The sequence below is a fragment of the Burkholderia sp. LS-044 genome (assembly GCF_004803625.1).
Taxonomy (GTDB): Bacteria; Pseudomonadota; Gammaproteobacteria; order Burkholderiales; family Burkholderiaceae; genus Burkholderia; species Burkholderia cepacia.
Map to the genome: position 1 here is coordinate 1 of NZ_SSWO01000003.1, position 226,372 is coordinate 226,372.

Sequence of the window (226,372 nt, forward strand, 5' to 3'; positions counted from 1 at the left end):
TTGCCTGATGACCATAGCGAGTCGGTCCCACCCCTTCCCATCCCGAACAGGACCGTGAAACGACTCTACGCCGATGATAGTGCGGATTCCCGTGTGAAAGTAGGTAATCGTCAGGCTCCCTAAGCCAGAAACCCCCGCCCGAAAGGCGGGGGTTTTTGCATTTCGGCGACGAAAATATATCTGCGTTTGGAGAAAGGGCACGTTATTCATCCCCTCTACCTGGCGCGCCGGCCCGATCACTCAGCTGCAATCCTGCAGTCAAACCCTGCCCCGAAACGAAACCACGCGATTTGATACGATCGAAGCGGCGCCGGCGATTGCACTCGTCGACGTTCATGTTCGAAACCAGGGCTTGATGGAGAGGGCGGGAATGAATATCGGCGACGCGTCGCGCGAATCCGGAGTCAGCGCAAAAATGATCCGGTACTACGAACAGGTTGGCCTGCTTGCGCCGAGCAAACGTACCGACGCCGGCTACCGGATCTACGGCGCGGACGAAATTCATATCCTGCGCTTCATCCGTCAGGCGCGACGCCTAGGCTTTCTCGTCGAGGACATCCGCAAGCTGCTAACGCTCTGGCAAGATCGTTCCCGCGCGAGCTCAGAAGTGAAGTCGATCGCGCTCGAGCACGTGGCCGAACTCGACAAGCGCATCGCGGAACTGAGCGACATGCGCGACACGCTGGCCGATCTTGCTGCGCACTGTCATGGTGATGGGCGTCCAGAATGCCCGATTTTGGCGCGTCTATCCGACCCCGTCAGTGAACCAAATTAGTGCACGTACTCGAGGCTCAAGACGGGCCTCGAATCGATTTCCATAAAAATCAATATGTTACGTGAAATTGACGTTCGGCCATTCCAAATGGGAATGGCTTCCATGCAAGTATTTCACTAGCATCTTGGTGCGGCATCGCTATAATTCGGGATAACCCTATACGGGAAATCCCTGAATCTCGATTCACCAGGGGTCCCCCTTCCTTGGAGAACGTCATGATCGCCTACATCGTTGAAAAGCTGAGCAACTGGTTCGAATCCGCAGAACGTGAACGCCGTGAGGCTTACCTCGCCACGTCGTCGGACATCGTCCAGCTCGAAAGCCGTATCCGCTCGCTCGAAACCAACGGCTACTCGCTGTAATCGGAGTCACCGTCAGGTGCCACGTGGCACCGAACGATAAGCAAGCCCCGTATTGACGGGGCTTTGTTTTTTTGTGCGCCGGATCTGGCGCAATCATCAGTGCAGCGCTATGGTATGGGCCTGCTTTTCATCCCGAAGGACACGATCATGCGTTTGCGTCTCGATGTGCGTCGCAGTACCCGCGCGCGTCTCGTTCTCGGCGCGGTGGCGCTTGTCCATGGACTCGCGGCCGCTGCCGCGACATCGTCCAAACCGCTGATTCTCGATACGCAACGCGGCATCCAGGACGGCAAGGGCGGGTTGGTGCTGCAGACGGCGCCGTTGTCTCCTGAGCCGATCGTCGAGCCGGCAGGCATGCGAGTTCCGGCCGGGCAGGCGCCGAACACGTCGGTTCCGCTGTTCGTCGCGCCGTATATCAATGTACCCGCGTGGGGTGGGCAGCCGGCCAACCAGCCAAGGCTTGCACCCAGACCGCAGCCGTAACGCGCAGTCGCGCGATCAGTTTCCGCGGTGCTCGATCTGGCAGCGGGCGCCGCTATCCTGTCCCAGCATCTCGACCAGATAGGGCAGTGCCTCGTTCATGCTCTGGGCGAGGGTATACGGCGGATTCAGGATGAACATCCCGCTGCCGTAGAGACCGAGCCCGTCAGTGGGCGGATTCGACACCGTCAGTGTCAGGTGCAGCCAGTTGTTCGGTTGCAGGCGCTTCAACTGCTCGGGAAAGCGCTGCGATTCCGTTCGCGTCACCTGCGGGTACCAGACGGCATAGCAGCCCGTCGCGAAACGCTTCAGACACTCCGTCACGCAAGTCACCGTGCGCGCGTAATCCTTCTTGTCCTCGTAGGACGGGTCGATCAGCACGAGAGCGCGTCGCGGCGGCGGCGGCAGCAGCGCCTTGATGCCTTCGAAGCCGTCTCCGGCAAAGATCATCGCGCGTCGCCCCGCATCGCGGAAATTGTGGCGCAGCACGTCGATTTCCGTCGTGTGCATTTCGAACAGCCGCATCCGGTCCTGCTCGCGCATCGATCGCCATGCGATGTACGGGGACCCCGGGTAGAAGCGCAGTTCACCGTCGTCGTTCAGCGCGCGGACTTCATCCACATAGTCGCCCAGCGCTTCCGGCAGGTTCTTTTCGTTCCACAGCCGGCCGATGCCGGTGTCGAATTCCGACGTCTTTGCCGCGTAACCGTCGCGCAGCGAGTACACGCCGGCACCTGCATGTGTGTCGATGTACCAGTACGACTTGTCTTTCTTGTTCAGGTAGCGCAGCAGCTGGACGACGACGGCGTGCTTGAGCACGTCCGCGTGGTTGCCTGCGTGAAAACCGTGACGATAACTGAGCATGGCGGGCTGCCTGAAACGAAAGGTGAATCGATGAAAGCGGTCGATCGTGCGTGGCCGTCAGGCCGGGCGCTGATACGGGCCGCGTATTGTACGCGAGTGGCCGTGCATCGCCTCATTCGTACGCATCGCCGACCACCTCTTCGATGCGTTGTTTCACATCCGGTGTCAGCTTCGAGGCAACGTCGAGCGCGCGCATGTTGTCGCCGATCTGCTCGATCCGCGACGCGCCCGTGATGACCGAGCTCACGTGAGGATTCGCGAGCACCCACGCGATCGCGAGCTGGCCGGTGCTGCAGCCGAGCTCCGTCGCAATTTCGCCGAGCCGTTCGACGATGTCGTTGGCGGCCTGGTCGGTCAGGCGGTCGCGCATCCAGTCGTACCCCTGTAACTGCGCGCGGCTGCCGGGCGGTACGCCGTTACGGTACTTGCCGGTGAGCAGGCCCGATGCCAGCGGGCTCCAGGTCGTGAGGCCGAGACCGTAGTCGTCGTAGAGCCGTGCATATTCCTTTTCGACCCGCGTGCGATGGAACAGGTTGTACTGCGGCTGCTCGACAACCGGCTTGTGCAGGTGGTGCCGTTCGGCGATCTCGCAGGCAGCACGGATCTCGTCGGCGCTCCATTCCGACGTGCCCCAGTACAGCGCCTTGCCGCGCACGATCATGTCGCTCATTGCCCAGACGGTTTCCTCGATCGGCGTGTTCGGATCGGGGCGATGGCAATAGACGAGATCGACGTAGTCGAGCTGAAGCCGGCGCAGTGAGCCGTCGATGGCGTTCAGCAGGTATTTCCGGTTCAGCGTGTGATACTGGTTCGGCGCTTCGGCGAGTCCCCAGAAGAACTTGGTGGACACGATATAGCTGACACGCGGCCAATCGAGGGACTTGAGCGCATGACCCATGATTTCCTCGGATTTGCCGCCGGCGTACACCTCGGCGTTGTCGAAGAAATTGACGCCCGCGTCGCGTGCCGCGGCGAGGCATTCGCGCGCAACTCGCTGGTCGACCTGGTTGCCGTACGTCACCCACGAGCCGAGCGAAAGCTCGCTGATCTGCAGGCCGGAGCGGCCTAGCCGTCGATAGTGCATGCGAATCTCCTGCGTGACAGAACCGACCTTAAGCTTAGACGTTTTGCGCGCGAACGGCGGGGCCGATCGTGCACAATGGCGGCTGGCCCGTCGCGTCGATCATGCGATGAACGCCGAGGTGACGGGCACGTACTTTTTCGATCCGACAACGGGAGGAGACGGACATGGCAGCAGATCTGAATGGCAAGACCGCAGTCGTCACGGGCGCCGCGAGCGGCATCGGCAAGGAAATCGCACTCGAGCTCGCGAAAGCGGGCGCGGCCGTCGCGATCGCCGACCTGAACCAGGACGGCGCGAACGCCGTTGCCGACGAGATCGTCAAGGCGGGCGGCAAGGCGATCGGCGTCGCGATGGACGTGACGAACGAGGAAGCCGTGAACAGCGGTATCGACAAGGTGGCCGAAACGTTCGGCTCGGTCGACATCCTCGTGTCGAACGCGGGCATCCAGATCGTCAACCCGATCGAGAACTACTCGTTCTCCGACTGGAAGAAGATGCAGGCGATCCACGTCGACGGGGCATTCCTGACGACCAAGGCCGCGCTCAAGCACATGTACAAGGACGATCGCGGCGGTGTCGTGATCTACATGGGTTCGGTGCACTCGCACGAAGCGTCGCCGCTGAAGTCGGCGTACGTGACGGCCAAGCACGGTCTGCTCGGCCTGGCCCGCGTGCTGGCGAAGGAAGGCGCGAAGCACAACGTGCGCTCGCACGTCGTGTGTCCGGGCTTCGTGCGCACGCCGCTGGTCGACAAGCAGATTCCGGAGCAGGCGAAGGAGCTCGGGATCAGCGAAGAGGAAGTGGTGAAGAAGGTGATGCTCGGCAATACGGTCGACGGCGTGTTCACGACGGTGCAGGACGTCGCGCAGACGGTGCTGTTCCTGTCGGCGTTCCCGAGCGCCGCGCTCACGGGCCAGTCGGTCGTCGTCAGCCACGGCTGGTTCATGCAGTAAAGGCTTCCGGCACGGGCGGTCGCGACACGTGCTGCCCGGGCGACGATTCCCCGGCAAGTCCGGAGAATCGCACAAAAAAAACGCGCTCCGAGGAGCGCGTTTTTTGTTTCAGCAGGACGGGGCCGGTGATGGCTGCCGTCCGTTGGCGCCGACTTACTTCAGGACAGCTGCAACGGCATTGGCAACCGCGTCGAGGTTGCGCGTGTTCAGCGCGGCGACGCAGATCCGGCCCGTGCCGACCGCGTAGATGCCGAACTCGTCGCGCAGGCGATCGACTTGCGCCGAGGTCAGGCCCGAATACGAGAACATCCCGCGCTGCGCGTTGATGAAGCTGAAGTCGCGATCGACGCCGCTTGCCTTCAGGCGCTCGACGAGACCGTTGCGCATCGCGCGGATGCGGTCGCGCATTTCACCGAGTTCCTGCACCCACGAAGCGTACAGTTCTGGCGATGCGAGCACCGCTGCGACCACGGCGCCGCCATGGGTCGGCGGGTTCGAGTAGTTCGTGCGGATCACGCGCTTCAGTTGCGACAGCACGCGCGTCGCTTCTTCCTTGCTCGACGTGATGATCGACAGGGCGCCGACGCGTTCGCCGTACAGCGAGAACGACTTCGAGAACGACGACGACACGAATGCGTTCAGGTCGGCCGCGGCAAACAGGCGCACGGCGGCAGCGTCGGCCTCGATGTTTTCGCCGAAGCCCTGATAGGCCATGTCGAGGAACGGCACGAGGTTGCGTGCCTTCACGACGTCGACGACCTGTTGCCATTGCGCTTCGGTCAGGTCCACGCCGGTCGGGTTGTGGCAGCACGCGTGCAGCACGACGACCGTGCCGGCTTCGTAGCCGTTCAGCGCCGACAGCATGCCTTCGAAGTTCACGCCGTTGGTGGCCGCGTCGTAATACGGGTACGCAACGACTTCGAAGCCGGCCGCTTCGAACAGCGCGCGGTGGTTTTCCCAGCTCGGATCGCTGATCGCGACCTTCACGTTCGGGTTCACGGTGCGCAGGAAATCGGCGCCGATCTTCAGCGCGCCCGTGCCGCCCAGTGCCTGGGCCGTGACCACGCGGCCCGCTGCGATCAGCGGCGAATCGTTGCCGAGCAGCAGCTTCTGCACGGCCGCATCGTAGGCGGCGATGCCGTCGATCGGCAGGTAGCCGCGCGGCAGGCCCGCTTCAACGCGCACCTTCTCTGCTTCGCGAACCGCGCGCAGCAGCGGGATCTTGCCTTCTTCGTTCGTGTACACACCGACGCCGAGGTTGACCTTGGTCGGACGCGCATCGGCGTTGAAGGCTTCGTTCAGGCCCAGGATCGGGTCGCGGGGAGCAAGCTGGACAGCGGAGAAGAGCGACATGATGATTCGGCAGTAGTGAAAAGAGGGTCAGGCTTTCAACGGGCGGGGCGGGCGCGGGGGACCGCGCGCAGGCAGGCACGACGCCGGAAAGCGCAGCAGCCTGACATTGTAGCGAATTCGCGCTGGCGGGGGCGGCGTTTCGGCGGCGAAATTCGGCCGGGAACCGCGATTTCCGACGGCCGTCGCGCGTCAGGAGCCGACAGCAGTTCGCCCGGCCGCGAAGCGCTAGAATGACTCTTTTGCCCTCGCTCCGGCCGCATTCCATGTCCGAACATCATGCCGAAACCGGCGACGCGCTCGACGAATCGAAATTCGTGACCTTCGAAGGGTCGCCGTTCCAGCTGTACCAACCGTATCCGCCCGCAGGCGACCAGCCGACCGCGATCGACACGCTCGTCGAAGGGGTCGAGGACGGCCTGTCGTTCCAGACGCTGCTCGGCGTGACGGGCTCGGGCAAGACCTTCACGATGGCGAACACGATCGCGCGGCTCGGCCGCCCGGCGATCGTGTTCGCGCCGAACAAGACGCTTGCCGCGCAACTCTACTCGGAATTCCGGGAGTTCTTCCCGCGCAACGCGGTCGAGTATTTCGTCTCTTACTACGACTATTACCAGCCTGAAGCCTACGTGCCGCAGCGCGACCTGTTCATCGAGAAGGACTCGTCGATCAACGAGCACATCGAGCAGATGCGGCTGTCGGCGACGAAGAGCCTGATGGAGCGCCGCGACGTCGTGATCGTCGCGACGGTGTCGGCGATCTACGGTATCGGCAATCCGTCCGAATACCACCAGATGATCCTGACGCTGCGCGCCGGCGACAAGCTCGGCCAGCGCGACGTGATCGCGCGGCTGATCGCGATGCAGTACACGCGCAACGAGCAGGATTTCCAGCGCGGCACGTTCCGCGTGCGCGGCGACACGATCGACATCTTCCCGGCCGAGCACGCCGAGCTGGCCGTGCGCGTCGAGCTGTTCGACGACGAGGTCGAGACGCTGCAGCTGTTCGACCCGCTGACCGGCCGTGTGCGGCAGAAGATTCCGCGCTTCACCGTGTATCCGTCGTCGCACTACGTGACGCCGCGCGATACCGTGATGCGCGCGGTCGAGACGATCAAGGACGAACTGCGCGAGCGGCTCGAGTTCTTTCACAGCGACGGCAAGCTCGTCGAGGCGCAGCGCCTCGAACAGCGCACGCGTTTCGATCTCGAGATGTTGCAGGAGCTCGGCTTCTGCAAGGGCATCGAGAACTACTCGCGGCATTTCTCGGGGGCGGAGCCCGGCGATCCCCCGCCGACGCTCGTCGACTACCTGCCCCCCGACGCGCTGATGCTGCTCGACGAATCGCACGTGCTGATCGGCCAGCTGAACGGCATGTACAACGGCGACCGCGCGCGCAAGGAAAACCTCGTCAACTATGGGTTCCGGCTGCCGTCGGCGCTGGACAACCGGCCGCTCAAGTTCCCCGAGTTCGAGCGCAAGATGCGCCAGGTCGTGTTCGTGTCGGCCACGCCGGCCGACTACGAGAAGCGCGTGACCGGGCAGATCGCCGAACAGGTCGTGCGGCCGACGGGGCTCGTCGATCCGGAAATCGAAGTGCGGCCGGCGAGCTCGCAGGTCGACGACGTGCTCGCCGAGATCAACGCGCGCGTGAAAGCCGAGGAGCGCGTGCTGATCACCGTGCTGACGAAGCGCATGGCCGAACAGCTCACCGAGTTCCTGGCCGACCACGGGGTCAAGGTGCGTTACCTGCACAGCGATATCGACACGGTCGAGCGTGTCGAAATCATCCGTGACCTGCGGCTCGGCACGTTCGACGTGCTGGTCGGGATCAACCTGCTGCGCGAAGGGCTCGACATTCCCGAGGTGTCGCTGGTCGCGATCCTCGACGCGGACAAGGAAGGCTTCCTGCGCGCGGAACGCTCGCTGATCCAGACGATCGGCCGGGCCGCGCGGAACGTGAACGGCAAGGCGATCCTCTACGCGGACAACATGACCGAGTCGATGAAGCGCGCGATCGGCGAGACCGAGCGGCGCCGCGCGAAGCAGATTGCCTACAACGAGCAGATGGGCATCACGCCGCGCGGTGTCGTGAAGCGCATCAAGGACATCATCGACGGCGTCTACAACGCGGACGAGGCACGCGCCGAGCTGAAGGAAGCCCAGCAGCGTGCGAAATTCGAGGACATGTCGGAAAAGCAGCTCGCCAAGGAAATCAAGCGCCTCGAGAAGCAGATGGCCGACTACGCGAAGAACCTCGAGTTCGAGAAGGCTGCCGCGACCCGCGACCAGCTTGCGCTGCTGCGTGAGCGCGTGTTCGGCGCGAACGTCGGCGATCACGTCAACGGCGGCCGGTAAATCTTTCCAAGCGTCACAGAAACCTTGCGGTAACGAGCCTGTAAGCCTTGTCGGATCAGGGGTTTACATGGCTCGTCGTTTGTTCCGGAACAGGTTCGGTGCTAAACTTCGCAATTATTGAGAATTGTTCGCATTAACGTTATTCGTCGCGTTAGTGTTTTCGGCGGGCAGGCCTGACGGTCGGTTCGCATGGTTCCAGATCAAATAACAAGGAGTGTCCATGTTGGGTTCTTCGTTCATCCGCACGACGGTTGCGGTAGCGGCGGCGCTTGCCGCGATGTCGGCCTCGGCTGCCGAATATCCGATCGGCAAGCAGCAGATCCAGGGCGGCATGGAAATCGGCGCGGTGTACCTGCAGCCGATCACGATGGACCCGGAAGGGATGATGCGCAAGGCGTCGGATTCCGACATCCACCTCGAGGCCGACATTCATGCGGTCAAGAACAACCCGACGGGTTTCGCGGAAGGCGACTGGATGCCGTACCTGCAGGTCACGTACAAGCTGACGAAGCAGGGTGACACGAAGTGGAAGGCCGAAGGCGACCTGATGGGCATGGTCGCGAGCGATGGTCCGCACTACGGCGACAACGTGAAGCTGAACGGCCCGGGCAAGTATCACCTGACGATGATCGTCAAGCCGCCGATGCAGACGGGCCACATGGCGTTCGGTCGTCACATCGACAAGGAAACGGGCGTGGGTGCATGGTTCAAGCCCATTACCCTCGAGTACGACTTCCCGTTCGCCGGTATTGGCAAGAAGGGCGGTTACTGATTGGTGGCATCACGGACGGCGCGCTTCGGCGCGCCGTCGGCGTAGAGAACCCAGAATGAAAATTCCCCAGAAAATCGTTGCCGCAGCCGCTGCGTTGTGGCTTGCCGGCGCAGCGTACGCTGCCGACCTGCCGACGTTCAAGCTCGAAATGACGGACGGCAAGCTGAATCCCGCCCGCATCGAAGTGCCGGCCGGCCAGCGTTTCAAGATCGAGATCAAGAACACCGGCAAAGGCGCAGCCGAATTCGAGAGCGTCCAGCTGCGCAAGGAGAAGGTGCTTGCGCCGGGTGCCGATTCGTTCGTGGTCGTCGCGCCGCTGTCGCCGGGCGAATACAAGTTTTTCGACGATTTCCACCAGCAGGCGCAGGGCGTGATCGTCGCGAAGTAACACGTTTTATCTGCGCGCAGGCTCACCAGCCCGGTGTTCTGCGCGTCAGGAGGTATCGATGGGTCAGATCTTGTTCATCGTCTGGCGGGAGAGCGTCGAAGCGCTGCTCGTCGTCGGCATTCTCTATGCATGGCTGAAAAACGGCGACGACGACGCGCGCCGCGGCCTGCCTTTCCTGTGGGCCGGCGTCGGTGTCGGCTTGCTGATGGCCGTGGGCCTCGGCGCCGCGCTGGTCGGTTTCACCGAAGTGCTGTCCGGTGACGCGCAGGACTACTTCCAGACTGCGATGGTGCTGATCGCATGCGTGCTGATCGTGCAGATGGTGCTGTGGATGCGCCGGCACGGCCGCACGCTGAAGCGCGACATGGAGCAATCGCTTCAGCAGAGCACGCGCGATTCGAACTGGTGGGGCGTCGCGGTGCTGGTCGCGCTCGCGATCGCGCGCGAGGGCAGCGAGACGGTGATCTTCCTGTACGGTCTCGGTTTCGGCCAGTCGGGCCACGTCGACGGCAGCCAGATGCTCGCGGTCGTGATCGGCCTCGGCCTTGCGTTCTTCACGTTCTATCTGCTGCAGCTCGGCGGCAAGTACTTCTCGTGGCGGCATTTCTTCCGCGTCACCGAAGTGATGCTGCTGTTCCTCGGCGCAGGCCTGTTCCAGACCGGCGTCGACAAGCTGATCGACAAGGAAATCCTGCCGCTCGGCATTTCGCAGGTGTGGGACACGTCCGCGATCCTCGATGATTCGGGCACGTTCGGCTCGCTCGTCGCGACGCTGACCGGTTATCGCGCGCACCCGGCACTGACCAACCTGGTTGCGTACGCGGTGTACTGGGCGGTGGTCTGGTTGCTGATGAAGCGTGCGAGCCGTCGCCCGGCCGTCGCTGCGGGTCGCGCGGCATGAGCGTTGCCGCCGCAGCCAAGCCGGGCTGGCTCGCGCAGGCGGGCCAGTGGATGCAGCGCCACGGCGCGCTGATCCGCGGCATCCAGTGGGCCGTCGTCGCCATCTATGCGTTCCTGATTATCGTGCCGGCGGTGTTGCCGCTGCCGGACGACTCCGCGCACCTGTGGAGCAACCTCACGCTGATCGCGCAATTCACCTTCTGGGGCATCTGGTGGCCGTTCGTGCTGCTGTCGATGGTGATGCTCGGCCGTGTCTGGTGCGGCGTGCTGTGTCCGGAGGGCGCGCTCACCGAATTCGCGAGCAAGTTCGGCCGGGGCGGCCCGATTCCGCGCTGGATACGGTGGGGTGGCTGGCCGTTCGTCGCGTTCGGACTCACGACAATCTACGGGCAGATGGTGAGCGTGTACCAGTACCCGCTCGCGGTGCTGTTCGTGCTCGGCGGCTCGACCGTCGGCGCGATCGTGATCGGCGTGCTGTACGGCCGCGAGAAGCGCGTGTGGTGCAAGTACCTGTGCCCGGTCAACGGCGTGTTCGGGCTGCTCGCGCGGCTTGCGCCGATGCGCTACAAGGTCGACGAGGAGGCATGGCGTCGTTCGTACAAGAACGGCGAGCATGGCCATCGCGTGATTCCGATCAACTGCGCACCGCTCGTGCCGTTGCGCAACATGCAGGGCGCGGCGGACTGCCATATGTGCGGCCGCTGCAGCGGGCACCGGGATGCAATCTCGTTGTCGTCGCGCTCGCCGTCCGACGAAGTCGTGAACCTCGGCGCGCAAAAGGCGAACCCGTGGGACACCGCGCTGATCCTGTACGGCCTGCTCGGCGTCGCGATCGGTGCGTTCCACTGGACCGTCAGCCCATGGTTCGTGCAGATCAAGCAATGGCTCGCGGGCTGGCTGATCGACCATGACATCACGTGGCCGCTCGAAACCAATGCACCGTGGTTCCTGCTCACGCATTATCCGGATCGCAACGACGTCTTCTCCTGGCTCGACGGCGGGTTGGTCGTCAGCTACATCGTCGGCACGGGGCTCGTGTACGGCACGGCGCTGCTGGTGCTGTTGGCCGGCGCCACGCTGATGCTCGGCCGCTTCGAGCGCGTGCGGCTGCATCATCTCGCGCAGGCTTTGATCCCGATCGCGGGTGCGGGCGTGTTTCTTGGCCTGTCGGCCACGACGCTGTCGCTGCTTCGTGCCGAGCATGTGCCGCTCGGTTGGGCAACCGATGTACGCATCGCGATCCTGGTCGGCGCCAACGCATGGAGTGCGTGGCTCGCGTGGAAAGTGACGGGGCGTTATGCGGCCTTACCGCGCCGGCTTGCGGCCTTCGCGTGGTTTGCTGTCGCGCTTGCCGTCATCGACAGCGCATGGTGGCTGATGTTCTGGGGTTTCTGAAGCGGCTCGCGCGCCGCTTCGGCGGTCATGCACTTACGCGGTAACGAATCTCGGGGACCTGCTTCGCGCATTGGCCGCCCAAATAAAAAAGCGACACGTCGAAGGACGTGTCGCTTTTTTCTTCCTTGTGCGAGAACCAAAAAAGTGGCTTGGCTTGCTGCAACGGCTGCTTGAGTGTGTTTGCACGAAGGGGTCTAGATCTCGCGTGCAAGCCGTTACGCTGGCTAATGCCCAACACCTCTCAGGGAGGTGGTCCCCACAATACTCTGTCGTTACTTCGTCAGGATCAGTTTGCCGAGCCGTGTGGCGCGCAACTGATAGGTCTCTCCGTTATGCGCGATGCTGACGTGGCTTTGGCCTTGCAGCAGCGCATCGCTGCTGACGACCCGCGTGCCTGCATCGCGGTTGCCGGCGGGCTTCGCCGGCGTGGTGACCGCTGCCGTCTTCTGGCGGCTGCTGCCTGCGGTGCCGGTCGGGCGGCGCAAGGTCAGCGTGGTCGGGCGCATGGTGTCGGTCATTCGGTTGATCGGTGACTGTCGATACGATGGAATGAATTCTAAATGATAACTATTCCCATTTACAAAAACTCTTTATCGATCGGAATGGTGAATCTGATAGCTTGAATCAAAGGGGCGGCCCGTAGGCCGCCGCCGGTTTCAGTGCAGCGGATCGGGATCCTTGCGGCCCTGCGCGTACTCGCGGATCAGGCGAACCGTGTCGATATCCGACGTGCGGTACGCCTCCTTGACGATCCCGTGCGTCTGGCGCGCGTCTTCGCTGTCGTCGGTGACGACCAGCGTCGTGCGGTATTCGAAACGCAGGAACAGCTCGTGGTCGTCACGTTCCTCGATCGTCATCGTCAGCGAGCCGCCGATCTCGCCGTCGGCGGCGCGGATGTCGTAGCGGACCTGCTGATTCGGCGTGAACGTGACGTGATCGCGCACGGTCGCGTGACCGTAGTGCAGTTCGCGTTCGAGCGTCGTCTCCGTCCGTTCGTGGACGACGCAGCTGTCGAGACCGAGCACGAACAGTTGCGGCTGTTCGGCGCGCAGCACGAGACCCTCCCAGAGCTGGTCGCGGGTGAGGGTGGGCACGGCCGGATCGTCGGAGTTGATCTGGATCAGATGTTCGAAGTTCAAGGGGACGGGTTCCTTCTGGTGGCGGGCGGCCACATGGCTCAAGAAGTCATTGTGACGCAAAACGGGCGGTTTCGCGGCACCTGCCCGGGCGTCCATGCCTCATGCCTCGATACGGCCCATGCGCCCCGTCTGGTAGTCGACGACCGCCTGCCGGATCTCTTCTTCGGTATTCATCACGAACGGGCCGTAGCGGACGATCGGCTCGTTGAGCGGTACGCCGCCGATCAGCAGCAGGTCGAGCGGCGTGTCGCCGGCAGCGAACGTGACCGTGTCGCCGTCGTCGCCATACACGACCATGTGCCGTGCGTCGACTGTCTGCCTGTCGGGCCCGTAGAGGCCCGTTCCGTCGATCGGATAGGCGAATACACGATAGCCTGCCGGGACGGGCTGCGTGACCGTTGCACCGGGTTGCAGCGTGAAATGCTGGTAGAGGATCGGCGTACGCGTCTCGATCGCCGCCCGGACGCCGAACGCTTCGCCGGCGATGACGCGCACGCGCGCGAGACCGTCCGGCGACGTGGCGCTCGGGATGCGATCGGCCGGGATTTCCTGGTAGCGCGGCGCGATCAGCTTGTCGCGCCGCGGCAGGTTGACCCACAGCTGGAAGCCGTGGGAGCGGCCGCCTGCCCTCGCGAATTCAGGATCCGGCATCTCGCTGTGCACGACCCCGGCGCCCGCCGTCATCCATTGCACGTCGCCCGGGCCGAGCGTGCCGGCATGGCCGGACGAGTCGCGATGACGGAAGCGCCCGTCGAGGGCATAGGTCACGGTCTCGAAGCCGCGATGCGGATGGTCGGGGGCGCCCTTGGCTTCGCCGGGCGCGTAGTCGACGGGGCCCATTTCGTCGAGCAGCAGGAACGGATCGAAATCCATCAGCAGCCGGGTCGGGAACGGGCGGTGAACCACGAAGCCGCCGCCTTCGGTCGTGCGAAGTGCGGGGTACGTGCGGTCAAGCGAGCGAGCGGTCGTCATGCGGATACCCTCGAAATCATTGGAATAGCGTTATTTTTGAAACATAGCGCTATTATATTGGGCGTTTTACCGCGCGATTCGCGACGGTTCGCAATGGATTGTTCTGAAATTGGAACGATGAGATGAATATCGATGCACACAACCTGAACGACCTCATGTACTTTTCGCAGGTCGTCGAACATGGCGGTTTCTCGGCCGCGGAGCGCGTGCTGGGCATCTCGAAATCGCGCCTGTCGCGGCGCCTGACCGAACTCGAGGCGGCGCTCGGCGTGCGCCTGCTGCAGCGCTCCACACGCAAGCTCGCGCTGACCGAGGCGGGGGAGCTGTTCTACCAGCACTGCCAGGCGATGCTGGCCGAAGCGCAGGCTGCAATGAACGCGGTCCAGCAGTTGCGCGCATCGCCGCGCGGCTCGGTGCGTGTCAGTGTGCCCGTGACGCTGTCGCAGACGATGCTGTCGCGCATCCTGCCCGAATTCCTGCGCCGCTATCCCGAGGTGAAGGTGCACGTCCGCGTGACGAATCGCGTGATCGACCTGTTCGAGGATTCGATCGACGTCGCGCTGCGTGTGCGCTCGGAGCCGCCGCAGAACGCGAATATCGTCGTGCGGCCGCTATGGCGCACCGAGCAGATGCTGGTCGGTGCGCCGAGCCTGCTGAGCCAGAATGCGCCGCCGCTGGTACCGGACGACCTGAGCGGATTCGAAACACTCGATACGCCGAGCGTCGACGGGCGGCACGTGTTCAACCTGATCGCGCCGGACGGTACGCGTCACGTGCACGAACACGACCCGCGGCTGGTGACGGCCGACCTGATGACGATTCGCGAAGCCGTGCTCGATGGCCTCGGCATCGCGGCGCTGCCCGAGATGATGTACGGCAACGCGCTGCGCGCGGGGCAACTGTCGCCGGTGATGCCAGGCTGGACGCTGCCCGTGCCGCAGCTGTACGCGGTGTTCGTGTCGCGGCAGGGGATGCCGCCTGCGGTGCGTGCGTTTGTCGACTATCTGGTCGAGAAGCTCGATCACGGCGCCTACAAGGAACCGGGGTGTCCGGAGCGAGCGAAGAAGGAAGCGGCGGCCGATGTTTCGGCGACCTGAACACGACGTGCACGGCGAGGCAAATTTGTTTTGTCATTGAAGCGTCGCCTGCAATCGCAAGTTTCAATCGCCGGAACCTTGAATGCGCGTGCGTGCGAGCCTATATTGAAATCCCATTTCGTGAAGGAAGTTCTGAGCGAAATCAGGTGGCCGCATATATTGTGAGCCAGATAGGGCAGAACGCGCAGTCCGTGCAGACCACGGCAGAGTCGCATTTGCGTTGCTCGAGGCGTAACCGATACCGCCAAAGAGCCCGCCGCCCGAAGGCGCCCGCGTGCGCATGAAAAAAGGCCTTCATCTGGCGATGAAGGCCTTTTACTTTGTGTGCGGCCGGCGAGGTGCGGCCGGCCAGGTGCAGCCGGCGAGCGCCCGATTGCGCGTGCGTTACTTCGCTTTTGCGGTCGGCTCGGTCACGAAGCCGAGCTTCGTCAAACCGCCGGCCTGCGCATCCGACATCACTTCGGCGACGTGTTCGTAGGCAACCTTGCGGTCCGCACGCAGGTGCAACTCCGGCTGAGGCGTGCGTTTTGCCGCTTCTGCGATGCGTTCCTGCAATTGTTCGCGCGTGACCGTATGGTCGTCCCACAGGATCGTGCCGTCGCCCTGGATCGCGACGTCGACCGTCTGCGGTTTCTCGTCGACAGGCTGGCTGCTGGCATGCGGCAGGTCGATCTTCACCGCGTGCTGCATCGCCGGGATCGTCACGAGGAAAATGATCAGGAGTACGAGCATGACGTCGACGAGCGGCGTCATGTTGATCTCGCTCATCACTGCATCGTCGTCATCGTCGCTGAAACCGGTGTTCATTGCCATGGTTCACCCCGTCTCAGCTGGCGCGCGTCGCGAGACGCAGGCCGTCGCGCGTCGACGACGATGCGAGGCTCGCGCCCGTCACGAAATACGCGTGCAGGCCGTGCGCGAAGCGGCGCAGCTTGCTGACGACGCCCTTGTTCGCACGGGTGAGTGCGTTGTAGCCGAGCACGGCCGGGATCGCGACGAACAGGCCGAATGCGGTCATGATCAGCGATTCGCCGACCGGGCCCGCGACCTGGTCGATCGACGTCTGGCCGGACGCGCCGATCGCGAGCAGTGCGTGGTAGATCCCCCAGACCGTACCGAACAGGCCGACGAACGGCGCCGTGCTGCCGACCGACGCGAGGATCGCGAGGCCGCTTTGCATGCGCGAGATGCCTTCGTCCATCGTGTCCTTCAGGCAGCGCGTGACCCAGTCCGACACGTCCATGCGGTCGTGCAGGTGCGGTTGCGTCTGGTGGTGGTGATCGGCGGCTTCCTTGCCCGACAGCGCGAGCGCGAGGAACGGGTTGTCGTTCGGCGTCGAGGCGGCGAGCCCGAGCTTCTTGATGCCGTCGTCGAAGTTGTCCGAATGCCAGAACGCCTGCTCGGCGTTCTTCGTCAGGCGGTTCAGGCGGATCACGTTCCAGCCCTTGATGACGATCACAATCCACGACAGGACCGACATCACGAGCAGCGTGATCGCGATGGCGCGCGTGACGAAATCACCTTGCGCCCAGACGTGCGCGATACCGTAGCTTTGCATTTTCTTGTTTCCTTTGAATCTACCGAATATGACGGGTTAGTCGTCGAGCGTGAAGTTGAAGGGCAGCGTATGGGCGGCGCGGATCGCCTGGCCGTTCTCGATATACGGCGGACAGGTGCTGGCGCGCGTCGCCTCGAGCGCGGCTTCGTCGAGACGCGGGTAGCCGCTGCTCTTCTGCAGCTGGACGCTTTCGATCTTGCCCGTCACGCCGATGATGAAGTGAACATAAGCCGTGCCCGTTTCGCCGCGACGCTTCGACATCGTCGGATAGGCGGGCTTCACGAAATTGCAGCTGAGCGCCGTGACGTTCTTCGGTGCGCTGACCTGCATCGTCTCGCGCGCCGGGCCGGGTGCTGCAGCCGGTGCGGCAGGCGCCGGCGCGGCGGGAGCCGGCGTCGGATCGACCACTGCCGGCGCGGGCGTCGGCGACGGTGCCTGCGCGACCGGCTGAGGCGTCGGGACGGCTTTCTGTACCGGCTTCGGCTCGACCTTCGGCTTCACGCGCGGCGTGGGCTTGGGGGGCGTGGGCTGCTGCGCGGCCGACTGGACCGCGACCGGCTGGGCAGGGGGCGCGGGCGGAATGAGCTGTGCGGTGATCGACTGAACCTCGATCTCCTTCGCCGGCGGCGGCGCGTTGCGATGGAGCCAGGCGGCCGTCAGCATGATCGCATGTGCGGCAAGCACACCGACCGCGGCGACGATCACTCGGGGATTCATACGTGGTGCAGCCGGCAAGATGCTGGCGGGAGTGGAATGCGAAGCCTGCATGTTAGCTTGAAAGAACGATGTCGCACCCGGGGCGCGGCGGGTGAATCGGCATCACTTGCGGAAGATCAGCAGCGAGATGCAAACGGTGGTCACAAATCCGATCAGCAATTCCATGACAGGCTCCTTGGCAGGTAAGCCGCTGGCTCGCGCATACGGTGGCTTGCTGACGGTCAAAACAAAAATGCGGCCTGGGCCGCATGTACACACCCGGCGCCGGTCAGGCAGCCTTGCGTTCGTAGAACGTGACCGGGATCGGATGAGCGTGGTGCTCGACACCGCACTGGCTCGCGCAGACGCCTTGTTCGGCCATGAGGTCGCGTACGGACTCCTCGCACTTGCCGCAGCACGTGGCCACGCCGAGCTCGAACTGGAGTTCATCGAAAGAGTTCACGCCCTCTGCGAGGGACGCGCGAATCTTGCGATCGGAAACAGACTTGCACACGCAGACGATCATGGTGAGTTGCGATAGCTAACGTTAATGCGAATTATTATCATTAATTTTGCGGACGTTGACAAGCGCGGGTCGGGCTTTTTTTAAGGTCATCGGACCCTTGAAACGATGGGGGCGGTGGAGCGGCACGCGGCAGCGGGCGTGCCGGCTCGTGTCAGGCGGTCGCGCAGGCGCGCGCGTTCGGCGAGGAAATGGTGACGGATTCGACCGGTGCGGCGAGGCCGAGCAGTGTCGATGCGAGTACCTGCAACTGGCGGCCGTCGCTGGTCGAGCAGAAGCGGGGCGGCGCCGCGCGCGTGCCGGCCGGCGCACGCAGGCTGCGCTCGTCGAGAATCCGGGCGAGCTGGCGCGCGATTGCGTCGCTCGTGTCGACGATCGTCAGGCGGTCGCCCACAAGGTCACGAATCGTTTCCGTGAAGAACGGGTAATGCGTGCAGCCGAGTACCAGCGTATCGGCACCGTCGTCGAGCATCGGCTGCAGGTAGCTGTCGAGCAACGCGCGCAATGCGGGCGAATTCGTGTCGCCGCGCTCGATGGCCTCGACGAGCCCGTGGCCGGGCTGGCAGATGAAGCGGCGGCCGGCGCCGTAGCGGTCGAGCAGCGCCTGGAAGCGCGGGCTGTTCAGCGTCGACTGCGTGGCGAGGACGCCCGCGACGCCGCTCGCGGACACGGCGGCGGCCGGCTTGATGCCCGGCTCGACGCCGACGAGCGGCATCGGCAGGTGTTCGCGGATCGCGGCGATCGCGCGTGCGGTTGCGGTGTTGCAGGCGATGACGAGCGCCTTCGCCCCTTCGCGGGCCAGCCACTCGCCGATTGCCAGCGTACGTTCCGTAATGAACGCCTCATCGCGCGGACCATAAGGTGCGTGGTGCGAATCGGCGACGTAGATGAACGATTCGTCGGGCAGCTGCGCGCGCGCGGCGCGCAGTACCGACAGGCCACCCAGCCCTGAATCGAAGATGCCGATGGGGGCAGCGGTCGTGGACGTCGCGGCGATAACGGAAGGTGTCGACATGAAAGGACGGGTGGCGATGGCGGGAAGGGCGGAGCGCGCTTACTCCGGCGAACCCATCATCGTTTGCTGGTAGTTCTGCAGGCCGACCTTGCCGATCAGGTCGATCTGCGTTTCCAGCCAGTCGATGTGCTCTTCGGTGTCGTCGAGAATCTTTTCGAAGATCTCGCGCGACACGTAGTCACGAACCGATTCGCAATAGGCGATCGCTTCCTTGCAGGTGGACTGCGAGATCTGCTCGAGCTTCAGGTCGCACTTCAGGATCTCTTCGGTTTCTTCGCCGATGAGCAGCTTGTGCAGATCCTGCAGGTTCGGCAGGCCGTCGAGCATGAAGACGCGCTCGATCAGCCAGTCGGCGTGCTTCATTTCGCCGATCGACTCGTCGTACTCGTGCTTGCCGAGTTTCTCGAGGCCCCAGTGCTTGTACATGCGCGCATGCAGGAAGTACTGGTTGATCGCCGTGAGTTCATTCTTCAACTGGGCGTTCAGATATTCGATGACTTTCTTGTCGCCTTGCATGGCTTGTTCCTTGTTCAGTGGGGCTTCAGAAACCGAAAGATAATCGCTCGTACGAGAAAAGCCAAGCCTCGAAGCCTTGCCGGGCCTGCCTTTTGCATGTAATGAGAATCAGCCTCGAATAATCGGCCGCATGCAGGAATGAGAACGAGAAGCAAAAAGGCCGGACTTGCGTCCGGCCTTGCATTCGATCGCGCTCAAGCGGTTGCGACCGGGATCTTGCCGATCTTCGCCTGCCACTCCTTCGGGCCGGTCTGGTGCACCGACGTGCCCGACGAATCGACGGCGACCGTCACCGGCATGTCCTGCACGTCGAACTCGTAGATCGCTTCCATGCCGAGGTCCTCGAATGCGAGCACCTTCGCGCCGCGGATCGCCTTCGACACGAGGTACGCGGCGCCGCCGACGGCCATCAGGTAGGCCGCCTTGTGCTTCTTGATCGCGTCGATCGCGACCGGGCCGCGCTCGGCCTTGCCGACCATCGAGATCAGGCCGGTCTGCGCGAGCATCGTCTCGGTGAACTTGTCCATGCGCGTGGCCGTCGTCGGGCCTGCCGGGCCGACCACTTCGTCGCGCACCGGATCGACCGGGCCGACGTAGTAGATCACGCGGTTGGTGAAGTCGACCGGCAGCTTCTCGCCCTTCGCGAGCATGTCGGCGATGCGCTTGTGCGCAGCGTCGCGGCCGGTGAGCATCTTGCCCGACAGCAGCAGCGTCTGGCCCGGCGTCCAGCTGGCGACTTCTTCCGGCGTCAGCGTGTTCAGGTCGACGCGCTTGCTGGTTTCCGTGTTGGGTTCCCACTGGACCTTCGGCCATGCGTCGAGCGACGGTGCTTCAAGCTTGGCCGGGCCCGAGCCGTCGAGCACGAAGTGCGCGTGGCGCGTGGCCGCGCAGTTCGGGATCAGCGCGACCGGCTTCGATGCTGCGTGCGTCGGTGCCGCCATGATCTTCACGTCGAGCACCGTTGCGAGGCCGCCGAGGCCCTGGGCGCCGATGCCGAGAGCGTTGACCTTCTCGTGCAGTTCGACACGCAGTTCCTCGACCCAGTCCTTCGGGCCGCGCGCGATGATTTCCTGGATGTCGATCGGCTCCATCAGCGATTCCTTCGCCATCAGCATCGCCTTCTCGGCGGTGCCGCCGATGCCGATCCCGAGCATGCCCGGCGGGCACCAGCCCGCGCCCATCGTCGGGACCGTCTTCAGCACCCAGTCGACGATCGAGTCGGACGGGTTCAGCATCACGAACTTCGACTTGTTCTCCGAGCCGCCGCCCTTCGCCGCGACCTGCACGTCGACCTTGTCGCCCGGCACGATCTCGTAGTGGATCACGGCCGGCGTGTTGTCCTTCGTGTTCTTGCGGGCGCCTTCCGGCGGATTGACGATCGACGCGCGCAGCACGTTGTCCGGGTGCGTGTAACCGCGGCGCACGCCTTCGTTGATCATGTCGGTGAGGCCCATCGTCGCGCCGTCCCAGCGCACGTCCATGCCGACCTTCACGAAGATCGTGACGATGCCGGTGTCCTGGCAGATCGGACGCTTGCCTTCCGCGCACATGCGGCTGTTCGTGAGGATCTGCGCGATCGCATCCTTCGCGGCCGGGCTTTCTTCCAGCTCGTATGCGCGGCCGAGGGCCTGGATGTAGTCGAGCGGGTGGTAGTAGCTGATGTACTGCAGCGAATCCGCGATGCTCTGGATCAGGTCTTCCTGTTTGATGACGGTCATGGCTGAGACTCTGTGGGGACAGTGGGGAATGCGTTTATGCGTTGGCGGCTGTTTCGGCCGGCTTGCGGGACGCGGGCACGGCGCTCGCGTGCGGCGCGTGCGTCTCGTGGAAATGGGCCGGGTGCGTGTGCGTCGTCAGGCGGTCGACCCACGCCATCACGAGCGCCGACACCAGGAACGACACGTGGATGATCACCTGCCACATGATCGCGTGCATCGTGTGCTGGTCGGGGTTGATGAACGTCTTCAGCAGGTGGATCGACGAAATGCTGATCAGCGCCATCGACAGCTTGACCTTCAGCACGCCGGCGTTCACGTGGTCGAGCCATTCGGGCTCGTCGGGGTGGCCCTCGATGCCGAGGCGCGACACGAACGTTTCGTAACCGCCGACGATCACCATGATCAGCAGGTTCGAGATCATCACCACGTCGATCAGGCCGAGCACCGCGAGCATCACGCTGATTTCGTCGAGGCTGGTCGCATGCGACAGCAGGTGCCAGACTTCCTTCAGGAACAGGAACACGTAGACGGCCTGCGCGACGATCAGGCCGAGGTAAAGCGGAACCTGGAGCCAGCGGCTCATGAAAATCAGCGCGGGAAGCGGGCGAAGCGGGCGACGGGCGGGACGGCCGGGCGAATGCGGGGCGGACATGGTGGAGAGTCGGGCGCGGTGCGCAGGTATCGGGGGTAATCTTGAAAAGGCGCGCTATTGTAACGCGTCGGCCGGCGCGACTGCAGTGACGCGCCGGCACAGCCAGGGACGGATCAGGACGCGGCGGCGGGCACGCGTTTCACGCGCAGGCTCGCGAGCACGATGCCGGTGACGACGCACGCGAGCGCAATGCCGTGGGCGAGGGTCGGCCGCTCGCCGAGGAACGCGATGCCATACGCGGCCGCGGCGACCGGCAGCACCGCGCTGAACACGCCGGCAAGGCTGCCCGGCACGTGCCGGATGCCTTTCATCCACAGCCAGAACGAGAAGATGCTGGCCGACAGGCCGTACCAGACGACGAGCGCCCAGGTGCCGGCCGGCACGCTCGCGTAATCGAAATGCCACATGGCCGTCGCGCCGAGCGGCAGCATCAGGCACAGGCCGAACAGGTGCGTGTACGCGCAGATGTCGATCGGCGCGAGCGTCTGCGTGAGGCGGCGCGACAGGATCACGTAGATCGATTCGCAGCACACCGCGCCGAGGATCAGCAGGTTGCCGGTCAGCGACGACGATGCGCCGTGCCCGGCGGCGCTGCCGTTCGCGAGGTTGATCGTCACGACGCCGGCGATCGCGAGCGCGATCGACACGAGCGCACGGCCGTTCGGTTTTTCACGCAGGATCAGCCACGCGAACAGCGCGACGATCGCCGGAATCGTGCTGGTGATCACGCCGGCCGCGACCGCGCTCGTGCGCTGCACGCCGTTCAGCATCAGCAGCGTGAACATGAAGGTGCCGAAGAACGCCTGCAGGAACAGGTTCAGCCATTCGCCGCGCTTGACGGTGCGCATCTTCACCGGGCTGAACAGCGGCCACAGCACGGCGATCGCAATCACGAAGCGCAGCGTGGCGAGGATGGCGACGGGAACGAAGACGACGATCGATTTGCCGATACCGACATTGCTGCCGACGAACAGCATCGACAGAACGAGAAAGAAAGCATAGCGATTCAAGCTGGAATCCGGAAGGCGAGTTCAGTTAGGATTGTAGGGTCGCGCTCGTTACAGCGTAAAGCTGCAAGCGGCGCCGCCCGGCGGGCGAAACGGCCGTGCCGCGTAAGTGACGGGTAAGTTGGAGCGCTTATTGTGGACACTGTCGGGTCGCCCGGTCGCCATCGTGCGACGTGGTGCGGCGCAGCATCGCGCAGCGGCCTTCGGGCCGTGCGCGGATGGTGGGTAGGAGACAGCGGCGCGCATGCGCCGGCCAAGACGCGCGGCGTGCACGATCGCGCCGCCATGCAGAGGATTCATGTTCACCAAGGGGTTGTCGATGTCTGCGATTGAATCGGTTCTTCACGAAACCCGCCAGTTTGCGCCGCCTACGGCGCTCGAGCAGGCGGCGACCATTTCCGGCATGCCGGCCTATCGGGCGCTCGTCGCCGAGGCCGAGCGCGATTACGAAGGCTTCTGGGCGCGCCTCGCGCGCGAGGGCCTCGCGTGGCACAAGCCGTTCACGAAAGTGCTCGACGAGTCCAACGCGCCGTTCTACAAGTGGTTCGACGACGGCGAGCTCAACGCGTCGTACAACTGCCTCGACCGTCACGTCGAAGCCGGCAACGGCGAGCGCGTCGCGGTGATCTTCGAAGCCGACGACGGCACCGTCACGCGCGTCACCTATGCGGATCTCCTCGCGCGCGTGTCGCGTTTCGCGAATGCGCTGAAGAAGCGCGGGATCGGCAAGGGCGACCGCGTCGTCATCTATATCCCGATGTCGATCGAAGGCATCGTCGCGATGCAGGCCTGCGCGCGCATCGGCGCGACGCACTCGGTCGTGTTCGGCGGCTTCTCCGCGAAGTCGCTGAACGAGCGGCTCGTCGACGTCGGCGCGACGGCGCTGATCACGGCCGACGAGCAGGCACGCGGCGGCAAGACGCTGCCGCTCAAGAGCATCGCCGACGAGGCGCTCGCGCTGGGCGGCTGCGAAGCGGTGAAGAGCGTGATCGTCTATCGCCGCACCGGCGGCAAGATCGACTGGCATGCCGGCCGCGACCTGTGGATGCACGAACTGACGGCCGCCGAATCCGACACCTGCGAGCCGGAATGGGTGAGCGCCGAGCATCCGCTGTTCATCCTGTATACGTCGGGCTCGACCGGCAAGCCGAAGGGCGTGCAGCACAGCACCGGCGGCTACCTGCTGTGGGCCGCGCAGACGATGAAGTGGACCTTCGACTGGAAGCCCACCGACGTGTTCTGGTGCACGGCCGACATCGGCTGGGTCACCGGCCACACGTACATCACGTACGGCCCGCTCGCCTGCGGCGGCACGCAGGTCGTGTTCGAGGGCGTGCCGACCTACCCGGACGCCGGCCGCTTCTGGAAGATGATCGGCGACCACAAGGTCAGCGTGTTCTACACCGCGCCGACCGCGATCCGTTCGCTGATCAAGGCCGCCGAGGCCGACGACAAGGTGCATCCGAAGAGCTACGACCTGTCGAGCCTGCGCATCATCGGCACGGTCGGCGAGCCGATCAATCCGGAAGCGTGGATGTGGTATCACAAGCACGTCGGCCAGGAGCGCTGCCCGATCGTCGATACGTGGTGGCAGACCGAGACGGGCGGCCACATGATCACGCCGCTGCCGGGCGCGACGCCGACCGTGCCCGGTTCGTGCACGCTGCCGCTGCCGGGCATCATGGCCGCGGTAGTCGACGAAACCGGCCAGGACGTGCCGAACGGGCAAGGCGGCATTCTCGTCGTCAAGCGCCCGTGGCCCGCGATGATCCGCACGATCTGGGGCGACCCGGAGCGCTTCAAGAAGAGCTATTACCCCGAGGAACTCGGCGGCACGCTCTATCTCGCCGGCGACGGCACCGTGCGCGACAAGGACACCGGTTACTTCACGATCATGGGCCGGATCGACGACGTGCTGAACGTGTCGGGCCACCGGCTCGGCACGATGGAGATCGAATCGGCGCTGGTCTCGCACGAGCTGGTGGCCGAGGCGGCCGTGGTCGGCCGTCCTGACGACACGACGGGCGAGGCGGTGGTCGCGTTCGTGGTGCTCAAGCGTGCGCGTCCGGAAGGCGAGGAGGCCGTGGCGCTCGCGAAGACGCTGCGTGACTGGGTCGGCAAGCAGATCGGGCCGATCGCGAAGCCGAAGGACATCCGCTTCGGCGACAACCTGCCGAAGACGCGCTCGGGCAAGATCATGCGGCGCCTGCTGCGCTCGCTCGCCAAGGGCGAAGCGATCACGCAGGACACGTCCACGCTCGAGAACCCGGCCATCCTCGAGCAGCTCGCCGAAGTGCGCTGACCGTACCGGTTGCGCATCACGCGCACGAGCCCCTGCGCGGCAATCCCGATTGCCCGCGCAGGGGCTTTTTGTTACATAACGGCATGACCGTTCCGACCCGATCCGCGCCCGCCGCGCCACCGCCCGTTCCCGAGCCGCTCGCGCGTGCCCACGCACGCTACTGGCGCTTCAATGTCGCGCTGATCGCGGTGCTGATGGCGATCGGTTTCGCCGTGTCGTTCATCGTGCCGTTCTTCGGGCCCGCGCTCGCGAGCGTGCGCTTCGCCGGGTTCAGCCTGCCGTTCTACGTCGGTGCGCAGGGCGCGATTCTCGTGTATCTCGTGCTGATCGTCGCGTATATCGGGCTGATGCAGCGCGCCGACCGCACGCTGCGCCGCGCGTACGACGATCATGCGGCGCGTACCGGCCATCCGAACGGCGGGCGCTGATTCATGCTGACGCATCGACTGATCCGCGCGTATGCGCTCTACACGCTGGGGTTTCTCGGATTCGTGCTGCTGATGTGGCGGATCGAGCGCGCCACCGGCTCCGGCGTCTGGATCGGCTACGTGTTCCTGTTCGTGCCGATCGCGGTGTACGCGGTGATCGGGTTGCTGTCGCGCACGTCCGATCTCGTCGAATACTACGTGGCCGGGCGGCGCGTGCCGTCCGCGTTCAACGGGATGGCGACGGCGGCCGACTGGCTGTCGGCCGCGTCGTTCATCGGCCTGGCCGGCTCGCTCTATACGACCGGCTACGATGCGCTCGCGTACGTGATGGGCTGGACGGGCGGGTTCTGCCTCGTCGCGTTCCTGCTTGCGCCGTATGTGCGCAAGCTCGCGCGCTACACGATTCCCGATTTTCTCGGTACGCGCTTTTCGAGCACGGCCGTGCGTGCGCTCGCGGCCGGCGCGGCGATCCTGTGTTCGTTCGTGTACCTGGTCGCGCAGATCCAGGGGATCGGCCTGATCGCGACGCGCTTCATCGGCGTCGATTTCGCGATCGGGATCTTCTGCGGGCTCGCGGGCATTCTCGTGTGCTCGTTTCTCGGCGGGATGCGCGCGGTCACCTGGACGCAGGTCGCGCAGTACATCATCCTGATCAGCGCAATCCTGATTCCGGTGTCGCTGATCGCGATGAAGAACGGACTCGGCCCGGTGCCGCAGTTCAGCTACGGCAAGCTGATGGAGCGCGTCGCGGCGCGCGAGGCGCAGGTGCGCGATGCGTCCGACGAACAGCAGGTGCGCGACGCGTATCGACGACAAGCCGCGGACATCCAGGCGCGGCTCGACCGGCTGCCTTCGTCGTATGCGGATGCACGCCGGCATCTCGCCGACCAGCTGGCCGACCTGCGGCGCCACAACGGACCGCTGCGCGAGATCAGCCAGCGCGAGCGCGAGCTGGCGGACTTTCCGCGCGATCCGGCGGCGGCGCGGGTCGCGTGGACGCAGGCGCGTGACGACCTGCTGGCCCGTGCCGAGCCGCCCGTGCCGATGCACGAACCGTTTCCCGCCGCGAGCGATGACGAGCGCAAGCCGCGCGAGCGGAATTTCCTCGCGCTGCTGCTGTGCCTGTCGCTCGGCACCGCGAGCCTGCCGCACATCCTGACGCGTTACAACACGACCACGTCGGTCGCGTCGGCGCGGCGCTCGGTCGGGTGGACCCTGTTCTTCATCGCGCTGTTCTACCTCAGCGTGCCGGTGCTCGCGGTGCTGATCAAGTACGAGATCCTCGCGAACCTCGTCGGGCGGCCGTTCGCCGAATTGCCGGCGTGGGTCACGCAATGGCATCACTTCGAGCCCGACCTGATCAGCGTCGTCGAGGTGATTCGCGATGGCATCGTGCACTGGTCGGAAATCCAGATGCAGCCGGACATGGTCGTACTGGCCGCGCCGGAGATTGCCGGGCTGCCGTACGTCGTGTCGGGACTGATCGCGGCCGGTGCGCTTGCCGCAGCGCTGTCGACCGCGGACGGGCTGCTGCTGACGATCGCGAACGCGCTGTCGCACGACGTCTACTACTGCATGGTCGCGCCCGATGCATCGAGCCAGCGGCGCGTGACGATCTCGAAGGTGCTGCTGCTCGGCGTCGCCCTGTTCGCGTCGTATGTCGCGTCGCTCAATACGGGGAAGATCCTGTTTCTCGTCGGCGCCGCGTTCTCGCTGGCGGCCTCGAGCTTCTTTCCGGTGCTGGTGCTCGGCGTGTTCTGGAAGCGCACGACGACGCGCGGTGCGATCGCCGGGATGGTGACCGGGCTCGCGGTGTGCGTGTACTACATCGTGTCGACTTATCCGTACTTCACGCAGCTGACGGGATTCGCGGGGCGCACGTGGTTCGGGATCGAGCCGATCAGTTCGGGCGTGTTCGGGGTGCCGGCGGGGTTCGCGGTGGCGATCGTCGTGAGTCTGTTCGATCGAAAGCCGGATGACTATACGCGGGCGCTGGTGGATTACATCCGGCATCCGTGACGCGGGTGTCGTTCGGCATGCTCGCGTGCCTGGGCAGCCAGTGCCGGCGCCGTGACGGGCGGGTCAGAGCGCGGAAATGCCGAGCTCGGCGCCCTTGGTCGTCTGTACCCGGCTGAAGTCGCAGCTTCCGTCCGTCATGCCCTTGGCGTTCGGTATTGCGACGCACACATACGCACGGATGCCATGCGGCAGCGCGACGTGGCGAAACTCGCCGACCTTGATCGTCGCGACCCGGTCAACGGCAAAGCGATCGTTGATCGGTGTCGCGCTCGACGGGATCGACATCGTCACTTCCGACGCGGCGTTTCCGGTTTGCGATTTCAGCGTCTGGCTGCTGCCGATCTCTCCGCTGACCGAGAAGCGTATCTCCGCCTGTCCTTCGGACACGCGTTGAACCGTGACCGCGAGCGTTGGCATGGCGATTCCCGCCGCGCATTTGCCGGCAGCGCACTCGCGAACGGAAAGCAGCGTGCGAAACGGGGATGCAGGCTGACCGATGACCGACAGGTCGGTAGACGATCCGCCGTCGCGCAGCGCCTTGTCGACCGGCGGGGGAGAGGTCACCGCGACGGTGGTGGTGATCGACGGCGGCGAAAATGCCGTTGCGCAAGCTGACAGCATCGTCGAAGCGACAATCGTCATGGCGAACCCTGGACTGAATCGCATGGATCTGACTCGCGGAGCTGAAACCTCGGATATCGTCAGAAGAATACACATCTTTAGCGAGCGGGGTTCGGGGTTCGATGTGCGGTGGGTGCCGGCGAAACCGCCGTGTCGATGACCTGATTCGCAAAGCCCATGGCCATCATCATTCCCGGGCCGGCGAATGCATTTCCGTTCATGGCGGGCGAATGCGCCATGTTCGCTTGCATCATGGTCATGAACTGCGCACGCAGGTTTTCGCGCAGTGTCAGACAGTCGACATGGGATGAAAAACGAGTCGGCATCCTTGTCGGCGATGCCGAAACGCGATCGTTATCGAGTTCGGAACGATGGATTGAATGGCGCTGTCGTCGCGTCGAGAAAAACGATGAAGCGATGAGTCGCAGTATTGAACTGCATGGCTGACCCGCTTGCCCGATGCCTGAAGGCGGAAGTCGATGCGAAGTGCATGATGGCGGGCATCTCAGCGCAGCGACGATTGTCGGGCGCTTGGGCGTGCAGAAACGAAAAACGGGCCGAGCGGCCCGTTTTTGCTGACATCCTGGCGGAGAGAGGGGGACAGACTTTCCGCCCCAAACTTTCCTATAAAAATCAAGTGCTTAGTAGTATTTTTAGGGTGGTTTTTGCTACCAATCTCGTTACCAATGGCACTGATTAAGTGTCTCACATCGGGACCACGCTTGAAATCACGCGTTTCGCCCCTACGTTGTGACCGCGACGGGACGGGCTCGTTGCATAGACCAAAGGGGGTTAATATGGCGAAGTACTGCATCACGGGAGCCAATCATAATGGTGCCGAAGATCATCGGGCGTCAGAATTTAATGTTTGGGAGCGAAAATTAAACAATGATAAAACGAAATGGGTGTGGGGTCATGTCGGGAAGAAGTCACTCGATTATGTAGCGAGCCTGCTGGCGAAAGGGCATGAGGTCGTTTCAGGTGAGGAGGGTAAGGATACGATTACGCCTGGCGCTCCAATTGAGATCGTGCTCCGCATTGCAAAGAATGATGAAAATTTCAAGATAACCGATTTGCCAGAATTTTAATGAATGCAATTAATAAAAAAGCACCCAACTGGGTGCTTTTTGTTATTTGTAATATCAATAAGTATGTTTGGCTTTAATTTGATGGACCTTGATGATGTAGTTGAGAGATGGCAGGCTACCCAGCAAGAAAATAAATCCAAAAAAGAGCATTTCCTTGGCATTGAAAGGTGCAAACATCCACATGACAATAAAGAAACCCCACAAGCACAAAAGCTGACCGTAGATTTTGTTCAAATTTTGACGGAATGTCTGCCCGTTAGCCTGAGTGATTCCAACAATGATATTGCGAAACATATAGCGTACCACCCAGAGTTTTACGCTACCTTTGTCAATTTGTGATTGCAACACACTATCGAGACTCAGGCTGACGCGAATATTGTTCAGTTGTTCAGTCCCAATCTTCAGGTAGCTGTACCGCTTCCACATAGCGTCAGGACTACCAACGCCACCCTCAATCAACTCACCTTCGTAGACCTTCATTCATGACCTCTCATAGGATGAAAAATAGTCTAGAATCGACTATTCTGAACCGGACTATAGCATCGTTCGATGATCTATGGTCAACGGTACGAGGCTGTCCGCAGAGCGTTGAAGCAGGTGCGCAAAGAGGCTGGTCTCACACAGGTAGAGCTTGCTGAGCGGCTCGGCAGGGGGCAGAGCTACGTCTCCAAGATGGAGCGTGGTGAGCAGTACGTAGACGTGCTGGAGTTCGTGGAGTGGTGCGAGGCATGTGGGATACCACCATCCAGGGCCATCAATAAAATTTAAAAATCGGGGAAGAATATGTCCAGAAGGAAGAAGCTAAAAATTAACGGGAGCAAGATAGTCGATTTTGATGTTTCGATTAAATCTGAAAAAAGTGACTCCGATAATTCCCTTGTTGATTTTGTTTTCCTTAGGGTGGAAACGGATGATGATATTTTTAAATATCAAATAGGACGTGATGCCACGAATCCAGATTTGAATTTTACTAAAAATCACATCGAGACTTCGTTGGCGGCAGCAAGAAATGAGTATTCGAATGTGGAAATCACTGAAGATTCGGAGAGGAATCGTCTGTTCTATGAAGTTCAAGGTCTCCGTATAAATACTTATCCCGGGCGCAGACTTTGAATAAAGGTAGTAAAAAACCACCTCAAGCGGTGGTTTTTATTTGCCTCTTGACAACCGGTTAAATTATCTTAAGGTATTGGAGCTTACTTCTCACGGTTAGCAATTTAAATGTAATGAGATTTAGAATAAAGTCAAGACCAAATTTAAATTGCCCAGCAAAGTAAGCAGGGCAATTTTTTATGCGTCGGTTAATTCTCGCGGTTCGAAAATTGCTAACACTCGATATATAGCGCAGGTAAAAATAGTCAGTGGGTGACTGAAAAGACTGAATAGCCCCTGATAACTGGAAAAGGCGAAAGAGCAACACCATATCATTATGGTGACAGTGGCTAGAATGGGAATTTGAGCAAAGCCACACAGAGAGGCGTAATTGCGGAACCTGGCTCAAAGGTGTGTTAAGACGCCGAATCCGTAAAACAGGAATACTTAACTAATTCCGTCCGGTTGTGTAGTCACTACTAATATCGGTAATGCCGTCGTTACTTGCTTTCAGCGGGTAGGGATAGGCTTTGCCGATATTAGTAGTACCGTAGGAACTACTACATGAGGCAAAGCTAGAAGTACAAGTCTAGTACAGAGGGTGTACTAGAGATCTAGCGAAGCATATTAACCCGCAGGGTTAAGAATTCACGGTAGTGAATTAAAAATGGACGGCGGCGGTTAAATCGCATTTTTAGAGGTTTTTTTGGTGTTTTGGCTGCTTGGGGTAGGCTTTGGGGTTACCAAAGCCTGCAGGGCATCATTTTGAGCCTTTAAATGCTCATTTTCATCCAGAAGGTCAGATACCTTCTTATCGTAGGCTTGGATCAGGTTCAAATCCACCCCTTTTGAATTGATTGCTTCGGCGTAGGCTTCACGACGAGCATTCAATTCTTTTTCCTGCCTCTCAAGGTCAAGTTGTTTTTCTTCTTGTGCCTTCTTTTGCTTATACAACCTTTTACCCAGAAGCTTGAGATCATGCGAGAACATTTTTTTAAGTGCCTCGTTCGATTTAAGCAATGTGTTCATCATCGGTTTAAATTTTTTCCTGATCTCACTGAAAGGCACTTTTCCAGAAAACCAACCAGATTCCAGATCATTGATGATTCTTTCAATGGTCTGCTCATAGTTCGTGTTCATGGCTTTATCGACCATATTGTAGAATTCTTTAAGTTCGCTGTGCGCTTTCTGCGAACCACGAACGCCACGCACCAATCCAAATTTTTTGTTCCAAATCGCATGACGGTCATGCAAGGCCTTGAGAAATTCTCTATCGTAACGCTTGGCGTTCAATGACCATGTTTCTTTATGAAAATCGCCTTTCTGGTTTCTGTATTTTTTGACCGACTTTATTTCAGTGCTAATCATGAAATGAAAATGCGGGGTCTTTTCATCTAAATGTAAAATGGCGAACTTGACTTGATCGCCAAATTCGTGTTTCATGAATTCGACCTGCTGGTTAGCCCACTCATCGATCTGTTTTTTTGATTTTCCTTCGAAGAAGGCAGGCGAAGCCGAGATGACAAATTCCATCATGGGGACGTTGTTGACTTTTTCCTTCACGCCCAAATTTTTATAGTAGTCAGTTAACTGCTCTTGAAGTGAACTTGCGTTTTTGATATCCACATCTAACGCGTTGACATATACGCGGTTTAGATGTGATCTGTTTGTGTCTATGTTTTTCTGCCAACGCAAGCGTAAATTGTGCCTAGCGGCTTGCGTTATATTTGATCGGGATTTTATCCTCTTGGTTCTTAAAATGTTGTAGGTTGCCATGCGCTGTTTTTGTAATTTTCGCGATCTCCTACTAATTAGCGTAGCGGTATATTGACGGAAGTCAATGCAACTTGTTTTCAACAAGTTTCACTCACTAAACCAACCCACTTCGGGGTTGGTGTTCGCAAGGGAGTATCCCTTGACCCTAACAGCAAAATCAAATTCAAAAACAAAACATGGGGCCGGCCCCTTTCCCCCTTCCGAATGCCCAAAAAAATCCTGCCCGTTGGCAGGATTAATTTTGACACTCGGCGCTTATTTTTATGTGCTATTAGGCAAGTGTATTTTTTATTTTGTTTGATTTTGATTGATTGATTTTCTCGTCTATCCCATCAATGATGTGGCCGTACTCGCTGATAAGTCTTGCCCAGTCTTCAATCAATATTTCTGAATAGCATTCCTCAAGCGCTGCGGAAAGTTCGCTATCTAATGCGGCATCATAGGCAATTGAATACCATTTCCCATCAATTTTTAGAGCAATTGCCACCTTTGTTCCGTCGGATGCTTTTATTACATAGGCTTGAGTTAGCCTTCTCGTGTCAATGGCTTTGGTTTCCTCGTCTCGAGGGATGAATCCAGAATCAGACATTCCGAAAATCCTTTTAAAAATTGATATTACCCATTTCATACCTATCTCCTTTTTATTTCAAGGTATGAAATTCAGATGACATGTCAAGCTTTCAGTGTCTCTTACCCTAAGGGCGCGCACGTGTACGCGTACACGTGCGCGCCCTTAGGGTAAACGAATTTTTGTCCTTGGTGCCTGTAAAAATTTACAGGTATCTTAAAACTTGTTTCGATAGACGCCAGTCAAGACCATCAACTTTTGAACCGCAGGCTCGATAATTTTTGCGATTTTCTCAATCGAAAATTTATTGGAGTAGGTTGCAACATTCACATTTTCAATCTCATGTCCAAAGAATTGGCATCGAGGTTCGAACGGTACACCTTCTTTCATAAACAAATCATTTGAGAATTTCCGAAGAGAATGAAAGACCAATTTCGGGCGTGTAATCTTTAGTTCATCAAGCAAGCGTTTAAATTTTTTACCAACAGCGTTGCCTGATCCCTTGCCAAGACGTGTTTGATATTTAAAAATCTGGTCTTTATTTTTAATGAAATCTGCAAGCCCAAGGTCCAACAATTTCTTGCTAATTGGAATATCTCGAACGCCTGCTAGAGTTTTGGATTCTCGAATTCGGATAAAATTAATTCCCTCTTCGCTCGCGTAAAACTGATCGCTTTTTAATGATGTGATTTCGCCAATTCGGCATCCTGTGAAGAGCCCAAGCATGAGGGTCCAGTAAAAATCTGGGTCATCCAATTTCTCTTTTTGGAAAATTCCAGATTGGAATATTGCTGAAATTTCCTTGTTCTCAAAAATTGAGTACCCAGATTTTGCCTTATCTGTTTTACTCAAAATCATGCGGCCAACGGCAGGATTGTCGCCAAAGTAATATCCCTGCTTGATGGCGAAATAAAACAAAGTGCGCAAGGTGGCAATCTTATTATCAATGGTCCTTGGGCTGTTTGTTTTTGCGATGTGCTCTTGATAGCGGGTGATGTCTGAAATTCCGATTTTTGAAATAACAGGATTTCGCAAAAATGTTGCTGCCTCACTGGCAACGTTTTTATACGCAAGTACGGTTGAGGGTTTGAGTTGTTTCTTCAGTTGGAAGAATTTATCAGCAATATCCCCGAGCTTCAAACCCTTATCCGCATTGGGTTGCGTAGCAGAGGCCGTAGGCACACTTTCCAAGGAAGCCCCCAAGCTTGGGGGTTTGGGGGATGATTGAAGTATTTTTAATGCTTCAAGCATGCGTTGATGGTCCTCAGCACCATCAGCTTTCAAAATACCTTTCTCAAGGTCAATTTCGTATTTTCGTACTTTTGACAGATCGATCGCCATAGCGATACCTTCGAGCAACTTGGATGCTCGAATGATAGCTGTACGTTCGTCTTTAGTGAAAAGGGAGCGTTTGAACTGCTTCCCATGTACGCGGGTATGAAGATAGTACGAAGAACCGCGTAGGTAGATGGGCAAAGTCAGCATACTTTGTTACCAAAGTTGCTACCAAGCCTTGATGCCAGAAGTTGATTTTCCTTATAAAAATCAACAGCTTATGGATTCTGGCGGAGAGAGGGGGATTCGAACCCCCGATAGGCGATTAACCTATACACGCTTTCCAGGCGTGCGACTTAAACCACTCATCCATCTCTCCGGAAGACCGAGAGTATAGCAAACTCTGGCGGCAGCCCGCCACTCCCTTCGGCAATCGTCAGAAATCCGTCGTCATCGACAGCCATACCGACCGCGGCTCGCCTTGTGTCAGGTACCCGCCGGTCGTCGACGACCAGTACGACTTGTTCGTGACGTTGCGCACGGCCGCTCGGAACGTCGTCTTCCTGCCGAACAGCGCCGTCGCATAACACGCACCGAGATCGTAGCGGTCCCCCGCCGGGATCGACGCCACGCAACCGCCGAGCGGATCCCGGGGCGAACATGCGATCATCGGTCGTTCGAATGCGTCGTCATGATTCGCGCGCGCCGGCAGCGGCCCGCGCGGCCGAAGACGGCGACGCCATCCCGTTCGCAAGCTCCCTTCAGAAGGAACGCCACGCCATGTCGCTGTCCGCCTTGCTCGCTTTTGCCCTGATCCTCTCCGTCGGCGTCGCGACGCCCGGCCCGACGGTGTTGCTCGCGATGAGCAACGGCTCACGGTCCGGTTTGCGTCACGCACTGGTCGGCATGCTCGGCGCCGTCACCGCCGATGTCGTGCTGGTCGCGCTGGTCGGGTTCGGTCTCGGGATGCTGCTCGAAGCATCAGAAACGGCGTTCGTCACGCTGAAGCTGGCCGGTGCCGCGTGGCTTGCCTATATCGGTGTGCGGATGCTGCTCTCGTCCGGCGGTCGTGCTGCCGCGCGGGCAGTCGATCAGGCGATGCCCGATCGCCGGACCGCGTTCCTGAAGAGCTTTTTCGTCGCAATGAGCAACCCGAAGTATTACCTGTTCATGTCCGCGCTGCTGCCGCAGTTCGTCGACCGGTCGCACGCGATCGCGCCGCAGTACGTGATCCTCGCGGCGACGATCGTCGCGATCGACGTCGTCGGGATGACCGGCTACGCGCTGCTCGGCGTGCACTCGGTGCGCGTGTGGAAAGCGGCCGGCGAGAAGTGGCTGAACCGCGTCAGCGGGTCGCTGCTGCTGATTCTCGCGGGATATGTCGCGTTGTACCGCAAGGCCGCGAACTGACGCGCCGATGCTTCCGGCACACGATCTCGGCCAACCGGCCCGGCGATGAAGCCGATCGAGCGTTTCGCGCTCGAAACGCACGACGGTCCGTACGAAACGTGGCCGTCGCGTACCGCCGTGCTCGTGAACGGCGAGCGCTCCGGCCTCACGGTTTCCGGTTACGTACTGCTTCGCCAGTTCGAGACGCCGGCCGCTTATCTGCTCGTCACCGACTACGACTGCCTGTTCGAGGAGGCCGTCACGTTCACGCTCGTGTCGAAGGATCCATTGAAGGAAATCGCGCGGCGCACGGTCGGCGCGATGTATGCGTCGTGCCATCTGGACGACCTCGCGTGGGCCGACGACCGGCATTTCAGCGCGACGTTCGTGGACATCGACGGACGATGGGATTTTACGATTCGTGACCGATCGGTGCCGTTCATCCTGCCCAGGCTCGGGATGAATCGCGTGCGGGATCGGTAATGCGCGATCGGTGCCCAAGAGGGGTTTGGCCGCGTGTGTGCGCCGTTTGAAACCCGCTCAAACAGGCGGTTTCATTTCTCTTTCGCATTGATCCGACATGTAAGTTTCGGCGCGTCCGAATCTCGCGTGGCCAGCCCGCATCGCGGCAGGAGTGGCGGCGCTCCTGCATGACGTCCGTCCGCCACCTTACAAAATGAATGGAAATTGAAAGAATTCCTTCCCTTGACGCAAGGCGCTCGGGCCATTTATTGTCCGTCTGCCGCCCGTGAGAGAGCACGGCGGCAATCGCGGATGCGCGCCACGCGCGCACGACAACACGCAGCAGAAAGCAGAAAAGGAAACGTGGTAGCCACATGAAGCCGCTATTCGATGACAAGAACTCCGATGCGGTCAGCGATCGTCCTTCCACCCCGTCTTCGTCACCCGTCGCCGTGCCTGCCGCCGCCGTCACCGTGCCGGCCGCGCGCCCGGCGGAGAATGTCCGCCTGATCACCGTCGACGAGATCGACCAGCTCGGCGCGACGCAGGGCACGCGGATCGCCGCTTTTTCCCAGCAGATTCTCGCGAGCGTCCGTGCGTCGGATGCCGACCAGTTCGGTGACAAGCTCAACGAACTGATCGCGACCGCGAAGGGGCTCGATCCGCGCGGCGCCGACAAGGGCGGGCTGCTCACGCAGGTCACGCGGCTGTTTCGCTCGACCAAGGAGAAGCTGCTGTCGCAATACGAATCGGTGAGCAAGCGGATGGACACGCTCGTCGTCGAGCTCGAGAGCCATGCGCGGCGCCAGAAGGCCGGCATCGACGAGCTCGAGCGGATGTACAACGACAACTACGCGCTGCACCAGGAGCTCGCGCAGTCGAAGGCGCACGGCGAAACGGCGCTCGCGACGCTGCGTGCGCATCTCGCGGCCGGCCAGCAGCCGGCGGACGACGCGTTCGCCGCACAGCGCCTGCTCGACGTGAAGCGCAAGGTCGACGCGCTCGAAAGCAAGCTCGACGACCTCGACCGCGCGATGCTGATGTCGAAGCAGCTCGCGCCGCAGATCCGCATGGAGCAGGACCAGAAACGCACGCTGACGTCGAAGTTCATGACGATCAAGACCGTGCTGATCCCCGCGTGGACCAATGCGTTCGCGCTCTACCTCGAGCAGCTCAGCACGAAGCGCGCGGCGGCACTCGCGAACGCGACGTACGACGCGGCCGACGAGGCGATCCGCGCGCAGGCCGACCTGAACCGCCAGAACGCACAGGAAGTCGCGAAGCTCGGCCAGCGCCCGGTGATCTCGACCGACACGTTCGAATACGCGCAGCAGCAGCTGTTCGGCGCATTCGACGACATCACGCAGATCATCGCCGACGGCAAGCGCCAGCGCGAGCAGGACGCGCCGCGCCTGCGCCAGCTCGAACAGGACCTGATCACCCGATTCGCTCCGAAGCACAACTGAGAGAACTGAGAGAACACCGCATGATTACGCTTGAGAAACGCGCGGCGAAGGTCGCGATCGTCCTCGAAAAACGCCAGATCCTGAAGCCGCCCGTCGTGCGCGTCGGCGCGGCGCTCGACATCTCCGGCTCCGCGAAGCCGCTCTACCAGTCGGGCGTGATCCAGGAGACGCACGACCGGATCCTCGGCATCGCACTGAAGTTCGACGACAACGGCGAAGTCGACACGTGGACCTTCACCGAAGGCTACAACCGGCTGCCGACCGCGACGCCGGACAACTACGGCTCGTACATTTCCGACCACGTGCTCGAAGCGCGGATCGACAAATGGGGCGGCACGCAGTACGCGCCGGTGATGAACGACATCGTCGACTTCTTCTTCCGCGCGCCGCAGCCGTCGCCGCAACGCGAAGAGAAGCGCGGCTTCCTGAGCCGGCTGTTCGGCGGCGCGGGCGAGACGCCGGCACCGGCGGCTTCCGCGCCGGTGAACGGCCATCTGCCCGCATGGGTGCTGTTCGTCACCGACGGGCAGAACCCGAAGAACGATCGCAAGCGCGTGCGCCAGCTGCTGGCCGAGTCGCAGCACTACCCGCTGTACTGGTCGCTCGTCGGCGTCGGCGACCCGAGCGAATTCGGCTTCCTCGCGGAAATCGCGGAAGAGATGCCGAACGTCGGCTTCCTGCATCTCGAATCGCTCGACATCAGCGACGAACAGATCTACGAACAGTTGATCACGCAGGAATTCTGCGACTGGGTGCGCGCGAAGTAAGCGCGGCCCGCACGTCATTTTTCACGAAACTCGAAACTCCACATCATGTTGAAAGACTTCAAGATCCCGCTGTCGCTCACGGCGCTCGCACTGGTCGCCGCGTATTTCCTCGGCGGCGTGAAAGACATGCTGATCGTCGCGGTCCTGTGCGTGCTCGAAATCTCGTTGTCGCTCGACAACGCGGTCGTCAACGCCTCCGTGCTCAAGAACTGGTCGGAGAAGTGGCGCAACCGCTTCATGGTGTTCGGCCTGCCGGTCGCCGTGTTCGGCATGCGGCTCGTGTTCCCGCTGCTGATCGTCGCGGTGATCGGCCACATCGGCATGTGGGATGCGCTGACGCTCGCGATCGAATCGCCGGAGAAGTACGCGGCGATCCTGACTTCCGCGCATCACCAGGTGTCGGCGTTCGGCGGCGCGTTCCTGCTGATGGTGTTCTTCAAGTTCATGCTCGACACCGAGAAGGACGAGCACTGGATCGGCTTCCTCGAAGGCCCGATGCGCCATCTCGGCCGCATCACCGCGCTGGAAGTGGCGCTGACGCTCGCGATCGTGATCGTCGCGTCGTTCTACGTGCCGTCGGCGGAACAGGTCGCCTTCCTGCTGGCGGGCGCGTTCGGCGTGATCAGCTTCGTGATCGCGCACGGCATCGGCGACCTGATCGGCGGCGAGGAAACGGGCACGCGCGTGGTGCGCGAAGGCGTCGCGGGTTTCATGTATCTCGAGGTGCTCGATTCGTCGTTCAGCTTCGACGGCGTGATCGGCGCATTCGCGCTGTCGAACAACATCTTCCTGATCGCGCTCGGCCTCGGCGTCGGCGCGGCCTATATCCGGGAGATGACGCTCGTGCTGCTGAAGAAGGGCACGCTCGCGCAGTACCGCTATCTCGAGCACGGCGCGTTCTGGGCGATCGGTGCGCTCGCAACGATCATGTTCCTCGGCGTGAAGTTCGAGGTGCCGGAGGTCATCACGGGCCTGGTCGGCGCGGCGATGATCGCCGCGGCCGTGTGGTCGTCGATCGTCGTGCAGCGCAAGGAAGACCGCACCGCGGTGGCCGGCGAATAAGCACGCGCCGCGCGCGGCACGCAAACCATCAACGAGGGGGCCGCGCAGGGCGGCCCGGCATTGCCGCCGGCGCAACGGCGGTTCCAGCAGAAGAGGTTCAGATGATCAATTTGTCGAAAGGCGGTCGCGTCAACCTGTCGAAGGAAGCGCCCGGCACGCAGAAGTTCCGCATCGGTCTCGGTTGGGACGCGAACGCGACGGACACGGGCACGGATTTCGATCTCGACGTGTCGGTGTTCCTGTGCAAGTACGACGCGCAGAGCAATCCGAAGCTGATCTCGGATCAGCATTTCGTGTTCTACAACAGCGAAGTGCGCACGATGGAGCGCAAGGAAACCTTCATCCAGCCGGGCGACGATTTCCCGAAGCGCGGGATGCCCGCGTCGAAGTGCCTGGGTGTCGTGCACAGCGGCGACAACCGCACGGGCAGCGGCGGCGGCGACGACGAGGTGATCTTCATCGACGTGACGAAGCTCGCCGCGGACATCGAGGAAATCTCGGTGGTCGTGACGATCGACCAGGCCGAAGCGCGTCGCCAGAATTTCGGCCAGGTGCGCAACAGCTACATCCAGATCGCCGACGAGGTGTCGGGCGCGGTGATCGCGAAGTACGCACTCGAGGAAGACTTCTCGATGGAGACGTCGGTGCAGGTGGGCAGCTTCTATCGCCGCGACGGCCACTTCATGTTCAAGGCGGTCGGCGCCGGCTACAACCGCGGCCTGGGCGACTTCGTGCGCGCGTACGGCGGCGCGGTCTGACTGGCGGCAGTCCGGCCGGCGGGACACCGCCGCGCCGGGCAGGAAGCAGCGATGACGAATCCGTCCGACGAGCCGAAGCGGCTCGAGTTCGATACGACGCCCGAGCGCACGCCCGGGCGTCTTGCGTTCGACGCGCCGCCCGCGGCCGCGACGACGCCGGGCGCGCGCGCGTCCGAGCGGCCGGCACCGCAGGCGCTCGACTTCGGGCCGGCGCCCGACAGGCCCGTGCGCACCGCGCCGGCCGAGGCGGTCGGCCGCGCGGTGTTCGCCGAATCGAACCATCCGCAGCTCGAAGCATGCTTCCGCGCCGCGCAGGCCAGCTTCCCGAATCTCTATCCCGACTACGCGCCGCGCATCGAGCGGCACATCCGGCAACTGGTGCCGCTGAAGCTCACGACGGTCGCGACGATCGGCGACGGCGCGCTGGAGACGGCGGGCAACCTCGTCGAAGCCGTCGCGGCCACCACGCGCGAATTCAACGAACTCGGCGCGGCCGACATGATGGCCGGCATGCTCGCGCAGGCGACGCGCAAGGCCGGCATGTTCGAACGCTGGTTCGGCGGGGTGGCGGGCCATGTCGACTACCGGGCGGCGCTCGGTGCGCTCAAGCAGTCGCTCGGCTTCTTTCCGCGCCGCACCGAGGAACTCGCCGCGAAGATTCGCCATGCGGAAGAAAATCTCGTCGTCGTGCTCGCGGCGCTGAGCGCGGTGTCGGACGTCGTGCGCGCACCGGACGATGCGGGCATCGAGCGCACGCTGTTCGACCGCCGCAACATCGTCGGGCAGGCGGTGCAGCAGATCCGCATGCAACCCGCGCAATTGCGCGGGCTCGACGAGCGCGTGACCGATCTGCTGTCGCGCGCCGATCACCTGATGAACGTCGTGCTGCCGGCGGCGCTGGCGGCGCGGCCGCAGCGCTGAGCGAACGGCGCATAGGGCACGAAGCGCACGGATGCGCGCGCCGCGGCGCGCGCGTTCGCTGCGCGGGCCACGCCGCGTCACGCCATTTCACGTGCACCGGCGCGAGTCTGCTATCTTCCCGGGCATCTCATTGCTTTCCCGCCGATTCTCCATGACCGACCGCATCGTTGCCGCATTCGATTTCGACGGCACCATCACGACGACCGACAGCTTTCGCCATTTCGTCCGCTATGCGGTCGGCACGCCGCGCTTCGCATGGGCCGGGCTCCGTGCGCTGCCGTGGATCGTCGCGATGAAGGCCGGGCTGCTGTCGCGTGGCGATGCGAAAGCGAAGTTCGCGTCGTTCGCGTTCGGGCCCGTGCGCGAGGACGCGCTCGATGCGCAGGCGCGTACGTTCGTCGACACCTACCTGCCGGGCCTCGTGCGTCCGGAAATGCTCGAACGCATTCGCGAGCACCGGGCACGCGGGCACGAAGTCGTGCTGGTGAGCGCGTCGCCGTCGCTGTACCTGGAGAAGTGGGCGAAGACGGCCGGCTTCGATGCGGTGCTCGCGACGCGGCTCGCGTTCGAGCGCGGCACGTTTGCCGGCCGGCTCGACGGCGAAAACTGCTGGGGGCCGCAGAAGGTCGTGCGGCTGCGCGGGTGGTGGGGCAGCCGGCCGCCGAAACAGCTGTTCGCGTACGGCGACAGCCGCGGCGACAAGGAAATGGCCGAGCTCGCGAACTGGTCGTGGATCCGCGGGCAGGGGCCGATGCCGCCGATCGGCGGCTGAGCCGGCGCGGCGCCGGTTTTACATCACGCGTCGGCTTGCGCGTGGCGAGCGCGGCGCGACGGTCGATACGGGCCCCAGCGATTCGCACGCGCGAAGGTGCCGACGTCGTTGAAGCGCACGCCGACTTCACGCAGCGCCGCATGCGCGGTGCGCGCGGTCAGCTGGCGAATGTAGAACGGGTCGCGCACCACGAAGTGATGGATCGCATGCGTGCTGCCGAAGTTGAAGCAGAACAGCTGGAACGGCAGCATCCACCACGGGTTGAGCACCTGCGTCTGCTGGATCACGTTGCGTGAATCGATATCGCCGAAGTAATGCATGTTCGAGCTGACGAAGTTGATGCAGAAGCTGCGCACGAAGTTCGGCCCGAGCCACACCACGGCCAGGAAATCGACGACGCTCATCGCGCGCGCGACGATGGCCGGCACCGTCACCGCGTAGCCGAACGCATGCAGCGCGAACAGGCCGGCGTGATAGACGATGAACGCATGCCACAGCACGTAATACACGTGACCGACCGGCATGTACGACGACACCTGCTCGACGCGCAACTGCATGCGTTCGGACGGGTCCTGCACCGGCTGCGCGGCCACGTACTGCTTCACCTTGCGGCGCATCGCGGCCGGCCGCAGCACGACGGCGAGCATGCCGTCGGCGATCATCAGCAGGCGCTTCACGCCCCAGCGCTCGCCGTTGGTGATGCCGAATTCCTCGAGATCCGATTCGCCGCCCGACACCTTGTGGTGATGCAGGTGCATGCGCCGCCGCGTCCACGGGTTGATCGTGCCGGGCCGCGTGAGCCAGCACAGCGCCATCATCAGGTGATAGGCCCACGGCGTCTTCTTGAAGTACATCAGGTGGATCAGGTCGTGCTCGAGCTCGTGGATCAGCGACGTGACGAACGCGGCGAGCGGCAGCGCGACGTACCACGCGATCGCCCCGCGCGCATACAGCCAGGCGATCGCGAGCATCGCGCTCACCGACACGGCCATCACGGTCGCGCCGACGAGGTTCTGGTTGTCGAGCAGCGGAAAGCGCGCGCGGATCGCGTCGCTCGCGGCGTTGACCTCGCGGCGGACGTACGCGACCTTGTCCGCGTCGTGGCGAAAGGCGGTTCGTGCGGGTTGGCTCATCGACCGGATTCCTGCGGAAAGAGTGGGGCGTTATGCCGATGTGACAAGCATAGGCGCGCACCGGGCCGCCCGCGAGGGCCGCGGGTGCCAATGGCGGTGTCATTTCGGGCCACGTTGGCCGGCCGGCGCGGCTAGAGTCTCGCCCCGGTGTCATTGCGGGCCAGCGGCGCTACAATCCGCCGAAACCGCTCCGGAGTCCTCCGCATGGCCCTGTCCGTCCCGGATGCCGCGCGCCAGTTGAACAAGGCGACGGTGTCGTCCGCGTATGCGCTGTTCATGCTGATGCTGGCCGAGGAGCGCGGTATCGACGGCGGCCGCATTCTCGCGGGCTCGGGTGTCGAGCGCGACCGGCTCGCGCAGCCCGATGCGCGCATCACGCCGCTGCAACAGGCGGCGATCGTGTTCAACCTGCTCGACGCGACGGACGATCCGTCGATCGCGATCGAGATCGGCCTGCGCAGCAGCCTGACGAAAGCGGGACTGATCGGCTTCGGGCTGATGAGCTGCGCGACGCTCGGCGAGGCGATCTCGCTCGGCATTCGCTACCTGCCGACGCGCGTGCCGTTCTTCTCGGTGCGGCTCGCGCGGCTCGACGGGACCGTCGACATCGACGTGCTCGAAGCGTTTCCGCTCGGCCGGCTGCGGCAGTTCGCGGTCGAGAACTTCCTGGTCGAGACGGCGATCCTGTTCAATTCGCTGCTGTATCCGGTGCCGGGACGCACGCTGCAGTCGCGCGCCGAACTCCATTTCGAATGGCCCGAGCCGCCGTGGTTCGAGCGTTATCGCGCGCGGCTGCCGCGCTGCCATTTCGACGCGAGCGCGAATCGCATCCGTTGCGATGCCGCGCTGCTCGACGAACCGATCGGCACCGCGAACGCGCACACCGCGCAGATGATCGTGCAGCAGTGCGAGGCCGAACTCGCGCGGCTCGGTTATGCGGAAAGCATCGTCGAGCGCGTGCGCAACCTGCTGATCTGCGGCGAGGGCGGCTATCCGGCGGTCGACGACGTCGCGCGCGAGCTGCATGTATCGGCGCGTACGCTCAAGCGCAAGCTCGCCGAATACGGTGCGACCTATTCGGCGCTGCTCGACGAGATCCGGTTGCGCGACGCGCTGCGGCTGCTCGAGGGGACGCGGCTGCCGGTGGACGAGATCGCCGCGCGCGTCGGTTATACGGATCGCGCGAACTTCACGCGTGCGTTCAAGCGCTGGACGGGTGTTGCGCCGAGCGAGCGGCGCTGAACGCGGGCATGCGCCGGCCCGCGTGGCGGGCCTGCCGGTTCATGCTCCACGTATCCCTTCTTCAGACGATCTCGACCCAGTTCGCGCCGCGCCCGCCCGGCACGCGTGCGTGCGGCGACAGCGCGCCATCGTCCTGCGAGATCGCATACACCGACACGTATTCCGACTGTTCGCCGCACGCGACGAGCCAGCGCCCCGACGGGTCGATCGCGAACCCGCGCGGTTGCGTCTCGGTGGCTGTTGCGTGCGCGGGTTCGAACGTGCCGTCTGCGGTGCGGCGATAGCAGAGCAGGCGGCTCGACGTGCGTTCGCTGACGTAGGCGAAACGCTCGTCGGGGCTCAGGTGCAGGTCGGCGGCCCAGACGGAGGGCTCGGTGGGCGCGGGCGGCCGCGCATGGCCCGGCGCGAGTTCGGCGACGGCCGGATGGCGCGTACTCACGTGCGCATCGCCGAGCCGGCCGGTATCGGGGTCGCGCGCGAACGTGGCGAGCGTGGCCTGGAATTCGCTGACGACGACGAGCGCTCGGCCGTCGCGCGCGAACTGCAGGTGGCGCGGGCCGAACCCGGCCGGCACGCGCGTTTCGCCGTGTTCGAGCGCGCGCAGGCCGGCCGCGTCCTCGACCAGCGCGAAGCTGAACACGCGATCCGAGCCGAGCGAGCTGACATAGGCGAAACGGTTGTCCGGCGACACGATCACCGAGTGCGCGTTCGCGATGCCGCCCACGACCTGCAGCGGCGTGCCGTCGCCGTCGCGCACGCGCGCGGCGTCGTAGAGGCTCAGCGAATTTCCGCCGTACGACGCGCCGAGCAGCCAGCGGCCGCCGCGGTCGAGCGACAGGTACGCATGGCTCGCGTCGATCGCGGTCGCGCCGATGCGCACGAGCGCGCCGGTGGCCGGCACGACGCGGAACGCGACGATCGTCGGCTGTTCGCCGCGCGTCGCGACGTAGAGCCGCGCGCGGTCGGCCTGAACGGCGATCGGCATCGCGACGTCGGCTGCGGGATAGCGGGCGAGCGGCGCGAGCGTGCCGTCGGCCGCGAGGGAAAACGTTGCGAGGTCGGCGTCGGCGGCGTTCGAGACGACGACGGTCAGGCGGTCAGTGTTCGGCATGGCGGAGCATCGATGCGTTCGTCAGGGCGGTGTCGGCCGGCAGGCCGCGCGGCGGATCGCTGCGCCGGTGCGTGCGCGCGAACAGCGCGGCCACGGCGGCGACGAGCGAAGCGATCGCGAGCGCATACAGCCCGCCCGTGATCGAACCCGTATGTTGCTTCAGATAGCCGAAGGCCGTCGGCGCGACGAAGCCGACGAGGTTGCCGACCGAGTTGATCAGCGCGATCACGGCCGCGGCCACCCGCGTGTCGAGATAGCCCTGCGGGATCGGCCAGAACAGCGACGCCGCGGCCTTGAAGCCGAGCGCGGCGAAGCAGATCGACGCGAACGACCAGGCCGGATCGCGCGACGTCGACGCGAACAGCCCGCACGCGGCGAGCACGAGCGCGAACGCGAGCCAGCGCTGCGGATGCTTCCATTTCGACGACAGCACCGCGAAGCCGTACATCGCGCCGATCGCGATCATCCACGGAATCGTGTTGTACAGGCCGACCTGGAAATCGGTGAGGCCGCCCATCTTGCGGATGATCGTCGGCAGCCAGAACGTGGCCGCGTAGATCGTCAGCTGGATCGAGAAATACAGGAAGCAGAACAGCATGATCTGCGGATCGCGCAGCAGCGCGGTGGCGCGCACCGGCACGTTCGAGCGGACGTCGCGCGCCGCGCGTTCCTCGTCGAGCGCGTTCTGCAGTGCCGTGCGTTCCTCGGCGGTGAGCCACGTCGCGTCGCGGATGTGCGATTTCAGCAGCAGCCAGCTCGCGCCGCACAGCGCGACGGAGAACAGCCCTTCGATCAGGAACATCCACTGCCAGCCTTCGAGGCCGAAGCCGCGGATCGACAGCAGCGCACCGGTGACGGGCCCGGACAGCACCGACGCGAACGCGGAGCCGCCGAGGAAGATCGCCATCGCCTTGCCGCGCTCCTGCGGCGGCAGCCATTGCGACAGGTACAGCACGACGCCGGGGAAGAAACCGGCCTCGGCCGCGCCGAGCAGGAAGCGCAGGGCATAGAACGACGTGTCGTTCCACACGAACGCCATCGCGGCCGCGACGATGCCCCACGTCGCCATGATCCGCGCGAGCCACACGCGGGCGCCGTAGTGTTGCATCAGCAGGTTCGACGGCACCTCGAACAGCGCGTAGCCGACGAAGAACAACCCGGCACCGAGGCCGTACGCGGCCGCGCCGATGCCGATCGACGCTTCGAGGTGGCGATCGACGAAGCCGACGTTCACGCGGTCGATGTAGTTCGCGATGAACATGATCAGCACGAGCGGCAGCACATGCCACTTCACTTTCGAGACGGCGGACGCGAGCGGGTCGCGTCCGGGCAGGGCGGGCGAGGGCGGGTTCAAGCGTGTCTCCGGTCGGGTGGGGCTATGTAGTATGTCGTCATATGACATGGTACGCCTGAGTGCCGATGGAGACGTCGCGGGTTTACCCGGGAATTACCCGGATATTGAGGAATTTCATGAGATTCTTCGGGCGGCCGTCAACGTCTGATGACATATGACATGAAACGAGTGTGTACCAATCGCCGGGATACCCGGTGGCGATCCGCGCGCGTGGTGCATCCCCCGGCAACCCGTCCGGCGGCTGCCCTCGCGGCGGCTACGCCATCGACACGACGCTGTTGAGCAGCGTCTTCACGAGCACGGCCTGCCGCGTCGCGCCCGTTTTCGCGAAGATGCCGCGCAGGTGCGCACGCGCGGTGTTCTTCGTGATGCCGGTCGCGGCGGCGGCCTCGTCGAGCGTCAGCCCGTCGACGAGCAGCAGTGCGATTTCGGTTTCCATCGGCGTGAGCCGGAACAGCCGGTGCAGCATGTCGCGCGACGTCTGCGGCGACGACACGGGATCGCGCACGAACACCGCGACGGCCGGCCGGTGCCGGCGGTCCTCGGCGCCGCGGTAGGGGGCGAGCGGGCGCAGCAGCACGCTCAACGGCATCGCGCCGCCGGGGCGCGACAGCGTGGTGGCTTCGATGCGGGCGAGCGCGCCCGCGCGGAAATGCTCGAGCGCGGCCTGCAATGCCTTCTGCAGCCGGCGCTCGTCGAGCGGGCACGAGGCGTGGAGCCGCTCGTGGCGCACGCACAGCCCGTCCTGCTGCTCGATCAGCCGCTCGGCGATGCGGTTGCGCTTGATCACGCGGCCGTCCTCGTCGACGATCGCGGTGCCGACATCGAGCCGGTCGACGGTGCCCGCGTACAGCGCGCGTTCGGCGTCGAGCACGTCGAACGCCGCGTGCAGTTCGACTGCCCGCTGCAGGTGCGGCAGCAGCGTCGCGACCTGCGCGCGTTCGGCCGCGTCGAAGTCCCGCCCGCCGTGCGCGCGGCTCACGAAGAACGCGCATTCGACGCCGCGTTCGCCGCGCAGGTTCGCGCCGAGGATGTAGCGCAGGTCGAGCGGCTGCAGGTACTGCCGGTAGAAATCGTGCGCGCGCCACGCGGTTTCGCCGAACAGCCGGTCGGCCGTGAAGACCTGGCCGGGCGGCTGATCGAGAAACGGGCACAGCGCATAGAACTGCTCGCTGTACGACGGCTCGCCGGGCAGCAACGGGCCGTGCGCCGACGCGTTGATGATGAGCCCGTGCCGTGTGCCGCCCGGGTTGCGCAGCACCAGTGTCGTGAAGCGCGCGTCGAGCCGCACGCGGACCGCTTCGAGGAAGCCTGCCCACGGGGGCGCTTCCGACGGGCCCTGATAGACGAGCCCGAGCCACGCGCTGAGTTCGCGCGCCGTCCACGCCGCGTCGTCGAAGCCGTCGTGCGCGGCCGGATCGCCGGGTGCCAGCGCGATGGGCATGCTCGTGTTCTCCTGGATCGGGGTGAAGGGTTCCCGAGCCAGCATACCGGCCGCCCGGCGGCCCGCGTCATCCGAACGGAGGAGGCGGCGCGCCCGGGCTGCCCGCCTGCGGCGCCTACGCCGAGCGCTCGCGCAGCAGGTAAGCGACGATGCGCCCGGCCGCTTCGTCGGGGGACTCGGCGACCGTATCGACGCGCAGTTCGGGCCGCGCGGGCGGCTCGTACGGCGAATCGATGCCCGTGAAATGCTTCAGCTCGCCGCGCCGCGCCTTCTTGTACAGGCCCTTCGGGTCGCGCTCCTCGGCGACCGCGAGCGGCGTGTCGACGAACACCTCGACGAACTCGTCGGGGCCCGCGAGCGCACGCGCCATCTCGCGTTCCGAGCGGAACGGCGAGATGAACGACACGAGCGTGATGAGCCCCGCGTCGAGCATCAGCCGCGCGACTTCGGCGACGCGCCGGATGTTCTCCACGCGATCGGCCTCGGTGAAGCCGAGATCGCGATTGAGCCCGTGCCGCACGTTGTCGCCGTCGAGCAGGTACGTGTGCTTGCCGAGCGCGTGCAGCCGCTTCTCGACGAGGTTCGCGATCGTCGACTTGCCGGCGCCCGACAGCCCCGTCAGCCACACGATGCGCGGCGTCTGCGCCTTCTGCGCGGCACGCGCGGCGCGGTCGACGTCGACGGCCTGCCAGTGCACGTTGTGCGCGCGGCGCAGCGCGAAGTGCAGCATCCCGGCACCGACCGTGTCGTTGGTGAAGCGGTCGATCACGATGAAGCCGCCCGTGTGGCGGTTGCGGTCGTACGGATCGAACGCCACGGGCCGGTCGAAGCTCAGGTTGCACACGCCGATTTCGTTGAGCGCGAGCGTGCGCGCCGCGAGATGCTCGCGCGTGTTCACGTCGACCTTGTACTTCGGCGTCGCGCAGGTCGCACCGACTGTCTGCGTGCCGAGTTTCACGAGATACGGGCGGCCGGGCAGCAGCGGCGCGTCGTGCATCCACACGAGCGTCGCCTCGAACTGGTCGGCCACCTCGGGCGGCGCATCCGCGCGCGCGATCATGTCGCCGCGGCTGATGTCGATCTCGTCGGCGAGCGTGAGCGTCACCGCGTCGCCGGCGCGCGCGATGTCGCTTTCGCCGCGTTGCGTGATCACCGACGCGACGCGGCTCTCCTTGCCGGACGGCAGCACGCGCACGCGCTCGCCGACGCGGATCTCGCCCGATGCGATGCTGCCCGCGTAGCCGCGGAAATTCAGGTGCGGGCGGTTGACCCACTGCACCGGCAGCCGGAACGGCTCGTCGCGTGTCACGCGCGCGGCAAGCGGCAGCGTGTCGAGATGCTGCATCAGCGTCGGGCCCGCGTACCACGGCATCCGCGTGCCCGGCGCGATCACGTTGTCGCCGCGCAGCGCCGACATCGGGATGCTGACGATCTCCGCCAGCCCGAGCTCGGCCGCGAACGCGCGATAGTCGGCGTCGATGCGCTCGAACACGGCCCGGTCGTAGTCGACCAGGTCCATCTTGTTGATCGCGAGCACCACGCGCCTGATGCCGATCAGCGCGACGAGATGGCTATGACGGCGCGTCTGCGTGAGCACGCCCTTGCGCGCGTCGATCAGGATCACGGCGAGATCGGCGGTCGACGCGCCGGTGATCATGTTGCGCGTGTACTGCTCGTGGCCGGGCGTGTCGGCGACGATGAACTTGCGGCGCGCGGTCGCGAAGAAGCGGTACGCGACGTCGATCGTGATCCCTTGCTCGCGCTCGGCCGACAGGCCGTCGACGAGCAGCGCGAAATCGAGCTCGCCGCCCTGCGTGCCGACTTTCTTCGAATCGGCTTCGAGCTGCGTGAGCTGGTCGTCGAACAGCATGTTCGATTCGTAGAGCAGGCGGCCGATCAGCGTGCTCTTGCCGTCGTCGACGCTGCCGCACGTGATGAAGCGCAGCAGGTCCTTCGTCTGCGCATCGTCGGCGTGCATGTTGGGCGTCGCGTGTGCAGGCGCCTCGGGCGCGGTGAGAACGTGTGCCATCAGAAATATCCCTCCTGTTTCTTCTTTTCCATCGAGCCGGCCGAATCGCTGTCGATCAGGCGTCCCTGTCGTTCCGACGTGCGCGTCTCGCGCATTTCCCGAAGGATGTCGTCGAGCGAGCTCGCATCGCTGTCGATCGCGCCCGTCAGCGGGTAGCAGCCGAGCGTGCGAAAGCGCACCTTGCGCATCTGCGGCACTTCGCCGTGGCGCAGCGGCAGGCGTTCGTCGTCGACCATGATCAGCGCGCCGTCGCGTTCGACGACGGGCCGTTCCTTCGCGAAGTAGAGCGGCACGATCGGGATGTCGTGAAGCTGGATGTACTGCCAGATGTCGAGCTCGGTCCAGTTCGAGATCGGGAACACGCGCAGGCTTTCGCCCTTGCGCTTGCGCGCGTTGTACAGCGACCAGAGTTCGGGACGCTGGCGCTTCGGGTCCCAGCGGTGCTGCTCGGAGCGCAGCGACACGATGCGTTCCTTCGCGCGCGATTTCTCCTCGTCGCGGCGCGCGCCGCCGAACGCGGCATCGAAGCCGTAATGATCGAGCGCCTGCTTGAGCCCCTGCGTCTTCCACACGTCGGTGTGCATGGCCGAGCCGTGCGTGAACGGATTGATGTCGTTCGCGACGCCGTCGGGGTTCACGTGCACGCGCAGGTCGAGGCCGAGGCGCGCGGCCATCTCGTCGCGAAACGCGATCATCTCGCGGAATTTCCACGTCGTATCGACGTGCAGCAGCGGAAAGGGCGGCTTCGCCGGGTAGAACGCCTTCATCGCGAGATGCAGCATGACCGAGCTGTCCTTGCCGATCGAATACAGCATCACCGGGTTCTCGCTCTCGGCCACCACCTCGCGCATGATGTGGATGCTTTCGGCCTCCAGTCGCTCCAAGTGGGTCAACATCGTTCGTCTCCTTGTTTCATGCCGGCGCCGCGCGACATGTGCGGCGTTTCGTGCATGACGCCAACGGTATCGAGCGAGCGGCATGCCGCTCTTCGTCCGGGTGGACTAAACCGCGGCGCGGCGGTGGAGCGGATCTTTCCTTAGTCCACCCGGACGAAGAGGTGCGCGACGGCGGCGCTTAAGGTGAGCGCTCGACCATCGGCGGAGACGACACATGACGGACGACACACGTGCCACGCAATTGCTTTCGGGCCAGACCTGGGCCGATTTCTGCGACACCCTGAAACGCAGCGGCGAACAGATCCTGCGCGCCGAGGCGCCGGACGATCCGCTGACACGCGCGGAAGGCTTTCGTTACCTGAGCCGGCTGATGCGCATCGCGCTCGAAATGCACGTCGAATTCGCGGACGGCGCGTGGCCCGGCTTTTTCTCGCCGTCGCACGAGACCGCGAAGATCGGCGCCGACAATCCCGACAACCTGTACCAGTACGCGCGGCTCGACGGCCGTTGCGAATACCGCGTGACGGGGCGGCGCGGCACGGTGGCCTACCTGAGCTTCGGCACGCAGAAGGGCGGCTACGAGACCGACGGCAAGATGCTGCAGACGGGCTTTCTCGATGCGAAGCAGCTCGAGATCGCACCGGACGGCAGCTTCGAGATCGTGCTGGGCGAGACACCGCGCGCGGGCAACTGGGTACGCATGGAGCCCGGCACCAACGCGTTGCTGGTGCGCCAGACCTTCCTCGACCGGCGCGCGGAGACGCCCGCGCAACTGAAGATCGAACGCATCGGCGCGCACGACCGCCCGGCGCCGCTCGATCCGCTCGCGTTGCAGGGCGGCCTCACGCGCGCCGCGCAGTTCGTCGAGCAGACGGCGAAGCTGTTCGCCGACTGGGCCGCGAGCTACCGGTCGCACGTGAACGCGCTGCCGCCCGCCGACCAGGCGCTGTGCCAGTCGGTCGGCGGCGACCCGAACATCTACTACTACCACTCGTGCTGGGAACTGGCCGACGACGAGGCGCTCGTGATCGACGTCGACACGGTGCCCGACTGCGATTTCTGGAACGTGCAGCTCAACAACTACTGGATGGAGTCGCTCGACTACCGGCACTTCGATATCTGCGTGAACAAGCACGGCGCGCGACGGAATGCGGACGGCGGCGTGACGGTGGTCGTCGCGGCCGCGCGGCCGGGCGACGCGAACTGGCTCGATACGGCCGGGCATCGCACCGGCACGATCTGCTGGCGCTGGGTCGGCGCCGCGCAGCCGGTGCATCCGCGCACGCGGGTCGTGAAGCTCGCCGCGCTGAAGGAGGCCGCATGAACGCGCCGATCGACCTGATCCGCACGCGGCTCGACGCCGACGGACTGATCGCCGAGGCCGTGTCGCGCACGGGCGGGCTCACCGCGTTCGGCGACGGACCGTATCGCGACGCGCTCGACGTGATGTGCGCGTCGCTGATCGACGAAGCGAAGCTGTCCGAACGCGGCGCGACGATGATGCGCGAGAAGCTCGTCGGGCAACTCGTGAACCGGCTCGTCGTCGAGGATTACTTCCGGCGCCATCCGGAAATCGCGGACATCGCGATCGACGATCCGCTCGTGATCGTCGGCCTGCCGCGCACGGGCACGACGCTGTTGCAGCGGCTGCTGGCCGTCGATCCGCGCTTCCATACTGCCGCGTGGTGGGAAACCCGCTACCCGGCGCCGCTCGCGGGCGAGACGCTGGCCGAGCCGGCGGTGCGCATTGCCCGCGCGCAGGCCGAAGTCGCGACGATGATCGACTGCATTCCGCAGATCCTGACGATTCATCCGCTCGATGCGATGCTCGCCGACGAGGAGTTCATGCTGATGGAGCACTCGTTCGTCTGCGCGATGGATTCGTACGCGAACGTGCCGCGTTATACGGCGTGGCTCGCACGGCAGGATCTCACGCCGGTCTATACGTACCTGAAGCGGATGCTGCAGTTCCTGCAATGGCAGAAGGCGCAGCGCGGGGTCGCGCCGGCCGCGCGCTGGCTGCTGAAGACGCCGCAGCACCTGCATGCGCTCGACGTGCTGTGCCGCGTGTTCCCGCGCGCGCAGGTCGTGCTCACGCATCGCGACCCGGCGCAGACGATTCCGTCGATGGCCAGCATGGCGCACACGCTGTGGCAGATGTATGCGGACGATCCCGATCCGCTTGCGGTCGGCGCGCAGTGGAACGCGGGGATGGCACGCGCGATCGGCGCCGCGATGGCCGCGCGCGATGCGCTGCCGGCCGGCCGCTTCCTCGACGTGCGTTTCGAGGACACGGTGTCGAATCCGCTCGGCGTGGCCGAGGCCGTGTACGCGTTTGCCGGCCTGCCGCTCGATGCGCGGCGGCGCGCGGCGATGACCGACTGGATGGCGCGCAACGGCCGCGACAAGCGTGCCGCGCACGACTATTCGATCGCGCGCTTCGGCTTCACCGATGCGCAGCTCGCGCGCGACTTCGCCGCGTATCGCGCGCGGCACCTGCGGGCGGCCGGCTGACGGCCGGGCTCGCGAAACCAACGACAACCAGGAGACAAGCCATGTTGCTGAAGGACAAGATCGTCGTGATTTCCGGGATCGGGCCGGGGCTCGGCGTGAAGCTCGCCGTCGAGGCCGCGCGCGAGGGCGCGCGCGGCGTGGTCGTCGCGGCGCGCACGACGGAAAAGCTCGACGACGCCGAAACGCGGATCCGCGCACTCGGCGCCGATTGTGACGTGCTGAAGGTCAAGACCGACATCACCGATCGCGCACAATGCCGGCAGCTCGCGACGCAGGCCGTCGAGCGCTTCGGCCGGATCGATGCGCTCGTGAACAGCGCATTCGTGCACGGCAGGTTTCCCGAACCGGTGGAGGAGGCCGACCTCGACGGCTGGCGCGCGGTGTTCGACACCAACGTGTTCGGCACGATGGCGCTTACGCAGGAAGTCGTGCCGCACATGAAGCGGCACAAGCGCGGCGCGATCGTGATGATCAACACGCAGGCGACCCGCAAGCCGTTTGCAGGGGAAGGCGGCTACGCTGTATCGAAGGGGGCGCTCGCCGTTGCGGCAAAATACCTGGCGCGCGAACTCGGCGTGCACGGCATTCGCGCGAACAGCATTCACATGGGGTGGATGTGGGGCGTGCCGACCCGGACGTATTTCCGGCAGGCGGCGGCCGAATACGGGATGACGGAAGAGCAGGTGATCGCGCCGGTGGCGTCGAACATCGCGCTCGCGAAGCTGCCGACCGACGACGATTGCGCGCGCGCGGCGCTGTTCCTCGCGTCGGATTACGCGAACGCGGTGACGGGCGCGACGCTCGACGCAAATGGCGGCGATTTCATGCCCTGACGACGGAGCAAAGGATCATGCAGGACAACCACGACGAACGACACTTCCTTGCGTTCAACGGCGACGCGGACGGCCTGTGCGCGCTTCAGCAACTGCGGCTCGCGGAGGGCGTGCGCGGCACGCTCGTGACCGGCGTGAAGCGCGACATCAGGCTGCTCGAGCGGATCGACGCGCGCGCGGGCGACATCGTCACCGTGCTCGACGTGTCGCACGACCAGAATCGCGATGCCTGCGCGCGGCTGCTGCGCGACGGCGCGACGGTCCGCTATTTCGACCATCACTTCGCGGGCGAGCTGCCCGACGATCCGCGCTTCGACGCGCATATCGACACGGCGGCCGACGTCTGCACGAGCGCGATCGTGAACCGTTATCTCGGCGGCCGGCACGTGCGCTGGGCGATCGTCGCGGCATTCGGCGACGAGCTGCCGGCGCTCGGCGGCGCGCTCGCGCGCGAGCACGGGATCGACGACGCGGCGCGCGACACGCTCGCCGAACTGGGCCTCTACCTGAACTACAACGCGTACGGCGAGTGTGTCGGCGATCTGCATTTCGACCCGGCGGCACTCGCCGATGCGATGCTGCCGTGCGTCGACCCGCTCGAGTTCGTGCGCGAGACCGCCGTGTTCGCCGCGCTGCGCGACGGCTACCGCGACGACATGGCACGGGCGTGCGCACTCGCGCCGCTGCGCGAGGTGCCCGGCGCGACGCTGGTCCGGATGCCCGATCATCCATGGGCGCGGCGCGCGACGGGCATGCTCGCGAACGAGCGGATGCGCAACGCGCCGCATGCGGCGCTCGCGGTGCTGTCGCCGCGCGCGGACGGCGGGCTCGTCGTCAGCGTGCGCGTGCCCGACGGCCGGCCGCTCGGCGCCGACGAGTTCTGTCGCGGCTTTCCGACCGGCGGCGGGCGCAAGCGCGCGGGCGGCATCAATCACCTGCCGGAAACCGAGTTCGACGCGTTCGCCGAGCGGTTCGAGGCGGCGTTCCGGCTCGATTGATGCGACGGCCCGCGAGGCGCACGCCGTGCATCCAGCGCACGGCGTGCGCCTCGCGGGCGGCGGAGTGTGGCCGCCGGGTTGCGGCGCGATCAACCGGTCGCGCCCGCGAGCACGGCCGGCACGTTGTGACCGTAGCAGCGCTCCTCGACACGCTCGGCGATGCGCCAGCCGAGCGCGGTACGCGCGAACCGGTCGACGTACCACAGCCCGAGAAACATCACCTGCGTGCCGCCGTCCGGCAGCGCGACTTCCATCGGATTGAAGCAGATCGTGCGGCCGCGCGCGGTGTCGCCGTCGAGCCGGATCGACAGGTTGCCGACCAGGTGCTGGTACTGCGGAAACCGCGGCAGCACGGTGCGCAGCCACGCCTTCACGTCCGGATAACGGCCCGCGATACCGCCCATCGCGCGATAGTCGATCGCCGCGTCGGGCGTGAACACCGCGTCGAGCGCGTCGAAGTCGCGCGTGTCGATCGCGGTCGAATACGCGACGATCAGTTCGCGGATGTCGTGATGGTCGGACAGCGTTTGCAGATCGGGCATCGGCGGCTCCCGGTCAGGCGCCGTTGCGCCGGCGTGCCGCATGGAGCGCTTCGGCGCGCCGCTTCACGTCGCGCGCGCACTGGTCGAAACCCTGTTTCACCCACGCACCGTGGTTCTGCATGATCGTGTCCGCGTTGATGCCGAGGAACTGGTCGGTCGTGAAATAACGGCAGCGTTCCGCGCCGATCGCGTCGATGTACTGGTCGCGGCGCGCGGCGTCCTTGTTGTCGTCGGTCGGGCGCTGCTCCCACGACAGCAGGCGTTCCGGTTCGCACGCGACGAGGATCTCGTCGACGGGAATCACGGTTTCCGTGCCGGGAATGCGCACCTGCATGTGCACGAAATCGCCGAGCCTGCCGGTCGTTTCGAAGCCGACGCAAAACGTGTTCCATTCGCCGTAGCGCGGGAAGTCGGTCAGCACTTCCCAGACGACGGAGGCCGGTGCGTCGATGTCGACGGTGATCGAGGTGACGAGATTCGAGGGTTTGGTCATGGCGGCGTATCGGGTGAGTATCAGGTGAGTAGCGGGTGAGGCCGCGCGCCCGGCCGGCCGGGCGCCGCAGCAGTCGGAAAGGTCCGCGCCGGCGTCGGCCGGCGCGCATGGCAGGGGCGGGACGCGCGGTGCCGGTAGCGGCCGGCACGTGCCGCGCGGCGTACCCGACATCGAGCGTAGGCCGGCGCATGCGGCGAAGAATCGTCGGAATGGACTAAGGCGTTTCACCGGGGGCGGCAGGGGGGCGGGACGGCCGTGACCGTCGTCGATCCGCCGGCGTGCCGAACGTCGACACCGCGCGGCGCAGCCGCGACAATACGCGTCTCTTCCTGCTTTCGTCATCGAGGTGCCCGTGCCCGCCAAGTCGTCCGTTGCTCCCGCGATCGTCTGGTTCCGCGACGATCTGCGCGTGACCGACCAACCCGCGCTGACGCGCGCGGTGGCGTCGGGCCGGCCGCTCGTATGCGTATTCGTCGACGATACGGGCGCCGGCGCCGGGCGCGCGCCCGGCGGCGCGGCGCGCTGGTGGCTGCACGGGTCGCTGGCCGGCCTCGACGCGGCGCTTGCGCGTCATGGCGGACGCCTGCTGCTGTTGCGCGGCGACGCGCCGCGCGAGATCGAACGCGTCGTGCACGACACGGGTGCGCAAGCGGTGTACTGGAACCGTCGTTATGCGCAACCGCAGCGCGACGCCGACGCGGCGCTGAAGGCGTCGCTCAAGGCGCGCGGCGTCACGGTCGAGAGCAGCAACGGCAGCCTGTTGAACGAGCCGTGGGAGGTGCTGACGGGCAGCGGCGGGCCGTACCAGGTGTTCACCGCGTACTGGCGCGCGGCGCGCCGCGATCGCGCGGTGGCCGCGCCGCTGCCCGAGCCCGAACGGATCGGGTTTCATCGCTGGCCGAAGGCCGTGAGCGACCGCGCGCTGGCGCTCGATGCGCTGGCGTTGCGTCCGCCGGCGCCGGATTGGGCCGGCGGCCTGCGCGACGCGTGGCCCGCGCCCGACGAAGGCGGCGCGCACGCGCAGCTCGACGCGTTTCTGACGACCTCGCTCGCCGATTACGCGGATGCGCGCGACCGTCCCGACCGCCCCGCGACGAGCCGGCTGTCACCGTTCCTGCGCTTCGGCAACGTGTCGCCGCGACAGGTGTGGCACGCGGTGCAGGGCGCCGCGCAGGCCGGCGGCGCGGCATGCGCGGCGGGCGCCGACAAGTTCCTGAGCGAACTCGGCTGGCGCGAATTCAGCTACACGCTGCTGTACCACTTTCCGGCACTCGCGACCGACAACTTCCGCGCGCAGTTCGATGCGATGCCGTGGCGCGACGATCCCGCCGCGCTGCGCGCGTGGCAGCGCGGGCTGACCGGCTATCCGCTCGTCGATGCGGGCCTGCGCGAACTGTGGACGACCGGCTGGATGCACAACCGCGTGCGGATGGTCGTCGCGTCGTTCCTGATCAAGCATCTGCTGATCGACTGGCGCGCGGGCGAAACGTGGTTCTGGGACACGCTGGTCGACGCCGATCCCGCGAACAACGCGGCGAGCTGGCAGTGGGTCGCCGGCTGCGGTGCCGACGCCGCGCCGTATTTCCGCATCTTCAATCCGGTCGCGCAGGGGCGGAAGTTCGACCCGGACGGTGCGTACGTGCGGCGCTGGGTGCCCGAGCTGACCGGCCTCGACGCCGTATCGATCCACGCGCCGTGGGAGGCCTCGCCGCTGGAGCTCGAAGCGGCAGGCGTGCGGCTCGGCGTCGACTATCCGGAGCCGCTCGTCGAGCATGCGGCCGCGCGTGCCCGCGCGCTCGATGCGCTGGCCGCATTGCCGAAGCGCCGCTGACCGCCCGCTCCGGGTTGCCGCTTCAATTGCAGAACGCGGCGTGTTCGAGCAGCGCGTACGCGACGCCCGAATCGAAGTAGGCCGCGCCGCACCACGCGACGAACGCGAGCGTGCCGGCGGCCAGTGCCGCGCGGATCATGCCCACGCCGCGTTGCCCGCTGCCGGACGCGCGACGCGCGCGTCGTTGATCGGCAGGTGCAGCAGCGCCGCGAGTACGCCGAGCGCGATCGAGCCGATCCACAGCGGCATGTACGAATGCGTCGCGTCGTACACGAGCGCACCGAGCCAGACACCGAAGAAGCTGCCGAGCTGGTGCCCGAAGAACACGAAGCCGAACAGCGTCGCGATGTAGCGCACGCCGAACACCTGCGAGATCACGCCGTTCGTCAGCGGCACGGTGCCGAGCCACGTGAACCCCATGACGGCCGCGAACACGTAGACGCTCGCGGGCGACAGCGGCGCGGCGACGAATACGGCCATCGTGAGCGCACGCACGAGGTACAGCACCGACAGCACGTACTTGCGCCGCAGCAGCCCGCCGAGATGGCCGCACGCATAGGTGCCGGCCACGTTGGTCAGCGCGATCAGCGCGAGCGCGACGCTCGCGTGGCGTGCCGGCAGCCCGTGATCCAGCAGGTACGCGGGAAGGTGCGTCGCGATGAAGGCGAGCTGGAAGCCGCACGCGAAGAAGCCCGCGTTCAGCAGCCAGAAGCCGCGATGCGCGAACGCCTCGCGCACGGCTTCGCCGATCGACTGGTCGGGGCCGGCGGCGGCGCCGGCAACCTGCGCGGGCCGGTCGCGCAGCAGCACGGCGAGCGGCGCGAGCACCACTGCGACGAGCGCCAGTGCGATGAACGCATGCCGCCAGCCGATGCCGCCGATCAGCTCCTGCGCGACGGGCACCATGCAGAACTGGCCGAGCCCGCCGATCGCGCCTGCGACGCCGAGCGCCCAGCCGCGCCGGTCGGGCGGAAACAGGCGGCTCAGCGCGCCGTAGATCGATGCGAACGCCGAGCCCGACAACGCGATGCCAATCACGAGCCCGGCACCGACCGTGAACATGCCGGTCGTCGCCGCATGCGCCATCGTGACGAGCCCGGCCGCATAGAGCAGCATCCCGGCGACGATCACGCGCAGCGACCCGAAACGATCGGCGATCATGCCCGTGAACGGCTGTGCGACGCCCCAGATCAGGTTCTGCAGCGCCAGCGCGAGCCCGAACGCTTCGCGCGACCAGCCGTGATCGAGCGACACCGGCGCGAGGAACAGGCCCTGCACGTGGCGGATGCCGAGCGCGGCGCCCATGATCAGGCCGCCGGCCAGTACGGGCAGCCAGCGGCGGCGGACTTCCTGCTCGATCGGGGTCATGCGTGTCTCCGGAAGGGGGCGCGGCAAAACGGCCGCACTCGATCCGATTAGACGATCGGCCCCGTCGACGCTCAAGCGATCATTCGGTCAGGTTGGCATGCGTGCGGGGAATGCGACGAAGGGCGCGCGGGATCCGGCGGGCGTGCCCGGCCGCGGCCGGCGGCATTCGCCGAACCAGCTTCGGCTCCGGCCTATGCCGACGCCGTATCGTGCGCACGCATCGCGGTATCGCATTCGGCTGCTTCGGCGAGCATCCAGTCGCGGACTTCGGCGACTTCGCGGCGCGGTGCCGGATCGTGCTGGAACAGCCAGTAGCCGTACGCCTCCGACAGCGCCTGCGTGTGCGGCCCGAGCACCGCGAGCCGCCCGTCCGCGAGCATCGGCGCGACGAGCGCGAGCCGCCCGAGCGCGACGCCCTGGCCCGCGATCGCGGCCTGGATCACCTGGTCGTACTGGTTGAAGCGCAGCACGCCTTTCGGGCGCGCGTCGCCGAGCCCGGCCGCGAGCAGGTGCGTGCGCCATTGCAGTTGCGGCTGCGGCGGCCCGTCGAATTCGAGCAGGACGTGCTCGGCGATCGCGGCCGCGTTCGTGACGGGCCGCGCGGCGAGCGCGGGATGGGCGACCGGCACGACGATCTCGTCGAACAGGTGCAGCGCGCCGGCCGGCGCGCGCTCGCGCGGGCAATAGCGGACGCCGAGGTCGATGCCTTCGGCGCGCAAATCGAGTACCTTGTCGTTCGCGGCGACGCGCAGGTCGATCTCCGGCAGGCGCGCCTGCAGCCGCCCGAGCCGCGGCAGCAACCACAGCGCGGTGACGCCGATGCTCGCGGTGATCGTGACGGGCTGGCGCTCGCGTGCGGCGGCGAGCGACGCGACGGTGTCCTGCAGGCCGTGCAGGGCCGCATCGGCGACGCGAAACAGCCGCTCGCCTTCCGGCGTGAACGCGATCTTCCGGTAGCCGCGCTGCAGCAGCGCGACGCCGAGATGCGCTTCGAGCGCGTGCACCTGGCGGCTGACCGCCGATTGCGTGACGCACAGATCCTGTGCGGCGAGCGTGATGCTCATGCGGCGGCCGACGGCGACGAAACCGCGGACGAGGTCGAGCGACGGGAGACGGACGAGTGGCGTTGACATGCGCGTGACTCATGCGAACGGAGCAGCAAGATTGGTTGAGAACGCGGGGCGCGTCAAGTTCAATGGAGGCTGGCGCGGGGAGTGCGGGGCTGACCGCGAAGCATGGGGTCCGAGTAAGCGCTGAAGCCCTAACTCGGACCGACAGGAGACTCGATGACGATTTCGAACGAAAGCAGCGGGACGACGCAGGGCAGCCGTGCGGCAGGCGCATTGCCGCCCGAGCCCGTGACGCTGCGCGCGGCCGACGGCTACGAATTGCGCGGCCATGTATGGCGCCATCGCGGCGGCAGCGCCGCGCGGCCCGTGACGGTCGTCAATTGCGCGACATCGGTGCGTTGCGACTACTACTTTCGTTTCGCGGCCTGGTTGTTCTCACAGGGGCGCGACGTACTCGTCTACGACTATCGCGGCATCGGCGGGTCGCGCCCGGCGCAGCTCGCGAAGCTGCGCGCGAACTGGCTCGACTGGGGGCGGCTCGATTGCGACGCCGCGCTGCGGTACGCGCGCGACGCGTTTCCGGGCCAGCCGATCGACGTGGTCGCGCACAGCATCGGCGGGTTCGCGCTCGGGCTCGCGGCATCGAACGCACACGTGCGGCACGCGGTGACGGTCGGCGCGCAGTACGCGTACTGGCGCGATTACCTGCCGGCCGAACGGCGGCGCATGTGGTGGAAGTGGCATGTTGCGATGCCGCTGCTCGCGGCCATGTTCGGCTACGTGCCCGCGAAGCGGCTCGGCTGGATGGAGGACACGCCGCGCGGCGTCGCGTTGTCGTGGGTGCGCTCGCAGGCGCGCTTCGAGGATGGTTATACGCGCGGCCTGCTCGCCGAACCCGCCGCAAGCCGCGCCGCGTTGCCCATCCGCTTCGCGGGACTGTCGGCGCCGATGCTCGCGATCGGCCTCGACGACGACGGGTTCGGCACGGTCGAGGCGATCGAGCGGCTGGTCGGCTACTACACGGGCAGCGACGTCACGCATCTGCGGATCGCGCCGGCCGATATCGGCGTCGAGGCGATCGGCCATTTCGCGTTTTTCCACAGCCGCTTCACCGACACGCTGTGGCCGCTCGCGTTGTACTGGCTGCAGCACGGCGTGCTGCCGACCGATGCGCCGGGCCGCGTGCATGCGCTTCACCCAGCGTCGCGCGGGCGAGGGGCGGGCAGCGGCGTGCCGGGCGTCGCCGCGAACGGGTGAGGCGCGGCGGCTGCCCGGTGCGTCGCGGGCATGGCGTGCTGCCGTGCGCGGCCTTCGCATGCGGCACATGAAGCCGCCCCGATTCGATGCGGCTGCGGCGAGTCGCACACAAGCCGGTTCGTGCGCCGGCGCGATCGATTAACATCGGGCGTTTCCTTCCACGGCACAGGCTGCTGCGCACCGATGTCCATTCCGTCCGATTCTGCTTCTCCGGCCGATACCGCTCGCGCATGGCGCGTGCACGCGCTCGATGTGCCGCCCGCCGCGGCACGCGCGGGTGTGCGGGCCGTGCGTATCGATTTCGACTGGAGCGTGCCGCTCGCGTCGCCGGCCTATGCGGCGCTGAGCGATGACGAGCGCGCGCGCGCCGCGCGCTTCATGCGTCACGAGGATGCGGTACGCAGCGCCGCGACGCGTGCCGCGCTGCGCGACGTGCTCGGCGCGGCCCTCGGTGTCGCGCCGCATGCGGTCGCGATCGTCGTCGACGCATCGGGGCGGCCGTCGCCGGCCCCCGCGCATCGGACGTCACTCGATTTCAACGTGTCGCATGCGGGCGATCATGCATTGCTCGCGTGGGCGCCCGCGGGCCGCGTCGGTGTCGATATCGAGTGCTGCGACCGCGCGGCCGACTGGCGTGCGCTCACACGCGAAGTCTGCGCGCCCGCCGAGGCTGCGTGGCTCGACAGCGTGCCGCCCGCCGCGCGCGCGGCGGCGTTCATGCGCGTGTGGGCGGCGAAGGAGGCGCTGCTCAAGGCGCTCGGCACCGGCATCGTCGGCGGGTTGCGAGCGTTCGCGGTCGTGCCGCCGCGCGATGTCGCGACCCCTGCGACGACGATCGTCGAGCCGGCCGCGCCCGCCGCCGGCGTCGCGGCGTTCGACGCGGCGTGGCTCGACGCGGCGCCCGGCTACGCGGCGTGCATCGCGTGGACGCGTGCGTGAGCCGGCGTCAGCGCGCGGCGCTCATTCGAGCGGCGCGTCGTTCGGTGCCGCGTAGCGCGCCTTGATCACGTCGCTCATCGGGAAGTCGAACGCGAGCCCCTTCGGCGGCACCGGCTTCATGAACCACCTGTCGTACAGCGCATCGATCTCGCCGCGCTTCATCGACTGCACGAGCACGCCGTCGACGAGCGCCTTGAACTGCGGATCGTCCTTGCGCAGCATGAACCCGTAGGCCTCCGACGACTGCGGCGTGCCGACGATCTGCCAGTCGGCCGGCTTCGCGGCGAGCTGGCGCACGCCCGCGAGCAGCACGTCGTCCATCATGTACGCGGCCGCGCGGCCCGATTCGAGCGTGAGGCGTCCTTCGCCGTAGTCCTTCGCGCTGATGATCTGCATGTTCATCTTCCTTTCCTCGTTCATCCTGCGCAGCAGGCGCTCGGACGTCGTGCCCTGGTTCGTCACGACCGTCTTGCCGGCGAGATCGGGGAAGTCGCGGATGCCCGAGCTCGTGCGCGTGAGCAGGCGCGTCGTCGCGACGAAGAAGGTGGTCGAGAACGCGACCTGCGCGTGACGCGCGGCGAGGTTCGTGGTGACGCCGCATTCGAGATCGACGGTGCCGTTCTGCACGAGCGGGATGCGGTTCTGCGACGTGACGGGGATGAAGCGCACCTGCAGGTCGGGCTTGCCGATGCGCGCCTTCACGGCGGCGATCACGCGGTCGCACAGGTCCTGCGAGAAGCCGATGACCTTGCCGTTCGCGTCGACGTAGGAGAACGGCACCGACGTTTCGCGGTGGCCGATCGAGATCAGGTTGCTTTGCCGGATCTTCTCGAGCGTGCCGGAGAGCGGCTCCGCGGCGAACGAGGCGCCGCATGCGAGTGCGCACGCGGCGAAGAGCAGGGGGCGGCCGAAGCGGGCGATGAACCGGGCGATGAAACGGGGCGGGATGGGCATGACGGGCTCCGTGGCGAGTGGTGATTCGTATGTTGCCAAAAACAAAATAATTGCAACATATGTTAAGAACCGGATCCCGCTGACCGGTCCGGCGGGCCACACCGGGCATCAGGGAAACTCCCGAGTCGAAATCGGTGAAAAACGGGTTGTCTAGACAAGTTCAGGTGGCTACACTTCAAACCACTCCGAACTTGTCTAGACAGGATTGCTCACATGATTACGTTGACCCCCGGCCACCTGACCCTCCCGCAACTGCGCCAGATCGCACGCGAATCCGTTCAGCTGGCGCTCGATCCGGCCAGCTTCGCGAAGATCGACGCCGGCGCGAAGGCCGTCGCCGACATCGCCGCGAAGGGCGAGCCGGCCTACGGCATCAACACGGGCTTCGGCCGCCTGGCGAGCACGCACATCCCGCACGACCAGCTCGAACTGCTGCAGAAGAACCTCGTGCTGTCGCACGCGGTCGGCGTCGGCGAGCCGATGGCACGTTCGTCGGTGCGCCTGCTGATGGCGCTGAAGCTGTCGAGCCTCGGCCGCGGCCACTCGGGCATCCGCCGCGAAGTGATGGATGCGCTGATCAAGCTGTTCAACGCGGACGTGCTGCCGCTGATCCCGGTGAAGGGCTCGGTCGGCGCATCGGGCGACCTCGCGCCGCTCGCGCACATGTCGGCCGTGCTGCTGGGCGTCGGCGAAGTGTTCATCCGCGGCGAGCGGGCGAGCGCGCTCGACGGCCTGCGCGTCGCGGGCCTCGCGCCGCTGACGCTGCAGGCGAAGGAAGGCCTCGCGCTGCTGAACGGCACGCAGGCATCCACCGCGCTCGCGCTCGACAACATGTTCGCGATCGAAGACCTGTACCGCACCGCGCTCGTCGCGGGCGCGCTGTCGGTCGACGCGGCCGCCGGCTCGGTGAAGCCGTTCGACGCACGCATTCATGAACTGCGCGGCCATCAAGGCCAGATCGACGCGGCAGCGTCGTATCGCGAGCTGCTCGAAGGCTCGCCGATCAACCAGTCGCACCGCGATTGCGACAAGGTGCAGGACCCGTACAGCCTGCGCTGCCAGCCGCAGGTGATGGGCGCGTGCCTGGACCAGATGCGTCACGCGGCCGACGTGCTGCTGATCGAAGCGAACGCCGTGTCGGACAACCCGCTGATCTTCCCGGATACCGGCGAAGTGCTGTCGGGCGGCAACTTCCACGCCGAGCCCGTCGCGTTCGCGGCCGACAACCTCGCACTGGCCGCATCGGAAATCGGCGCACTGGCCGAACGCCGCATCGCGCTGCTGATCGACGCGACGCTGTCGGGTCTGCCCCCGTTCCTCGTGCGGGACGGCGGCGTGAACTCGGGCTTCATGATCGCCCACGTGACGGCCGCCGCACTCGCATCGGAAAACAAGACGCTCGCGCACCCGGCGTCGGTCGACTCACTGCCGACCTCGGCGAACCAGGAAGACCACGTGTCGATGGCGACGTTCGCCGCACGCAAGCTCGCCGACATCGCGGACAACACGAAGCACATCCTCGCGATCGAGCTGCTGGCGGCCGCCCAGGGCGTCGACCTGCGCGCGCCGCACCACACGAGCCCGAAGCTCGCGCCGGTGATGGAAACGATCCGCGGCAAGGTCGCGCACTACGAGCTCGACCACTACTTCGCACCGGACATCGCGGTGATCGCGAAGCTGGTCGGCGAGCGTGCGTTCGCGAAGGTCGCGCCGTTCTCGTTCGCGTCGGAACAGTAAGCCCATGAGCGCGCCGGTCTACCAGGAGATCAAGGATTTCATCCTGGCCCGCATCCACGCAGGCGAGTGGGAGGAGGGCGACCAGGTGCCGTCCGAGAACGAGCTGGCGCGCGAGTTCAAGGTGGCGCGCATGACCGTCAACCGCGCGCTGCGCGAGTTGACGGCCGAGCAGGTGCTCACACGCATGAAGGGCGCGGGCACCTACGTCGCGCGGCCGAAGTACGAGTCGACGCTGGTGGCGATCCGCAGCATCTCGGAGGAGGTCGGCGCGCGCGGGCATGCGTATCGCGCGAGCGTGCTCGGCCTCGACACGATCCGCGCCGACGAGGTGCTCGCCGACGAGATGCAGGTGGCCGTGCGCACGAAGCTGTTTCATTCGCAGGTGCTGCATTTCGAGAACGACGAGCCGGTGCAGCTCGAAGAGCGGTGGGTGAATCCGGCGGTCGCGCCGGATTACGCCGAGCAGGATTTCACGAACACGACGCCGAACCTGTACCTGATGCGCGCGGCTCCGCTGCAGCGCGTCGAGTACCGGATCGAAGCGGCGGCCCCGGCGCCGGAGCGGCGCGAGCAGCTGCGGATGGACGACGTCGAGCCGTGTCTGGTTTTACATCGGCGCACCTGGTCGCAGGGCGTCGTCGCCTCGGTGGCGAATCTGTGGCATCCCGGCAGCCGTTATCGCTTCACCGGGCATTTCTGATTCCTATTTGATATTCATTTCCCTCGGGAGCAGTCGTCATGAACCATCCGAAACACATCGATCCCCGTCTCGATCCGACGCGCACGATCCGCGCGCCGCGCGGCAGCGAGAAAGTCTGCAAGACCTGGCTGGCCGAAGCGGCCTACCGGATGATCCAGAACAACCTCGACCCGGAAGTCGCCGAGCATCCGCATGCGCTTGTCGTGTACGGCGGCATCGGCCGCGCGGCGCGCAACTGGGAGTGCTACGACCAGATCCTCGCGTCGCTGAAGGATCTCGAGGAAAACGAGACGCTGCTGATCCAGTCGGGCAAGCCGGTCGGTGTGTTCCGCACGCACAAGGATGCACCGCGCGTGCTGCTGGCCAACTCGAACCTCGTGCCGCACTGGGCGAACTGGGATCACTTCCACGAGCTCGACCGCAAGGGCCTGATGATGTACGGCCAGATGACGGCCGGCAGCTGGATCTACATCGGCAGCCAGGGCATCGTTCAGGGCACCTATGAAACGTTCTTCTCGGTCGCGAACCAGCACTTCAACGGCGATCCGTCGGGCCGCTGGATCCTGACGGGCGGCCTCGGCGGCATGGGCGGCGCGCAGCCGCTGGCCGCGACGATGGCCGGCTTCTCGATGATCGCGGTCGAATGCGACGAGACGCGCATCGACTTCCGCCTGAAGACGCGCTACGTCGACAAGAAGGCGACGACGCTCGACGAGGCGCTCGGCATGATCGAGGAAGCGAAGCGCACCGGCAAACCGGTGTCGGTCGGCCTGCTCGGCAACGCGGCCGACGTGTTCGCGGAACTCGTCACGCGCGGCATCACGCCGGATTGCGTGACCGACCAGACGAGCGCGCACGACCCGATCAACGGCTACCTGCCGCAAGGCTGGACCGTCGCGCAATGGCGCGAAGCGCAGAAGGTCGATCCGCAGAGCATCGTGAAGGTCGCGAAGCAGTCGATGGCCGTCCAGGTGCGCGCGATGCTGGCGCTGCAGGAGCGCGGCGCGGCGACGCTCGACTACGGCAACAACATCCGCCAGATGGCGCTGGAAATGGGTGTCGAGAACGCGTTCGACTTCCCGGGTTTCGTGCCGGCCTATATCCGCCCGCTGTTCTGCGAAGGCAAGGGCCCGTTCCGCTGGGTCGCGCTGTCGGGCGATCCGGAAGACATCTACAAGACCGACCAGAAGGTGAAGGAGCTGATCCCCGACGATCCGCACCTGCACAACTGGCTCGACATGGCACGTGAGCGCATCGCGTTCCAGGGCCTGCCGGCGCGGATCTGCTGGGTCGGCGTGAAGGATCGCTATCGCCTCGGCCAGGCGTTCAACGAGATGGTCAAGAACGGCGAACTGAAGGCCCCGATCGTGATCGGCCGCGACCACCTCGACACCGGTTCGGTCGCGAGCCCGAACCGCGAGACGGAATCGATGAAGGACGGTTCGGACGCCGTGAGCGACTGGCCGCTGCTGAACGCGCTGCTGAACACCGCAGGCGGCGCATCGTGGGTGTCGTTGCACCATGGCGGCGGTGTCGGCATGGGCTTCTCGCAGCACTCGGGCGTCGTGATCGTCGCCGACGGTACCGCCGAAGCGCACGAGCGTCTCGGCCGCGTGCTGCTGAACGACCCGGCGACGGGCGTGATGCGCCATGCGGATGCCGGCTACGAACTCGCGCAGCAGACGGCCCGCGAAGCCGGCCTGAAGCTGCCGATGCTCGGCCGCTGAGCATGACGGCGCTCCACCAGGCGCCGGCGAACGCGACGCTGGCCGCCGCGGTGATCCGCGCAGCGGATCTCGTCGCGTCGCCATGGAAGAACGGCGGCGGCGTGACGCGCGAAATCGCGGCGTTTTCCCCCACGGGGACTTCCTTCGGGGCGCCGCCGGGCGCCGCGCTCGACGCGTTCGCGTGGCGCGTGAGCGTCGCGGACGTCGGCACGGACGGCCCGTTCTCGCGTTTCGACGGCGTCGACCGCACGCTCGTGCTGCTGTCCGGCGCGGGCATGACGCTCGCCGAGGAAGGCGGCGCACGCCACGTGCTCGACGCACCGCTGGCCCGCGCGGATTTCGCGGGCGAGGCGGCGATCGACGCGACGCTGCACGACGGCGCGACGCGCGACTTCAACCTGATGACGCGCCGTTCGGCCGCGCGCGGCACGCTCGACGTGTGGCGCGCAGGCGCGCACCGCATCGGGCACGCCGATACCGTGCTGTTGTTTTGCGCGGCCGGCGAGGTCGCCGTTGAAATCGACGGCACGCGCTACACACTGGAAGAAATGGACACGTTGCGGCTCGACGGGCCGCGGCGTGCGTTTGACGTCGTCGTGAGCGGTAGCGGCGCGTTGCTCGCCGTGTCGCTCGCCATCGGCGAACGAGACTGAACGCATGAAACCGACTGTCTGGCATCACCTGAGGCTGTGTCCGCACGGCCATCCTGACGAGACGATCGACGACGCGGCGATCGCCGTCGACGAAACCGGCACGATCGCCTGGCTTGGCACGATGTCCGCGCTGCCGCACGGTTATGCCCACTGGCGGCGCGAGGATCTGCACGGCGCGTGGGTGACGCCCGGCCTCGTCGACTGCCATACGCACCTCGTGTACGGCGGCACGCGTGCCGACGAATTCGCGCAGCGCCTCGCGGGCGTCAGCTACGAGGAGATCGCGCGGCAGGGCGGCGGGATCGTGTCGACGGTGCGCGCGACGCGCGCGGCCGACGAGACGACGCTGTTCGTGCAGGCCGCCGCGCGGCTGCAGCCGCTGCTGGCCGAAGGCGTGACCGCGATCGAGATCAAGTCGGGCTACGGGCTCGACCTCGCGAGCGAACGCAAGATGCTGCGTGTCGCGCGCCAGCTCGGCGAGCGCTTCCCGGTCACGGTCTACACGACGTTCCTCGGCGCGCATGCGCTGCCGCCGGAATATGCGGGCCGCGCGGACGAATACATCGACGAAGTGTGCGACCGGATGCTGCCGGCGCTGGCCGATGAAGGCCTCGTCGACGCGGTCGACGTGTTCTGCGAACGCATCGGCTTTTCGCTCGCCCAGACCGAGCGCGTGTTCGAAGCCGCGACGCGGCGCGGGCTGCCCGTGAAGCTGCATGCGGAGCAACTGTCGAACGCGGGCGGCACGGCGCTTGCCGCCCGCTATCGGGCACTGTCCGCCGACCACCTCGAATTCCTCGACGAAGCCGGCATCGAGGCGATGAAGGCGGCCGGCACGGTCGCCGTGCTGCTGCCCGGTGCGTACTACTTCATCCGCGAGACGCAACTGCCGCCGATCGAGCTGCTGCGCAAGCACGGCGTGCCGATCGCGCTCGCGACCGATCACAACCCCGGCACGTCGCCGCTCGAATCGCTGCTGCTGACGCTGAACATGGGCTGCACGCTGTTCCGCATGACGGTGCCCGAAGTGCTGCAGGGCGTGACGCGCCACGCGGCCGCGGCACTCGGCCGCGCGGATCGCCACGGCGCGCTCGAGGTCGGTCGCCAGGCCGACTTCGCCGCGTGGTCGGTCGGCTCGCTGGCGGAGCTCGCCTACTGGATCGGCCGGCCGCTGTGCGAGCAGGTCGTACGCGGCGGCACGACCGTGTTTCGCCGGATGAATGGATAGATAGCCTTATGACCGACACCCTGTTGTTCGCAGACCATGCGTACCTGCCCGACGGCTGGCGCCGTAACGTGCTGCTGCGCTGGGACGCGGCCGGCACGCTGACCGGCGTGACGCCCGACACCGACGCCCCGGCAGGCGTCGCGCGTGCGGCCGGGCCGGTGCTGCCCGGCATGCCGAACCTGCATTCGCACGCGTTCCAGCGCGCGATGGCGGGGCTCACCGAATACCGCGCGAATCCGGCCGACAGCTTCTGGAGCTGGCGCGACCTGATGTACCGCTTCGCGCTGAAGATCACGCCCGACGCGCTCGCCGCGATCGCACGCTGGCTGTACGTCGAGATGCTCAAGTGCGGCTATACGTCGGTGTGCGAATTCCACTACGTGCATCACGCGCAGGACGGCTCGCGTTATCCGCAGATCGCGGAACTCGGCACGCGCGTGGTCGACGCCGCGCGCTCGGCCGGCATCGGCATCACGATGCTGCCCGTGTCGTACCAGTTCGCCGGCTTCGGCAACAAGCCGCCGCGCGACGACCAGCGCCGCTTCATCAATACGCCCGACGGCCTGCTCGAGCTGCTCGACGCGATGCGTCGCGCGGCGCCGGAGCACGGCGGGCTGCGCTACGGCGTCGCGCCGCACTCGCTGCGCGCGGTGTCCGAGAACGGGTTGCGCGTGCTGCTCGACGGGCTGCCCGACGACGCGCCCGTGCATATCCATATCGCCGAGCAGACGGCCGAAGTCGACGACTGCGTGCGTGCCTACGGCGCGCGCCCCGTGCAATGGCTGCTCGATCGCTTCGATGTCGACGCGCGCTGGTGTCTCGTGCACGCGACGCACGTCGACGCGGCCGAAACGTCCGCGCTCGCGCAGCGTCGCGCGGTCGCCGGCCTGTGCCTGACGACCGAGGCGAACCTCGGCGACGGCGTGTTCCCGGCCGTCGACTATCTCGCGCAAGGCGGCGTGATCGGCGTCGGCTCGGACAGCCACGCGTCGGTCGACTGGCGTGCCGAGCTGCGCCTGCTCGAATACGGGCAACGGCTCGTGCACCGCGCGCGCAACGTGCTGGCGAGCGACACGCAGGCGCATGTCGCCGATCGCCTGTTCGACGCGTCGCTCGCGGGCGGCGCGCAGGCCAGCGGGCGGCGCGTCGGTGCGCTGCGCGAAGGGTGCCGCGCCGACTGGCTCGTGCTCGATCCCGATCATCCGGCGATCGCCGAACACGACAGCACGTCGTGGTTGTCGGGTATCGTGTTCGCGGAGCACGGCGAGACGCCGGTGCTCGACGTCTACACGGGCGGCGAGCGCGTCGTGAGCGGCCGCCGCCATCGCGACGAAGCCGTCGCGTATGCCGACTACCGCGCCGCGCTGGCGCAACTGCTGCGCTGACGCGCGGCAACCGGCGCACGCCGCCTGCGTGCGCCGGCAGACTTTCAACGGTGATGCGACATGACTGAACAACCGGCTGTATTCACGCTGAAGCAGGGCACGCTGCCGCTGCTGATCTCGATTCCGCACGCAGGCACGCACATCCCCGACGACATCGCCGCGACGATGACGGCCGACGCGCGTTTCGTCGACGATTGCGACTGGCATCTCGAACGGCTGTACGGCTTCGCGGCCGGCCTCGGCGCATCGATCCTCGTGCCGTCGCATGCGCGCTACGTCGTCGACCTGAACCGTCCGCCCGACAACGAGAACCTGTACCCGGGGCAGGACACGACGGGGCTCGTGCCGGTCGATACGTTCGACAAGGCGCCGCTGTATCCGGCGAACGCGCTGCCCGGCAACGACGAGATCATGCGTCGCCGCGACCGCTACTGGCTGCCGTATCACGACGCGCTGCAAGGCGAGGTCGCACGCCTGAAGCGCGAGCACGGCCGCGTGCTCGTGTGGGAAGCGCATTCGATCCGCTCGCACGTGCCGCGCTTCTTCGACGGCCGCCTGCCGGACTTCAACTTCGGCACGTCGAGCGGTGCAAGTGCCGCGCCGGGCCTGGCGGAAGCGCTCGCCGCGCGCGTGCTCGAACATGGCGGCTATACGGCCGTCGCGAACGGGCGCTTCAAGGGCGGCTACATCACGCGCCACTACGGCGTGCCCGAAACGGGCGTCGAGGCCGTGCAGCTCGAGCTCTCGCAGATCACCTACATGGAAGAGACGCGCCCCTACGCGTACGACGAAACGCGTGCGGCGCGGATTGTGCCGCTATTGCAGACGCTCGTCGAAACCGCGCTCGCGCATCGCTGAACCCGGGCCGCGCGGATGCGGCAGCGTGCCGCACCGATGCAATGCACAACACGGCATCGATCCACGAGATCGGTGCCGTTTTTTTTCGTCCGGGTTTCGTCTGATCGATGTCGTCATCCGCACCTGAAAATTTGACGCAATTTTTGGGTGATATAAGCTGAATGTCAGGAAGTCGTCACGCGCGCACCGGCGGCGGGCCATCGATCGTGGCCGCACCGCACCGGAATGCGCGGCGAGACACCTTGCCGACGTGTCGCCGCGCGGCATTGCCGCATGCGCTTCATCGCGACACGTGTCCTGCATTCATCCGTCAGTCGAGTACGATCGTGAAAGCCGCCAGCCCTTCGATACGCCGGACGCGAAGTCCGTCGGCGGGCGCGCCGCCTCAGGCCGGGCCGATCCGGCATGCTGATCGCGGCACGCGTGCCGCCTCTTTGCGCGAACCTCGTTTCTTCGCCATTTCCCGTCGCGGCCTGCGCCGCTTCAACCTCGTGGCTGCCCGCGTGTTCAGCGCGGTGCAGTGCGACGGCAGCGCATCGTTGTTGCCCTAGCGTCCCTTTCCACGTCCGTTCCGGGCCGCACCGCCTGTTGCCGCATCGTCCGCGCGGCAGGATCGCGTTTGGGCATGCGGCGCATCGTGGTGCGCGCGGGCGGTGCCGGCGCGAACCTTCATCGTCCCGCGTGCGAACGTGTCGCGCGCGATTGCCGGAGAGACACCCATGCGTGCGCGACCGATCGTAGCCGTGACCGCCGACCGCATCCTGCGCGGTGCGCATCCGAACCACACGGCGGGGGAGAAGTACCTGGCCGCGCTCGTCGACGGCGCGGGCGTGCTTGCCTTCGTGCTGCCCGCGCTCGGCGCGCGCCAGCCGGCCGATGCGATCGTCGCGGCGGTCGACGGGTTGCTGTTGACCGGCAGTTACTCGAACGTCGAGCCGCATCATTACGGCGGTGCCGCGAGCGCGCCCGACACGCTGCACGATCCCGCGCGCGATGCGACCGCGCTGCCGCTGATCCGCGCGGCGATCGACGCGGGCGTGCCCGTACTCGCGATCTGTCGCGGCATGCAGGAGCTGAACGTTGCCTACGGCGGCACGCTGCATCAGCGGCTGCACGCGACGACCGGCTTCGACGATCACCGCGAGCGGCCGGCCGATCCGCTCGAACGGCAGTACGGCCCCGCGCACGTCGTGCAGTTCGCGCCGGGCGGCCTGCTGCAGCGGATCGCGCACGGCGCACCCGAAGCGACGGTCAATTCGCTGCACGACCAGGGCATCGCGCAGCTCGGCGCGGGGCTCGTCGTCGAAGCCAGCGCGCCCGACGGGCTGGTCGAGGCCGTCAGCGTGCGCGGCGCGCGTGCGTTCGCGCTCGGCGTGCAGTGGCATCCCGAATGGCGCTACGCGGAACAGCCGCTGTCGCGCGACATCTTCGCGGCATTCGGCGCGGCGTGCCGCGCGCGCATGACCCATCGCATTCATGCGGCCGGCGGCGCGATGCCGTCGCCGGCCGCATCCGACGTCGACTGACAGAGGCCGATCATGCAACCCGAACTGAGCGAATTCCTGCGACAGCACCGCATCACCGAGGTCGAGGCGATCATTCCCGACATGGCCGGCATCGCGCGCGGCAAGATCATTCCGCGCAACAAGTTCGAATCCGGCGAATCGATGCGCTTGCCGCAGGCCGTGATGGTGCAGACCGTCACCGGCGACTATCCGGAGGACGGCACGCTGACCGGCGTGACCGATCCCGACATGGTGTGCGTGCCCGATCCGTCGACGATCTGCCTGATTCCGTGGGCCGTCGATCCGACCGCGCAGGTAATTCACGATTGCGTGCACTTCGACGGCTCGCCGGTCGAGATCTCGCCGCGCTACGTGCTGCGCCGTGTGCTCGACCTGTACAAGGCGAAAGGCTGGCAGCCGGTCGTTGCGCCCGAGCTCGAGTTCTATCTGGTCGACATGAACGCCGATCCGGACCTGCCGCTGCGTCCGCCGGTCGGCCGCACCGGGCGCGCGGAAACCGGCCGGCAGTCGTATTCGATCGAGGCCGTCAACGAGTTCGATTCACTGTTCGAGGACATCTACGAATACTGCGAGATGCAGGGGCTCGATATCGAGACGCTGATCCATGAAGTCGGCGCCGCGCAGATGGAGATCAACTTCGTGCACGGCGATGCGCTGTCGCTGGCCGACCAGGTGTTCCTGTTCAAGCGCACGGTGCGCGAGGCCGCGCTGCGTCACAACATGTACGCGACCTTCATGGCGAAGCCGATGCAGGACGAACCCGGCTCGGCGATGCACATCCACCAGAGCCTGGCCGACGCGCGCACGGGGCGCAACCTGTTCTCGGGCGAAGACGGCGCCGTGTCGCCGATGTTCCACAGCTATCTCGCGGGGCTGCAGAAGTACACGCCGGCGCTGATGCCGATCTTCGCGCCGTACATCAACTCGTATCGCCGCCTGTCGCGCTTCATGGCCGCGCCGATCAACGTGCAGTGGGGCTACGACAACCGCACGGTCGGCTTCCGCATCCCGCAGTCGGGCGCATCGGCGCGGCGCATCGAGAACCGGATCCCGGGCGTCGACTGCAACCCGTACCTCGCGTTCGCGGCGACGCTCGCCGCCGGCTATCTTGGCTTGTCGCAGCAGCTCGCGCCGACCGAGCCGATCGCGTCGGACGGCTACAACCTGCCGTACCAGCTGCCGCGCAATCTCGAGGAGGGGATCTCGCTGATGGCGGCGTGCACGCCGCTCGCCGGCATTCTCGGCGACAAGTTCGTGAAGGCCTACCTGGCGCTGAAGGACACCGAATACGAAGCGTTTTTCCGCGTGATCAGCTCGTGGGAGCGCAGGCATCTGCTGCTGCACGTCTGAGCGTGCGGCAGCGTTATCCGGAGGAAACATGACCGATCGAAACGAAGCCTTCTCACCGCATTCGACCGCCGAATACCGCGCGCTCGACGCCGCGCACCACATCCACCCGTTCTCGGACATGGGCGCGCTGAACCGCTCGGGCAGCCGCGTGATCGTGAAGGCCGACGGCGTCTACCTGTGGGACTCGGACGGCAACAAGGTCATCGACGGGATGGCCGGCCTCTGGTGCGTGAACGTCGGCTACGGCCGCAAGGAACTCGCCGACGCCGCGTATCGCCAGATCCAGGAACTGCCGTTCTACAACACCTTCTTCAAGACCACGCACCCGCCGGTGATCGAACTCTCCGCGATGCTCGCGGAAGTCACGCCGAACGGCTTCAACCACTTCTTCTATTGCAACAGCGGCTCGGAAGGCAACGACACCGTGCTGCGCCTCGTGCACCAGTACTGGCGCGTGCAGGGCCAGCCGCAGAAGAAGTTCGTGATCTCGCGCAAGAACGGTTACCACGGCTCGACGATCGCCGGCGGCACGCTCGGCGGGATGGGCTACATGCACGAGCAGATGCCGTCGAAGGTCGAGCACATCGTGCACATCGACCAGCCGTATTTCTTCGGCGAGGCGGCGGCCGGCGAAACGCCGGAAGCATTCGGCCTGGCCCGCGCGCAGCAGCTCGAGGCGAAGATCCTCGAACTCGGCGCGGAAAACGTCGCGGCGTTCATCGGCGAGCCGTTCCAGGGCGCGGGCGGCGTGATCTTCCCGCCGTCGACGTACTGGCCGGAAATCCAGCGGATCTGCCGCAAGTACGACATCCTGCTGGTGGCCGACGAAGTGATCGGCGGGTTCGGGCGTACCGGCGAATGGTTCGCGCACCAGCACTTCGGCTTCGAGCCGGACCTGATCACGATGGCGAAGGGCCTCACGTCGGGCTACGTGCCGATGGGGGCTGTCGGCATTCACGAGCGCGTGGCGCGGCCGATCATCGACAACGGCGAATTCAATCACGGCCTCACGTACTCGGGCCACCCGGTGGCGGCAGCCGTCGCGGTCGCGAACCTGAAGCTGCTGCGCGACGAAGGGATCGTCGAGCGCGTGAAGAACGACATCGGGCCGTACTTCCAGCGCCGGCTGCGCGATGCGCTGGGCGACCATCCGATCGTCGGGGAGATTTCGGGAGCGGGGCTCGTGGCAGGCGTGCAGCTTGCGCGCGACCGGAACCGGCGCGAGCGGTTCGGTGCGAACGTCGATATCGGGACGATCTGCCGCGACTTCTGCTTCAACGGCAACCTGATCATGCGCGCGACCGGCGACCGGATGCTGCTGTCGCCGCCGCTCGTGATTCGCGAGGCGGAGGTCGACGAGATCGTCGACAAGGCGAAACGGGCGTTCGATGCGACGGCGCAGCGGGTGGGGCACGCACGGTAAGCCGGTATCTGGGTAGCTGCGTGTGGACGCGGGCGTCGTCGAATGACATGGCGCCCGCGTCGCTCGGAGCACGCGCGACGCCAAAACGAAAAGGGCCTGCGTCGTGAGACGCAGGCCCTTGAATTCTTTGGTGGGCGGTACTGGGATCGAACCAGTGACCCCTGCCGTGTGAAGGCAGTGCTCTACCGCTGAGCTAACCGCCCAAAGAAGAATCAAATTATGTCAGAGCTTTTGGGGTTCGTAAAGCCCTTTCTGCAATTTTTTTCAAATAGCCGCAAGCACCGGTTCGCGAGCCGTGCACTCAGCCCGCGAGCGCGGGCAGTGCGTCGATCGACGCGCGCACGTAGTCGGCGAAGCGCAGCGCAACCGGCTCGGCGGTGCCGCTGCGCTTCAGCGCGAGCGTGCGCGATTCGAGCGACGCATCCTTCAGCGGCCGGAACGCGAGCCGGTCGCTCTTCGCCTGCTGCAGCACGCGCGGCACCAGCGCGACGCCCATCCCGAACTCGATCATCGACAGGATCGTCTGCCACAGCCGCGCTTCGTGGCGGATCAGCGGGCTGAAGCCGGCGTTCACGCATTGCGCGATGATCAGGTCGTGATAGTGCGGCGCCGCTTCGCGCGGGAACAGGATGAACGGTTCCGCGGCCAGTGCGGCAAGCGCGACCTGCCTGCGCCGCGCGAGCGGATGTGCGGCCGGCAGGCAGCACACGAACGGTTCCGCATAGACAGGTACCGATTCGACCTCGGGCGGGAAGTGGCCCCAGTGCGCGTAGCCGAGATCGATCTGGCCGCGCTGGATCGCCTGCACCTGCGCCTGCGTGTTCATCTCGCTCAGCACGACCTCGACGCCCGGGTAGTCGGCCTCGAAACGCCGCACCGCATCGGGCAGCCCGCGATACAGCATCGAATGAACGAAGCCGATCCGCAGCCGGCCCGCGAGGCCCGACGCGGAGCGCACCGTCAGGCGTTCGGCCTCGGCCGCCTGCAGCAGCAGCCGGCGCGCTTCGCCGAGCAGCACCTCGCCCGCGTTGGTCAGCGCGACGGTCTTGTTGGTGCGCGAGAACAGCTGGACGCCGAGCGCGTCCTCGAACTTGCGGATATCGAAACTCAGCGCCGGCTGCGAGATGAACAGGCGCTTTGCCGCGCGCCCGAAATGCAGTTCCTCGGCGACCGCCACGAAGTAGCGCAACTGCCTCAGTTCCATGGTGTCTCCTCGCGGCGTCGGCATCGATAAGCGATATCTATCGTACCGGATAAATCCTGTATTGGACGCTTATCGATCGCGCGCCTACGCTCTGCGGAAAGCTTTGCACGGGACGGGCCGGGCGCCGCGGCGCCCCCCGCCGGCCGATGTGCAGGCAACCCAGGAGACGCACGCATGAACGACACCGCTCGCACGCCGGACGCCGGCGCATCCAACATCCCCGACAGCCGGGGCCTCGATTTCTTCACGGCCGATCCCGATCTCGGCGCGTTGCTGAAGCTGCATCTCGGCGACGCGCACTATGCCGAACTGGAGCCTCGGCTGCGCGCGCTCGGCGCACGCGTGTCGGGCGAACTCGACGAATGGGCGGCGCGCGCGGACAAGCATCCGCCCGTGCTCGAACACCGCAACCGGCGCGGCGAGGCCGTGCAGCGGATCGACAAGGATCCCGCGTATGTCGCGCTCGAACGTGTCGCGTATGCCGAGCTCGGGCTCGCGTCGTTGAGCCACGGGGCGGAATCCGTTGCGCCGCTCGTCAAGTACGCGCTGACGTTCCTGTTCGTGCAGGCGGAATTCGGGCTGTGCTGCCCGGTCAGCATGACCGATTCGCTGACGCGTACGCTGCGCCGCTTCGGCGATCCGGCGCTCGTCGCGCGCTACCTGCCGAGGCTCGCGTCGCGCGACTTCGACACGCTGTACCAGGGCGCGATGTTCATGACCGAGCAGGCGGCGGGTTCCGACGTCGGCCGGATCGCCACGCGGGCGACGCGCGAGACGGACGCGCATGGCGAGACCGTCTGGCGCCTGACCGGCGACAAGTGGTTCTGCTCGAACGCGGATGCCGATCTCGCGATGGTGCTCGCGCGGCCCGACGGCGCGCCGGACGGCATCAAGGGCCTCGCGCTGTTCCTGCTGCCGAAGACGCTGCCGGACGGCACGCGCAACCGCTACCGGATCGTGCGCCTGAAGGACAAGCTCGGCAGCCGGTCGATGGCGAGCGGCGAGATCGCGCTCGAAGGCGCGCAGGCGTTTCTGATCGGCGAGATCGGCCGCGGTTTCCACCAGATGGCCGACATGATCAACATGTCGCGGCTGTCGAACGGCGTGCGCGCGGCGGGGCTGATGCGGCGCGCGCTGAACGAGGCGCTGCACGTCGCCGCGCACCGCGAGGCGTTCGGCCGCAAGCTGATCGAGATGCCGCTGATGCAGCGCCAGTTGCTGAAGATGCTGCTGCCGGCCGAGGCCGCGCGCGCGATGTTCATGCAGATCGCGCTGCTGCTGCCGCAGGCCGATGCCGGCGACGAGCAGGCCGCGCGCTGCGTGCGGATCCTGACGCCGCTGATCAAGTTCCGCGCGTGCCGCGATGCGCGGCGCGTGACGGGCGATGCGATGGAAGTGCGCGGCGGCACCGGCTACATCGAGGAATGGAGCGATGCGCGCCTCGTGCGCGATGCGCATCTCGGCTCGATCTGGGAAGGCACGAGCAACATCGTCGCGCTCGACGTCGCGCGGGCCGCGCAGCGCGAGCAGGCGCTCGACGCGCTGCGTACCTTTCTCGGCGACCGCCTCGGCGCGGCGCCGCTGCCCGACGCGAGCCGCGCGGCGCTGCGGCGCATCCTCGCGCGCGCCTGCGACGCGCTTGCGCGGGTCGCGGCGGAAGGCGACGACGCACGCGTGCGGCAGGCCGCGTCCGCGCTGTACTACGCAAGCGCGGCCGTGCTGATGGCGTGCGAGGGCGCGCGGCTCGCGCCGGATTTCCGGCGTCTCGCGCTCGCGCACCTGGTCGTGCGCCACAAGCTGCTGCCGGTCGACCCGCTTGCGCCGGCATCGCGCGACGACGAATCCGCCGCCTGCGCTGCGCTGCTGCGCGGCACGCCCATCGCGCTCGATACCGCGCTCGACCTGCTGCCGGAGGTCGAACGATGACCGCTTCGCGTGGCGCACTGGACGGCCTGAAGGTCGTCGACCTGAGCCGCGTGCTCGGCGGCCCGTACTGCACGCAGGCACTCGCCGATCACGGCGCGACGGTGATCAAGATCGAGCCGCCGGACGGCGACGAGACGCGCGGCTGGGGGCCGCCGTTCCTCGGCGATACCGCTTGGTACTTCGCGGGCGTCAACCGCAACAAGGAAGGGCTCGCGCTCGACCTGTCGCGCGACGAAGGGCGCGCGATCCTGTGGCACCTGCTCGACGAGGCGGACGTGCTCGTCGAGAACTTCAAGCCGGGCACGCTCGCGCGCTGGGGGATGGACTATGCACGCGACTTGCAGCCGCGCTTCCCGTGGCTGATCCACTGCGCGGTGACGGGCTTCGGCGCGGACGGTCCGCTCGGCGGGTTGCCTGGCTACGACGCGGTGATCCAGGCGATGGCGGGGCTGATGAGCGTCAACGGCGAGCGCGACGGCGACGCGACGCGCATCGGTCTGCCGATCGTCGACATGGTCACGGGCCTCAATGCGCTCGCGGGCATCCTGCTGGCGCTCGCGGAGCGCGAGAAGAGCGGGCTCGGGCAATCGATCGACATCGCGCTGTACGACTGCGGCGTGTCGCTGCTGCATCCGCACCTGCCGAACTTCTTCGGTTCGGGGCGCGTGCCGGCGCGCAGCGGCAACGCGCATCCGAACATCGCGCCATACGACAGCTACCGCACGGCGACCGTGCCGATCTTCCTCGCGATCGGCAACGACCGGCAGTTCGCGCGGCTCGTCGCGCATCTCGGTGCGCCGGCGCTCGCGGGCGATCCGCGTTTCGTCGACAACCGCAACCGCTGCGCGCACCGTCCCGAGCTGAAGGCCGAACTGGAAGCGCGGCTCGCCGCGCACGCTTGCGAGCCGCTCGCGCGCGACCTGATGGCGGCCGGCGTGCCGTGCGGGCCGGTGCGAACGGTGGCCGACGTCGCGCACGATCCGCATGCGCTGCACCGGAACCTGTTTGTCGAGATCGGCGCGTATCGCGGCACCGCGTCGCCGGTGAAGCTGTCGCGCACGCCGGCTACCTATCGTTCGCCGCCGCCCGCGCTGGGCGGCGACACGCGCGCGGTGCTCGATCGCCTCGGCGTCGATCCCGCGCTCCAGCAGCAATTGCTCGACGCCGGCGTGCTGAGGGAAGCCCCCGGCTGACACGACGCCGCCGGCCGGCGGCGCCATGCCGGCCACCCGGGAAAGGCGCGCGGCAGTCGCGCCCCGGAAACACAAACATGGAGACATCGATGAGCCGTCAGCCATCCCCGTCCGCCGCGCAGCAGCCGCGGCCCGGCCGCGCCGCCTTCGCGGCGTTCGTCGGCACCACGATCGAGTGGTACGACTTCTACATTTACGGCACCGCCGCGGCGCTCGTGTTCGGCAAGGTGTTCTTTTCGAGCAGGATGGATCCCGGCGTCGCGACGCTGCTTGCGTTCGTCACGTTCTGGGCCGGCTTCGCCGCGCGGCCGCTCGGCGGCATCGTGTTCGGGCATCTCGGCGATCGTGTCGGCCGCAAGACCGCGCTCGTGATCACGCTGGTGATGATGGGGCTCGCGACGACCGGCATCGGCCTGCTGCCCGGTTATGCGCAGATCGGTGTATGGGCGCCGGCCGGCCTCGTCGCGCTGCGCGTGCTGCAGGGCATCGCGGTCGGCGGCGAGTGGGGCGGCGCGGTGCTGATCGCGAGCGAGAACGCGCCGAAGCATCGCAGCATCCTGTACGCGGCGTTCGCGCAGCAGGGTTCGCCCACCGGCAACCTGCTCGCCACCGCGGCCTTCTTCGCGCTGAGCGCGCTGCCGACACCGTCGTTCCTGATGTGGGGCTGGCGCATTCCGTTCCTGCTGTCGGCCGTGCTGGTGATCATCGGCATGGTGATCCGGCTGAGGCTCGAGGAGTCGGCCGACATGCGGCGCGTGCTCGCGCGCAAGCGCACCGTGAAGCTGCCGCTGCGCGACGTCGTGCGCGATCACTGGGTCGTCGTGCTGCTCGCGGCCGGCACGCTGCCGGTGATCAACGTCACGTACTTCCGCAGCACGTTCGCGCTGTCGTGGGCGACGAAGGAGCTCGGCTACGCGCAGGGCACGTTTCTCGGCATCCTGTCGATCTCGCTCGTCGTGCAGTTCCTGATGCAGCCGGTCGGCGCGTGGTTCGTGTCGAAGGTCGACATGCGCCGCGCGATGTGCTGGATCCTGATTCCGGAAATCGTGCTGATGCCGGTGATGTTCCATGCGCTCGCGACGCGTTCGTATTGGGTCGCCGTCGCGGGCATGTGCATCTCGACGATTCCGTCGGCGATGTTCTACGGCGCGGTCGGCGGCGTGCTCGCGCGCGTGTTCCCGGCGAACATCCGCTACACGGGCCTGTCGCTCGCGTATCAGCTGAGCGCGCTCGTCGTCGGCGGCGGCACGCCCGTGCTCGCGCAGGCGATCCTCAACACGACCGGCAGCATCGTCGGCGTCGCGGTCGCGTCGGGGCTTTACGCGCTCGTGTCGCTCGTCTGCATGCTCGCGCTGCTGAATCGCACCGGGTATCGCGCGGACGAACTGTCGACGGCCGAGCGCAGCGATGCGGCCGAATGGGGCACCGAAGGCGGCAGCACGGCACCCGCGGCCGACGGGAGCGCGCAGCCGGGCGACGGCGGTGCGCTGAAGCCGGCCGGCTGAGCGGCACGCCATGCCGCCGCGCGGGAGGCGGGAACGCCCCGAGCGCATGTCGCCAAAAGAAAACGGCACCGTGCGAAACACGGTGCCGTCTTTCCCGGAGCGCGCGGCCGGCAGGCTGCCGGCCGCGCGCATCGCATCATCAGCCTTCCGTCGGCGGCACGTAGCCGGACGCCTGGTCCGCGCCGTCGCCGAAGAAGTACTTCTCGGTCTGCTTCATCAGGTACTGGCGCGCGCGCGGGTCGGCCATGTTCAGGCGGTTCTCGTTGATCAGCATCGTCTGCTGCTTGAGCCAGCCCTGCCACGCTTCCTTCGAGACGCTCTCGTAAATGCGCTTGCCGAGTTCGCCCGGCAGCGGCGGGAAATCGAGGCCTTCGGCTTCCTTGCCGAGCTTCGCGCATTGAATCATTCGAGCCATCGTGTACTTCTCCTGTAATCGAACTGGGGGGAGGGCAGTCGTGCCTGCGCTCAGAGCTGCTTCATCAGCACGAGCGACTTGCGCTGCCAGTTATAGAGTTTGCGGCGGTCTTCGGGGAGGTCGTCGACGCTGACCTTGACGAAGCCGCGCTTGAGGAACCAGTGCTCGGTGCGCGTCGTGAGCACGAAGATGTGCGTGAGGCCGCGCGCACGGGCACGCTGCTCGATGCGCTTGAGCAGGCGTTCGCCGTCGCCCGAGCCCTGCGCTTCCGGCGCGACCGTCAGGCACGCCATCTCGCCGATCTTCTCCTGCTGGTACGGATACAGCGCCGCGCAGCCGAACAGCACGCCATCGTGCTCGATCACCGAGAAGTGGTCGATGTCGCGTTCGATCTGGTGGCGGCCGCGGCGCACCAGCGTGCCGTCCGACTCGAGCGGCTCGATCAGCGACAGGATGCCGCCGACGTCGTCCGGCGTCGCTTCGCGCAGGCTCTCGAGGTTCTCGTACGAGATCATCGTGCCGACGCCGTCGTGCAGGAACAGTTCGAGCAGCATGCTGCCGTCGAGCGACTGCGGGATCAGGTGGGCCCGGGTCACGCCGCCGCGGCATGCGCGGATCGAGTGCTTCAGGAAGAACGCGTCGTCGCCCTGGACGTTGCCGGAATCGAGCAGCTCGGCGGCCGCGTCGAGCGACATTTCGCGCACCAGCCCGCCTTCGTCGTCGACGATGCCGGGCGCTTCGGTCAGGAAGATGATCTTGTCGGCGCGCAGTGCGATCGCGGCGGCCGACGCGACGTCTTCCATCGACAGGTTGAACGCTTCGCCGGTCGGCGAGAAGCCGAGCGGCGACAGCAGCACGAGCTTGCGGCTCGCGAGAGAGTGACGGATCGACTCGGCGTCGATCTTGCGCACGATGCCTGTATGCGCGAAATCGACCCCGTCGAGAATCCCCACCGGCCGCGCGGTCACGAAGTTGCCCGACACGACGCTGATGTGCGCGTGCGCCATCGGCGAGTTCGGCAGACCCTGGCTGATCGCGGCCTCGATGTCGAGACGCACTTCGCCGGCCGCTTCCTTCGCGGATTCGAGCGCGCGCGCATCGGTGATGCGCAGGCCGTGCGAAAACTCGGATTCGACACCGTGCAGGCTCAGCTGCTCCTCGACCTGCGGGCGCGAACCGTGCACCAGCACGATCTGGATACCCATCGCCTGCAGCAGCGCGATGTCGGACACGAGCGCGTTCAGGAGCCCCTGCTGCACCACCTCGCCGCCAAACCCCACGACGAACGTGCTGTTGCGGAACTTGTGGATATAGGGCGCGACGGAGCGCATCCAGTCGACGAACTGCGCGTGACTGGCGGCCGAATCGTCGGCGGCCGGCGGCGTCGCGGCGCCGGTCTGGGCGGGGGGGAGGTCGGTTTGGGAATTCATGGGCGGGATTATAATGCGCCCCCATGTCGAATGTTTCTAAAAGTCCCGCGCCGACGCGGGCCAATACGCCGTCGGCCCGGCACCCGGATGGTGCGGCCGACGCACGCGAGCAGCAGGGCCAGCCAGCGCGCCAGCAGCAGGAAAAGCCGGCGGGCAAACCGGCAGACGCGCCGCGCGGGCCGCGCGGTGACGAACGGCGCGGCGATGCGCGCCAGTCCGCCGCGAAGGGCGCACCCCAGGCAACGGGCGAGCGTTCCCCGCGCCGCGAGCGGCCGCCGCGCGCCGTCGTCGCGCCGAACCCCGTCCCGCCGATCACGTACCCCGAAAGCCTGCCCGTGTCGGGCAAGCGCGACGAAATCGCACGCGCGATCGCCGGTCATCAGGTTGTCATCGTCTGCGGCGAAACCGGCTCGGGCAAGACCACGCAGCTGCCGAAGATCTGTCTCGATCTCGGCCGCGGCCTCGGCGCCGGCGGCACGGGCCTGATCGGCCATACGCAGCCGCGGCGGCTCGCCGCGTCGTCGACCGGCCGGCGGATCGCCGAGGAACTCGGCACGCCGTTCGGCGAGGTGGTCGGCTACAAGGTGCGCTTCACCGACAATCTCGCGCCGGGCGCGTCCGTCAAGCTGATGACGGACGGGATCCTGCTCGCCGAGACGCAGACCGATCCGCTGCTGAAGGCGTACGACACGCTGATCATCGACGAGGCGCACGAGCGCAGCCTGAACATCGACTTCCTGCTCGGCTACCTGAAGGAAATCCTGCCGAGGCGGCCGGACCTGAAGCTGATCGTCACGTCCGCGACGATCGACGCCGACCGCTTCGCGCGCCATTTCGGCACCGACGAGCGTCCCGCGCCCGTGATCGAGGTGAGCGGGCGGCTGTATCCGGTCGAGATGCGCTACCGGCCGGTGGCCGAGGATCGCCCGGCCGTGAAAAATGCCGAAGGCACGGGCGGCCGCGATCGCGTGAAGACCGCGCGCGAAGCCGAGCGCGACCTGATGGATGCGATCGTCGACGCGGTCGACGAACTGTGCCGCGAAGGCCCCGGCGACGTGCTGGTGTTCCTGCCCGGCGAGCGCGAGATCCGCGAGGCGGCCGAGGCGCTGCGCAAGCATCATCCGCCGCACACCGAGATCCTGCCGCTGTTCGCGCGGCTCTCGGCAGCGGACCAGGACAAGGTGTTCAAGGCATCGAACGCGCGCCGCATCGTGCTCGCGACCAACGTGGCCGAAACCTCGCTGACGGTGCCGGGCATCCGCTACGTCGTCGATACCGGCCTCGCGCGCGTGAAGCGCTATTCGTACCGGAACAAGGTCGAGCAGCTGCAGGTCGAGTCGATCTCGCAGGCCGCCGCGAACCAGCGCGCGGGCCGCTGCGGCCGCGTGGCCGACGGCGTCTGCATCCGCTTGTACGAGGAAAGCGACTACCAGGCGCGGGCGCGCTTCACCGATCCGGAAATCCTGCGCTCGTCGCTCGCGTCGGTGATCCTGCGGATGAAGTCGCTGCACCTGACGGCGATCGAATCGTTCCCGTTCCTCGAGCCGCCGCCCGGCCGCGCGATCGCGGACGGCTACCAGCTGCTCAACGAGCTCGGCGCGGTCGACGACGACAACGCGCTGACGCCGCTCGGCCGCGAACTCGCGCGGCTGCCGCTCGACCCGCGCGTCGGCCGGATGATTCTCGCCGCGCGCGACCAGCAGTCGCTGCGCGAGGTGCTGATCATCGCGAGCGCGCTGTCCGTGCAGGACCCGCGCGACCGCCCGATCGAAGCGCAGGAGCAGGCCGACCAGGCGCACCGCCGGTTCGCCGACGAGCGTTCCGAGTTCCTGCAGTGGCTGAAGATCTGGGCGTGGTTCGAAGAGGCGGTCGCGCACAAGAAGTCGAACCGCCAGCTCGTCGACGCATGCCGGCAGAACTTCCTGTCGCACCTGCGGCTGCGCGAGTGGCGCGACGTCCATTCGCAGCTGCTGACCGTCGTGCGCGAGCACGGCTGGCGGCTCAACGAAGCCGAGGCGACGTACGAACAGGTCCATCTGGCCCTGCTGACGGGCCTGCTCGGCAACCTCGGCCTGAAGGCCGATGACGATCCGCACTATCTCGGCGCGCGCGGGATCAAGTTCTACCTGTGGCCGGGCTCCGTGCTCGCGAAGAAGGCCGGCCGCTGGGTGATGGCGGCCGAGCTCGTCGAGACGAGCCGGCTGTATGCGCGCTGCCTCGCGAAGATCGAGCCGGAGTGGGTCGAGAAGATCGGCGCGCACCTGCTGAAGAAATCGCTGTCGGAGCCGCACTGGGAGAAGCGCCCGGCGCAGGTCAGCGCGTTCGAGCGCGCGACGCTGTACGGGCTGCCGATCTACCACCGCCGGCGCGTCGCGTTCGGCAAGCAGGATCCGGCGCGGGCGCGCGAGCTGTTCATCCGCGGCGCGCTGGTCGAAGGCGAATTCGACACGAAGCTGCTGTTCTTCGCGCACAACCGCAAGCTGCTCGCCGACATCGAGCAGCTCGAGCACAAGTCGCGCCGGCAGGACGTGCTGGTCGACGACGAGCTGATCTACGCGTACTACGACCAGGCGATTCCGGCGGGCATCCACACGGGCGCCGCATTCGAGCGCTGGTATCGCGACGAGGTGAAGAAGGGCGGCCAGCCCGAGGACAAGCAGCGGCTGCTGTACCTGTCGCGCGACGACCTGATGCGCCACGAGGCGGCCGGCGTGACGACCGAGCTGTTCCCGAAGCGGGCGACGATGGCCGGCGTCGAGATGGCGCTCACGTATCACTTCGAGCCGGGCACGCCGCGCGACGGCGTGACGCTCGCGGTGCCGCTGTATGCGCTGAACCAGGTCGACGCGCGCCGCTGCGAGTGGCTCGTGCCGGGGATGCTGAAGGAAAAGGTGCAGTTGCTGCTGAAGTCGCTGCCGCAGAAGCTGCGCCGGCACTGCGTGCCGCTGCCCGAATACGCGGCCGGCTTCGTCGAGCGGATGGGCCGCGAGCGCTTCGGCGCGGGCGGCCTCGTCGAGGCGCTGATCGCCGACGTGCGCGGCGAGACGCAGGTCGCGATGAAAACGGCCGATTTCAAGCTCGAGACGCTGCCCGCGCACCTGTTCATGAACTTCAAGGTGATCGACGAGCACGGCCGCCAGCTCGCGATGGGGCGCAATCTCGCGCAGCTTCGCCAGGAGCTGGGCGCGCAGGCGCAGCAGCAGTTCCAGAAGATCGCGGCGGCGTCGACGATCGCGGCTGGCGGGGAGGGCGATGCGGGTCAGCCGGTCGGCCAGGTGCCGGCGGCGGCTGGTCCGGCCGGCGCACCCGGCCGCGGCCCGAAGCCCGCGAAGGGCGCGGCGCCGCAGACGTCCGCTCCGGCGGAAGCCGGCGCGACGGCGCTGTACGAGAACCTGACGACGTGGAATTTCGGCAAGCTCCCCGAGCTGCTGGAAATCCGCCGGCGCGGCCAGACGCTGTACGGCTACCCGGCGCTCGTCGATCGCGGCACGCATTGCGACGTCGAGGTGTTCGATTCGCCGGAGGAGGCCGCGCGCATCCACCGGGCCGGCCTGCGGCGGCTGTTCGCGCTGCAGCTGAAGGAGCCGATCAAGTTCCTCGAGAAGAACCTGCCGGGCCTGCGCGAGATGGCGATGCAGTACATGTCGCTCGGCACGCAGGACGAATTGCGCGACCAGCTGATCGACACGGCGCTCGACCGCGCGTGCCTGCAGGACCCGCTGCCCGACGACGACGCGAGCTTCCACGCGCGCCGTGACGAGGGCCGAAGCCGCCTGAACCTGCTCGCGCAGGAAATCGCGCGGCTGGTCGGGCAGGTCCTGGCCGAATACGCGGGGCTCGTGAAGAAGCTCGCGCAGGCGAAGCCGTTCGCGCAGGCGCATGCGGACCTGCAGCAGCAGCTCGCCGCGCTGGTCGGCAAGCGCTTCGTGATCGATACGCCCTACGCGCAACTCGCGCACTTCCCGCGCTACCTGAAGGGCATCGCGCTGCGGATCGACAAGCTGAAGGCCGATCCGGCGCGCGACGCGAAGCAGTCGGCCGACCTGCTGCCGCTCGCCCAGCAGTACCAGCGCGCGGTGTCGCAGCGCGGCGGCGTCGCCGATCCGCGGCTCGCGGAATTCCGCTGGCTGCTCGAGGAATTGCGGATTTCGCTGTTCGCGCAGGAACTGCGCACGCCGATGCCTGTCTCTGTCAAGCGTCTGCACAAGGTCTGGGAGTCGATGCAGCGCTAGCGCAACATCGGCTTCCCGGGCTCCGCGGCGGCGGCGGGCCCCGGCCGGCCGCGCGGCGCTTGCCGGGCCGCCCGGCCGGGCCGCCGCCGCGTGCGTCGAAGTGGCGCAATGCCGGCCCAGGTCAACCGGCCGGGCCGGTTGAACGTTTTACAATGACGGTTGTTCCACGACGTGAGTCTTCATGCGCACTTTCCTTTCCCTCGGCCGCACGCTCGCGCTGGCCGCCGCCGTGCTGGCGCCCGCCGCCCACGCGAATAACGTGATCATCCTCAATTCGGCCGAAGCGACGCTTTCCCTGATCGACCAGCAGACCCGTCAGGTCGTCGGCACGATGCCGACCGGCAAGGAACCGCACCATCTGATGGCAACGCCCGACAATTCGTCGCTGATCGTTGCAAATTCGGTCTCGAACAGCCTGATGTTCCTCGATCCGAAGACGGGCAAGCTGCAGCGCACCGTCGAAGGGATCGACGATCCTTACCAGCTCGGTTTCTCGCCCGACCGCAAGTGGTTCGCGGCCGCCGGCCTGCGCCTCGACCGCGTCGACATCTACGGCTACGACGGCCGCGACCTGAAGCTCGTGAAGCGCGTGCCGCTCGAAGTCATGCCGAGCCACCTCGCGTTCACGAAGGACAGCAAGACGCTGCTCGTGTCGCTGCAGGTGTCCGGCGAGATCGCGGCGATCGACCTGCCGACGCAGACGGTCAAGTGGAAGATGAAGGTCGGCAAGGTGCCGGCCGGCCTGTGGCTCACGCCGGACGACAAGTACCTGCTCGTCGGGATGACGGGCGCGGATTACGTCGCGGTGGTCGACTGGCGCAACCAGAAGGTCGTCAAGCAGATCTATACCGGCAAGGGCGCGCACAACTTCCGTTCGCTCGCCGACGGCACGCACGTCGCCGTGACGAACCGGGTCGCGAACACGATCAGCATCATCGACGAGAACACGCTCACCAACGTCGGTGACATCACCGGCCTGCTGCCGGGCCCGGACGACATGGAGCTGTCCGCCGACAAGAAGACGCTGTGGGTGACGTTCCGCTTCGCGAAGAAGGTCGGGATCATCGACCTGGCGTCGCGCAAGCTGGTGCAGACGATCGCCGTCGGCCGTTCGCCGCACGGGATCTACTTCTACGACCGCGCGCCGTGGCGCGCCGCGAACGGCGCGTGACGGGCGGGGGAGAACGATGCTGCACCTGATCGATGCGTTCGTATCGGACATCCAGACCTGGCTGTACGTCGACGTCGTGCAGCCGCTCCTCTTCAAGTTCAACCTGATGGACTACGACGAGGACACCTACGACGCGCTGTACTGGGTGATCGTCGGCGCGCTGCAGATGGTGCTGATGTTCGTGCTGCTGCGCCCGCTCGAGGCGCTGCGGCCCGTCGAGCGCTGGACGAACCGCCGTGCCGTGCGGGTCGACGTGATCTACACCGCGATCGCGAAGCTCGGCATCTATTCGCTGTTCTTCTTCTTCGCGCTGCAGCCGCTGTTCGACAACTTCCAGGCGTGGCTGCGCCTGCACGGGGTCGCGAACGTCAACCTCGACTACCTGTGGCCGGGCGTGACCTCGAAGCCGATCGTCGCGTTCGCGATCTATCTCGTCGTGCTCGATTTCGCCGGCTACTGGTATCACCGCTGGCAGCACAAGTTCGGCGTCTGGTGGGAGCTGCACGCCGTGCATCACAGCCAGCGCCAGATGTCGCTGTGGTGCGACGACCGCAACCACGTGCTCGACGACGTGATCCAGTCGTGCTTCTTCGCGGCGATCGCGCTCGTGATCGGCGTGACGCCGTCGCAGTTCGTCGTGCTGACCGCGTTCACCAACTTCATGCAGAGCATTCAGCACACGAATGCGCGCCTGTCGTTCGGCTGGCTCGGCGAGCGCCTGTTCGTGAGCCCGATCTTCCACCGGCGCCACCACGCGGTCGGCTACGGCCACGAAGGCACGAAGTACGGCTGCAACTTCGGCGTGCTGTTCCCGTGGTGGGACATGATGTTCGGCACCGCGTCGTGGAACCGCACGGTCGAGCCGACCGGCATCCGCGACCAGGTCGAGGGCGTGTCCTATGGCGAAGGCTTCTGGGCGCAGCACGGCCTCGCGTTCGTGCGGATCTTCCGGCGCCTGTTCCCCGCCAAGCGCGGCGCGGCGTCGGCCTGATCCGGCCATTCCCACGTTGAGCGGCTCTCCCACGCGGCCCGCATGTGCTTTGGCGCATGCGGGCCGCGTGGTTTATCCTTTCCCCGTTTTTCTCCGTCGATACAGGCTCGCATGAACGACTTGCTGCGTTCCTTCGTCCGGGCATTGGCGAGCGCACTGCATCCGCGCATGCTCTGGCTCACCCTGATGCCGTTTCTCGTCTCGGCCGTCCTGTGGGGCGTCGTGCTGTGGTTTTCGTGGCAGACGCTGCTGGACCTCGCACGCGGCGCGCTCGACGGCTTCGTGCTGACGGCCCTGCTGTACCGCGCGTTCGACGCGATCGGCATGTCGCAGCTGCATGCGGTCGTCGCGCCGTTCGTGGTCGTGTCGCTCGCGATTCCGCTGATCGTGCTGACCGTGCTGCTGCTGATCGCGACGATTTCGATGCCGGTCGTGATCAAGCACCTGTCGAACCGGCAGTTCGCGGCGCTCGAGCCGAAGCGGGGCGGCACCTTCTTCGGCAGCGTGTTCAATTCGCTGTGGGCGGCGCTGGCCGGCGTCGTCGTGCTGGTCGTCACGATCCCGCTGTGGCTGATTCCACCGTTTTTCGCGCTGCTGCCGCCCGTGATCTGGGGCTGGCTCACGTACCGCGTGATGACCTACGACGCGCTCGCGCTGCACGCGAGCCGCGACGAGCGCCGGGCGCTCGTGCGCCGGCACCGCTGGCCGCTGATCGGCATCGGCGTCGCGACCGGGCTGCTCGGCACCGTGCCGACCTTCGTGTGGGTATCGTCGGTCTGGATGATGGTGCTGTTCCCGTTCGTCGCGGCGGCCATGATCTGGGTTTACGCTTTCATCCTCGTCTTCTCGGCGCTGTGGTTCGGGCATTATTGCCTGCGTGCGCTGGAGGACCTGCGTGCGAGTTCGCGCGCCACCGCAATCGACATGGGGCAGGCATGAGCATCGGCATCATCATCATCGGCGACGAAATCCTTTCGGGCCGCCGGCAGGACAAGCATCTGGCGAAGGTCATCGAGCTGCTCGGCGCACGCGGCCTCGCGCTCGACTGGGCCGAATACGTCGGCGACGATCCGGCGCGCATCACGGCGACGCTCGCACGCGCGATCGCGTCGGGCGACATCGTGTTCTCGACGGGCGGGATCGGCGCGACGCCGGACGACCACACGCGCCAGTGCGCGGCCGCCGCGCTCGGCGTGACGCTCGAGCTGCACCCGGAAGCGAAGGTGCTGATTTCGGAGCGGATCCGCGAAACCCACACCGACCCGGCCACGCCGGTCGATTTCGATTCTCCGGAGAACCAGCACCGCTTCAACATGGGCGTGTTTCCGGTGGGCGCGACGATCATCCCGAACGGCTACAACCGGATTCCCGGTTTCTCGATCGGCGACCTGCACTTCGTGCCGGGTTTCCCGGTGATGGCGTGGCCGATGATCGAATGGGTGCTCGATACGAAGTACGCGCACCTGCATCACGCGACGCCACACGCGGAGCGTTCGCTGTACGTGTTCGAGCTGCCGGAATCGACGCTCACGCCGTTGATGGAGCGCATCGAGCGCGATTTCCCGGGCGTGCGCGTGTTCAGTCTGCCGAGCGTGGGCGATGCGGAGCGTGGCGGGATCTTCGCGCGCCGTCACATCGACCTCGGCGTGAAGGGCGAGCCGGAAGCGGTCGCGGCCGCGTACGTGAAGCTGCGCGAGGGCGTGCACCTGCTCGGCGGCGACGTCGTCGAAGCCGAGACGTCGCGCGCCTGAGCGGCGCGCCAGCCGGCCGCACAAAAACCACGGGCCGCGCAACGCGGCCCGTCATCGGCATGTCATCGCCCGGCTCGACGATGAGGCTGTCGTCACCGGCGGGCGCAGCGCGCCGTCAGGCGCCGATCCACGGCAGTTTCCGGAAGCACCAGCCGTCGACCGTCTTGCGGTGGCCTTCGGCGTCCTTCGCGCCCTCGAAGCCTTCGAGCAGGTCGAACGCCTTCGTGAAGCCGGCCTGCGTGGAGGCGACCGCGGCGAGCTTCGAGCGCGCGGCGCTGCGGCACAGGAACAGGATGGGGGTATCGGCCGGGAGGGCCGCCTTCAGTTCGTTGACGAATTCGGCGTTCGGCACGCCGCCCGGGTAGCGCGTCCATTCGAGGTGCAGGTACTGGCCGTCGCCGACGAGCGGGCGGCCGATCCAGTCGAGTTCGGCGCGAGTGCGCACGTCGACGAGGCGCGCCGACGGATCGAGCTGCAGCAGTTCGAAGGCTTCGGCCGGCAGCAGCGCCCCGGCGTAGTTGAGCGCGCCTTGGGCGCGGCGTTCGTCGGCCTTCGCGTAAAGCTGGTCGAGCGTACTCATGGCAGGGAGTCTCCGTATCGGTCAAACGAGCATTCTAGCGCGGCGTCGCGGCACGGATGGCCGCGTGCGGTGCGGTGCACGCGTGGCCCACGTGTTCACCAAAAAAGTGCAGAATGGCGCGCATGCACCAGAATGATTCCTTGGTTGCGGCGGGCTGCCGGAATTGCACCATTGCGGTGCTTTCGGCGAGCGACCGGTGCGGCGCAAGGCCCCGGAATCGCGCAGCCCGGCCCTGTCGTGGCGAGCCCCGGCGCGATTTGCGCCCGTCGTTCGCAAAGGTGGCACGGAAGCTGCTATATAGAATTCGGTCGAATCGGGGCGCGCTGCGCCAAAGCAAGACCCCGGTCAGCTCGATAAACGAGGCGGTTCCCAGTCCGCCGGAATTGTTCTAATCAGGAGAAGAGGTTATGAGTAAAACCGTCGCCGACGTCATGCAGCTCGTGAAGGACGAGGACGTCAAGTTTGTCGATTTCCGCTTCACGGATACGCGCGGCAAGGAGCAGCACGTGTCGGTGCCGGTTTCGGCGTTTGACGAAGACAAGTTCGAAAGCGGCCATGCATTCGACGGCTCGTCGATCGCCGGCTGGAAGGGCATCGAGGCGTCGGACATGCTGCTCATGCCGGACCCGAGCGCCGCTTTCGTCGACCCGTTCTATGAAGAGTCGACCCTCGTGCTGACCTGCGACGTGGTCGAGCCGGCCGACGGCAAGGGCTACGAGCGCGATCCGCGTTCGCTCGCGAAGCGCGGCGAAGCGTATCTGAAGAGCACGGGCATCGGCGACACGGCCTACTTCGGTCCGGAACCGGAATTCTTCATTTTCGACTCGGTCCAGTGGAACACGGACATGTCGGGCTGCTTCGTGAAGATCAACTCGGAAGAAGCGCCGTGGTCGGCAGGCAAGGAATTCGAAGGCGGCAACACGGGCCACCGTCCGGGCACGAAGGGCGGCTACTTCCCGGTCGCACCGGTCGACACGTTCCAGGACATGCGTTCGGAAATGTGCCTGCTGCTCGAACAGCTCGGCATTCCGGTCGAAGTGCACCACCACGAAGTGGCGGGCCAGGGCCAGAACGAAATCGGCACGAAGTTCTCGACGCTGGTTCAGCGCGCCGACTGGACGCAATGGTCGAAGTACATCATCCACAACGTCGCGCACTCGTACGGCAAGACGGCGACGTTCATGCCGAAGCCGGTCGTCGGCGACAACGGTTCGGGCATGCACGTTCACCAGTCGATCTGGAAGGACGGCCAGAACCTGTTCGCGGGCAACGGCTACGCCGGCCTGTCGGAACTGGCGCTGTTCTACATCGGCGGCATCATCAAGCACGCCCGTGCACTGAACGCGATCACGAACCCGACGACGAACTCGTACAAGCGTCTGGTCCCGCACTTCGAAGCACCGGTCAAGCTCGCGTACTCCGCACGCAACCGTTCGGCATCGATCCGCATTCCGCACGTGTCGAACCCGAAGGGCCGCCGTATCGAAACGCGCTTCCCGGATCCGATGGCGAACCCGTACCTGTGCTTCACGGCGCTGATGATGGCCGGCCTCGACGGGATCCAGAACAAGATCCATCCGGGCGAAGCAGCGGACAAGAACCTGTACGACCTGCCGCCGGAAGAGGATGCAAAGATCCCGACCGTCTGCGCGGGCCTCGACCAGGCACTCGAAGCGCTCGACAAGGATCGCGAGTTCCTGACGCGCGGCGGCGTGTTCACGGACGGCATGATCGACGCGTACCTCGCGCTGAAGGAGCAGGAGCTGGCGAAGTTCCGCATGACGACGCACCCGATCGAGTTCGAGATGTACTACTCGCTGTAATCGGCGATGGCGCTTCGATTCAGCGCCGTTTTGCCGGTTCGTTCCCGCCGCGCGGTTGGCGGCGGGGGCGGCGGAGTCTGAAAGGGGCGGCGTTCAGCCGTCCCTTTTTTGTTCCGGTGATTTTCCTTTTCTGGCCCGTTGAGGCGCGACAAGCACGCAGATGGTTCTGAAGAATCTGATCAAGGCGAAAACGGGGCAGCCCGAGCGACTGACGGACGACGAGCGGCTCGCACGCTCGGGCCTGCTGGCAGGGCTGGAAGCGCTGCCGACGGTTGTGCTCGTGCTCGACCGCAAGACGCTGCGGATCGCGTTCGCGAACCCCTCCGCGGAGGCGATGCTCGACATCTCGCGCCGGCAGCTCGCGCAGCGGCCGTGGGGCGAGATCTTTCCGAACGCGAACGAACTGGCGTCGACGATCACCGCGATCGGCGAGGAGCGCTTTCACGCGACGCACCTCGATACCGTGCTCGACCGGCCCGGCCGCGAACCGCTGCACGTGCATGCGATCGTCGGCTTCCTCGAGACCGCGCCCGATTTCGTGCTCGTCGAGCTGTTCGAGAACGAACGGCAGTCGCGCACCGATCGCGAGGAGCGCATCCACGACCTGACCGCGGTCAACAAGCAGCTGATCCGCAACCTCGCGCACGAGATCAAGAATCCGCTCGGCGGCATTCGCGGCGCAGCCCAGCTGCTCGAATTCGAACTCGGCGAGCGCGAGCGCGGCGAGTTGCGCGAATACACGCAGGTGATCATCAAGGAGTCCGACCGCCTGCAGACGCTCGTCGACCGGTTGCTGGAGCCGCACCGGCATCCGCACATCGTCGGCGACGTGAACATTCATGAAGTATGCGAACGCGTGCGCGCGGTGATGCTCGCGGAATTCCCGCGCGGGCTCACGATCGAGCGCGACTACGACGTGAGCGTGCCGGACCTGCGCGGCGACAAGGAGCAACTGATCCAGGCGCTGCTCAACATCGTGCGCAACGCGGCGCAGGCGCTGCGCGAACGGATCGCGCAGGGCGACGCGAAGATCGAGTTGCGCACGCGCATCGCGCGCAAGGTGACGATCGCGAAGCGCCTGTACCGGCTGGCACTGGACTTGCACGTGATCGACAACGGACCCGGCATCCCGGAAGACATCCGCGACCGGATCTTCTACCCGCTCGTGTCCGGGCGCGACGACGGCAGCGGCCTCGGCCTGACGCTCGCGCAGACGTTCGTGCAGCAGCACGACGGGACGATCGAGGTCGAAAGCCGGCCCGGACGTACCGAATTTCAGATCCTGCTGCCGCTCGATCATTGAGCGGCGGCATGGCGATTCACCGGATTCACCAATATCTGACCGACCTATGAAGCCGATCTGGATAGTAGACGACGACCAATCGATCCGCTGGGTGCTTGAAAAGGCGCTCGCCCGGGACAGCTTCGCGACGAAGAGCTTCGCGAACGTGCGCGACGCGCTGGCCGCGCTCGACCACGAGACGCCGCAGGTGCTCGTATCCGACATCCGGATGCCGGGCGGCTCGGGCCTCGAGTTGCTGCAGGCGATGCACGAGCGCCTGCCGGGCCTGCCCGTCATCATCATGACGGCGTTCTCCGATCTCGACAGTGCCGTCGCGGCGTTCCAGGGCGGCGCGTTCGAATATCTCGCGAAGCCGTTCGACGTCGACAAGGCGGTCGAGCTGATCCGCCGCGCCGTCGAGGAAAGCCTGCGCGGCGGCGTGCCGCAGGACGAGCGCGTGGCCGAGGCGCCCGAGATGCTCGGCCAGGCGCCCGCGATGCAGGACATGTTCCGCGCGATCGGCCGCCTGTCGCACTCGGCCGCGACCGTGCTGATCACCGGCGAATCGGGCACCGGCAAGGAGCTCGTCGCGCGTGCGCTGCACCGTCACAGCCCGCGCGCGAACGGGCCGTTCATCGCGCTGAACACCGCGGCGATCCCGAAGGACCTGCTCGAATCCGAGCTGTTCGGCCATGAGCGCGGCGCGTTCACCGGCGCGCAGTCGACTCGGCAGGGCCGCTTCGAGCAGGCCGAGAACGGCACGCTGTTCCTCGACGAAATCGGCGACATGCCGTTCGACCTGCAGACGCGCCTGTTGCGCGTGCTGTCGGACGGACAGTTCTATCGGGTCGGCGGGCACAACCCGCTGCGCGCGAACGTGCGCGTGATCGCCGCGACGCACCAGAATCTCGAATCGCGCGTGAGGCAGGGCCTGTTCCGTGAAGACCTTTACCACCGGCTCAACGTGATCCGGTTGCGGCTGCCGCCGCTGCGCGAGCGCAGCGAGGACATCGCGCTGCTCACGCGCCACTTCCTGCAGAAGAGCGCGCGCGATCTCGGCGTCGAGCCGAAACGCGTGTCCGACGAGGCGCTGGCCTACCTGACGTCGCTCGCGTTTCCCGGCAACGTGCGCCAGCTCGAGAACCTCGCGAACTGGCTGACCGTGATGGCGCCCGCGCAAACGGTCGAGATCAAGGACCTGCCGCCCGACCTCGTGCCGGCCGGCGCGCCGGTCGTCGCTGCGGGCGAAGGTGCGGGCACGCACGTCGGTGGTGGCGATACGGCACTCTCGGCACCGGTGACGGGCGCGGCGCCGGTGGCGTCCGCGCCAGTCGCGGCCGCGCCGAACGGCAGCGCGCCGGCCGGCTATCCGGTGTGGGAGCATGGTTTGCGCACCGAGGTTGCACGGCTGTTGCGCGAGAATTCGGCCGACGTGATGGACGAACTCGCACGCCGCTTCGAGGCGGCCGTGATCCGCGAGGCGCTCGACTTCACGCGCGGTCGCAAGGTCGAGGCCGCGGAGCGCCTCGGCATCGGCCGCAACACGATCACGCGCAAGATCCAGGAACTCCATCTGGAGCCCTGAGCACGATTTGCGGCATGCGCGGGCATCGCGCATGCCGCGATCGGACATAATCGCGGTTTGCACGCCGTTTGCCATTCCGCCCATCCGCAATGTCCGATTCCTTCCGCTGGCCCGCCGGGGCCGACCCGTTCCGTTTCCTCGAAGCGCTCGACAGCAAGCGCGCCCGCACGTGGGTCGACGAGCAGAATGCGCGCACGCGCGCCGCGCTGCGTGACGACGACGCCTATCGCGCGCTCACGGCGCGCCTCGCGAAAGCGTACCTGCCGCGCGAACGCCCGGTGATTCCAACCCGCTGGCGCGACTGGGCCTACGACCTGTGGCAGGACGATCTCCATCCGAAGGGGCTGTGGCGCCGCACGCGCTGGGACGACTGGCGTGCAGGCCGGCCGGCGTGGGAAACGCTGCTCGACGTCGATGCGCTCGGCGCGGAGGAGGGCGAATCGTGGGTGTTCGAGCAGGATGCGATCCTGTACCCGGACGGCGATCGCGCGCTGCTGTCGCTGTCGCCGGGCGGTGCCGACGCGGTCGTCGTGCGCGAATTCGATCTCGTCGAACGTCGTTTCGTCGACGGCGGCTTCACGATCGACGAGCCGGGGCATCACACGGTCGGCTGGATCGATCGCGATACCGTCTACGTGAGCTGGGATCGCGGCGACGCGCATGCCACCGCGGCCGGCTATCCGTATGAAGCGCGGCGCTGGGTGCGCGGCACCGCGCTTGCCGATGCGCCGGTCGTCTTCAGCGGCGAACCCGACGACATCAGCGCGGGCGCGGGGTTCGATCCGATCGACAACCGCCACGTCGCGTGGCGCAGCGTCGACTTCTTCGACGCGCATGCGTACCGGCTGACCGATGCGGGCGAGTGGGCGCGCTACGACGTGCCGCCCCATGTCGAGGTCGGGTTCTGGGAAGGCTGGCTCATGCTGGAGCCGCGCCTCGACTGGGATTGCGGCGGCGTGCGCCATGCGGGCGGCTCGCTGCTGGCTATCCGCGAACAGGCGTTCCTGGCCGGGGCGCGCGAACTCACGACGTTGTTCGCGCCGCAGCCGACGACGTCCGCGTGCACGTGGACGCACACGCGCACGACGCTGATCGCGAGCTGGCTCGACGACGTGCACAACCGCACGATGCTGTGGCAACCGCGACAGGTCGACGACGGTACGTGGACATGGGATGCGCGGCCGTTCGAGTGGGCGGGCGACGCGCAGATCGATGTCGAGCCCGTCGAGGCGACGCTGAACGACGAGGTGTACGTCGACGTCGACACCTATCTCGATCCGCCCGAATGCTGGCTGGCGGATCTGGCCGACCGCGCGGACGATGCGTCGTCGCGCCGCGTGCTGCTCGACCGGCCGCCGGTGCAGTTCGACGCGACGGGGCTCGTCGTGCGCCGCGCGAGCGCGCGCTCGCAAGACGGCACGATGGTGCCGTACACGCTGATCGGGCCGCGCGATGCACTCGATCCGGCCGAAGGCGCCACGCGCGTCGCGCGGCCGTGTTTGTTGTCGGGCTACGGCGGTTTTGCGATCCCGAACCTGCCGGGCTACAGCGACGCGTTCGGCATCGGGTGGCTCGAGCGCGGCGGCGTGATGGCGTTCGCGCACATCCGCGGCGGTGGCGAGTTCGGGCCGCGCTGGCACGTCGACGCGCAGCGCGAACACCGCCAGCGCTCGTTCGACGATTTCATCGCGGTGGCCGAGGACCTGGCCGCGACCGGCGTGACGAGCGCCGCGCAGCTCGGCATCGAGGGCGGCAGCAACGGCGGGCTGCTGGTTGCCGCGTGCATGGTGCAGCGGCCGGAGCTGTTCGGCGCGGTGCTCTGCCGCGTGCCGCTGCTCGACATGCGGCGCTATCCGAAGCTGCACGCGGGCGCCGCGTGGCTCGACGAATACGGCGACCCGGACGATCCGCACGAAGGTGCGGCGCTGGCTGCGTATTCGCCGTATCACCGCGTGCGTGAAGGCGTCGCGTATCCGCCGTTACTGCTGACAACGTCGACGCGCGACGACCGCGTGCATCCCGCGCATGCGCGCAAGATGGCCGCGCGCATGCGTGCGCTCGGTCATGAACGGGTGTGGTATTGGGAGAACACCGACGGCGGCCACGGCAGTGCCGACGATCTGGAACGCGCGGAAGCCGACGCGGCGGAATTCGGGTTCCTGTGGGCCCATCTCGGGCCGGCGCCCGCGCGGCGCTGAACGCGCGCTGGCTGCCCGGTCAGCCGACGACCGCGACCACGGGCGTGTGGTCGGACGGCTGTTCCCACGTGCGCGGCGTGCGATCGACCTCGCACGACGTGCAGGTTTGCGCGAGCGCCGGCGACAGCAGCACGTGGTCGATGCGCAGCCCCGCGTTGCGGCGGAACGCCATCATCCGGTAGTCCCACCACGTGAAGGTCTTCTCCGGCTGTTCGAAGCGGCGGAACGCATCGACGAAGCCGAGTTCGATCAGTTGCGCGAAGTGGGCGCGCTCCTGCGGCGACACGAGGTTCTGGCCTTCCCATTTCGCGGGGTCGTGCACGTCGCGGTCTTCCGGCGCGATGTTGTAGTCGCCGAGCAGCGCGAGCTTCGGGTAGCGCTGCAGCTCGGTGCGCAGCCACGCCTGCAGCGCGTCGAGCCATTGCATCTTGTAGACGAACTTGTCCGAGTCGGGCGCCTGGCCGTTCGGGAAATACGCGGACACGATGCGCACGCCGTCGACCGTCGCGGCGATCACGCGCTGCTGGGGATCGTCGAAGCCCGGAATGTTGCGCACGACGTCCGATTCGTCGACGGACAGCGTGTCGCGCGCGAGGATCGCGACGCCGTTGTAGGTCTTCTGGCCCGTGAACCAGCTGCGGTAGCCGGCGGCTTCAAGATCGGCGCGCGGGAATTTCTCGTCCGGCAGCTTCAGTTCCTGCAGGCACAGCACGTCGGTGCCGCTTTGCGCGAGCCAGTCGAGTACGTGCTGCTTGCGGACGTTGAGCGAGTTGACGTTCCAGGTGGCGATTTTCATGAACGGGAGTGTGCGTGCGGGGTAAATGCGAAGGCCGCCATCTTACCGCGAGCACGCGGTGCGAACGCGCCCGTCGTGCGGGGCGGGGGCGGTGCCTCGCACCGCCGTCTCGGGGAATCGGGAAGAAATTGTGACAAAAGTATTGACGTGAGTACTTCCTCACCCTATAATTTATTTCTCTGACGCGGGGTGGAGCAGTCTGGCAGCTCGTCGGGCTCATAACCCGAAGGTCGTAGGTTCAAATCCTACCCCCGCAACCAAGCACACCAGACGATGTGCAGCGCATATGACCGATGCGCGCTTCGTCGACAAGAACCCGGCTCCGTGCCGGGTTTTTTGTTTTCTGCGCGCGGCGCCGCTATTGCGCCGCCCACTCGACCGCCGCCTTCGCATGCAGCGCGGTCGTATCGAACACCGGCAGCGGCGAGTCGTCCGCGCCGATCAGCAGCGTGATTTCCGTGCAGCCGAGGATCACCGCCTGGGCGCCGCGCGTCGCCAGTTCCTCGATGATCGTCACGTACGTCGCGCGCGATTCCGGCGCGATGACGCCGTGGCACAGCTCGTCGTAGATGATCCGGTGCACGTCGTCGCGCCCGCGTTCGTCCGGCACGAGTACCTCCATGCCGAACCTGTCGCGCAACCGCTCCGCGTAGAACGGCAACTCCATCGTGTAGCGCGTGCCCAGCAGCGCGACGCGCTCGACGCCCGCATCGCGCAGCGCGGCGCCGGTCGGATCGGCGATGTGCAGGAACGGCAGCGTCACCGCGGCTTCGATCGCGGCGTGGACGCGATGCATCGTATTGGTCGTCAGCACGACAAGATCGGCGCCGGCCGCTTCGAGCTGCCGCGCGGCGCTCGCCATCCGCTCGCCGAGCGCGGCCCAGTCGTGCGTGCGCTGCAGTGCTTCGATCTCCGCGAAATCGACCGTGACCAGCACGCTTTTCGCGTTGTGATGCCCGCCGTGCAGCGCCTTCGAATGGCGATTGATCATCCGGTAGTACTCGGCCGACGATTCCCAGCTCATCCCGCCGATCAGTCCGATCGTCTTCATCCGTCACCTTTGCGTTTCATGTATTGCGGCAGACGAGTATAGGCGCCGCTGCCCGCGCCGGCCGGTACGATCCGTGCAAAGCGGGCCGGTACGGCACAGCCGGGCGCGACCGCACGCGACAGTTGAAACCGGCACTGTGTTTTTGTACAGTATCGGCACCGTGAACCCGACCATCATTCCGCCTGCCGATCCGCACGCGCCGCCGCCGGGCGACGTGCTGCCGCGCATGCGCAAGATCATTCATTGCGATTGCGACTGCTTCTACGCGTCGGTCGAGATGCGCGACGACCCGTCGCTGCGCAACCGGCCGCTCGCGGTCGGCGGCCGGCCCGACCAGCGCGGCGTGATCGCGACCTGCAACTACGAGGCGCGGCGCTACGGCGTGCATTCGGCGATGTCGTCGGCGCTGGCGATGCGCAAGTGTCCGGACCTGCTGATCCTGCCGTCAGCGATGGACAAGTACCGCGCGGCATCGCGGCAGATCATGGCGATCTATCGCGACTACACGCCCGACGTCGAGCCGCTGTCGCTCGACGAGGCGTACCTCGACGTCAGCGGGTCGGAGCAGTGCCAGGGCAGTGCGACGCTGATTGCGCGGGAGATCCGTCAGCGCGTGCACGATACGGTCGGCGTGACCGTGTCGGCCGGCGTCGCGCCGAACAAGTTCATCGCGAAGATCGCGTCCGACTGGAACAAGCCCGACGGGCTGTTCGTCGTGCGGCCGCACGAGATCGACGCGTTCGTCGCGGCGCTGCCGGTGCGCAAGCTGCACGGCGTCGGCAAGGTGACGGCCTCGCGGCTCGACCGGCTCGGCATCCAGACCTGCGCGCAATTGCGCGACTGGCCGCTGATCGACCTGCACCGCGAATTCGGCGCGTTCGGGCGGCGGCTGTACGAATTGTCGCGCGGGATCGACGAGCGGCCGGTGCAGGCCGACCAGGAGCGCAAGTCGGTCAGCGTCGAGACGACCTACGTCACCGATCTGACGACGCTCGAGCAGTGCGCGGCAGAAATCCGCCGCCTCGTCGTGCAGCTCGATGCGCGTATCGCGCGGGCGGGCGCCGCGCGGTCGATCCGCAAGATGTACGTGAAGATCCGCTTCGCCGATTTCCAGCGGACGACGGTCGAGTGCGTGGCCGACGCGACGCATGCGGATACGGCCGTCACGCTGCTCGCGAAGGGGCTGCAACGGCGTGCGCAGGCGGTACGGCTGCTCGGCGTCGGCGTGCGCATCGACGAGGATACCGCCGAGCGCCACGGGCAGTTCTCGCTGTTCGACGACGACGCCGGTAACGCCGACGACGCAGCCGGCGAACCCCCGGCGCCATGAAAAAAGGCACCGCCGCGGCGGTGCCTTTCGATGCAGCCGGACGAGCCGGACAGCGGGCGCTCAGTGCGCGGGTGCGGCCATCCCGTTGTGGCGCAGCAGCGCATCGATTTGCGGTTCGCGGCCGCGGAACGCCTTGAACGAATCCATCGCCGGGCGGCTGCCGCCGACCTCGAGGATTTCGCGGCGATAGCGCGTGCCGGTCGCCGCGTCGAGCACGCTGCCGCTCGCGGCGGCCGCTTCCTCGAACGCCGCGTACGCATCGGCCGACAGCACCTCGGCCCACTTGTAGCTGTAGTAGCCGGCCGCGTAGCCGCCCGCGAAGATGTGGCTGAACGTGTTCGGCCAGCGCGAGAACGCGGCTTGCGGGATCACGTGATAGCGTTCGTTGATCTCGCGCGCGAATGCGGTCACGCCGGTGGCGCCGGCCGGGTCGAAGTCGACGTGCAGCAGCATGTCGAACATCGAGAACACGATCTGGCGCAGCGTGCCGAGCCCGCTCTGGAAGTTCTTCGCGGCGATCATCTTGTCGAACAGCTCGCGCGGCAGCGCGGCGCCCGTATCGACGTGCGACGACATCGACGACAGCACGTCCCATTCCCAGCAGAAGTTTTCCATGAACTGCGACGGCAGTTCGACGGCATCCCATTCGACGCCGTTGATGCCCGACACGCCGAGCTCGTCGACGCGCGTGAGCATGTGGTGCAGCCCGTGGCCGAATTCATGGAACAGCGTGATGACTTCGTCGTGCGTGAAGCATGCGGGCTTGCCGCCGACCGGTGCCGAGAAGTTGCAGGTCAGGTACGCGACCGGCGTCTGCACGGTGCTGCCGCGCTTCGCGCGCGAACGCGCGTCGTCCATCCACGCGCCGCCGCGCTTGCCTTCGCGCGCGTACAGGTCGAGATAGAACTGCGCGACGAGCGAGCCGTCGCGGTTTTCGACGCGGAAGAAGCGCACGTCCTTGTGCCACACCGGCGCATCGTCCGGCTTGATCTGGACGCCGAACAGCGTCTCGGTGACGGTGAACAGGCCCTTCAGCGCGGCCGGCTCCGGGAAGTACTGCTTGACCTCGTTTTCCGAGAACGCGTAGCGCTGCTGGCGCAGCTTCTCGGCCGCGTATGCGACGTCCCACGGCGCGAGTTCGGCGAGGCCGAGTTCCTTCGCGGCGAACGCGCGCAGCTCGTCCCAGTCCTTGTCCGCGTGCGGGCGTGCGCGCGTTGCGAGATCCTCGAGGAACGCGATCACCTGCTGCGGCGATTCGGCCATCTTCGGCGCGAGCGACACTTCGGCGAAGTTGCGGTAGCCGAGCATCTGCGCCTCTTCGCGGCGCAGCTTCAGCGCATCGGCGACGATCGCCGTGTTGTCCCATTCGGCCTTGCCGTCGCCGTACTGCGGCCCGAGTTCCGACGCGCGCGTCGCATAGGCGCGGTAGAGCGTCTCGCGCAGTGCGCGGTTGTCGGCGTATTGCAGCACCGGGAAGTACGACGGGAAGTGCAGCGTGAATTTCCAGCCTTCCTTGCCGTCCTTCTGCGCGGCTTCGCGGGCGGCCTCGATCGCGTCGCCGGGCAGGCCGGCCAGTTCGGCGTCGTCCTGCACGATGTACGCGTACGCGTTGGTCGCGTCGAGCACGTGATCGGAGAAGGCCTTCGACAGCGCGGCCTGCTGTTCCTGAAGTTCCGCGAAGCGCGGCTTCTGGTCCTCGGGCAGCTCGGCGCCCGACAGGCGGAAATCGCGCAGCGCGTTGTCGAGGATCTTTTTGCGTTCGGTGGACAGCGTTGCGTATTCGGCACTCGCGGCGATCGCCTTGTACTTCTCGTACAGCGCGAGGTTCTGGCCGACGCTCGACCAGAATTCGGTCACGCGCGGCAGGTTTTCGCCGTAGGCGGCTCGCAGTTCGGGCGTATCGGCGACCGCGTTCAGGTGGCCGACGATGCCCCACGCGCGACCGAGCGGCTCCGTCGCGTGCTCGACCGTCTCGACGACATCCGCCCAGGTTGCCGGCGTCGCGGCGGCGCTTGCCGTCTCGACCGCGCGGTTGGCGGCATCGAGCAGCGTGTCGAGCGCGGGCGTCACGTGTTCCGGGCGGATCTCGCCGAAGCGGGGCAGGCCCGAGAAGTCGAGAAGCGGGTTGGTGTTGGCGCTGGCGGACATAAGACTCCCTGTCTGTTGCCGGATGAACCGGAGTGAAAAGGGTAAGGCGCGCACGGCAGCGCGGCGCCCGATATCGACATTATTGGGGCGCATCGCGCGCTTTCCAATCGTTAGTTTCTAACGACGCGATTGGCGCGGGGTCGAATGCGGGACGGGGCGGCCGGCAAGGTGCGGCCGGCGAGGCGCCGGCGCGCGGAACCGCACGCCGGCTGAACGGGCAGGGTCAGGCGGCTGCGTCGGCCGCGCGCTCGGCGGCTTCGATCGTGTTGATCAGCAGCATCGTGATGGTCATCGGGCCGACGCCGCCCGGCACCGGCGTGATGTGGCCGGCCACTTCCTTCACGCCCGCGAAGTCGACGTCGCCGCACAGCTTGCCCGCATCGTCGCGGTTCATGCCGACGTCGATCACCGTCGCGCCGGGCTTCACCATGTCGGCGGTCAGGATGTTGCGCTTGCCGACCGCGGCGACCACGACATCCGCCTGCCGCGTATGCGCGGCGAGGTCACGCGTCTTGCTGTGGCAGATCGTCACGGTCGCGCCGGCGTCGAGCAGCATCATCGCCATCGGCTTGCCGACGATGTTCGAGCGGCCGATCACGACCGCGTTCGCACCCTGCAGCGGGATGTCGTGCGCCTCGAACATCTTCACCACGCCGTACGGCGTGCACGGCCGGAACAGCGGCTTGCCGGTCATCAGCGCGCCGGCGTTCGCGATGTGGAAGCCGTCGACGTCCTTCTCCGGCGCGATCGCCTCGATCACCTTGTGGCTGTCGATGTGCGCGGGCAGCGGCAGCTGGACGAGGATGCCGTGGATCTTCGGGTCGCGGTTCAGCTCGTCGATGCGCGCGAGCAGGTCGGCTTCCGACAGCGTGGCCGGGTACGCATCCTTCAGCGAGAAGAAGCCGTTGTCCTCGCATGCCTTGATCTTGTTGCGCACGTAGACTTCGCTCGCCGGATTGGCGCCGACGAGGATCACCGCGAGACCGGGCTGGTGGCCGCGTGCGGTCAGGGCGGCGGCGCGTTCGGCGGCCTGCGCGCGCAAGGTCTTCGAGAGGGCGTTGCCGTCGATGAGGAGGGCTGTCATGGTGGTGGTCCTGCCGGGAAGTTGGAATGCGGGCGTGCGGCACGCGAAGCGCCGCAGCAAAGCACGCAATTATACCGGTCGCCTGCCGTCGTCCGACAGTGAATACAAGGAAAGCGTCATGGCGCCGGTGCCGGCGCTCCGGGAGGAAGCGCCGGGATGCCGCGCGAGTGGGCCGCATCGCGCGGCGCGGTAGTGTCCGATGGTGCGGCCGGCCGGGCAGGGCTGCCCGGAGCCGCGTGCGACGCTCAGGCCTGCTTCTTCGACAGCGCGAGGCGCAGCAGGTCGGCCACCGTATTGACGTTGAGCTTTTCCATGATGTTCGCGCGGTGCGCTTCGACCGTCTTGATGCTGATGCCGAGATCGTCGGCGATCTGCTTGTTCAGGCGGCCCGCGATGATCCGTTCGAGCACCTGCTGCTCACGCGCGGTCAGCTTCGACAGGCGTTCGCTCGCGGCACGCTGCTCCTGGACGCTCTTGCTTTCGCTTCGGGCCTTGTCGAGCATCCGCTCGACGAGCTTGCGCAGCTCGGCTTCGTCGAACGGTTTCTCGATAAAGTCCATCGCACCCTTTTTCATCGTCGACACGGCCATCGGCACGTCGCCGTGACCCGTGACGAAGATGATCGGCAGCGCGGCATTGTCGGCGATCAGGCGCTCCTGCAGCTCGAGACCGCTCATGCCCGACATCCGCACGTCGAGGATCAGGCACGCGATCTGGCCGGCCTGCTGCGCCGGCTGGTACGCATCGAGGAACTGCTCGGCGCTCGAGAAGCATTGCACGCGATAGCCGTTCGCCTCCAGCAGCCAGCGCAGCGAGTCCCGTACGGCCTCGTCGTCGTCGACGACGAAGACGGTTTCCTGAGTGGTGGTGACAGGGCTATTCATAGTTCTCCCGTAACGGTATGTGATGCCGATGCCTCGCGCCCCCCTTGGCCGAGATCAGCGGGTTCCCCAATGGGCAGGCTGCAGTGGAACGTCGCGCCGGAAATGCGGCCATCCGGCTCGACGTTGTTGACCACCCACAGACGCCCCCGATGCGATTCGATGATCGAACGGCAGATGTTCAGCCCCATGCCCATGCCATCGGACTTGGTGCTGTAAAACGGTTCGAACAGGCGCTCGGCGGTCGCTTCGTCGACGCCCGGGCCCTGGTCGATCACGCGGATGTCGACGAATCCCGCCTCGATGTCGGCGATGACGCGGATCACGCCGTCCGCCGACGCCGGCTTCACGTCGGCCATCGCCTCGGCCGCGTTCTTCATCAGGTTCACGAGCACCTGCTCGATCAGCACGGGGTCGACATAAATAATAGGCATTCTTGCGAGGATTTCCGTGACGATCCGGATCCTGCGCTTCCTGGCCTCGATTTCAGCGAGCCCGACCGCGTCGGCGACGATGTCCGCGACCCGGGCCGGCTGGCGCTTCGGTTCGCTGCGCTTCACGAATTCGCGGATCCGCTTGACGATCATCCCGGCGCGCAGCGCCTGCTGCGCGGTCTTTTCCAGTGCGGGCTGCAGCGTCTCGGGCGTGCCGCGGCCGCTCTTGACGAGCGCGAGCGTGCCCGAGCAGTAGTTGTTGATCGCGGCGAGCGGCTGGTTCAATTCGTGAGCAATCGACGACGCCATTTCACCCATCGTCATCAATCGGCTCGTGAACTGCAGCTTCTCTTCCTGCTGGTGCGCGAGCTCCTGCGCCTTCTTGCGGGTCGTGATGTCGGTCGCGATCTGCATCTGCGCGAGGTGGCCGTCCACCCACTGGATGTACTGGCGGCGCACCTCGAACCACTTCTGGATGCTCTCGACGTACACCTCCTGCGCATCGGCGGTGCTGCTCGTCAGCGCGGCGGCCGGCAGGCCCGCGAACGCGTCGACCATGTCGATCGAGTCGGACGATGCCTGCGCGCGGTCGAAGCCGCCGCCCGACAGCTCGAGATGGCCGTCCGGGCGAATGCCGAACAGGTGGCGGTAGTAGCGGTTCGCGAACAGCAGCTCGGCTTCGTCGGCGGCCAGCACCGACACCGCGGCGTCGAGGCTTTCGAGCACCGTCGTGAAGCGCTCGTGCGCGGCCGCGAGTTCCTCGCGCGCGCGCTTCGGCTCGGTGATGTCGGTCATCGACGACATCCAGCCGGTCTGGCGGCCCGAACTGTCGATCAGCGGCGACACGTACAGGCGCGCATGGAACAGCGTGCCGTTCTTGCGCCGCACGCGTAGCTCGAAGCCCGAGCTCGGCGCCTTGCCGCGCAGCGTCATGTCGAGCTGGCGCTGCATTTCCGGGTAAGCGTCGCGCGGCCAGTACGGGAACGGCGCGACCTTGCCGACGAGGTCGGTTTCGTCCCAGCCCGTCATCCGGCAGAACGCGGGGTTCACGTGCGTGATGCGGCCGTGCATGTCGAGCACGCGCATGCCGATCAGCACCGAATTCTCCATCGCGCGGCGGAAGAACGCTTCCGCGTACAGCGCCTGCTGCGCCTCGAAGCGCTGGCGCGTGTGCTTCCACAGGCTCCAGAGGCTCCACAGCACGAAGCACGACAGGCCCGCCACGAGCCACACGAGCGTGTTGTTGGTGAGGTTCGTGAGCTGCGGGAATGCGTACACGCGCACGGTCAGCCCCTGGCCGGGCGGATCGAGCGGCAGGTCGTAGTGCGAGTCGCGCGGCAGGCGCGGGCGCGTCGACGTGGACGACAGCTCGCGGTTGTTCGCGTCGGTGATCGAGATCTTGTACTTCGACGACAGTTCCTGCGGGATGTCGTGCTTCAGGATGCCTTCGACCGAGAACACCGCGGCGATCGAGCCGAGGTACTCGCGGTCGCCGCGCATGACGGGCGTCTGCAGCGTGATGAAGCCGTTGCCGAAGTCGTCGTAGATCAGCGGCGAATAGGCCTGGCGGCGCGTGCTGCGCGCCTCGTCGTATGCGCCGCGCACGGCGTCCTGCATCTGCGCTTCGCCGGGCTTCGCGAGCCGCTGGCCGAGCAGCGGCGGATGCACGGTCGGCCAGCGCTGTACGCCGGGCGATGTGTACCAGTTCAGGTAGAGGATTTCCGGGTGCGTCTGCATCACGTCCGCGACGGCCATCTGGAACGCGTTCTGGTCGAGGCGGCCGGATGCGAGGTCGCGCGACAGTGCCTGGAGCTGTTCCTGCGCGCCCGTCATCGACAGGCGGATCTGCTGCTGCGCCCACGCGACGTTCCGGAAGAGGGTGTCTTCCTGCTGCTGCTGTTCGCGGCGGTTGAGGCTCCACAGGATGAGGCTCATCACCACCAGGAACACGAGGATCGACAGCAGTGGCGTCAGCAAATAGGAATTGGACCACCACGGTCCGTGGTGCCAACGGGACGGCTGCGACTCCGCCGGCGGGCCCGACGGTCGCGCCGAGCGTGCGAAAAGCCGATCGGTCAACATGGCAGGATTGTAGCGCAGCGCAATACATGGAAAACCTATACCGGATATGTTGAACGGAAACGGATTTGTTTCGCCGGGACGCGCCGGAGAGCCCCGAAATATGGGTGCAGCGCAGCAATATTCCGCATTGCGAGAAAAGATCTCACTATTCGAAAATTTTGTTGCGCAGGCCCGCGCACGCTCATTACAATCCGCTGGAGCTTGCCCGCAGCCGGTCGCGTCGCGTCGTCTGCACGAGAGCGATCCTCACATTCCAGGACCCAGGAGACGAGAATGTCCGCTGTACCGAACGAAGTGATGAAATATGTCGCCGCCGAACGTGACGACGACCCGCAAGAAACCGTCGAGTGGCTGGAGTCGCTCGATGGCGTGATCTCCTCCGTGGGCACCGGCCGCGCGCATTACCTGATCGAAAAGCAGATCGAGTTCGCCCGCATGCACGGCGAACACCTGCCGTTCTCCGCCAATACCCCGTACATCAACACGATCCCGGTCGAAGCCCAGGCGAAGATCCCTGGCGACCAGGACATCGAGCACCGCATCCGTTCGTACACGCGCTGGAACGCGCTGGCGATGGTGCTGCGTGCAGGCAAGGACACGAACGTCGGCGGCCACATCGCGTCGTTCGCGTCGGCCGCGACGCTCTATGACGTCGGCTACAACCATTTCTGGCACGCAGCGTCCGAGCAGCACGGCGGCGATCTCGTGTTCGTGCAGGGCCACTCGTCGCCGGGCGTGTACTCGCGCGCATTCCTGCTCGGCCGCCTGAAGGAAGAGCAGCTCGACAACTTCCGCCAGGAAGTCGACGGCAACGGCATTTCGTCGTACCCGCACCCGTGGCTGATGCCGGACTTCTGGCAGTTCCCGACCGTGTCGATGGGCCTCGGCCCGATCATGGCGATCTACCAGGCACGTTTCATGAAGTACCTGGAAGCGCGCGGCATCGCGAAGACGGAAGGCCGCAAGGTGTGGGCATTCCTCGGCGACGGCGAGACGGACGAGCCGGAATCGCTCGGCGCGATCGGGATGGCGAGCCGCGAAAAGCTCGACAACCTCGTGTTCGTGATCAACTGCAACCTGCAGCGTCTCGACGGCCCGGTGCGCGGCAACGGCAAGATCATCCAGGAACTGGAATCGGAATTCCGCGGTGCCGGCTGGAACGTGATCAAGGTCATCTGGGGCAGCCGCTGGGATGCGCTGTTCGCACGCGACAAGACGGGCGCGCTGATGCGCCGCATGATGGAAGTCGTCGACGGCGAGTACCAGACGTACAAGTCGGAGTCGGGCGCGTTCGTGCGCGAGCACTTCTTCAACACGCCTGAACTGAAGGCGCTCGTCGCCGACTGGTCCGACGACGACATCTGGGCGCTGAACCGCGGCGGCCACGATCCGCACAAGATCTACGCGGCTTTCCACGAAGCCACGAACACGAAGGGTGCGCCGACCGTCATTCTCGCGAAGACCATCAAGGGCTACGGGATGGGCGAATCGGGCCAGGCGATGAACATCACGCACCAGCAGAAGAAGCTGCCGGTCGAGCAACTGAAGAAGTTCCGTGACCAGTTCCGCCTGCCGATCACCGACGAGCAGATCGCCGACGTGCCGTACCTGAAGTTCGAGGAAGGCTCGAAGGAACTCGAATACATGCGCAAGCAGCGCATGGATCTCGGCGGCTACCTGCCGCATCGCCGCGAGAAGGCGACGTCGCTGCCGGTGCCGGCGCTCGACGCGTTCGAACCGCTGCTGAAGGGCACGGGCGAGGGCCGCGAGATCTCGACGACGATGGCGTTCGTGCGGATCCTGAACATCCTGCTGAAGGACAAGGCGCTCGGCAAGCGCGTCGTGCCGATCGTCCCGGACGAATCGCGTACGTTCGGCATGGAAGGCCTGTTCCGCCAGATCGGTATCTGGAACCAGCAGGGCCAGAAGTACGTGCCGGAAGATTCCGACCAGCTGATGTTCTACAAGGAATCGGAGACCGGCCAGATCCTGCAGGAAGGTATCAACGAAGCGGGCGGCATGTGCGACTGGATCGCGGCGGCGACGTCGTATTCGACGCACGGCGAGATCATGGTGCCGTTCTACATCTTCTACTCGATGTTCGGCTTCCAGCGGATCGGCGACCTGGCATGGGCCGCGGGCGACATGCGTTCGCGCGGCTTCCTGCTCGGCGGTACCGCGGGCCGCACGACGCTGAACGGCGAAGGCCTGCAGCACGAAGACGGCCACTCGCTGCTGTGGGCGGCATCGGTGCCGAACTGCGTGAGCTACGACCCGACCTTCGGCTACGAACTCGCGGTGATCGTCCAGGACGGCCTGCGCCGCATGGTGCAGGACCAGGAGGACGTGTACTACTACATCACGGTGATGAACGAGAACTACGAGCACCCGGCGATTCCGCAGGGCGAGCACGTGGCGGCCGACATCATCAAGGGCATGTACTCGTTCAAGAAGGCCGACGCCGACAAGAAGGCGCCGCGCGTTCAACTGCTCGGCGCGGGCACGATCTTCAACGAAGTGATCGCTGCCGCCGACCTGCTGAAGAACGACTGGGGCGTCGCCGCCGACCTGTGGAGCGTGCCGAGCTTCACCGAGCTGGCGCGTGAAGGCCACCAGGTCGAGCGCTGGAACCTGCTCCATCCGACCGAGGAGCGTCGCCTGTCGCACGTGCAGAAGTGCCTGAAGGACACGCAGGGCCCGGTCATCGCGTCGACCGACTACGTCCGCGCGCTGGTCGACCAGATCCGCGGCCAGATCGATCGCCGCTTCGTCGTGCTGGGCACCGACGGTTTCGGCCGCTCGGATACCCGCGAGAAGCTGCGTCACTTCTTCGAAGTCGACCGTCACTGGGTCACCGTCGCCGCGCTCAACGCGCTGGCCGACGAGGGCACGATCGAGCGCAAGGTGGTCGCGGACGCGATCGCCAAGTACAACCTCGATCCGTCGAAGCCCAACCCGATGACCGTTTAACGCACACGCCGTGTGATGCCGCGCGCCGCTTCCGCGAGAAGCGCGCGCGGCCATGGAGACAGAAACAGATGAGTCAAGCGATCGAAGTGAAGGTGCCGGATATCGGCGATTACAAGGACGTGCCGGTGATCGAGATCGGCGTGAAGGTCGGCGACACGGTCGAGCCGGAGCAGTCGCTCGTCACGCTCGAGTCGGACAAGGCGACGATGGACGTGCCGAGCCCGGTAGGCGGCGTCGTGAAGGAAATCAAGGTCAAGGTGGGCGATTCCGTGTCGGAAGGCTCGCTGATCATCCTGCTCGAAGGCGGCGCCGCGGCGCAGGCCAACGGCGCGGCTGCGCCGGCCGCAGCACCGGCTCCGGCGGCAGCGCCTGCGCCGGCCGCAGCGGCACCGGCTGCCGCACCGGCAGCCGCCGGCGGCACGCTCGAAGTGAAGGTACCGGACATCGGCGACTACAAGGACGTGCCGGTGATCGAGATCGGCGTGAAGGTCGGCGACACGGTCGAGAAGGAACAGTCGCTCGTCACGCTCGAGTCGGACAAGGCGACGATGGACGTGCCGAGCCCGGCAGCGGGCGTCGTGAAGGAAATCAAGGTCAAGGTGGGCGATTCGGTGTCGGAAGGCACGCTGATCGTGCTGCTCGAAGCCGCAGGTGCAGCGGCTGCCGCACCGCAGGCGAGCGCACCGGCGCCCGCCGCAGCAGCGCCGGCGCCGGCACCCGCCGCCGCACCCGCGAAGGCCGCACCGGCCGCTGCCGCACCGGCTCCGGCCGCGGCACCGTCGGGCGAATACCGCGCCAGCCACGCATCGCCGTCGGTACGCAAGTTCGCACGCGAACTCGGCGTCGAAGTCGCGCGCGTGCAGGGCTCGGGTCCGAAGGGCCGCATCACGAAGGAAGACGTCACGGGCTTCGTGAAGGGCGTGATGACCGGCCAGCGCGCGGCACCGGGCGCGGCGGCCGCGCCGGCAGGCGGCGGCGAGCTGAACCTGCTGCCGTGGCCGAAGGTCGACTTCTCGAAGTTCGGCCCGTTCGAGGCGAAGCCGCTGTCGCGCATCAAGAAGATCTCGGGCGCGAACCTGCATCGCAACTGGGTGATGATCCCGCACGTCACGAACAACGACGAAGCGGACATCACCGAGCTCGAAGCGCTGCGCGTGCAGCTGAACAAGGAGCACGAAAAGGCGGGCGTGAAGTTCACGATGCTCGCGTTCGTGATCAAGGCGGTCGTCGCCGCGCTGAAGAAATTCCCGACCTTCAACGCGAGCCTCGACGGCGACAACCTGGTGTTCAAGCAGTACTACCACATCGGTTTTGCCGCGGACACGCCGAACGGCCTCGTCGTGCCGGTGATCCGCGATGCGGACAAGAAGGGGCTCGTCGATATCGCGAAGGAAATGGCCGAGCTGTCGAAGGCCGCACGCGACGGCAAGCTGAAGCCGGACCAGATGCAGGGCGGGTGCTTCTCGATCTCGTCGCTCGGCGGGATCGGCGGCACCAACTTCACGCCGATCATCAATGCGCCGGAAGTCGCGATCCTCGGGTTGTCGCGCGGCCAGATGAAGCCGGTGTGGGACGGCAAGCAGTTCGTGCCGCGTCTGACGCTGCCGCTGTCGCTGTCGTATGACCATCGCGTGATCGATGGCGCGGAAGCTGCGCGGTTCAATGCGTATCTCGGCGCGTTGCTCGCGGATTTCCGTCGCATCATTCTTTGATGAGCGGGGAGTGTGCTCGCGGGGTGCGTGGGTTTATGTCGGTTATCCACGTTTCGTCGTTGAACCTGTCTTGCTAACGGTCTGCTAGCGTCGCCCCTGCGCGGGGCGGCGGTCACTTTTCTTTGTCTTCCAAAGAAAAGTAACCAAAAGAAAGGCGCGTCCTTGGGCGGACGGCAAAGGTGGTCCTGCCCAACGTCGCGTTCTCTTGTCAGGCCGTAGTCGCAGTAGTGGGTTCTTCCGCGGGTTTCTCCCTCTCTGTCTGCAGCTAATCAAGAAGGGGACAGTAATGAGTCTCATCGAAGTCAAGGTTCCGGATATCGGCGATTTCAGCGGCGTCGATGTCATCGAAGTCAACGTGAAGCCGGGCGACGTGATCGAAAAAGAGCAAACGCTCATCACGCTCGAATCGGACAAAGCCTCCATGGAAGTGCCCAGCGACGTCGCCGGCACCGTCAAGGAAGTCAAGGTCAAGGCCGGCGAGAAAGTCTCGCAAGGCACCGTCATCGCCATCGTCGAAGCAGCGGCAGGCGCCGCCGCGCCCGCGAAAGCACCCGAAGCAGCAAAGCCCGCGGCAGCTGCGCCGGCACCGGCCGCAGCCGCCCCGGCACCCGCGCCGCAAGCCGGCAGCTACGCAGGCGCCGTCGACATCGAGTGCGACATGCTCGTGCTCGGCGCCGGCCCCGGCGGCTACTCGGCCGCGTTCCGCGCAGCCGACCTCGGCATGAAGACCGTGCTCGTCGAACGCTACTCGACGCTCGGCGGCGTGTGCCTGAACGTCGGCTGCATCCCGTCGAAGGCGCTGCTGCATACGTCGCTCGTCGTCGAGGAAGCCGCGGCGCTCGCGTCGCACGGCATCACGTTCGGCAAGCCGGAAGTCGATCTCGACAAGCTGCGCGACTTCAAGGGCGGCGTCGTCAAGAAACTGACGACGGGCCTCGCCGGCATGGCCAAGGCGCGCAAGGTTGAAGTGGTCACGGGCGTCGGCGCATTCGTCGATCCGTTCCACATGGAAGTGCAGGGCGAAAACGGCAAGAAGGTCGTCAGGTTCAAGCAGGCGATCATCGCCGCCGGCTCGCAAGCCGTGAAGCTGCCGTTCATGCCGGAAGACCCGCGCGTCGTCGATTCGACCGGCGCGCTCGAGCTGCGCCAGCTGCCGAAGCGCATGCTCGTGATCGGCGGCGGCATCATCGGCCTCGAAATGGCGACGGTGTACTCGACGCTCGGCGCCGAGATCGACGTCGTCGAAATGATGGACGGCCTGATGATGGGCGCGGACCGCGATCTCGTGAAGGTCTGGGAAAAGTACAACGCGAAGCGCTTCGGCAACGTGATGCTGAAGACCAAGACGGTCGGCGCGGAAGCGAAGGAAGACGGCATCTACGTGAAGTTCGAGGGCGAGAAGGCGCCGGCGGAAGCGCAGCGCTACGACCTCGTGCTCGTCGCGGTGGGCCGCAGCCCGAACGGCAAGAAGATCGGCGCCGACAAGGCAGGCGTCGCCGTCACGGATCGCGGCTTCATCGACGTCGACAAGCAGATGCGCACGAACGTCCCGCACATCTTCGCGATCGGCGACATCGTCGGCCAGCCGATGCTCGCGCACAAGGCCGTGCACGAAGGCCACGTCGCAGCGGAAGCCGCGCACGGCGAGAAGGCGTACTTCGACGCGCTGCAGATCCCGTCGGTGGCTTACACCGACCCGGAAGTGGCGTGGGCCGGCAAGACGGAAGACCAGTGCAAGGCCGAAGGCATCAAGTACGGCAAGGCCGTGTTCCCGTGGGCCGCATCGGGCCGCGCGATCGCGAACGGCCGTGACGAAGGCTTCACGAAACTGATCTTCGACGAGGAAACCCACCGGGTGATCGGCGGCGCGATCGTCGGCCTGAACGCGGGTGACCTGATCAGCGAAGTGTGCCTCGCCGTCGAGATGGGCGCGGACGCGGAAGACATCGGCAAGACGATCCATCCGCACCCGACGCTCGGCGAATCGGTCGGCATGGCCGCCGAACTGTACGAAGGCGTCTGTACGGACCTGCCGCCGCAGCGCAAGAAGTAACGCGACCGGGGCCGGCATGTTGCCGGCCACAAAAAAACGCCGCCTCCCGGGCGATCCGGGCGGCGGCGTTTTCTTTTGCGGGCGGCCGATGCTCAAACGACCGTTCGAGCACGGCCGGCGGCTTGGCGATTCCGGCGTGGTGCGGCGCCAGAAACGAAAAAGCCGCGCTGTGCGCGGCTCTTTCAGGAGCAGGGGACGCTTACGCGGCCGGCTTGCTCGAACGACGTGCGGCAGCGGCGGTAGCAGCCTTCGTTGCGACGGCAGCAGCAGCGTTGAAGTTCGTTTCAGCGATTTCGACGGCTTGCTTCGTGGCCTTCTGAACCGTTTCGTACGTGGTGTTCGCAGCGTTCAGTGCCGACTTCAGTGCGGCGACAGCCGTTTCCGAACCGGCCGGGGCGTTCTTCGCGACGTTGTCGACGAGTGCCTGGACCTTCTTGTTCTGCTCTTCGAATTGCGCTTCTGCAACCTTCGCGAACTCGGCTTGCGTCGACGATGCGATTTCGTACAGGTGACGACCGTACGACAGCACCTTTTCCGCGACCGGCTGCGACAGGCTGGCTTGCAGGGCGATCAGTTCCTGTGCGTCCTTCACCGACAGCAGGCGCTGTGCGTTTTCCTGGCCTTCGGCCAGCGTCGACTTCACGACCTGCAGGTTGAGTTCGATCAGCTTCTCGACGCCTTCGAACGCCTTGGTCGTCAGACCGAACAGGCTTTCGAGGTTGGCTTTCTGTGCAGCGGCGATTTGCTCGGGGGTCAGCAAGGACATGTCCAGCTCCTGAAAAGCGATCGCGTCGATCGCAGGGTAAAGGGCACTACGACGGGGAACCTCGGATGCGCGTGCTTTGTGCAACGCAGCAATGAGGCCTATTTTAGGGCAGAGAAAACGGATGTCAAGTGTTTTTTGTGCGTTGCACAATCGCGACAAATTATCGATAAAACAATAAGTTATCGTGCCCGTTCGGAATCGGTTTCACGCGCGTCTCCCAGATGGTGCGCACGGACGCGGGGCGCACGCGGCGCACCATGATCATGCACAGGTAAACCTGACAGGGTCATGGAACGTTATCCTTCTGTTCCTGTCGAAAACGCGCCGTTTCGATGCGCGTACCGTGGCGACGTGCCGCCGCCACGGCCGAGACCGGCTCCCAGGCACCCCGAGCGCCGGATACGTAGTTTCCCCGCTTTAAATCGCCTCCGAAGTGACGTTATCTCAATTAACCGTGTGTAATCGGGAGACGGGTACTGTCGGGCAGCGCATCCCATGAATTTTTTCGATGGGAGCGGGAGGGTTCATTGGTCAGAGGTTGGCCAACCCTTACATTCCGGTTTAACGACGATCGGTAAGTGCCTAATATTGCTCTTTTTTTCAGCTTTAACTACACTTGCGGAAACCTCCCGCCCGCTTTGTCCAGACCCCAATGAAAGCCGAATCGTTTTCACCGCGCAGATTGTTGCAGAGCATGACGCTCGGCACGGCTGTGTCGGTCGCTGTCGCCTTGCTGGCGACCACCGCGTCCGTCACGCCCGCTGACGCCTTTGCCGCCACTGCGAAGACCCAACAAGCCGCCAAGAAAAAGGCTGTCGCTCCTGCTTCGTCCGCGAAGAAGAAGTCGGCCAGGGCTACCTCCGACAAATCCGCCAAGGTCGCCGCGGCCGATGCGCCGCGCGCAAAGGCGTCGCGCAAGCGCGTGACGCTCGCGGCGAACAGCGTGCGTGCCGGCCATCACGGCGCGGTTCGCAAGGTCGCGTTCCAGCCGCGTCGGCAGAGCGTCGGCCAGGCGTTCGGCCTGCACGACACGCCGGACGCGCTCGCGCTGCGTTCGAGCGTCGCGTACGTCGTCGACCAGAATTCCGGCGAGCCGCTGTTCGACAAGAATTCGCACGCCGTCGTGCCGATCGCGTCGATCTCGAAGCTGATGACGGCGATGGTCGTGCTCGACTCGAAGGCGCCGATGGCCGACCAGATCGAAGTCACCGACGAAGACCGCGACTACGAGAAGGGCACGGGCTCGCGCCTGTCGGTCGGCTCGGTGCTGTCGCGTGAAGACATGCTGCACATCGCGCTGATGGCGTCGGAAAACCGCGCGGCCGCCGCGCTGTCGCGTTATTACCCGGGCGGTCGTCCGGCGTTCATCGCCGCGATGAACGCGAAGGCGAAGTCGCTCGGCATGGCCGATACCCATTTCGAGAATTCGACCGGTCTGTCGAGCTCGAACGTGTCGAGCGCGCGCGATCTGGTGAAGATGGTCAATGCGGCGTACCAGTACCCGATGATCCGTCAGTTCTCGACCGATCGCAGCTACGAGGTGTACACGGGCAAGCGCAATCTCGCCTACAACAGCACGAACGCGCTGATCCGCGGCAACGGCTCGTGGGACATCGGTCTGCAGAAGACGGGCTTCATCAACGAAGCGGGCGAATGTCTCGTGATGCAGGCGACGATCCACGGCCGGCCGATGGTGATGGTGCTGCTCGATTCGTTCGGCAAGTATTCGCGCTTCGCCGACGCGGCGCGCCTGCGCAACTGGCTCGACGCCGGCGGCGGCGAGCGCCTGACGGCGGCCAACACGCCGAACGGTGGGACCTGATCGCACGGCGGCGTGGCGGTTCGCCGCCGCGTCGATGGTCGAAAAAAAAGCCCCGCAATCGCGGGGCTTTTTTACTGCGGGCGCGCGGGAGCGGCTTACGCCTGCCGCTGCAGCCCGTCCGCATCCTTCGTGGGCGCCGGCCGGTAGCCGAGCGATTCCGAAATGGTGAGGGCAGTACGGCTCAACTGGCCGAGCCAGGCATCCTGGAGACGATCGGCCGGCGCCGACAGCGACAGGCCCGCGACGAGCTTGCCCGAATCGTCGTAGATGCCGGCCGCGATACAGCGCACGCCGAGCTCCAGTTCCTCGTTGTCGCGTGCGCACGATTGCTGGCGGACGATCGTCAGCTCGCGCTCGAGCTTCGCGATGTCGGTGATGCTGTTCTGCGTATGGCCGGACAGCCCCGTGCGCGTTGCATAGGCACGCACGCGCGACGTTTCGTCGGCTGCAAGGAACAGCTTGCCGACCGATGTGAGGTGCAGCGGCGCGCGGCCGCCGATCGCACGGACGACCTGCATCCCCGAGCGCTCCGAATACGCGCGCTCGATGTAGACGATCTCGTCGCCCTGGCGCACCGACAGGTTCACGGTCTGCCCGGTGAGACGGTGCAGCTCGCGCATCGGCATCAGCGCCGCGTCGCGTACCGACAGGCGTGCCTTCACGAGGTTGCCGAGCTCCAGCAGCCGCATGCCGAGGCGATACGTGCCGGGATCGGAGCGGTCGACGAGGCGGCAGGTCACCATGTCGTTGAGGATGCGGTGCGCCGTAGACGGGTGCAGCTCCGTGCGCTGCGCAAGTTCCTTCAGGCTCACGGGGTCACTGTGCGCGGCGAGCGCGTCCAGCAACCGCATCATGCGTTCGATCACCTGGATCGACGTTTTGGAATCCGGGGTGGGTTGGCTCATGTCGGGGGAGAAATCGGTTGACGCGGCAAGCGGTGTTCCAACGATTGTATCTCGTATCGTGAAAAAAGCGAACGCCGTTCGAGGAAGTCCTCGTTTCGCGCAGTGCGGGCTTGCGCGCGAGCCGGCGTTGGTCTCGCCGGCCAAACGGCGGATAATGAGAGCCGTTTTCTCGAAGGAGCGCGTATGCGAGTCGGTTTGTTCGTGACCTGCCTGGTCGATCTGATGCGTCCGGAAATCGGTTTTTCGGCGCTCAAGCTGATTCGCGACGCCGGCTACGAGGTGATCGTGCCGCCCGCGCAGACTTGCTGCGGCCAGCCGGCCTACAACTCGGGCGACCGCGCGCTCGCCCGCGATCTCGCGGAAAAGACGCTGCGCGAGTTCGAGCAGTTCGATTACGTCGTCGCGCCGTCGGGTTCATGCGGCGGGATGATCCGCGCGCACTACGGCGACCTGTTCCGCGACGACCCCGAGCTGATGGGGCGCTACACGCGGTTCCAGCAGAAGGTCTACGAACTGACCGATTTCCTGGCGAATGTCGCGAAGGTCTCGCTCGCGCCGGGTGAATTCACGGGGCCCGTCACCTATCACGATTCGTGCTCGGGCCTGCGCGAGCTCGGCGTGAAGGCACAGCCGCGCGCGCTGCTCGCGCAGCGCGGCATTGCGGTCACCGAGATGAAGGACTGCGAGCACTGCTGCGGCTTCGGCGGCACGTTTGCGGTGAAGTACGGCGACATCTCGGCGGCCATCGCGGACGAGAAGTGCGCGAACGTGCGCGCGTCGGGCGCGGGCGCCGTCGTGCTCGGCGATCTCGGCTGCATGCTGAACATCGAAGGGCGGTTGCGCCGCACCGGCGACCGCGACACGCGCGTGCTGCACGTCGCGCAGGTGCTGGCGGGCGACGTCTGACGCCCGGTTCCGCTCACTTTTCCCCGATACCGCGATGCAAGTCCAATCGATGCATTTCAAGGCGCGCGCCGGCCAGAAGCTGGCCGACCAGCGCCTGCAGCAGAACCTGAAGAAGCTGTCGACGAAGTTCGTGTCCGCGCGTGCCGACGCGATGACCGCGATCGACTTCCCGGCCACGCGGGCGGCGCTGAAGGCGCGCCGCAACCGCGCGCTGGAGAACCTCGACGTGTGGCTCGAGGCCTTCGAGCAGGAGGCGACGCGACGCGGCACGACCGTGCTGTTCGCCGAGACGACGGCGGACGCCGCGCGGCTCGTGGCCGACATTGCGCGCCGTCACGACGTGAAGAAGGTCATCAAGACCAAGTCGATGGTGTCGGAGGAAATGCGCCTGAACGCGGTGCTCGCGGAAATGGGCGTGCAATCGATCGAGACGGACCTCGGCGAATACATCCTGCAGATCAACGACAACGAGCCGCCGAGCCACATCATCGCGCCCGTCGTCCACAAGGACAAGGACGAGATCGCCGACCTGTTCGCGCGCACGCACCACCGCGAGCGGCTCACCGAGATTCCGGACATGACGCGCGAGGCGCGCGAGGTGCTGCGCCCGCATTTCATGTCGGCCGACATGGGCGTGACCGGCGGCAACTTCGTGATCGCCGAGACCGGTTCGGTCGCGATCGTGACGAACGAAGGGAACGAGGGGATGTGCACGGTGATGCCGCGCGTGCATGTGGCCGTGACGGGCATCGAGAAGGTGCTGCCGACCCTCGAGGATCTCGCGACCGCGATGCGCCTGCTGCCGCGTTCCGCGACGGGGCAGAAGACGTCGAACTATTTCTCGCTGCTGACCGGGCCGCGCGGGCCGGACGATGAGGACGGCCCCGAGCACAACTACGTGGTGCTCGTCGACGGTGGCCGCACGGGGCTGATCGGCGGCGCGTTCCAGGAGATGCTGCGTTGCATCCGCTGCGGCGCATGCATGAACCATTGCCCGGTTTACCAGAAGGTCGGCGGCCATGCGTACGGCTGGGTCTACCCGGGGCCGATGGGTTCCGTGCTGACGCCGAGTTACGTCGGGCTCGATCGCGCGCTGGATCTGCCGCAGGCCGCGACGCTTTGCGGAGAATGCGACAGCGTCTGCCCGGCCGGGATTCCGCTGTCGCACCTGTTGCGCACGCTGCGCGAAAAGCAGGTCGAGCGGCACCTGCGGCCGTGGCGCGAGCGGGCGGCGCTCACCGCATGGGGTTTCGTCGCGCGGCGGCCGATGCTGTACGCGCTGACGACGAAGCTCGCGGTGCGCATCCTTGAGCGGCTGGGCGCCGGCGGCACGCTGCGGCGCCTGCCGATGATGGGCGGCTGGATGGACACGCGCGACATGCCGACCCCGACCGGGCGCACGTTCCGCGAACTGTACGCGGCGTCGCAAAGCCACCTCGGCTGACGACTGTTCATCCGGTGACAACAGAGCGTTCGCTATTTGGATATTTATCTCGATAGATGCGGTCTATAGAATCTCGTCTGTAGTCCCCGGAATCGGGTTTCGGGGTACGAGGTCAAGGAGGTCCGCATCATGAAAAAGACAATATCGATGTACTGGCCGCTGGCAATCGTCGTTCCGCTGGCCGCGGCTGCCTATCTGCATGCGATGGCCGATGCGCCGTCGCGTGGCCCGCTCGCAGTTCACCAGGCATCCGCTGAATTGGCGCGTGCGGTGTCGTTCGGGCTGGTCGACGACGCGGCGAAGCCGTTGCCGGTGGCATCCGGCGACGTCGCACTCGTCGTGCCGAAGGCGCTGTAATGCACGGCGCCGTCGCTTTGCCCGGCGGCGCGATTCCGGTCGCCTTTGTATAATGGCGTGTTCTTCTCCCGCGCGGTTCGCCGCGGCTTTCCGATAGTGCGATGACCCGCGTTTCGATCTGTTTCGTCTGTCTCGGCAACATCTGCCGTTCGCCCACCGCGGAAGGCGTGATGCGTCACCAGGTCGATGCGGCCGCGCTGGCGGACCGGATCGCGATCGATTCGGCCGGCACCGGCGACTGGCATGTCGGCGAGCCGCCCGATACGCGTGCGCAGGCGGCCGCTCGCGGCCGCGGCTACGACCTGTCGGCGCTGCGCGCACGACAGGTGAGCGCGGCGGATTTCGAGCGCTTCGACCTGCTGCTCGCGATGGACGAGGCGAATCTCGCGGAGCTGCGCCGCCGCTGTCCGCCGCAGCATGTCGACAAGGTGCGCCTGCTGATGGAATTCGCGCCGGATTCGACTGAAACCGAAGTGGCCGATCCGTATTTCGGCGGCGCGCAGGGTTTCGAGCAGGTGCTCGATCAGGTCGAGCGCGCGTGCGCGGGCCTGCTCGAGACGCTCCGGGCCCGCACGGAGCGCTGATCGCGCGGTATTCAGCGGTCTACGAATACCCTTTCAAAGACATGGATACTTGACTAAAAACGTCAAATATTTATACTTGACCAAAATCGTCAAGATTGCAGTCCCCTAGACACCATGAGACTCACCACCAAAGGCCGTTTCGCCGTCACGGCGATGATTGACTTGGCACTGCGCCAGGAGCAGGGCCCGGTGACGCTTGCAGGCATCAGCCAGCGCCAGCGGATTTCGCTCTCGTATCTCGAACAGCTGTTCGGGAAGCTGCGCAGGCATGAAATCGTCGAATCCGTGCGCGGCCCGGGCGGCGGCTACAACCTCGCGCGTCGCGCGCAGGACGTCACCGTTGCCGACATCATCATCGCGGTCGATGAACCGCTCGACGCCACGCAGTGCGGCGGCAAAGGCACGTGCGACGGCTCGAAGCAGCCCGACGGCCATTGCATGACGCACGAGCTGTGGTCGACGCTGAACCAGAAGATGGTCGAATACCTCGACTCCGTGTCGCTGCAGGATCTCGTCGATCAGCAGCGCGCACGCGAGGGCGCCCCTGCGGTGTTGCGCGATCGCCGCACGCCGGAGCCCGTCGCCGCACCGGCAGAGCCGGTGCGCACGATGCCGCTCGGTCCCAATTCGGTGTTCAACATCGCGAGTTCGTGAGCGCGAAGGCGCCCGCCATACCCCATAACGCACATAGTCCCTGCACAGAATTCCCGGAGCGACAGATGACCCAAGAGACTCTCCACCTGCCCATCTACATGGATTACAGCGCGACGACACCGGTCGACCCGCGTGTGGTCGACAAGATGGTGCCGTACCTGCGCGAGCAGTTCGGCAACCCGGCATCGCGCAGCCACGCGTACGGCTGGGATGCCGAGCGTGCGGTCGAGGAAGCGCGCGAACAGGTGGCCGCGCTCGTGAACGCGGATCCGCGCGAGATCATCTGGACGTCCGGCGCAACGGAGTCGGACAACCTCGCGATCAAGGGTGCCGCGAACTTCTACAAGGGCAAGGGCAAGCACATCGTCACGGTGAAGACCGAGCACAAGGCCGTGCTCGACACGTGCCGCGAGCTCGAGCGCGACGGCTTCGAAGTCACCTACCTCGACGTCAAGGATGACGGCCTGATCGACCTCGACGTGTTCAAGGCCGCGCTGCGTCCGGACACGATCCTCGTGTCGGTGATGCACGTGAACAACGAGATCGGCGTAATCCAGGACATCGAGACGATCGGTGAAATCTGCCGCGAGAAGGGCATCGTGTTCCACGTCGACGCCGCACAGTCGACCGGCAAGGTCGGGATCGATCTCGCGAAGCTGAAGGTCGACCTGATGTCGTTCTCGGCACACAAGACGTACGGCCCGAAGGGCATCGGCGCGCTGTACGTGCGCCGCAAGCCGCGTGTGCGCATCGAAGCGCAGATGCACGGCGGCGGCCACGAGCGCGGGATGCGTTCGGGCACGCTGCCGACGCACCAGATCGTCGGCATGGGTGAAGCGTTCCGCATCGCACGTGAAGAAATGGCGACGGAAAACGAGCGCGTCCGCATGCTGCGGGACAAGCTGCTGCGCGGCCTGTCGCAGATCGAGGAAACGTACGTGAACGGCGACATGGAACGCCGTGTCCCGCACAACCTCAACATCAGTTTCAACTTCGTCGAAGGCGAGTCGCTGATCATGGCGATCAAGGACGTCGCGGTGTCGTCGGGCTCCGCGTGCACGTCGGCGTCGCTGGAGCCGTCGTACGTGCTGCGTGCGCTCGGCCGCAACGACGAGCTGGCGCACAGCTCGATCCGCTTCACGGTCGGCCGCTTCACGACGGAGCAGGAAGTCGACTTCGTGATCAACCTGCTGAACAGCAAGATCGCGAAGCTGCGCGAACTGTCGCCGCTCTGGGAAATGCACCAGGAAGGCATCGATCTGTCGACGATCGAATGGGCCGCACACTGAGCGCCGGATTGAACATACCCGCGGGCGGATTCGCGCACGCAGACGTAACGAGTCAAGGAGTCTGAGTCATGTCTTACAGCAACAAGGTTCTGGATCACTACGAAAACCCGCGCAACGTCGGTTCGTTCGCGAAGGACGACGACACGGTCGGCACGGGCATGGTCGGCGCGCCGGCCTGCGGCGACGTGATGAAGCTGCAGATCCGCGTCGGCGCGGACGGCGTGATCGAAGACGCGAAGTTCAAGACGTACGGTTGCGGTTCGGCGATCGCGTCGAGCTCGCTCGTCACCGAGTGGGTGAAGGGCAAGACGCTCGACGAAGCACTGTCGATCAAGAACACGCAGATCGCCGAAGAACTCGCGCTGCCGCCGGTGAAGATTCACTGCTCGATCCTCGCGGAAGACGCGATCAAGGCAGCCGTGGCCGACTACAAGAAGCGCCACGACACCAAGGAAGGCGATCAGGCAGCAGCCTGAGCGGCATCGAGCGGCTAGAGAAGGAAACGCGGCAGGCCCCGGTGGCGTGCCGCGGCAAGGACATCATGGCAATTACACTGACCGAAAAAGCAGCACAGCACGTCCAGAAATACCTCGTCCGTCGCGGCAAGGGTATGGGCCTGCGGCTTGGCGTTCGCACGACCGGGTGCTCGGGGCTCGCGTACAAGCTCGAGTATGTCGACGAGCTGGCTCCCGAGGATCAGGTGTTCGAGAGCCATGGCGTGAAGGTGATCGTCGATCCGAAGAGTCTTGCGTACATCGACGGCACCGAGCTCGACTTCGCCCGCGAAGGCCTGAACGAAGGGTTCAAGTTCAACAACCCGAACGTGAAGGACGAGTGCGGTTGCGGTGAATCGTTCCGCGTGTGACGCGGGTCTCCGCGCGATGCGGGCAAGAGGCGGCACGGGCCGCCTTTTTAATGTGCGGCGTTTGCCGTGCGACGAACCGGAATTGAACGCGACGATGGTCTCGCTGAAAGACAGCCACTTCGACCTGTTTCACCTGCCGGCGCAATTCGCGCTCGATGAGGCGGCGCTCGACGCCGCCTATCGGACGGTGCAGACGCAGGTGCATCCGGACCGCTTCGCGGCGGCCGGCGATGCGCAGAAACGCATCGCGATGCAATGGGCAACCCGTGCGAACGAGGCGTACCGCACGCTGCGCGATCCGCTGAAGCGCGCGTCGTATCTGCTGTCCTTGCGTGGTGTCGATATCGGTGCGGAAAACAACACCGCGATGGAGCCCGCGTTCCTGATGCAGCAGATGGAGTGGCGCGAGGGCATCGAGGATGCCGCGGCCGCCCGCAATGTCGACGCGCTCGACGCGTTGCTCGCCGAGTTGCGCGAAGAGCGGCGCATTCGTGTGGAGCGCCTCGGCACGCTGCTCGACAGCGGCGCCGATCAGGCGGCCGCCGAGGCCGTGCGCCAGCTGATGTTCATCGAACGGGTCGCGTCGGAAGTGGGCGCGCAGATCGAGCGCCTCGAAACTTAACCGCGTGCCTCGCGGCACGCGCAGCAAACGGGCCGAGCGCCCGAACGAACCAAGATGGCTTTACTGCAAATTTCCGAACCGGGCATGGCGCCGGCGCCGCATCAGCGGCGACTCGCCGTCGGGATCGATCTCGGCACGACGAACTCGCTCGTCGCGGCTGTGCGTAACAGCGTACCGGAGGTGCTGCCGGACGAGGCGGGCCGTGTGCTGCTGCCGTCGGTGGTCCGCTACCTCGAAAAGGGCGGCCGGCGTATCGGCCACGAGGCGAAAGAGCAGGCCGCGACCGATCCGCGCAACACGATCGTGTCGGTCAAGCGCTTCATGGGCCGCGGCAAGGCCGAGGTCGAAGGTGCAGCGAACGCGCCGTACGAATTCGTCGATGCGCCGGGCATGGTGCAGATCCGCACCGTCGACGGCGTGAAGAGCCCCGTCGAAGTGTCGGCCGAGATTCTCGCGACGCTGCGCTATCGCGCGGAAGATTCGCTTGGCGACGACCTCGTCGGCGCGGTGATCACGGTGCCCGCGTATTTCGACGAAGCGCAACGTCAGGCGACCAAGGACGCCGCGCGCCTCGCGGGCCTCAACGTGCTGCGCCTGCTGAACGAACCGACCGCCGCGGCGATTGCCTATGGCCTCGACAACGGGGCCGAAGGCCTCTACGCGGTGTACGACCTCGGTGGCGGCACGTTCGACCTGTCGATCCTGAAGCTGACGAAAGGCGTGTTCGAAGTGCTGGCCGCGGGCGGCGATTCCGCGCTCGGCGGAGACGATTTCGACCATGCGCTGTTCGGTCACGTGCTCGCGCAGGCCGGCATCGATGCGAAGACGCTCGCGCCCGAGGACGTGCGCCTGCTGCTCGACCGCGTGCGCGTGCTGAAGGAAGCGCTGTCGTCCGCGCCGCAGGCGTCGCTCGACGTCACGCTGTCGGGCGGTGCGCATCTCGTGCAGACGATCTCGCACGACACGTTCGCGTCGCTCGTCGAGCCGCTCGTGCAGCGTACGCTCACGCCGACCCGCAAGGCGCTGCGCGACGCGCAGGTTACGCCGGCCGACATCAAGGGCGTCGTGCTCGTCGGCGGCGCGACGCGCATGCCGGTGATTCGCGACGCGGTCGCGAAGTATTTCGGCCAGCCGCCGCTCGTGAACCTCGATCCGGACCAGGTCGTCGCGCTCGGCGCGGCGATCCAGGCCGACCTGCTCGCAGGCAATCGCGGCACCGGTGACGACTGGCTGCTGCTCGACGTGATTCCGCTGTCGCTCGGTGTCGAGACGATGGGCGGCCTCGTCGAGAAGATCATCCCACGCAACTCGACGATTCCGATCGCGCGCGCGCAGGAATTCACGACCTTCAAGGACGGCCAGACCGCGATGGCGATCCACGTCGTGCAGGGCGAGCGCGAGCTCGTCGCCGACTGCCGCTCGCTCGCGCGCTTCGAGCTGCGCGGCATCCCGCCGATGACGGCCGGTGCGGCGCGCATTCGCGTGACCTACCAGGTCGATGCGGACGGGCTGCTGTCGGTGTTCGCGCGTGAGCAGCATTCGGGCGTCGAGGCGTCGGTCGTCGTGAAGCCGTCGTACGGTCTCGCCGACGACGACATCGCGAAGATGCTCGAGGACAGTTTCAAGACTGCCGAAATCGACATGCGCGCCCGCGCGCTGCGCGAAGCGCAGGTCGAGGCCGAGCGGATGCTCGAGGCGACGCAGGCCGCGCTGGCGGCCGACGGCGAGCTGCTCGACACGGACGAGCGCGCGCAGGTCGATGCGTTGGCCGCGGCGCTGCGCACGATCGCGCAGGGCGACGACACGGACGCGATCGAAACCGCGACCAAGGCGCTGGCCGACGGCACCGACGAATTCGCGGCGCGCCGGATGGACAAGAGCATCAAGCGCGCGTTGTCGGGCCGCCGGCTCGACGAGATCTGAACTCACGAACTGCGCATCGGCCGGTAACGGCCCGCGCGATATTGAACCGTGCGGTGCCTGGCGCCGCACCCTGACTGACGGAACGGACATGCCTCAACTGGTGGTGCTGCCTCACGTCGAACTGTGCCCGGACGGCGCGGTGATCGACGCGACGCCCGGCAAGAGTATCTGCGACAACCTGCTCGAACACGGGATCGAGATCGAGCATGCATGCGAGAAGTCGTGCGCGTGCACGACGTGCCACGTGGTGATCCGCGAAGGCTTCAACGATCTGACACCGTCCGAGGAGGACGAGGACGATCTGCTGGACAAGGCGTGGGGCCTCGAGCCGACGTCGCGCCTGTCGTGCCAGGCGATCGTGAAGGAAGATTCGGACCTGGTGGTCGAGATTCCGAAGTACTCGATCAACCACGCGAAGGAAAATCACTGACAGAAACCGGAGGCAGGCGATGAAATGGACCGATTCGCGTGAAATAGCCATTGCGCTGGCGGACAAGCACCCCGACATCGACCCGCAGCGGATCAACTTCGTCGACCTGCGTCAGTGGGTGCTCGAACTCGACGGTTTCGACGACGATCCCAAGCACTCGGGCGAGAAGATCCTCGAAGCGATCCAGGCCCACTGGATCGACGAATCGGACTTCGACGATGAAGACTGAACACCGCGTGCGCCGTAACGGCGCAGACGGCCGGTCATGAAAAAACGGCTCGTGAGCAATCGCTCACGAGCCGTTTTCGTTTTCAGGCCGCTTGCCCACACACGACACGCGGGCAGGGGGACACCGATGCGATCAGGCGATTACGCGCCGACCAGCGTGCCGTTCTCGATCCGCACGCGCTGGCCCTGGCCGAAAGGCGGCGGGTTGTGGTACGTGAACGTGCGCGTCGCGCCGCTCTCCATCTGCACTTGCACCTGATAGTCGGTTTCCGCACGCACCTGCTTTTCAACCTGGTTGCCGGCGAGACCACCGCCCAGCGCGCCGATGATCGTCATCGCGGTGCGGCCGTTACCGTGGCCGAACTGGTTGCCGAGCAGGCCGCCGGCTGCAGCGCCGCCCACGGCGCCGATCCCCGAGCTCTGGCCCGGCGTGCGCGTCTGCGTGATCGCGACGACCGTGCCGCAACTCTGGCAGTAGGTCTGGGCCGGCGCCGACGGCTGCTGCGCGTATTGCGGCGGCTGCGGTGCCGTCGTATGGCGGCGGTGCGGTGCAGCCGGGCGCGGCGCGGGCTTCGGCTCGGCCTGCGCGATGGCAGCCTTCTGTTCGGCCGCCTTCTGCTGCGCGGCGGCTTGTTCCGCCGCCTGCTGCTGGGCTTGCGCGGCCAGCGCGGCGCTGGCCGCCGCGGCCGTATCGACGGCCGGCTGCGATGCGATCAGCGCGGCCTGGGTCTGGCCGTTCTGTGCGTTGCTGCTGCTGGCCTTCGGGAAGATGCCCGTGATCGCAGCCGTCGCCGCGAGGCTGGCGACGATGACGGCGCCGGCGGCGGTGGCGATAAGCGGGTGGAGGCGTTGCTTTTGCGGCGTGGTCTGATTCTGGTTGTCCATTTTTTTCTCCGATGTCGATCCGGATCGGCACTGCGGCGTCGGGCCGGATCCCACGCTTCGGGCTCGAGCAGACTTGGCGTTCCTGCGCCTCGTTCTGGTCCCGTGTCATGCGTGGTGACGCAAAAGGAGTGTCGTCCACCGGCAAGTGGCGCGCCGTATCAAGGTGTAACGAATTGCAGCGGGGCGCTGGCGACTATGACAGGGAAAACCCGGAGAAGGCCGTCGCGACGGGGGAGTAAAACGGGGGAGGATCGAGAGCCGGCGGACGCCGGCCGAAGGGATTTACGCGTCGTTACAAAGCTGACGCGTGCGCGCCGCGGGGCGCGGCGCACACGCGGGCGCGGCGATCAGTCTTCGCGGCGCAGATGCGGGAACAGCAGCACGTCGCGGATCGTCGGGCTGTCGGTCAGCAGCATCACGAGACGGTCGATGCCGATCCCGCAGCCGCCGGTCGGAGGCATCCCGTATTCGAGCGCACGGATGTAGTCGGCGTCGAAGAACATCGCTTCCTCGTCGCCCGCATCCTTCTGCTCGACCTGCTTCTTGAAGCGTGCGGCCTGGTCTTCCGGATCGTTCAGCTCCGAGAAGCCGTTCGCGATTTCGCGGCCGGTCATGAACAGCTCGAAACGCTCGGTGATGCCCGGCACCGTATCCGATGCGCGTGCGAGCGGCGACACTTCGACCGGGTAATCGATGATGAAGGTCGGCTCCCACAGCTGTGCTTCGGCCGTTTCCTCGAACAGTGCGAGCTGCAGTGCGCCGGTACCCGCGTTCAGGAACGCCGGCTGCGACACGTCGACGCCGAAGCGCTTCAGTTCGGTGCGCAGGAACGCGTCGTCCGACAGCTGGCCGTCGGTGTAGTCCGGTGCGTACTTCTGGATCGCCTGCGTGATCGTCAGGCGATGGAACGGCTTCGCGAGGTCGAGTTCGCGGCCCTGGTACTGGATCGTCGCGGTGCCGAGCGCATCGATCGCCGCCTGGCGGATCAGTTGCTCGGTGAAGTCCATCAGCCAGCGGTAGTCGGTGTACGCGGCGTAGAACTCCATCATCGTGAATTCCGGGTTGTGACGCGGCGACACGCCTTCGTTCCGGAAGTTACGGTTGATCTCGAACACGCGCTCGAAGCCGCCGACGATCAGGCGCTTCAGGTACAGCTCCGGCGCAATGCGCAGGAACATCTGCATGTCGAGCGCATTGTGATGCGTGACGAACGGCTTCGCCGCTGCGCCGCCCGGGATCGGGTGCAGCATCGGCGTTTCGACTTCCATGAACTCGGCGTTGTCCATGAACTTGCGGATCGATGCGATCGTCTTCGTGCGGGCGCGGAACGTGTCGCGCGTTTCCGGCGTGACGATCAGGTCGACGTAGCGCTGGCGGTAGCGCATTTCCTGGTCGGACAGGCCGTGGAACTTGTCCGGCAGCGGGCGCAGTGCCTTCGACAGCAGGCGCAGTTCCTTGCACTGGACCGACAGTTCGCCCTTGTTGGTGCGGAACAGCACGCCACGCGCGGCGACGATGTCGCCCAGGTCCCACTTCTTGAATGCGTCGTAGGTTTCCGCGCCGACGTCGTTCGGCGTCACGAAGAACTGGATCTGGCCCGACCCGTCCTGCACCGTCGCGAAGCTCGCCTTGCCCATCACGCGCTTGAGCATCATGCGGCCGGCCACCGACACCTCGACCGGGTTCGCTTCGAGCGCGGCCTTGTCCGAGTCGGCGAATTTCGCCTGCAGGTCGGCAGCGTGGTGCTCGGGCCGGAAATCGTTCGGGTAGGCGACGCCTTGCTCGCGCAGGGCGCGCAGCTTCTCGCGGCGCTCCGCGATGATCTGGTTTTCGTCCGCGGTGACGGCGGGCTGCGTTTGGGTCGGTTCGGTCATGATGGTCGGAATTCGGAGTGGGTGCGGCAACGCAAACGGGAAGGGCAAGGGGGCGCGGCCTGGCCAGGCCGCGCCGCGGCGCTTACACGCCCTGTTTGAGGCTCGCGCTGATGAAGTCGTCGAGGTCGCCGTCGAGGACGGCTCTCGTGTTGCTCATTTCGACGTTCGTGCGCAGGTCCTTCACGCGGCTCTGGTCGAGCACGTACGAGCGGATCTGATGGCCCCAGCCCACATCGGTCTTGCTCGATTCGAGCTTGTCCTGTTCGGCCTGGCGCTTGCGCATCTCGACTTCGTACAGGCGCGACTTCAGCATTGCCATCGCTTCGGCGCGGTTGCGGTGCTGCGAGCGGTCGTTCTGGCACTGCACGACGATACCGGTCGGCATGTGCGTGATCCGCACCGCGGAGTCGGTCTTGTTGATGTGCTGGCCGCCCGCGCCCGATGCGCGGTACGTGTCGATGCGCAGGTCGGCCGGGTTGATCTCGACTTCGATCGAGTCGTCGATTTCCGGATAGACGAACACCGACGAGAACGACGTGTGGCGGCCGCCCGACGAGTCGAACGGCGACTTGCGCACGAGGCGGTGGATGCCCGTTTCGGTGCGCAGGAAACCGTATGCGTATTCGCCCGAGACCTTGACCGTCGCGTTCTTGATGCCGGCGACGTCGCCGTCGGACTCTTCGAGCACTTCGGCCTTGAAGCCCTTGCGTTCGCAGTAGCGCAGGTACTGGCGCAGCAGCATCGATGCCCAGTCGCACGCCTCGGTGCCGCCGGCGCCGGCCTGGATGTCGATGAAGCAGTTGTTCGGGTCGGCCGGGTTCGAGAACATCCGGCGGAACTCGATGTCACCGACGCGCGCCTCGAGTTTCGCGGCGTCTTCTTCCGACGCGATGAGGGTGTCTTCGTCGCCTTCCTCGCGGGCCAGCTCGAACAGGTCGAGCGCGTCGCGCAGGTCGCCGTCAAGCGCGGTGAGCGTCGTGACGACGCCCTCGAGCAGCTTCTTCTCGCGACCGAGCGCCTGGGCGTTCTTCGAATCGTTCCAGACGTTCGGGTCTTCGAGTTCCTTGTTGACTTCGGTCAGACGCGCAGCTTTTGCGTCGTAGTCAAAGATACCCCCGGAGCTCGCCCGCGCGATTGCGCAGGTCGAGCAGGGAGCTTTCGATCGCGTTGAGACGTTCCGCTTCCATGATCGCTCGCTATTCTTGCTTCGTAAAAAAGCGGAATTATAGCCGATCGGCAGGGTTGCCCGGTGACGCAAACGGTGCTCGCGCGTGCACCGCGGCCCCGTCCGGCGCGGCGCGCATGCATCGGCGGGCGCTCAGCCGGCCGCGTGTTCGACGATCAGCTGGACGCGCGTGACGCCGTTCCACGTGTCGGCGACGAGCCGGTACGCGACCAGCGCGCTTTCCGGCAGGGGCTCCGTGTGGTTGAACCAGATCGCGTTGAAGCGCTGGCGGCCGCGTGCAAGCTGCAGTTTCAGGTGCTTTTCCTTCACGAGCGACTGGGACACGACGTCGAATTCGCCCGAGAAAAGCGGGGCCGGAAAACCTTGCCCCCAGACGGCCTCGTCGAGCAGCCCGACGAACTGCGGCGTGAAGTAGGCGTCCTCGAGTTCGCCGTCGGTCTCGATCACGCGGGCGAGCGCGTCGTCGGACAGCCATTCGCGCGCGACCGCCTCGAACGCGGCGGCGAAGCGCGGCACGTTCTCGGTGTCGAGCGTGAGGCCGGCCGCCATCGCGTGGCCGCCGAACGCGACGATCAGGTCCGGTTCGCGTTTCGACACGAGGTCGAGAGCGTCGCGCAGGTGGAAGCCGGCGATCGACCGGCCCGAGCCCTTGACCCGCTTGCCTTCGTCGTCCGCGTGCGCAAACGTGAACGACGGGCGGTGGAATTTTTCCTTGAGCCGCCCGGCGACGATGCCGATCACGCCCTGGTGCCACTCGGGGTTGAAGAGGGTGATCGTGCACGCGTCGGCCGGGTCGACGTCGGCGAGATCGGCGAGCGCCTGCTGCTGCATGCCGGCCTCGATCTCGCGGCGCTCGCGGTTCATCACGTCGAGCTGCTGCGCCAGATCCCATGCGCGGCCGATGTCGTCGGTGATCAGGCACTCGATGCCGAGCGACATGTCGGAAAGCCGACCGGCGGCGTTCAGGCGCGGGCCGAGGCCGAAACCGAGGTCGAAGCCCGATGCCGTGCGCGCTTCGCGCGCGGCGGCGCGGAACAGCGCGGCGACGCCCGGTTGCATGCGGCCGTTGCGAATGCGCTGCAGCCCCTGCGCGACGAGCACGCGGTTGTTGCCGTCGAGCCGCACGACGTCGGCGACGGTGCCGAGCGCGACGAGGTCGAGCAGGCCGTCGAGGCGCGGCTCGGCTTCCTTGCTCGCAAAGGCGCCGCGGCGGCGCAGCTCGGCGCGCAGCGCGAGCAGCACGTAGAACATCACGCCGACGCCGGCGAGGTGCTTGCTCGGGAACGCGCAGCCCGGCTGGTTCGGGTTGACGATCGCGCGTGCGGCGGGCAGTGCGTCGCCGGGCAGGTGGTGATCGGTCACGAGCACGTCGATGCCGCGCGCGTTCGCGGCTTCGACGCCCGCGACGCTCGCGATCCCGTTGTCGACGGTGATCAGCAGGTCGGGCTTGCGCGCGGCGGCGAGTTCGACGATCTCGGGCGTGAGGCCGTAGCCGTATTCGAAGCGGTTCGGCACCAGGTAGTCGATCTGCGCGCCGAACATGCGCAGGCCGCGCACCGCGACCGCGCAAGCGGTCGCGCCGTCGCAGTCGTAGTCGGCGACGACGAGCAGGCGCCGCTTGTCGGCGATCGCATCGGCGAGCAGCGACGCCGCATCGGCGCAGCCTTTCAGCTCGGTGGGCGGGACGAGCCGCGCAAGCGCGGTCTCGATGTCGGCGAGGGACTGCACGCCGCGCGACGCGTACAGGCGCGCGAGCACGGGATGCAGGCCGTGGCGCGCGAGCGCTTCGGCGTCGGCGGGCGCGACGGGGCGGGTAACGATCCGGGTCATACGGGGTGTGCTTGTTATTCGAACAGGGAGGCCAGCGCGCGGCGGCGCCAGAACTTGCGCAGGTCTGAGCGCGTCGCACGCAGCGTCACGGAACTCGTGTCGCCGCACAGCGTGAAATCGACGCCCGCCAGCTCGCCGTTCCGCAGCGCGGCGAGGGCCGGCGCGAACCAGTCGCGCTCGAGCGTGGCGAGTTCGTCGTGCCAGCGCGCCCAGTCCTGCTCGATGAACGGGGTGGTCAGCGCCGGCAGGTCGACGAGCGTCGCGCCGTCGGCAGCGGGCAGTGCGCCGAATGCGGCGGGCACGCCCGAGGCGTCGATCCGCGCGGCGCGCGCAAGGCCGAGCGCCGCGGGCGATGCGGACAGCACGCGCGCGAACGGCTGGCCGACCGGTTTCAGCGTGCCCTGCGCATGGAACCAGATCGAGTTGACGGCCGGCAGCCCGCGCGCTTCGCGCGCTTCGTTGACCGGGTGCTGGAACCAGGCCATCTGCACTTCGTTCTGCAGCTTCATCCACATCCGCGAGCGTTCGCCCGTATGCGCCTCGTGCGGCAGCCAGATTTCGATGTTGCGGCCGCTCGCGCGCAGCGGCGCGGCGCCGGCGAGCCGGGCGAGCTGCTCGCTCGACAGGTACCAGCGTGACGGGTTCGGCGCTTCGAGCCGTACGCCGAGCTCCTCGATCAGCGGCCGGGCGACCGCGAGCAGCGCGGCCGCGTCGCCGTCGTCGAGCGCAAGGGCCGCCGGATCGACGAGCACCAGGTGATCGTGCGCGATTTCGACGTGGACGGGCTCGACGCAGGCCCAGGCACGGGCGCCCGGATCGCCGCCGTCCGCCAGCAGCATGTAGGGCGCGAGCGGCGCCTCGTCGGCGGCGTTGCCCTGGGTCGCGCCGAACTGGCGGGCCAGCCAGCGCTCGTGCGGCAGCGTGCGCTGGAAGTCCTCGCCGGCCACGCGCTCGACGAGGCTCGCGCGGGCGAGCAACTTTTCGAGCGCGGGGCTGTCCAGCGTGTGCAGGGACGAGGCCGCATCGGCTGCCGACGGCAGCGCGAACGGAACGAGAAAATGGAGGCGTCGGTCGTGCATGATGGTGCGCATTGTATGGCAAACTGCGCGCGTGATCGGGCCGGCTGACGGCCCGTTCGCGTCCGGCGGCCGTTTTTCGACCGTGCCCGGGCCGGTGGCCGCCACCGGGCGGCGGTCCGGCCGCGGGGCGCCTCCCCGCCGTAACCAGCAGAAAGGATTCGCTTGAAACTTCCGTACGAATGGCAGATCGGCTGGCGCTACACGCGCGCCGGCAAACGCACGACCGGTAACGGCTTCATTTCCTTCATCGCGCTCGTGTCGATGCTCGGGATCGCGCTCGGTGTCGCGGCGCTGATCGTCGTGCTGTCGGTGATGAACGGCTTCCAGAAGGAAGTGCGCGACCGCATGCTGTCGGTGCTCGCGCACGTCGAGGTGTTCTCGCCGACGGGCTCGATGCCCGACTGGCAGCTGACCGCGCAGGAAGCGCGCCGCAATCCGTCGGTGATCGGCGCGGCGCCGTACGTCGACGCGCAGGCGCTGCTCACTCGCCAGGACGCGGTGAGCGGCGTGATGCTGCGCGGTGTCGAGCCGACGCTCGAGCCGCAGGTGTCGGACATCGGCAAGGACATGAAGGCCGGCCAGCTCGCCGCGCTCGTGCCGGGCCAGTTCGGCATCGTGCTCGGCGACGCGCTTGCCGGCAACCTCGGCGTGACGGTCGGCGACAAGGTCACGCTTGTCGCGCCGGAGGGTTCGATCACGCCGGCCGGCATGATGCCGCGGCTGAAGCAGTTCACGGTCGTCGGCGTGTTCGAGTCCGGGCACTACGAATACGACAGCACGCTCGCGATGATCAACATCCGCGATGCCGAGGCGCTGTTCCGGATGGCCGCGCCGACCGGTGTGCGGCTGCGGCTGAAGGACATGCAGAAGGCGCCGGACGTGGCGGTCGAGCTGTCGCACACGCTGTCGGGCAGCCTGTACATCCGCGACTGGACCCAGCAGAACAAGACGTGGTTCTCGGCCGTGCAGATCGAGAAGCGGATGATGTTCATCATCCTCACGCTGATCATCGCGGTGGCCGCGTTCAACCTCGTGTCGTCGCTCGTGATGACGGTGACCAACAAGCAGGCAGACATCGCGATCCTGCGCACGCTCGGCGCGCAGCCGGGGTCGATCATGAAGATCTTCGTCGTGCAGGGCGTGACGATCGGCTTCGTCGGCACGGCGTCGGGCGTCGCGCTCGGCTGCCTGATCGCATGGAGCATCCCGTGGCTGATCCCGATGATCGAGCACCTGTTCGGCGTGCAGTTCCTGCCGCCGTCGGTGTATTTCATCAGCGAGCTGCCGTCGGAACTCGTCGCGAGCGACGTGATCCGGATCGGGCTGATCGCGTTCGCGCTGTCGGCTGTCGCGACGCTCTATCCGAGCTGGCGCGGGGCGAAGGTGAAGCCGGCGGAGGCCCTTCGCTATGAATGATCGCGCGACCGCATTCGCGGATTCACGACAACACAACAGACAGGATTCGGCAGGTATGCAGGAATACGTGCTTCAGGCGCGCGGGATCACGAAGGCGTTCGTACAGGGCGGCTTCAACGTGCAGGTGCTCGACAATACCGAGCTGACGGTGCGGCGCGGCGAGAAGCTTGCGGTCGTCGGCGCGTCGGGCTCCGGCAAGAGCACGCTGCTGCACGTGCTGGGCGGGCTCGACGAGCCGAGCGCGGGCGAGGTGTCGCTGCTCGGCAAGCCGTTTACGCAACTCGCCGAGCGCGAGCGCAACGAATTGCGCAACCGTGCGCTCGGTTTCGTCTACCAGTTCCATCACCTGCTGCCCGAGTTCACGGCGCTCGACAACGTCGCGATGCCGCTGCGCATCCGCCGCATGACGACCGAGGCCGCGCGTGCCGAGGCCCAGGCGATGCTCGAACGCGTCGGTCTCGGGCCGCGGGCGAAGCATCGGCCGGGCGAGCTGTCGGGTGGCGAGCGGCAGCGCGTCGCGATCGCGCGCGCGCTGGTCACGAAGCCCGCGTGCGTGCTTGCCGACGAGCCGACCGGCAACCTCGACGGCACGACGGCAGATACGGTGTTCAACCTGATGCTCGAATTGTCAGAAACGCTCGAAACGAGCTTCGTGATCGTCACGCACGATCCCGATCTCGCCGCGCGCTGCGACCGCATCATGCGGCTGCGCGACGGCGTGCTGCACGAGGAGCCGGCGTTGCCGGTGTAAGTGAACGCCGCTGGCCGGCTGCCGGGTTCGTCCCGGCGCGGCGCCAGCGTGCTGGAACATCGCCATGTGGATCGATACGCACTGCCATCTCGATGCCGCCGAGTTCGACGCCGACCGCGACGCGGTCGTACAGGCGGCGCACGCGGCCGGCGTGTCGCGCATCGTGATCCCGAGCGTCGGGCGCGACAACTTCACGACGGTGCGCGAGCTTGCGCACCGCACGCCGGGCGCGGTCTATGCGCTCGGCATCCATCCGATGTACACGCCGCGCGCACGCGACGAGGATCTCGACCTGTTGCGCATGGAAATCGAGGCGAGCCTCGACGATCCGCGCTTCGTCGCGATTGGCGAGATCGGACTCGACTATTTCGTGCCGGGGCTCGACGACGCGCGGCAGCAGTTCTTCTACCAGGGGCAGCTGAAGCTTGCGCGCGAATTCGACCTGCCCGTGCTGTGCCACGTGCGCAAGTCGCAGGACCGCGTACTGGCCGGGCTGCGTCGCTTCGGCGTGCGGCGCGGCATCGCGCATGCGTTCAACGGCAGTTTTCAACAGGCCGAAGCGTATCTCGCGCACGGGCTGCATCTCGGCTTCGGCGGCAACGTGACGTTCACGCGGGCGCTGCAGATCCGCCGGCTCGCGACGCAGTTGCCGCTCGAGGCAATCGTCGTCGAGACGGACGCGCCCGACATCGCGCCCGAATGGGCATACAAATCCCGCAACACGCCCGACCAGGTGCCGCGCATCGGCGACGTGCTCGCCGAACTGCGCGGGATCGACACCGGCGCGCTCTCCCTATGCACTTCGGCTAACGCGCTCGCCGCGCTGCCGCGACTCGCCCTTTCGTCCGCATAATCGTTGCCGGAAGGCGCCGCATTCGCAATGGCGGCGCCGGATCGACGAGGAGGTGCGATGCGCGTGTGGTGGATCGCGTTCGCGCTCGGCGTGGTCGTACTGCAGCGGCAGGCGACGCTGCCGGGCGCGTTCGCATGGACGATCGGTGCGACCGTGCTCGCGGGCTGCGTGGTCCTGGGCGCGTGGTGCATGCGCCGCCGGCGTATGCGCATGACCGTCGCGTTCGGATGGATGCTTTGTGCGCTCGCGGCCAGCGTCGCCGGATTCGGCTACGCGGCCGCGCGGGCCGAATGGCGGCTGGGCGACAGCCTTCCCGTCGAGTGGGAAGGGCGCGACATCGTCGTCACCGGGGTGATCCGGGGGCTGCCCGTGGTCGACGACACAGGTGCGCGGCTGCTGTTCGCGGTCGAGTCGAACGATGCGGGGCTAGCCCGTTTCCCGCCGTTGATCCGTCTGTCGTGGCGCGCGTATGACGCGGCCGCGACGCGCGACGCGCTGCCCGATCTGCGCGCCGCGCAGCGCTGGCGTTTCGTCGTGCGCCTGAAGCGCCCGCATGCGGAGGCCAATCCCGGCGTGCGCGACAGCGAGGCGGCCTGGCTTGCCGCGGGCATTCGCGCCGTCGGTTATGTCAGCGCGCCCCGGCGGGCGGTATTGCTCGATGCGCGCGCGTCGGGATGGCGTGCATCGATCGATCGGCTGCGCGACGTGCTGCGCTTGCGCATCGGCGAGACGCTTGGCGGCGACGCCGGCCATCGCGGCATCGTCGCCGCGCTCGCGATCGGCGACCAGTCGGGCATCGGCGACGACGACTGGCGCGTGCTGCGCAACACGGGCACGAGCCACCTCGTCGCGATCTCCGGCCTGCATGTCGGGCTCGTCGGCGCGATCGCGGGCGGGCTGGTGTCGATGGTCTGGCGTCGCCTGCGCTGGCGCGCCCGGGCCGCGACGCTCGTATTGCCGGCGCCGTACGCGGCCGCGCTCGCCGCGCTGACGGCCGCGGCCGGTTATGCGGCGCTCGCCGGCTTCAACGTGCCGGCGCAGCGCGCATGGTGGATGATCGCGGCCGGCGGCATTGCGTATCTGGCCGGGCGCAGCGTGCCGGCTTCCGCGGTGCTGTGCGCGTCGCTCGGCGGCGTACTGCTTGCCGATCCGTGGGCCGTGCTGTCGGCCGGGTTCTGGCTGTCGTTCGGGGCGGTCGCCGTGATCCTGCTGGCGGTTTCCGGCTGGCGCGCCGTGCGCGAGGCCGATGCGCAAGGCGATGGGGGTGAGGAGGGTGGCGGCACCGCTGGCTTGTCGAACCGGGCGCGCGCGTGGGGTGCACGCGCCGGGCGCCGCATCGCCGAGGCCACGCGCGTGCAGTACGCGGTGACGATCGGCCTCGCGCCGCTGACGGCCGCCTGGTTTGCGCAGATATCGCTGTCGGGCCCGTTCGGCAACGCGTTCGCGATTCCCTGGGTCAGCTCGGTCGTGACGCCGGTCGTGCTGGCCGGCATCGCGCTGCCGGCGCCGTTCGACGCCTATGCGTTCCGGCTTGCGCACGCGGCGCTCGAACCGATGATGACGTTGCTGGGATACCTCGCCGACTGGCCGGCCGGCGTGTTCTGGTTGCGCATGCCCGACTGGCCGGTGCTGGCGCTGGCCTGCGCGGGCGTCGCATGGGCGTTGATGCCGCGCGGCTGGCCGCTGCGCTGGGCTGCGCCGCTCACATGGCTGCCGCTCGTCGCGCCGGCAGCCGATGCGCCGCCGCCGGGCGGTTTCCGGCTGACCGTGCTCGACGTCGGGCAGGGTGCGTCGGTGCTGGTGGAGACCGCCCGACGGACCTTGCTGTTCGACGCGGGACCGGGCGCGGAGTCGACGCATGCCGGTGCGCGGATCGTCGCGCCGGCATTGCGCTCGCGAGGCATCGCGGTGGTCGATTCGCTCGTGCTCAGTCACGCGCACGCCGATCACGCGGGCGGTGCACCGGCCGTCTATGCGGCTGCCGACGTGCGCCAGCTGCTGGCGGGCATTCCGCCGACGAGCGGGCTGTGGCGCGATGCGATGGCCGCCGGCGTTGCCGACCGGCTGCCGTGCGCGGCCGGGCAGCGCTGGACCTGGGACGGCGTGGTGTTCACGATGCTCTGGCCATCGGGCGGTCCGGGCGCGGGTTCGTCGAACGGGCAGTCGTGCGTGCTGCGCATCGATGCGGGCGGGACGTCCGCGCTGCTGACGGGCGACATCGAAGCGCCCGTCGAACGCCAGCTCGTGGGCACGGCGCGCGACACGCTGGCCGCGCAGATCCTGGTCGTTCCGCACCACGGCAGCCGCACGTCGTCGGTCGAGCCTTTCCTCGATTCGGTCGGGCCGCGCGTCGCGGTATTTCCTGTAGGCTATCGCAATCGTTTCGGACATCCGCACCGGGCGGTTCTCGCACGTTACGAGGGGCGCGGGATTCCGCTGCCGCGCACCGATCGCGACGGCGCCGTGCGGTTCGACGTCGCGCCGGCCGACGGCGGGTTTGCCTTCGAGCTTCATCGCGACGTTCGGCGGCGATACTGGATGGATCGGTGAGCGCGGCAAGGGCCGCGTCAATTCCGGTCGACAAGGGAGACATCGGCGTTTGAAGGACATCCTCCATTTCTCGCATGCGAACGGCTTTCCGGCGTCGACGTACCGCACGATCTTCGCCGAACTGGCCGACGACTACGAGCTGCGCTACATCGAACGGATCGGCCACGACCGCCGCTATCCGGTGACGCGCGACTGGCCGCATCTCGTCGAGCAACTGCTTGACGACATCGGCAGCCGCTACGAGCGTCCCGTCTGGCTCGTCGGCCATTCGCTCGGCGGCTACCTGTCGCTGATGGCTGCGCTGAAGAAGCCTCAATGGGTGCGCGGCGTCGTGATGATCGATTCGCCGATCATCGCGGGCTGGCGCGCCGGCGCATTGCGTGCGAGCCAGTGGGCGGGGCTCGACGAGCGGCTGTCGCCGGCGGCCGCGACGCGTAACCGGCGCACGCGCTGGGTGAGCCGTGACGAAGTCTGGCGGCACTTTCGTGAGAAACCGGCGTTCGCCCGCTGGGACGAACGGATGCTGGCCGACTACATCGACTACGGGATTCCGCAGGCCGGGGCCGACGGCGAGCGGGCGCTCGCGTTCGACCGGCAGGTCGAATACCTGATCTACCGGACGCTGCCGCACACGCTCGGCCCGAGGCTCGCGCACGGCGCGCCGGTGCCGCTCGGTTTTCTCGCCGGCACGCGTTCGCGCGAGGTGCGCCAGGTCGGGCTCGATGCGACGCGCCGCGCGGCGCGCGGCCGCGTCGAATGGCTGGAAGGCAGCCACCTGTTCCCGATGGAGCGGCCGCTCGAGACCGCCCGCGCATTGCAGCGGATGCTGAATTCGCTGAAGGCGGCCGAGGGCGACGTGTCGCAGGGCGGCGCCCCGCTCGCGAAGCGCGCCTGACGCCGGGCCGGGTGACCGGGCCGCGCCGCCTGTGCGTGCGGCTGCGCCGGCCGGCGGGGGGGCTTCGCCCCGGCGCCCACGGCTGGTGCGGGGCGGCGCGAAAGGGCGCGATCATCGAGTCAATTGCTGAGAGAAGGGCGGGCTTTACGGTATAATCCGTTTTTCCCGCGAGCATTCAGCGATGACCAAATATGTTTTCGTCACCGGCGGCGTAGTTTCTTCCCTCGGCAAGGGTATTGCCGCCGCCTCCCTCGCCGCGATCCTCGAATCGCGCGGTCTGAAAGTCACCCTCCTCAAACTCGATCCCTACATCAACGTCGACCCCGGCACGATGAGCCCGTTCCAGCACGGCGAAGTGTTCGTGACGGAAGACGGAGCGGAGACCGACCTCGACCTCGGCCACTATGAGCGCTTCATCAGCACGAAGATGCGCAAGGCCAACAACTTCACGACCGGCCAGATCTACGAATCGGTGATCCGCAAGGAGCGCCGCGGCGACTATCTTGGCAAGACCGTGCAGGTGATTCCGCACATCACGAACGAAATCCAGGCGTTCATCGAGCGCGGGGCGGCATCGGCCACCTGCGGCGAGCCGGATGTCGCGATCGTCGAGATCGGCGGCACGGTCGGCGACATCGAATCGCTGCCGTTCCTTGAAGCCGCGCGCCAGATGAGCCTGCGCCTCGGCCGCAACAGCGCGTGCTTCGTGCACCTGACGCTGGTGCCGTACGTCGCGACGGCCGGCGAGCTGAAGACGAAGCCGACCCAGCACAGCGTGCAGAAGCTGCGCGAGATCGGCATCCTGCCGCACGTGCTGCTGTGCCGTGCGGACCGCCGCATTCCGGACGACGAATCGAAGAAGATCTCGATGTTCTCGAACGTGCCGGAAGACGCCGTGATCTCGGTGTGGGACGCCGACAGCATCTACAAGATTCCGCAGATGCTGCACGACCAGGGCCTCGACCGGATCATCTGCGAGGAACTGAAGCTGTCGCCGAAGGACGCCGACCTGAGCATGTGGTCGGAGCTCGTCGAGAAGCTCGAGAACCCGAAGCACGAAGTGACGATCGGCATGGTCGGCAAGTACGTCGACCTGACCGAGTCGTACAAGTCGCTGATCGAGGCGCTGCGCCACGCATCGCTGCACACGTCGACCAAGGTCAACATCGAATACATCGACTCGGAAGAGATCGAGTCGAACGGTGTCGACAGCCTGAAGCACCTCGACGCCGTGCTGGTGCCGGGCGGTTTCGGCCGTCGCGGCACGGAAGGCAAGATCGCGGCGATCCGCTATGCGCGTGAAGCCAAGGTGCCGTATCTCGGCATCTGCCTCGGCATGCAGCTCGCGGTGATCGAATTCGCACGCGACGTCGTCGGCCTGAAGCAGGCAAACAGCACGGAATTCGAGCCGGACACGCCGGAACGCGTGGTCGCGCTGATCACCGAGTGGTATGACCGCGACGGCAAGGTCGAGACGCGCACCGAGGAATCCGACCTCGGCGGCACGATGCGCCTCGGTTCGCAGCGCTGCCCGATCAAGCCCGGCACGATGGCCGAAGAAATCTATGGCAAGGACGTGAACGAACGCCATCGCCACCGTTATGAAGTCAATAACCGCTTCGTGCCCCAGCTCGAAGCCGGCGGCCTTATCATCAGCGCCCGTACCCCGAGCGAGGATCTGCCGGAAATGATGGAGCTGCCGCGTTCGATGCACCCGTGGTTCGTCGGCGTCCAGTTCCACCCGGAATTCACGTCCACGCCGCGTGACGGTCATCCCCTCTTCAAGTCGTTCGTCGAAGCCGCGCTCGCCAACAAGCAAGCGCGCGGAGTGCAAGCATGAAGCTGTGCGATTTCGAGGTCGGCCTCGACAAACCTTTCTTCCTGATCGCGGGTACCTGCGTCGTCGAGTCGGAGCAAATGACGATCGACACGGCAGGCCGCCTGAAGGAAATCTGCGCGAAGCTGAACGTTCCGTTCATCTACAAGTCGTCCTACGACAAGGCGAACCGCAGCTCGGGCAAGTCGTTTCGTGGCCTCGGAATGGACGAGGGCCTGCGGATCCTGTCCGAGGTGAAGCGCCAGCTCGGCCTGCCGGTGCTGACCGACGTGCATTCGATCGACGAGATCGAGCAGGTCGCGTCGGTCGTCGACGTGCTGCAGACGCCCGCGTTCCTGTGCCGCCAGACCGATTTCATCCAGGCGTGCGCGCGCTCGGGCAAGCCCGTCAACATCAAGAAGGGCCAGTTCCTCGCGCCGCACGACATGAAGAACGTGATCGACAAGGCGCGCGACGCCGCACGTGAAGCGGGGCTGTCGGAAGACCGCTTCATGGCGTGCGAGCGCGGTGTCTCGTTCGGCTACAACAATCTCGTGTCGGACATGCGTTCGCTCGCGATCATGCGCGAGACGAGCGCCCCGGTCGTGTTCGACGCGACCCACTCGGTGCAGTTGCCGGGCGGGCAGGGCACGAGCTCGGGCGGCCAGCGCGAATTCGTGCCGGTGCTTGCCCGTGCGGCGGTCGCGACGGGCGTCGCGGGCCTCTTCATGGAAACGCACCCGAATCCGGCCGAGGCAAAATCGGACGGCCCGAACGCGGTGCCGCTGAACCGGATGGGCGCGCTGCTGGAGACCCTCGTCACGCTCGACCAGGCGGTGAAGCGCCACCCGTTCCTGGAAAACGATTTCAATTAAAGATCGAATGAACCTTGCGACGGTTTCGCGCGTCAGTAGCGAAAGCGGTTCGGGCGCGCGCGCCGTCGCAGTTTGAAGAATCCATCGTCATTCTCAGAGGAAACCCATGAGTGCAATCGTAGATATCATCGGCCGCGAGATTCTGGATTCGCGCGGCAACCCCACCGTCGAATGCGACGTGCTGCTCGAATCGGGCACGATGGGCCGCGCGGCCGTGCCGTCGGGCGCGTCCACCGGCTCGCGTGAAGCGATCGAACTGCGCGACGGCGAAGCCGGCCGCTACAACGGCAAGGGCGTGCTGAAGGCGGTCGAGCACATCAACACCGAAATCTCCGAAGCCATCATGGGCCTCGACGCGTCGGAACAGGCGTTCCTCGACAAGACGCTGCTCGAGCTGGACGGCACCGACAACAAGTCGCGCCTCGGCGCGAACGCGATGCTGGCCGTGTCGATGGCCGTCGCGAAGGCAGCGGCCGAAGAGGCCGGCCTGCCGCTGTACCGCTACTTCGGCGGTTCGGGCGCGATGCAACTGCCGGTGCCGATGATGAACATCGTCAACGGCGGCGCGCATGCGAACAACAGCCTCGACATCCAGGAATTCATGATCGTCCCGGTGAGCCAGCCGACGTTCCGTGAAGCCCTGCGTTGCGGCGCGGAAGTGTTCCACGCACTGAAGAAAATCTTGAGCGACCGCGGCATGAGCACGGCAGTCGGCGACGAAGGCGGCTTCGCGCCGAACTTCGGCAGCAACGACGAGTGCCTGTCGACGATCCTGCAGGCGATCGAGAAGGCCGGCTACCGTGCGGGCGAAGACGTGCTGCTCGCGCTCGACTGCGCGGCATCCGAGTTCTATCACGACGGCAAGTACCAGCTCGCGGGCGAAGGCCTGCAACTGTCGTCGGCCGAATTCACCGACTACCTCGCGACGCTCGCCGACAAGTTCCCGATCGTGTCGATCGAGGACGGCATGCACGAAAGCGACTGGGAAGGCTGGAAGCTGCTGACCGACCGCCTCGGCAAGAAGGTGCAGCTGGTCGGCGACGACCTGTTCGTCACGAACACGCGCATCCTGAAGGAAGGCATCGAGAAGGGCATCGCGAACTCGATCCTCATCAAGATCAACCAGATCGGTACGCTGACCGAAACGTTCGCAGCCATCGAAATGGCGAAGCGCGCAGGCTACACGGCCGTGATCTCGCACCGCTCGGGCGAAACGGAAGATTCGACGATCGCGGATATCGCGGTCGGCCTGAACGCCGGTCAGATCAAGACGGGTTCGCTGTCGCGCAGCGACCGTATCTCGAAGTACAACCAGCTGCTGCGCATCGAGGAAGATCTCGGCGACATCGCGAGCTACCCGGGTAAATCGGCTTTCTATAACCTGCGCTAACGCGCTACTATCGGGTTCGTCATATCGACGCCGCTCTGTGCATGTGCGCGGAGCGGCGCTTCTTATATCTGCGTTTCTTACATGCGGCTTGTCACTGTCGTCCTGATTGCCTTGCTGGCGCTCATTCAGTACCCCCTATGGTGGGGACACGGCGGCTGGCTGCGGGTGCATGAATTGCGTCAGCAGCTCGACGACCAGCTCCAGAAGAATGCGGACGAGAAGCTGCGCAACGAGCGCACTGCCGGCGAAGTGCAGGATCTGCAGAGCGGCACCGCGGCCATCGAGGAGCGCGCGCGCTACGAGATGGGCATGGTGAAGGACGGCGAGGTATTCGTGCAGTTCGTGTCGCCGAATGCGCCGGCCGCGCCGCTGAACAACATGCCGTCGAATACGTCGACGCGCGGCGCCGTGTCCGCGGCGCCGGTGCGCGTCGTGCCGAATCCGCAGTCGATCGCGAAGCCGTCGCGGCATCATGGCGGCGACAAGGGCAAGGCCGCGCATCACTGACACGATCGTTCGAACCCATTGAAAAAGCGCGGGAAATGCCGCGCTTTTTTATTTCCTGCCGGTAGTCAATCGGCTAAGCAATGGATGCTCACCACCACCATCCCGGGTAGCCGTAGCTGATACCCGTGCCCCAGCGATTGCCCCATCCGCCGTAATACCCGCCGTAGACGGTCACGGGCGGCGGCGAGTAATAAGCCCACGCGCGCGCGGCTGCCTCGGCTGCCATCGCGCTGTTCTGTTCGCGCAGCACCTGCTGGTCGATCTCGTCATAGCGCTTGCGTTCGGCGCTCGACAGCGCGGGCGGCTGGCCGCCCGATGCGCCGGGTTCGGGCAGGCGGCTCAGGATCGTGGAAGTCGGCGGCGGCATCGCACAGCCGGCAAGCGCGAGCGTGCAGGCGGCAACGCTCGTCAGGACGACGGTTCGAAACGGGAGACGAAGCGGGCGATTCATGTGTTTCTCCTGCAGCGCGCCGACGACGGGAAGCGGCTTGCGCCGAAGTGCGGGACTTCGGCGCGCGAGCCTTGCGTGCGACGCTCGTGCGTCATTATGCGCCCGTGCCCGGACGGCGGGCATCGGGTCGCCGCTCAGTGACGCTGTTCGGTCGCGGGCGCGATGCCCGTCTCGACGCCGGGTGCCGCGAACAGCTGCGCGACGTCGACCGGATCGAATTCATAGCGCTGATTGCAGAACTCGCAATGGATCTCGACGTGGCCACGCTCGACGATCACGCTGTCGACTTCTTCGCGGCCGAGCATGCGCAGCATCGCACCGACCTTCTCGCGCGAGCACGAGCACTGGAAGCGCGTGCCGGCCGGCTCGAAGTGCTGCACGTTTTCCTGCCAGAACAGCCGGCGGAACACGACTTCCGGCTCGACCTCGAGCAGTTCCTTGGCGGACAGCGTGCCGCCGAGCGTGCAGACGCGTTCCCACGTATCGGTATCGGTTTCGGCGTTGCGCGGCACGATGCCGCCGTCGCCCGGCAGCTTCTGCAGCAGCATGCCGACTGCGCGGTCGCGATCGGCCGCGAGCCACATCCGCGTGTCGAGCTGCTCCGAGTGATGCATGTAATGCTCGAGCACCTGCGAGACGGATTCGAGCGGGCCGTCGACGCCGTTCAGCGGCACGATGCCCTGGTACGGCTGCTGGCCCGGCAGCTTGTCGGCCGGATCGAGCGTGATCACGCATCGGCCGTGACCGCTCGCATTGACGAGCGATGCGAAGCTGGTGTCGTCGCCGATCGTCTGGGCGGCGTCGCCGGCGAACTTCGCGGTGGCCCGCATCGACAGATCCGAGCCGCACTGGACGACCAGCATCTGGACCGGCCCGTCGCCGAAGATCTGCATGATCAGGGTGCCGTTGAATTTCAGGTTCGCGGACAGCAGCGCGCATGCGGCCATCATCTCGCCGAGCACCGTGCGCACGGGGGCCGGGTAGTCGCGGCGGGAGAGCACTTCCTGCCACGTATTGCGCAGCGAAACGATCTCGCCGCGCACGGGCGCCGCATTGAACATGAATTTCTGTAACTGGTCGCTCACTCTTCTTCCTTGAAATCCGTGCGAATCATCCGATTCGCACGAGTTGCTCCTTGAAATGCGCACGCCGCTCGACGTACGTCTTCGCGTTCGTGCGCAGCCGCGCGATGTCTTCCGCCGTCAGCTCGCGCACGACTTTCGCCGGTGCGCCGAGAATCAGCGAATTGTCCGGGAACGTCTTGCCTTCCGTCACGACCGCGCCGGCACCAACCAGACAGTTGCGGCCGATCACCGCTCCATTCAAGACCACCGCCTGAATCCCGACCAGCGACCCTTCGCCGATTGTGCAGCCGTGCAGCATGGCCTGGTGCCCGATCGTCACGTTTTCGGCAATCGTCAGCGGAAAGCCCGGGTCCGTATGCAGTACCGCGCCTTCCTGGACGTTGCTGCCCGCGCCGACGGTAATCGTCTCGTTGTCGCCGCGAATCGTCGCACCGAACCAGACGCTCGCGTTCTCCTCGAGCACGACCTTGCCGATGATGGCCGCCGTGTCGGCGACGAATACGCTTTCGTGGATCGTCGGGGCCGTATCGCCCAGCTTGTAGATCGTCACGGAGTCTCCTTGTCTCTTCGATGATGGGCGCCGGTAGAATGGCGCGTCCGGTTTGCCCGGCGCGTTCGCATTGCGCCGCGGAACAATCGCCTATTGTAAACCGTCGCGTGCGTGCGCTCCCGCGATGCGCGCGCAGGGTGTCCCCGTTTATGAGCATGGAGTCTTCTTCTTTCGGCGATGCGCGTGCCTGCGTACGCCGCGCCGCGCTTGTCGCACTGCGTGACGCAGAACCCGCGGCCAAGGCCGCACAGGTGCGCTCGCTCCACGATGCGCTGCTGGCCGGGCGGGCGACGATCGCCCCATCGCTCGAATTGCCCGAGCCGGCCGACCTGCCCGGGCGCCCGGCGCGCCCGTCGCTCGTCGAGCCGCGTCAGCTCGAGCGACGCAGCATGCGTTCGCCCGAAGGGCGCGCCGTGCTGCTGCACGCGCTTGCCCATATCGAGTTCAATGCGATCAACCTCGCGCTCGACGCCGTCTGGCGCTTCGCGGGCCTGCCGAACGCGTTCTACTCGGACTGGCTGAAGGTGGCGGCCGAGGAGGCGTACCACTTCACGCTGCTGTCCGACCGCCTGGCGGCATTCGGGCATGCGTACGGCGATTTTCCCGCGCACAACGGCCTGTGGGAGATGTGCGAGCGAACCAAGGGCGACGTGCTTGCGCGCATGGCGCTCGTGCCGCGTACGCTCGAGGCCCGTGGGCTCGACGCATCGCCGCCGATTCGCACGCGGCTCGTACAGGCGGGCGACGAGGCGTCGGCCGCGATCCTCGACGTGATCCTGCGCGACGAAATCGGTCATGTCGCGATCGGCAACCGCTGGTTCCGGCATCTGTGCGACGAAGCCGGCCGCGATCCCGTGCCGACCTACCGGCAGCTCGCCGAGCAATACCATGCCCCGCGGCTGCGCGGCCCGTTCAATTTCGACGCACGCCGCGATGCCGGATTCGAGCAGGCTGAACTCGACGAACTGGCCGCGCAGGACGGGGCGGACGGAAGCGCGCCGCGCTGACCCGCTCGGGTTCGGCTGCGTTTCGACCGCCGCCGGCTGTCCAGGGCACCCGGCAGATGGTGCGTCCCGGCGGCCCGTGCGCGCCGGCGCCGCTAGAGCGGCGCCTCGACTGCCGGCCGCCGGAAAGAAAGCGCCACCGCTATAATCGAACGACCATTCTTTTTTTGAGCGGCTGCGATGAGTGCCTCGAGTTCTGTTTCCGATTTCGTCATGGTGCGCGGCGTCCAGCTGCATGTCCGGCGCTGGGGCCGGCCCGATGCGCCGACGCTGTTCATGCTGCATGGCTGGATGGACGTCGCGGCGTCGTTCCAGTTCGTCGTCGATGCGCTCGCGGGCGACTGGCAGGTGATCGCGCCCGATGCGCGCGGCTTCGGGCTGTCCGACTGGCCGGTCGCGCGGCAGGGTGGCGGCCACTACTGGTTCCATGAATACCTGGGCGATCTCGATGCGCTCGTCGACCACTATGCGCCGACCGGCGAAGTCAATCTGGTCGGGCACAGCATGGGCGCAAACGTCGTGTGCCTGTATGCCGGCGCACGGCCGGGGCGCGTGCGGCGCGTGGTCGATCTCGAGGGTTTCGGGCTTGTGCCCGCGCGGGCCGAGCAGGCGCCGCGCCGGCTGCGCGGCTGGCTCGACGAGTTGCGCGAACCGCCCGCGCTGCGCCCTTATGCGTCACTCGACGACGTGGCGGCGCGCCTGACCAGGACCAATCCCCGGCTGGACCCGCGTCGCGCCGCGTTCCTCGCCGCGCACTGGTCGAAGCGCGGCGACGACGGCCTCTACCACCTGCTGGCCGACCCCGCTCACAAGATGCCGGGCCCGCTGCTGTACCGGCTCGACGAAGTGATGGCTACCTGGGCGCAGGTGCGTGCGAAGGTGCTGCACGTCGAGGCCGTCAACTCGCCGACGCTCGCACACATCGCCGGCGATATCCCGCTGCCGGAATTCAAGGCGCGTTTCAACGCGTTTCCCGACTGGCGCGAGAAGCTCGTCGAGGATGCCGGCCACATGGTGCATCACGACCAGCCCGAGCAGATCGCGGCGCTGATCGAGGCGTTCTGCGCGTAAGCCGCGCGGCGTCAGCGGCGGGGCAGGCGGGCGGCGCATTGCCGCGTTGCAGTAGAATGAAGCCTTACCTGCCATGCCGACAATGAACGCCGATCTCCACTGCCATTCGAATGTTTCCGACGGGTTGCTGTCGCCTGCCGACGTCGCGCGCCGCGCCCATGCCGGCGGCGTGACCCTGTGGGCGTTGACCGACCACGACGAAATCGGCGGTCAGGCGGCGGCGCGCAGCGAGGCGGAAGCGCTCGGCATGCGCTACCTGAGCGGCGTCGAGATTTCGGTCACGTGGGCGTCGCGCACCGTGCACATCGTCGGCCTGAACGTCGATCCCGCGAATCCGGTGCTCGTCGACGGCCTGTATCGCACGCGCCACGGCCGCGCGGCGCGCGCGCTGGCGATCGGCGAGCAGCTCGCCACGCTCGGCATTCCCGGCGCGTACGAAGGCGCGCTGAAGTACGTATCGAATCCCGACCTGATCTCCCGCACGCATTTCGCGCGGTTTCTCGTCGAGAACGGCCATGCCGAATCGACGTCCGACGTGTTCGATCGCCTGCTCGGCGACGGCAAGCCCGGGTTCGTCCCGCACCGTTGGGCGACGCTGCCCGACGCGGTCGCCTGGATTCGGGCGGCCAGCGGTGAAGCCGTGGTCGCGCATCCGGGCCGTTATCGCTATACGCCCGTCGAATTCGACGCGTTTTTCGGCGAGTTCATCGATCTGGGCGGCCGCGCGATCGAGGTCGTGACGGGCAGCCACACGCCCGACCAGTACCGCGAATACGCGGACGTCGCACGCCGCTTCGGCTTCGAGGTATCGCGCGGCTCGGATTTCCATGCGCCAGGCGAGGGCCGTGTCGAGCTCGGCGGCCTGCCGCCGCTGCCGCCCGACCTGACACCGGTCTGGGAGCGCTGGCTCTGACACCGGGCGGCGGCCTGCCGCCCGCGTTGCCGCCGGCGCGCGCATCCGACTTCTCTTCCTTTACGTACCCCCACGTACCCCCATGTCCCAGTTCTTCAGGATTCATCCGGATAATCCGCAACCGCGCCTGATCAAGCAGGCCGTGGAGATCGTCAGCAAGGGCGGCGTGATCGCGATGCCGACCGATTCGAGCTATGCGCTCGCGTGCCATCTCGACGACAAGGACGCGGTCGAGCGGGTGCGCCGGATTCGCGGCCTCGACGAGAAGCAGCACCTGTCGCTGCTCGTGCGCGACCTGTCGGAGCTCGCCAACTTCGCGATGGTCGACAATCGCCAGTACCGCCAGATCAAGTCGGTGACGCCCGGCCCGTACGTGTTCATCCTGCAGGCGACCAAGGAAGTGCCGCGCCGGCTGTCGCATCCGTCGCGCAAGACGATCGGGTTGCGCGTGCCCGATCACGCGATCACGCTCGCGTTGCTGGAGTCGCTCGGCCAGCCGCTGCTCGGCACGACGCTGATCCTGCCGCCGGACGACGAGCCGCTCAACGATCCCGAAGACATTCGCGCGCGGCTCGAGAAACAGGTCGATCTCGTGATCGACGGCGGCGCGTGCCCGCGCGAGCCGTCGACGGTGATCGACCTCACCGGCGACGAGCCCGAGCTCGTGCGCGCGGGGCGCGGCGCGCTCGAGCCGTTCGGCCTCTCGGCGCCGTAAGCGCGCCGTTCCATTTTTTGCGCGAGTGCGCTTGTTACAATAACGCGATATGGATGCTTCCCTGATACAGACCATCGCCGTCTACGCGCTGCCCGTGATCTTCGCGATCACGCTGCACGAGGCCGCGCACGGCTACGCCGCCCGCCTGCTCGGCGACAACACCGCCTACATGATGGGACGCGTGTCGTTCAACCCGATGCGCCACATCGATCCGCTCGGCACGATCGCGATTCCGCTCGCGATGTATTTCCTGACGGGCGGCGCGTTTCTGTTCGGCTATGCGAAGCCGGTGCCGGTGTCGTTCGGCAACCTGCGCGATCCGCGCTGGGGCAGCCTGTGGGTATCGCTCGCGGGGCCGGCGTGCAACTTCGTGCAGGCGCTGATCTGGGGCGTGCTGACGCTCGTGCTGCCCGCCGTCGGTATCGACGAGCCGTTCTTCACGCGGATGGCGTTTGCCGGCGTCAGCGCGAACCTCGTGCTGGGCGTGCTGAACCTGTTTCCGCTGCCGCCGCTCGACGGCGGCCGCATCCTGGCGGCGCTGCTGCCGACGAAGCAATCGATCGCGCTGTCGCGCATCGAGCCGTACGGTTTCATCATCGTCCTCGCGCTGGTCGCGACGGGCGTGTTGACGAATTTCTGGCTGCGCCCGCTCGTCAACGTCGGCTACGCCGTCCTGAGCGCCATCCTGTCCCCATTCGCCTCGCTTTTCTAACGACAATCATGTTCCCTGAACGTATTTTCTCCGGCATGCGACCCACCGGGTCGCTGCACCTCGGTCATTACCACGGCGTGCTGAAAAACTGGGTGAAGCTGCAGTCCGAGTACCCGTGCTTCTTCTGCGTCGTCGACTGGCATGCGCTGACGACGCACTACGAGACTCCCGAGGTCATCGAGAAGAACGTGTGGGACGTGCTGATCGACTGGCTTGCGTCCGGCATCGATCCGGCCCAGGCGACGCTGTTCATCCAGAGCAAGGTGCCCGAACATGCCGAACTCGCGCTGCTGCTCGGCATGAGCACGCCGCTCGGCTGGCTCGAACGCGTGCCGACCTACAAGGAGCAGATGGAGAAGCTGAAGGACAAGGATCTGTCGACCTACGGCTTCCTCGGCTACCCGGTGCTGATGGCGGCCGACATCCTGCTGTATCGCGGCTCGCTCGTGCCGGTCGGTGAAGACCAGGTGCCGCACGTCGAGATGACGCGCGAGATCGCACGCCGCTTCAACTACCTGTACGGCCGCGAGCCGGGCTTCGAGGAGAAGGCGCTCGATGCCGCGAAGAAACTCGGCGGCAAGCGCGCGAAGCTCTATCACGAGCTGCGCAATGCATACCAGCAGGAGGGCGACGACGAGGCGCTCGAACAGGCGCGCGCGATGCTGCAGGAATCGCAGAGTCTGTCGATGAGCGACCGCGAGCGCCTGTTCGGCTATCTCGAAGGCGCGCGCAAGATCATCCTCGTCGAGCCGCAGGCGCTCCTCACCGAAGCATCGCGGATGCCGGGTCTCGACGGGCAGAAGATGTCCAAGTCGTACGGCAACACGATCGGCCTGCGTGAAGACGCCGAGACGATCACGAAGAAGGTCCGCACGATGCCGACTGATCCCGCGCGCGTGCGCCGCACCGATCCGGGCGATCCCGACAAGTGCCCGGTGTGGCAGCTGCACCAGGTCTATACGGACGAAGCAACGCATGACTGGGTGCAGAAGGGTTGTCGTTCGGCGGGCATCGGCTGCCTCGATTGCAAGCAGCCGGTCGTCGAAGGCATCCTGCGCGAGCAGCAGCCGATGCTCGAGCGTGCGCAGAAGTACATGGACGATCCGTCGCTGCTGCGCGCGATCGTCGCGGACGGTTGCGACAAGGCGCGCAAGTACGCGACGGAAACGATGCGCGACGTGCGCGACGCGATGGGCCTGTCGTACAACTGATCGACCGCATGAGCGCATCCGTCATCGCCGCCGCGGGCGGCCACGTCGCCCAGGCCGAGCCGTCGCGCTGGGTCGCGCAATGGTCGCGGCTCGTGCCGGCAGGCGGCGCGGTGCTGGATGTTGCCGCGGGCGGCGGGCGCCATGCGCGCTGGTTCGCGTCGCACGGGCATCGGGTCGTCGCACTCGACCGCGACCCGGTCGCGCTGGCCGCGTTGCGTGCGATTCCGGGCGTCGACGCCCGTGACGCCGATCTCGAAGGCGCGCCGTGGCCATTGCCGGCCGGCGAGCAGTTTTCGGCGGTGATCGTCACCCATTATCTGCATCGTCCGCTCTGGCCCCATCTGCTCGATGCGGTGGCGCCGGGCGGCGTGCTCATCTACGAAACCTTCGCGCAAGGAAACGAATCGGTCGGTAAACCGTCCAACCCCGCGTTCCTGCTCGCCCCGGGCGAGCTGCTGGATGCCGTGCACGGCCGCCTGCGGGTGGTGGCGTACGAGGACGGGTTCGTTGCCGCGCCGCGCGAGGCGTTCGTCCAGCGTCTCTGCGCAGTGCGCGAGGGCGCGACCCCGAAGGCGGGGGCGGGAATTCCACGTTACGAACTGCCCGGCTAATCCGCTACAATCTCAACGTTTACCGGTACATAACCTCAATCGCGTTTCATGGCTAACGGCACCCAAGACGGCATTCAAATCCGCGGCAGCATCCCCGCGATCGTCACCCCGATGCTCGAAGACGGCAGTCTCGACCTGCCGGCGTTTCGCAAACTGATCGACTGGCATATCGCGGAAGGCACCGATGCGCTCGTCGTGGTCGGTACGAGCGGCGAGTCGGCAACGCTCAACGTCGAAGAGCACATCCTGATGATCCGCACGGCGGTCGAGCATGCGGCGAAACGCATCCCGATCATCGCGGGCGCGGGCGGCAACTCGACCGCCGAGGCGATCGAGCTGACGAAACACGCGAAAGCCGTCGGCGCGGACGCGACGCTGCAGGTCGTGCCGTACTACAACAAGCCGACGCAGGAAGGCATGTACCGTCACTTCAAGACGATCGCCGAAGCGGTCGACCTGCCGGTGATCCTGTACAACGTGCCGGGCCGCACGGTCGCGGACATGGCGAACGAGACGATGCTGCGCCTCGCGGAAGTCCCGGGCATCATCGGCGTGAAGGAAGCGACCGGCAACATCGATCGCGCCGCGCACCTGATCAAGGCTGCACCGAAGCATTTCGCGATCTATAGCGGCGACGATCCGACGGCAATCGCGCTGATGCTGCTCGGCGGCCACGGCAACATCTCGGTCACGGCGAACGTCGCACCGCGTGCGATGAGCGAGCTGTGCCGCGCGGCGCTGGCCGGTGACGTCCAGACGGCCCGCGAACTGCACATGAAGCTGCTGTCGCTGCACAAGAACCTGTTCATCGAGGCGAACCCGATTCCGGTGAAGTGGGCGCTGCAGGCGATGGGCAAGATGCAGGGCGGCATCCGGCTGCCGCTCACGGCGCTCGACGAGCGCTGCCACGATGCCGTGCGTTCGGCCCTCGTCGAGGCCGGCGTCCTCGCCTGATGCCGAGGCGGCCGCGTCCTGCGGCCGCCGGCTCGTACCCTGATCAACCCGCACCGGCCGGCTCCGTCCGGCGCCGCTCCTGACGAGCGTTCTAGCAAGACGAAGGATTTCATGAAACGTTTCGCCTTTTCCTCTCGCGCCATCCAGATGTCCGTGGTGGCGCTGGCGCTGGGCGCGCTCGCCGGCTGCGATACGCTGAACGACTATCTGGCCCCCGACCGGGTCAACTACAAGAACACCGGTTCGGCGCCGCCGCTCGCGGTGCCGAGCGACCTGAAGCCGGTGCCGACGACGCAGCAGTTCGTCGCGCCGCCGAGCAACGCCGGCCTCGGCACGCTGCCGCCGCGGGCCACGACCCAGGCCGGCAACGCGACCGACGGCATTCCGAGCGCGCAGGATCCGTTCGGCATGCACATCGAGCGCGACGGCGACCGCCGCTGGCTCGTCGTCGATGGCCGGACGCCCGAGCAGCTGTGGCCGATTCTGAAGGAGTTCTGGCAGGAGAACGGTTTCTCGCTGAAGACCGACGCGCCGTCGACGGGCATCATGGCCACCGACTGGGCCGAAAACCGCGCGAACATTCCCGACGACTGGTTCCGTCGCACGATCGGCAAGGTCATCGATTTCGCATACTCGTCCGGTACGCGCGACCGCTTCCGTACGCTCGTGAACCGCACGTCGGACGGCAACACCGACATCTCGATCACGCACAGCGCGATGGAAGAAATGATGGTCGGCCCGCAGGGCGGCACGTCGTCGCGCTGGGAGGAGCGTCCGCGCAACCCGGTGCTGGAAGCCGTGTTCCTGTCGAAGTTGATGCAGAAGTTCGGGCTGACCGATGCGCAGGCGAAGCAGCTGTTGACCGATGCTCGCCCCGAGACGGCGCCGGCGCAGGTCAGCGACGCGAGCAACGGCGCGGCAACGCTGCAGCTGGCCGAGTCGTTCGACCGTGCGTGGCTGCGAGTGGGCCTGGCGCTCGACCGGACCAACTTCACGGTCGACAATCGCGACCGCGAGAAGGGCGTGTACACCGTGCGCTATGCGAATTCGATGGAAGAGCTGAAGCGTGACGGCCTGTTCGGCAAGCTGTTCTACGGCGGCCCGGCGGCCGCGAAGCCGGGCAAGGAATTCCTGGTCAACGTGCGTGCGCAAGGCAACGGCGGCACGCAGGTCGCGGTGATCGGCGCAAACGGCCAGGTCGACAACTCGTCGGACGCGCAGCGGATCATTTCGCTGCTCCACGCGCAGCTGAACTGAGCGCGTGCGATTCGCCAGCCTCGGAAGCGGCAGCGAAGGCAACGCGCTGGTCGTCGAGGCCTCGAGCGGCACGACGACCACCCGCGTGCTGCTCGACTGCGGCTTTTCCGCCAAGGAGGTCGAGCGTCGGCTCGGCCGTCTGAATCTCTGCATCGGCGATCTCGATGCGATCCTGATTACTCACGAACACAGCGACCACGTCGGCAGTGCGCTGACGCTCGCCCGCCGGGCGTCGCTGCCGCTCTACATGAGCTGGGGCACCGCGCGCGCGGTCGGCGCGGACGAGGCCGATGTCGACCTCCACGTGCTGTGGGGCGACGAGACGGCCGCGATTCGCGATCTGGCCGTGATGCCCTATACGGTCCCTCACGACGCGCGCGAGCCGCTCCAGTTCGTCTTTATGGACGGCTGCAGCCGGCTCGGCGTGCTGACGGACGTCGGCATGGCCACGCCGCACATCACGACGGTACTGAGCGGTTGTGACGCGCTGGTGCTCGAATCCAACCACGACACCGCAATGCTGGCCGCGAGCCGCTATCCGCAGTCGCTGAAGGCGCGCATCGGCGGCAACCACGGCCACCTGAGCAACGACGCGGCGGCGGCCATCCTCGCATCGCTTGAGCGCAGCCGTCTCCGGCACCTGGTCGGGGCGCACCTGAGCCAGCAGAACAACCTGCCGGAACTGGTCCGCCAGGCGTTTGGCGGCGTACTGGGGACGAACGGGGAGGACGTGATCGTAGCCACGCAGGACGCAGGCTTCGACTGGCTGGCGCTCGAATGAGCGGGGCAGGGCCGCTGCGGCGGCCCGGTACGACTGCCGGGCGACAGACGCGAAAACGGCAGACGTAAAAAAAAACCGGCCCTCGGGCCGGTTTTTTTTCAGCTGACGCTGAGGCTTACTGGCTTGCGCCCGAAGCCGGAGCAGCCGTCGCTGCCGAAGCAGCCGACGCCACTGCAGCAGCAGCGTCGCTCGCAGCAGCCGTTGCCGACGAAGCAGCGGCAGCAGCGTCGCTCGCTGCACCAGCAACTGCCGAAGCAGCCGTCGAAGCAGCAGCAGCCGCGTCGCTTGCAGCCGACGAAGCAGCTTGATCAGCGCTCTTGTTGCAAGCAGCCAGTGCAACAGCAGCCAACAGGGAAGCTACGAGGAGGGATTTCTTCATGATCACGTCCTTTTATGGTTAAAGGTAAGCAACAGCGCGAAACAATACCGGTAATGTGCTCCAACACCGACCTGGGCCGCTGGTGGAGATGCACTTCTAGAGCGTGAATCTTCCCTACGGCTTGGGCGGAAATTATATGCACTTTCCTATCGACCGTCGACAAATGCGGGGTCAATACGTTGTCTTTCCCATACAGAATTTGATCTGTACGGGCATACGGGGCGACTCACACTAATTCCGGTTTCCGACCCGTATCCAGCCCGCACGATACCACTCGTGCAATAAAGCTGTCATTGAGGGAGCCCGGGATAGTGTTACAAACCGTTTCGCCTCCATCTGGCGTTGATTGGCCAGTTCGGGCAGCCATTCGCTGGCTTGCTCGAGCGATCCTTCCTCGCCATTAATGAAGTACGAGCGCGCGTTATACATCAATGCGGCCCTTCTGTCGAGACACACGCCACGACGTGACGCTTGCGTGACGAACGCGGCTTCGGACAGCGGACGCGCGGGCGGGTCGAAAACGACGTTCGGTTTGGGCTCGCTCAGGTAGCAGCCGAGAAACTCTGCGACGTCGCGCTTGCGCCAGCGAATCGCGTCGACGATCTCGGCAACGCGCTCGACCATAGCCGGAGGCAGTTGCGCGGGCGTGTCGACGGCCGGCTGCTTCGGGTCGCGGTAGAGGTCGTCGCCGCACCCGTCCCGCAGGCCGCCACGCTCCGCGAGATAGTACAGGAACTGGGCGCCCAGTTCGCCTGCGGACGGCGCCCGGAAGCCGATCGAACAGGTCATGCATTCGCCTTCGGCCACGCCGTCGTGCGCGATGTGCGGCGGCAGGTACAGCATGTCGCCGGGTTCCAGCACCCATTCGTCGCTCGGTTCGAAGTTTTCGAGGATCTTCAGCGGCACGTCCGGCTGCAGCGACAGGTCCTTCTGCGCGCCGACGCGCCAGCGGCGCCGGCCCTCGACCTGCAGCAGGAAGACGTCGTATGAATCGAAATGCGGGCCGACGCCGCCGCCGTCCGTCGCGTACGAGATCATCAGGTCGTCCAGCCGCGCGTCGGGGATGAAGCGGAAGCGGTCGAGCAGCGCGCGCGCCGCGTCGACGTGCAGGTCGAGCCCTTGTACGAGCAGGGTCCAGGCCTTGCGCGTGACGGCCGGCAGCGAGCCCGGTTCGAACGGGCCGTGAGCCAGTTGCCACTTGTTACGAAAATGGGTGATCAGTCGCGATTCCGCGTCATAGTCCGTGGCGAGCTCGAACAGCGCGTCGCGCGAGACCGGCGACGCGACGCCGGGGATCGCCTGGCGGATCAGGAGCGGCTTCTTCTGCCAGTAGCCGCGCATGAATTGCGTCGGCGTAAGACCGCCGAGCAGCGGTGTGGGAAGATCGGAGGGCGGCGCGCCGAGCGGGGCGGCAGCGGCATCCCGCGGTTCGGCTTGAGACCGGTTGCGCATCGTATAATGAGACTTGTATTTGGGAGAATTGGATGAAAATCGCAAAAAACACCGTCGTGTCGGTCACTTACAAGCTGTCGGATGCACAGGGCAATCTGATCGAGGAAAGCGACGAGCCGATGGTTTATCTGCACGGCGGCTATGATGGCACGTTCCCCAAGATCGAGGAACAGCTCGACGGCCACGAGCCGGGCTACGAGGCACAGGTCCAGCTCGAGCCGCAGGACGCGTTCGGCGACTACGATCCCGAACTCGTGAAGATCGAGCCGCGCGATCGTTTTCCCGAGCCGCTCGAAGTGGGCATGCAGTTCGAAGGCACGCCGGAAGACGGCGACGAGGAAGTCGATTCGCTGATCTATACGGTCACCGACATCGCCGAAGACAAGGTCGTGCTCGACGGCAACCACCCGCTTGCAGGCATGGCACTGCGTTTCGCGCTGACCGTGAAGGACGTTCGCGAAGCCACCGAAGACGAAATCGAGCATGAGCACGCACATGGCGCGGAAGGGCTCGAGATCGTCGACGAGGACGAAGACGAAGACGGCGAAGCGCCGTCAGGGCGCACCCTGCACTGAGCTTGCAGGCAGGCCGGGCGCCGGCCCCGACGCTGGGGTTGGCACGGGCCACGACGCGCCGCCCGGAGCGGTGCCGTCGCCCTGCAGCGGCGGCGCGACTGACGACGAGTCAGGTAGCGCCGGCAATGCAGGGATTTCCGGCATCTGCGGCAGCGGGACGTCGTCACGGGGCACGAGCGGCAGCGCGGGCGGCACCGGCAGGTTCTTCGGTACTTCCTGCAGGCTCACGTTGAAGATCGTCTGCCGTGCCGGCGACACGCTCACCTTGACCCACTGATTCAGCGGATGGCGCGGTCCGATCGCGACGCGCGTCACGTTACCGACCAGTTCACCGTCGTCCGCACGCAGCGGGCGGTCGATCAGAAAGCCGTTCGCCAGCGCTTCGCTGCTCGCGTGCATCACGAGTATCGGGCCGCGGAACGTCGCCGCCGCCTTCACCAGTGTTCGTTTCAACTCGCGGAAGCCGTCGCGCACGCGCGGCCGGTTGAAGCGCAGCCATGCGAAGCGTTCCGCGCGTTCATAGCGCTCGAACTGCGGATCGCCTTCGAATATCACCACCATCGCACGCGCCTCGCGCCGCTTCGCGTATTCGGCCGCGTGGTCGATCCAGAAACCGTTCGCGATGATGCGGTCCTCGAATTCGCCGTTGCGGCCGCCGGCCGTCAGGTAATGGTTGTTCGGCGCCGGCGCGTTGAGTGCGACGTAGACGATGTCGTCGCGCATCCAGCGTGCATTCTCCCGATACGGCCGGAACCGTGCGACTTCGCTTTCCCGCGTGATCGGCAGCGCGCCGGGGTCGGGCAGTGCCGAATCGGCGAGCAGCGTCTGCCGCAGGAAGTCGAGCCGCTCGACCGGATCGTAGCTACCTCCGGCCACGGTGTTGCACGTTGCCCAGTCGTCGTGACCGGGAATGAATACGAGCGGCACGCGTGCCGCATCCAGGATCGCGCCGCGCTGCGAATACAGTGCATCGCGGCACGCTTCCTTCGAACCCTTCAGATCGCCCGCATAGACCACGAACGCGAGATTGCGCTCGCGCGCGATCGCATCGAGCAACCGCTGGGCGGCCGGTTCGTCCGCAGGGGTGTTGATCACGCCCGATACGACCGCGAACGAGTAGGGCGTGGTGCTGCGCTTCGGCGGCGCAGCCAGCGCGGCGGCCTGCGCGAGCGTGAGCACCGCCGCGACGAGCGTGGCGGCGGCGCGGGCCGGCAGGCCGCGCGGAATGCGCTTACGCGTGCCCGTCGGCATCGTGCGACCGGACCAGCGTGCGCAGTTCGTACAGCAGGTCGAGCGCCTCGCGCGGCTTGAGATCGTCGGGATCGATGTCGCGCAGTTTTTCGAGCGCCGGATGCGGTGTGTCGGGCAGCGCCGGTGCGTCCGCGCATTCGAGATCGTCGGCGGCCACCGGCGGCGCGCTGAACAGATCGAGCTGCGGCGTGTGCTGCGACGCCGACTGCTGTTCGAGGTACGCGAGGTGCTTGCGCGCGGCACGGATCACGGGCGCCGGAACGCCTGCGAGCTGTGCGACCTGCAGGCCGTAGCTCTGGTTGGCCGGGCCTTCGTTGACCGCGTGCAGGAACACGATGCCGTGGCCGTGCTCGACGGCCGACAGGTGGACGTTGGCCGCTTGCGGAAATTCCGCCGGCAGTTGCGTCAGCTCGAAGTAGTGCGTCGCGAACAGCGTGTAGCACGCGTTGTGTGCCAGCAGGTGGCGCGCGATGGCCCACGCGAGCGCGAGGCCGTCGAACGTCGACGTGCCGCGGCCGATCTCGTCCATCAGCACGAGGCTTTGCGGTGTCGCGTCGTTGAGGATCGCCGCGGCTTCGGTCATCTCGACCATGAACGTCGAGCGGCCGCCCGCGAGATCGTCCGCCGCGCCGATGCGCGTGAAGATCCGGTCGATCGGGCCGAAGCATGCCGACCTGGCCGGCACGTAGCTGCCGACGTAAGCCATCAGTGCGATCAACGCGGTCTGCCGCATGAACGTCGACTTACCGCCCATGTTCGGGCCGGTGATCAGCAGCAGCTTGCGCTCGGTGCCGAACCGGCAGTCGTTCGCGATGAACTGTTCGACCTGCGCCTCGACGACCGGGTGGCGGCCCTGTTCGATTTCAATGCCGATCTCGTCGGTGAAGGTCGGCGCGACCCAGTCGAGCGCGCGGGCGCGTTCCGCGAATGCGGCGAGCAGGTCGAGTTCGGCGAGCGCCGATGCGACGCGCTGACACTCGGGGATGAACGGCAGCAGTGCCTGCAGCACTGCGTCGTACAGCGCGCGTTCGCGCGCCAGGGCGCGTTCCTGCGCGGACAGCGCCTTGTCCTCGAAAGTCTTCAGTTCGGGCGTGATGTAGCGCTCGGCATTCTTCAACGTCTGGCGCCGGCGATAGTCGTCGGGCACCTTGTCGGTCTGGCCGCGCGTGACCTCGATGTAGAAGCCGTGCACCTTGTTGTATTCGACGCGCAGGTTCGCGATGCCGGTGCGCGTGCGCTCGCGCGCTTCGAGATCGATCAGGAACTGTCCGCAGTTTTCCGAGATGTCGCGCAGCTCGTCGAGCTCCGCGTCGTAGCCGCGCGCGATCACGCCGCCGTCTCGCACCATCGCGGCCGGTTCGGGCGCGATCGCGCTCGTCAGCAGGTCGAGGCATTCGGCGGGCGGTGCGAGTGCTGCGTCGACGCGGGTGAGGGCGTCCGCGTTCGGGACGATCGCGCTGATGCGCTCACGCAGCGCCGGGAGGGCGGCGAACGTGTCGCGCAGGCTCGACAAGTCACGCGGGCGCGCGGACAGCAGTGCGAGGCGCCCGGTGATCCGTTCGACGTCCGCGATCTGGCGCAGCGCACTGCGCAGCGCATCGAGGCTTGCGTTTGCCGGTGCATCGAGCAGCGCGCCGATCGCCTGCTGGCGCGATTGCGCGGCGACCGACGCACGCGGCGGGTGATGCAGCCAGTGACGCAGCAGGCGGCTGCCCATCGTCGTGCAGCAGGTGTCGAGCAGCGAATACAGGGTCGGCGACTCGGTGCCGCGCAGCGTCTCGGTCAGTTCGAGGTTGCGGCGCGTGGCCGGATCGAGCCCGATGTACTCGGTTTCGTTTTCGACCTTGAGGCTGCGCACATGCCGCAACTGCTGGCCCTGTGTGGCCGCTGCGTAGAGCAGCAGCGCGCCGGCCGCGCCGCACGCGCTCGTCAGCGAATGTGCGCCGAAGCCGTCGAGGCTCGCGACATCGAGCTGGTCGCACAGGCGCTGCGTGCCCGATGCGATGTCGAAGTGCCACGCCGGCACGCGCTTGCTTGCGCCTGCGCTTGCCGGCACGGCGTCGGTTGCGCCGTCCGGCGTCAGGATCTCGGCCGGCCGGATGCGCTCGAGCGCGGCAGCGAGTTGCTCGGGTTCGATTTCTGCGAGCCGCAGCGCGCCGCTTGCGAGGTTCAGCCACGCGAGGCCGACATTGACCGCGACGCCACGCTTGTTGTGGCCCGTGCACATCGCGAGCAGGTAAACATCGTTCTTGTCGGACAGCAGTGCTGCATCGGTCAGCGTGCCGGGCGTGACGACGCGCACGACCTTGCGCTCGACGGGGCCCTTCGACGTGGCGGGATCGCCGATCTGTTCGCAGATCGCGACCGATTCGCCCATCTTCACGAGCTTGGCGAGATACTGTTCGACCGCGTGGTGCGGTACGCCCGCCATCTTGATCGGCGTGCCGGCGGATGCGCCGCGTTGCGTGAGGGTCAGGTCGAGCAGGCGTGCGGCCTTTTCCGCGTCTTCGAAGAACAGCTCGTAGAAGTCGCCCATCCGGTAGAAGACAAGCGTGTCGGGATGGTCGGCCTTGATGCGCAGGTACTGCTGCATCATTGGAGTATGGCCGGCGAAGGCTTCGGGCGACAGCGTGGTCATAGGTCAGGCATGAAGTTGTTGCTTGGGTTGCCCGAGTTTACCAGTGGCGTCACGTGCGGGCGTGAAGTTCGCCGTTTGGCCAGTTGCGGGTGATGACGAGCAGCGGCTTGTCGGCCAGCGGCGGCGGTTCGATATTGTGGTTTACTTCGTCGAGAATCGAATTGCGTCTCACGTCCTCAAGACGTTGACGGGTACCCCAATGCGAAGCACTGAAATGCCGGCGCCCCACCACGCGGCCATCGTCGTACTCAACGGCCCGAGCAGCGCGGGCAAAAGCACGCTGTCCAGGTATCTGTGCGAAAACCTGGGCGAGCATCATTTGCACGTCGAGCTGGATGTATTTCGAAACATGGAGCCGCCTAACTATTGGGCGGTCGAGAAACCGTTGGCGCAGATTCGTGTGGCCGCTCTGTGTCGAGCGATCAACGCCACCGCGGCGACATTTTCCAGGCATGGCCAGGCGGTGATAGTCGATCATGTCTTGTCGCCGGACGCGTGGCGCTACATGCTTGAAGATCTGGTTGACCTGCCGGTATTTATCGTCGGTGTTTTTTGTTCGCTCGACGTTCTGATCGATCGCGAGCGTATTCGTGGTGACCGCAAGATCGGACTTGCCGGGTCTCAGCACGACAAGATTCACGCCGGCCGCCACTACGATTACGTTGTGGATACGTCGTCGACAAACGAGATCGAGTGCGGTCAGTCCGTTCTGAAATGGCTGCAAAGCGAGCCGGTCCCTGCCGCCTTCTCGAAAATGCGCCGGGAGTTTTTCGGCGACGCGGATGACGCAGGTGTTTGCTGGTAACGGCCGCGCCCAATAGGGCGAGCGGGGGCGCAGGTTTCAGGGCGATACCTTGCCGGGCAAGGTGCCGGTACGGCTGCATCATCCGGCTCCGCCCCGCCGAGGCCGGCCTCACTCGGCGCACGGGCCTTTGCGTGCCGAGTGAGCCAGGGCAGATCAGAACGCGCCAGCCGATGTCAGGCTGAGGGCCACCGCCTGCGCAACTTCGATGCCGTCGATCGCCGCCGAATAAATGCCGCCTGCATACCCGGCGCCTTCGCCGGCCGGATACAGGCCTTCGACGTTCATGCTCTGGTAATCGTCCTTGCGTCGAATCCGGATCGGTGACGACGTGCGCGTCTCCACACCGGTGAGCACTGCATCGTGCATCGCGAAGCCGGCGATCTTCTTGTCGATCTGGGGCAGGGCTTCACGGATCGCCTCGATCACGTAGTCCGGCAGCGCGGTGCTGAGATCGGTCGGGTTCACGCCCGGCTTGTACGACGGCTCCACGGAGCCCAGCGACGTCGACGGTCGGCCTGCGATGAAATCGCCGACCAGTTGACCCGGCGCGCGGTAATCGCCGCCGCCGAGTTCGAACGCGCGCTCTTCCCATTTGCGCTGGAACGCGATGCCCGCCAGCGGGCCGCCGGGATAATCGTCCGGCGTGATGCCGACGACGATACCCGCGTTCGCGTTGCGTTCGGCCCGCGAATACTGGCTCATGCCGTTGGTGACCACGCGGCCCGGCTCGGAGGTCGCCGCGACCACGGTGCCGCCAGGGCACATGCAGAAGCTGTAGACGGCGCGGCCGTTGCTGCAGTGGTGGACCACCTTGTAGTCGGCGGCGCCGAGCTGCTTGTGGCCCGCGAACTTGCCGAAGCGGCTGCGATCGATCAGCCCTTGCGGATGCTCGATGCGAAAACCCAGCGAGAACGGCTTGGCTTCGATATAGACGCCGCGATCGTGCAGCATCTGGAAGGTGTCGCGCGCGCTGTGGCCCACGGCCAGCACCACGTGGTCGCACCGCAGCGTTTCTCCGTTCGAGAGCTTCAGCGAGCGCACCTTGCCCTGATCGATCTCGATGTCGTCGACCCGCGTTTCGAAACGCACTTCACCACCCAGTTCGTGGATGGACGCGCGCATTTTTTCCACCATGCTGACGAGGCGGAACGTGCCGATATGCGGCCGGCTCAGATACAGGATGTCTTCCGGTGCGCCTGCCTTGACGAATTCGTCCAGCACCTTGCGGCCATAGTGGTTGGGATCCTTGATCTGGCTGTACAGCTTGCCGTCGGAAAACGTCCCGGCCCCGCCTTCGCCGAACTGCACGTTGGATTCGGGGTTGAGCACGCTCTTGCGCCACAGGCCGAAGGTGTCCTTGGTGCGCTCGCGCACGGCCTTGCCGCGTTCGAGGATGATGGGACGGAAACCCATCTGCGCGAGGATCAGCCCAGCGAACAGGCCGCACGGCCCCATGCCGATCACGACCGGGCGCAGGAAATTGCCGTGCTCGGGCGCCTTCGTGACGAAGTGGTACGCCATGTCGGGCGTCACGCCGCAATGCGGCTTGCCGGCGAGGCGCTTGATCGCGGCCGCTTCATCCGCGACTTCGACGTCGACGATATACGTGAGCTTGATGTCGGCGCGCTTGCGCGCATCGTGCGCACGACGGAACACGGTGTAACGGAGGAGCTCGTCCGCGGCCACGCCAAGCTCCGCGAGGCGCGCGCGAATCGCGGCCTCGAGCGCGCTTTCGGGGTGGTCGAGGGGGAGTTTAATTTCGCTTAGCCGTAACATGGGGACTCGGATGCGATTGCCACGGCGTCGTGGCGGTGTTGATACGGTCGGGGGCCGGCAGGCCGGCGGGGTTGTCCGCCGCGCGGGCGTGCCGCACGCAAACCATTTATTGTCGTTGCGGGAACGGCGGTGTGGGCGGCAGTACGCTACCGGCCCCGACAAACTCAAGCAACTTCAGGATAGGCGCACGAAGCGACCCTTGTGCGGGAAGATTTTCCCGCCTCCCGGCAACCGGGAGGCGAACGGTGCGCCGTCGTGACGAAGCCCGCGAGCGGTGTGCGCGAAAGCCGCGCCGCGCGGGCGCGGCCGGGGCTTACTCCGCCGCCGGATGCACGTGGGTGTAGCGGTTCAGGATCGGGATCATCTGCGCGTAGATCTTCGGGTTCGCCGCGACAATTTCATGGCGATGCAGGAAATCGGCGTCGCCCGTGTAGTTGCCGACGAGGCCGCCGGCCTCGGTGATCAGCAGGCTGCCCGCTGCCATGTCCCACACGTTGATGCCCTGCTCGAAGAACGCGTCGAGGCGGCCGGCCGCGACGTTCGCGAGATCGAGTGCTGCCGCGCCCGGACGACGCAGGCCGGTGCAGGCTTGCGTCATTTCGGTGAAGAGGCGCGCGTATGCATCGAGGCCGTCCTTTTCGCGGAACGGGAAGCCCGTGCCGACCAGTGCGTCCGACAGGCGGTCGCGGCGGCCGACGCGGATGCGGCGGTCGTTCAGGTACGCACCGCGGCCGCGCGTGGCCGTGAACAGGTCGTTCTTGTTCGGGTCGTAGACGACGGCCTGCGTGACGACGCCCTTGTGCTCGAGCGCAATCGACACGCAGTAGTACGGGAAGCCGTGGATGAAGTTGGTCGTGCCGTCGAGCGGATCGATGATCCACTTGAATTCGGATTCGTTCTCCGATTCGCCCGATTCCTCGGCGAGGATCGCGTGGTCGGGGTAGGCGGTCTTCAGCGTCTCGATGATCGCGTCTTCGGCGGCCTTGTCCACTTCGGTGACGAAGTCGTTCTGCTGCTTCTTGCGGATCTCGATCAGGTCGAGATCGAGGGACGCGCGGTTGATGATCTGTCCGGCGCGGCGCGCAGCCTTGACAGCGATGTTGAGCATGGGATGCATGAGCCTGGATCCTGTAGCCGGCGGCACGGGCCGCCACGAAGTGGAACAACCGCCCGGCACGGCGCAAGCGTGGCAGGCGAGGTGAGACGCGAATTGACAAAGAACGGGGTACGACCCGCGCCGCACGGAGTGCGACGCGTAAAGGCATGATTTTACCCGATTTTTGGCGGTTTCAGGCGACCGGAATACGGGGAAACCCCCACTATCCGTCCGGACGAGTGGGTTTGCCGCGGCGATGGCGATACCATACTGCCATTCTGATGAACCGAGTCGTATCGTAGTGGAAACCCCGCAGATCACCGCCGCGCCGTCCGAGCCGGGCGCGGCCTCGTCCCGGCCGCCGTCCGGCGGCTTCACGTCCACCCGTTTCGTGCTCGTCGAGCCGAGCCATCCCGGCAACGTCGGGGCGGCCGCCCGCGCGCTGAAGACGATGGGTTTCTCGCGTCTGGTGCTGGTCGCGCCGCGTGTGCCGCACGTCCAGAGCGATCCCGAGGCGATCGCGATGGCCAGCGGCGCGGACGACGTCCTCGCCTCCGCGCATGTCGTGCCGACGCTTGGCGACGCGCTGTCCGGCGTGCACTGGTCGATCGCACTGACCGCGCGTACGCGCGAATACGGGCCGCCGCGTCTCGCGCCGCGCGCGGCCGCCACGCAGGCGTGCGCGCAGGTCGGCACGGGCGACATCGCGCTCGTGTTCGGCAACGAGCGCACGGGCCTCGCGAACGAGCACGTCGAGCAGTGCAGCGCGCTCGCGCACATCCCGGCGAACCCGGCCTACAGTTCGCTGAATCTCGCACAGGCCGTGCAGGTGCTCGCGTACGAGCTGCGCGTCGCGTTTCTCGAGCAGGCGAGCGAGCCGTCGGCGCAAGCGCCGGCCGAAGCCGGCACGCTCGCGCAGAGCGACGAGATCGAGCGGATGTACGTGCACCTCGAAAACGCGCTGATCGCCCTCGATTTCCTCGATCCGCGCAACCCGAAGAAGCTGATGCCGCGGCTGCGGCGCCTGTTCGCGCGCACGGGCCTCGAGCGTGAGGAGGTCAATATCCTGCGCGGTATCGCGAAGCACATCCTGCTGAAATCGGGCAAACCGGGCGGCGACGCGTAAGCGGCCGGTGCGCAGTGCACGGGCCGCAGGACGGCTCGGCGCGCGGGGCCGTTTCCCTGTCGGGCAGGTGCTACGTCGGCCGCCGGAAGCGCCGGGCCGAATCGCCCGGCCTGTTCGGCCATCCCGCAAACTCAATGCCAGCAAGCGTTCCGGCCGAATACCCGCGCCGTCGGCGGGGTGAACACGCGGGCTCGTGCGGCCGTGCGCGACTCGCCCTACAATCGCCGAACGTCATAACCAAATTACCCGGCGCGATAACGGCCGGTCATTGCCGGCGATGCGCGTCGGCCTTTTCCCAGACCACATCATGTTCACGAGACTGCGCGAAGACGTTGCAACGATTCGCGAGCGGGATCCCGCCGCTCGCAGTGCATGGGAAGTGCTGACCTGTTATCCGGGGCTGCATGCGCTCGTACTGCATCGTTTCGCGCACGCATGCTGGCGCGCGAAGCGCTACTGGCTCGCGCGTTTCGCGTCACAGGCCGGCCGCTTCCTGACCGGCATTGAAATCCACCCGGGCGCGACGATCGGCCGGCGCGTGTTCATCGATCACGGCATGGGTGTCGTGATCGGCGAGACGGCGATCATCGGCGACGACTGCACGATCTATCAGGGCGTGACGCTGGGCGGCACGTCGCTCACGCGCGGCGCGAAGCGCCACCCGACGCTCGAGGCCGGCGTGATCGTCGGCGCGGGTGCGAAGGTGCTCGGCGGTTTCACGGTCGGTGCGGGCGCGAAGATCGGTTCGAACGCGGTCGTCGTGAAGCCGGTGCCGGCAGGTGGCACGGCGGTCGGCAATCCGGCGCGCATCGTGATGCCGGCGCAGCCGAAGCCGCAGCCCGAACGCGCGGCGTTCTCCGCGTACGGGATCACGCCGAATGCCGACGATCCGATGTCGCTCGCCATTCACGGGCTGATCGATCACGCTGCGAAGGAAAGCCGCCGCGTCGACGAGATCGTCGCGGCGCTCGAGCGGCTCGGCACGCATCTGGAAACGCTGCAGGGCGCCGACGCGGCGCGCCTCGATCTGCGCCGGCTGTCGGCGGTGCTGGAAGGCAAGACGGTCGAGCGCCAGGCGTAATGTGATCGATGCGGGTCGCTGCCGGTCGCGACAGGTCGGTTCGACGGCGGCGGCCGCGTCAGTCGAGCGGCATCGCGTGGATGCCTTCCGCGTCGACACGCAGGTAACCGCCGCGCGGCTTGCCGTGGTCGAGATCCCAGTCGGGCAACACCCAGCGAATGCCGCCGGGCTCGCTGTGGCGCGCGGGGCGGTGCGTGTGGCCGTGAATGATCACGCTCGCGCGGCTTTTCCGGAACAGGGCGGCCACCCCTTCGCGCGTGACATCGTAAATCGCCGAAGCAGGGCGCATCCGGCCCGCTTCGCTGTTCGAGCGCATGCGGTGCGCGAGCGCGCGGCGCCAGCGGAACGGCCATGCGAGAAACAGCCATTGCGCGACGCGGTTGCGTGCGAAGCGGCGGAACAGCTGGTAGCCGCGATCGGCCGTGCATTGCGCGTCGCCGTGCGCGAGTACGATGCGCTGGCCGAACGCCATGATCAGCGACGGGTCGGGCAGCAGCATCGCACCGGCTGCCTTCATGAAGCGCCGGCCGAGCAGGAAATCGCGGTTGCCGTGCATCACGTAGAGCGCAATTCCGCGTTCCGAGAACGTGTGCATCAGCGCGGCCATGCGGGCCGCGAACGGATCGTCGTCGAGGATGTCGTCGCCGATCCAGTATTCGAACAGATCACCGAGGATGAACACCGAGTCGGCGCTGTCGGCGGTGTATTTCACGAAATGCTCGAACGCGGCGACCGTCTTCGGAATCGCTTCGCTCAGGTGCAGATCGGAGAGAAACAGGAACGGGCGTGCGGCTTGCGCGTATTCGCGCTCGCCCGGCACGCCCGCGGAGACGCTTCGCGGCGGACTCTCCTGCAACATCGAAGTGCCTCCGTTACGTGCTGTGCGTCAGACCACGACGGCCTTTTCGATCACGACGTCGTCGGCCGGCACGTCCTGATGGAAACCGGCGTTGCCCGTCTTGACGCCCTTGATCTTGTCGACCACGTCCTGGCCTTCGACAACCTTGCCGAACACGGCGTAGCCCCAGCCTTGCGGCGTCGGCGACGAGTGGTTCAGGAAGTCGTTGTCGTTCACGTTGATGAAGAACTGGGCGGTCGCCGAGTGCGGATCGTTCGTGCGCGCCATCGCGATCGTGTAGTTGTCGTTCTTCAGGCCGTTGTTCGCTTCGTTGTCGATCGGCGCGTCGGTCGGCTTCTGCTTCAGGCCCGGCTCGAAGCCGCCGCCCTGGATCATGAAGCCGTTGATCACGCGATGGAACACGGTGCCGTCGTAGTGGCCCTTCTTCACGTAGTTCAGGAAGTTTTCGACCGTCTTCGGTGCCTTCGCGGCGTCGAGCTCGAGCTTGATCACGCCGTGGTTCGTATGCAGTTCAACCATGATGAATTCCTTCGGTGAGGCGGTTTAAATGGCACGCGGCCGGTCGTGCGACGCGGCCGCGTGAGGCGCCGGACGTGCCGGCAGGTTCTTACTTCGAGACGACGCTCGCCGATTCGATCACGATCGGTTGTGCGGGCACGTCCTGCATCGGGCCGCGCGAGGTCGTCGCGACGCCTTCGATCTTCTTCACGACGTCGAGACCCGACACGACCTTGCCGAACACCGCATAACCGTTGCCGTCCGGGTTCGGGTAGTCGAGGCCGCTGTTGTCGACCGTGTTGATGAAGAACTGCGCGGTGGCCGAGTTCGGATCGCTCGTGCGTGCCATCGCGATCGTGCCCGTCAGGTTCTTCAGACCATTGCGGCTTTCCAGCGGGATCGGCGCGCGGGTCGGCTTCTCCTCGAAGTTGGTCTTGTAGCCGCCGCCCTGGATCATGAAGCCCTTGATCACGCGATGGAAGATCGTGCCGTTGTACTGGCCGGCCTTCACGTAATCGAGGAAGTTGGCGACCGATTTCGGCGCCTTCTCCGGGTAGAGCTCGACGCGGATGTCGCCCTGCGAGGTCTTCAGCTGCACGACGGGGTGCGCGGTAGCCGATTGCGCGAACGCAGGTGCGGTCGCGGTCGCGAGAAGGGCGGCGCCGCCAAGCGCCAGCAACAGACGTTTCATTGCGATCCTCAGGTTGGGAGGGAAAGAAGGCCGCGCCGCTTATTGCGACGGCGCGACGTACGGCGCCGCCAGTGCGCCCGACGGACCGCTGAACTGGAACGTCGGCGACATCGGCAGCGTGGTGGTGCTCACGTTCGCGGCGGCGCGGTCGGAGTAGTCGCGCGTGGCCGGTGAGGCCGCGCGGGCGTTCGGCGCGGTCTTCGGCGGCGACACGATCTTCTGGAGATCGGCGAGGCGCTGCGCGGTCGCGCCGCTCGTGCGGCCGAGCGATTGCGCGCGCTTGTACGACTCGGCCGCGAGGCGCAGGTAAAGATCGCCGAGGTTCTCGTATGCGAGCGAGTAGCTCGGGTTCGCTTGCGTTGCCGTGACGAGCGCGGTGCGCGCTTCGTCGTATCGGCCATGCTTCGCGTAAAGCGCCGCAAGGTTGTTGTACGGCTCGGGCAGTTCGGGGTACGCCTGCGTAATTGCGACGAACTGCTGGATCGCGTCGTCGTCGCGGTTCAGGCGGGCCAGCACGGTGCCGCGCTTGAACTGCGCCTGCAGGTCGTGCGGGTTCGATGCGATGCGCGCGTCGAGCTGCGCGAGCGCCTGCTTCCACTGCTTGCCGGCGATCGACGCGTCGATTTCGGGGGTGCCGTCGGCGGTGGCCGGGGCCTTCTGCGCATGCGCTGCGGGGGCCGCGAACAGCGTCAGCGCGACGCCCATGACGGTGGTCGCAACGAGGGTCGCAGCGCTCGGCGCGCGGCCGCGATGAGGTTTCATAGGCGTAAATCGGAATGTTATACTCCGAGCCATTCTAACAAAACGTCTGCGCGTTCCGGCGAGCCGCAGGCAGTCTTTCTTAGCCTCTCGTGGCCGTCACCGCTGTGCTTGCAGCCTGACCGCCCCATGTGATATCGAGGACGCTCGGCCTGGTGCCGCAGCAGATGGTCCGTCCGTTTCGCATGCTGGGCGAGCTTCGCCAGGGCGGTTTCCTTCGGCTCACGGTTCATCTCTATGGAATCACTGCGCATCTACAACACGCTCGCGCGTGACAAGCAAGTTTTCGTGCCGCGCCAGCCCGGCGAAGTGCGGATGTACGTATGCGGAATCACCGTATACGACTATTGTCACGTGGGCCACGCGCGCATGCTGGTCGTGTTCGACCTCGTCCAGCGCTGGTTGCGTGCGATCGGTTACCGGGTCACGTATGTGCGCAACATCACCGACATCGACGACAAGATCATCCGCCGCGCGGTCGAGAACGGCGAGACGATCAAGTCGCTGACCGACCGGTTCATCGGCGCGATGCACGACGACGAAAGCGCGCTCGGCATCCAGCGGCCCGACATCGAGCCGCGTGCGACGGCGTTCATTCCGCAGATGCTCGGCATGATCGAGACGCTCGAGACGAACGGTTACGCGTATCAGGCGACCGACGGCGACGTCAATTACTCGGTGCGCAAGTTCGCGAACTACGGAAAGCTGTCGGGCAAGTCGCTCGACGATCTCCGCGCGGGCGAGCGCGTCGCCGCGAACGACGCGAAGGAAGATCCGCTCGACTTCGTGCTGTGGAAGCGGGCGAAGCCGGAAGATCCGGAAGGCGCGTCGTGGGCGTCGAAGTACGGGATGGGCCGCCCGGGCTGGCACATCGAGTGCTCGGCGATGGGCTGCACGCTGCTCGGCGAACATTTCGACATCCATGGCGGCGGGCAGGATCTGCAATTCCCGCACCACGAGAACGAGATCGCGCAGAGCGAAGGCGCGACCGGCCAGACGTTCGTCAATTACTGGATGCACAACGGCTTCGTGCAGGTCGACAACGAGAAGATGTCGAAATCGCTCGGCAACTTCTTCACGATCCGCGAAGTGCTCGAGCGCTACGACGCGGAAGTCATGCGTTTCTTCATCGTGCGCACGCACTACCGTTCGCCTCTCAATTACAGCGACGTGCATCTCGACGATGCGCGCGCGTCGCTCACGCGCCTCTACACCGCGCTGAAGGACGTCGACGCCGACACGCTCGCGCTCGACTGGAACGAGCCGCACGCGCAGCGTTTTGCGGCCGCGATGAACGACGACTTCAACACGCCGGTCGCGGTGGCGACGTTGTTCGAGCTGGCGGGCGAGGTGAATCGCACACGCGACGCATCGCTCGCGCGGCAACTGAAACAGCTGGCGGGGCTGCTCGGCCTGCTGGGCCGCGAACCGCGCGCGTTCCTGCAGCAGGCGTCGGGTGCCGCGCAGGCGGGCGGGCTCGCCGCCGACGAGATCGAAGCGAAGATCGCCGCGCGCGTCGCGGCGAAACAAGCGAAGGACTATGCCGAAGCGGACCGGATCCGGGCGGAACTGCTCGAGACCGGTATCGCACTTGAAGACAAACCGGGCGGATCGACCGAATGGCGTCGCGTATGAGCGCGGTGCGTTCCACTGACCGATCCGTCAGGTAGGAGGCAAGATGGCAACGGCCAGAAAAGCGCCGGTCAGGCGCGCGACCCCGGTCGCCGCGCGTCCGGCAGCCAAGCGCGTGCCGCCGGTGAAGACGGACGCAACGCGCGCCGTGCCGAACGGCGCGCTCAACGGTCATGCGCAGCCCGCGGCCGCGCAGCCGGCCGCCGACGCGGCCCGCAAGGCCCGTGCGTCCGAAGCGGACGGCGAGGAGGTCGTCGTGCGTCCTGCATACTGGGACAAGGCATGCGCCGACCTCGTCAAGCGCGACCGGATCCTGAAGAAACTGATTCCGAAGTTCGGTCCCGCGCATCTCGTGAAGCGCGGCGACCCGTTCGTCACGCTTGCGCGCTCGGTCGTCGGCCAGCAGATTTCGGTGCCGTCGGCGCAGTCGCTGTGGGCGCGCATCGGGGATGCCTGTCCGAAACTCGCGCCGCAACCGGTGATCCGGCTCGGCGCGGACAAGCTGATCGCGTGCGGGTTGTCGAAACGCAAGACCGAATACATCCTCGATCTCGCGCAGCATTTCGTGTCGGGCGCGCTGCACGTCGACAAATGGACGTCGATGGACGACGAGGACGTGATCGCGGAACTCACGCAGATCCGCGGCATCAGCCGCTGGACGGCCGAGATGTTCCTGATCTTCAACCTGTCGCGGCCGGACGTTCTGCCGCTCGACGACCCGGGCCTGATCCGCGCGATCAGCGTCAATTACTTCAGCGGGGAACCCGTCACGCGCAGCGAGGCGCGTGAAGTCGCGGCCAACTGGGAACCGTGGCGCACCGTTGCGACCTGGTACATGTGGCGCAGCCTCGATGCGCCCGACGCCGACGCCTGAGCGACGGCTATCGGGTTTTAAACATCAATAGTTGAGAGCCGGTTTTGAGCGTCGCCCGCGCGGGTAGAATACGCGCTGCCGCAAGACCCAAGGATTCGAACACATGAAGACCACGTTTCTGGATTTCGAACAGCCGATCGCCGAACTCGAGGCCAAGATCGAAGAGCTGCGATTCGTGCAGGACGACTCGGCTGTCGACATTTCGGAAGAAATCGAGCGGCTGTCGAAGAAAAGCCAGCAACTGACGAAAGACCTCTACGCGAACCTGTCGCCGTGGCAGGTTTCGCAGATCGCGCGGCATCCGCAGCGCCCGTACACGCTCGATTACGTTGCGGAACTGTTTACCGATTTTCACGAGCTGCACGGCGACCGCGCATTCGCGGACGACCTGTCGATCGTCGGCGGTCTCGCGCGCTTCGGCGGCCATCCGTGCATGGTGATCGGTCACCAGAAGGGCCGTGACACGAAGGAACGCGCCGCGCGCAACTTCGGGATGCCGCGTCCGGAAGGCTATCGCAAGGCCGAGCGCCTGATGCGTCTCGCCGAGAAGTTCGGGCTGCCGATCTTCACGTTCGTCGACACGCCGGGCGCGTACCCGGGCATCGGCGCGGAAGAGCGCGGCCAGTCGGAGGCGATCGGCCGCAACCTGTACGTGATGGCCGAGCTGAAGACGCCGATCATCACGACGGTGATCGGCGAGGGCGGTTCGGGCGGCGCGCTCGCGATCGCGGTGGCCGATACCGTGATGATGCTGCAGTTCTCGACCTACTCGGTGATCTCGCCGGAAGGCTGCGCGTCGATCCTGTGGAAGAGCGCAGCGAAGGCGCCGGAAGCCGCGGAAGCGCTCGGCCTGACCGCGCACCGCCTGAAGGCGCTCGGCCTGATCGACAAGATCATCAACGAGCCGCTCGGCGGCGCGCATCGCGATCCGAAGGGCATGGCTGCGCTGCTGCGCCGCGCGCTCGCCGATTCGCTGCGCCAGTTCCAGGGCATGAGCATCGATGCGCTGCGCGAGCGCCGCTTCGAGCGCCTGATGGCCTACGGCAAGTTCAAGGAAACCACGCCGGGCGCATGACCGGCCGCGTGTTCAATACGCGCGCCGCTGCGCGCGCATTCCTCTCGTGATCCCACCGACCGAATTCTCCGCCGACCGCGTCGTCCTCGACGCGGTCGGCGTTGCGCTTTCCGGCATGCCGCCCGATGCGCGCATCGCGATCGCGTACAGCGGCGGCCTTGACTCGACGGTGTTGCTCGATGCGGCCGTGCGCGTCGCGGGCGCGTCGCGCTGCGTCGCGCTGCACGTGCACCACGGGCTGAGTGCGAACGCCGATGCGTGGGTTGCGCATGCCGAGGCGAGCGCGGCCGGGCTCGGCGTCGCATTCGAATCGATGTGCGTCGACGTCCCGCGCGACAGCGGCCTCGGTGTCGAGGCGACGGCGCGCGAGCGGCGCTATGCGGCGCTCGACGAGATGTGCGAGCGCCATGGCGCGGCCGCACTGTGGCTTGCGCAGCATGCGGACGACCAGGCCGAGACCGTGTTGCTGCAGTTGTTGCGCGGCGCGGGGATCGCGGGGCTTGCCGCGATGGCGCCGCGTTACCGCCCCGACGGCGTGAGCGTCGAGCGCGTGCGCCCGCTGCTGCGACTGCTGCGCGCGCAACTCGAGCGTTATGCGGCGCAGCGCGCGCTCGAATGGATCGACGACGAATCGAACAACGACACGCGTTACGCGCGCAATGCGCTGCGCATCGACGTGCTGCCGGCGCTGGCCGTGCATTTCCCGGGCTTTCGCGACGCGCTGGGCCGCGCGGCCCAGCACGCGGCCGCCGCCCAGCGGCTGCTCGACGATCTGGCTGAACTCGATTTCGCCGTTGCCGCGCGCGATGACGGGCAGGCGCTGTCACGCGATGCACTGGTTGCGTTCGACGATACGCGTGGCGCGAACCTGCTGCGCTTCTGGATGCGCCGGCTCGGTTTGCCGGGCGCGTCGGCCGCCCGGCTCGCCAACATGATGCGGCAGTTGCGTGCCGCACACGATGCCCATGCATTGCGCGTCGATCACGCGGGGCAATGCCTGCGGCTTTATCGCGATGTCGTCTACTGGGAAGCGGGCGACAGCAGCGAGCCGGCCGACGACGGCACCGGCACCCCCCATCCGGACGCGTCGCTCGCGTGGGACGGGCAGGAGGTCTGGCACCTGCCGGGATGGCGCGGCACGTTCGTGTTCGCGCCGGTCGACGCGCCAAGCGCCGATGCGGTGCCGGAGGCGCTGCTGCGCGGCGCGCGGCTCGTGGCGCGCGCCCGCGCGGGCGGCGAGCGGATGCGCACGTCGCCGGGCGGGCCGGGCCGCACGTTGAAGAACCTGTTCCAGGAGCGCGGCGTGCCGGCCTGGCAGCGCGACGTGCCGCTCTTGTTCGCGGGCGAGCGGCTGATCTACGTGCCGCGGCTCGGCATCAATCGCGATGTCGGCGCGTTCGGCAGCGAGGCGGCCGGCGACGGCACCTGGCGCCGGATCGAATGGCGTCCCGACCTTCTGATCGCGTAACGGCGGGCAGGCTTCCGGCGGCGCGATGGCGCGCGCATTTTCACCATTTGGTAAACAGCGCCGGAACGGCTCCGGACGCGGCGAGCGGCTTGTCAAGCGGGCCTCTATCGGGTACGCTCGGTCGTTTGCTCGGCTCGATTTTTGAGCGATTTGTGCAGGTTTTCCGCGTGACGTACCCGGTTTGCGCGGCCTGATCGGCCTTCCGGGCAAAATCCGTCACGCTTGCGTGTTGCGTCCCAGCCGTCCCCCTCGTCGTCCGTCCACAGCCACAAGCCGCGTGACCGAACGGCTACGCGGCCTGCCCAGCGCGCCCGTGCGGTTTCTCCTCCAGTTCAGAACGACAATGGCACTCATCGTACACAAATACGGCGGCACTTCGATGGGCTCGGTCGAGCGCATCAAGAACGTCGCGAAACGCGTCGCAAAATGGCATCAGGCCGGGCACCAGATGGTGGTCGTGCCTTCGGCGATGTCCGGCGAAACCAACCGTCTGCTCGGTCTTGCGAAAGAGATTTCGAGCCAGCCGAGCCCGCGCGAGCTCGACATGATCGCGTCGACCGGCGAGCAGGTCAGCGTCGGCCTGCTGTCGATCGCGCTGCAGGAAATCGGCGTCGAGGCCGTGAGCTACGCGGGCTGGCAAGTGCCGATCAAGACGGACAGCGCGTTCACGAAAGCGCGCATTCACTCGATCGATGACGAGCGCGTGAAGGCCGATCTGAATGCAGGCAAGGTCGTGATCATCACGGGCTTCCAGGGCGTCGATCCGGACGGCCACATCACGACGCTGGGCCGTGGCGGCTCGGATACGTCGGCGGTGGCGGTCGCGGCTGCGCTGGGTGCCGAAGAGTGCCTGATTTACACGGACGTCGACGGCGTCTACACGACCGACCCGCGCGTCGTCGAAGAGGCGCGACGCCTCGATCGCGTGACGTTCGAGGAAATGCTGGAAATGGCCAGCCTCGGCTCGAAGGTCCTGCAGATCCGCTCGGTCGAATTCGCCGGCAAATACCAGGTGAAGACGCGCGTGCTGTCGAGCCTGACCGATCCGCTGATTGCGCTCGACGAAGAAATGCGCTCGGGCACCCTGATTACTTTTGAAGAAGACGAGACCATGGAAAAGGCAGTCATTTCCGGCATCGCGTTCCAGCGCGACGAAGCACGCATTGCTGTGATGGGCGTGCCCGACAAGCCGGGCATCGCGTATCAGATCCTCGGCCCGGTCGCGGATGCGAACGTCGACGTCGACATGATCATTCAGAACCAGAGCGTCCAGGGCAAGACCGACTTTACGTTCACGGTCGGCCGCGGCGACTACCAGAAGGCGATGGACATCCTCACCAACCAGGTGAAGGGCCACGTGAACGCCGAGCAGGTGCAGGGCGATCCGAAGGTGTCGAAGGTGTCGGTGGTCGGTGTCGGCATGCGTTCGCACGTGGGTGTTGCGAGCAAGATGTTCCGCACGCTGTCGGAAGAGGGCATCAACATCCAGATGATCTCGACGTCCGAAATCAAGATTTCGGTGCTGATCGACGAGAAATACATGGAGCTGGCCGTCCGCGCGTTGCACAAGGCATTCGAACTCGACCAGGCATCGTGAATTTTTCGTGATGCATTGAAGAAAATGCATCACGGAAATTGACGTGCGGTTCGAAACCCTATATTATTTCGTTCTCGTCGCACTGCCTCCCTGGTGCGAGCGAAAGTTTGGGAGACGTGGCCGAGAGGTCGAAGGCACTCCCCTGCTAAGGGAGCATCTGGGCCAAAACCTGGATCGAGGGTTCGAATCCCTCCGTCTCCGCCAAAAGCGGTGACAAAGCCCCGCAAGTTCTCGGACTTGCGGGGCTTTTTCTTTTTGACTATCAAGTCAACTCACAAGCTTCCTGTGAGCATGAGCACGACGAACGAGCGGTTCACCGGTCGCAGTCGTTCTGATGCCGAGTGAATATTCGCGCGGTGAAGGGTGATCACTCGTCAAGCGGCGATCCGTGTCCGCGTGCGGCATGCTTGAGCCGGACTCGATGATTTCCTGAACCATCTCAAGTCGACTCGAGAAAGTGAGTTCCTTCGGCTGGGTTCCCGGAAGGTTGGGTGTTTGGCGGCTTCCAGTCTTCCAGACTCAGTCCGGATGAACCATCGATACAACCTATTGACGCTTCGCAGCTAACCCGGCGGTATCGTGCGACTGGCGCGAATACGAGCCGGCCTTGCCATGCAAAAACTCAACTGCGCAGCTGCTCGCCCTTGATAAAGGCAATCAGGGCGCGCAGAGCCTGCGAGACATGACGATGGCCGGGATAGTAAAGGCATAGTCCCGGAAAAGGCGGACACCAGTCGTCAAGAACGCGTTCGAGCCGCCGGTCACGCAAGGCCTCGACGACGAGGTGGTCAGGGACGAAAGCGATGCCTATGCCGTCCATGGCAGCGTCGACCATCAGCGGTTGGTCCGTCAAAGTAAGCGGGCCCGAGACATCGATGGTCTCGCTCACGCCGCGTCGCTCGAATTCCCACTGGTAGATCGCGCCGCTCTCGAAGCGAAAGCGAATACAGTCGTGTCGATAAAGATCGTGCGGCGTAGTGGGGCGCCCATGTGCAGCGAAATACGCGGGCGACGCGACTGCTGCGAAACGAACGTTGCCCATGATCGGAACGGCCACCATGTCCTGCGGCACGGCCTCGGCCAGTCGGATGCCCGCGTCGAATCCCGCTGCAACGATGTCACCGAGGCGGCCGTCGCTCACGATGTCGAGATGCACGTCCGGATACGACTTCAGGAAGCTTGCCAGGATGGGACGCAGGATGAGGCGGATGGCGCCTTCGCTTGCATTGATGCGCACGGTTCCGCTGGGAGCCAGGCGGAGATCGTCGACTTCGCGCATCGCTTCGTCAATGATCGAAACCGCCGGCCGGAGTTTGGCTGCCAGACGCTCGCCGGCCTCGGTGAGCGAGGTGCTGCGAGTCGTTCGATTCAGGAGCCGGACGCCCAGACGCCGCTCGAGCGCTTTTACCGAATGACTGACCGCTGACGGCGTGATCTCGAGTTCGGTCGCTGCTGCGCGAAAGCTTCGTCGTGTTGCAACGGCCAGGAACACGGTGAAAGAGAAAAAATCGAAGCTCCTTGATTGGTGAGTAACTCTCATCGTTTCATCAAGCATTGGTGATCTTGTTTTGATACTAGGGGCTCCCTACACTGGGTGCAACTATTTCAGTCAAGGAGCGCCAGATGTCTCGAAAGATATTGATCACGGGTGCCAGCTCAGGTTTTGGGCGTGGTGCGGCAATTGAACTTGCGCGCCTTGGCCACCACGTCGTGGCGACGGCCGAAACGTGGCCGCAGGTTCGCAGCCTGCGTGCGGACGCAGCCGAGGCCGGTGTGGTGCTCGAGGTGATCAAGCTGAATCTGCTCGACGCGATCGACATCGCTCACGCGGGCTCGTTCGATCCCGATGTCCTGGTGCTGAACGCCGGCGTCATGGAAGGCGGATCGATCGTCGACATCCCGATGCAGCGCGTTCGGGAGTCCTTCGAAATCAACGTCTTCGGCCATCTTCAACTGGTACAGGCGATCGTGCCGAAGATGGTGGCACGCAGGTCCGGAAAAGTCGTATGGACCTCGTCGATGGGGGGCATTCTGGTTGTCCCGTTTGTCGGTGCCTATTGCGCGACCAAGCATGCGATCGAGGCCATCGCCGGGTCGATGAAAGCGGAACTCGAACCCTTTGGCGTCAAAGTCGCGACCGTGAATCCGGGCGTTTTCGGTACCGGATTCAACGACACTGGCGCCGAGAGCTACGTGCAGTGGTACGACGCCGATTCCGCCGTTGTGCCGATGCCGGATTTCGGCGACAGCCTGATGAACCAGGCGGACCCCAAGGAGATGATCGACGCCATGGTCGAGATCATTCCGGCCGATACGCATTTGTATCGAACCATGCGCCCCTTTGCGACGATTGATGCTGCGAAGCAGTGGCAAGAGACGGAGTGGACGCAAAATGCCTGAGCTCACGTTGGAGCGGGCGGATCGGATCGTGGCCCAGGGGCGTGCCGCAGCCCAGGACGCGGGACTCAATGCCGTGTTTGCAATTCTGGATGCGGGTGCGCACCTGGTCACTTTCTCGCGGATGGACGGGGCATGGCTTGCGTCGAATGAACTGTCGATTGCAAAGGCCCGGGCTTCGGTGATGTTCCGGGCGCCGAGCGAAGCGCTCAATGTCCCGTGGCAGGCGGGCCAGCCAGTTCCACACTTCGACCACATCCATGCAGGCGGGCTGTTGCTGATGGGAGGAGGAGTGCCTCTCTTGGATGGCGATGGCCAACTGATCGGCGCCCTCGGCGTGTCCGGCGGTACACCCGAGCAAGATGCGGTACTTGCTCGTGCTGCGATTGCCTGAGCGCTGGAGGTGGTGGGCGAGATTCCGATACCTCGGCTATCGCGTCGATCCGCGGCGACACGTCACGGTTTCGTCGTCGGCATGTTGTGGGCGCTGGCCCGCTTGGCGTGCCAGTCGTCCTGTGTATCGCGCGGTTGTGTACTCGCGCAGGAAGAAATATTCACGGCCCGCGTCAAGAATGTATATCTGCGATGCGTAAGGTGAGGGCGCGACAGCCTGCCGCGATGGTGGATGACCCGCGCGCGTTGGAATATTCACTGCGCGCACCGAAAATACACACGCGCCATGCAGGTAGCGGGTGCGCATCCGCCCGCTGTGGTGGCGGCTGGCGCAAGCGACCCCATATTTACTTCGACAGCACGGATGTTGCGCGACCGGTTGTTCGGCCCGCGCTTCGGATCAACCGTCGATTTCGCTCGAATCGAACGTGATTTGCACATCATGGTCCGCAGGCCGGGCCGGTACGACGCGGCGTAACCACACTGTTTGCCAGCGAAGATGATCGTGCGCTTGCAGACCGGCGAATTGAAGTCCATCGGCGTTTGCTTGATCAGCTTGGTGTCCGGACAGGATGCGGACACGTTCGGCAGCTTCTGTTGCGCGGATTCGCTCGCCTGATTCGCGTCCATCCCACGATCTTTCGCGGTGCGCGCCCGCTGAGCAGCGGTGGATGCGCGACGGTTTGCGATCGTATTTTCACGGGCAGCGTCGCTGTTGGCGTTTCGCCGCTTTCGCTGCGGTTGCAGTTTCTGCGGCGTATTCTGCGCGCTTGGCAACCATCATCACGCCGACCATCGGCGCCTGACAGCGGTTGGCGTCGCAAATTGCTCCGGCTCCTTGCCGAGCGGAAAGGTGACTACGTAAAGCACGTTGATGGGTATCGGCTTGCTGTTCTAGTCCTCCCCCACGGGAGCGTGGAGGGTGGGCGGCGCGGCCATTCACTCGATCCGCGTCGAGCAAGGCGAAATGAAATAAAAATGAAAGTTATCCTGTAAGAAATCAGTGCTGCATTCTCGCCGTCTTGTCTGGTGCCAATCAGCTCGTTCCGACCCTCCGGAATGGCAGGCGGATGTCAAAAATGCGGCGCTGCGTCGATTTTTGCAATCTGTCTGATCGATCAATACAAAAAATTACTCATAAAAATCAGTAAGATAAGGTGGGTTGTGAAAATCGATGCTCTGCTGCGATGCAGAAAATAATCAATCGCCTTATGCTGGTTAACCCGATCGCGTTTGAGCGGCGTCAAGCTTCCCCGTGATGCCGCTTTACATTTTGCCAACATTGGCGATTCACGAAATCTTTCTGTCGATTTGATTTCGTTCCTTTCGTCTCGCCTGTCTCCGATGCAGTGCGCGACTTCATCAAGGCCCTGTTGACATGCATGATTTCCCCTTCCTGAGCCTGGCCATCTGGGCTCCGATCCTGTTCGGCGCGTGCCTGCTGCGCGCCGGTTCCGACCATCATCCACGTCGAACGCGGCTGATCGCGCTCGTCGGCGCGCTGGTGGGGCTTGCGGCCGTCGTTCCGCTGGTCGCCGGTTTCGATGCGCACTCGGCCGCGATGCAGTTCGTCGAGAGCCGCAACTGGCTGGCGGCATTCAATTCCGGATGGCGGGTCGGCATCGACGGCGCGTCGCTGTGGCTCGTCGTGCTGACCGCGTTCACGACGCTCGTGGTGGTCGTGGCGTCGTGGGAGTCGGTCACGGTGCGCGTCGCGCAGTACTACGCGTCGTTCCTGATCCTGTCGGGACTGATGGTCGGCGTGTTCGTCGCACAGGACGGGCTGCTGTTCTTCATCTTCTTCGAGGCGACGCTGATCCCGCTTTACCTGCTGATCGGCACATGGGGACGCGAGCGCCGCGTGTACGCGGCCGTGAAGTTCTTCTTCATCTCGTTCGCCGGCTCGCTGTTGCTGCTGATGGCGATGCTGTACCTGTACGCGCAGTCGCACACGTTCGACATGGCCGTGTGGCGCACGCTGCAGCTCGGCTTCGCGCCGCAGTTGCTGGTATTCCTCGGCTTCTTCGCCGCCTTCGCGGTCAAGGTGCCGATGTGGCCGGTCCACACGTGGCTGAGCGACGTCTATACCGACGGCCCGACGGGCGCGGCGCTGATGCTCGCGATGCTCAAGCTCGGCGGCTACGGGTTCCTGCGCTTCGCGCTGCCGGTGACACCCGACGCGAGCCACTTCTTCGCGCCGGCCGTGATCGCGCTGTCGCTGTTCGCGATCGTCTATGCGAGCCTGATCGCGCTCGCCCAGACCGATCTCGGCAAGCTGCTCGCGTATTCGACGGTCGCGCACATGGGGATCGTCACGCTCGGGCTGTTCCTGTTCAACCGGATCGGCGTCGAAGGCGCGATCGTGCAGCTCGTGTCGTACGGCTTCGTCGCGGGCGCGATGCTCTTGTGCGTGAACGTGCTCGTCGACCGCACGAAGCAGCGCGAGATTGCCTCGTACGGCGGCGTCGCGGGCGTGATGCCGCGTTTCGCGACCTTCACGGTGCTGTTCGCGATGGCCAACGTCGGCCTGCCGGGCACGTCGGGCTTCGTCGGCGAGTTCATGGTCATCATGGGCGCGATCCGCTTCAACTTCTGGATCGGCGCGATCGCGGCACTGACGCTGATCCTCAGCGCGTCGTACACGCTGTGGATGCTCAAGCGCGTCGTGTTCGGCAAGGTCGCGAGCCAGCGGATCGCGAAGCTCGCCGACCTGAACCGTCGCGAGATCGTGATGTTCGCGTCGCTCGCCCTGGTCGTGCTGGCGGTCGGCATCGATCCGAAGCCGTTCACCGACGCGATCGATCCGACCGTCGGAAGGCTGATCGAAGACGCGAGCCATTCGAAGCTGCCGGCCGGGGACGGCCCTGCGCAGCCGCAGCCGTCGTACATGGCATCGACGCACGGCTGATCGCGGCACGTCGCGCGAACGGGGCTCATCGCGCGGCGGTGCGGCCGTTGCGTACACATCGATCGCGGTCCGGCGCAGGTAGCGCGGGGCCCGCTTGCGGCTGCGTGAAATTGCCCCGCGACAATGTGTCTCACAACAGATTCTGCAATGATGATTTTCCGCATTAGCTGGTTCTTCATCGCACTCGCGCGACGTATGATTCGGCCACTTTCGTGGATCGAATGCGCATCGGGCATACGCAAACGGATTCAATGACCCTCGGGCGGTGTGATGAAAAGAAGAGCTTCAAAAGGCGGGGTGGCGCTGATGTCGATCGGCGCGGTCCTGAGCCTGTCAGGCTGTAATTTAGATGTACTAAATCCGAAAGGAAGCGTGGGGGCTGCCGAAAAGGCGCTGATCGCGACGTCCACCTGGGCGATGCTGGTCGTCGTCGTGCCGGTGATCCTGCTCACGCTGTGGTTCGCGTGGCGTTACCGCGCATCGAACCGCAATGCCACCTACGCGCCGAACTGGTCGCACTCGACCGCGATCGAGGTCGTGATCTGGACGGTGCCGACGCTGATCATCCTGTTCCTCGGCGTGCTCACGTGGAAGACCACGCACGAGCTCGACCCGTACAAGCCGCTCGAGTCGTCGGTGAAGCCGATCGACGTCGAGGTCGTCGCGCTCGACTGGAAGTGGCTGTTCATCTATCCGGAACTCGGCATCGCGTCGGTGAACCAGCTCGCGATTCCGGTCGGCACGCCGGTGAACTTCCGCATCACGTCGGATTCGGTGATGAACTCGTTCTTCATCCCGCAGCTCGGCGGCCAGGTCTACGCGATGGCCGGCATGCAGACGCGCCTGCACCTGATCGCAGACGAGCCCGGCAACTACGCGGGCACGTCCGCCAACTTCAGCGGCCGCGGCTTCTCCGACATGAAGTTCCGCACGCTCGCCGAGCCGCGCGAACAGTTCGATGCATGGGTGCAGAAGGTGAAGGCCTCGCCCGACCGTCTCGACGCGACCGTGTACGGTACCGTCGCCCAGCCGAGCGAGAAGGCGCCGGTGCGCTACTTCTCGTCGGTCGATCCGCGGCTCTTCCACAACATCATCGCGAAATACAACGATGGCCACGTCCTCGACCTGAAGGACGCCGCCTGCGGCACGAAGGGGTAACGCATGTTCGGCAAACTCACACTTTCGGCGATCCCGTTCGATCAGCCCATCATCATGGGGGCAGGCGCCTTCATGGGGCTGGTCGTGCTGGGCATTCTCGCCGCGCTGACGATCACCGGCCGGTGGAAATGGCTGTGGACGGAATGGCTGACCACGGTCGACCACAAGAGACTCGGCGTGATGTACATCATCGTCGCGCTGATCATGCTGCTGCGCGGCTTCGCCGACGCGATCATGATGCGCATGCAGCTCGCGCTCTCGTACAACGGGCCCGGCTACCTGCCGCCGCACCACTATGACCAGGTCTTCACGGCACACGGCGTGATCATGATCTTCTTCATGGCGATGGTGTTCATGGTCGGCCTGATGAACCTGGTCGTGCCGCTGCAGATCGGCGCGCGAGACGTCGCATTCCCGTTCATCAACTCGCTCTCCTTCTGGATGACGGCCGTCAGCGCGATCCTGATCAACGTGTCGCTCGTGATCGGCGAATTCGCGCAGACGGGCTGGCTCGCGTATCCGCCGCTGTCGGAGCTGCAGTTCAGTCCGGGGGTAGGGGTCGACTACTACCTGTGGGCGCTGCAGATATCGGGCGTCGGCACGCTGCTGACCGGCGTGAACTTCTTCGTGACGATCATCAAGATGCGCGCGCCGGGCATGACGCTGATGAAGATGCCGGTGTTCACGTGGACCGCGCTCTGCACGAACGTGCTGATCATGGCGTCGTTCCCGATCCTGACCGCGACGCTCGCGCTGCTCGGCCTCGACCGTTACCTCGGCATGCACTTCTTCACGAACGAAGCCGGCGGCAACGCGATGCTGTACCTGAACCTGATCTGGGCGTGGGGCCATCCGGAGGTGTACATCCTGATCCTGCCGGCGTTCGGGATCTTCTCGGAAGTCATCGCGACGTTCGCGAAGAAGCCGCTGTTCGGCTACAAGACGATGGTGTACGCGACCTGCGCGATCATGGTGCTGTCGTTCCTCGTGTGGCTGCACCACTTCTTCACGATGGGCTCGGGTGCGAACGTGAACGCGTTCTTCGGCATCATGACGATGATCATCGCGATTCCGACCGGCGTGAAGGTGTTCAACTGGCTGTTCACGATGTATCGCGGCCGGATCGAATTCACGACGCCCGTGCTGTGGACGATCGGCTTCATGGTCACGTTCACGATCGGCGGCATGACCGGCGTGATGATGGCGATTCCGGGTGCGGACTTCGTGCTGCACAACAGCCTGTTCCTGATCGCGCACTTCCACAACGTGATCATCGGCGGCGTGCTGTTCGGTTATCTCGCGGGCTTCAACTACTGGTTCCCGAAGGCATTCGGCTTCAAGCTGAACGAGAAGCTCGGCAAGGCTGCGTTCTGGTTCTGGCAGGTCGGCTTCTACGTCGCGTTCGTGCCGCTCTACGTGCTCGGCTTCATGGGCATGACGCGCCGGCTCAACCACTACGACAACCCGGCCTGGCATCCGTGGCTGCTGGTCGCCGCATTCGGCGCCGTGCTGATCGCGGTCGGCATTGCGTGCCAGTTGCTGCAACTGGTGGTCAGCATCCGCAACCGCAACCTGCCGGCATACCGTGACACGACGGGCGATCCGTGGGGCGGCCGCACGCTGGAGTGGGCGACCTCGTCGCCGCCGGCCGACTACAACTTCGCGGTGATCCCGCAGGTGCGCACGCTCGACGCGTATGCGGACATGAAGGCACGCGGCGAAGGCCGGCCGAACCCGGCGTCGTTCCGCGACATCCACATGCCGTCGAATACCTGCGCGGGCCTCGTGGTGGCGATCTTCAGCCTGGTGCTCGGCTTCGCGCTGGTGTGGCACATCTGGTGGATGGCGATCGGCGGGCTCGTCGGGATCGTCGCGACGCTCGTGATCTACAGCTCGCGCGATAACGACGGTTATTACATCCCTGCGTCGACGGTGCGCAAGACCGAAGACAAGCAGCCGACGCAGCGCGTGGCCGCGCGCGTCGACGACGTGGAACTGGAGGCCAACTGATGTTGCAGAAAACCTTGAGCGCGACCCTGCTCGAGCACGACGACCATCCGCCGTCGCACTCGGTGTTCGGGTTCTGGCTGTACCTGATGACCGACTGCGTGATCTTTGCCGCGCTGTTCGCGACGTTCGCGGTGCTCGGCCAGCAGTATGCGGGCGGGCCGACCGCGAAAGACCTGTTCGACATTCCGGGCGTCGCGGTGGAAACCGCCGCGCTGCTGCTGTCGAGCATCACGTACGGGTTCGCGATGCTCGCCGCGTACAAGCAGCGGCGTGGCGCGCTGCTCGCATGGCTCGCGGTGACGTTCGTGCTCGGTGCGGCGTTTCTCGTGATGGAACTGCGCGAGTTCTCGCACCTGATCGCGGAAGGCGCGGGCCCGCAGCGCAGCGCATTCCTGTCGGCGTTTTTCACGCTGGTCGGCACGCACGGGCTGCACGTGACGGCCGGGCTGCTGTGGATGATCGTGCTCGCCGGGCAGATCGTGTTTCGCGGCGGCGACCTGACCGATCGCGACCTGCGACGCCTGACGTGCCTGAGCCTCTTCTGGCACTTCCTCGACATCGTGTGGATCTGCGTGTTTTCCTTTGTTTATCTCGCGAGCGTGATCTAAATGGCCCATTCGCATTCGTCTCAACTCGAAGAAGGGCACGGCAGTGTCGGCGGCTATGTCGCCGGCTTCATCCTGTCGGTGCTGCTCACGGCCGCGTCGTTCGGCCTCGTGATGGGCGGCGTGCTGTCGCCGCACGCGTCGCTGATCGCGCTTGCCGTGCTCGCGTTCGTGCAGATCGTCGTGCACCTCGTGTACTTCCTGCACATGAACGGCTCGTCGGGCCAGCGCTGGAACGTGATGGCGTTCAGCTACACGGTGCTGACCGCGGCGATCCTGATCGTCGGCACGCTGTGGGTGATGCACAACGTCAGCATGAACATGATGTCGCGCTGAGCGGCATCGCGGCGCGATGCGTCGACCGGAGAAGCGGCACGAAGGTGCCGCTTTTTTTTTCGTCCGCGAGAAGGGCGCTGCGGCCCGCGAGGGCGGTACCGGGGGGGATCGACTGTATGATTCGGCGCGTCCGCACTGCCGGTGCGAACGCCGATCGGCAAAGGCGGAAGGGAGCCTGGGCGCCTCCGTTGGGCCGTCGATTGTTACAAGACGTTAGCGCAAGCTTGCCCTTGCGATGCCGCGCATCAGTTCTTACAAACTTGAAATATGCGGTGGCAACGCTTGCCGTTATAGTCGAATCACACATCAAACAACCCCCAAAGAGGAATCCATGAAGACCTTGCGTATTGCCTCGCTCTTGACCGGTATGACGGCCTTGCTCGTGTCGGGCGCAGCAATGGCGGGAGTCAATGTCGGGATCAATCTCGGCGTTCCGGCACCGGTCTACGTCGCGCCCGCACCTGTGTATGCGCCGCCGCCTCCGCCGCCGGTCGTCTATCAGCCTGCGCCGGTCTATGCGCCGGCACCCGTCTACGCACCGGCGCCCGCTATCGTGATCGGCTGGCATGGCGACCGCTACTGGGACGGCCGTCGCTACTGGGGGCGCGACGAGTGGTACCACCGTCACGGCGGCCGCCCCGGCTGGGATCGCGGTCACGGCCATTGGGACAACGGTCGCCACAACGGCTGGCGTTGATCGGCAGGGCGCACGCGTGATGTGCGCGCAACGTTCGCTGATGAGGAAACCGCCTGCATGGCGGTTTTCTTTTGGCCCGACGGATTGAATGGGTAGAATCGTCCCTCGTTACTACCCTCATTCGACCGACAGGGCCTCTATGACGAAGGGTTCGCCCCGGGCCGCCGCGCGTGTCCGCCGTGCCGTACGGGTTGCCGGCCGCACGGCCGCGGTGTTCGTGTTGCAGGCGGCGCTGGCCGCGACCGCCGCGCACGCGGCCTACGCCATTGCGCAGTACGGCGAGCCGAAGTATCCGTCGGGCTTCAGGCATTTCGACTACGTCAACCCCGACGCGCCGAAGGGCGGCACGCTCGTGCTCGCGAACCCGAACCGGCTGACCTCGTTCGACAAGTTCAACCCGTTTACGATGCGTGGCAATCCCGCGCCGGGCATCGACATGCTGTTCGAGAGCCTCGCGACCGGCAGCTCGGACGAGCCCGCGTCCGCGTACGGGCTGCTCGCCGACGACATCGACATCGCACCGGATCGCCGTTCGGTCACGTTCCACCTGAATCCGCGCGCGCGCTTTTCCAATGGCGACCCGGTCACGGCCAACGACGTCAAGTTCTCGTTCGACACGCTGAAGAGCAAGCTGGCCGCGCCGCAGTTCGGCGCGTATTTCGCGGAAATCACGAAGGCCGTGGTGGTCGATCCCGCCACCGTGCGTTTCGAGTTCCGCAGCGCGAATCGCGAACTGCCGCTGATCGCCGGCGGCGTGCCGGTGTTTTCGCGCAAGTGGGGATTGCGCGCGGACGGCTCGCGCATCCCGTTCGACCAGCTCGCGTTCGAGCAGCCGATCGGCAGCGGCCCGTACCTGATCGAACGTTACGACAACGGCCGGACGATCACTTACCGGCGCAACCCGGCGTACTGGGGGGCCGACCTGCCGGTGCGGGTGGGCACCAACAACTTCGAACGGATCGTCTACAAGCTGTACGGCGATGGCGTTGCGCGGCTCGAAGCGTTCAAGGCCGGCGAATACGATGTGCTCGTCGAGTACATCGCGCGCAACTGGACGCGCCGCGACGTCGGCAAGCGTTTCGACAGCGGCGAGCTCGTCAAGCGCGAATTCCGCCAGCACAACGGCGCCGGCATGCAGGGCTTCTTCATGAACCTGCGCCGGCCGCTGTTTCGCGACGTGCGCGTGCGCCAGGCGCTCGACCTTGCGTTCGACTTCGAATGGCTGAACCGCCAGCTGTTCTACAGCGCCTACACGCGTCTGGACAGCTACTTCGCCGACACCGACCTGCAGGCGACCGGCACGCCCGGCCCCGGCGAGCTGAAGTTGCTGGAGCCGCTGCGCGCGCAGCTCGATCCGGCCGTGTTCGGGCCGATGGTCACGCAGCCGGACACGAATCCGCCGGGCTCGCTGCGCGCGAACCTGCTGAAGGCGCGCACGCTGCTCGCGCAGGCCGGCTGGACCTATCGCGACGGCGCGCTGCGCAATGCGAAGGGCGAGCCGTTCACGTTCGAGATCCTCGACGATTCGGGTGCCGCGATGGAAGGTGTCGTGACGGCCTATCAGCGCAATCTGGCGAAGCTCGGCATCGATGCACGCTTTCGCACGGCCGATTTCGCGCTGCTGCAAAAGCGCCTCGACGCGTTCGACTACGACATGACGACGATCCGCCTGCCGGGCGTGCAGGTGCCGGGTGCCGAGCAATACTCGCGTTACGCCAGCAAGTTCGCCGACGAGCCGGGCTCCGACAACCTCATCGGGCTGAAGTCGCCGGCCGTCGACACGCTGCTGCACGCGCTCGGCACCGCGCAGTCGCGCGACGAATTGCTCGACGCGACGCACGCGCTCGACCGCGTGCTGATGCATGGCTACTACGCGGTCCCGCAGTGGTACAGCACGACGCACCGGATCGCGTACAAGCGCACGCTTGGCTACCCGCAGACGCTGCCGCTGTACTATTCGGCCGAGGGCTGGGTCGTGTCGACCTGGTGGGCGAAGCCCGATCACTGAGCCACGCCGCCCTACGTCCAACCCCGCCTACCGATCGCGAGTCGACGCCCATGTGGAGCTACATCCTCAAACGCCTGCTGCTGATGATCCCGACGCTCATCGGCGTGCTGACGCTTACGTTCGCGGTGATCCAGTTCGTGCCGGGCGGCCCCGTCGAACAGGCCGTGCAGGAATTGCGCAAGGGCGCGACGGAGCAGGGCGCGGTGCCGTTCGGGATGCGCGCACACACCGGCGTCGACGCACAGCAGCTCGCGCAGCTCAAGGCGCTGTACGGTTTCGACAAACCGCCGCTCGAACGCTACTGGCTGATGCTGAAGCGCTTCGCGCGCTTCGATCTCGGCGACAGCTACTTCCGCCACCAGAGCGTGTGGTCGCTGGTCGTGCAGAAGCTGCCCGTGTCGATCAGCATCGGGCTGTGGACGTTCTTCCTGACGTACCTGATCGCGGTGCCGCTCGGCATCGCGAAGGCCGTGCGCAACGGTTCGCCGTTCGACGTCGCGACGAGCCTCGTCGTGCTCGTCGGTTATGCGATTCCGGGCTTCGTGCTCGGCGTGCTGCTGCTCGTGCTGTTCGGCGGCGGCTCGTTCTGGCAGCTTTTCCCGCTGCGTGGGCTCACGTCGGACAACTTTGCCCAGCTGTCGCTCGTCGGCAAGGTGCTCGACTACCTGTGGCACATCGCGCTGCCGATCACGGCGTCGGTCGTCGGCAGCTTCGCGGTCGTCACGATGCTCACGAAGAATGCGTTTCTCGACCAGATCCGCCGGCAATACGTGCTGACCGCGCGTGCGAAGGGGCTCTCCGAGCGCAGCGTGCTGTGGAAGCACGTGTTCCGTAACGCGATGCTGCCGCTGATCGTCGGTTTCCCGGCCGCGTTCATCGGCGCGTTCTTCACGGGCAGCCTGCTGATCGAGACGCTGTTCTCGCTCGACGGCCTCGGGCTGCTGTCGTACGAATCGGTCGTGCGGCGCGACTATCCGGTCGTGCTCGGCACGCTGTACCTGTTCACGCTGATCGGCCTTGCGACCAAGCTGATCTCCGATCTCTGCTATGTGTGGGTCGATCCGCGCATTCAATTCGACACCCTGGAGCGCTGACATGAAACCGTCCGTCTGCATGCCCGGCGTCACCGGGCGAGGTGCGCGATGAACCGGGCCATCGTGTCGTCCCGCATCGACGCGGCGCGCGCCCGCGTGTCGCCGTCTCCCGCGCGCCGCGTATGGCAGCGCTTCAGGCAGCAGCGCCTCGGCTACTGGAGCTTCGTGATCTTTGTCGTCGCGTTCGCCGCGAGCCTCGCGGCGCCGCTGTGGTCGAACGACAAGCCGCTCGTCGTGCGTTACGACGGCCAGACCTATTTCCCGATGTTCCATGCGTATCCGGAGACGACCTTCGGCGGCGATTTCCCGACGCCGGCCGACTATCTCGATCCGTATGTGCGCAAGCGGCTCGAGGCGCCCGGCAACTTCGTCGTCTACCCGCCGAACCATTACTACTACGACACGCTGAACTACTTCTCGAACGTGCCGAACCCCGCGCCGCCGTCGCGCGCGAACTGGCTCGGTACCGACGCGCAGGGGCGCGACCTGCTCGCCCGGCTCGTGTACGGGTTCCGCGTGTCGGTCGAGTTCGGGCTGATCCTGACCGTGATCGGCACGCTGCTCGGGATCGCCGCGGGCGCCGTGCAGGGCTTCTTCGGCGGGCGCATCGACATCGTCGGGCAGCGCCTGATCGAGATCTGGAGTTCGCTGCCCGAGCTGTACCTGCTGATCATCTTCGCGTCGATCTTCGAGCCGAGTTTCCTGCTGCTGATCGTGCTGCTGTCGCTGTTCGGCTGGATCGGGCTCGCCGACTACGTGCGCGCGGAATTCCTGCGCAACCGCACGCAGGACTACGTGCGCGCGGCGCGCGCGATGGGGCTCACGAACTGGCAGATCATCTGGCGCCATGTGCTGCCGAACAGTCTCACGCCGGTGATCACGTTCCTGCCGTTCCGGATGAGCGGCTCGATCCTCGCGCTCACGAGCCTCGATTTCCTCGGGCTCGGCGTGCCGCCGCCGACTCCGAGCCTCGGCGAACTGCTCGCGCAGGGCAAGGGCAACCTCGACGCATGGTGGATCTCGTTGTCGACCTTCGGCGTGCTGGTCACGACGCTGCTGCTGCTGACCTTCATGGGCGACGCGCTGCGCAACGCGCTCGATACGCGGATCGCCGATTCGGTGCGTGCGGCGGGAGGCCAGCGATGAGCGAACCGGTCGTATCGACGCAGCATGAGCCGCTGCTGGCGCTCGAGCATCTGCATGTGCGCTTCGGCGACACGGTCGCGGTGGACGACGTGACGCTCGAGATCGGTCGCGGCGAGCGCGTCGCGCTGGTCGGCGAATCGGGTTCCGGCAAGAGCGTGACCGCGCTGTCGATCCTGCGGCTGCTGCGCGACGCCGACGTGAGCGGCGCGATCCGCTTCGCGGGGCAGGATCTGGCTGGCAAGAGCGAGCGCGAGATGCGCGGGCTGCGCGGCTCGGATATCGCGATGATCTTCCAGGAACCGATGACGGCGCTCAACCCGCTGTATACGATCGGCGTGCAGATCGGCGAGACGATCGTGCTGCACGACGGCGTATCGGCGGTCGAGGCGCGCAAGCGTGCGATCGCTCTGCTTGCGCGCACGGGCATCGCGGAGCCGGAGAAGCGTGTCGACAGCTATCCGCACCAGTTGTCGGGCGGCCAGCGGCAGCGCGCGATGATCGCGATGGCACTCGCCTGCCGGCCGCGCCTGCTGCTGGCCGACGAGCCGACCACCGCGCTCGACGTGACGATCCGCGCGCAGATCGTCGACCTGCTGCTGGAACTGCAGCGCGAGGAAGCGGAAAAGCGCGGGATGGCGATCCTGCTGATCACGCACGACCTGAATCTCGTGCGGCACTTCGCGGACCGCGTCGCGGTGATGGAGCACGGCCGGCTCGTCGAGAGCGGGCCGGTCGAGCGGATCTTCGCGGAACCCGAGCATCCGTATACGCAGCGGCTGCTGAACAGCCGGCCGCAACGCGCGGTCGCGCCGGTGATGCCGATCGCACCCGTCGTGCTCGACGCCCGCCACGTGAGCGTGCAGTTCGCGCGCAAGCGGCCGGGCATCGCGGGCTGGTTCGGCTCGGTACCCGTGACGGCCGTCGCGGATGTGTCGGTGTCGGTGCGGCAGGGCGAGACGCTCGGCATCGTCGGTGAATCGGGATCCGGGAAGTCGACGCTCGCGATGGCGCTGCTCGGCCTGCAAAAGACGGCCGGCGGCACGATCGAATTCCAGGGGCGCGCGCTGTCGACCTATCGCGGCCGCGAACAGACCGCACTGCGCTCGAACATGCAGGTGGTCTTTCAGGATCCGTTCAGTTCGCTTTCCCCGCGTCACACGATCGAGCGGATCGTCGGCGAGGGGCTCGAACTGCATCGCCCGGACATGACGCCCGATGCGCGTCGCGCGAAGTCGCTCGCGGTACTGCGCGAAGTCGGCCTCGACCGCACGGTGCTGCACCGTTATCCGCACGAATTCTCGGGCGGGCAGCGCCAGCGGATCGCGATCGCGCGCGCGCTGGTGCTGGAACCTCGCATCCTGATTCTCGACGAGCCGACGTCCGCGCTCGACGTGTCGATCCAGCAGCAGGTGCTCAAGCTGCTCGCGAATTTGCAACAGAAATACAACCTCGGCTATGTATTCATCAGCCATGACCTGGAGGTGATCGGGGCGATGGCGCATCGCGTCGCGGTGATGCAGGGCGGGGCCGTCGTCGAGTCGGGAGAGGTGGCCGACATCTTCACCAGGCCGTCACATCCTTACACACAAAAGCTGTTGAAAGCGGTCTGGAAAGCGTGATAGGCCGCCAATGGTCTGATCATCTCGATTGTATTTATTAATTTGTTTTGACAAACGATTACGCGCTGGCTAGTATCGACCGAAATTTTCCGCCAATCAGCTGATTTTTAAGCAAATTCCATCGACCAATGCAGCATCGATCCCTGACCCAGGCATGCGCGCGCACCATCGCCGGGCTATTCATCGGCGCCCTGTTCGCAGCAGCACCCGGCGCGTTCGCCGACGAAGTCAGCAGTTTTAACCAGAATGCCATAAATTCGACGCAGAACGCGTCGAATTCCTCCCTCCAGCAGACCAGCGCGCAGCCGTCGGGCGGCGGCGCGAAGTCGTTCCTCGCCGGCATGGCCGGCAAGGCGGGCGACGTGGTCGTCGGCGCGCTGAACATGATCGGCGTGCGCTATCGCTGGGGCGGCAACTCGCCGGATTCGGGCCTCGACTGCAGCGGCTTCGTGCGCTACGTGTTCCAGGACACCCTCGGCATGTCGCTGCCGCGTCGTGCGGAAGAGATGAGCCGCGTCGGCGAGAAGGTGAGCATGAGCAACCTCAAGCCGGGCGATCTCGTGTTCTTCAACACGATGCGCCGCACGTTCTCGCACGTCGGCATCTACATCGGCGACAACAAGTTCGTGCACTCGCCGTCGACGGGCAGCACCATCCGCGTCGACGATCTCGATAGCGGCTACTGGGAAAAGCGTTTCACCGGCGCGCGCCGGCTTGAGTCGGAGTTCCCGATGAAGCCGGAAGATCTGCGTCAGCGCGTGCGCGCGACGATTGGCGACGATTCGGCGAACGGCAACAACTGACGTTCGACGGCCGGTCCGGCCGGATCGAAAAAACCCTGTCACCGAAAGGCGGCAGGGTTTTTTGTTTTGGGGCGGTGCAAACGCTGAGACGGTCGCGCCGTCGTTTGAGGGCCGGCGGCGCGCGCCGGCCTGCTCATCGCGTGCTTACGCGGCGGCCACGCCGCGCGCTGCCGCGAGCTTGCGCTGCAGTTCCGGCATGATGCGCGCGACGGCTTCCTCGCCTGCAAGAATGGCCGCGTTGCGCTGGTTGAAGTCGCTGCCGCCCATGGCCGCGAGGTTCGGGCGGATCACGACGTCCGCGTACTTGTCGAGCTCGTAGGTCTTGATCGTCTGGCCCATGATCGTGAAGGTCTGCAGCAGCATCTCGATCGGGTTGTTGGTTGCCGCGCCGTCCGGCCGGGCCGAGATGTCGACCGCGATCACGAAGCTCGCGCCCATCTTGCGCGCGTACGACGCCGGCACGGGGCTCACGAGGCCGCCGTCGACATATTCGCGGTTGCCGATCTTCACCGGTTCGAACACCGACGGCACGCTGCACGATGCGCGCACCGCGAGCCCCGTGTTGCCCTGCTGGAACAGGATCGGCTGACCGCTCTGCAGATCGGTCGCGACAATACCGAGCGGCTTCGCCATCTTCTCGATCGGCCGGTTGTTGAGCGTCTTGTTCAGGAAGTTCTGCAGCGCCACGCCTTGCAGCAGCCCGCGCGAACGGAACGGCAGCGCCCAGTCGCTGATCGCCGCCTGATCCATGTCGAGCGCGATCTTGTTGATCTGCAGTGCGCTCATGCCCGACGCATACAGTGCGCCGACCACCGAGCCCGCGCTCGTGCCCGCGACGATTTCGACCGGGATGCCGCGCGCCTCGAGCGCCTTCAGCACGCCGATGTGCGAGAAGCCGCGCGCGGCGCCGCCGCCGAGTGCGATACCGATCTTCACCGGCTTCTCGCGCGGTTGCGTGGCGCCGGAAGTATTGTCCGAACGGGATTTGTCGCCGAACGACGTGCAGGCGGCGAGGCTGGCGGACGCGGCGGCGATCGTGAAGTGGCGGCGCGACAGGCGAGGGGACGACATCGAATGGTTCTCCGGCGGCTTGGCGGCGGGTTACACGGCCCGCGGCGGCGATAGGTTCCGAGCGGCCGCGCGGCAGGTTCCGTGCGGCCGGTGCCGCGCCGGCTGGCGGCCGCGGCGCGCACATCATAAAGCAAGCGGCGCGCTTGGCGCGATGTCCGGCGCGAGTATAATTCCGGCTTCTTTCCCGTTCCGGGCGCGGCCGGCCCCGTTGCTGTCCGGGCTGCCGCCGTCGATCCCGCGTCGAATCATTCATGCGCCCCAGGCGTTCGAGTTACCGTTTATGACCCGTCCTGTCCGTACCCGCTTCGCGCCGAGTCCCACCGGCTTCATCCACCTCGGCAACATTCGCTCCGCGCTCTATCCGTGGGCGTTCGCCCGCAAGATGAAGGGCACGTTCGTGCTGCGCATCGAGGACACCGACGTCGAACGCTCGTCGCAGGAAGCGGTCGACGCGATCCTCGAAGGGATGCAATGGCTCGGCCTGGATTTCGACGAAGGCCCGATCTACCAGATGCAGCGGATGGACCGCTATCGCGAGGTGCTCGCGCAGATGCTGGAGAAGGGGCTTGCATACCCGTGCTACATGTCGGCCGAGGAACTCGACGCGCTGCGCGAACGCCAGCGCGAGGCCGGCCTGAAGCCGCGCTACGACGGCACGTGGCGTCCGGAGCCCGGCAAGGTGCTGCCGGAGCCGCCGGCCGGCGTGAAGCCGGTGCTGCGTTTCCGCAATCCGCTGACGGGCACGGTCGTGTGGGATGACGCGGTGAAGGGGCGCGTCGAGATTTCGAACGAGGAACTCGACGACCTCGTGATCGCGCGTCCGGACGGCACGCCGATCTACAACTTCTGCGTGGTGGTGGACGACATGGACATGGGCATCACGCACGTGATCCGTGGCGACGACCACGTGAACAACACGCCGCGCCAGATCAACATCCTGAATGCGCTCGGCGGCGAGGCGCCGGTCTACGCGCACCTGCCGACCGTGCTGAACGAGCAGGGCGAGAAGATGAGCAAGCGGCATGGCGCGATGAGCGTGATGGCGTATCGCGACGCGGGTTTCCTGCCCGAAGCGGTCGTCAACTATCTCGCGCGCCTCGGCTGGTCGCACGGCGATGCCGAGATCTTCTCGCGCGAGCAGTTCGTCGAATGGTTCGATCTCGAGCATCTCGGCAAGTCGCCCGCGCAGTACGACCACAGCAAGCTGAGCTGGCTGAACGCGCATTACATCAAGGAAGCGGACAACGCGCGCCTCGCCGAGCTGGCCAAACCGTTCCTCGCTGCACTCGGCGTCGACGATGCGGCGATCGCCACGGGCCCGGCGCTCGATGCCGTGGTCGGGCTGATGAAGGATCGCGCGACGACGGTCAAGGAGATCGCGGAAGGCGCAGCGATGTTCTACCGTGTGCCGGCACCGGATGCCGATGCGCTTGCGCAGCACGTGACCGATGCGGTGCGTCCGGCGCTGGCCGATCTCGTCGCTGCGCTGAAGGCGGCCGACTGGACGAAGGAGGCCGTATCCGCCGCGCTGAAGGCGACGCTCGGCGCGCACAAGCTGAAGATGCCGCAACTCGCGATGCCGGTACGCCTGCTGGTGGCGGGGACGACGCATACGCCGTCGATCGACGCGGTGCTCGTCCTGTTCGGTCGCGATGTCGTGGTGTCGCGTATCGAGGCCGCGCTGGCCTGAGATTCGGGAGCGAGCGAAGCTGCCCGTGCGTGACATTGCGGCAGCTTCGCAAAAAATTTCGCTCCAATCGCAAAAAGGGTATTTACAAGTTCAAAGTAGCTCAATATAATCTCATTTCTGTTCTGCAAGGGGGTATAGCTCAGCTGGGAGAGCGCTTGCATGGCATGCAAGAGGTCAGCGGTTCGATCCCGCTTACCTCCACCATCAGAACAAGCTGGATTGATTTGCGAAGCAGCAGTGGTAGTAATAAATGCTTCACAAAATGATTCAAAGCAGTTAGAATTTCGGCCTTCGCTGTTGATTGAAAAGTGAATAGCGAAAGTCAGACAGATCTGAAAAGATTTTGTCCCCTTCGTCTAGAGGCCTAGGACATCACCCTTTCACGGTGAGTACAGGGGTTCGAATCCCCTAGGGGACGCCAGGATTCAGCGGCGTTTCGTAGAAGTGTCGCAAGGCTCGCAGGAACGTAACCGACGTCCCGCGGGTTGGGTAAGAAAGCTGGAGCGGTAGTTCAGTCGGTTAGAATACCGGCCTGTCACGCCGGGGGTCGCGGGTTCGAGTCCCGTCCGCTCCGCCAGAACGAAGCCCGTTCAAGACGTTTTTGAGCGGGCTTTTGTATTAAAGATGTAAGCAGTACGCTGTCCCCTTCGTCTAGAGGCCTAGGACATCACCCTTTCACGGTGAGTACAGGGGTTCGAATCCCCTAGGGGACGCCAGGATTCAGTGGCGTTTCGTAGAAGTGCCGCATCGCTTGCAGGAGCGTGACAAGATCCTGCGGGCGAGGGTAAGGAAAGCTGGAGCGGTAGTTCAGTTGGTTAGAATACCGGCCTGTCACGCCGGGGGTCGCGGGTTCGAGCCCCGTCCGCTCCGCCAGAACGAAGCCCGTTCAAAGAACGTTTTTTGAACGGGCTTTTGCATTAAGGATGTAAGCAGTACGTTGTCCCCTTCGTCTAGAGGCCTAGGACATCACCCTTTCACGGTGAGTACAGGGGTTCGAATCCCCTAGGGGACGCCAGATTTCGGCGTCGTTCGAACAAACGATGCGCCGGCAGGAAGCAACCGACGCCTGCCAGGCAAGCAGCAAGACTGGAGCGGTAGTTCAGTCGGTTAGAATACCGGCCTGTCACGCCGGGGGTCGCGGGTTCGAGTCCCGTCCGCTCCGCCAAAAATGAAGAAGCCCGCCTCGTGCGGGCTTTTTTATTTGCGTTTCCGGTTGTGCCAGCCGGCGGGACGTAACCACCGGTCATCACGCGTCGAGCCGCTACGAGAAATCCGCGATTGCATCCGCACGCGACTGCGCTATCGTGGCGGGATGCGTTCTTGACCCCTGCGCGATGCTCGATCCGACCGACCTGCGACTCCTGTATCAGCTCCGGCCTGCGGAGGCCGGCGATTTTCCGTTTGCCGAAGCGCTGACGCACGGCAACATGGGCGGCTATTACAAGCGCCATGGGCTCGTGTGGCGCAGCGACCTGTTCTACGCGAGCTGGCGCGAATCCGAGAACTTCATCCTCGAGGCCGACGGCGAGCGCATCGGCGTGCTGCGCGTGACCGAGGAGGGCGACTCGCTGCACATCCGCGACGTACAGATCGCGGCCGGTCATCGCGGGCAGGGCGCCGGCACCTACATGCTCGACATGTCGCACCGCTGGGCGCGTGCGCGCGGGCTGCACGAACTTCAATTGCGCGTGTTCGTCGACAATCCTGCCGCGCGTCTTTATTTGCGCATGGGCTATCAGGTTGCCGGGTCGCGGCTCGCGCAACTTGGCTCGATCCGCCACATGGTGCGGCCGGTCTGACGCGCTGACGACTCCGAATGACGCGTTCAGCGGACAGCGCCGATGGCGTCGTCGTCCGGGGTTTCGTCGTCCGCGAGGCTGCCTTCCGGGCCGCGGTGTTCGTAGCCGCGCAGCATGAATGCGCGGGGGCTTTCGCCGAATGCACGCCGGAACATCGCCGAAAAGGCGCTCTGGCTCTGGTAGCCGAGCTCGCGCGCGATATGCGACAGCGGGCGCCCCTGGTTCAGCAGCGGAATGGCCCGTGCCAGCAGTGCCTGCTGACGCCACTGCGAAAAACTCACGCCCAGTTCCTGCTTGAAGAGCCGCGAAATCGTGCGCGTGCTCGCGCCGACCTCGCTTGCCCAGTGCTCGAGCGACTCCGCATGCGCCGGATGCGCGAGTACCGATTCGCACAGCATGCGCAGCCGTTTTTCGTCGGGCATCGGCACCGCGAGCGGCAGCGGTTCGGCGCGACTCAGCTCGTCGAGCACGAGCCCGCACAGCAGGCGCTCGCGCGCGGTGCTCAGGTCGCGCGCGTCGAGCGCGACGATCAGTTCGCGCAGGAGCCCCGTCACTTCGACGACGCGGCACGCGTCAAGCCCTTCCGGCACGATCGACTCATCGATGTACAGCGTGCGCAAGAACGCCTCTTCGACGATCACGACCTCGTGCGTCACGTGCGGCGGTACCCAGATCGCACGGGACGGCGGCACCATCCATGTCGTGCCGGTCGTCGCGACGCGCAGCACGCCGCGCGATGCGTACGCGAGCTGTGCCCATGCATGCGTATGCAGCGGGATGCGGCGCCCGGCGTCGAGCTGCCGGGCGCGCACGCGCATCGGATGGACGGCGGTCGGCGCGAATTCGGGCGGAATGTCGATGACGTACAGGTTCGGTACGTCGGCTTGGGCGGGCGGATTCATGGACGATTCGGGCAACGCTGCGGCGATGCCGTTATTGTAGAAGGCGCCGCGAAAGCGCATGTGACGGTTTGTCGGGCGATCATGCCGCGCTCAAATGAACTTTGTGTGGGAGCAGGCGATTTCAGGGCCGCCCGAAACCAGACGCGCTTGCGGGCCCGAACCATCGGGCCGGTATCGTGGTCTATCGATGCGCGGGGGATTGCGCAAGAATTGCGCACGGATCGCGCATGAATCGCCCGTGAACACGGCAACACACGAATCAAAGAGGAGAACCACGATGCGTTACGTATTCGTCTACGGCACCTTGAGAAACGGGGAGGCCAACGACATCGGCCACGCGGCCGCCAGGCACGGAATTGCCGCGCCGACGCTGCTCGGTGCCGCCGCGCTGCCGGGAGAGCTGTACGATTTCGGCACTTATCCGGGGATGGTTGCCGGATCGGCCGGCAAGTCGCTGGTCTGGGGGGACGTCTACGAAGTCGACGACCGGCTCGTTCCCGTGCTCGACGAGATCGAGCGCGTCTATCCGGGTGTCGACACGCTGTTCAAGCCGGAAGACGTGACCGTCGAACTCGGCGGCCGGCAGTACGCGTGCCTTTACTATCCGGTCGCCGCGCACGCGACCGCCGGGCGTCCGCGCATTGCGTCGGGCGACTGGGTTCAGCACCGGCGCGAGCGGGAAGCCGTCTGACCGGTCGCGCGGCAGCCGCTTCAGCCGCAAAGGAAAAAGCGCCCCGAGGGGCGCTTTCGTTTGTGCCGTCATTCGCGTGCGACCGGCGCCGACGCAGGGGCGGCCCCGATCGGGACGGGCGGCTTCGTCAGATTTCCTCGTACAGCGGCAGCGTCAGGAATTCGGTGAAGCCTTCCGACGTCGACATCTGCTCGAAGATCGCGGCGGCGCGCTCGTACGGCTGCGTGTTGCCGCCGACAGAGCGCTTCACGTTGTCGAGTTCGGCCTTCGAGAATTCCCGCACGAGTTCGGCCGTGACCTTGCGGCCGTCGTCGAGCACGCCCTTCGGCGAGCGGATCCATTGCCACACCTGCGAACGGGAAATCTCGGCCGTGGCCGCATCTTCCATCAGGTTGTGGATCGGTACGCAGCCGTTGCCGTCGAGCCAGGCGCCGAGGTAATGGATGCCGACGTTGATGTTGTTGCGCAGGCCGGCTTCGGTGATCGGCGCTTCGGGCTGGAAGTCGAGCAGGTTCCTGCCTTCGACCTGCACGTCGTCGCGCTGCTTCGCGATCTGGTTCGGCTTGTCGCCGAGCACCTTGACGAACTCTTCCATCGCGATCGGCACGAGGCCCGGGTGCGCGACCCAGCCGCCGTCGTAGCCGTCGGTCGCGTCGCGCTGCTTGTCCGAACGCACGCCGCCCATGGCCTTGTCGTTCGCTTCCGGATCGTTCTTGATCGGGATCAGCGCGCTCATCCCGCCGATCGCCGGCGCGTTGCGCTTGTGACAGGTCTTCAGCAGCAGCAGCGCGTACGCGCGCATGAACGGCACCGTCATCGTGATCTTCGAACGCTCGGCCAGGCAGAAGTCGCGGTCGTTCTTGAATTTCTTGATCGCCGAGAAGATGTAGTCCCAGCGGCCCGCGTTCAGGCCCGAGCTGTGTTCGCGCAGTTCGTACAGGATCTCGTCCATCTCGAACGCGGCGAGGATCGTCTCGATCAGCACGGTCGCGCGGATCGTGCCGCGCGGCACGCCGATGGCTTCCTGCGCCGCGACGAAGATGTCGTTCCACAGCCGTGCCTCGAGATGGCTTTCCATCTTCGGCAGGTAGAAGTACGGGCCCGAGCCACGCGCAAGCAGTTCCTTCGCGTTGTGGAACAGGAACAGCGCGAAATCGAAGATGCCGCCGGACACGCGCTGGCCGTTGACGGTCACGTGCTTCTCGTCGAGGTGCCAGCCGCGCGGACGCACGATCAGCGTCGCGACCTTGTCGTTCAACTGGTAGGACTTGCCGTTCTGCTCGAGCGAGATCGTCCGGCGCACCGCGTCCTTCAGGTTGATCTGGCCGTCGATCTGGTTCGTCCAGCTCGGTGCGTTCGAATCCTCGAAGTCCGTCATGTACGAATCGGCGCCCGAGTTCAGCGCGTTGATGATCATCTTGCGCTCGACGGGGCCCGTGATCTCGACGCGGCGGCATTGCAGGTCGGCCGGCAGCGGCGCGACCTTCCAGTCGCCTTCGCGGATCGCCTTCGTTTCGGCCAGGAAGTCGGGGCGCTCGCCCGCGTCCAGGCGTTTCGTGCGCTCGACGCGCGCCTGCAGCAGCGCCTGGCGGCGCGGTTCGAACGTGCGGTGCAGCGCCGCGACGAGTGCGAGCGCGTCGGGCGTCAGGATTGCTTCGTAACCCGGCTTGATTTCGCCGGTGATCGCCATGCCTTGCGGCAGCGTGATCGGGGTGCTCATGAGTCTCATCTCCTTGGTCGGTCAGTTGCGGTTTCGGTAAAGGGGGAAGGCGGCAGTTGCAAACGTCATGCGCCCGGGCCGGGGCGCGTGCGGTTTGCGGGTCTGCCGGACGGAGCCGGGGTGGCGAGGAATGCGAGCAGGTCGGCCATGCCGGTGCCCGTACCGTCCGGCGGCGCGCCGAGTTCCTCGGCGGGCGCGCCCGTGCGGTTGAGCCAGAACGTGGTGTAGCCGAACCAGACGGCGCCGGCGACGTCCCACGCATTCGACGACACGAACACGATGCCGCGCCGGTTCGGTCCGAACGCGGCGGTGCCGAGCGCGTAGGCCGCCGGACTCGGCTTGTACGCGCGCACGGTATCGGCCGACAGCACGCGATCGAACAGCCCGGACATGCCGGCGCTCTTGATCGCGATGTCGAGCATCTGCGGCGTGCCGTTCGACAGGATCGCGAGCGGCGGGCGCGGGTCGAGCGCGCGCAGCTTGCGCAGCGCGGGCACCGTATCGGGATAGGTGGACAGGCACGCGTATTCGTCCATCAGTCGCTTCTCGGCCGCGCTGTTCAGCGCGAGCCCGAGTCGGCGCGCGGCGAACCGCAGCGCATCGAGCGTGATGTCCCGGAACGGGCGGTAGCGGGCGCCGGCCGGATCCGCGAGCGTGCGCAGCTGCGAGTATTCGATTTGCTTGCGTCGCCACAGCTGCGACAACCGTTCCCCGTGACCCGGAAACATCTGCTCCGCCGCGGCCAGCACCGCACGCACGTCGAACAACGTGCCGAATGCGTCGAAGAGGATTGCGTCGGGAGAGGAGAGTGTCGTTGTGGCCGACATAGCCTTGCGCTCCAGTTTCAGAGGTCGGGTAAATTCTATTCGTGATCGTATGCGCTAAAAAAGACGCTATTCATCACTTGATCTTTTACTTTCATATACCTAATCTTGAGCCGTTTAAGCTATTTGAAGGGCGGCGGCACCGCCCCGGCGAGTCATGGACCGGTTCAAGCAGATCGAAACGTTCGCTGCGGTCGCGGCGAAGGGCAGCCTGTCGGCGGCCGCGCATGCGGAAGGCGTCGCCCCGGCGATCATCGGCCGACGCCTCGACGCGCTCGAGGAGCGGCTCGGCGTCAAGCTGCTGGTGCGCACGACGCGCAAGCTCACGCTGACGTTCGAGGGCTCGGCGTTTCTCGAGGATTGCCAGCGGATCATCAACGACATGCAGAACGCCGAGGCGAGCGTGTCCGCCGGCGGCGTCAAGGCGAGCGGCCACCTGCGTATTTCCGCGCCGGCCGGCTTCGGCCGGCGGCACGTCGCGCCGCTCGTGCCCGAATTCAGCGTCGGGCATCCCGACGTATCCGTCACGCTCGACCTGTCCGACCGCATGGTCGACCTCGTCAACGAGGGGTTCGATTGCGCGGTGCGGCTCGGCGAGCTGCCCGACTCGTCGCTCGTGTCGCTGAAGCTCGGCGAGAACCGCCGCGTGTGCGTCGCGGCTCCCGCGTATCTCGTACGGCGCGGCACGCCCGCGACGCTCGCGGAACTGGCGCGGCACAACTGCCTCGCGCTCGCGGCAAACGCGAACCAGCAGCGCGGCTGGGCGTTCCAGGAGGACGGCAAGGTCGTGTCGATCCGCGTGAACGGCACGATGGAGTGCTCGGACGGCGCGGTGCTGCACGAGTGGTGCCTCGCCGGACATGGACTGGCGTGGCGCTCGTGGTGGGAGGTCGGCGAGGACATCGCGGCCGGCCGGCTCGTCAGCGTGCTCGACGCATTTGCCGCCCCGCCGATCGGCATCCACGCGGTGTTCCCGCAACGCAGGCACCTGCCGCTGCGTGTGCGGCTGTTTCTCGACTACCTGAAGCACACTTACGAGCGGCCCGGATATTGGGGCGAGTAGCAGCGGGAGCCGGTCGCGTTCGCCCGCGTGTTTCCGATATGAGGGCGAACCCGCTGCCGGGGCCGGTTGGGCGGTTTCGCGCACTACACTCGTAGGAGGCATGTCCGACGCGCCACGGCCGCCCCGGATGGGATCGCGGCTTGCGGCGTGTACTTGACGAAGGAGGGCGCGATGTTCCGGCACATCCTCGTTCCAACCGACGGTTCCGAACTGTCGCAGAAGGCGATCGACGGCGCGATCGACCTGGCCCGGGCGGTCGGTGCGCGCGTCACGGCGTACGCGTGCCTGCCGCAGTATCCGTACTCGCCGTTTTCCGAAGTGATCATCGAGCCGCCCGCCGATTTCCGGGCGCGCAGCGAGCGCGAGGCGCGCACGCATCTCGACGAGGTCGAATCGGCCGCGAAGGCGGCCGGCGTCGACTGCGACACCTGGACGAGCGTCCATCCGTCGCCGTATCTCGGCATCATCGAGGCGGCAGAACGCGGCGGTTGCGACGTGATCTTCATGGCGTCCCACGGACGCCGCGGGCTCGGCAGCTTGCTGATCGGCAGCGAGACGCAGCGCGTGCTGACCCATACGAAAATTCCGGTGATCGTCTATCGGTAGGGCGGTGCCCTGGAAAAAGGGCGCGCCGGACGAAGCCGGCGCGCGTCGTTGCTGGCGGCACGCAGGCCGCGCGGCCGGTCGCGCGATCGGTATCGCGCGCCTGCCGTCTCCTCCCTGATTCTTGTTCAGTGGCCGACGCTGCACCGTCGCGAGACGGGGCGGGCATCGGCATGACACGCCTGGCGCGTGTTACGCGACCTTCTTGCCGTCGAAGAACTGCTCGTCCTCGGTCGAGCCGTGCAGTGCGGTCGTCGACGCTTCGCGTTCGACCGTCTGCGTCACGGCGTCGAAGTAGCCGGTGCCGACTTCGCGCTGGTGCTTGACGGCCGTGAAGCCCTTGTCCGCGGCCGCGAACTCGGCCTGCTGCAGTTCGACGAAGGCGCTCATCTGCGTGCGGGCATAGCCGTGCGCGAGGTTGAACATCGAGTAGTTCAGTGCATGGAAGCCGGCCAGCGTGATGAACTGGAACTTGTAGCCCATCGCGCCGAGCTCCTTCTGGAACTTCGCGATCGTCGCGTCGTCGAGGTTCTTCTTCCAGTTGAACGACGGCGAGCAGTTGTACGACAGCAGCTTGCCCGGGAACTGCTTGTGGATCGCTTCCGCGAACTTCTTCGCGTACTCGAGATCCGGCTTGCCGGTTTCGCACCAGACCAGGTCGGCGTACGGCGCATAGGCAAGACCGCGCGAGATCGCCTGCCCGATGCCCGGCTTCGTGCGGAAGAAGCCTTCCACAGTGCGCTCGCCTGTGAGGAACGGCTTGTCGTTGTCGTCGACGTCGGACGTGATCAGGTCGGCGGCTTCCGCGTCGGTGCGGGCGACCAGCACGGTCGGCGTGCCCATCACGTCGGCCGCGAGACGCGCTGCCGACAGCTTCGCGACGGCTTCGCGGGTCGGCACGAGCACCTTGCCGCCCATGTGGCCGCACTTCTTCACCGACGCGAGCTGGTCCTCGAAGTGGACGCCCGATGCGCCGGCTTCGATCATCGCCTTCATCAGCTCGAACGCGTTCAGCACGCCGCCGAAACCGGCTTCCGCGTCGGCGACGATCGGTGCGAAGAAGTCGACATAACCTTCGTCGCCCGGATTCTTGCCCTCCGACCACTGGATCTGGTCGGCGCGCGTCAGCGTGTTGTTGATGCGCTTCACGACGAGCGGCACCGAGTTTGCCGGGTACAGCGACTGGTCCGGGTACATTTCGCCCGCGACGTTCGCGTCGCCGGCCACTTGCCAGCCGGACAGGTAGATGGCCTTCAGGCCGGCCTTCACCTGCTGCATCGCCTGGTTGCCGGTCAGCGCGCCGAGTGCGTTGACGAACGGCTCGTTGTTGACGAGGCTCCACAGCTTTTCCGCGCCGCGCTTGGCGAGCGTGTGCTCGATCGGAACCGAACCGCGCAGGCGGACCACGTCCTCAGCCGAATAGCTGCGCTTGATGCCTTTCCAGCGCGGATCGGTTTCCCATTGCTTTTGCAGTTCCTGTGCCTGTTGCTGACGCGACATGATGAGCTCCTTGATGCGGTGCGATGCCTGATGGGTTGAATCTGACGGTGGTGAGGCTGTTCTCGAAGCCGGGAGCGTTGTGTTCCGGTTCGTGAGGTCTTGTATAAGAGTCTAGGCAAATCGACCGAGGCGGGACAGGGGGCTTTGTGGGGCGGCAGTCAAATTTTTAGTTGTTTTGAATCAGTGGCTTGAAGTTGTAATTTCGAGATAAGAAATGCCTTTTCCCATCCCGCAATCGCCCGGGTTGTGCCACGCAGCATGATTTTTTACGACACAAAAAAATTTTCCGCATCGTGAAATGTGGGGCGGGGCGAAAAAAAACCGGCGCAGATGCGCCGGTTGGCTGAATGGGCAGTGCCATCCGTGGGGCGGCCGGTGGCCGCCCGTGCGTGCTTACGACGCGGAGTTGCTGCGACGCGGGCCGCCGCTGCGTTGACCGTCGCGGCGCGGGCCGCCGTCACGGCTGCCGCCCGGCTTGCCGCTCCAGCCGCCGCCATTGCCGCCGCCGTAGCTGCGGCCGTTGCCGCCATGACCGCCGCCCGGCTTGCCGCCGAAACGTCGACCGCCGCCGTTACCGCCGCCCGGACGGCCGCGGCCGCCGGTGCCGCCGTTGCGCGGGGGTGCCTTGCGCGGCTCGAAACCTTCGATCACGTTGACCGGCAGCGGCGAGCGCACGAAGCGTTCGATGCGCTTGAGCGCGCCCTGTTCGGCGTGGTGCACGAGGCTCACCGCGGTGCCCGAACGGCCCGCACGGCCCGTACGGCCGATACGGTGCACGTAGTCTTCCGCGAACTTCGGCAGGTCGTAGTTGAACACGTGCGTGATGCCCGGGATGTCGATGCCGCGCGCCGCGACGTCGGTCGCGACCAGCACGCGCACACGGCGCTCGCGCAGCGCACGGATCGTGCGGTTACGCGCGCCCTGCGGCAGGTCGCCGTGCAGCGCGGCCGATTCGAAGCCTGCGTCGGCGAGACGGCCGGCGAGCTGGTCGGCATCGATCTTGGTCGCCGTGAAGATGATCGCCTGGTCGAGCGCGTCGTCGCGCAGCAGGTGATCGAGCAGGCGATCCTTGTGGTCGCGGTCGTCCACGTAGTGCACGGTCTGCGCGATGTTCGCGCGCGACTCGAGGCGCTGCTGGATCTCGATACGCTCGGGATCCTTCAGCAGGCGGCTCGTCAGCGAACCGATCTTGCCGTCGAGCGTGGCCGAGAACAGCATCGTCTGGCGCGTCGCGGGCGTCGCGGCGACGATCGTTTCGATGTCGTCGATGAAGCCCATGTCGAGCATGCGGTCGGCTTCGTCGAGCACGAGCATCTTCAGCTCGGACAGGTCGATACGGCCGCGTTCGAGGTGATCGAGCAGACGGCCCGGCGTGGCGACCAGGATTTCGGGATTCTTCGCGAGCAGCATCAGCTGCTGGCCGTAGGCGACGCCGCCGAGGATGCTGACCGTGCGCAGGCGCTTCAGGTGCTTGCCGTAGGTCGACGCGGCGGTGGTGACCTGCATCGCGAGTTCGCGGGTCGGCGTCAGCACGAGCAGGCCCGGGCGCGCGACGGGTTGCGGGCGGCGCGCACGGCGGTCGCCCTGGTTCGGTTCACGCGGCGCGCGCGGTTGCTGCGCCTGTGCCTTCTGGAGCTGCGCGAAACGTTCGATCGCGGGCAGCATGAATGCAGCGGTCTTGCCCGAACCGGTCGGGCTCGAGACCAGCAGGTCACGGCCGGCGATGCCGGCCGGAATCGCGCGCTGCTGGACCGGCGTCGGCTTCACATAGCCGGCGGCCTGCAGCGCGGAGACGATCTCCGGCGACAACCCGAGCGACGCGAAGCTCGGCTCGTCCGACGCCGGTTCGACCGCGGCCGGTGCGGCGGCGTCGTCGAGACCGAGCGCCTGGTCGGCGATCGCGTTGAGCGGGCTGGAGTTGATGCTCGAAGTCATAACAATCCTTGAAACACAGTGGGTGAAACGTCGGCGCCAATCGCGCATACCCAAGTCGTCGGATTCAGCGAGCAAATCGGGAAACGGGTGCAATCCGCCGAACCGTCGGCGGATGAGGCATTAGAAGCTGTTTTGGGTGCGGCGCGCTTCAGGAGCGGGGCCGCCAGCCTGATAAGTGACGACCGCGAAGGTCGAAGCAGGAGGGGACAGGTTCTAAACCGGATTGGAGCTTAACGCTACGAGGCGTCGGGCCGGAACGGCTTGCGAGCCGAGCGCGGAGATGACGCAGCCAGCATTATAAAGAGATTTGCTGCGCTGCGCCACTGATTTGATTGCCTATTGCGACCGGGGGCGGCCGAAGGCTATTCGGTCAGGATGCCGTGCCGTTCTTCAGCGATTCGACGAGTTCGATGTACTGCTGCTTTGCCGCATCCTGCGACGTGCCCTTCAGCGCATCCCATGCGTCGTACTTGTATTTGCCGACGATGTCGGTGAAGCCCGGCTTGTCGCCATGGGCGTCGCCGTCGGTCGCCTGCTTGAAGAGCGCGTACAGGCGCAGCAGGGTCAGGTTGCCCGGCCGTTCCGTCAGCTGCTTGACGTCGATCTGGGCCTGGTCGAATTGGGCGGTGAGTTCGCTCATCGGGCGTCTCCGTAAGGGTTTCAGGTCGGGCGATCTTAACAAGCGGACCGCCGCGCGGGGTCGAGCGATCCTTCCAAACCGCCGCCGGGCGTGCGGGTGCGCACGGATCGGGCCCGATCGCCCGTGGGAGCGGGGTGCCGCATTACAATGTCGCCCATGACGCAAACAGTGCTCCTCGCCATCGATACGTCGACCGAATACTGCTCGGTCGCGCTGCTGCGCTCGGCCCAGGCCGATGACGCCGTTTCCATCCCGCAAACCTGGGTCCGCCACGAGCTGACGGGCGCCGTGTCGAGCACGCGCGTGCTGCCGGCAATCCAGGCGCTCTTCGCCGAATCGGGGCTGACGCTCGCCGATTGCGACGCGATCGCGTTCGGCGCGGGCCCCGGCTCGTTCACGGGCCTGCGCACCGCGACGGGCATCACCCAGGGGCTCGCGTTCGGGCGCGGGCTGCCGGTCGTGCCGATCGGCACGCTGCTCGCGTGCGCCGAGCACGCGCGGCTGCGCGCCCCCGGTACGACCCGCGTCCTCGCCGCGCTGGATGCGCGGATGGACGAAGCCTACTGGGCGGACTTCGCGTGGGACGAAAGCGCCGGCGACTGGCTCACGCTGCATCCGGCTTCGCTCGATGTACCGGGTGCGGTCGGCGTGCCCGATACGCCGTTCACGCTCGCGGGTAACGCGGCCGCCGCGTTCGGCGCGCAGTTGCCGGCCGCGGCGCACGCGGCCGTAATCGACGGCGACGCGATGCCGCACGCGCTGGCGGTCGCCCATGCCGCGCTGCGCGCGTTCCGCGCCGGCCGTACGGTGCCGGCCGACCAGGCCGCACCGGAGTACGTGCGCGACAAGGTGGCACAGACGACCGCCGAGCGCGTCGCGGCACGCGCCGCTCAGGCAGGCGGAGCGAAGGGATGACGGGCGTACTGCTGAGCGACCGCTACCTGGCGCCGATGACGGATGCCGATCTCGACGAGGTCGTCGCGATCGAGCACGTCGCGTACGAGTTCCCGTGGAGCCGCGGCAACTTCGAGGATTCGTTGCGCAACGGCTACCTGGGCGTGTGCCTGCGGCACGTGACGGGTTCGCTCGTCGGCTATTGCGTGCTGATGCCCGTGGTCGACGAGATGCACCTGCTTAATCTGTGCGTCGCGCCGGCCGCGCAGCGCGCGGGTGCGGGCCTTGCGCTGCTGCGCGAGGCCGTGCGCATTTCGCGCGCGGAGCGGCTCGACGGCGTGCTGCTCGAGGTGCGGCCGTCCAATCCGCGCGCGATCCATCTGTACGAGCGCTTCGGCTTCGTGACGATCGGCCGGCGCAAGAATTACTACCCGGCGAAGCACCACAGCCGGGAAGACGCGATCGTGATGCGTCTGACGCTGAACAAGGATGAGGGGGACGCGCATGGCATGGGCTGAAGCGGCGCTCGAGGAAATGGGCCTCGCGCAGATCTGGGTGCGGCGCGGGCAGGGCGCGAATGAAGGCGCGGACGCGGGTGCGGCAGTCGAAGCGCCCGCCGCGGCGCAAACGGGGGCGGAGAACGCCGCACCTGCCGTCGTTGCGACCGAGCGACCTGCGCGCACCGCGCGTACGCCGGCGCAAGACGAGGCGACGCCGGCAGTGGCGCGGAGCGTCGATGTTCCGCCGGTTCGCGAGCCTGCCGCCCCGGCGCACCGCGTCGACGACGGCGATCGCGTGCCCGCGCGCGCCGCGCCGGTCGCATCGACCGACACGATGCCGCCGATGGACGATGCGCCGCCTGCCGGAGCCGACGATTTTGCGTGGTTCGACGCGGCGCCGCCGGGCGATCCCGCGCCGACGGCCCCATTGCGACGCGCCGAAACCCCGGTTGCGACACTCGACTGGGACGCGCTGGCTGCGCGCGTGGCCGACTGCACGCTCTGCCGGCTGTGCGAGAAGCGGACCAACACCGTGTTCGGGGTCGGCGACCGCGAAGCGGACTGGATGCTGATCGGCGAAGCGCCGGGCGAAAACGAGGACAAGCAGGGCGAGCCGTTCGTCGGCCAGGCCGGCAAGCTGCTCGACAACATGCTGCAGTCGCTGTCGCTCCAGCGCGGCGACAACGTGTACATCGCGAACGTGATCAAGTGCCGGCCGCCCGGCAACCGCAACCCGGAGCCGGACGAGGTCGCGCGCTGCGAGCCTTATCTGCAGCGTCAGGTCGCGCTCGTGAAGCCGAAGCTGATCGTCGCGCTCGGCCGTTTCGCCGCGCAGACCTTGCTGAAGACGGATGCGAGCATCGCGTCGCTGCGCGGGCGCGTGCATGCGTACGAGGGCGTGCCGGTGATCGTGACCTACCACCCGGCATACCTGTTGCGCAGCCTGCAGGACAAGTCGAAGGCATGGGCCGACCTGTGCCTCGCACGCGACACGTTCCGGCGCGCGGAAGGCGCCGACGTGAACGGGCCGGCCGGGCAATGACGACGGGCGCGGCGTGCGCATTCGTCGATACGCTGCATGACGCCGCGGTTCGCGATCTGGGCTGGTTGCTTGCCAGCCCGAGCCTCCTCACCGCGGTACCGGGAGCGCCGCTTGCGCGCCCGTGGCCGGATGCGGCCGGGCAGTCGGCCGTCCACGCATGGCTCGCCGCGCTCGATGCGCAGCCCGGGCCGCTGCATCGCGCGCTCGACGGATTCCGGCCCACCCGGCTCGGCCGCTACGCGGAATGCCTGCTCGAGTATTTCCTGACGCACGGCCCGTCGCTGCGGCTCGTCGCGGCCAATCTCCCGCTGCGCAGCAACGGCAAGACGCTCGGCGAAGTCGATTTTCTCGTCGACGCGCCGGGCGGTCAGCGCCTGCATTGGGAGCTCGCGGTGAAGTGCTATTTGTGCGCGCCGGTACGCGACGGTGCATCGCTTGCCGACTTCGTCGGCCCCAATCTCGTCGACCGGTTCGACCGCAAGCGCAGCCGGCTGCTCGATCACCAGTTGCGCCTCGGCGAACACGACGGGTTCGCGCGGCTCGGCTACGGCGCGCCGTCCGACGCGCAGATGTTCATCAAGGGCTGGTTGTTCTATCCGCACGGCGAGCCGTTGCCGCCGGTGTCCGCCGAAATCGCGCCGGATCACCCGCGCGGATTCTGGCTGACGCACGCGCAGTGGCCGGCGTGGGCGGCCGCGCAGCGTGCCGGCGCCGCATGGAGTGTGTTGCCTAGGCTGGCGTGGCTGGCGCCGCGGCGTGCCGCCGCCGATACCGGATTCGAGCCGGAACCGCTGGCGGCCGCTCTGGAACTGCCGCCCGTGTTGACGACGCGCGAGGCTCCCGCGCTGATCGGCATTCATGAAAAGGGCGGTGACGGCACCTGGCGCGAACGGGCGCGCGGGTTCGTCGTGCCGGACGACTGGCCGGTGCGCGCGCAGGCGTTCGCGGCGCAGGATCACTGACGCCGCGTCAGCCGGCGCTTACCACCAGCGATGGAAGTGATGGACGGGGCCGACGCCGTGGCCGACGTCGAGGTGGCCGCTCGCGGCGATCGCGCCGGTCAGGTAGGTCTTGGCTTCGCGCACCGCGCTTTCGAGGTCGGGCTGTTGCGGCAGCAGCGCGGCGATCGCCGACGACAGCGTGCAGCCGGTGCCGTGCGTGTTGCTGACCGGTACGCGTGCACCGTCGAGCCGCACGGTGCGCGCCGCTTCGACGAGCCAGTCGGGGCTCGCGGACGCGTCCGGCAGGTGGCCGCCTTTCATCAGTACGGCACGCGCGCCCGTCTGTAGCAGGGCCCGGCCTTGCCGGACCATGTCGTCTTCCGTGGTGGCGGGCACGTCGTTCAGCAGCGCGGCCGCTTCGGGCAGGTTCGGCGTCACGACCGTCGCGAGCGGCAGCAGCGCATCGCGCAACGCGTCGACGGCATCGGGCGCCAGCAGCGCGTGCGAGCTCTTCGAGATCATCACCGTGTCGAGCACGACGAAGCGTGGCGTATAACGCCGCAGCGCGTCGGCGACCGCGTGCACGATCGCGGCATTCGCGAGCATCCCGATCTTGACCGCATCGATGCGGATGTCGCTGAACACCGCGTCGAGCTGTGCGGCCACGAACGCCGCGTCCGGCGCATGCACGCCCGTTACGCCGCGGGTGTTCTGGGCGGTCAGCGCGGTGATCGCGCTGGCGCCGTAGGCGCCCAGCGCGGAGAACGTCTTCAGGTCGGCCTGGATGCCTGCGCCGCCGCCCGAATCGGAGCCGGCGATCGTCAGGATGTTGGGTATCGGGTGCGTCATCGGGGCAATGCGCCGGTTCGGAGACCGGCGCCGGCGGACGGAAACGGGAAGTGTAGCGTCAGTGCCGCGATTCGCCGATCAGCGCGACCGAGTCGAACTGGCGCTGGTTCGCCTGGTGGCGGCGCATCACGAGCCACATCGTCAGGCAGACGAACGTACCGAACAGGACGATCACGACGCCGACCGGCACGTCGAGCCACACGAGCACTGCATACAGGCACAGCATCACGAGCACCGACAGGTTCTCGTTGAAGTTCTGCACCGCGATCGAGTGGCCGGCCGACAGGAGCACGTGGCCGCGATGCTGCAGCAGCGCGTTCATCGGAACGACGAAGTAACCGGACAGCGCGCCCACGCACATCAGGAAGATGTACGCGATGATCAGGTACACGGGCATGCGCAGGTGGCCGAAATGCACGGCCCAGTGCGACGGGAACAGGTCGCGCGTGTAGAACGCCATCAGCATCACCGCGATGCCCATGACGATGCCGACGGGCAGCACGGTCAGCGACTTCTTCAACGGGATCCGGGCCGCGGCGGCGATTGCGCCGGCCGCGACACCGACCGCGACCACGGCCTGGAGGATCGCGCCTTCCGACAGCGACATGCCGAGCGAGACTTCAGCCCACTTCAGCACGATGAACTGCAGCGTCGCACCTGCCCCCCAGAACAGCGTCGTGACCGCCAGCGAGATCTGGCCGAGCTTGTCGCGCCACAGCACCATGAAGCAGTCGGCGAAATCGGTGAGGAGCTTGACCGGGCCGCGTTCCTGCTTCGGGTAGCGGGCGCCGGTATCGGGAATGCGCAGGTTGAACAGCGCGGCGACCACGTAGATCGCCATGATGATCGCCATCGCCGCTTCGGCGGGCGTGCCGATCCAGGCGGGGGTATGCGCGATCACGTGCGACGCGATGTGCGGGCTGATCAGCGCACCGCCGAGCACGGTGCCGAGGATGATCGAGCTGACGGTCGTGCCTTCGATCCAGCCGTTGGCGGCGACCAGCCGGTCGGCCGGCAGCAGCTCGGTGAGAATGCCGTATTTCGCGGGCGAGTAGGCTGCCGCGCCGAAGCCGACGATCCCGTACGCGATCAGCGGGTGGGCGCCGAACAGCATGATCATGCAGCCGACCACCTTGATCGAGTTGGTGATGAACATCACGCGGCCCTTCGGGCGCGAATCCGCGAACGCACCGACATACGCCGCCAGCACCACGTAGGACAACACGAAGAACAGCTTCAACAGCGGTGTCATCCAGTTGGGGGCGTGAAGGTCTTTCAGCAGGGCGATGGCGGCGATGAGGAGCGCATTGTCGGCCAGCGACGAGAAAAACTGCGCGGCCATGATGGTGTAAAAACCTTTTTTCATCTGATGCGATGCTTTCGTCGCTGCGGCAGGGCCGCGTAGGCCGCCTGGTATGCGATCGGCTTATTCCGTTCGAAATGGGTTGTGCGCACGGCTTTATAACATGAAAATACGCCAGTTCGGACTAGCAAGATTCCCCGATCGTTCCGCAAGTTGTCGGCTTCAGTGCTCAAAAGGCGCGGTAAGCTGATGATTCGCAAGCGTCTTTACGTAAATTTCCCATGCCGCGCCCGATCTCCGCCACCATCCACACCGCCGCTCTCGCGAACAATCTCTCTGTCGTCCGCCGCTTTGCCGGCCCGTCCAAGGTCTGGGCGGTCGTCAAGGCGAACGCGTACGGGCACGGTCTCGCCCGCGCGTTTCCGGGCCTGCGCGGCACCGACGGCTTCGGCCTGCTCGACCTCGACGAGGCAGTCAAGCTGCGCGAGCTCGGCTGGGCCGGCCCGATCCTGCTGCTGGAGGGGTTCTTCCGCTCGACCGACATCGACGTGATCGACCGCTACAGCCTGACGACGACCGTCCACAACGACGAGCAGATGCGGATGCTGGAAACGGCGCGGCTGTCGAAACCCGTCAACGTGCAGCTCAAGATGAACAGCGGGATGAACCGGCTCGGCTACCTGCCGGAGAAATACCGCGCCGCGTGGGAGCGCGCCCGCGCGTGCCCCGGCATCGGCCAGATCACGTTGATGACCCATTTTTCGGATGCGGACAACGAGCGCGGCGTCGCCGAGCAGCTCGCGACGTTCGAGCGCGGCGCGGAAAACATCGCCGGTGCGCGCAGTCTCGCGAACTCGGCCGCCGTGCTGTGGCATCCGGACACGCATTTCGACTGGGTGCGCCCGGGGATCGTGCTGTACGGCGCGTCGCCGTCGGGGCTGTCGTCCGACATCGCCGACACGGGGCTGAAGCCGGCGATGACGCTCGCGTCCGAACTGATCGCGGTGCAGACGATCGCGAAGGGCCAGGCGATCGGCTACGGCTCGACGTTTTCCGCGCAGGCGCCGATGCGGATCGGCGTGGTCGCATGCGGTTATGCGGACGGCTATCCGCGGGTCGCGCCCGAAGGCACGCCCGTGATCGTCGACGGCATCCGCACGCGGATCGTCGGTCGCGTGTCGATGGACATGATTACCGTCGACCTGACCCCGTGCCCGCAAGCCGGCGTCGGCGCGCGGGTCGAGCTGTGGGGCAATGCATTGCCGATCGACGACGTCGCCCGCCATTGCGGCACGATCGGTTACGAGCTGATGTGTGCAGTCGCCGGCCGCGTGCCCGTGCGCGCGGAATAAGGGCGTCGCGCGTGGCCAAACAGAAAACTGTATACGTCTGCAGCGAGTGCGGTGGACAGACCCCGAAGTGGCAAGGGCAATGCCCGTCGTGCCAGGCCTGGAATACGCTCGTCGAATCGGTTCCTGAAACGCCGTCGGCCCATCGTTTCCAGTCGCTCGCGAAGCGTGCGCCCGTGCAGCGTCTCGTCGACATCGAAGCAGCCGACGTGCCGCGCTTCTCCACCGGCATCGGCGAATTCGACCGCGTGCTCGGCGGCGGGCTCGTGCCGGGCGGCGTCGTACTGATCGGCGGCGATCCGGGTATCGGCAAATCGACGCTGCTGCTGCAATCGCTCGCGGACATCGCGAGCGAGCGGCGTGCGCTCTACATCAGCGGCGAGGAATCGGCCGCGCAAATCGCGTTGCGCGCGCAACGGCTTGCGCTGCTCGACGGCGGTGCGCCGGCAGACGAACTGAAGCTGCTAGCCGAGATCCAGCTCGAGAAGATCCAGGCCGCGATCGACACGGAACGGCCGGACGTGGCCGTGATCGACTCGATCCAGACCGTCTACTCGGAAGCGCTCACGTCGGCCCCCGGCTCCGTCGCGCAGGTGCGCGAATGCGCGGCGCAGCTCACGCGCATCGCGAAGCAGTCGGGCACCGCGATCATCATGGTCGGGCACGTGACGAAGGAAGGCAATCTGGCCGGCCCGCGCGTGCTCGAGCACATCGTCGACACGGTCCTGTACTTCGAAGGCGACACGCACTCGTCGTTCCGGCTCGTGCGCGCGTTCAAGAACCGCTTCGGCGCGGTCAACGAACTCGGTGTGTTCGCGATGACGGAGCGCGGGCTGCGCGGCGTCGCGAATCCGTCCGCACTGTTCCTGTCGCAGCACGAGCAGGTCGTGCCCGGCTCGTGCGTGCTCGTTACACAGGAGGGCACGCGCCCGCTGCTCGTCGAAGTCCAGGCGCTCGTCGACACCGCGCACGTGCCGAACCCGCGCCGGCTCGCGGTCGGCCTCGAACAGAACCGGCTCGCGATGCTGCTCGCGGTGCTGCACCGTCATGCGGGCATCGCGTGCTTCGACCAGGACGTGTTCCTCAATGCGGTGGGCGGCGTGAAGATCACCGAGCCGGCCGCCGACCTCGCGGTGCTGCTCGCGATCCATTCGTCGATGCGCAACAAGGCGCTGCCGAAGGGGCTGATCGTGTTCGGCGAAGTCGGGCTGGCGGGCGAGATCCGGCCGTCGCCGCGCGGGCAGGAGCGGCTGCGCGAGGCCGCGAAGCTCGGTTTCACGTCCGCGTTGATCCCGAAGGCGAACGCGCCGAAGCAGCCGATCGAAGGGCTGAACGTGATGGCCGTCGATCGGCTCGAGCAGGCGATCGACCGCGTGCGCGATCTCGAGTGATCGGCTGCACGGGCACGCGGGCCGGGCCTGCCGGCGATCTGGCGCGTAATTCGTTGTAAAGAATATGTAGGCTTCTGTAACCCGCCGGACATCGCTTTTCCCTATCCTTTGCCGGATTGTCGAACCGCGCAATGCGAAGGGAACCTATGTTGAAATCCTATGGGGAAGCGCCGGGCGGACGCCTTTACAACCTGCGCGGCTGCCGCGTGTCGGAGCCGATTCGGCAACCCTGGGGCGGTGGATGCCGGATCGTCGAATGGATCGACGAAGAGGGGCGTCTCGCGCGCAAGGTCGTGTCCGAGGACGTGACGGAAGCGGAAGTCGCTGCCGCGATCCGGCGGCCGACCGAAGGGCGCCGGTACCTGATGGGCGACGACGAGCAGATGCCGCGCGATACGCTGCCGCGCCGTTGAGCCGGCAGCCTGGCGGATGGCCGGCGAACCGGGTGACGACGGTAGTGAATGAACAGGCCGGGACCGTGCGCCCGGCCTTGTCGTATCCGGGCCCGAAGAAGGACGGATAGGCCTGTCGAGGTGTCGCGATATCAAGGTGCTGCGGTGCCGAGGCAGCCGGCACGCCGGGCTGGCGTACCGGCCGGTTGTGCCGCGACAGCGGTCAGCCGATCTGCTCGAGCTCTTCCTGCGCGGCAAGCCAGTCGGCCTCGACCGTCTCGAGACGCGTGTTGACGTCCCCGAGCTTGCGGATCGCATCGGTCAACTCCGTCTTGCGCTCGGCTTCGTAGCTCGCCGGATCGGCGACGAATGCGTCGAGGCGTGCCTTCTCCGCGTGCAGCGTCTCCATTTCCTTTTCGAGCTTCGTGATACGCGTTTGCAGCGGCTTCTTCAGCACCGACAGGCGCTGCCGTTCCTCGGCGGCCTGACGCTTCTGGTCCTTGCGGTTGGCCGCGGCACCCGCGCCCGACGAAGCCGCGCTGTCCGCCTTCGCGGCGGCGCGCTGCTCGGCCGCGTGCTGCAGCAGCCAGTCGCGGTAGTCGTCGAGGTCGCCGTCGAACGGCTGCAGCCGGTGCTTCGCGACCAGCATGAACTGGTCGGTCGTCGCGCGCAGCAGGTGGCGGTCGTGCGAGACGAGGATCAGCGTGCCCTCGAACTGCGCGAGCGCCATCGTCAGCGCATGGCGCGTTTCGAGGTCGAGGTGGTTGGTCGGTTCGTCGAGCAGCAGCAGGTTCGGTTTCTGCCAGATGATCAGCGCGAGCGCGAGGCGTGCCTTTTCGCCGCCCGAAAACGGCCCGACGGGGCTGGTGGCCATGTCGCCCGAGAAGTTGAAGCCGCCGAGGAAGTCGCGCAGTTCCTGCTCGCGCGTGTCGGGCGCGAGCCGCGCCAGATGCGCCAGCGGCGAATCGTCCTCACGCAGCGTTTCGAGCTGGTGCTGCGCGAAGTAGCCGATCGTCAGCCCCTTGCCGTCGCGGACGTGCCCCGACAGCGGCGCCAGCGTGCCGGCCAGCGTCTTGATCAGCGTCGACTTGCCCTGGCCGTTCGCGCCGAGCAGGCCGATGCGCTGGCCGTTCTGGATCGACAGCGCGACGCGCTCGACGATCGGGATCTCCGCTCCGCCGTCGGCGTGGTAGCCGCAGCGGACGTCTTCCATCACCATCATCGGGTTCGGCGCGGCATCGGGCGTGCGGAATTCGAACGTGAACGGCGACGCGATGTGTGCGGGCGCGATCAGCTCCATCTTCTCGAGCGCCTTCATCCGGCTCTGCGCCTGCTTGGCCTTGGTCGCCTTGGCCTTGAAGCGGTCGACGAAGCTCTGCAGGTGCTCGATCGTCTTCTGCTGCTTTTCGTAGGCGCTTTGCTGCAGCGCCAGTTGCTGCGCGCGCAGCACTTCGAACTGCGAGTAGTTGCCGCCGTAGCGCTTCACCTGGCGGTTTTCCAGGTGCAGCGTGACATTGCAGATCGAATCGAGGAATTCGCGGTCGTGCGAGATCACGACGAGCGTGCCGGGGTAGCGGTGCAGCCAGTCTTCGAGCCAGACGATCGCGTCGAGGTCGAGGTGGTTCGTCGGTTCGTCGAGCAGCAGCAGGTCGGAGCGGCACATCAGCGCCTGCGCGAGATTCAGGCGCATGCGCCAGCCGCCGGAGAAGCTGGCGACGGATTCGCGCGTCTGCGCGAGCGTGAAGCCGAGACCGAGCAGCAGCGCCTCGGCACGGGCCGGCGCGGTGTAGCCGTCGGCGTCGGCGAACGCCGCGTGCGCGTCGGCTTCGGCGGCGCCGTCATGCGCGGCGGACGCGGCGGCGATGCGCGCCTCGATCTCGCGCAGCGCGGCGTCGCCGTCGAGCGTGTAGTCGAGCGCCGTGCGGTCGACGGCGGGCGTTTCCTGCGACACGTGGGCGATCCGCCACGACGGCGGCATCGAGAAATCGCCGCCGTCGGAGTGCAGCTCGCCGCGCAGGACCGAGAACAGCGTCGACTTGCCGGCGCCGTTCGCGCCGATCAGGCCGGCTTTCTCGCCGGGATTGAGTACGAAGGAGGTCGACTCGAACAGCGGCTTGGTGCCGCGCGCAAGGCTGAACTGATTGAAACGGATCACGGCGGAAATGACTGGCCAAAACCGCTATTCTAGACTGCGCGCCGCCTGCGCCGGGCATTGGCCGTTCGGCGGATGCCGCAATGGAGCAATTTCGCCTAGACTCCACGTCGATCCGGTTTCGTAAAAGGAGTGCCCGATGTCCACCCTGTATTCGTTCAGCGCAGAGACGCTTGCCGGCGCGCCGGCCTCGCTCGACGCGTATCGCGGCAAGGTGCTGCTGATCGTCAACACCGCGAGCGAGTGTGGTTTCACGCCGCAGTACGCGGGCCTGCAGAAGCTGTACGACCAGTACGCGGCGCGTGGCTTCTATGTGCTCGGCTTTCCGTGCAACCAGTTCGGCAAGCAGGAGCCCGGCGACGCCGCGCAGATCGGCGCGTTCTGCGAGCGCAATTACGGCGTCACGTTCCCGATGTTCGCGAAGATCGACGTGAAGGGCGACCATGCGCATCCGCTGTACCGCTACCTGACCGATGAGGCGCCCGGCATTCTCGGCCTCAAGGCGATCAAGTGGAACTTCACGAAATTCCTGATCGATCGCGAAGGGCGCATCGTCAAGCGCTATGCGCCATCCACCAAGCCGGACGAAATCGCCGCGGATATCGACAAGCTGCTGTGACGGCTGCCGGCGGCGTTCGCGGCGCCGGTGCGGGTCGCCCGCCCGCCGCCGCGGTCCCGGCCGTCAGAGGATCGGTGCGAACAGCCGCGCGACGTGCATCGCGATGCGTCGCCAGGCAGGCGAGCGGCGGTATTCGTTCGCATCGACCTCGTACGCCTGTGCGAAGTCGGCAACGAGCATCGTCTCGACCTCGTCGGCGAATGCGCGGTCGACGGTCAGCACCATGATCTCGAAATTGAGGCGGAACGAGCGGTTGTCGAGATTCGCGCTGCCGATCGCCGCCGCGATGCGGTCGATCAGCACGACCTTCTGGTGCAGGAAGCCGGGCCGGTAGCGGAATACCTTCACGCCTGCATCGATCAGATCGCGCGCGTACAGCTTCGACGCCTCGAATACCACGTAGTGATCGCGCCGGCTCGGAATCAGGATGCGCACGTCGACGCCGCGCATGACGGCGAGCTTCAGCGCGGAGATCACGGCTTCGTCGGGAACGAGGTACGGCGTGGTGATCCAGACCCGTTCGCGCGCGGCGTTGATCGCCTCGACGAAGAACAGCGAGCCCGTCTCCTGCTTGTCGGCCGGCCCCATCGGCACGGCGAGGCAATGCATGTTGTCGCCCGGCTGCGCGGGCGGCGGCATCGCGAGCGGCGGCAGCTTCTGCGTCGCCCAGTGCCAGTCTTCGGCGAACACGTACTGGATGCTCGCGACCACGGGGCCGCGTATCTCGATGTGCGTGTCGCGCCACGGCGACAGGCGCGGCTTCGCCCCGAGATATTCGACGCCGACGTTGTGGCCGCCGACGAACGCGCGATTGCCGTCGACGACGACGATCTTGCGGTGGTTGCGGAAGTTGAGCTGGAAACGGTTGACGAACTTCCGGTTGGTCGCGAACGGATGCACCTCGACGCCGCCCCGGCGCAATGTGTCGACGTAGCTGTGCGGCAAGTCGAAGCTGCCGATGCTGTCGTACAGGAGGCAGCAGCGCACGCCGGCTGCCGCACGCGCGAGCAGCGAGTCGCGCAGCATCCGGCCGAGCGCATCGTCGCGCACGATGAAGAACTGCACCACCACGTAATCGCGCGCGGCGTCGATTGCGGCCAGGATCGCCGAGAACGTCGCATCGCCGTTCACGAGCGTGCGCACCGAATTGCCGCCGAGGAACGGCATGCCGCCGAGCCGCGTGAGCGCGAGCACCGCGGCCTGGCCGATCGCGTCGGCGGCCGGCCCGTCGGTCGCATCGGTGCTGAGCCAGGGCGAGCGGGGTGTGTGCATGCGCAACATTTCCAGCTCGTGGCGCCTGGCGTCGACGTAGCCGGAGAACTTGCTGCGACCGAGGAACAGGTACGGAACGAGCGTCAGGTACGGCATGGCCGCAAGCGAGACGGCCCATGCGATCGCGCCTTGCGACGTGCGCGTGTTCATGATCGCGTGGCACGCCGCGACGATCCCGAGCACATGGATGGTCAGGATCAGGGTGCCGAGATGTAGCCAGTCGAGGGTCATGGGCGCGTGACGGACTCCTGAGGTCGCGCGGCCGGGCGGCCGCCTACGCGCATCTTACCCAACCGTGCGGCGCAATGGTGCGCCGCACGGCGGGCGGGCCGGAAAGGCTCAGGCCTTGCGCGGCAGGTCCGACGCCTGGATCAGGAAGACGGCGTCGTCGCCCGCGCTGGTGGGCAGCCACGTGAGTTCGAGGCCGCCGAACGCGGCTTCGACGTTCTCGCGCTCGTTGCCGATCTCGACGACGAGCACGCCGTCGTCGTGCAGCCAGCGATGGGCTTCGGCGACGATGCGTCGCACGATGTCCATCCCGTCATCGCCGCCCGCGAGCGCCATCTCCGGCTCGTGACGGTACTCGGGCGGCAGTGCGGCCATCGACGAGGCATTCACGTACGGCGGGTTCGTCAGGATCACGTCGTAACGCGTGCCCGGGTCGGTGCGGAACGCGGGCAGCGGTGCGTAGAGGTCGCCGTGGTGCAGTGCGACGCGGTCTTCGAGGCCGTAGTCGCGCACGTTGATCTCGGCGACTTCGAGGGCCTTGTCGGACAGGTCGACCGCGTCGATCTCGGCATTCGGGAACGCGCTCGCCGCGAGGATCGCGAGGCAGCCCGAGCCCGTGCACAGCTCGAGCACGGCGCCGACCTGTTCGGGATCGGCGACGTACGGCTGCAGCCCGTCGTCGAGCAGTTCGCCGATGAACGAGCGCGGCACGATCACACGTTCGTCGACATAGAAGCGATGGCCATGCATCCAGGCTTCATGCGTGAGGTACGCGGCCGGCACACGGTCGGTCGCGCGCCGTTCGATCACGGCGAGCACGGCCGCGATTTCGTCGGGCAGGAGCCGTGCGTCGAGGAACGGCTCGAGCGTGTCGAGCGGCAGTTCGAGCGTGCGCAGCACGAGGTAGGCCGCTTCGTCGTACGCGTTGTCGGAGCCGTGGCCGAACGCGAGCTTCGCCTTCGAGAAGCGCGTGACCGCGTAGCGCAGCAGGTCGCGAACAGTGGCAAAAGGTGTCGTCATGCGAGGCTCCATCAGGCGATCAGTTGTTCGAGCACGCGTCGGTACACGTTCTTCAGCGGATCGATGAAGCGCACTTCGATGTGCTCGTCGATCTTGTGGATGCTGCCGTTCGGCGGGCCGAACTCGATCACCTGCGGGCAGATGCGCGCGATGAAACGGCCGTCCGACGTGCCGCCCGTGGTCGACAGCTCGGTCGTGATGCCGGTCTCGGTGCGGATCGCGTTTTCCAGCGCGCCCGACAGCTCGCCACGCGGCGTGAGGAACGGCAGGCCGCTCACCGACCACTTCAGCGTGTATTCGAGGCCGTGCTTGTCGAGGATCGCGTGCACGCGCGCCTGCAGGCCCTCGACCGTGCTCGCGGTCGAGAAGCGGAAGTTGAACAGCAGGTCGGCGTGGCCGGGGATCACGTTGGTCGCGCCGGTGCCGGCGTGCAGGTTCGACACCTGCCAGGTGGTCGGCGGGAAGTATTCGTTGCCTTCGTCCCACTGCTCGGCGGCGAGCTCGGCGAGCGCCGGCGCGAGCAGGTGGATCGGGTTCTTCGCGAGGTGCGGATAGGCGATGTGGCCCTGTACGCCCTTGACGACCAGTTCGCCCGACATCGAGCCGCGGCGGCCGTTCTTGACGACGTCGCCGAGTTCGTTGGTCGACGTCGGTTCGCCGACGATGCAGTAGTCCATGCGTTCGCCGCGCGCTTCGAGCAGCTCGACGACCTTGACGGTGCCATCGGTGGCGGGGCCTTCCTCGTCGCTCGTGATCAGGAACGCGATCGCGCCGCGGTGGCCGGGGTGTGCCGCGACGAATTCCTCGGATGCGACGACGAACGCCGCGAGCGACGTCTTCATGTCGGCCGCGCCGCGGCCGTACAGCTTGCCGTCCCGATGGGCGGGGATGAACGGCGGCGAGCTCCATTGCTCGAGCGGGCCGGTCGGTACGACGTCGGTGTGGCCCGCGAAGGCGAGCAGCTTGCCGTCGCGGCCGTCGGCGCCGCGCTTGACGGCCCACAGGTTGGTCACGCCGTGCGACGCGATGGTCTCGCATTCGAAGCCGAGCGCGGCGAGGCGCTCGGTCAGGATCTGCTGGCAATGCTGGTCGTCGGGCGTGACGGACGCGCGGGCGATCAGCTGTTCGGTAAGGGCTAGGGTGGCGGACATGGTTCGGACCACTTTCGATAAAAAATGCCGGCGCGGTGGCCGGCAGCGACAAGACGTCGGGCTGCGCCGACAGGCGCAGCGCGGGCAGCCCTATGCGGCAAACAGCGCCGCGTATTGATCGGCCACGAAGCCGAGCGATTTCACGCGGCCGTTGACCACCAGCACGGGACGCTTGATGACCGACGGCTTGTGGATCATCAGCGCGACCGCGCCGGTCTTCGTTTCGGCGGCCGCCTTCATTGCGTCG

208 protein-coding genes, 12 tRNA genes, 1 rRNA gene and 1 pseudogene (1 of these 222 cut by a window edge) are annotated in these 226,372 nt (G+C 66.1%); 138 read left to right on the forward strand and 84 right to left on the reverse strand.

Annotated elements, in window-relative coordinates:
• Window positions 1-3 precede the first annotated feature (3 nt).
• The 4 genes from rrf (at window position 4) to E9536_RS08330 (ending at window position 1,620) form a co-directional block, all read left to right on the forward strand.
• Window positions 4-116: ribosomal RNA gene (rrf, locus tag E9536_RS08315) — 5S ribosomal RNA — on the forward strand.
• 254 nt (window positions 117-370) lie between these two features.
• Entirely contained in the window at window positions 371-775 is a 405-nt protein-coding gene (gene cueR / locus E9536_RS08320; protein ID WP_027786885.1) for a Cu(I)-responsive transcriptional regulator, read from the forward strand.
• A 215-nt stretch (window positions 776-990) separates the two neighbouring features.
• Window positions 991-1,137 carry a DUF3563 family protein gene (locus E9536_RS08325; protein ID WP_006478295.1) on the forward strand — a complete coding sequence of 49 codons (147 nt, stop codon included), beginning with the start codon at window positions 991-993 and terminating at the stop codon, window positions 1,135-1,137.
• A gap of 114 nt (window positions 1,138-1,251) precedes the next feature.
• A complete protein-coding gene (locus E9536_RS08330; protein ID WP_185735816.1) occupies window positions 1,252-1,620 on the forward strand; it encodes a hypothetical protein in 369 nt (122 codons plus the stop codon).
• Window positions 1,621-1,635: 15 nt separating this feature from the next.
• Here E9536_RS08330 and rlmJ read toward each other — a convergent pair whose 3' ends face one another.
• Entirely contained in the window at window positions 1,636-2,481 is an 846-nt protein-coding gene (gene rlmJ / locus E9536_RS08335; protein ID WP_021164367.1) for a 23S rRNA (adenine(2030)-N(6))-methyltransferase RlmJ, read from the reverse strand.
• A 112-nt stretch (window positions 2,482-2,593) separates the two neighbouring features.
• On the reverse strand, window positions 2,594-3,565 hold the full coding sequence (locus E9536_RS08340) for an aldo/keto reductase (protein WP_027786887.1): 972 nt from the start codon (window positions 3,563-3,565) through the stop codon (window positions 2,594-2,596).
• Between the two features lie 164 nt (window positions 3,566-3,729).
• On the opposite strand from E9536_RS08340, the gene E9536_RS08345 reads away from it, so the two are divergent.
• Complete coding sequence (locus E9536_RS08345; protein WP_048026652.1) at window positions 3,730-4,518, forward strand: 3-hydroxybutyrate dehydrogenase; 789 nt, start codon at window positions 3,730-3,732, stop codon at window positions 4,516-4,518.
• 153 nt (window positions 4,519-4,671) lie between these two features.
• Here the strand turns inward: E9536_RS08345 and E9536_RS08350 are convergent, their stop codons facing one another.
• Window positions 4,672-5,871 carry an amino acid aminotransferase gene (locus tag E9536_RS08350; protein WP_027786889.1) on the reverse strand — a complete coding sequence of 400 codons (1,200 nt, stop codon included), beginning with the start codon at window positions 5,869-5,871 and terminating at the stop codon, window positions 4,672-4,674.
• Between the two features lie 263 nt (window positions 5,872-6,134).
• Between E9536_RS08350 and uvrB the strand changes: the two genes are divergently transcribed.
• From uvrB to E9536_RS08380, 5 genes are all read left to right on the forward strand, one after another.
• Entirely contained in the window at window positions 6,135-8,225 is a 2,091-nt protein-coding gene (gene uvrB, locus E9536_RS08360; protein ID WP_048026655.1) for an excinuclease ABC subunit UvrB, read from the forward strand.
• 220 nt (window positions 8,226-8,445) lie between these two features.
• The gene (locus tag E9536_RS08365) at window positions 8,446-8,997 is read left to right on the forward strand and encodes an iron transporter (RefSeq protein WP_060306246.1); all 552 of its coding nucleotides are present in this window, start codon (window positions 8,446-8,448) and stop codon (window positions 8,995-8,997) included.
• A 55-nt stretch (window positions 8,998-9,052) separates the two neighbouring features.
• Window positions 9,053-9,385, forward strand: coding sequence for a cupredoxin domain-containing protein (locus tag E9536_RS08370; RefSeq protein ID WP_027786891.1), 333 nt, complete (start codon window positions 9,053-9,055; stop codon window positions 9,383-9,385).
• A 58-nt stretch (window positions 9,386-9,443) separates the two neighbouring features.
• On the forward strand, window positions 9,444-10,286 hold the full coding sequence (locus E9536_RS08375; protein ID WP_021163415.1) for an FTR1 family protein: 843 nt from the start codon (window positions 9,444-9,446) through the stop codon (window positions 10,284-10,286).
• Window positions 10,283-11,680, forward strand: coding sequence for a 4Fe-4S binding protein (locus E9536_RS08380; RefSeq protein WP_119338366.1), 1,398 nt, complete (start codon window positions 10,283-10,285; stop codon window positions 11,678-11,680). Before E9536_RS08375 ends, E9536_RS08380 begins: the two co-directional genes overlap by 4 nt.
• 272 nt (window positions 11,681-11,952) lie before the next feature.
• Here the strand turns inward: E9536_RS08380 and E9536_RS08390 are convergent, their stop codons facing one another.
• The 3 genes from E9536_RS08390 to E9536_RS08400 form a co-directional block, all read right to left on the reverse strand.
• Window positions 11,953-12,198 carry a hemin uptake protein HemP gene (locus E9536_RS08390; RefSeq protein WP_021163412.1) on the reverse strand — a complete coding sequence of 82 codons (246 nt, stop codon included), beginning with the start codon at window positions 12,196-12,198 and terminating at the stop codon, window positions 11,953-11,955.
• Between the two features lie 138 nt (window positions 12,199-12,336).
• Window positions 12,337-12,819: an SRPBCC family protein gene (locus tag E9536_RS08395; protein ID WP_027786893.1), complete on the reverse strand. Its 483-nt coding sequence runs from the start codon at window positions 12,817-12,819 to the stop codon at window positions 12,337-12,339.
• A 99-nt stretch (window positions 12,820-12,918) separates the two neighbouring features.
• A complete protein-coding gene (locus tag E9536_RS08400) occupies window positions 12,919-13,791 on the reverse strand; it encodes a pirin family protein (protein ID WP_119338364.1) in 873 nt (290 codons plus the stop codon).
• Between the two features lie 122 nt (window positions 13,792-13,913).
• Here E9536_RS08400 and E9536_RS08405 point away from each other — a divergent pair, with 122 nt between their 5' ends.
• Window positions 13,914-14,888, forward strand: a complete 975-nt coding sequence (locus tag E9536_RS08405) for a LysR family transcriptional regulator (protein ID WP_021163408.1) — start codon at window positions 13,914-13,916, stop codon at window positions 14,886-14,888.
• Between the two features lie 384 nt (window positions 14,889-15,272).
• On the opposite strand, the gene E9536_RS08410 is transcribed toward E9536_RS08405, so the two are convergent.
• The 9 genes from E9536_RS08410 to E9536_RS08450 form a co-directional block, all read right to left on the reverse strand.
• On the reverse strand, window positions 15,273-15,701 hold the full coding sequence (locus E9536_RS08410; protein WP_021163407.1) for a biopolymer transporter ExbD: 429 nt from the start codon (window positions 15,699-15,701) through the stop codon (window positions 15,273-15,275).
• Window positions 15,702-15,714: 13 nt separating this feature from the next.
• Window positions 15,715-16,446 (reverse strand): MotA/TolQ/ExbB proton channel family protein, encoded by a 732-nt coding sequence (locus tag E9536_RS08415; protein ID WP_027786895.1) that lies wholly within the window; start codon window positions 16,444-16,446, stop codon window positions 15,715-15,717.
• A 36-nt stretch (window positions 16,447-16,482) separates the two neighbouring features.
• On the reverse strand, window positions 16,483-17,214 hold the full coding sequence (locus E9536_RS08420; RefSeq protein ID WP_027786896.1) for an energy transducer TonB: 732 nt from the start codon (window positions 17,212-17,214) through the stop codon (window positions 16,483-16,485).
• 217 nt (window positions 17,215-17,431) lie between these two features.
• Complete coding sequence (locus E9536_RS08425; RefSeq protein WP_011352654.1) at window positions 17,432-17,668, reverse strand: (2Fe-2S)-binding protein; 237 nt, start codon at window positions 17,666-17,668, stop codon at window positions 17,432-17,434.
• Window positions 17,669-17,819: 151 nt separating this feature from the next.
• Window positions 17,820-18,680 (reverse strand): glutamate racemase, encoded by an 861-nt coding sequence (gene murI / locus E9536_RS08430; RefSeq protein WP_124547162.1) that lies wholly within the window; start codon window positions 18,678-18,680, stop codon window positions 17,820-17,822.
• Window positions 18,681-18,719: 39 nt separating this feature from the next.
• Window positions 18,720-19,196 (reverse strand): bacterioferritin, encoded by a 477-nt coding sequence (gene bfr, locus E9536_RS08435; protein WP_059535536.1) that lies wholly within the window; start codon window positions 19,194-19,196, stop codon window positions 18,720-18,722.
• 194 nt (window positions 19,197-19,390) lie between these two features.
• Window positions 19,391-20,914 carry a fumarate hydratase gene (locus E9536_RS08440; RefSeq protein WP_006478316.1) on the reverse strand — a complete coding sequence of 508 codons (1,524 nt, stop codon included), beginning with the start codon at window positions 20,912-20,914 and terminating at the stop codon, window positions 19,391-19,393.
• A gap of 34 nt (window positions 20,915-20,948) precedes the next feature.
• Complete coding sequence (locus E9536_RS08445; RefSeq protein WP_059688942.1) at window positions 20,949-21,566, reverse strand: TIGR00645 family protein; 618 nt, start codon at window positions 21,564-21,566, stop codon at window positions 20,949-20,951.
• A gap of 113 nt (window positions 21,567-21,679) precedes the next feature.
• Entirely contained in the window at window positions 21,680-22,576 is an 897-nt protein-coding gene (locus tag E9536_RS08450) for a DMT family transporter (RefSeq protein WP_027786899.1), read from the reverse strand.
• Window positions 22,577-22,892: 316 nt separating this feature from the next.
• On the opposite strand from E9536_RS08450, the gene acs reads away from it, so the two are divergent.
• The 3 genes from acs (at window position 22,893) to E9536_RS08470 (ending at window position 27,322) form a co-directional block, all read left to right on the forward strand.
• Window positions 22,893-24,875: an acetate--CoA ligase gene (acs, locus tag E9536_RS08460; protein WP_136469708.1), complete on the forward strand. Its 1,983-nt coding sequence runs from the start codon at window positions 22,893-22,895 to the stop codon at window positions 24,873-24,875.
• Window positions 24,876-24,958: 83 nt separating this feature from the next.
• Window positions 24,959-25,303, forward strand: coding sequence for a DUF4212 domain-containing protein (locus tag E9536_RS08465; protein ID WP_021163615.1), 345 nt, complete (start codon window positions 24,959-24,961; stop codon window positions 25,301-25,303).
• Window positions 25,304-25,306: 3 nt separating this feature from the next.
• Window positions 25,307-27,322 carry a sodium:solute symporter family protein gene (locus tag E9536_RS08470; protein WP_060204981.1) on the forward strand — a complete coding sequence of 672 codons (2,016 nt, stop codon included), beginning with the start codon at window positions 25,307-25,309 and terminating at the stop codon, window positions 27,320-27,322.
• 63 nt (window positions 27,323-27,385) lie between these two features.
• Here E9536_RS08470 and E9536_RS08475 read toward each other — a convergent pair whose 3' ends face one another.
• Window positions 27,386-27,964: a hypothetical protein gene (locus E9536_RS08475; protein WP_247873430.1), complete on the reverse strand. Its 579-nt coding sequence runs from the start codon at window positions 27,962-27,964 to the stop codon at window positions 27,386-27,388.
• A gap of 77 nt (window positions 27,965-28,041) precedes the next feature.
• Complete coding sequence (locus E9536_RS08480; protein WP_247873434.1) at window positions 28,042-28,203, reverse strand: hypothetical protein; 162 nt, start codon at window positions 28,201-28,203, stop codon at window positions 28,042-28,044.
• Window positions 28,204-28,382: 179 nt separating this feature from the next.
• Here E9536_RS08480 and E9536_RS08485 point away from each other — a divergent pair, with 179 nt between their 5' ends.
• Both E9536_RS08485 and E9536_RS08490 read left to right on the forward strand, forming a co-directional pair.
• Window positions 28,383-28,643, forward strand: a complete 261-nt coding sequence (locus E9536_RS08485; RefSeq protein WP_136469711.1) for a hypothetical protein — start codon at window positions 28,383-28,385, stop codon at window positions 28,641-28,643.
• 97 nt (window positions 28,644-28,740) lie between these two features.
• Window positions 28,741-29,031: a hypothetical protein gene (locus E9536_RS08490; protein WP_136469712.1), complete on the forward strand. Its 291-nt coding sequence runs from the start codon at window positions 28,741-28,743 to the stop codon at window positions 29,029-29,031.
• 54 nt (window positions 29,032-29,085) lie between these two features.
• Here E9536_RS08490 and E9536_RS08495 read toward each other — a convergent pair whose 3' ends face one another.
• On the reverse strand, window positions 29,086-29,511 hold the full coding sequence (locus E9536_RS08495; RefSeq protein WP_136469713.1) for a hypothetical protein: 426 nt from the start codon (window positions 29,509-29,511) through the stop codon (window positions 29,086-29,088).
• 69 nt (window positions 29,512-29,580) lie between these two features.
• On the opposite strand from E9536_RS08495, the gene E9536_RS08500 reads away from it, so the two are divergent.
• Window positions 29,581-29,799 carry a helix-turn-helix transcriptional regulator gene (locus E9536_RS08500; protein ID WP_136469714.1) on the forward strand — a complete coding sequence of 73 codons (219 nt, stop codon included), beginning with the start codon at window positions 29,581-29,583 and terminating at the stop codon, window positions 29,797-29,799.
• A gap of 15 nt (window positions 29,800-29,814) precedes the next feature.
• Window positions 29,815-30,144 (forward strand): hypothetical protein, encoded by a 330-nt coding sequence (locus tag E9536_RS08505; protein WP_136469715.1) that lies wholly within the window; start codon window positions 29,815-29,817, stop codon window positions 30,142-30,144.
• Window positions 30,145-30,804: 660 nt separating this feature from the next.
• Here the strand turns inward: E9536_RS08505 and E9536_RS08515 are convergent.
• The 5 genes and pseudogenes from E9536_RS08515 to E9536_RS08535 all read right to left on the reverse strand — a co-directional run.
• Window positions 30,805-31,899 carry a plasmid recombination protein gene (locus E9536_RS08515; protein ID WP_136469716.1) on the reverse strand — a complete coding sequence of 365 codons (1,095 nt, stop codon included), beginning with the start codon at window positions 31,897-31,899 and terminating at the stop codon, window positions 30,805-30,807.
• A gap of 271 nt (window positions 31,900-32,170) precedes the next feature.
• Window positions 32,171-32,527, reverse strand: coding sequence for a hypothetical protein (locus tag E9536_RS08520; RefSeq protein ID WP_136469717.1), 357 nt, complete (start codon window positions 32,525-32,527; stop codon window positions 32,171-32,173).
• A 156-nt stretch (window positions 32,528-32,683) separates the two neighbouring features.
• On the reverse strand, window positions 32,684-33,952 hold the full coding sequence (locus tag E9536_RS08525; protein ID WP_136469718.1) for a site-specific integrase: 1,269 nt from the start codon (window positions 33,950-33,952) through the stop codon (window positions 32,684-32,686).
• A 78-nt stretch (window positions 33,953-34,030) separates the two neighbouring features.
• Window positions 34,031-34,121, reverse strand: a tRNA-Ser gene (locus E9536_RS08530).
• A gap of 57 nt (window positions 34,122-34,178) precedes the next feature.
• Window positions 34,179-34,367, reverse strand: a pseudogene (locus E9536_RS08535) (hypothetical protein); the annotation flags it as partial.
• Window positions 34,368-34,522: 155 nt separating this feature from the next.
• Between E9536_RS08535 and E9536_RS08540 the strand changes: the two are divergent.
• From E9536_RS08540 to E9536_RS08575, 8 genes are all read left to right on the forward strand, one after another.
• Window positions 34,523-35,152, forward strand: a complete 630-nt coding sequence (locus E9536_RS08540) for a LysE family translocator (RefSeq protein ID WP_136469719.1) — start codon at window positions 34,523-34,525, stop codon at window positions 35,150-35,152.
• 45 nt (window positions 35,153-35,197) lie between these two features.
• A complete protein-coding gene (locus E9536_RS08545) occupies window positions 35,198-35,614 on the forward strand; it encodes a hypothetical protein (protein ID WP_059692993.1) in 417 nt (138 codons plus the stop codon).
• Window positions 35,615-35,967: 353 nt separating this feature from the next.
• Window positions 35,968-37,059 (forward strand): toxic anion resistance protein, encoded by a 1,092-nt coding sequence (locus E9536_RS08550; RefSeq protein ID WP_027786909.1) that lies wholly within the window; start codon window positions 35,968-35,970, stop codon window positions 37,057-37,059.
• Window positions 37,060-37,079: 20 nt separating this feature from the next.
• On the forward strand, window positions 37,080-37,826 hold the full coding sequence (locus E9536_RS08555) for a VWA domain-containing protein (RefSeq protein WP_136469720.1): 747 nt from the start codon (window positions 37,080-37,082) through the stop codon (window positions 37,824-37,826).
• A gap of 45 nt (window positions 37,827-37,871) precedes the next feature.
• Entirely contained in the window at window positions 37,872-38,888 is a 1,017-nt protein-coding gene (locus E9536_RS08560; protein WP_027786911.1) for a DUF475 domain-containing protein, read from the forward strand.
• A gap of 101 nt (window positions 38,889-38,989) precedes the next feature.
• Window positions 38,990-39,646, forward strand: a complete 657-nt coding sequence (locus E9536_RS08565) for a TerD family protein (protein ID WP_021163605.1) — start codon at window positions 38,990-38,992, stop codon at window positions 39,644-39,646.
• A 51-nt stretch (window positions 39,647-39,697) separates the two neighbouring features.
• Window positions 39,698-40,567: a hypothetical protein gene (locus tag E9536_RS08570; RefSeq protein WP_136469721.1), complete on the forward strand. Its 870-nt coding sequence runs from the start codon at window positions 39,698-39,700 to the stop codon at window positions 40,565-40,567.
• A gap of 151 nt (window positions 40,568-40,718) precedes the next feature.
• Entirely contained in the window at window positions 40,719-41,339 is a 621-nt protein-coding gene (locus E9536_RS08575) for an HAD family hydrolase (protein ID WP_027786913.1), read from the forward strand.
• 23 nt (window positions 41,340-41,362) lie between these two features.
• On the opposite strand, the gene E9536_RS08580 is transcribed toward E9536_RS08575, so the two are convergent.
• Window positions 41,363-42,472 (reverse strand): fatty acid desaturase, encoded by a 1,110-nt coding sequence (locus E9536_RS08580; protein ID WP_027786914.1) that lies wholly within the window; start codon window positions 42,470-42,472, stop codon window positions 41,363-41,365.
• Window positions 42,473-42,676: 204 nt separating this feature from the next.
• On the opposite strand from E9536_RS08580, the gene E9536_RS08585 reads away from it, so the two are divergent.
• Window positions 42,677-43,714: an AraC family transcriptional regulator gene (locus E9536_RS08585; RefSeq protein ID WP_060084097.1), complete on the forward strand. Its 1,038-nt coding sequence runs from the start codon at window positions 42,677-42,679 to the stop codon at window positions 43,712-43,714.
• A 61-nt stretch (window positions 43,715-43,775) separates the two neighbouring features.
• Here E9536_RS08585 and E9536_RS08590 read toward each other — a convergent pair whose 3' ends face one another.
• The 5 genes from E9536_RS08590 to cysD form a co-directional block, all read right to left on the reverse strand.
• Complete coding sequence (locus tag E9536_RS08590) at window positions 43,776-44,825, reverse strand: beta-propeller fold lactonase family protein (protein WP_136469722.1); 1,050 nt, start codon at window positions 44,823-44,825, stop codon at window positions 43,776-43,778.
• A complete protein-coding gene (locus E9536_RS08595; RefSeq protein ID WP_136469723.1) occupies window positions 44,812-46,179 on the reverse strand; it encodes an MFS transporter in 1,368 nt (455 codons plus the stop codon). Before E9536_RS08595 ends, E9536_RS08590 begins: the two co-directional genes overlap by 14 nt.
• A gap of 256 nt (window positions 46,180-46,435) precedes the next feature.
• Window positions 46,436-47,623: a helix-turn-helix transcriptional regulator gene (locus E9536_RS08605; RefSeq protein ID WP_124840958.1), complete on the reverse strand. Its 1,188-nt coding sequence runs from the start codon at window positions 47,621-47,623 to the stop codon at window positions 46,436-46,438.
• A gap of 115 nt (window positions 47,624-47,738) precedes the next feature.
• Entirely contained in the window at window positions 47,739-49,652 is a 1,914-nt protein-coding gene (gene cysN / locus E9536_RS08610) for a sulfate adenylyltransferase subunit CysN (protein WP_136469724.1), read from the reverse strand.
• A complete protein-coding gene (gene cysD, locus E9536_RS08615) occupies window positions 49,652-50,632 on the reverse strand; it encodes a sulfate adenylyltransferase subunit CysD (protein ID WP_282186888.1) in 981 nt (326 codons plus the stop codon). The genes cysN and cysD overlap by 1 nt, the downstream gene beginning before the upstream one ends.
• 130 nt (window positions 50,633-50,762) lie before the next feature.
• On the opposite strand from cysD, the gene E9536_RS08620 reads away from it, so the two are divergent.
• From E9536_RS08620 to E9536_RS08635, 4 genes are read left to right on the forward strand one after another with little or no spacing between them, the layout of a single operon-like run.
• Window positions 50,763-51,872 carry a DUF1214 domain-containing protein gene (locus E9536_RS08620; protein WP_059693016.1) on the forward strand — a complete coding sequence of 370 codons (1,110 nt, stop codon included), beginning with the start codon at window positions 50,763-50,765 and terminating at the stop codon, window positions 51,870-51,872.
• Entirely contained in the window at window positions 51,869-53,062 is a 1,194-nt protein-coding gene (locus tag E9536_RS08625) for a sulfotransferase (protein WP_136469726.1), read from the forward strand. Before E9536_RS08620 ends, E9536_RS08625 begins: the two co-directional genes overlap by 4 nt.
• A gap of 41 nt (window positions 53,063-53,103) precedes the next feature.
• Window positions 53,104-53,895: an SDR family oxidoreductase gene (locus E9536_RS08630; protein ID WP_060084090.1), complete on the forward strand. Its 792-nt coding sequence runs from the start codon at window positions 53,104-53,106 to the stop codon at window positions 53,893-53,895.
• Between the two features lie 17 nt (window positions 53,896-53,912).
• Entirely contained in the window at window positions 53,913-54,893 is a 981-nt protein-coding gene (locus E9536_RS08635; protein ID WP_060205003.1) for a hypothetical protein, read from the forward strand.
• Window positions 54,894-54,982: 89 nt separating this feature from the next.
• Here the strand turns inward: E9536_RS08635 and E9536_RS08640 are convergent, their stop codons facing one another.
• Entirely contained in the window at window positions 54,983-55,435 is a 453-nt protein-coding gene (locus E9536_RS08640; protein ID WP_059675867.1) for a nuclear transport factor 2 family protein, read from the reverse strand.
• A 13-nt stretch (window positions 55,436-55,448) separates the two neighbouring features.
• Entirely contained in the window at window positions 55,449-55,928 is a 480-nt protein-coding gene (locus E9536_RS08645) for an SRPBCC domain-containing protein (protein ID WP_048026203.1), read from the reverse strand.
• Window positions 55,929-56,280: 352 nt separating this feature from the next.
• Here E9536_RS08645 and E9536_RS08650 point away from each other — a divergent pair, with 352 nt between their 5' ends.
• Window positions 56,281-57,759, forward strand: coding sequence for a deoxyribodipyrimidine photo-lyase (locus E9536_RS08650; protein WP_136469727.1), 1,479 nt, complete (start codon window positions 56,281-56,283; stop codon window positions 57,757-57,759).
• A 135-nt stretch (window positions 57,760-57,894) separates the two neighbouring features.
• Here E9536_RS08650 and E9536_RS08655 read toward each other — a convergent pair whose 3' ends face one another.
• Both E9536_RS08655 and E9536_RS08660 read right to left on the reverse strand, forming a co-directional pair.
• Window positions 57,895-59,127: an MFS transporter gene (locus E9536_RS08655; RefSeq protein WP_027786929.1), complete on the reverse strand. Its 1,233-nt coding sequence runs from the start codon at window positions 59,125-59,127 to the stop codon at window positions 57,895-57,897.
• Between the two features lie 191 nt (window positions 59,128-59,318).
• The gene (locus E9536_RS08660; protein WP_136469728.1) at window positions 59,319-60,260 is read right to left on the reverse strand and encodes a LysR substrate-binding domain-containing protein; all 942 of its coding nucleotides are present in this window, start codon (window positions 60,258-60,260) and stop codon (window positions 59,319-59,321) included.
• 153 nt (window positions 60,261-60,413) lie between these two features.
• On the opposite strand from E9536_RS08660, the gene E9536_RS08665 reads away from it, so the two are divergent.
• Complete coding sequence (locus E9536_RS08665; RefSeq protein ID WP_136469729.1) at window positions 60,414-61,454, forward strand: alpha/beta fold hydrolase; 1,041 nt, start codon at window positions 60,414-60,416, stop codon at window positions 61,452-61,454.
• 183 nt (window positions 61,455-61,637) lie between these two features.
• Window positions 61,638-62,393: a 4'-phosphopantetheinyl transferase superfamily protein gene (locus E9536_RS08670; RefSeq protein ID WP_060172984.1), complete on the forward strand. Its 756-nt coding sequence runs from the start codon at window positions 61,638-61,640 to the stop codon at window positions 62,391-62,393.
• A 21-nt stretch (window positions 62,394-62,414) separates the two neighbouring features.
• Here the strand turns inward: E9536_RS08670 and E9536_RS08675 are convergent, their stop codons facing one another.
• Complete coding sequence (locus E9536_RS08675) at window positions 62,415-63,347, reverse strand: glutamate/aspartate ABC transporter substrate-binding protein (protein ID WP_136469730.1); 933 nt, start codon at window positions 63,345-63,347, stop codon at window positions 62,415-62,417.
• Window positions 63,348-63,560: 213 nt separating this feature from the next.
• On the opposite strand from E9536_RS08675, the gene hutH reads away from it, so the two are divergent.
• From hutH to E9536_RS08730, 11 genes are all read left to right on the forward strand, one after another.
• A complete protein-coding gene (hutH, locus tag E9536_RS08680; RefSeq protein WP_027786934.1) occupies window positions 63,561-65,084 on the forward strand; it encodes a histidine ammonia-lyase in 1,524 nt (507 codons plus the stop codon).
• A gap of 4 nt (window positions 65,085-65,088) precedes the next feature.
• Window positions 65,089-65,784, forward strand: a complete 696-nt coding sequence (gene hutC / locus E9536_RS08685) for a histidine utilization repressor (protein WP_027786935.1) — start codon at window positions 65,089-65,091, stop codon at window positions 65,782-65,784.
• Between the two features lie 38 nt (window positions 65,785-65,822).
• On the forward strand, window positions 65,823-67,511 hold the full coding sequence (gene hutU / locus E9536_RS08690; RefSeq protein WP_027786936.1) for a urocanate hydratase: 1,689 nt from the start codon (window positions 65,823-65,825) through the stop codon (window positions 67,509-67,511).
• A gap of 2 nt (window positions 67,512-67,513) precedes the next feature.
• A complete protein-coding gene (locus E9536_RS08695; RefSeq protein ID WP_060172981.1) occupies window positions 67,514-68,164 on the forward strand; it encodes a HutD family protein in 651 nt (216 codons plus the stop codon).
• Window positions 68,165-68,168: 4 nt separating this feature from the next.
• Window positions 68,169-69,392 (forward strand): imidazolonepropionase, encoded by a 1,224-nt coding sequence (gene hutI, locus E9536_RS08700; RefSeq protein ID WP_136469731.1) that lies wholly within the window; start codon window positions 68,169-68,171, stop codon window positions 69,390-69,392.
• A gap of 8 nt (window positions 69,393-69,400) precedes the next feature.
• A complete protein-coding gene (locus E9536_RS08705; RefSeq protein ID WP_136469732.1) occupies window positions 69,401-70,777 on the forward strand; it encodes a formimidoylglutamate deiminase in 1,377 nt (458 codons plus the stop codon).
• 60 nt (window positions 70,778-70,837) lie between these two features.
• Complete coding sequence (gene hutG / locus E9536_RS08710) at window positions 70,838-71,635, forward strand: N-formylglutamate deformylase (protein ID WP_059682406.1); 798 nt, start codon at window positions 70,838-70,840, stop codon at window positions 71,633-71,635.
• Between the two features lie 326 nt (window positions 71,636-71,961).
• On the forward strand, window positions 71,962-72,186 hold the full coding sequence (locus tag E9536_RS42630; RefSeq protein ID WP_080982012.1) for a hypothetical protein: 225 nt from the start codon (window positions 71,962-71,964) through the stop codon (window positions 72,184-72,186).
• Between the two features lie 168 nt (window positions 72,187-72,354).
• Window positions 72,355-73,161, forward strand: coding sequence for a gamma-glutamyl-gamma-aminobutyrate hydrolase family protein (locus E9536_RS08720; protein ID WP_059693038.1), 807 nt, complete (start codon window positions 72,355-72,357; stop codon window positions 73,159-73,161).
• A gap of 12 nt (window positions 73,162-73,173) precedes the next feature.
• The gene (locus E9536_RS08725) at window positions 73,174-74,511 is read left to right on the forward strand and encodes a glutamine synthetase family protein (RefSeq protein ID WP_027786942.1); all 1,338 of its coding nucleotides are present in this window, start codon (window positions 73,174-73,176) and stop codon (window positions 74,509-74,511) included.
• Window positions 74,512-74,539: 28 nt separating this feature from the next.
• The gene (locus tag E9536_RS08730; protein WP_136469733.1) at window positions 74,540-75,934 is read left to right on the forward strand and encodes an aspartate aminotransferase family protein; all 1,395 of its coding nucleotides are present in this window, start codon (window positions 74,540-74,542) and stop codon (window positions 75,932-75,934) included.
• Between the two features lie 128 nt (window positions 75,935-76,062).
• Here the strand turns inward: E9536_RS08730 and E9536_RS08735 are convergent.
• Window positions 76,063-76,137, reverse strand: a tRNA-Val gene (locus tag E9536_RS08735).
• Between the two features lie 98 nt (window positions 76,138-76,235).
• Window positions 76,236-77,138, reverse strand: a complete 903-nt coding sequence (locus tag E9536_RS08740; RefSeq protein WP_060084369.1) for a LysR family transcriptional regulator — start codon at window positions 77,136-77,138, stop codon at window positions 76,236-76,238.
• Window positions 77,139-77,312: 174 nt separating this feature from the next.
• Here E9536_RS08740 and E9536_RS08745 point away from each other — a divergent pair, with 174 nt between their 5' ends.
• The 3 genes from E9536_RS08745 (at window position 77,313) to E9536_RS08755 (ending at window position 81,762) form a co-directional block, all read left to right on the forward strand.
• Complete coding sequence (locus E9536_RS08745; protein ID WP_136469734.1) at window positions 77,313-79,064, forward strand: acyl-CoA dehydrogenase family protein; 1,752 nt, start codon at window positions 77,313-77,315, stop codon at window positions 79,062-79,064.
• Window positions 79,061-80,257: a CaiB/BaiF CoA-transferase family protein gene (locus E9536_RS08750; RefSeq protein ID WP_059699130.1), complete on the forward strand. Its 1,197-nt coding sequence runs from the start codon at window positions 79,061-79,063 to the stop codon at window positions 80,255-80,257. The genes E9536_RS08745 and E9536_RS08750 overlap by 4 nt, the downstream gene beginning before the upstream one ends.
• An 89-nt stretch (window positions 80,258-80,346) precedes the next feature.
• Window positions 80,347-81,762: an MFS transporter gene (locus tag E9536_RS08755; protein ID WP_136469735.1), complete on the forward strand. Its 1,416-nt coding sequence runs from the start codon at window positions 80,347-80,349 to the stop codon at window positions 81,760-81,762.
• 139 nt (window positions 81,763-81,901) lie between these two features.
• Here E9536_RS08755 and E9536_RS08760 read toward each other — a convergent pair whose 3' ends face one another.
• Complete coding sequence (locus E9536_RS08760; protein WP_006478357.1) at window positions 81,902-82,177, reverse strand: oxidative damage protection protein; 276 nt, start codon at window positions 82,175-82,177, stop codon at window positions 81,902-81,904.
• A gap of 50 nt (window positions 82,178-82,227) precedes the next feature.
• A complete protein-coding gene (gene argA / locus E9536_RS08765; RefSeq protein ID WP_027786948.1) occupies window positions 82,228-83,607 on the reverse strand; it encodes an amino-acid N-acetyltransferase in 1,380 nt (459 codons plus the stop codon).
• A gap of 23 nt (window positions 83,608-83,630) precedes the next feature.
• Between argA and hrpA the strand changes: the two genes are divergently transcribed.
• The 5 genes from hrpA (at window position 83,631) to E9536_RS08790 (ending at window position 91,752) form a co-directional block, all read left to right on the forward strand.
• A complete protein-coding gene (gene hrpA, locus E9536_RS08770; RefSeq protein WP_136469736.1) occupies window positions 83,631-87,839 on the forward strand; it encodes an ATP-dependent RNA helicase HrpA in 4,209 nt (1,402 codons plus the stop codon).
• A gap of 181 nt (window positions 87,840-88,020) precedes the next feature.
• Window positions 88,021-89,010 (forward strand): beta-propeller fold lactonase family protein, encoded by a 990-nt coding sequence (locus E9536_RS08775; protein ID WP_027786950.1) that lies wholly within the window; start codon window positions 88,021-88,023, stop codon window positions 89,008-89,010.
• A gap of 16 nt (window positions 89,011-89,026) precedes the next feature.
• Window positions 89,027-90,001, forward strand: a complete 975-nt coding sequence (locus E9536_RS08780; RefSeq protein ID WP_021157648.1) for a sterol desaturase family protein — start codon at window positions 89,027-89,029, stop codon at window positions 89,999-90,001.
• A gap of 111 nt (window positions 90,002-90,112) precedes the next feature.
• Window positions 90,113-90,940, forward strand: a complete 828-nt coding sequence (locus tag E9536_RS08785) for an EI24 domain-containing protein (protein ID WP_021157649.1) — start codon at window positions 90,113-90,115, stop codon at window positions 90,938-90,940.
• The gene (locus E9536_RS08790) at window positions 90,937-91,752 is read left to right on the forward strand and encodes a molybdopterin-binding protein (protein WP_060373151.1); all 816 of its coding nucleotides are present in this window, start codon (window positions 90,937-90,939) and stop codon (window positions 91,750-91,752) included. Before E9536_RS08785 ends, E9536_RS08790 begins: the two co-directional genes overlap by 4 nt.
• A gap of 115 nt (window positions 91,753-91,867) precedes the next feature.
• On the opposite strand, the gene E9536_RS08795 is transcribed toward E9536_RS08790, so the two are convergent.
• Window positions 91,868-92,332 (reverse strand): rhodanese-like domain-containing protein, encoded by a 465-nt coding sequence (locus E9536_RS08795; protein WP_027786952.1) that lies wholly within the window; start codon window positions 92,330-92,332, stop codon window positions 91,868-91,870.
• 407 nt (window positions 92,333-92,739) lie between these two features.
• On the opposite strand from E9536_RS08795, the gene glnA reads away from it, so the two are divergent.
• The 4 genes from glnA to E9536_RS08815 all read left to right on the forward strand — a co-directional run bounded on the left by glnA (window position 92,740) and on the right by E9536_RS08815 (window position 99,220).
• Window positions 92,740-94,155, forward strand: a complete 1,416-nt coding sequence (glnA, locus tag E9536_RS08800; RefSeq protein ID WP_017331833.1) for a type I glutamate--ammonia ligase — start codon at window positions 92,740-92,742, stop codon at window positions 94,153-94,155.
• A gap of 160 nt (window positions 94,156-94,315) precedes the next feature.
• Complete coding sequence (gene glnL, locus E9536_RS08805) at window positions 94,316-95,458, forward strand: nitrogen regulation protein NR(II) (RefSeq protein WP_021157653.1); 1,143 nt, start codon at window positions 94,316-94,318, stop codon at window positions 95,456-95,458.
• Between the two features lie 46 nt (window positions 95,459-95,504).
• Window positions 95,505-97,022: a nitrogen regulation protein NR(I) gene (gene ntrC / locus E9536_RS08810; RefSeq protein ID WP_060084364.1), complete on the forward strand. Its 1,518-nt coding sequence runs from the start codon at window positions 95,505-95,507 to the stop codon at window positions 97,020-97,022.
• An 89-nt stretch (window positions 97,023-97,111) separates the two neighbouring features.
• Window positions 97,112-99,220 carry a prolyl oligopeptidase family serine peptidase gene (locus E9536_RS08815; protein WP_136469737.1) on the forward strand — a complete coding sequence of 703 codons (2,109 nt, stop codon included), beginning with the start codon at window positions 97,112-97,114 and terminating at the stop codon, window positions 99,218-99,220.
• Window positions 99,221-99,239: 19 nt separating this feature from the next.
• Here the strand turns inward: E9536_RS08815 and xth are convergent, their stop codons facing one another.
• Complete coding sequence (gene xth / locus E9536_RS08820; RefSeq protein WP_048024087.1) at window positions 99,240-100,016, reverse strand: exodeoxyribonuclease III; 777 nt, start codon at window positions 100,014-100,016, stop codon at window positions 99,240-99,242.
• Between the two features lie 183 nt (window positions 100,017-100,199).
• On the opposite strand from xth, the gene E9536_RS08825 reads away from it, so the two are divergent.
• Window positions 100,200-100,276: transfer RNA gene (locus tag E9536_RS08825), tRNA-Met, on the forward strand.
• 98 nt (window positions 100,277-100,374) lie between these two features.
• Here E9536_RS08825 and E9536_RS08830 read toward each other — a convergent pair.
• The gene (locus E9536_RS08830) at window positions 100,375-101,067 is read right to left on the reverse strand and encodes an aspartate/glutamate racemase family protein (protein WP_136469738.1); all 693 of its coding nucleotides are present in this window, start codon (window positions 101,065-101,067) and stop codon (window positions 100,375-100,377) included.
• A 136-nt stretch (window positions 101,068-101,203) separates the two neighbouring features.
• On the opposite strand from E9536_RS08830, the gene dinB reads away from it, so the two are divergent.
• A complete protein-coding gene (gene dinB, locus E9536_RS08835) occupies window positions 101,204-102,397 on the forward strand; it encodes a DNA polymerase IV (protein ID WP_136469739.1) in 1,194 nt (397 codons plus the stop codon).
• Window positions 102,398-102,457: 60 nt separating this feature from the next.
• Here dinB and E9536_RS08840 read toward each other — a convergent pair whose 3' ends face one another.
• Both E9536_RS08840 and folD read right to left on the reverse strand, forming a co-directional pair.
• On the reverse strand, window positions 102,458-104,545 hold the full coding sequence (locus E9536_RS08840) for a M3 family metallopeptidase (RefSeq protein WP_060373147.1): 2,088 nt from the start codon (window positions 104,543-104,545) through the stop codon (window positions 102,458-102,460).
• Window positions 104,546-104,768: 223 nt separating this feature from the next.
• Window positions 104,769-105,629: a bifunctional methylenetetrahydrofolate dehydrogenase/methenyltetrahydrofolate cyclohydrolase FolD gene (gene folD, locus E9536_RS08845; RefSeq protein ID WP_136469740.1), complete on the reverse strand. Its 861-nt coding sequence runs from the start codon at window positions 105,627-105,629 to the stop codon at window positions 104,769-104,771.
• On the opposite strand from folD, the gene E9536_RS08850 reads away from it, so the two are divergent.
• The gene (locus E9536_RS08850; protein ID WP_027786959.1) at window positions 105,628-105,822 is read left to right on the forward strand and encodes a hypothetical protein; all 195 of its coding nucleotides are present in this window, start codon (window positions 105,628-105,630) and stop codon (window positions 105,820-105,822) included. The two genes, folD and E9536_RS08850, sit on opposite strands and share 2 nt — an antisense overlap.
• Before the next feature lie 52 nt (window positions 105,823-105,874).
• On the opposite strand, the gene fixJ is transcribed toward E9536_RS08850, so the two are convergent.
• Window positions 105,875-106,513 carry an oxygen response regulator transcription factor FixJ gene (fixJ, locus tag E9536_RS08855; protein ID WP_006493245.1) on the reverse strand — a complete coding sequence of 213 codons (639 nt, stop codon included), beginning with the start codon at window positions 106,511-106,513 and terminating at the stop codon, window positions 105,875-105,877.
• Window positions 106,510-109,026, reverse strand: coding sequence for an oxygen sensor histidine kinase FixL (gene fixL / locus E9536_RS08860; protein ID WP_027786960.1), 2,517 nt, complete (start codon window positions 109,024-109,026; stop codon window positions 106,510-106,512). Before fixL ends, fixJ begins: the two co-directional genes overlap by 4 nt.
• Before the next feature lie 273 nt (window positions 109,027-109,299).
• Here fixL and aceE point away from each other — a divergent pair, with 273 nt between their 5' ends.
• The 3 genes from aceE to lpdA all read left to right on the forward strand — a co-directional run bounded on the left by aceE (window position 109,300) and on the right by lpdA (window position 115,761).
• Window positions 109,300-111,996 carry a pyruvate dehydrogenase (acetyl-transferring), homodimeric type gene (gene aceE, locus E9536_RS08865; protein WP_027786961.1) on the forward strand — a complete coding sequence of 899 codons (2,697 nt, stop codon included), beginning with the start codon at window positions 109,300-109,302 and terminating at the stop codon, window positions 111,994-111,996.
• 68 nt (window positions 111,997-112,064) lie between these two features.
• Window positions 112,065-113,708, forward strand: coding sequence for a dihydrolipoyllysine-residue acetyltransferase (aceF, locus tag E9536_RS08870; protein ID WP_059699119.1), 1,644 nt, complete (start codon window positions 112,065-112,067; stop codon window positions 113,706-113,708).
• 286 nt (window positions 113,709-113,994) lie between these two features.
• Complete coding sequence (gene lpdA, locus E9536_RS08880) at window positions 113,995-115,761, forward strand: dihydrolipoyl dehydrogenase (protein WP_059699118.1); 1,767 nt, start codon at window positions 113,995-113,997, stop codon at window positions 115,759-115,761.
• Between the two features lie 199 nt (window positions 115,762-115,960).
• Here lpdA and E9536_RS08885 read toward each other — a convergent pair whose 3' ends face one another.
• Window positions 115,961-116,527, reverse strand: coding sequence for a phasin family protein (locus E9536_RS08885; RefSeq protein WP_006481973.1), 567 nt, complete (start codon window positions 116,525-116,527; stop codon window positions 115,961-115,963).
• A gap of 652 nt (window positions 116,528-117,179) precedes the next feature.
• On the opposite strand from E9536_RS08885, the gene pbpG reads away from it, so the two are divergent.
• Entirely contained in the window at window positions 117,180-118,349 is a 1,170-nt protein-coding gene (pbpG, locus tag E9536_RS08890; protein ID WP_027786964.1) for a D-alanyl-D-alanine endopeptidase, read from the forward strand.
• A gap of 95 nt (window positions 118,350-118,444) precedes the next feature.
• Here pbpG and E9536_RS08895 read toward each other — a convergent pair whose 3' ends face one another.
• Window positions 118,445-119,254: an IclR family transcriptional regulator gene (locus E9536_RS08895; protein WP_027786965.1), complete on the reverse strand. Its 810-nt coding sequence runs from the start codon at window positions 119,252-119,254 to the stop codon at window positions 118,445-118,447.
• Between the two features lie 183 nt (window positions 119,255-119,437).
• On the opposite strand from E9536_RS08895, the gene E9536_RS08905 reads away from it, so the two are divergent.
• From E9536_RS08905 to iscX, 12 genes are all read left to right on the forward strand, one after another.
• Entirely contained in the window at window positions 119,438-120,160 is a 723-nt protein-coding gene (locus E9536_RS08905; protein ID WP_021157667.1) for a (Fe-S)-binding protein, read from the forward strand.
• A gap of 34 nt (window positions 120,161-120,194) precedes the next feature.
• Window positions 120,195-121,604, forward strand: coding sequence for a lactate utilization protein B (locus tag E9536_RS08910; RefSeq protein ID WP_136469743.1), 1,410 nt, complete (start codon window positions 120,195-120,197; stop codon window positions 121,602-121,604).
• A gap of 129 nt (window positions 121,605-121,733) precedes the next feature.
• Window positions 121,734-121,961, forward strand: a complete 228-nt coding sequence (locus E9536_RS08915) for a hypothetical protein (RefSeq protein ID WP_136469744.1) — start codon at window positions 121,734-121,736, stop codon at window positions 121,959-121,961.
• Between the two features lie 101 nt (window positions 121,962-122,062).
• Window positions 122,063-122,545 carry a low molecular weight protein-tyrosine-phosphatase gene (locus E9536_RS08920; protein WP_059688892.1) on the forward strand — a complete coding sequence of 161 codons (483 nt, stop codon included), beginning with the start codon at window positions 122,063-122,065 and terminating at the stop codon, window positions 122,543-122,545.
• A 114-nt stretch (window positions 122,546-122,659) separates the two neighbouring features.
• Window positions 122,660-123,199, forward strand: coding sequence for a Fe-S cluster assembly transcriptional regulator IscR (gene iscR / locus E9536_RS08925; protein WP_009691731.1), 540 nt, complete (start codon window positions 122,660-122,662; stop codon window positions 123,197-123,199).
• Between the two features lie 65 nt (window positions 123,200-123,264).
• On the forward strand, window positions 123,265-124,488 hold the full coding sequence (locus E9536_RS08930; RefSeq protein WP_021157672.1) for an IscS subfamily cysteine desulfurase: 1,224 nt from the start codon (window positions 123,265-123,267) through the stop codon (window positions 124,486-124,488).
• A 68-nt stretch (window positions 124,489-124,556) separates the two neighbouring features.
• The gene (gene iscU / locus E9536_RS08935) at window positions 124,557-124,964 is read left to right on the forward strand and encodes a Fe-S cluster assembly scaffold IscU (protein ID WP_006481982.1); all 408 of its coding nucleotides are present in this window, start codon (window positions 124,557-124,559) and stop codon (window positions 124,962-124,964) included.
• A gap of 65 nt (window positions 124,965-125,029) precedes the next feature.
• Window positions 125,030-125,353 (forward strand): iron-sulfur cluster assembly protein IscA, encoded by a 324-nt coding sequence (gene iscA, locus E9536_RS08940; RefSeq protein ID WP_012492710.1) that lies wholly within the window; start codon window positions 125,030-125,032, stop codon window positions 125,351-125,353.
• 94 nt (window positions 125,354-125,447) lie between these two features.
• The gene (hscB, locus tag E9536_RS08945; protein WP_060170018.1) at window positions 125,448-125,975 is read left to right on the forward strand and encodes a Fe-S protein assembly co-chaperone HscB; all 528 of its coding nucleotides are present in this window, start codon (window positions 125,448-125,450) and stop codon (window positions 125,973-125,975) included.
• Window positions 125,976-126,029: 54 nt separating this feature from the next.
• The gene (gene hscA / locus E9536_RS08950) at window positions 126,030-127,898 is read left to right on the forward strand and encodes a Fe-S protein assembly chaperone HscA (RefSeq protein WP_060217622.1); all 1,869 of its coding nucleotides are present in this window, start codon (window positions 126,030-126,032) and stop codon (window positions 127,896-127,898) included.
• 88 nt (window positions 127,899-127,986) lie between these two features.
• Entirely contained in the window at window positions 127,987-128,328 is a 342-nt protein-coding gene (gene fdx, locus E9536_RS08955; protein WP_011352558.1) for an ISC system 2Fe-2S type ferredoxin, read from the forward strand.
• Between the two features lie 19 nt (window positions 128,329-128,347).
• Window positions 128,348-128,557: a Fe-S cluster assembly protein IscX gene (iscX, locus tag E9536_RS08960; protein ID WP_021157676.1), complete on the forward strand. Its 210-nt coding sequence runs from the start codon at window positions 128,348-128,350 to the stop codon at window positions 128,555-128,557.
• A gap of 140 nt (window positions 128,558-128,697) precedes the next feature.
• On the opposite strand, the gene E9536_RS08965 is transcribed toward iscX, so the two are convergent.
• The 5 genes from E9536_RS08965 to E9536_RS08985 all read right to left on the reverse strand — a co-directional run bounded on the left by E9536_RS08965 (window position 128,698) and on the right by E9536_RS08985 (window position 135,422).
• Window positions 128,698-129,441: a glycine zipper 2TM domain-containing protein gene (locus tag E9536_RS08965; protein WP_021157677.1), complete on the reverse strand. Its 744-nt coding sequence runs from the start codon at window positions 129,439-129,441 to the stop codon at window positions 128,698-128,700.
• Between the two features lie 347 nt (window positions 129,442-129,788).
• Window positions 129,789-131,315 (reverse strand): lysine--tRNA ligase, encoded by a 1,527-nt coding sequence (gene lysS / locus E9536_RS08970; RefSeq protein WP_021157678.1) that lies wholly within the window; start codon window positions 131,313-131,315, stop codon window positions 129,789-129,791.
• Between the two features lie 82 nt (window positions 131,316-131,397).
• Window positions 131,398-132,502 (reverse strand): peptide chain release factor 2 gene (prfB, locus tag E9536_RS08975; protein WP_099318679.1). Its coding sequence is split into 2 segments (ribosomal slippage): window positions 131,398-132,420 and window positions 132,422-132,502, totalling 1,104 coding nucleotides; the frame shifts between segments, so codons are not numbered across the junction.
• A gap of 131 nt (window positions 132,503-132,633) precedes the next feature.
• Window positions 132,634-134,331: a single-stranded-DNA-specific exonuclease RecJ gene (gene recJ / locus E9536_RS08980; protein WP_136469745.1), complete on the reverse strand. Its 1,698-nt coding sequence runs from the start codon at window positions 134,329-134,331 to the stop codon at window positions 132,634-132,636.
• A 14-nt stretch (window positions 134,332-134,345) separates the two neighbouring features.
• A complete protein-coding gene (locus tag E9536_RS08985) occupies window positions 134,346-135,422 on the reverse strand; it encodes a regulator (protein WP_168799513.1) in 1,077 nt (358 codons plus the stop codon).
• Between the two features lie 150 nt (window positions 135,423-135,572).
• Between E9536_RS08985 and E9536_RS08990 the strand changes: the two genes are divergently transcribed.
• The 9 genes from E9536_RS08990 to ftsB all read left to right on the forward strand — a co-directional run bounded on the left by E9536_RS08990 (window position 135,573) and on the right by ftsB (window position 146,463).
• A complete protein-coding gene (locus E9536_RS08990; RefSeq protein WP_021157682.1) occupies window positions 135,573-136,826 on the forward strand; it encodes a lipoprotein-releasing ABC transporter permease subunit in 1,254 nt (417 codons plus the stop codon).
• Between the two features lie 55 nt (window positions 136,827-136,881).
• The gene (lolD, locus tag E9536_RS08995; RefSeq protein ID WP_034195750.1) at window positions 136,882-137,577 is read left to right on the forward strand and encodes a lipoprotein-releasing ABC transporter ATP-binding protein LolD; all 696 of its coding nucleotides are present in this window, start codon (window positions 136,882-136,884) and stop codon (window positions 137,575-137,577) included.
• A 64-nt stretch (window positions 137,578-137,641) separates the two neighbouring features.
• Window positions 137,642-138,430 carry a TatD family hydrolase gene (locus E9536_RS09000; protein WP_059699107.1) on the forward strand — a complete coding sequence of 263 codons (789 nt, stop codon included), beginning with the start codon at window positions 137,642-137,644 and terminating at the stop codon, window positions 138,428-138,430.
• 57 nt (window positions 138,431-138,487) lie between these two features.
• On the forward strand, window positions 138,488-140,980 hold the full coding sequence (locus E9536_RS09005) for a DNA internalization-related competence protein ComEC/Rec2 (RefSeq protein WP_136469748.1): 2,493 nt from the start codon (window positions 138,488-138,490) through the stop codon (window positions 140,978-140,980).
• Between the two features lie 49 nt (window positions 140,981-141,029).
• The gene (locus E9536_RS09010) at window positions 141,030-141,875 is read left to right on the forward strand and encodes an alpha/beta hydrolase (protein WP_031399457.1); all 846 of its coding nucleotides are present in this window, start codon (window positions 141,030-141,032) and stop codon (window positions 141,873-141,875) included.
• Between the two features lie 181 nt (window positions 141,876-142,056).
• Window positions 142,057-143,715 (forward strand): CTP synthase, encoded by a 1,659-nt coding sequence (locus E9536_RS09015; RefSeq protein WP_021157687.1) that lies wholly within the window; start codon window positions 142,057-142,059, stop codon window positions 143,713-143,715.
• The gene (gene kdsA / locus E9536_RS09020; protein ID WP_060084351.1) at window positions 143,712-144,566 is read left to right on the forward strand and encodes a 3-deoxy-8-phosphooctulonate synthase; all 855 of its coding nucleotides are present in this window, start codon (window positions 143,712-143,714) and stop codon (window positions 144,564-144,566) included. The genes E9536_RS09015 and kdsA overlap by 4 nt, the downstream gene beginning before the upstream one ends.
• Window positions 144,567-144,672: 106 nt before the next feature.
• Window positions 144,673-145,956 carry a phosphopyruvate hydratase gene (eno, locus tag E9536_RS09025; protein WP_011352544.1) on the forward strand — a complete coding sequence of 428 codons (1,284 nt, stop codon included), beginning with the start codon at window positions 144,673-144,675 and terminating at the stop codon, window positions 145,954-145,956.
• 81 nt (window positions 145,957-146,037) lie between these two features.
• Window positions 146,038-146,463, forward strand: a complete 426-nt coding sequence (ftsB, locus tag E9536_RS09030; RefSeq protein ID WP_027786978.1) for a cell division protein FtsB — start codon at window positions 146,038-146,040, stop codon at window positions 146,461-146,463.
• 88 nt (window positions 146,464-146,551) lie between these two features.
• Here ftsB and E9536_RS09035 read toward each other — a convergent pair whose 3' ends face one another.
• The 3 genes from E9536_RS09035 to E9536_RS09045 form a co-directional block, all read right to left on the reverse strand.
• The gene (locus E9536_RS09035; RefSeq protein WP_027786979.1) at window positions 146,552-146,914 is read right to left on the reverse strand and encodes a hypothetical protein; all 363 of its coding nucleotides are present in this window, start codon (window positions 146,912-146,914) and stop codon (window positions 146,552-146,554) included.
• Between the two features lie 134 nt (window positions 146,915-147,048).
• Entirely contained in the window at window positions 147,049-147,999 is a 951-nt protein-coding gene (gene hslO / locus E9536_RS09040; RefSeq protein WP_027786980.1) for an Hsp33 family molecular chaperone HslO, read from the reverse strand.
• A gap of 25 nt (window positions 148,000-148,024) precedes the next feature.
• Window positions 148,025-148,549, reverse strand: a complete 525-nt coding sequence (locus tag E9536_RS09045) for a gamma carbonic anhydrase family protein (RefSeq protein ID WP_021157692.1) — start codon at window positions 148,547-148,549, stop codon at window positions 148,025-148,027.
• 149 nt (window positions 148,550-148,698) lie between these two features.
• On the opposite strand from E9536_RS09045, the gene E9536_RS09050 reads away from it, so the two are divergent.
• The 10 genes from E9536_RS09050 (at window position 148,699) to E9536_RS09095 (ending at window position 157,778) form a co-directional block, all read left to right on the forward strand.
• The gene (locus E9536_RS09050) at window positions 148,699-149,556 is read left to right on the forward strand and encodes a ferritin-like domain-containing protein (protein WP_136469750.1); all 858 of its coding nucleotides are present in this window, start codon (window positions 148,699-148,701) and stop codon (window positions 149,554-149,556) included.
• Window positions 149,557-149,733: 177 nt separating this feature from the next.
• Window positions 149,734-150,624, forward strand: coding sequence for an alpha/beta fold hydrolase (locus tag E9536_RS09055; RefSeq protein WP_136469751.1), 891 nt, complete (start codon window positions 149,734-149,736; stop codon window positions 150,622-150,624).
• An 82-nt stretch (window positions 150,625-150,706) separates the two neighbouring features.
• Window positions 150,707-151,537, forward strand: coding sequence for a 3',5'-nucleoside bisphosphate phosphatase (locus tag E9536_RS09060; RefSeq protein WP_168799518.1), 831 nt, complete (start codon window positions 150,707-150,709; stop codon window positions 151,535-151,537).
• A gap of 82 nt (window positions 151,538-151,619) precedes the next feature.
• On the forward strand, window positions 151,620-152,252 hold the full coding sequence (locus tag E9536_RS09065) for an L-threonylcarbamoyladenylate synthase (protein WP_021157697.1): 633 nt from the start codon (window positions 151,620-151,622) through the stop codon (window positions 152,250-152,252).
• A 49-nt stretch (window positions 152,253-152,301) separates the two neighbouring features.
• Entirely contained in the window at window positions 152,302-152,964 is a 663-nt protein-coding gene (locus E9536_RS09070; RefSeq protein WP_027786984.1) for a site-2 protease family protein, read from the forward strand.
• Between the two features lie 8 nt (window positions 152,965-152,972).
• Window positions 152,973-154,175: a tryptophan--tRNA ligase gene (locus E9536_RS09075; RefSeq protein WP_011352534.1), complete on the forward strand. Its 1,203-nt coding sequence runs from the start codon at window positions 152,973-152,975 to the stop codon at window positions 154,173-154,175.
• 8 nt (window positions 154,176-154,183) lie between these two features.
• On the forward strand, window positions 154,184-154,786 hold the full coding sequence (locus tag E9536_RS09080; RefSeq protein ID WP_136469754.1) for a class I SAM-dependent methyltransferase: 603 nt from the start codon (window positions 154,184-154,186) through the stop codon (window positions 154,784-154,786).
• Window positions 154,787-154,834: 48 nt separating this feature from the next.
• Window positions 154,835-155,740: a 4-hydroxy-tetrahydrodipicolinate synthase gene (gene dapA / locus E9536_RS09085; protein ID WP_021162674.1), complete on the forward strand. Its 906-nt coding sequence runs from the start codon at window positions 154,835-154,837 to the stop codon at window positions 155,738-155,740.
• A gap of 111 nt (window positions 155,741-155,851) precedes the next feature.
• Window positions 155,852-156,997, forward strand: coding sequence for an outer membrane protein assembly factor BamC (bamC, locus tag E9536_RS09090; RefSeq protein WP_136469755.1), 1,146 nt, complete (start codon window positions 155,852-155,854; stop codon window positions 156,995-156,997).
• A 4-nt stretch (window positions 156,998-157,001) separates the two neighbouring features.
• On the forward strand, window positions 157,002-157,778 hold the full coding sequence (locus E9536_RS09095) for an MBL fold metallo-hydrolase (RefSeq protein ID WP_059699095.1): 777 nt from the start codon (window positions 157,002-157,004) through the stop codon (window positions 157,776-157,778).
• Between the two features lie 115 nt (window positions 157,779-157,893).
• Here E9536_RS09095 and E9536_RS09100 read toward each other — a convergent pair whose 3' ends face one another.
• From E9536_RS09100 to E9536_RS09110, 3 genes are read right to left on the reverse strand one after another with little or no spacing between them, the layout of a single operon-like run.
• Window positions 157,894-158,157 carry a hypothetical protein gene (locus E9536_RS09100; RefSeq protein ID WP_034195863.1) on the reverse strand — a complete coding sequence of 88 codons (264 nt, stop codon included), beginning with the start codon at window positions 158,155-158,157 and terminating at the stop codon, window positions 157,894-157,896.
• Complete coding sequence (locus E9536_RS42635; RefSeq protein ID WP_075122947.1) at window positions 158,087-158,332, reverse strand: hypothetical protein; 246 nt, start codon at window positions 158,330-158,332, stop codon at window positions 158,087-158,089. The genes E9536_RS09100 and E9536_RS42635 overlap by 71 nt, the downstream gene beginning before the upstream one ends.
• 56 nt (window positions 158,333-158,388) lie before the next feature.
• On the reverse strand, window positions 158,389-159,609 hold the full coding sequence (locus E9536_RS09110; RefSeq protein WP_136469757.1) for a cupin domain-containing protein: 1,221 nt from the start codon (window positions 159,607-159,609) through the stop codon (window positions 158,389-158,391).
• 32 nt (window positions 159,610-159,641) lie between these two features.
• Between E9536_RS09110 and E9536_RS09115 the strand changes: the two genes are divergently transcribed.
• The gene (locus tag E9536_RS09115; RefSeq protein WP_027786990.1) at window positions 159,642-160,184 is read left to right on the forward strand and encodes a peptidylprolyl isomerase; all 543 of its coding nucleotides are present in this window, start codon (window positions 159,642-159,644) and stop codon (window positions 160,182-160,184) included.
• On the opposite strand, the gene E9536_RS09120 is transcribed toward E9536_RS09115, so the two are convergent.
• Window positions 160,164-161,435 carry a hypothetical protein gene (locus tag E9536_RS09120; RefSeq protein ID WP_136469758.1) on the reverse strand — a complete coding sequence of 424 codons (1,272 nt, stop codon included), beginning with the start codon at window positions 161,433-161,435 and terminating at the stop codon, window positions 160,164-160,166. The genes E9536_RS09115 and E9536_RS09120 overlap by 21 nt on opposite strands.
• Entirely contained in the window at window positions 161,416-164,073 is a 2,658-nt protein-coding gene (gene mutS, locus E9536_RS09125; RefSeq protein ID WP_124532631.1) for a DNA mismatch repair protein MutS, read from the reverse strand. Before mutS ends, E9536_RS09120 begins: the two co-directional genes overlap by 20 nt.
• Before the next feature lie 61 nt (window positions 164,074-164,134).
• On the opposite strand from mutS, the gene E9536_RS09130 reads away from it, so the two are divergent.
• Entirely contained in the window at window positions 164,135-164,878 is a 744-nt protein-coding gene (locus E9536_RS09130; RefSeq protein WP_136469760.1) for an AAA family ATPase, read from the forward strand.
• 153 nt (window positions 164,879-165,031) lie between these two features.
• On the opposite strand, the gene E9536_RS09135 is transcribed toward E9536_RS09130, so the two are convergent.
• A complete protein-coding gene (locus E9536_RS09135; RefSeq protein ID WP_060373106.1) occupies window positions 165,032-166,654 on the reverse strand; it encodes an NAD(P)/FAD-dependent oxidoreductase in 1,623 nt (540 codons plus the stop codon).
• Between the two features lie 313 nt (window positions 166,655-166,967).
• On the reverse strand, window positions 166,968-167,771 hold the full coding sequence (locus tag E9536_RS09140; protein ID WP_136469761.1) for an inositol monophosphatase family protein: 804 nt from the start codon (window positions 167,769-167,771) through the stop codon (window positions 166,968-166,970).
• Window positions 167,772-168,051: 280 nt separating this feature from the next.
• On the opposite strand from E9536_RS09140, the gene E9536_RS09145 reads away from it, so the two are divergent.
• Together E9536_RS09145 and cysE are read left to right on the forward strand one after the other, a co-directional pair.
• Window positions 168,052-168,876 carry an RNA methyltransferase gene (locus tag E9536_RS09145; protein ID WP_021162663.1) on the forward strand — a complete coding sequence of 275 codons (825 nt, stop codon included), beginning with the start codon at window positions 168,052-168,054 and terminating at the stop codon, window positions 168,874-168,876.
• A gap of 307 nt (window positions 168,877-169,183) precedes the next feature.
• Complete coding sequence (cysE, locus tag E9536_RS09150; protein WP_021162662.1) at window positions 169,184-169,957, forward strand: serine O-acetyltransferase; 774 nt, start codon at window positions 169,184-169,186, stop codon at window positions 169,955-169,957.
• A 58-nt stretch (window positions 169,958-170,015) separates the two neighbouring features.
• On the opposite strand, the gene E9536_RS09155 is transcribed toward cysE, so the two are convergent.
• The 4 genes from E9536_RS09155 to E9536_RS09170 form a co-directional block, all read right to left on the reverse strand.
• Entirely contained in the window at window positions 170,016-170,816 is an 801-nt protein-coding gene (locus E9536_RS09155) for a UDP-2,3-diacylglucosamine diphosphatase (RefSeq protein WP_027787045.1), read from the reverse strand.
• A gap of 27 nt (window positions 170,817-170,843) precedes the next feature.
• Window positions 170,844-171,335 carry a peptidylprolyl isomerase gene (locus E9536_RS09160; protein WP_006751616.1) on the reverse strand — a complete coding sequence of 164 codons (492 nt, stop codon included), beginning with the start codon at window positions 171,333-171,335 and terminating at the stop codon, window positions 170,844-170,846.
• Window positions 171,336-171,423: 88 nt separating this feature from the next.
• Window positions 171,424-172,005, reverse strand: coding sequence for a peptidylprolyl isomerase (locus tag E9536_RS09165; protein WP_021162660.1), 582 nt, complete (start codon window positions 172,003-172,005; stop codon window positions 171,424-171,426).
• Window positions 172,006-172,044: 39 nt separating this feature from the next.
• Window positions 172,045-172,767 carry a tetratricopeptide repeat protein gene (locus tag E9536_RS09170; RefSeq protein ID WP_027787046.1) on the reverse strand — a complete coding sequence of 241 codons (723 nt, stop codon included), beginning with the start codon at window positions 172,765-172,767 and terminating at the stop codon, window positions 172,045-172,047.
• 234 nt (window positions 172,768-173,001) lie between these two features.
• Between E9536_RS09170 and cysS the strand changes: the two genes are divergently transcribed.
• The 6 genes from cysS (at window position 173,002) to E9536_RS09205 (ending at window position 179,614) form a co-directional block, all read left to right on the forward strand.
• A complete protein-coding gene (gene cysS, locus E9536_RS09180) occupies window positions 173,002-174,399 on the forward strand; it encodes a cysteine--tRNA ligase (RefSeq protein ID WP_021162658.1) in 1,398 nt (465 codons plus the stop codon).
• A 43-nt stretch (window positions 174,400-174,442) separates the two neighbouring features.
• A complete protein-coding gene (locus E9536_RS09185) occupies window positions 174,443-175,270 on the forward strand; it encodes a DNA-3-methyladenine glycosylase (RefSeq protein WP_059493276.1) in 828 nt (275 codons plus the stop codon).
• Between the two features lie 103 nt (window positions 175,271-175,373).
• Window positions 175,374-176,345, forward strand: a complete 972-nt coding sequence (locus E9536_RS09190) for an acetyl-CoA carboxylase carboxyltransferase subunit alpha (protein ID WP_006478433.1) — start codon at window positions 175,374-175,376, stop codon at window positions 176,343-176,345.
• 46 nt (window positions 176,346-176,391) lie between these two features.
• Entirely contained in the window at window positions 176,392-177,813 is a 1,422-nt protein-coding gene (tilS, locus tag E9536_RS09195; RefSeq protein ID WP_059699083.1) for a tRNA lysidine(34) synthetase TilS, read from the forward strand.
• A gap of 343 nt (window positions 177,814-178,156) precedes the next feature.
• A complete protein-coding gene (locus E9536_RS09200) occupies window positions 178,157-179,410 on the forward strand; it encodes an aspartate kinase (RefSeq protein WP_027787050.1) in 1,254 nt (417 codons plus the stop codon).
• A gap of 110 nt (window positions 179,411-179,520) precedes the next feature.
• Window positions 179,521-179,614: transfer RNA gene (locus tag E9536_RS09205), tRNA-Ser, on the forward strand.
• 418 nt (window positions 179,615-180,032) lie between these two features.
• Here E9536_RS09205 and E9536_RS09210 read toward each other — a convergent pair.
• Entirely contained in the window at window positions 180,033-180,965 is a 933-nt protein-coding gene (locus E9536_RS09210) for a LysR family transcriptional regulator (RefSeq protein ID WP_060311909.1), read from the reverse strand.
• A gap of 68 nt (window positions 180,966-181,033) precedes the next feature.
• Here E9536_RS09210 and E9536_RS09215 point away from each other — a divergent pair, with 68 nt between their 5' ends.
• Both E9536_RS09215 and E9536_RS09220 read left to right on the forward strand, forming a co-directional pair.
• Window positions 181,034-181,810 (forward strand): SDR family oxidoreductase, encoded by a 777-nt coding sequence (locus tag E9536_RS09215; protein ID WP_060311907.1) that lies wholly within the window; start codon window positions 181,034-181,036, stop codon window positions 181,808-181,810.
• The gene (locus E9536_RS09220; protein WP_027787053.1) at window positions 181,803-182,201 is read left to right on the forward strand and encodes a heme-binding protein; all 399 of its coding nucleotides are present in this window, start codon (window positions 181,803-181,805) and stop codon (window positions 182,199-182,201) included. The genes E9536_RS09215 and E9536_RS09220 overlap by 8 nt, the downstream gene beginning before the upstream one ends.
• Before the next feature lie 254 nt (window positions 182,202-182,455).
• Here E9536_RS09220 and E9536_RS09225 read toward each other — a convergent pair whose 3' ends face one another.
• Window positions 182,456-182,830, reverse strand: coding sequence for a hypothetical protein (locus E9536_RS09225; protein WP_136469763.1), 375 nt, complete (start codon window positions 182,828-182,830; stop codon window positions 182,456-182,458).
• Between the two features lie 748 nt (window positions 182,831-183,578).
• Here E9536_RS09225 and E9536_RS09230 point away from each other — a divergent pair.
• The 6 genes from E9536_RS09230 (at window position 183,579) to E9536_RS09255 (ending at window position 189,914) form a co-directional block, all read left to right on the forward strand.
• Window positions 183,579-185,108 (forward strand): NADH-quinone oxidoreductase subunit M, encoded by a 1,530-nt coding sequence (locus E9536_RS09230; RefSeq protein WP_027787055.1) that lies wholly within the window; start codon window positions 183,579-183,581, stop codon window positions 185,106-185,108.
• A gap of 270 nt (window positions 185,109-185,378) precedes the next feature.
• Window positions 185,379-186,266 carry a ubiquinol oxidase subunit II gene (gene cyoA / locus E9536_RS09235; RefSeq protein ID WP_136469765.1) on the forward strand — a complete coding sequence of 296 codons (888 nt, stop codon included), beginning with the start codon at window positions 185,379-185,381 and terminating at the stop codon, window positions 186,264-186,266.
• A 3-nt stretch (window positions 186,267-186,269) separates the two neighbouring features.
• On the forward strand, window positions 186,270-188,276 hold the full coding sequence (gene cyoB / locus E9536_RS09240) for a cytochrome o ubiquinol oxidase subunit I (RefSeq protein ID WP_021162481.1): 2,007 nt from the start codon (window positions 186,270-186,272) through the stop codon (window positions 188,274-188,276).
• On the forward strand, window positions 188,276-188,884 hold the full coding sequence (cyoC, locus tag E9536_RS09245; protein WP_021162482.1) for a cytochrome o ubiquinol oxidase subunit III: 609 nt from the start codon (window positions 188,276-188,278) through the stop codon (window positions 188,882-188,884). The genes cyoB and cyoC overlap by 1 nt, the downstream gene beginning before the upstream one ends.
• Window positions 188,885-189,217 (forward strand): cytochrome o ubiquinol oxidase subunit IV, encoded by a 333-nt coding sequence (gene cyoD / locus E9536_RS09250; RefSeq protein WP_011352504.1) that lies wholly within the window; start codon window positions 188,885-188,887, stop codon window positions 189,215-189,217.
• 331 nt (window positions 189,218-189,548) lie between these two features.
• Window positions 189,549-189,914, forward strand: coding sequence for a hypothetical protein (locus E9536_RS09255; RefSeq protein ID WP_027787057.1), 366 nt, complete (start codon window positions 189,549-189,551; stop codon window positions 189,912-189,914).
• Between the two features lie 315 nt (window positions 189,915-190,229).
• Here E9536_RS09255 and E9536_RS41365 read toward each other — a convergent pair whose 3' ends face one another.
• Window positions 190,230-190,430 carry a hypothetical protein gene (locus tag E9536_RS41365; protein ID WP_155637817.1) on the reverse strand — a complete coding sequence of 67 codons (201 nt, stop codon included), beginning with the start codon at window positions 190,428-190,430 and terminating at the stop codon, window positions 190,230-190,232.
• Between the two features lie 606 nt (window positions 190,431-191,036).
• Window positions 191,037-191,163: transfer RNA gene (locus E9536_RS41370), tRNA-Arg, on the reverse strand.
• Window positions 191,164-191,238: 75 nt separating this feature from the next.
• On the opposite strand from E9536_RS41370, the gene E9536_RS41375 reads away from it, so the two are divergent.
• The 5 genes from E9536_RS41375 to E9536_RS09280 all read left to right on the forward strand — a co-directional run bounded on the left by E9536_RS41375 (window position 191,239) and on the right by E9536_RS09280 (window position 196,584).
• Window positions 191,239-191,922: an ABC transporter substrate-binding protein gene (locus tag E9536_RS41375; RefSeq protein ID WP_148668953.1), complete on the forward strand. Its 684-nt coding sequence runs from the start codon at window positions 191,239-191,241 to the stop codon at window positions 191,920-191,922.
• Window positions 191,923-191,972: 50 nt separating this feature from the next.
• Window positions 191,973-193,016, forward strand: coding sequence for an ABC transporter permease subunit (locus E9536_RS09265; RefSeq protein WP_060197069.1), 1,044 nt, complete (start codon window positions 191,973-191,975; stop codon window positions 193,014-193,016).
• Window positions 193,017-193,064: 48 nt separating this feature from the next.
• On the forward strand, window positions 193,065-194,162 hold the full coding sequence (locus tag E9536_RS09270) for an ABC transporter permease (RefSeq protein ID WP_060084336.1): 1,098 nt from the start codon (window positions 193,065-193,067) through the stop codon (window positions 194,160-194,162).
• Window positions 194,159-195,781 (forward strand): dipeptide ABC transporter ATP-binding protein, encoded by a 1,623-nt coding sequence (locus E9536_RS09275; protein WP_027787060.1) that lies wholly within the window; start codon window positions 194,159-194,161, stop codon window positions 195,779-195,781. The genes E9536_RS09270 and E9536_RS09275 overlap by 4 nt, the downstream gene beginning before the upstream one ends.
• Window positions 195,782-195,909: 128 nt before the next feature.
• Window positions 195,910-196,584 (forward strand): C40 family peptidase, encoded by a 675-nt coding sequence (locus tag E9536_RS09280; protein ID WP_136469769.1) that lies wholly within the window; start codon window positions 195,910-195,912, stop codon window positions 196,582-196,584.
• A 144-nt stretch (window positions 196,585-196,728) separates the two neighbouring features.
• Here E9536_RS09280 and E9536_RS09285 read toward each other — a convergent pair whose 3' ends face one another.
• A complete protein-coding gene (locus tag E9536_RS09285; protein ID WP_059694727.1) occupies window positions 196,729-197,655 on the reverse strand; it encodes a patatin-like phospholipase family protein in 927 nt (308 codons plus the stop codon).
• Between the two features lie 280 nt (window positions 197,656-197,935).
• Between E9536_RS09285 and gltX the strand changes: the two genes are divergently transcribed.
• The 9 genes from gltX to E9536_RS09330 all read left to right on the forward strand — a co-directional run bounded on the left by gltX (window position 197,936) and on the right by E9536_RS09330 (window position 201,144).
• The gene (gene gltX, locus E9536_RS09290) at window positions 197,936-199,345 is read left to right on the forward strand and encodes a glutamate--tRNA ligase (RefSeq protein WP_124546339.1); all 1,410 of its coding nucleotides are present in this window, start codon (window positions 197,936-197,938) and stop codon (window positions 199,343-199,345) included.
• 128 nt (window positions 199,346-199,473) lie between these two features.
• Window positions 199,474-199,549: transfer RNA gene (locus E9536_RS09295), tRNA-Ala, on the forward strand.
• Window positions 199,550-199,690: 141 nt separating this feature from the next.
• Window positions 199,691-199,766: transfer RNA gene (locus E9536_RS09300), tRNA-Glu, on the forward strand.
• Between the two features lie 79 nt (window positions 199,767-199,845).
• Window positions 199,846-199,922: transfer RNA gene (locus E9536_RS09305), tRNA-Asp, on the forward strand.
• Between the two features lie 63 nt (window positions 199,923-199,985).
• A tRNA-Glu gene (locus tag E9536_RS09310) sits at window positions 199,986-200,061 on the forward strand.
• An 80-nt stretch (window positions 200,062-200,141) separates the two neighbouring features.
• Window positions 200,142-200,218: transfer RNA gene (locus tag E9536_RS09315), tRNA-Asp, on the forward strand.
• Between the two features lie 66 nt (window positions 200,219-200,284).
• Window positions 200,285-200,360: transfer RNA gene (locus tag E9536_RS09320), tRNA-Glu, on the forward strand.
• Window positions 200,361-200,433: 73 nt separating this feature from the next.
• Window positions 200,434-200,510 (forward strand) — tRNA-Asp (locus tag E9536_RS09325).
• Window positions 200,511-200,679: 169 nt separating this feature from the next.
• On the forward strand, window positions 200,680-201,144 hold the full coding sequence (locus E9536_RS09330; RefSeq protein WP_027787064.1) for a GNAT family N-acetyltransferase: 465 nt from the start codon (window positions 200,680-200,682) through the stop codon (window positions 201,142-201,144).
• Between the two features lie 26 nt (window positions 201,145-201,170).
• Here E9536_RS09330 and E9536_RS09335 read toward each other — a convergent pair whose 3' ends face one another.
• A complete protein-coding gene (locus tag E9536_RS09335; RefSeq protein ID WP_059585839.1) occupies window positions 201,171-202,046 on the reverse strand; it encodes a helix-turn-helix transcriptional regulator in 876 nt (291 codons plus the stop codon).
• A gap of 277 nt (window positions 202,047-202,323) precedes the next feature.
• On the opposite strand from E9536_RS09335, the gene E9536_RS09340 reads away from it, so the two are divergent.
• Entirely contained in the window at window positions 202,324-202,737 is a 414-nt protein-coding gene (locus E9536_RS09340; RefSeq protein ID WP_060194434.1) for a gamma-glutamylcyclotransferase family protein, read from the forward strand.
• Window positions 202,738-202,864: 127 nt separating this feature from the next.
• Here E9536_RS09340 and aceB read toward each other — a convergent pair whose 3' ends face one another.
• Together aceB and E9536_RS09350 are read right to left on the reverse strand one after the other, a co-directional pair.
• Window positions 202,865-204,457, reverse strand: coding sequence for a malate synthase A (gene aceB, locus E9536_RS09345; RefSeq protein WP_136469770.1), 1,593 nt, complete (start codon window positions 204,455-204,457; stop codon window positions 202,865-202,867).
• A gap of 65 nt (window positions 204,458-204,522) precedes the next feature.
• On the reverse strand, window positions 204,523-205,284 hold the full coding sequence (locus tag E9536_RS09350; RefSeq protein ID WP_021159073.1) for a haloacid dehalogenase type II: 762 nt from the start codon (window positions 205,282-205,284) through the stop codon (window positions 204,523-204,525).
• A gap of 154 nt (window positions 205,285-205,438) precedes the next feature.
• Between E9536_RS09350 and E9536_RS09355 the strand changes: the two genes are divergently transcribed.
• Together E9536_RS09355 and E9536_RS09360 are read left to right on the forward strand one after the other, a co-directional pair.
• Window positions 205,439-206,344, forward strand: coding sequence for a LysR family transcriptional regulator (locus E9536_RS09355; RefSeq protein WP_021159074.1), 906 nt, complete (start codon window positions 205,439-205,441; stop codon window positions 206,342-206,344).
• 171 nt (window positions 206,345-206,515) lie between these two features.
• Complete coding sequence (locus tag E9536_RS09360) at window positions 206,516-206,950, forward strand: universal stress protein (protein ID WP_011352489.1); 435 nt, start codon at window positions 206,516-206,518, stop codon at window positions 206,948-206,950.
• Between the two features lie 189 nt (window positions 206,951-207,139).
• Here E9536_RS09360 and aceA read toward each other — a convergent pair whose 3' ends face one another.
• The 3 genes from aceA to E9536_RS09375 all read right to left on the reverse strand — a co-directional run bounded on the left by aceA (window position 207,140) and on the right by E9536_RS09375 (window position 211,022).
• Window positions 207,140-208,447 carry an isocitrate lyase gene (aceA, locus tag E9536_RS09365; protein ID WP_027787068.1) on the reverse strand — a complete coding sequence of 436 codons (1,308 nt, stop codon included), beginning with the start codon at window positions 208,445-208,447 and terminating at the stop codon, window positions 207,140-207,142.
• Between the two features lie 393 nt (window positions 208,448-208,840).
• Complete coding sequence (locus E9536_RS09370; protein WP_021159078.1) at window positions 208,841-210,382, reverse strand: DEAD/DEAH box helicase; 1,542 nt, start codon at window positions 210,380-210,382, stop codon at window positions 208,841-208,843.
• Window positions 210,383-210,752: 370 nt separating this feature from the next.
• Window positions 210,753-211,022, reverse strand: coding sequence for an acyl-CoA-binding protein (locus E9536_RS09375; RefSeq protein ID WP_011352486.1), 270 nt, complete (start codon window positions 211,020-211,022; stop codon window positions 210,753-210,755).
• 147 nt (window positions 211,023-211,169) lie between these two features.
• On the opposite strand from E9536_RS09375, the gene tsaB reads away from it, so the two are divergent.
• From tsaB to E9536_RS09395, 4 genes are read left to right on the forward strand one after another with little or no spacing between them, the layout of a single operon-like run.
• On the forward strand, window positions 211,170-211,937 hold the full coding sequence (gene tsaB, locus E9536_RS09380; RefSeq protein ID WP_136469771.1) for a tRNA (adenosine(37)-N6)-threonylcarbamoyltransferase complex dimerization subunit type 1 TsaB: 768 nt from the start codon (window positions 211,170-211,172) through the stop codon (window positions 211,935-211,937).
• A complete protein-coding gene (rimI, locus tag E9536_RS09385; RefSeq protein WP_021159081.1) occupies window positions 211,934-212,434 on the forward strand; it encodes a ribosomal protein S18-alanine N-acetyltransferase in 501 nt (166 codons plus the stop codon). The genes tsaB and rimI overlap by 4 nt, the downstream gene beginning before the upstream one ends.
• Window positions 212,421-213,458, forward strand: coding sequence for a uracil-DNA glycosylase (locus E9536_RS09390; RefSeq protein ID WP_136469772.1), 1,038 nt, complete (start codon window positions 212,421-212,423; stop codon window positions 213,456-213,458). Before rimI ends, E9536_RS09390 begins: the two co-directional genes overlap by 14 nt.
• On the forward strand, window positions 213,455-214,420 hold the full coding sequence (locus E9536_RS09395; protein ID WP_060194431.1) for a DUF1853 family protein: 966 nt from the start codon (window positions 213,455-213,457) through the stop codon (window positions 214,418-214,420). Before E9536_RS09390 ends, E9536_RS09395 begins: the two co-directional genes overlap by 4 nt.
• Window positions 214,421-214,438: 18 nt before the next feature.
• On the opposite strand, the gene thiD is transcribed toward E9536_RS09395, so the two are convergent.
• Together thiD and lplT are read right to left on the reverse strand one after the other, a co-directional pair.
• Complete coding sequence (gene thiD, locus E9536_RS09400; protein WP_119337961.1) at window positions 214,439-215,248, reverse strand: bifunctional hydroxymethylpyrimidine kinase/phosphomethylpyrimidine kinase; 810 nt, start codon at window positions 215,246-215,248, stop codon at window positions 214,439-214,441.
• Between the two features lie 58 nt (window positions 215,249-215,306).
• Window positions 215,307-216,614, reverse strand: a complete 1,308-nt coding sequence (gene lplT, locus E9536_RS09405) for a lysophospholipid transporter LplT (RefSeq protein WP_119337960.1) — start codon at window positions 216,612-216,614, stop codon at window positions 215,307-215,309.
• Between the two features lie 218 nt (window positions 216,615-216,832).
• Between lplT and alr the strand changes: the two genes are divergently transcribed.
• The 3 genes from alr to E9536_RS09420 all read left to right on the forward strand — a co-directional run bounded on the left by alr (window position 216,833) and on the right by E9536_RS09420 (window position 219,704).
• The gene (alr, locus tag E9536_RS09410) at window positions 216,833-217,903 is read left to right on the forward strand and encodes an alanine racemase (protein WP_021159086.1); all 1,071 of its coding nucleotides are present in this window, start codon (window positions 216,833-216,835) and stop codon (window positions 217,901-217,903) included.
• A gap of 11 nt (window positions 217,904-217,914) precedes the next feature.
• Window positions 217,915-219,291, forward strand: coding sequence for a DNA repair protein RadA (gene radA, locus E9536_RS09415; protein WP_027787075.1), 1,377 nt, complete (start codon window positions 217,915-217,917; stop codon window positions 219,289-219,291).
• Window positions 219,292-219,437: 146 nt separating this feature from the next.
• Window positions 219,438-219,704, forward strand: a complete 267-nt coding sequence (locus tag E9536_RS09420; protein WP_021159088.1) for a DUF2866 domain-containing protein — start codon at window positions 219,438-219,440, stop codon at window positions 219,702-219,704.
• A gap of 202 nt (window positions 219,705-219,906) precedes the next feature.
• On the opposite strand, the gene E9536_RS09425 is transcribed toward E9536_RS09420, so the two are convergent.
• Window positions 219,907-221,838, reverse strand: a complete 1,932-nt coding sequence (locus tag E9536_RS09425; protein ID WP_136469773.1) for an ATP-binding cassette domain-containing protein — start codon at window positions 221,836-221,838, stop codon at window positions 219,907-219,909.
• 136 nt (window positions 221,839-221,974) lie between these two features.
• On the opposite strand from E9536_RS09425, the gene E9536_RS09430 reads away from it, so the two are divergent.
• The gene (locus E9536_RS09430) at window positions 221,975-222,454 is read left to right on the forward strand and encodes a glutathione peroxidase (protein WP_027787077.1); all 480 of its coding nucleotides are present in this window, start codon (window positions 221,975-221,977) and stop codon (window positions 222,452-222,454) included.
• A gap of 63 nt (window positions 222,455-222,517) precedes the next feature.
• Here E9536_RS09430 and cls read toward each other — a convergent pair whose 3' ends face one another.
• The 4 genes from cls to E9536_RS09450 all read right to left on the reverse strand — a co-directional run.
• A complete protein-coding gene (gene cls / locus E9536_RS09435; RefSeq protein WP_059694711.1) occupies window positions 222,518-223,957 on the reverse strand; it encodes a cardiolipin synthase in 1,440 nt (479 codons plus the stop codon).
• A 108-nt stretch (window positions 223,958-224,065) separates the two neighbouring features.
• Window positions 224,066-224,974, reverse strand: a complete 909-nt coding sequence (gene prmB, locus E9536_RS09440; protein ID WP_060358392.1) for a 50S ribosomal protein L3 N(5)-glutamine methyltransferase — start codon at window positions 224,972-224,974, stop codon at window positions 224,066-224,068.
• Window positions 224,975-224,985: 11 nt separating this feature from the next.
• Entirely contained in the window at window positions 224,986-226,125 is a 1,140-nt protein-coding gene (gene dapE, locus E9536_RS09445; RefSeq protein WP_060084331.1) for a succinyl-diaminopimelate desuccinylase, read from the reverse strand.
• 90 nt (window positions 226,126-226,215) lie between these two features.
• Window positions 226,216-226,372 carry the final stretch of an ArsC family reductase gene (locus E9536_RS09450; protein ID WP_006478478.1) on the reverse strand. The gene runs 212 nt beyond the window's last position, so the window shows 157 of its 369 coding nt (coding positions 213-369); the start codon falls outside the window, past its right edge — the gene reads right to left on this strand; its stop codon occupies window positions 226,216-226,218.

Coding starts and splice junctions, on each gene's coding strand:
- cueR (WP_027786885.1), top strand. CDS start 371: ATGAATATCGGCGACGCGTCGCGCGAATCCGGAGTCAGCGCAAAAATG.
- E9536_RS08325 (WP_006478295.1), top strand. CDS start 991: ATGATCGCCTACATCGTTGAAAAGCTGAGCAACTGGTTCGAATCCGCA.
- E9536_RS08330 (WP_185735816.1), top strand. CDS start 1,252: ATGGGCCTGCTTTTCATCCCGAAGGACACGATCATGCGTTTGCGTCTC.
- rlmJ (WP_021164367.1), bottom strand. CDS start 2,481: ATGCTCAGTTATCGTCACGGTTTTCACGCAGGCAACCACGCGGACGTG.
- E9536_RS08340 (WP_027786887.1), bottom strand. CDS start 3,565: ATGCACTATCGACGGCTAGGCCGCTCCGGCCTGCAGATCAGCGAGCTT.
- E9536_RS08345 (WP_048026652.1), top strand. CDS start 3,730: ATGGCAGCAGATCTGAATGGCAAGACCGCAGTCGTCACGGGCGCCGCG.
- E9536_RS08350 (WP_027786889.1), bottom strand. CDS start 5,871: ATGTCGCTCTTCTCCGCTGTCCAGCTTGCTCCCCGCGACCCGATCCTG.
- uvrB (WP_048026655.1), top strand. CDS start 6,135: ATGTCCGAACATCATGCCGAAACCGGCGACGCGCTCGACGAATCGAAA.
- E9536_RS08365 (WP_060306246.1), top strand. CDS start 8,446: ATGTTGGGTTCTTCGTTCATCCGCACGACGGTTGCGGTAGCGGCGGCG.
- E9536_RS08370 (WP_027786891.1), top strand. CDS start 9,053: ATGAAAATTCCCCAGAAAATCGTTGCCGCAGCCGCTGCGTTGTGGCTT.
- E9536_RS08375 (WP_021163415.1), top strand. CDS start 9,444: ATGGGTCAGATCTTGTTCATCGTCTGGCGGGAGAGCGTCGAAGCGCTG.
- E9536_RS08380 (WP_119338366.1), top strand. CDS start 10,283: ATGAGCGTTGCCGCCGCAGCCAAGCCGGGCTGGCTCGCGCAGGCGGGC.
- E9536_RS08390 (WP_021163412.1), bottom strand. CDS start 12,198: ATGACCGACACCATGCGCCCGACCACGCTGACCTTGCGCCGCCCGACC.
- E9536_RS08400 (WP_119338364.1), bottom strand. CDS start 13,791: ATGACGACCGCTCGCTCGCTTGACCGCACGTACCCCGCACTTCGCACG.
- E9536_RS08405 (WP_021163408.1), top strand. CDS start 13,914: ATGAATATCGATGCACACAACCTGAACGACCTCATGTACTTTTCGCAG.
- E9536_RS08410 (WP_021163407.1), bottom strand. CDS start 15,701: ATGGCAATGAACACCGGTTTCAGCGACGATGACGACGATGCAGTGATG.
- E9536_RS08415 (WP_027786895.1), bottom strand. CDS start 16,446: ATGCAAAGCTACGGTATCGCGCACGTCTGGGCGCAAGGTGATTTCGTC.
- E9536_RS08420 (WP_027786896.1), bottom strand. CDS start 17,214: ATGCAGGCTTCGCATTCCACTCCCGCCAGCATCTTGCCGGCTGCACCA.
- E9536_RS08425 (WP_011352654.1), bottom strand. CDS start 17,668: ATGATCGTCTGCGTGTGCAAGTCTGTTTCCGATCGCAAGATTCGCGCG.
- murI (WP_124547162.1), bottom strand. CDS start 18,680: ATGTCGACACCTTCCGTTATCGCCGCGACGTCCACGACCGCTGCCCCC.
- bfr (WP_059535536.1), bottom strand. CDS start 19,196: ATGCAAGGCGACAAGAAAGTCATCGAATATCTGAACGCCCAGTTGAAG.
- E9536_RS08440 (WP_006478316.1), bottom strand. CDS start 20,914: ATGACCGTCATCAAACAGGAAGACCTGATCCAGAGCATCGCGGATTCG.
- E9536_RS08445 (WP_059688942.1), bottom strand. CDS start 21,566: ATGTCCGCCCCGCATTCGCCCGGCCGTCCCGCCCGTCGCCCGCTTCGC.
- acs (WP_136469708.1), top strand. CDS start 22,893: ATGTCTGCGATTGAATCGGTTCTTCACGAAACCCGCCAGTTTGCGCCG.
- E9536_RS08465 (WP_021163615.1), top strand. CDS start 24,959: ATGACCGTTCCGACCCGATCCGCGCCCGCCGCGCCACCGCCCGTTCCC.
- E9536_RS08470 (WP_060204981.1), top strand. CDS start 25,307: ATGCTGACGCATCGACTGATCCGCGCGTATGCGCTCTACACGCTGGGG.
- E9536_RS08475 (WP_247873430.1), bottom strand. CDS start 27,964: ATGACGATTGTCGCTTCGACGATGCTGTCAGCTTGCGCAACGGCATTT.
- E9536_RS08480 (WP_247873434.1), bottom strand. CDS start 28,203: ATGACCATGATGCAAGCGAACATGGCGCATTCGCCCGCCATGAACGGA.
- E9536_RS08485 (WP_136469711.1), top strand. CDS start 28,383: ATGGCTGACCCGCTTGCCCGATGCCTGAAGGCGGAAGTCGATGCGAAG.
- E9536_RS08490 (WP_136469712.1), top strand. CDS start 28,741: ATGGCGAAGTACTGCATCACGGGAGCCAATCATAATGGTGCCGAAGAT.
- E9536_RS08495 (WP_136469713.1), bottom strand. CDS start 29,511: ATGAAGGTCTACGAAGGTGAGTTGATTGAGGGTGGCGTTGGTAGTCCT.
- E9536_RS08500 (WP_136469714.1), top strand. CDS start 29,581: ATGATCTATGGTCAACGGTACGAGGCTGTCCGCAGAGCGTTGAAGCAG.
- E9536_RS08505 (WP_136469715.1), top strand. CDS start 29,815: ATGTCCAGAAGGAAGAAGCTAAAAATTAACGGGAGCAAGATAGTCGAT.
- E9536_RS08515 (WP_136469716.1), bottom strand. CDS start 31,899: ATGGCAACCTACAACATTTTAAGAACCAAGAGGATAAAATCCCGATCA.
- E9536_RS08520 (WP_136469717.1), bottom strand. CDS start 32,527: ATGAAATGGGTAATATCAATTTTTAAAAGGATTTTCGGAATGTCTGAT.
- E9536_RS08525 (WP_136469718.1), bottom strand. CDS start 33,952: ATGCTGACTTTGCCCATCTACCTACGCGGTTCTTCGTACTATCTTCAT.
- E9536_RS08540 (WP_136469719.1), top strand. CDS start 34,523: ATGTCGCTGTCCGCCTTGCTCGCTTTTGCCCTGATCCTCTCCGTCGGC.
- E9536_RS08545 (WP_059692993.1), top strand. CDS start 35,198: ATGAAGCCGATCGAGCGTTTCGCGCTCGAAACGCACGACGGTCCGTAC.
- E9536_RS08550 (WP_027786909.1), top strand. CDS start 35,968: ATGAAGCCGCTATTCGATGACAAGAACTCCGATGCGGTCAGCGATCGT.
- E9536_RS08555 (WP_136469720.1), top strand. CDS start 37,080: ATGATTACGCTTGAGAAACGCGCGGCGAAGGTCGCGATCGTCCTCGAA.
- E9536_RS08560 (WP_027786911.1), top strand. CDS start 37,872: ATGTTGAAAGACTTCAAGATCCCGCTGTCGCTCACGGCGCTCGCACTG.
- E9536_RS08565 (WP_021163605.1), top strand. CDS start 38,990: ATGATCAATTTGTCGAAAGGCGGTCGCGTCAACCTGTCGAAGGAAGCG.
- E9536_RS08570 (WP_136469721.1), top strand. CDS start 39,698: ATGACGAATCCGTCCGACGAGCCGAAGCGGCTCGAGTTCGATACGACG.
- E9536_RS08575 (WP_027786913.1), top strand. CDS start 40,719: ATGACCGACCGCATCGTTGCCGCATTCGATTTCGACGGCACCATCACG.
- E9536_RS08580 (WP_027786914.1), bottom strand. CDS start 42,472: ATGAGCCAACCCGCACGAACCGCCTTTCGCCACGACGCGGACAAGGTC.
- E9536_RS08585 (WP_060084097.1), top strand. CDS start 42,677: ATGGCCCTGTCCGTCCCGGATGCCGCGCGCCAGTTGAACAAGGCGACG.
- E9536_RS08590 (WP_136469722.1), bottom strand. CDS start 44,825: ATGCCGAACACTGACCGCCTGACCGTCGTCGTCTCGAACGCCGCCGAC.
- E9536_RS08605 (WP_124840958.1), bottom strand. CDS start 47,623: ATGCCCATCGCGCTGGCACCCGGCGATCCGGCCGCGCACGACGGCTTC.
- cysN (WP_136469724.1), bottom strand. CDS start 49,652: ATGGCACACGTTCTCACCGCGCCCGAGGCGCCTGCACACGCGACGCCC.
- cysD (WP_282186888.1), bottom strand. CDS start 50,632: ATGCCGCTCGCTCGATACCGTTGGCGTCATGCACGAAACGCCGCACAT.
- E9536_RS08620 (WP_059693016.1), top strand. CDS start 50,763: ATGACGGACGACACACGTGCCACGCAATTGCTTTCGGGCCAGACCTGG.
- E9536_RS08625 (WP_136469726.1), top strand. CDS start 51,869: ATGAACGCGCCGATCGACCTGATCCGCACGCGGCTCGACGCCGACGGA.
- E9536_RS08630 (WP_060084090.1), top strand. CDS start 53,104: ATGTTGCTGAAGGACAAGATCGTCGTGATTTCCGGGATCGGGCCGGGG.
- E9536_RS08635 (WP_060205003.1), top strand. CDS start 53,913: ATGCAGGACAACCACGACGAACGACACTTCCTTGCGTTCAACGGCGAC.
- E9536_RS08640 (WP_059675867.1), bottom strand. CDS start 55,435: ATGCCCGATCTGCAAACGCTGTCCGACCATCACGACATCCGCGAACTG.
- E9536_RS08645 (WP_048026203.1), bottom strand. CDS start 55,928: ATGACCAAACCCTCGAATCTCGTCACCTCGATCACCGTCGACATCGAC.
- E9536_RS08655 (WP_027786929.1), bottom strand. CDS start 59,127: ATGACCCCGATCGAGCAGGAAGTCCGCCGCCGCTGGCTGCCCGTACTG.
- E9536_RS08660 (WP_136469728.1), bottom strand. CDS start 60,260: ATGTCAACGCCACTCGTCCGTCTCCCGTCGCTCGACCTCGTCCGCGGT.
- E9536_RS08665 (WP_136469729.1), top strand. CDS start 60,414: ATGACGATTTCGAACGAAAGCAGCGGGACGACGCAGGGCAGCCGTGCG.
- E9536_RS08670 (WP_060172984.1), top strand. CDS start 61,638: ATGTCCATTCCGTCCGATTCTGCTTCTCCGGCCGATACCGCTCGCGCA.
- E9536_RS08675 (WP_136469730.1), bottom strand. CDS start 63,347: ATGCCCATCCCGCCCCGTTTCATCGCCCGGTTCATCGCCCGCTTCGGC.
- hutH (WP_027786934.1), top strand. CDS start 63,561: ATGATTACGTTGACCCCCGGCCACCTGACCCTCCCGCAACTGCGCCAG.
- hutC (WP_027786935.1), top strand. CDS start 65,089: ATGAGCGCGCCGGTCTACCAGGAGATCAAGGATTTCATCCTGGCCCGC.
- hutU (WP_027786936.1), top strand. CDS start 65,823: ATGAACCATCCGAAACACATCGATCCCCGTCTCGATCCGACGCGCACG.
- E9536_RS08695 (WP_060172981.1), top strand. CDS start 67,514: ATGACGGCGCTCCACCAGGCGCCGGCGAACGCGACGCTGGCCGCCGCG.
- hutI (WP_136469731.1), top strand. CDS start 68,169: ATGAAACCGACTGTCTGGCATCACCTGAGGCTGTGTCCGCACGGCCAT.
- E9536_RS08705 (WP_136469732.1), top strand. CDS start 69,401: ATGACCGACACCCTGTTGTTCGCAGACCATGCGTACCTGCCCGACGGC.
- hutG (WP_059682406.1), top strand. CDS start 70,838: ATGACTGAACAACCGGCTGTATTCACGCTGAAGCAGGGCACGCTGCCG.
- E9536_RS08720 (WP_059693038.1), top strand. CDS start 72,355: ATGCGTGCGCGACCGATCGTAGCCGTGACCGCCGACCGCATCCTGCGC.
- E9536_RS08725 (WP_027786942.1), top strand. CDS start 73,174: ATGCAACCCGAACTGAGCGAATTCCTGCGACAGCACCGCATCACCGAG.
- E9536_RS08730 (WP_136469733.1), top strand. CDS start 74,540: ATGACCGATCGAAACGAAGCCTTCTCACCGCATTCGACCGCCGAATAC.
- E9536_RS08740 (WP_060084369.1), bottom strand. CDS start 77,138: ATGGAACTGAGGCAGTTGCGCTACTTCGTGGCGGTCGCCGAGGAACTG.
- E9536_RS08745 (WP_136469734.1), top strand. CDS start 77,313: ATGAACGACACCGCTCGCACGCCGGACGCCGGCGCATCCAACATCCCC.
- E9536_RS08750 (WP_059699130.1), top strand. CDS start 79,061: ATGACCGCTTCGCGTGGCGCACTGGACGGCCTGAAGGTCGTCGACCTG.
- E9536_RS08755 (WP_136469735.1), top strand. CDS start 80,347: ATGAGCCGTCAGCCATCCCCGTCCGCCGCGCAGCAGCCGCGGCCCGGC.
- E9536_RS08760 (WP_006478357.1), bottom strand. CDS start 82,177: ATGGCTCGAATGATTCAATGCGCGAAGCTCGGCAAGGAAGCCGAAGGC.
- argA (WP_027786948.1), bottom strand. CDS start 83,607: ATGAATTCCCAAACCGACCTCCCCCCCGCCCAGACCGGCGCCGCGACG.
- hrpA (WP_136469736.1), top strand. CDS start 83,631: ATGTCGAATGTTTCTAAAAGTCCCGCGCCGACGCGGGCCAATACGCCG.
- E9536_RS08775 (WP_027786950.1), top strand. CDS start 88,021: ATGCGCACTTTCCTTTCCCTCGGCCGCACGCTCGCGCTGGCCGCCGCC.
- E9536_RS08780 (WP_021157648.1), top strand. CDS start 89,027: ATGCTGCACCTGATCGATGCGTTCGTATCGGACATCCAGACCTGGCTG.
- E9536_RS08785 (WP_021157649.1), top strand. CDS start 90,113: ATGAACGACTTGCTGCGTTCCTTCGTCCGGGCATTGGCGAGCGCACTG.
- E9536_RS08790 (WP_060373151.1), top strand. CDS start 90,937: ATGAGCATCGGCATCATCATCATCGGCGACGAAATCCTTTCGGGCCGC.
- E9536_RS08795 (WP_027786952.1), bottom strand. CDS start 92,332: ATGAGTACGCTCGACCAGCTTTACGCGAAGGCCGACGAACGCCGCGCC.
- glnA (WP_017331833.1), top strand. CDS start 92,740: ATGAGTAAAACCGTCGCCGACGTCATGCAGCTCGTGAAGGACGAGGAC.
- glnL (WP_021157653.1), top strand. CDS start 94,316: ATGGTTCTGAAGAATCTGATCAAGGCGAAAACGGGGCAGCCCGAGCGA.
- ntrC (WP_060084364.1), top strand. CDS start 95,505: ATGAAGCCGATCTGGATAGTAGACGACGACCAATCGATCCGCTGGGTG.
- E9536_RS08815 (WP_136469737.1), top strand. CDS start 97,112: ATGTCCGATTCCTTCCGCTGGCCCGCCGGGGCCGACCCGTTCCGTTTC.
- xth (WP_048024087.1), bottom strand. CDS start 100,016: ATGAAAATCGCCACCTGGAACGTCAACTCGCTCAACGTCCGCAAGCAG.
- E9536_RS08830 (WP_136469738.1), bottom strand. CDS start 101,067: ATGAAGACGATCGGACTGATCGGCGGGATGAGCTGGGAATCGTCGGCC.
- E9536_RS08840 (WP_060373147.1), bottom strand. CDS start 104,545: ATGTCCGCCAGCGCCAACACCAACCCGCTTCTCGACTTCTCGGGCCTG.
- E9536_RS08850 (WP_027786959.1), top strand. CDS start 105,628: ATGGTGGTGGTCCTGCCGGGAAGTTGGAATGCGGGCGTGCGGCACGCG.
- folD (WP_136469740.1), bottom strand. CDS start 105,629: ATGACAGCCCTCCTCATCGACGGCAACGCCCTCTCGAAGACCTTGCGC.
- fixJ (WP_006493245.1), bottom strand. CDS start 106,513: ATGAATAGCCCTGTCACCACCACTCAGGAAACCGTCTTCGTCGTCGAC.
- fixL (WP_027786960.1), bottom strand. CDS start 109,026: ATGTTGACCGATCGGCTTTTCGCACGCTCGGCGCGACCGTCGGGCCCG.
- aceE (WP_027786961.1), top strand. CDS start 109,300: ATGTCCGCTGTACCGAACGAAGTGATGAAATATGTCGCCGCCGAACGT.
- aceF (WP_059699119.1), top strand. CDS start 112,065: ATGAGTCAAGCGATCGAAGTGAAGGTGCCGGATATCGGCGATTACAAG.
- lpdA (WP_059699118.1), top strand. CDS start 113,995: ATGAGTCTCATCGAAGTCAAGGTTCCGGATATCGGCGATTTCAGCGGC.
- E9536_RS08885 (WP_006481973.1), bottom strand. CDS start 116,527: ATGTCCTTGCTGACCCCCGAGCAAATCGCCGCTGCACAGAAAGCCAAC.
- pbpG (WP_027786964.1), top strand. CDS start 117,180: ATGAAAGCCGAATCGTTTTCACCGCGCAGATTGTTGCAGAGCATGACG.
- E9536_RS08895 (WP_027786965.1), bottom strand. CDS start 119,254: ATGAGCCAACCCACCCCGGATTCCAAAACGTCGATCCAGGTGATCGAA.
- E9536_RS08905 (WP_021157667.1), top strand. CDS start 119,438: ATGCGAGTCGGTTTGTTCGTGACCTGCCTGGTCGATCTGATGCGTCCG.
- E9536_RS08910 (WP_136469743.1), top strand. CDS start 120,195: ATGCAAGTCCAATCGATGCATTTCAAGGCGCGCGCCGGCCAGAAGCTG.
- E9536_RS08915 (WP_136469744.1), top strand. CDS start 121,734: ATGAAAAAGACAATATCGATGTACTGGCCGCTGGCAATCGTCGTTCCG.
- E9536_RS08920 (WP_059688892.1), top strand. CDS start 122,063: ATGACCCGCGTTTCGATCTGTTTCGTCTGTCTCGGCAACATCTGCCGT.
- iscR (WP_009691731.1), top strand. CDS start 122,660: ATGAGACTCACCACCAAAGGCCGTTTCGCCGTCACGGCGATGATTGAC.
- E9536_RS08930 (WP_021157672.1), top strand. CDS start 123,265: ATGACCCAAGAGACTCTCCACCTGCCCATCTACATGGATTACAGCGCG.
- iscU (WP_006481982.1), top strand. CDS start 124,557: ATGTCTTACAGCAACAAGGTTCTGGATCACTACGAAAACCCGCGCAAC.
- iscA (WP_012492710.1), top strand. CDS start 125,030: ATGGCAATTACACTGACCGAAAAAGCAGCACAGCACGTCCAGAAATAC.
- hscB (WP_060170018.1), top strand. CDS start 125,448: ATGGTCTCGCTGAAAGACAGCCACTTCGACCTGTTTCACCTGCCGGCG.
- hscA (WP_060217622.1), top strand. CDS start 126,030: ATGGCTTTACTGCAAATTTCCGAACCGGGCATGGCGCCGGCGCCGCAT.
- fdx (WP_011352558.1), top strand. CDS start 127,987: ATGCCTCAACTGGTGGTGCTGCCTCACGTCGAACTGTGCCCGGACGGC.
- iscX (WP_021157676.1), top strand. CDS start 128,348: ATGAAATGGACCGATTCGCGTGAAATAGCCATTGCGCTGGCGGACAAG.
- E9536_RS08965 (WP_021157677.1), bottom strand. CDS start 129,441: ATGGACAACCAGAATCAGACCACGCCGCAAAAGCAACGCCTCCACCCG.
- lysS (WP_021157678.1), bottom strand. CDS start 131,315: ATGACCGAACCGACCCAAACGCAGCCCGCCGTCACCGCGGACGAAAAC.
- recJ (WP_136469745.1), bottom strand. CDS start 134,331: ATGACCCGGATCGTTACCCGCCCCGTCGCGCCCGCCGACGCCGAAGCG.
- E9536_RS08985 (WP_168799513.1), bottom strand. CDS start 135,422: ATGCGCACCATCATGCACGACCGACGCCTCCATTTTCTCGTTCCGTTC.
- lolD (WP_034195750.1), top strand. CDS start 136,882: ATGCAGGAATACGTGCTTCAGGCGCGCGGGATCACGAAGGCGTTCGTA.
- E9536_RS09000 (WP_059699107.1), top strand. CDS start 137,642: ATGTGGATCGATACGCACTGCCATCTCGATGCCGCCGAGTTCGACGCC.
- E9536_RS09005 (WP_136469748.1), top strand. CDS start 138,488: ATGCGCGTGTGGTGGATCGCGTTCGCGCTCGGCGTGGTCGTACTGCAG.
- E9536_RS09015 (WP_021157687.1), top strand. CDS start 142,057: ATGACCAAATATGTTTTCGTCACCGGCGGCGTAGTTTCTTCCCTCGGC.
- kdsA (WP_060084351.1), top strand. CDS start 143,712: ATGAAGCTGTGCGATTTCGAGGTCGGCCTCGACAAACCTTTCTTCCTG.
- eno (WP_011352544.1), top strand. CDS start 144,673: ATGAGTGCAATCGTAGATATCATCGGCCGCGAGATTCTGGATTCGCGC.
- ftsB (WP_027786978.1), top strand. CDS start 146,038: ATGCGGCTTGTCACTGTCGTCCTGATTGCCTTGCTGGCGCTCATTCAG.
- E9536_RS09035 (WP_027786979.1), bottom strand. CDS start 146,914: ATGAATCGCCCGCTTCGTCTCCCGTTTCGAACCGTCGTCCTGACGAGC.
- E9536_RS09050 (WP_136469750.1), top strand. CDS start 148,699: ATGAGCATGGAGTCTTCTTCTTTCGGCGATGCGCGTGCCTGCGTACGC.
- E9536_RS09055 (WP_136469751.1), top strand. CDS start 149,734: ATGAGTGCCTCGAGTTCTGTTTCCGATTTCGTCATGGTGCGCGGCGTC.
- E9536_RS09060 (WP_168799518.1), top strand. CDS start 150,707: ATGAACGCCGATCTCCACTGCCATTCGAATGTTTCCGACGGGTTGCTG.
- E9536_RS09065 (WP_021157697.1), top strand. CDS start 151,620: ATGTCCCAGTTCTTCAGGATTCATCCGGATAATCCGCAACCGCGCCTG.
- E9536_RS09070 (WP_027786984.1), top strand. CDS start 152,302: ATGGATGCTTCCCTGATACAGACCATCGCCGTCTACGCGCTGCCCGTG.
- E9536_RS09075 (WP_011352534.1), top strand. CDS start 152,973: ATGTTCCCTGAACGTATTTTCTCCGGCATGCGACCCACCGGGTCGCTG.
- E9536_RS09080 (WP_136469754.1), top strand. CDS start 154,184: ATGAGCGCATCCGTCATCGCCGCCGCGGGCGGCCACGTCGCCCAGGCC.
- dapA (WP_021162674.1), top strand. CDS start 154,835: ATGGCTAACGGCACCCAAGACGGCATTCAAATCCGCGGCAGCATCCCC.
- bamC (WP_136469755.1), top strand. CDS start 155,852: ATGAAACGTTTCGCCTTTTCCTCTCGCGCCATCCAGATGTCCGTGGTG.
- E9536_RS09100 (WP_034195863.1), bottom strand. CDS start 158,157: ATGAAGAAATCCCTCCTCGTAGCTTCCCTGTTGGCTGCTGTTGCACTG.
- E9536_RS09110 (WP_136469757.1), bottom strand. CDS start 159,609: ATGCGCAACCGGTCTCAAGCCGAACCGCGGGATGCCGCTGCCGCCCCG.
- E9536_RS09115 (WP_027786990.1), top strand. CDS start 159,642: ATGAAAATCGCAAAAAACACCGTCGTGTCGGTCACTTACAAGCTGTCG.
- E9536_RS09120 (WP_136469758.1), bottom strand. CDS start 161,435: ATGCCGACGGGCACGCGTAAGCGCATTCCGCGCGGCCTGCCGGCCCGC.
- mutS (WP_124532631.1), bottom strand. CDS start 164,073: ATGACCACGCTGTCGCCCGAAGCCTTCGCCGGCCATACTCCAATGATG.
- E9536_RS09135 (WP_060373106.1), bottom strand. CDS start 166,654: ATGTTACGGCTAAGCGAAATTAAACTCCCCCTCGACCACCCCGAAAGC.
- E9536_RS09140 (WP_136469761.1), bottom strand. CDS start 167,771: ATGCATCCCATGCTCAACATCGCTGTCAAGGCTGCGCGCCGCGCCGGA.
- cysE (WP_021162662.1), top strand. CDS start 169,184: ATGTTCACGAGACTGCGCGAAGACGTTGCAACGATTCGCGAGCGGGAT.
- E9536_RS09155 (WP_027787045.1), bottom strand. CDS start 170,816: ATGTTGCAGGAGAGTCCGCCGCGAAGCGTCTCCGCGGGCGTGCCGGGC.
- E9536_RS09160 (WP_006751616.1), bottom strand. CDS start 171,335: ATGGTTGAACTGCATACGAACCACGGCGTGATCAAGCTCGAGCTCGAC.
- E9536_RS09165 (WP_021162660.1), bottom strand. CDS start 172,005: ATGAAACGTCTGTTGCTGGCGCTTGGCGGCGCCGCCCTTCTCGCGACC.
- E9536_RS09170 (WP_027787046.1), bottom strand. CDS start 172,767: ATGAAACCTCATCGCGGCCGCGCGCCGAGCGCTGCGACCCTCGTTGCG.
- cysS (WP_021162658.1), top strand. CDS start 173,002: ATGGAATCACTGCGCATCTACAACACGCTCGCGCGTGACAAGCAAGTT.
- E9536_RS09185 (WP_059493276.1), top strand. CDS start 174,443: ATGGCAACGGCCAGAAAAGCGCCGGTCAGGCGCGCGACCCCGGTCGCC.
- E9536_RS09190 (WP_006478433.1), top strand. CDS start 175,374: ATGAAGACCACGTTTCTGGATTTCGAACAGCCGATCGCCGAACTCGAG.
- E9536_RS09200 (WP_027787050.1), top strand. CDS start 178,157: ATGGCACTCATCGTACACAAATACGGCGGCACTTCGATGGGCTCGGTC.
- E9536_RS09210 (WP_060311909.1), bottom strand. CDS start 180,965: ATGCTTGATGAAACGATGAGAGTTACTCACCAATCAAGGAGCTTCGAT.
- E9536_RS09215 (WP_060311907.1), top strand. CDS start 181,034: ATGTCTCGAAAGATATTGATCACGGGTGCCAGCTCAGGTTTTGGGCGT.
- E9536_RS09220 (WP_027787053.1), top strand. CDS start 181,803: ATGCCTGAGCTCACGTTGGAGCGGGCGGATCGGATCGTGGCCCAGGGG.
- E9536_RS09225 (WP_136469763.1), bottom strand. CDS start 182,830: ATGGACGCGAATCAGGCGAGCGAATCCGCGCAACAGAAGCTGCCGAAC.
- E9536_RS09230 (WP_027787055.1), top strand. CDS start 183,579: ATGCATGATTTCCCCTTCCTGAGCCTGGCCATCTGGGCTCCGATCCTG.
- cyoA (WP_136469765.1), top strand. CDS start 185,379: ATGAAAAGAAGAGCTTCAAAAGGCGGGGTGGCGCTGATGTCGATCGGC.
- cyoB (WP_021162481.1), top strand. CDS start 186,270: ATGTTCGGCAAACTCACACTTTCGGCGATCCCGTTCGATCAGCCCATC.
- cyoC (WP_021162482.1), top strand. CDS start 188,276: ATGTTGCAGAAAACCTTGAGCGCGACCCTGCTCGAGCACGACGACCAT.
- cyoD (WP_011352504.1), top strand. CDS start 188,885: ATGGCCCATTCGCATTCGTCTCAACTCGAAGAAGGGCACGGCAGTGTC.
- E9536_RS09255 (WP_027787057.1), top strand. CDS start 189,549: ATGAAGACCTTGCGTATTGCCTCGCTCTTGACCGGTATGACGGCCTTG.
- E9536_RS41365 (WP_155637817.1), bottom strand. CDS start 190,430: ATGTCGATGTCGTCGGCGAGCAGCCCGTACGCGGACGCGGGCTCGTCC.
- E9536_RS09265 (WP_060197069.1), top strand. CDS start 191,973: ATGTGGAGCTACATCCTCAAACGCCTGCTGCTGATGATCCCGACGCTC.
- E9536_RS09270 (WP_060084336.1), top strand. CDS start 193,065: ATGAACCGGGCCATCGTGTCGTCCCGCATCGACGCGGCGCGCGCCCGC.
- E9536_RS09275 (WP_027787060.1), top strand. CDS start 194,159: ATGAGCGAACCGGTCGTATCGACGCAGCATGAGCCGCTGCTGGCGCTC.
- E9536_RS09280 (WP_136469769.1), top strand. CDS start 195,910: ATGCAGCATCGATCCCTGACCCAGGCATGCGCGCGCACCATCGCCGGG.
- E9536_RS09285 (WP_059694727.1), bottom strand. CDS start 197,655: ATGTCGTCCCCTCGCCTGTCGCGCCGCCACTTCACGATCGCCGCCGCG.
- gltX (WP_124546339.1), top strand. CDS start 197,936: ATGACCCGTCCTGTCCGTACCCGCTTCGCGCCGAGTCCCACCGGCTTC.
- E9536_RS09330 (WP_027787064.1), top strand. CDS start 200,680: ATGCTCGATCCGACCGACCTGCGACTCCTGTATCAGCTCCGGCCTGCG.
- E9536_RS09335 (WP_059585839.1), bottom strand. CDS start 202,046: ATGAATCCGCCCGCCCAAGCCGACGTACCGAACCTGTACGTCATCGAC.
- E9536_RS09340 (WP_060194434.1), top strand. CDS start 202,324: ATGCGTTACGTATTCGTCTACGGCACCTTGAGAAACGGGGAGGCCAAC.
- aceB (WP_136469770.1), bottom strand. CDS start 204,457: ATGAGCACCCCGATCACGCTGCCGCAAGGCATGGCGATCACCGGCGAA.
- E9536_RS09350 (WP_021159073.1), bottom strand. CDS start 205,284: ATGTCGGCCACAACGACACTCTCCTCTCCCGACGCAATCCTCTTCGAC.
- E9536_RS09355 (WP_021159074.1), top strand. CDS start 205,439: ATGGACCGGTTCAAGCAGATCGAAACGTTCGCTGCGGTCGCGGCGAAG.
- E9536_RS09360 (WP_011352489.1), top strand. CDS start 206,516: ATGTTCCGGCACATCCTCGTTCCAACCGACGGTTCCGAACTGTCGCAG.
- aceA (WP_027787068.1), bottom strand. CDS start 208,447: ATGTCGCGTCAGCAACAGGCACAGGAACTGCAAAAGCAATGGGAAACC.
- E9536_RS09370 (WP_021159078.1), bottom strand. CDS start 210,382: ATGACTTCGAGCATCAACTCCAGCCCGCTCAACGCGATCGCCGACCAG.
- E9536_RS09375 (WP_011352486.1), bottom strand. CDS start 211,022: ATGAGCGAACTCACCGCCCAATTCGACCAGGCCCAGATCGACGTCAAG.
- tsaB (WP_136469771.1), top strand. CDS start 211,170: ATGTCGCCCATGACGCAAACAGTGCTCCTCGCCATCGATACGTCGACC.
- rimI (WP_021159081.1), top strand. CDS start 211,934: ATGACGGGCGTACTGCTGAGCGACCGCTACCTGGCGCCGATGACGGAT.
- E9536_RS09390 (WP_136469772.1), top strand. CDS start 212,421: ATGGCATGGGCTGAAGCGGCGCTCGAGGAAATGGGCCTCGCGCAGATC.
- E9536_RS09395 (WP_060194431.1), top strand. CDS start 213,455: ATGACGACGGGCGCGGCGTGCGCATTCGTCGATACGCTGCATGACGCC.
- thiD (WP_119337961.1), bottom strand. CDS start 215,248: ATGACGCACCCGATACCCAACATCCTGACGATCGCCGGCTCCGATTCG.
- lplT (WP_119337960.1), bottom strand. CDS start 216,614: ATGAAAAAAGGTTTTTACACCATCATGGCCGCGCAGTTTTTCTCGTCG.
- alr (WP_021159086.1), top strand. CDS start 216,833: ATGCCGCGCCCGATCTCCGCCACCATCCACACCGCCGCTCTCGCGAAC.
- E9536_RS09420 (WP_021159088.1), top strand. CDS start 219,438: ATGTTGAAATCCTATGGGGAAGCGCCGGGCGGACGCCTTTACAACCTG.
- E9536_RS09430 (WP_027787077.1), top strand. CDS start 221,975: ATGTCCACCCTGTATTCGTTCAGCGCAGAGACGCTTGCCGGCGCGCCG.
- cls (WP_059694711.1), bottom strand. CDS start 223,957: ATGACCCTCGACTGGCTACATCTCGGCACCCTGATCCTGACCATCCAT.
- prmB (WP_060358392.1), bottom strand. CDS start 224,974: ATGACGACACCTTTTGCCACTGTTCGCGACCTGCTGCGCTACGCGGTC.
- dapE (WP_060084331.1), bottom strand. CDS start 226,125: ATGTCCGCCACCCTAGCCCTTACCGAACAGCTGATCGCCCGCGCGTCC.